The sequence below is a fragment of the Sphingopyxis sp. H050 genome (assembly GCF_001468265.1).
Classification (GTDB): domain Bacteria; phylum Pseudomonadota; class Alphaproteobacteria; order Sphingomonadales; family Sphingomonadaceae; genus Sphingopyxis.
Genome location: NZ_LNRZ01000009.1, coordinates 1 through 196,898 on the forward strand (window position 1 = coordinate 1; position 196,898 = coordinate 196,898).

180 protein-coding genes, 2 tRNA genes and 1 pseudogene are annotated in these 196,898 nt (G+C 64.4%); 96 read left to right on the top strand and 87 right to left on the bottom strand.

Features of this window, described 5'->3' with window-relative positions; genetic code table 11:
- Positions 1 to 384 precede the first annotated feature (384 nt).
- Complete coding sequence (locus ATE67_RS22035; RefSeq protein ID WP_269433256.1) at positions 385 to 510, top strand: hypothetical protein; 126 nt, start codon at positions 385 to 387, stop codon at positions 508 to 510.
- Positions 511 to 718: 208 nt separating this feature from the next.
- Here ATE67_RS22035 and ATE67_RS21130 read toward each other — a convergent pair whose 3' ends face one another.
- From ATE67_RS21130 to ATE67_RS16685, 12 genes are all read right to left on the bottom strand, one after another.
- Positions 719 to 1,132, bottom strand: coding sequence for a helix-turn-helix domain-containing protein (locus ATE67_RS21130; protein WP_231728207.1), 414 nt, complete (start codon positions 1,130 to 1,132; stop codon positions 719 to 721).
- A gap of 144 nt (positions 1,133 to 1,276) precedes the next feature.
- A complete protein-coding gene (locus ATE67_RS16635) occupies positions 1,277 to 1,789 on the bottom strand; it encodes a hypothetical protein (protein WP_058807928.1) in 513 nt (170 codons plus the stop codon).
- Positions 1,790 to 1,822: 33 nt separating this feature from the next.
- Positions 1,823 to 2,212, bottom strand: coding sequence for a hypothetical protein (locus ATE67_RS16640; RefSeq protein WP_156417083.1), 390 nt, complete (start codon positions 2,210 to 2,212; stop codon positions 1,823 to 1,825).
- Between the two features lie 45 nt (positions 2,213 to 2,257).
- Positions 2,258 to 2,728 carry a helix-turn-helix domain-containing protein gene (locus tag ATE67_RS16645; protein WP_058807927.1) on the bottom strand — a complete coding sequence of 157 codons (471 nt, stop codon included), beginning with the start codon at positions 2,726 to 2,728 and terminating at the stop codon, positions 2,258 to 2,260.
- Between the two features lie 653 nt (positions 2,729 to 3,381).
- Positions 3,382 to 4,296 carry an NAD(P)-dependent oxidoreductase gene (locus ATE67_RS16650; protein ID WP_331458779.1) on the bottom strand — a complete coding sequence of 305 codons (915 nt, stop codon included), beginning with the start codon at positions 4,294 to 4,296 and terminating at the stop codon, positions 3,382 to 3,384.
- A gap of 33 nt (positions 4,297 to 4,329) precedes the next feature.
- On the bottom strand, positions 4,330 to 5,472 hold the full coding sequence (locus ATE67_RS16655; RefSeq protein WP_231728208.1) for an NADH:flavin oxidoreductase: 1,143 nt from the start codon (positions 5,470 to 5,472) through the stop codon (positions 4,330 to 4,332).
- 157 nt (positions 5,473 to 5,629) lie between these two features.
- A complete protein-coding gene (locus tag ATE67_RS16660; RefSeq protein ID WP_197411661.1) occupies positions 5,630 to 8,191 on the bottom strand; it encodes a TonB-dependent receptor in 2,562 nt (853 codons plus the stop codon).
- A gap of 324 nt (positions 8,192 to 8,515) precedes the next feature.
- Entirely contained in the window at positions 8,516 to 8,956 is a 441-nt protein-coding gene (locus ATE67_RS16665; RefSeq protein WP_058817807.1) for an acyl-CoA thioesterase, read from the bottom strand.
- Positions 8,957 to 9,016: 60 nt separating this feature from the next.
- Positions 9,017 to 10,252 (bottom strand): iron-containing alcohol dehydrogenase, encoded by a 1,236-nt coding sequence (locus ATE67_RS16670; RefSeq protein ID WP_082660452.1) that lies wholly within the window; start codon positions 10,250 to 10,252, stop codon positions 9,017 to 9,019.
- Complete coding sequence (locus tag ATE67_RS16675) at positions 10,249 to 11,886, bottom strand: flavin-containing monooxygenase (RefSeq protein ID WP_058807953.1); 1,638 nt, start codon at positions 11,884 to 11,886, stop codon at positions 10,249 to 10,251. Before ATE67_RS16675 ends, ATE67_RS16670 begins: the two co-directional genes overlap by 4 nt.
- Before the next feature lie 61 nt (positions 11,887 to 11,947).
- A complete protein-coding gene (locus ATE67_RS16680; protein WP_058807952.1) occupies positions 11,948 to 12,850 on the bottom strand; it encodes an alpha/beta hydrolase in 903 nt (300 codons plus the stop codon).
- 357 nt (positions 12,851 to 13,207) lie between these two features.
- Positions 13,208 to 14,662, bottom strand: a complete 1,455-nt coding sequence (locus ATE67_RS16685) for an NAD-dependent succinate-semialdehyde dehydrogenase (RefSeq protein WP_082660453.1) — start codon at positions 14,660 to 14,662, stop codon at positions 13,208 to 13,210.
- A gap of 162 nt (positions 14,663 to 14,824) precedes the next feature.
- Between ATE67_RS16685 and ATE67_RS16690 the strand changes: the two genes are divergently transcribed.
- The 10 genes from ATE67_RS16690 (at position 14,825) to ATE67_RS16735 (ending at position 24,356) form a co-directional block, all read left to right on the top strand.
- Positions 14,825 to 15,616: an IclR family transcriptional regulator gene (locus tag ATE67_RS16690; protein WP_058807950.1), complete on the top strand. Its 792-nt coding sequence runs from the start codon at positions 14,825 to 14,827 to the stop codon at positions 15,614 to 15,616.
- Positions 15,617 to 15,634: 18 nt separating this feature from the next.
- A complete protein-coding gene (locus tag ATE67_RS16695) occupies positions 15,635 to 16,792 on the top strand; it encodes an acyl-CoA dehydrogenase family protein (RefSeq protein WP_058807923.1) in 1,158 nt (385 codons plus the stop codon).
- Between the two features lie 13 nt (positions 16,793 to 16,805).
- Complete coding sequence (locus tag ATE67_RS16700; protein WP_058807922.1) at positions 16,806 to 17,960, top strand: iron-containing alcohol dehydrogenase; 1,155 nt, start codon at positions 16,806 to 16,808, stop codon at positions 17,958 to 17,960.
- On the top strand, positions 17,957 to 19,159 hold the full coding sequence (locus ATE67_RS16705) for a CaiB/BaiF CoA transferase family protein (RefSeq protein ID WP_197411658.1): 1,203 nt from the start codon (positions 17,957 to 17,959) through the stop codon (positions 19,157 to 19,159). Before ATE67_RS16700 ends, ATE67_RS16705 begins: the two co-directional genes overlap by 4 nt.
- A gap of 59 nt (positions 19,160 to 19,218) precedes the next feature.
- On the top strand, positions 19,219 to 20,097 hold the full coding sequence (locus tag ATE67_RS16710; protein WP_058817808.1) for a helix-turn-helix transcriptional regulator: 879 nt from the start codon (positions 19,219 to 19,221) through the stop codon (positions 20,095 to 20,097).
- Between the two features lie 431 nt (positions 20,098 to 20,528).
- Positions 20,529 to 21,200 carry a TetR/AcrR family transcriptional regulator gene (locus ATE67_RS16715; protein WP_058807920.1) on the top strand — a complete coding sequence of 224 codons (672 nt, stop codon included), beginning with the start codon at positions 20,529 to 20,531 and terminating at the stop codon, positions 21,198 to 21,200.
- A complete protein-coding gene (locus ATE67_RS16720) occupies positions 21,197 to 22,120 on the top strand; it encodes an alpha/beta hydrolase (protein WP_058807919.1) in 924 nt (307 codons plus the stop codon). Before ATE67_RS16715 ends, ATE67_RS16720 begins: the two co-directional genes overlap by 4 nt.
- Positions 22,117 to 23,256 carry a saccharopine dehydrogenase family protein gene (locus tag ATE67_RS16725; protein WP_058817809.1) on the top strand — a complete coding sequence of 380 codons (1,140 nt, stop codon included), beginning with the start codon at positions 22,117 to 22,119 and terminating at the stop codon, positions 23,254 to 23,256. Before ATE67_RS16720 ends, ATE67_RS16725 begins: the two co-directional genes overlap by 4 nt.
- A 54-nt stretch (positions 23,257 to 23,310) precedes the next feature.
- The gene (locus ATE67_RS16730; RefSeq protein WP_058807917.1) at positions 23,311 to 23,505 is read left to right on the top strand and encodes a hypothetical protein; all 195 of its coding nucleotides are present in this window, start codon (positions 23,311 to 23,313) and stop codon (positions 23,503 to 23,505) included.
- Positions 23,506 to 23,582: 77 nt separating this feature from the next.
- Positions 23,583 to 24,356: a fatty acid desaturase gene (locus ATE67_RS16735; protein ID WP_197411982.1), complete on the top strand. Its 774-nt coding sequence runs from the start codon at positions 23,583 to 23,585 to the stop codon at positions 24,354 to 24,356.
- A 99-nt stretch (positions 24,357 to 24,455) separates the two neighbouring features.
- Here the strand turns inward: ATE67_RS16735 and ATE67_RS16740 are convergent, their stop codons facing one another.
- Positions 24,456 to 25,025 carry a TetR/AcrR family transcriptional regulator gene (locus ATE67_RS16740; protein WP_058817810.1) on the bottom strand — a complete coding sequence of 190 codons (570 nt, stop codon included), beginning with the start codon at positions 25,023 to 25,025 and terminating at the stop codon, positions 24,456 to 24,458.
- Between the two features lie 136 nt (positions 25,026 to 25,161).
- Here ATE67_RS16740 and ATE67_RS16745 point away from each other — a divergent pair, with 136 nt between their 5' ends.
- Positions 25,162 to 25,890, top strand: coding sequence for a hypothetical protein (locus ATE67_RS16745; protein WP_058807914.1), 729 nt, complete (start codon positions 25,162 to 25,164; stop codon positions 25,888 to 25,890).
- Between the two features lie 204 nt (positions 25,891 to 26,094).
- On the opposite strand, the gene ATE67_RS16750 is transcribed toward ATE67_RS16745, so the two are convergent.
- Together ATE67_RS16750 and ATE67_RS16755 are read right to left on the bottom strand one after the other, a co-directional pair.
- Positions 26,095 to 29,280, bottom strand: coding sequence for a bifunctional cytochrome P450/NADPH--P450 reductase (locus ATE67_RS16750; protein ID WP_058817811.1), 3,186 nt, complete (start codon positions 29,278 to 29,280; stop codon positions 26,095 to 26,097).
- Positions 29,281 to 29,285: 5 nt separating this feature from the next.
- Positions 29,286 to 29,990 carry a TetR/AcrR family transcriptional regulator gene (locus ATE67_RS16755; protein ID WP_058807912.1) on the bottom strand — a complete coding sequence of 235 codons (705 nt, stop codon included), beginning with the start codon at positions 29,988 to 29,990 and terminating at the stop codon, positions 29,286 to 29,288.
- Positions 29,991 to 30,209: 219 nt separating this feature from the next.
- Between ATE67_RS16755 and ATE67_RS21740 the strand changes: the two genes are divergently transcribed.
- Positions 30,210 to 30,620 (top strand): acyl-CoA thioesterase, encoded by a 411-nt coding sequence (locus tag ATE67_RS21740; protein ID WP_082660456.1) that lies wholly within the window; start codon positions 30,210 to 30,212, stop codon positions 30,618 to 30,620.
- 262 nt (positions 30,621 to 30,882) lie between these two features.
- Here ATE67_RS21740 and ATE67_RS16765 read toward each other — a convergent pair whose 3' ends face one another.
- The gene (locus ATE67_RS16765; protein ID WP_058807911.1) at positions 30,883 to 31,845 is read right to left on the bottom strand and encodes a helix-turn-helix transcriptional regulator; all 963 of its coding nucleotides are present in this window, start codon (positions 31,843 to 31,845) and stop codon (positions 30,883 to 30,885) included.
- Between the two features lie 307 nt (positions 31,846 to 32,152).
- On the opposite strand from ATE67_RS16765, the gene ATE67_RS16770 reads away from it, so the two are divergent.
- The 4 genes from ATE67_RS16770 to ATE67_RS16785 are packed head-to-tail and all read left to right on the top strand — an operon-like array spanning position 32,153 to position 36,437.
- On the top strand, positions 32,153 to 34,186 hold the full coding sequence (locus ATE67_RS16770) for a TonB-dependent receptor (RefSeq protein WP_197411656.1): 2,034 nt from the start codon (positions 32,153 to 32,155) through the stop codon (positions 34,184 to 34,186).
- Positions 34,187 to 34,196: 10 nt separating this feature from the next.
- Positions 34,197 to 35,342, top strand: a complete 1,146-nt coding sequence (locus ATE67_RS16775; RefSeq protein WP_058807909.1) for a PepSY-associated TM helix domain-containing protein — start codon at positions 34,197 to 34,199, stop codon at positions 35,340 to 35,342.
- Positions 35,339 to 35,533, top strand: a complete 195-nt coding sequence (locus ATE67_RS16780) for a hypothetical protein (protein WP_058807908.1) — start codon at positions 35,339 to 35,341, stop codon at positions 35,531 to 35,533. The genes ATE67_RS16775 and ATE67_RS16780 overlap by 4 nt, the downstream gene beginning before the upstream one ends.
- 22 nt (positions 35,534 to 35,555) lie before the next feature.
- A complete protein-coding gene (locus ATE67_RS16785; protein ID WP_058807907.1) occupies positions 35,556 to 36,437 on the top strand; it encodes an alpha/beta fold hydrolase in 882 nt (293 codons plus the stop codon).
- A gap of 187 nt (positions 36,438 to 36,624) precedes the next feature.
- On the opposite strand, the gene ATE67_RS16790 is transcribed toward ATE67_RS16785, so the two are convergent.
- Positions 36,625 to 37,917, bottom strand: a complete 1,293-nt coding sequence (locus ATE67_RS16790) for a tyrosine-type recombinase/integrase (RefSeq protein ID WP_082660459.1) — start codon at positions 37,915 to 37,917, stop codon at positions 36,625 to 36,627.
- Between the two features lie 485 nt (positions 37,918 to 38,402).
- Here ATE67_RS16790 and ATE67_RS16795 point away from each other — a divergent pair, with 485 nt between their 5' ends.
- The 17 genes from ATE67_RS16795 (at position 38,403) to ATE67_RS16870 (ending at position 58,224) form a co-directional block, all read left to right on the top strand.
- Complete coding sequence (locus tag ATE67_RS16795) at positions 38,403 to 39,446, top strand: hypothetical protein (protein WP_058817813.1); 1,044 nt, start codon at positions 38,403 to 38,405, stop codon at positions 39,444 to 39,446.
- Positions 39,447 to 39,526: 80 nt separating this feature from the next.
- Positions 39,527 to 39,721, top strand: coding sequence for a helix-turn-helix transcriptional regulator (locus ATE67_RS16800; protein ID WP_058817814.1), 195 nt, complete (start codon positions 39,527 to 39,529; stop codon positions 39,719 to 39,721).
- An 88-nt stretch (positions 39,722 to 39,809) separates the two neighbouring features.
- Entirely contained in the window at positions 39,810 to 40,319 is a 510-nt protein-coding gene (locus ATE67_RS16805; RefSeq protein ID WP_156417085.1) for a hypothetical protein, read from the top strand.
- A complete protein-coding gene (locus tag ATE67_RS21480) occupies positions 40,312 to 40,530 on the top strand; it encodes a hypothetical protein (protein ID WP_156417086.1) in 219 nt (72 codons plus the stop codon). Before ATE67_RS16805 ends, ATE67_RS21480 begins: the two co-directional genes overlap by 8 nt.
- Complete coding sequence (locus tag ATE67_RS16810) at positions 40,527 to 40,898, top strand: hypothetical protein (RefSeq protein WP_058817816.1); 372 nt, start codon at positions 40,527 to 40,529, stop codon at positions 40,896 to 40,898. Before ATE67_RS21480 ends, ATE67_RS16810 begins: the two co-directional genes overlap by 4 nt.
- Positions 40,895 to 42,715: a type IV secretion system DNA-binding domain-containing protein gene (locus ATE67_RS16815; RefSeq protein ID WP_058817817.1), complete on the top strand. Its 1,821-nt coding sequence runs from the start codon at positions 40,895 to 40,897 to the stop codon at positions 42,713 to 42,715. Before ATE67_RS16810 ends, ATE67_RS16815 begins: the two co-directional genes overlap by 4 nt.
- Complete coding sequence (gene mobF / locus ATE67_RS16820; RefSeq protein ID WP_058817818.1) at positions 42,715 to 45,462, top strand: MobF family relaxase; 2,748 nt, start codon at positions 42,715 to 42,717, stop codon at positions 45,460 to 45,462. The genes ATE67_RS16815 and mobF overlap by 1 nt, the downstream gene beginning before the upstream one ends.
- 189 nt (positions 45,463 to 45,651) lie before the next feature.
- Positions 45,652 to 48,432 carry a class I SAM-dependent DNA methyltransferase gene (locus tag ATE67_RS16825; RefSeq protein ID WP_058817819.1) on the top strand — a complete coding sequence of 927 codons (2,781 nt, stop codon included), beginning with the start codon at positions 45,652 to 45,654 and terminating at the stop codon, positions 48,430 to 48,432.
- A complete protein-coding gene (locus tag ATE67_RS16830) occupies positions 48,429 to 50,507 on the top strand; it encodes a DEAD/DEAH box helicase (protein ID WP_058817820.1) in 2,079 nt (692 codons plus the stop codon). The genes ATE67_RS16825 and ATE67_RS16830 overlap by 4 nt, the downstream gene beginning before the upstream one ends.
- On the top strand, positions 50,497 to 51,720 hold the full coding sequence (locus ATE67_RS16835) for a GIY-YIG nuclease family protein (protein ID WP_058817821.1): 1,224 nt from the start codon (positions 50,497 to 50,499) through the stop codon (positions 51,718 to 51,720). Before ATE67_RS16830 ends, ATE67_RS16835 begins: the two co-directional genes overlap by 11 nt.
- A gap of 35 nt (positions 51,721 to 51,755) precedes the next feature.
- Complete coding sequence (drt3a, locus tag ATE67_RS16840) at positions 51,756 to 53,090, top strand: antiviral reverse transcriptase Drt3a (protein WP_156417087.1); 1,335 nt, start codon at positions 51,756 to 51,758, stop codon at positions 53,088 to 53,090.
- Positions 53,083 to 55,155, top strand: a complete 2,073-nt coding sequence (gene drt3b, locus ATE67_RS16845; protein ID WP_058817823.1) for an antiviral reverse transcriptase Drt3b — start codon at positions 53,083 to 53,085, stop codon at positions 55,153 to 55,155. Before drt3a ends, drt3b begins: the two co-directional genes overlap by 8 nt.
- A 407-nt stretch (positions 55,156 to 55,562) precedes the next feature.
- Positions 55,563 to 55,823, top strand: a complete 261-nt coding sequence (locus ATE67_RS16850; RefSeq protein ID WP_058817824.1) for a hypothetical protein — start codon at positions 55,563 to 55,565, stop codon at positions 55,821 to 55,823.
- Positions 55,824 to 56,008: 185 nt separating this feature from the next.
- Entirely contained in the window at positions 56,009 to 56,224 is a 216-nt protein-coding gene (locus ATE67_RS22110) for an ECs_2282 family putative zinc-binding protein (RefSeq protein WP_443028771.1), read from the top strand.
- Entirely contained in the window at positions 56,215 to 56,661 is a 447-nt protein-coding gene (locus ATE67_RS16860) for a hypothetical protein (RefSeq protein WP_058817826.1), read from the top strand. Before ATE67_RS22110 ends, ATE67_RS16860 begins: the two co-directional genes overlap by 10 nt.
- A gap of 17 nt (positions 56,662 to 56,678) precedes the next feature.
- Positions 56,679 to 56,927 (top strand): hypothetical protein, encoded by a 249-nt coding sequence (locus ATE67_RS16865; protein ID WP_058817827.1) that lies wholly within the window; start codon positions 56,679 to 56,681, stop codon positions 56,925 to 56,927.
- Positions 56,928 to 57,324: 397 nt separating this feature from the next.
- Complete coding sequence (locus ATE67_RS16870) at positions 57,325 to 58,224, top strand: ArdC family protein (protein ID WP_058817828.1); 900 nt, start codon at positions 57,325 to 57,327, stop codon at positions 58,222 to 58,224.
- A gap of 116 nt (positions 58,225 to 58,340) precedes the next feature.
- Here ATE67_RS16870 and ATE67_RS16875 read toward each other — a convergent pair whose 3' ends face one another.
- Positions 58,341 to 58,691 (bottom strand): hypothetical protein, encoded by a 351-nt coding sequence (locus ATE67_RS16875; RefSeq protein WP_058817829.1) that lies wholly within the window; start codon positions 58,689 to 58,691, stop codon positions 58,341 to 58,343.
- 75 nt (positions 58,692 to 58,766) lie between these two features.
- On the opposite strand from ATE67_RS16875, the gene ATE67_RS16880 reads away from it, so the two are divergent.
- The 3 genes from ATE67_RS16880 to ATE67_RS16890 are packed head-to-tail and all read left to right on the top strand — an operon-like array spanning position 58,767 to position 62,122.
- Positions 58,767 to 60,338, top strand: coding sequence for a recombinase family protein (locus ATE67_RS16880; protein ID WP_058817830.1), 1,572 nt, complete (start codon positions 58,767 to 58,769; stop codon positions 60,336 to 60,338).
- A gap of 3 nt (positions 60,339 to 60,341) precedes the next feature.
- Positions 60,342 to 61,235, top strand: a complete 894-nt coding sequence (locus tag ATE67_RS16885; protein WP_058817831.1) for a plasmid partitioning protein RepB C-terminal domain-containing protein — start codon at positions 60,342 to 60,344, stop codon at positions 61,233 to 61,235.
- On the top strand, positions 61,232 to 62,122 hold the full coding sequence (locus tag ATE67_RS16890) for a plasmid partitioning protein RepB C-terminal domain-containing protein (RefSeq protein ID WP_058817832.1): 891 nt from the start codon (positions 61,232 to 61,234) through the stop codon (positions 62,120 to 62,122). Before ATE67_RS16885 ends, ATE67_RS16890 begins: the two co-directional genes overlap by 4 nt.
- Before the next feature lie 10 nt (positions 62,123 to 62,132).
- Here ATE67_RS16890 and ATE67_RS16895 read toward each other — a convergent pair whose 3' ends face one another.
- The 14 genes from ATE67_RS16895 to ATE67_RS16960 all read right to left on the bottom strand — a co-directional run bounded on the left by ATE67_RS16895 (position 62,133) and on the right by ATE67_RS16960 (position 73,660).
- On the bottom strand, positions 62,133 to 62,474 hold the full coding sequence (locus ATE67_RS16895; RefSeq protein WP_058817833.1) for a helix-turn-helix domain-containing protein: 342 nt from the start codon (positions 62,472 to 62,474) through the stop codon (positions 62,133 to 62,135).
- A complete protein-coding gene (locus tag ATE67_RS16900; RefSeq protein ID WP_058817834.1) occupies positions 62,471 to 62,827 on the bottom strand; it encodes a type II toxin-antitoxin system RelE/ParE family toxin in 357 nt (118 codons plus the stop codon). The genes ATE67_RS16895 and ATE67_RS16900 overlap by 4 nt, the downstream gene beginning before the upstream one ends.
- Positions 62,828 to 62,890: 63 nt before the next feature.
- Positions 62,891 to 64,183: a tyrosine-type recombinase/integrase gene (locus ATE67_RS16905; RefSeq protein ID WP_082660462.1), complete on the bottom strand. Its 1,293-nt coding sequence runs from the start codon at positions 64,181 to 64,183 to the stop codon at positions 62,891 to 62,893.
- A 521-nt stretch (positions 64,184 to 64,704) separates the two neighbouring features.
- On the bottom strand, positions 64,705 to 67,182 hold the full coding sequence (locus tag ATE67_RS16915; protein WP_058817835.1) for a hypothetical protein: 2,478 nt from the start codon (positions 67,180 to 67,182) through the stop codon (positions 64,705 to 64,707).
- A 17-nt stretch (positions 67,183 to 67,199) separates the two neighbouring features.
- Positions 67,200 to 67,955, bottom strand: coding sequence for a fimbria/pilus periplasmic chaperone (locus ATE67_RS16920; protein ID WP_231728209.1), 756 nt, complete (start codon positions 67,953 to 67,955; stop codon positions 67,200 to 67,202).
- A 129-nt stretch (positions 67,956 to 68,084) separates the two neighbouring features.
- The gene (locus tag ATE67_RS21485) at positions 68,085 to 68,252 is read right to left on the bottom strand and encodes a hypothetical protein (protein WP_156377318.1); all 168 of its coding nucleotides are present in this window, start codon (positions 68,250 to 68,252) and stop codon (positions 68,085 to 68,087) included.
- Between the two features lie 70 nt (positions 68,253 to 68,322).
- Entirely contained in the window at positions 68,323 to 68,883 is a 561-nt protein-coding gene (locus ATE67_RS16925; protein WP_058817836.1) for a hypothetical protein, read from the bottom strand.
- A gap of 149 nt (positions 68,884 to 69,032) precedes the next feature.
- Positions 69,033 to 69,968, bottom strand: a complete 936-nt coding sequence (locus ATE67_RS16930) for a hypothetical protein (protein WP_058817837.1) — start codon at positions 69,966 to 69,968, stop codon at positions 69,033 to 69,035.
- A gap of 98 nt (positions 69,969 to 70,066) precedes the next feature.
- The gene (locus tag ATE67_RS16935) at positions 70,067 to 70,423 is read right to left on the bottom strand and encodes a hypothetical protein (protein ID WP_156417088.1); all 357 of its coding nucleotides are present in this window, start codon (positions 70,421 to 70,423) and stop codon (positions 70,067 to 70,069) included.
- A gap of 62 nt (positions 70,424 to 70,485) precedes the next feature.
- Positions 70,486 to 71,061, bottom strand: coding sequence for a hypothetical protein (locus ATE67_RS16940; RefSeq protein ID WP_156417089.1), 576 nt, complete (start codon positions 71,059 to 71,061; stop codon positions 70,486 to 70,488).
- Positions 71,062 to 71,233: 172 nt separating this feature from the next.
- Positions 71,234 to 71,860: a response regulator transcription factor gene (locus ATE67_RS16945; protein WP_058817840.1), complete on the bottom strand. Its 627-nt coding sequence runs from the start codon at positions 71,858 to 71,860 to the stop codon at positions 71,234 to 71,236.
- A gap of 27 nt (positions 71,861 to 71,887) precedes the next feature.
- A complete protein-coding gene (locus ATE67_RS16950; RefSeq protein WP_058817841.1) occupies positions 71,888 to 72,232 on the bottom strand; it encodes an Hpt domain-containing protein in 345 nt (114 codons plus the stop codon).
- Positions 72,225 to 72,596, bottom strand: coding sequence for a response regulator (locus tag ATE67_RS16955; RefSeq protein WP_058817842.1), 372 nt, complete (start codon positions 72,594 to 72,596; stop codon positions 72,225 to 72,227). Before ATE67_RS16955 ends, ATE67_RS16950 begins: the two co-directional genes overlap by 8 nt.
- Positions 72,593 to 73,660 carry a hybrid sensor histidine kinase/response regulator gene (locus ATE67_RS16960; RefSeq protein ID WP_058817843.1) on the bottom strand — a complete coding sequence of 356 codons (1,068 nt, stop codon included), beginning with the start codon at positions 73,658 to 73,660 and terminating at the stop codon, positions 72,593 to 72,595. Before ATE67_RS16960 ends, ATE67_RS16955 begins: the two co-directional genes overlap by 4 nt.
- Before the next feature lie 15 nt (positions 73,661 to 73,675).
- On the opposite strand from ATE67_RS16960, the gene ATE67_RS16965 reads away from it, so the two are divergent.
- Entirely contained in the window at positions 73,676 to 74,689 is a 1,014-nt protein-coding gene (locus ATE67_RS16965; protein WP_058817844.1) for a hypothetical protein, read from the top strand.
- A gap of 482 nt (positions 74,690 to 75,171) precedes the next feature.
- Here the strand turns inward: ATE67_RS16965 and ATE67_RS16970 are convergent, their stop codons facing one another.
- From ATE67_RS16970 to ATE67_RS16980, 3 genes are read right to left on the bottom strand one after another with little or no spacing between them, the layout of a single operon-like run.
- On the bottom strand, positions 75,172 to 76,530 hold the full coding sequence (locus ATE67_RS16970; protein WP_058817845.1) for an efflux transporter outer membrane subunit: 1,359 nt from the start codon (positions 76,528 to 76,530) through the stop codon (positions 75,172 to 75,174).
- The gene (locus tag ATE67_RS16975) at positions 76,530 to 77,678 is read right to left on the bottom strand and encodes an HlyD family secretion protein (RefSeq protein WP_058817846.1); all 1,149 of its coding nucleotides are present in this window, start codon (positions 77,676 to 77,678) and stop codon (positions 76,530 to 76,532) included. The genes ATE67_RS16970 and ATE67_RS16975 overlap by 1 nt, the downstream gene beginning before the upstream one ends.
- Positions 77,675 to 79,345: an MFS transporter gene (locus ATE67_RS16980; protein WP_058817847.1), complete on the bottom strand. Its 1,671-nt coding sequence runs from the start codon at positions 79,343 to 79,345 to the stop codon at positions 77,675 to 77,677. Before ATE67_RS16980 ends, ATE67_RS16975 begins: the two co-directional genes overlap by 4 nt.
- A gap of 581 nt (positions 79,346 to 79,926) precedes the next feature.
- Between ATE67_RS16980 and ATE67_RS21490 the strand changes: the two genes are divergently transcribed.
- From ATE67_RS21490 to ATE67_RS17005, 6 genes are all read left to right on the top strand, one after another.
- On the top strand, positions 79,927 to 80,100 hold the full coding sequence (locus ATE67_RS21490) for a hypothetical protein (protein ID WP_156417090.1): 174 nt from the start codon (positions 79,927 to 79,929) through the stop codon (positions 80,098 to 80,100).
- 189 nt (positions 80,101 to 80,289) lie between these two features.
- Positions 80,290 to 82,821, top strand: coding sequence for a hypothetical protein (locus ATE67_RS16985; protein WP_058817848.1), 2,532 nt, complete (start codon positions 80,290 to 80,292; stop codon positions 82,819 to 82,821).
- Between the two features lie 7 nt (positions 82,822 to 82,828).
- Positions 82,829 to 86,239: a DUF6603 domain-containing protein gene (locus ATE67_RS16990; protein ID WP_058817849.1), complete on the top strand. Its 3,411-nt coding sequence runs from the start codon at positions 82,829 to 82,831 to the stop codon at positions 86,237 to 86,239.
- 13 nt (positions 86,240 to 86,252) lie between these two features.
- Complete coding sequence (locus ATE67_RS16995) at positions 86,253 to 89,531, top strand: hypothetical protein (RefSeq protein ID WP_058817850.1); 3,279 nt, start codon at positions 86,253 to 86,255, stop codon at positions 89,529 to 89,531.
- A gap of 12 nt (positions 89,532 to 89,543) precedes the next feature.
- The gene (locus tag ATE67_RS17000) at positions 89,544 to 94,229 is read left to right on the top strand and encodes a hypothetical protein (protein ID WP_058817851.1); all 4,686 of its coding nucleotides are present in this window, start codon (positions 89,544 to 89,546) and stop codon (positions 94,227 to 94,229) included.
- Positions 94,230 to 94,233: 4 nt separating this feature from the next.
- A complete protein-coding gene (locus ATE67_RS17005; protein ID WP_058817852.1) occupies positions 94,234 to 96,009 on the top strand; it encodes a hypothetical protein in 1,776 nt (591 codons plus the stop codon).
- Positions 96,010 to 96,026: 17 nt separating this feature from the next.
- On the opposite strand, the gene ATE67_RS17010 is transcribed toward ATE67_RS17005, so the two are convergent.
- The 11 genes and pseudogenes from ATE67_RS17010 to ATE67_RS17060 form a co-directional block, all read right to left on the bottom strand.
- Entirely contained in the window at positions 96,027 to 96,449 is a 423-nt protein-coding gene (locus ATE67_RS17010; RefSeq protein WP_058817853.1) for a hypothetical protein, read from the bottom strand.
- Positions 96,450 to 96,650: 201 nt separating this feature from the next.
- A pseudogene (locus ATE67_RS17015) lies at positions 96,651 to 97,153 on the bottom strand (substrate-binding domain-containing protein).
- A gap of 171 nt (positions 97,154 to 97,324) precedes the next feature.
- Positions 97,325 to 98,188, bottom strand: a complete 864-nt coding sequence (locus ATE67_RS17020; RefSeq protein ID WP_058817855.1) for an ROK family protein — start codon at positions 98,186 to 98,188, stop codon at positions 97,325 to 97,327.
- Between the two features lie 21 nt (positions 98,189 to 98,209).
- Complete coding sequence (gene galK, locus ATE67_RS17025) at positions 98,210 to 99,361, bottom strand: galactokinase (protein ID WP_058817856.1); 1,152 nt, start codon at positions 99,359 to 99,361, stop codon at positions 98,210 to 98,212.
- Entirely contained in the window at positions 99,358 to 100,368 is a 1,011-nt protein-coding gene (locus ATE67_RS17030; protein ID WP_058817857.1) for a UDP-glucose--hexose-1-phosphate uridylyltransferase, read from the bottom strand. The genes galK and ATE67_RS17030 overlap by 4 nt, the downstream gene beginning before the upstream one ends.
- Positions 100,365 to 102,080, bottom strand: coding sequence for a glycoside hydrolase family 36 protein (locus ATE67_RS17035; protein WP_058817858.1), 1,716 nt, complete (start codon positions 102,078 to 102,080; stop codon positions 100,365 to 100,367). Before ATE67_RS17035 ends, ATE67_RS17030 begins: the two co-directional genes overlap by 4 nt.
- Positions 102,077 to 103,057 (bottom strand): Gfo/Idh/MocA family protein, encoded by a 981-nt coding sequence (locus tag ATE67_RS17040; protein ID WP_058817859.1) that lies wholly within the window; start codon positions 103,055 to 103,057, stop codon positions 102,077 to 102,079. The genes ATE67_RS17035 and ATE67_RS17040 overlap by 4 nt, the downstream gene beginning before the upstream one ends.
- Positions 103,054 to 104,097: a zinc-binding dehydrogenase gene (locus ATE67_RS17045; protein ID WP_058817860.1), complete on the bottom strand. Its 1,044-nt coding sequence runs from the start codon at positions 104,095 to 104,097 to the stop codon at positions 103,054 to 103,056. The genes ATE67_RS17040 and ATE67_RS17045 overlap by 4 nt, the downstream gene beginning before the upstream one ends.
- Positions 104,084 to 105,343: an MFS transporter gene (locus tag ATE67_RS17050; protein WP_058817861.1), complete on the bottom strand. Its 1,260-nt coding sequence runs from the start codon at positions 105,341 to 105,343 to the stop codon at positions 104,084 to 104,086. Before ATE67_RS17050 ends, ATE67_RS17045 begins: the two co-directional genes overlap by 14 nt.
- An 11-nt stretch (positions 105,344 to 105,354) precedes the next feature.
- Entirely contained in the window at positions 105,355 to 106,665 is a 1,311-nt protein-coding gene (locus tag ATE67_RS17055) for a glycerate kinase type-2 family protein (RefSeq protein WP_197411983.1), read from the bottom strand.
- Between the two features lie 88 nt (positions 106,666 to 106,753).
- The gene (locus tag ATE67_RS17060; protein WP_058817862.1) at positions 106,754 to 107,656 is read right to left on the bottom strand and encodes a LysR family transcriptional regulator; all 903 of its coding nucleotides are present in this window, start codon (positions 107,654 to 107,656) and stop codon (positions 106,754 to 106,756) included.
- 148 nt (positions 107,657 to 107,804) lie between these two features.
- Between ATE67_RS17060 and ATE67_RS17065 the strand changes: the two genes are divergently transcribed.
- The 4 genes from ATE67_RS17065 to ATE67_RS17080 all read left to right on the top strand — a co-directional run bounded on the left by ATE67_RS17065 (position 107,805) and on the right by ATE67_RS17080 (position 113,930).
- Positions 107,805 to 110,372: a TonB-dependent receptor gene (locus tag ATE67_RS17065; RefSeq protein ID WP_058817863.1), complete on the top strand. Its 2,568-nt coding sequence runs from the start codon at positions 107,805 to 107,807 to the stop codon at positions 110,370 to 110,372.
- Between the two features lie 23 nt (positions 110,373 to 110,395).
- The gene (locus tag ATE67_RS17070; protein ID WP_058817864.1) at positions 110,396 to 111,667 is read left to right on the top strand and encodes an MGH1-like glycoside hydrolase domain-containing protein; all 1,272 of its coding nucleotides are present in this window, start codon (positions 110,396 to 110,398) and stop codon (positions 111,665 to 111,667) included.
- A gap of 5 nt (positions 111,668 to 111,672) precedes the next feature.
- Entirely contained in the window at positions 111,673 to 113,106 is a 1,434-nt protein-coding gene (locus ATE67_RS17075; RefSeq protein WP_156417091.1) for a glycoside hydrolase family 28 protein, read from the top strand.
- A 65-nt stretch (positions 113,107 to 113,171) separates the two neighbouring features.
- Positions 113,172 to 113,930, top strand: coding sequence for a phytanoyl-CoA dioxygenase family protein (locus ATE67_RS17080; protein WP_058817866.1), 759 nt, complete (start codon positions 113,172 to 113,174; stop codon positions 113,928 to 113,930).
- On the opposite strand, the gene ATE67_RS21495 is transcribed toward ATE67_RS17080, so the two are convergent.
- Positions 113,896 to 114,189, bottom strand: a complete 294-nt coding sequence (locus ATE67_RS21495; RefSeq protein ID WP_156417092.1) for a hypothetical protein — start codon at positions 114,187 to 114,189, stop codon at positions 113,896 to 113,898. The two genes, ATE67_RS17080 and ATE67_RS21495, sit on opposite strands and share 35 nt — an antisense overlap.
- Here ATE67_RS21495 and ATE67_RS17085 point away from each other — a divergent pair.
- Both ATE67_RS17085 and ATE67_RS17090 read left to right on the top strand, forming a co-directional pair.
- Positions 114,118 to 115,149: a tannase/feruloyl esterase family alpha/beta hydrolase gene (locus tag ATE67_RS17085; RefSeq protein WP_231728214.1), complete on the top strand. Its 1,032-nt coding sequence runs from the start codon at positions 114,118 to 114,120 to the stop codon at positions 115,147 to 115,149. The two genes, ATE67_RS21495 and ATE67_RS17085, sit on opposite strands and share 72 nt — an antisense overlap.
- A gap of 134 nt (positions 115,150 to 115,283) precedes the next feature.
- Positions 115,284 to 116,744, top strand: a complete 1,461-nt coding sequence (locus tag ATE67_RS17090) for an ATP-binding protein (RefSeq protein ID WP_058817868.1) — start codon at positions 115,284 to 115,286, stop codon at positions 116,742 to 116,744.
- Positions 116,745 to 116,788: 44 nt separating this feature from the next.
- Here ATE67_RS17090 and ATE67_RS17095 read toward each other — a convergent pair whose 3' ends face one another.
- Complete coding sequence (locus ATE67_RS17095) at positions 116,789 to 118,849, bottom strand: transglycosylase domain-containing protein (protein WP_058817869.1); 2,061 nt, start codon at positions 118,847 to 118,849, stop codon at positions 116,789 to 116,791.
- Between the two features lie 59 nt (positions 118,850 to 118,908).
- Positions 118,909 to 119,373: an Lrp/AsnC family transcriptional regulator gene (locus tag ATE67_RS17100; protein ID WP_058817870.1), complete on the bottom strand. Its 465-nt coding sequence runs from the start codon at positions 119,371 to 119,373 to the stop codon at positions 118,909 to 118,911.
- 125 nt (positions 119,374 to 119,498) lie between these two features.
- On the opposite strand from ATE67_RS17100, the gene ATE67_RS17105 reads away from it, so the two are divergent.
- Positions 119,499 to 120,551 carry a Leu/Phe/Val dehydrogenase gene (locus ATE67_RS17105; protein WP_058817871.1) on the top strand — a complete coding sequence of 351 codons (1,053 nt, stop codon included), beginning with the start codon at positions 119,499 to 119,501 and terminating at the stop codon, positions 120,549 to 120,551.
- A complete protein-coding gene (locus tag ATE67_RS17110; RefSeq protein ID WP_058817872.1) occupies positions 120,551 to 120,829 on the top strand; it encodes a hypothetical protein in 279 nt (92 codons plus the stop codon). The genes ATE67_RS17105 and ATE67_RS17110 overlap by 1 nt, the downstream gene beginning before the upstream one ends.
- Positions 120,830 to 120,876: 47 nt before the next feature.
- On the opposite strand, the gene ATE67_RS17115 is transcribed toward ATE67_RS17110, so the two are convergent.
- The 8 genes from ATE67_RS17115 to ATE67_RS17150 all read right to left on the bottom strand — a co-directional run bounded on the left by ATE67_RS17115 (position 120,877) and on the right by ATE67_RS17150 (position 131,378).
- Entirely contained in the window at positions 120,877 to 122,055 is a 1,179-nt protein-coding gene (locus ATE67_RS17115) for a dipeptidase (RefSeq protein WP_058817873.1), read from the bottom strand.
- The gene (locus ATE67_RS17120) at positions 122,052 to 123,632 is read right to left on the bottom strand and encodes a serine hydrolase (protein WP_058817874.1); all 1,581 of its coding nucleotides are present in this window, start codon (positions 123,630 to 123,632) and stop codon (positions 122,052 to 122,054) included. Before ATE67_RS17120 ends, ATE67_RS17115 begins: the two co-directional genes overlap by 4 nt.
- A complete protein-coding gene (locus ATE67_RS17125) occupies positions 123,629 to 124,768 on the bottom strand; it encodes a YkvI family membrane protein (RefSeq protein ID WP_058817875.1) in 1,140 nt (379 codons plus the stop codon). Before ATE67_RS17125 ends, ATE67_RS17120 begins: the two co-directional genes overlap by 4 nt.
- A complete protein-coding gene (locus ATE67_RS17130; protein WP_231728210.1) occupies positions 124,765 to 125,826 on the bottom strand; it encodes a DUF1611 domain-containing protein in 1,062 nt (353 codons plus the stop codon). Before ATE67_RS17130 ends, ATE67_RS17125 begins: the two co-directional genes overlap by 4 nt.
- 17 nt (positions 125,827 to 125,843) lie before the next feature.
- Positions 125,844 to 128,018 (bottom strand): TonB-dependent receptor, encoded by a 2,175-nt coding sequence (locus tag ATE67_RS17135; protein WP_231728211.1) that lies wholly within the window; start codon positions 128,016 to 128,018, stop codon positions 125,844 to 125,846.
- Positions 128,019 to 128,052: 34 nt separating this feature from the next.
- Positions 128,053 to 128,313 carry a hypothetical protein gene (locus ATE67_RS17140; RefSeq protein ID WP_156417093.1) on the bottom strand — a complete coding sequence of 87 codons (261 nt, stop codon included), beginning with the start codon at positions 128,311 to 128,313 and terminating at the stop codon, positions 128,053 to 128,055.
- Between the two features lie 81 nt (positions 128,314 to 128,394).
- Positions 128,395 to 129,402: a dipeptide epimerase gene (locus ATE67_RS17145; protein WP_082660465.1), complete on the bottom strand. Its 1,008-nt coding sequence runs from the start codon at positions 129,400 to 129,402 to the stop codon at positions 128,395 to 128,397.
- Positions 129,402 to 131,378 (bottom strand): serine hydrolase domain-containing protein, encoded by a 1,977-nt coding sequence (locus ATE67_RS17150; protein WP_058817878.1) that lies wholly within the window; start codon positions 131,376 to 131,378, stop codon positions 129,402 to 129,404. The genes ATE67_RS17145 and ATE67_RS17150 overlap by 1 nt, the downstream gene beginning before the upstream one ends.
- Positions 131,379 to 131,519: 141 nt before the next feature.
- Here ATE67_RS17150 and ATE67_RS17155 point away from each other — a divergent pair, with 141 nt between their 5' ends.
- The 3 genes from ATE67_RS17155 (at position 131,520) to ATE67_RS17165 (ending at position 134,850) form a co-directional block, all read left to right on the top strand.
- Positions 131,520 to 132,143, top strand: a complete 624-nt coding sequence (locus ATE67_RS17155; RefSeq protein ID WP_058817949.1) for a helix-turn-helix domain-containing protein — start codon at positions 131,520 to 131,522, stop codon at positions 132,141 to 132,143.
- A 198-nt stretch (positions 132,144 to 132,341) separates the two neighbouring features.
- Positions 132,342 to 134,030 (top strand): N-acyl-D-amino-acid deacylase family protein, encoded by a 1,689-nt coding sequence (locus ATE67_RS17160; protein WP_058817879.1) that lies wholly within the window; start codon positions 132,342 to 132,344, stop codon positions 134,028 to 134,030.
- Positions 134,031 to 134,166: 136 nt separating this feature from the next.
- Positions 134,167 to 134,850 carry an MgtC/SapB family protein gene (locus ATE67_RS17165; protein ID WP_058817880.1) on the top strand — a complete coding sequence of 228 codons (684 nt, stop codon included), beginning with the start codon at positions 134,167 to 134,169 and terminating at the stop codon, positions 134,848 to 134,850.
- Between the two features lie 16 nt (positions 134,851 to 134,866).
- On the opposite strand, the gene ATE67_RS17170 is transcribed toward ATE67_RS17165, so the two are convergent.
- From ATE67_RS17170 to phhA, 7 genes are read right to left on the bottom strand one after another with little or no spacing between them, the layout of a single operon-like run.
- Entirely contained in the window at positions 134,867 to 135,775 is a 909-nt protein-coding gene (locus ATE67_RS17170) for a fumarylacetoacetate hydrolase family protein (protein WP_058817881.1), read from the bottom strand.
- Entirely contained in the window at positions 135,763 to 136,899 is a 1,137-nt protein-coding gene (locus ATE67_RS17175) for a cupin domain-containing protein (protein ID WP_058817882.1), read from the bottom strand. The genes ATE67_RS17170 and ATE67_RS17175 overlap by 13 nt, the downstream gene beginning before the upstream one ends.
- Entirely contained in the window at positions 136,896 to 137,915 is a 1,020-nt protein-coding gene (locus tag ATE67_RS17180) for a carbon-nitrogen hydrolase family protein (RefSeq protein WP_156417094.1), read from the bottom strand. Before ATE67_RS17180 ends, ATE67_RS17175 begins: the two co-directional genes overlap by 4 nt.
- A complete protein-coding gene (gene kynU / locus ATE67_RS17185) occupies positions 137,912 to 139,153 on the bottom strand; it encodes a kynureninase (RefSeq protein ID WP_058817883.1) in 1,242 nt (413 codons plus the stop codon). The genes ATE67_RS17180 and kynU overlap by 4 nt, the downstream gene beginning before the upstream one ends.
- On the bottom strand, positions 139,150 to 139,779 hold the full coding sequence (gene kynB, locus ATE67_RS17190; protein ID WP_058817884.1) for an arylformamidase: 630 nt from the start codon (positions 139,777 to 139,779) through the stop codon (positions 139,150 to 139,152). The genes kynU and kynB overlap by 4 nt, the downstream gene beginning before the upstream one ends.
- Complete coding sequence (locus tag ATE67_RS17195; protein ID WP_058817885.1) at positions 139,776 to 140,681, bottom strand: tryptophan 2,3-dioxygenase; 906 nt, start codon at positions 140,679 to 140,681, stop codon at positions 139,776 to 139,778. Before ATE67_RS17195 ends, kynB begins: the two co-directional genes overlap by 4 nt.
- On the bottom strand, positions 140,678 to 141,568 hold the full coding sequence (gene phhA, locus ATE67_RS17200; protein WP_058817886.1) for a phenylalanine 4-monooxygenase: 891 nt from the start codon (positions 141,566 to 141,568) through the stop codon (positions 140,678 to 140,680). Before phhA ends, ATE67_RS17195 begins: the two co-directional genes overlap by 4 nt.
- Before the next feature lie 220 nt (positions 141,569 to 141,788).
- Between phhA and maiA the strand changes: the two genes are divergently transcribed.
- Together maiA and ATE67_RS17210 are read left to right on the top strand one after the other, a co-directional pair.
- Positions 141,789 to 142,430: a maleylacetoacetate isomerase gene (gene maiA / locus ATE67_RS17205; RefSeq protein WP_058817887.1), complete on the top strand. Its 642-nt coding sequence runs from the start codon at positions 141,789 to 141,791 to the stop codon at positions 142,428 to 142,430.
- Positions 142,431 to 142,461: 31 nt separating this feature from the next.
- Complete coding sequence (locus tag ATE67_RS17210) at positions 142,462 to 142,932, top strand: Lrp/AsnC family transcriptional regulator (RefSeq protein WP_058817888.1); 471 nt, start codon at positions 142,462 to 142,464, stop codon at positions 142,930 to 142,932.
- Between the two features lie 232 nt (positions 142,933 to 143,164).
- On the opposite strand, the gene ATE67_RS17215 is transcribed toward ATE67_RS17210, so the two are convergent.
- Positions 143,165 to 143,250 (bottom strand) — tRNA-Tyr (locus ATE67_RS17215).
- A 78-nt stretch (positions 143,251 to 143,328) separates the two neighbouring features.
- Between ATE67_RS17215 and rlmB the strand changes: the two genes are divergently transcribed.
- Complete coding sequence (gene rlmB, locus ATE67_RS17220; RefSeq protein WP_058817889.1) at positions 143,329 to 144,096, top strand: 23S rRNA (guanosine(2251)-2'-O)-methyltransferase RlmB; 768 nt, start codon at positions 143,329 to 143,331, stop codon at positions 144,094 to 144,096.
- A gap of 3 nt (positions 144,097 to 144,099) precedes the next feature.
- On the opposite strand, the gene ATE67_RS17225 is transcribed toward rlmB, so the two are convergent.
- Positions 144,100 to 144,417 carry a 2Fe-2S iron-sulfur cluster-binding protein gene (locus ATE67_RS17225; RefSeq protein WP_058817890.1) on the bottom strand — a complete coding sequence of 106 codons (318 nt, stop codon included), beginning with the start codon at positions 144,415 to 144,417 and terminating at the stop codon, positions 144,100 to 144,102.
- A gap of 103 nt (positions 144,418 to 144,520) precedes the next feature.
- On the opposite strand from ATE67_RS17225, the gene ATE67_RS17230 reads away from it, so the two are divergent.
- The 3 genes from ATE67_RS17230 to ATE67_RS17240 all read left to right on the top strand — a co-directional run bounded on the left by ATE67_RS17230 (position 144,521) and on the right by ATE67_RS17240 (position 146,209).
- A complete protein-coding gene (locus ATE67_RS17230) occupies positions 144,521 to 145,138 on the top strand; it encodes a DNA-3-methyladenine glycosylase family protein (RefSeq protein WP_058817951.1) in 618 nt (205 codons plus the stop codon).
- Between the two features lie 88 nt (positions 145,139 to 145,226).
- Positions 145,227 to 145,625 (top strand): ketosteroid isomerase-related protein, encoded by a 399-nt coding sequence (locus ATE67_RS17235; protein ID WP_058817891.1) that lies wholly within the window; start codon positions 145,227 to 145,229, stop codon positions 145,623 to 145,625.
- Positions 145,622 to 146,209 (top strand): GNAT family N-acetyltransferase, encoded by a 588-nt coding sequence (locus tag ATE67_RS17240; RefSeq protein ID WP_058817892.1) that lies wholly within the window; start codon positions 145,622 to 145,624, stop codon positions 146,207 to 146,209. Before ATE67_RS17235 ends, ATE67_RS17240 begins: the two co-directional genes overlap by 4 nt.
- Positions 146,210 to 146,441: 232 nt before the next feature.
- Here ATE67_RS17240 and tig read toward each other — a convergent pair whose 3' ends face one another.
- A complete protein-coding gene (tig, locus tag ATE67_RS17245) occupies positions 146,442 to 148,046 on the bottom strand; it encodes a trigger factor (RefSeq protein ID WP_058817893.1) in 1,605 nt (534 codons plus the stop codon).
- An 87-nt stretch (positions 148,047 to 148,133) separates the two neighbouring features.
- A tRNA-Leu gene (locus ATE67_RS17250) sits at positions 148,134 to 148,218 on the bottom strand.
- Between the two features lie 179 nt (positions 148,219 to 148,397).
- On the opposite strand from ATE67_RS17250, the gene ATE67_RS17255 reads away from it, so the two are divergent.
- The 4 genes from ATE67_RS17255 (at position 148,398) to ATE67_RS17270 (ending at position 151,166) form a co-directional block, all read left to right on the top strand.
- Positions 148,398 to 148,595, top strand: coding sequence for a hypothetical protein (locus ATE67_RS17255; RefSeq protein ID WP_058817894.1), 198 nt, complete (start codon positions 148,398 to 148,400; stop codon positions 148,593 to 148,595).
- A 159-nt stretch (positions 148,596 to 148,754) separates the two neighbouring features.
- Complete coding sequence (locus ATE67_RS17260) at positions 148,755 to 149,489, top strand: hypothetical protein (RefSeq protein ID WP_156417095.1); 735 nt, start codon at positions 148,755 to 148,757, stop codon at positions 149,487 to 149,489.
- Entirely contained in the window at positions 149,486 to 150,202 is a 717-nt protein-coding gene (locus ATE67_RS17265; RefSeq protein ID WP_058817896.1) for a hypothetical protein, read from the top strand. The genes ATE67_RS17260 and ATE67_RS17265 overlap by 4 nt, the downstream gene beginning before the upstream one ends.
- 58 nt (positions 150,203 to 150,260) lie before the next feature.
- Positions 150,261 to 151,166 (top strand): hypothetical protein, encoded by a 906-nt coding sequence (locus ATE67_RS17270; RefSeq protein ID WP_156417096.1) that lies wholly within the window; start codon positions 150,261 to 150,263, stop codon positions 151,164 to 151,166.
- Positions 151,167 to 151,202: 36 nt separating this feature from the next.
- Here the strand turns inward: ATE67_RS17270 and ATE67_RS17275 are convergent, their stop codons facing one another.
- From ATE67_RS17275 to gatC, 5 genes are all read right to left on the bottom strand, one after another.
- Positions 151,203 to 152,087: a hypothetical protein gene (locus ATE67_RS17275; protein ID WP_058817898.1), complete on the bottom strand. Its 885-nt coding sequence runs from the start codon at positions 152,085 to 152,087 to the stop codon at positions 151,203 to 151,205.
- Positions 152,088 to 152,089: 2 nt separating this feature from the next.
- Positions 152,090 to 152,701, bottom strand: coding sequence for a hypothetical protein (locus tag ATE67_RS17280; RefSeq protein ID WP_231728212.1), 612 nt, complete (start codon positions 152,699 to 152,701; stop codon positions 152,090 to 152,092).
- Positions 152,702 to 152,773: 72 nt separating this feature from the next.
- On the bottom strand, positions 152,774 to 154,240 hold the full coding sequence (gatB, locus tag ATE67_RS17285) for an Asp-tRNA(Asn)/Glu-tRNA(Gln) amidotransferase subunit GatB (protein ID WP_058817900.1): 1,467 nt from the start codon (positions 154,238 to 154,240) through the stop codon (positions 152,774 to 152,776).
- A 109-nt stretch (positions 154,241 to 154,349) separates the two neighbouring features.
- Positions 154,350 to 155,831 (bottom strand): Asp-tRNA(Asn)/Glu-tRNA(Gln) amidotransferase subunit GatA, encoded by a 1,482-nt coding sequence (gene gatA, locus ATE67_RS17290; RefSeq protein WP_058817901.1) that lies wholly within the window; start codon positions 155,829 to 155,831, stop codon positions 154,350 to 154,352.
- Positions 155,832 to 155,945: 114 nt separating this feature from the next.
- Entirely contained in the window at positions 155,946 to 156,248 is a 303-nt protein-coding gene (gene gatC, locus ATE67_RS17295; protein ID WP_058817902.1) for an Asp-tRNA(Asn)/Glu-tRNA(Gln) amidotransferase subunit GatC, read from the bottom strand.
- A gap of 210 nt (positions 156,249 to 156,458) precedes the next feature.
- Between gatC and ATE67_RS17300 the strand changes: the two genes are divergently transcribed.
- From ATE67_RS17300 to ATE67_RS17330, 7 genes are all read left to right on the top strand, one after another.
- Positions 156,459 to 157,736 carry a DUF3089 domain-containing protein gene (locus tag ATE67_RS17300; RefSeq protein ID WP_058817903.1) on the top strand — a complete coding sequence of 426 codons (1,278 nt, stop codon included), beginning with the start codon at positions 156,459 to 156,461 and terminating at the stop codon, positions 157,734 to 157,736.
- A 98-nt stretch (positions 157,737 to 157,834) separates the two neighbouring features.
- On the top strand, positions 157,835 to 158,293 hold the full coding sequence (gene ruvX, locus ATE67_RS17305) for a Holliday junction resolvase RuvX (protein WP_058817952.1): 459 nt from the start codon (positions 157,835 to 157,837) through the stop codon (positions 158,291 to 158,293).
- Positions 158,294 to 158,308: 15 nt separating this feature from the next.
- Positions 158,309 to 158,626 (top strand): DUF1294 domain-containing protein, encoded by a 318-nt coding sequence (locus tag ATE67_RS17310; RefSeq protein ID WP_058817904.1) that lies wholly within the window; start codon positions 158,309 to 158,311, stop codon positions 158,624 to 158,626.
- A 13-nt stretch (positions 158,627 to 158,639) separates the two neighbouring features.
- Positions 158,640 to 159,635 carry an aspartate carbamoyltransferase catalytic subunit gene (locus ATE67_RS17315; RefSeq protein ID WP_058817905.1) on the top strand — a complete coding sequence of 332 codons (996 nt, stop codon included), beginning with the start codon at positions 158,640 to 158,642 and terminating at the stop codon, positions 159,633 to 159,635.
- Positions 159,626 to 160,849 (top strand): dihydroorotase, encoded by a 1,224-nt coding sequence (locus ATE67_RS17320; RefSeq protein WP_058817906.1) that lies wholly within the window; start codon positions 159,626 to 159,628, stop codon positions 160,847 to 160,849. Before ATE67_RS17315 ends, ATE67_RS17320 begins: the two co-directional genes overlap by 10 nt.
- A gap of 600 nt (positions 160,850 to 161,449) precedes the next feature.
- A complete protein-coding gene (locus ATE67_RS17325) occupies positions 161,450 to 162,619 on the top strand; it encodes a helix-turn-helix transcriptional regulator (protein ID WP_058817907.1) in 1,170 nt (389 codons plus the stop codon).
- A gap of 58 nt (positions 162,620 to 162,677) precedes the next feature.
- A complete protein-coding gene (locus ATE67_RS17330) occupies positions 162,678 to 163,508 on the top strand; it encodes a hypothetical protein (protein ID WP_058817908.1) in 831 nt (276 codons plus the stop codon).
- A gap of 114 nt (positions 163,509 to 163,622) precedes the next feature.
- Here the strand turns inward: ATE67_RS17330 and ATE67_RS17335 are convergent, their stop codons facing one another.
- The 3 genes from ATE67_RS17335 to ATE67_RS17345 are packed head-to-tail and all read right to left on the bottom strand — an operon-like array spanning position 163,623 to position 166,506.
- The gene (locus tag ATE67_RS17335; RefSeq protein ID WP_058817909.1) at positions 163,623 to 165,062 is read right to left on the bottom strand and encodes an SPOR domain-containing protein; all 1,440 of its coding nucleotides are present in this window, start codon (positions 165,060 to 165,062) and stop codon (positions 163,623 to 163,625) included.
- 20 nt (positions 165,063 to 165,082) lie between these two features.
- The gene (locus ATE67_RS17340; RefSeq protein ID WP_058817910.1) at positions 165,083 to 165,766 is read right to left on the bottom strand and encodes a hypothetical protein; all 684 of its coding nucleotides are present in this window, start codon (positions 165,764 to 165,766) and stop codon (positions 165,083 to 165,085) included.
- Positions 165,767 to 165,783: 17 nt separating this feature from the next.
- Positions 165,784 to 166,506 (bottom strand): ParA family protein, encoded by a 723-nt coding sequence (locus ATE67_RS17345; protein WP_058817911.1) that lies wholly within the window; start codon positions 166,504 to 166,506, stop codon positions 165,784 to 165,786.
- A 270-nt stretch (positions 166,507 to 166,776) separates the two neighbouring features.
- On the opposite strand from ATE67_RS17345, the gene ATE67_RS22045 reads away from it, so the two are divergent.
- On the top strand, positions 166,777 to 167,985 hold the full coding sequence (locus ATE67_RS22045; protein ID WP_058817912.1) for an SPOR domain-containing protein: 1,209 nt from the start codon (positions 166,777 to 166,779) through the stop codon (positions 167,983 to 167,985).
- A 61-nt stretch (positions 167,986 to 168,046) separates the two neighbouring features.
- Here the strand turns inward: ATE67_RS22045 and ATE67_RS17355 are convergent, their stop codons facing one another.
- Both ATE67_RS17355 and bla read right to left on the bottom strand, forming a co-directional pair.
- Positions 168,047 to 169,156, bottom strand: coding sequence for an energy transducer TonB (locus ATE67_RS17355; protein WP_156417097.1), 1,110 nt, complete (start codon positions 169,154 to 169,156; stop codon positions 168,047 to 168,049).
- Between the two features lie 86 nt (positions 169,157 to 169,242).
- Positions 169,243 to 170,115, bottom strand: a complete 873-nt coding sequence (gene bla, locus ATE67_RS17360) for a subclass B3 metallo-beta-lactamase (protein ID WP_058817914.1) — start codon at positions 170,113 to 170,115, stop codon at positions 169,243 to 169,245.
- A 134-nt stretch (positions 170,116 to 170,249) separates the two neighbouring features.
- Between bla and ATE67_RS17365 the strand changes: the two genes are divergently transcribed.
- Positions 170,250 to 171,161: a LysR family transcriptional regulator gene (locus ATE67_RS17365; protein ID WP_058817915.1), complete on the top strand. Its 912-nt coding sequence runs from the start codon at positions 170,250 to 170,252 to the stop codon at positions 171,159 to 171,161.
- A gap of 65 nt (positions 171,162 to 171,226) precedes the next feature.
- Here the strand turns inward: ATE67_RS17365 and ATE67_RS17370 are convergent, their stop codons facing one another.
- Positions 171,227 to 171,838 (bottom strand): PEPxxWA-CTERM sorting domain-containing protein, encoded by a 612-nt coding sequence (locus ATE67_RS17370; RefSeq protein WP_058817916.1) that lies wholly within the window; start codon positions 171,836 to 171,838, stop codon positions 171,227 to 171,229.
- Between the two features lie 292 nt (positions 171,839 to 172,130).
- Positions 172,131 to 172,481, bottom strand: a complete 351-nt coding sequence (locus ATE67_RS17375; RefSeq protein WP_058817917.1) for a DUF2200 domain-containing protein — start codon at positions 172,479 to 172,481, stop codon at positions 172,131 to 172,133.
- 130 nt (positions 172,482 to 172,611) lie between these two features.
- Here ATE67_RS17375 and ATE67_RS17380 point away from each other — a divergent pair, with 130 nt between their 5' ends.
- Both ATE67_RS17380 and ATE67_RS17385 read left to right on the top strand, forming a co-directional pair.
- A complete protein-coding gene (locus tag ATE67_RS17380; RefSeq protein ID WP_058817918.1) occupies positions 172,612 to 172,848 on the top strand; it encodes a hypothetical protein in 237 nt (78 codons plus the stop codon).
- Entirely contained in the window at positions 172,838 to 173,128 is a 291-nt protein-coding gene (locus ATE67_RS17385; protein WP_058817919.1) for a DUF2384 domain-containing protein, read from the top strand. Before ATE67_RS17380 ends, ATE67_RS17385 begins: the two co-directional genes overlap by 11 nt.
- Positions 173,129 to 173,385: 257 nt before the next feature.
- Here the strand turns inward: ATE67_RS17385 and serB are convergent, their stop codons facing one another.
- Positions 173,386 to 174,270 (bottom strand): phosphoserine phosphatase SerB, encoded by an 885-nt coding sequence (serB, locus tag ATE67_RS17390; RefSeq protein ID WP_058817920.1) that lies wholly within the window; start codon positions 174,268 to 174,270, stop codon positions 173,386 to 173,388.
- Between serB and miaA the strand changes: the two genes are divergently transcribed.
- The 7 genes from miaA (at position 174,269) to ATE67_RS17425 (ending at position 182,399) form a co-directional block, all read left to right on the top strand.
- Complete coding sequence (gene miaA, locus ATE67_RS17395) at positions 174,269 to 175,231, top strand: tRNA (adenosine(37)-N6)-dimethylallyltransferase MiaA (RefSeq protein WP_058817921.1); 963 nt, start codon at positions 174,269 to 174,271, stop codon at positions 175,229 to 175,231. The genes serB and miaA overlap by 2 nt on opposite strands.
- 75 nt (positions 175,232 to 175,306) lie before the next feature.
- On the top strand, positions 175,307 to 177,061 hold the full coding sequence (locus ATE67_RS17400; RefSeq protein WP_058817922.1) for an acetolactate synthase 3 large subunit: 1,755 nt from the start codon (positions 175,307 to 175,309) through the stop codon (positions 177,059 to 177,061).
- A 163-nt stretch (positions 177,062 to 177,224) separates the two neighbouring features.
- Positions 177,225 to 177,740 (top strand): acetolactate synthase small subunit, encoded by a 516-nt coding sequence (gene ilvN / locus ATE67_RS17405; protein WP_058817923.1) that lies wholly within the window; start codon positions 177,225 to 177,227, stop codon positions 177,738 to 177,740.
- Between the two features lie 92 nt (positions 177,741 to 177,832).
- Positions 177,833 to 178,867, top strand: coding sequence for a ketol-acid reductoisomerase (ilvC, locus tag ATE67_RS17410; protein WP_058817924.1), 1,035 nt, complete (start codon positions 177,833 to 177,835; stop codon positions 178,865 to 178,867).
- 438 nt (positions 178,868 to 179,305) lie between these two features.
- Positions 179,306 to 180,442, top strand: a complete 1,137-nt coding sequence (locus ATE67_RS17415) for an 8-amino-7-oxononanoate synthase (RefSeq protein WP_058817925.1) — start codon at positions 179,306 to 179,308, stop codon at positions 180,440 to 180,442.
- Positions 180,439 to 181,047 (top strand): dethiobiotin synthase, encoded by a 609-nt coding sequence (gene bioD, locus ATE67_RS17420; protein ID WP_058817926.1) that lies wholly within the window; start codon positions 180,439 to 180,441, stop codon positions 181,045 to 181,047. The genes ATE67_RS17415 and bioD overlap by 4 nt, the downstream gene beginning before the upstream one ends.
- A gap of 98 nt (positions 181,048 to 181,145) precedes the next feature.
- Complete coding sequence (locus ATE67_RS17425) at positions 181,146 to 182,399, top strand: adenosylmethionine--8-amino-7-oxononanoate transaminase (RefSeq protein ID WP_058817927.1); 1,254 nt, start codon at positions 181,146 to 181,148, stop codon at positions 182,397 to 182,399.
- 19 nt (positions 182,400 to 182,418) lie between these two features.
- Here ATE67_RS17425 and ATE67_RS17430 read toward each other — a convergent pair whose 3' ends face one another.
- Positions 182,419 to 182,862: a hypothetical protein gene (locus ATE67_RS17430; protein WP_231728213.1), complete on the bottom strand. Its 444-nt coding sequence runs from the start codon at positions 182,860 to 182,862 to the stop codon at positions 182,419 to 182,421.
- Between the two features lie 113 nt (positions 182,863 to 182,975).
- On the opposite strand from ATE67_RS17430, the gene ATE67_RS17435 reads away from it, so the two are divergent.
- The 4 genes from ATE67_RS17435 (at position 182,976) to leuA (ending at position 186,655) form a co-directional block, all read left to right on the top strand.
- Positions 182,976 to 183,383, top strand: a complete 408-nt coding sequence (locus ATE67_RS17435; RefSeq protein ID WP_331458780.1) for a hypothetical protein — start codon at positions 182,976 to 182,978, stop codon at positions 183,381 to 183,383.
- 98 nt (positions 183,384 to 183,481) lie between these two features.
- Positions 183,482 to 184,123 (top strand): YceI family protein, encoded by a 642-nt coding sequence (locus ATE67_RS17440; protein ID WP_058817929.1) that lies wholly within the window; start codon positions 183,482 to 183,484, stop codon positions 184,121 to 184,123.
- A gap of 139 nt (positions 184,124 to 184,262) precedes the next feature.
- Complete coding sequence (locus ATE67_RS17445; RefSeq protein ID WP_058817930.1) at positions 184,263 to 184,751, top strand: rhodanese-like domain-containing protein; 489 nt, start codon at positions 184,263 to 184,265, stop codon at positions 184,749 to 184,751.
- Between the two features lie 194 nt (positions 184,752 to 184,945).
- A complete protein-coding gene (leuA, locus tag ATE67_RS17450; RefSeq protein ID WP_058817931.1) occupies positions 184,946 to 186,655 on the top strand; it encodes a 2-isopropylmalate synthase in 1,710 nt (569 codons plus the stop codon).
- A 20-nt stretch (positions 186,656 to 186,675) separates the two neighbouring features.
- Here leuA and ATE67_RS21135 read toward each other — a convergent pair whose 3' ends face one another.
- Positions 186,676 to 188,421, bottom strand: coding sequence for an ATP-dependent nuclease (locus ATE67_RS21135; protein ID WP_197411985.1), 1,746 nt, complete (start codon positions 188,419 to 188,421; stop codon positions 186,676 to 186,678).
- Positions 188,422 to 188,569: 148 nt separating this feature from the next.
- On the opposite strand from ATE67_RS21135, the gene ATE67_RS17460 reads away from it, so the two are divergent.
- The 5 genes from ATE67_RS17460 (at position 188,570) to ATE67_RS17475 (ending at position 190,144) form a co-directional block, all read left to right on the top strand.
- The gene (locus tag ATE67_RS17460) at positions 188,570 to 188,899 is read left to right on the top strand and encodes a hypothetical protein (protein WP_058817933.1); all 330 of its coding nucleotides are present in this window, start codon (positions 188,570 to 188,572) and stop codon (positions 188,897 to 188,899) included.
- A gap of 261 nt (positions 188,900 to 189,160) precedes the next feature.
- Positions 189,161 to 189,367 carry a cold-shock protein gene (locus ATE67_RS17465; RefSeq protein WP_058817934.1) on the top strand — a complete coding sequence of 69 codons (207 nt, stop codon included), beginning with the start codon at positions 189,161 to 189,163 and terminating at the stop codon, positions 189,365 to 189,367.
- A gap of 2 nt (positions 189,368 to 189,369) precedes the next feature.
- Positions 189,370 to 189,633, top strand: a complete 264-nt coding sequence (infA, locus tag ATE67_RS17470) for a translation initiation factor IF-1 (RefSeq protein WP_058457547.1) — start codon at positions 189,370 to 189,372, stop codon at positions 189,631 to 189,633.
- A 136-nt stretch (positions 189,634 to 189,769) separates the two neighbouring features.
- Positions 189,770 to 189,922 carry a hypothetical protein gene (locus ATE67_RS21500; RefSeq protein WP_156417099.1) on the top strand — a complete coding sequence of 51 codons (153 nt, stop codon included), beginning with the start codon at positions 189,770 to 189,772 and terminating at the stop codon, positions 189,920 to 189,922.
- Between the two features lie 27 nt (positions 189,923 to 189,949).
- A complete protein-coding gene (locus ATE67_RS17475) occupies positions 189,950 to 190,144 on the top strand; it encodes a hypothetical protein (RefSeq protein WP_058817935.1) in 195 nt (64 codons plus the stop codon).
- A gap of 9 nt (positions 190,145 to 190,153) precedes the next feature.
- On the opposite strand, the gene ATE67_RS17480 is transcribed toward ATE67_RS17475, so the two are convergent.
- The 4 genes from ATE67_RS17480 to ATE67_RS17495 all read right to left on the bottom strand — a co-directional run bounded on the left by ATE67_RS17480 (position 190,154) and on the right by ATE67_RS17495 (position 193,054).
- Positions 190,154 to 190,510 (bottom strand): hypothetical protein, encoded by a 357-nt coding sequence (locus ATE67_RS17480; protein ID WP_058817936.1) that lies wholly within the window; start codon positions 190,508 to 190,510, stop codon positions 190,154 to 190,156.
- A 254-nt stretch (positions 190,511 to 190,764) separates the two neighbouring features.
- Positions 190,765 to 191,433, bottom strand: coding sequence for a DUF6445 family protein (locus tag ATE67_RS17485; RefSeq protein WP_058817937.1), 669 nt, complete (start codon positions 191,431 to 191,433; stop codon positions 190,765 to 190,767).
- Positions 191,430 to 192,038 carry an SRPBCC family protein gene (locus ATE67_RS17490; protein ID WP_058817938.1) on the bottom strand — a complete coding sequence of 203 codons (609 nt, stop codon included), beginning with the start codon at positions 192,036 to 192,038 and terminating at the stop codon, positions 191,430 to 191,432. Before ATE67_RS17490 ends, ATE67_RS17485 begins: the two co-directional genes overlap by 4 nt.
- Positions 192,038 to 193,054, bottom strand: coding sequence for a GlxA family transcriptional regulator (locus ATE67_RS17495; protein ID WP_058817939.1), 1,017 nt, complete (start codon positions 193,052 to 193,054; stop codon positions 192,038 to 192,040). Before ATE67_RS17495 ends, ATE67_RS17490 begins: the two co-directional genes overlap by 1 nt.
- A gap of 138 nt (positions 193,055 to 193,192) precedes the next feature.
- On the opposite strand from ATE67_RS17495, the gene ATE67_RS17500 reads away from it, so the two are divergent.
- From ATE67_RS17500 to ATE67_RS17515, 4 genes are all read left to right on the top strand, one after another.
- Positions 193,193 to 194,020 carry an alpha/beta fold hydrolase gene (locus ATE67_RS17500; protein WP_058817940.1) on the top strand — a complete coding sequence of 276 codons (828 nt, stop codon included), beginning with the start codon at positions 193,193 to 193,195 and terminating at the stop codon, positions 194,018 to 194,020.
- A 70-nt stretch (positions 194,021 to 194,090) separates the two neighbouring features.
- The gene (locus tag ATE67_RS17505) at positions 194,091 to 194,585 is read left to right on the top strand and encodes a hypothetical protein (RefSeq protein ID WP_058817941.1); all 495 of its coding nucleotides are present in this window, start codon (positions 194,091 to 194,093) and stop codon (positions 194,583 to 194,585) included.
- A gap of 138 nt (positions 194,586 to 194,723) precedes the next feature.
- A complete protein-coding gene (locus ATE67_RS17510) occupies positions 194,724 to 195,617 on the top strand; it encodes a carbon-nitrogen hydrolase family protein (RefSeq protein ID WP_058817942.1) in 894 nt (297 codons plus the stop codon).
- Between the two features lie 70 nt (positions 195,618 to 195,687).
- Positions 195,688 to 196,659 (top strand): NAD(P)H-dependent flavin oxidoreductase, encoded by a 972-nt coding sequence (locus ATE67_RS17515; protein WP_058817943.1) that lies wholly within the window; start codon positions 195,688 to 195,690, stop codon positions 196,657 to 196,659.
- Positions 196,660 to 196,898 lie beyond the last annotated feature (239 nt).

Consider the following 196,898-nt stretch of genomic DNA (forward strand, 5'->3'; position numbering starts at 1 on the left):
TATCCCCGATCTCGTCCGACACCCGCCACCCCGCTCAAAGAGCGGCAATCATCCCGGCGAATGCCCGGCATGCAAGGCGGCCGTCAGACCCCGCTTACCATTTCACTGCCGGCAACGACCGGGCACGGCCGAATGTGGTCTGTCGTCTGTGGATGGCTCCCGCGTTGCAAGCATAAATTGATGTTCGGCGTTCTGGTCGGTTGCAGTCGTCTGTCCGACCTGTTGATGCAGTCGGTAGGGACTGCTGGCCCTGATGGAGTCCGCGAACCGGGTCCCGATCGGCTTATCAGGTTATGACGCCTTTGACAGTCCATGGGTTGTCCCGGCTCCCAGTCTGACCGGTATCCCTGGACCGTCATTCACGTCGAACGGCGCAAGGAATATATGGCGTCCCTCGAGGCGGCGAGCAGCAAGCAGATTATCGCACCCTTCGCCGAGTTTCTTGCTGGCCTTGTGGAACGCGGACTCAAGGGCGAAGCGACCGCGGAGCTTCCTGCAGCACGCGAATAGCCGGGCGCCATTCTGTCAGCATGCTCCGGGCTTGAATTATTGATTGCACTAAAGGCCTGATCGGTCCTTCGGCCTGCCCTGCATCAGGGCGATGGCATCGGCAAATACGAGCTACTCGATACATTACAGGATCAGCGAGTAAGAATTGACGTGGCTGTCCGGCCGGATCGGGATACTCGGCCAGCTCGTGCATATGGTTTGCACAGCCCTATATCGCCCGCCTCGCAATCCGTCGCCAACGACCCGGCGTTTCTCCCGTCCGGCGCGCGAACGTGCGGTTGAAATGGCTCTGGTCGCAAAAGCCGCAAGCAAGTGCAATCTCGGCGAGCGGAAGATCCGTCGACCCGAGCAGTTCTTGAGCGCGATGAAGGCGTGAGCGGATGAGCCATTGATGCGGTGTCAGTCCGGTGGATGCATTGAATGCGTCAATGAAATAGCCGCGAGAAACGCGGCAACTTCTTGCAACCTCGCCGAGATCGATCGGGTCAGCCATATGGTCCGCCATCAGCTTCATGGCTTTGCGCACTTGCCACACAGCAAGGCGCGCGGTCTTTGCGCCTTTAGACGGTCGCTGCCGAGCGCCGAAATGGGAAACTACAAACTCTTCGTGCGCGGCGTTCAACGACAACGGGCCGGTCGGTGACAATCGCAAAATGGGGGACCTGTCGAATGCTGACATTAGAGGGGCCTTAGCGCCGCCGATCCGGCAGGAGATTCCAGGCAACGGCGTTCGCGGCGAACGGTCGGTGGTCGCCGCGGCGTTTCTTCAGTTTGCGGCGCGGCCCAACGCGACCTCGACCGGCCCCTCATGCGGCGCACCGGACCGATAGGAAGCGGAAAGTTGCCAAACCCAGGCGGGGTCGGCGCCATAGCGGCGCAAGCGCTGCCGGTGGCGGCAGGTCGCAACCACAAGCATGATCAGCATGGCATAGGCCCAAACCGCGACGACGGTACCATAGGCCCAGGGAATGATCTCCAAGCGCAATCCCGCCAGGTGCGACAATGCCACGCAGGCCTGCGTTCCTGCCATCCACGCGGGCCAGTACCGGGTTGTTACCAGCGACAAGAGATAGAGCGCAACGAAGGCAGCGGAGTCGATGGCGAACATAGGCCATTCCACACCGGCGAAGCGGCTTTGCATCGGCTCCACGACCCAGGCACTGAGTTGAAAGTCGACGATCAGGATGACGGCCCCTATCCTCTCCGGCGCTCCTCCGCGGATTAGCGCGAAGAGGCTGGAGACAATGTAAAGGGCGTTGAAAATCAATATCCTGATCATCAGGGCGTACGGTCAGCATTACGGGGCTCCCGGTCAACCGGCAATCGCATCCGGCTCTTCAGGACTTGCTGCCGACTGCACGGCGCTCCACGACGGGAGCGGAATCTTGTCGCCGCCAAGCGTTTCAGGAATCCGCAGATCGCGGCGTATTTCGTCGAGGTTCAAGTGTCCGCTTGTTGCCTTGCCCATAGCCTGATTGACGAGCGAGATGGACGCGACAAAATCGCTGATCACCTCCACGCCAACGATATCGGAGACGTTGGCTCGCGACCGCGCCTCCGGCAGCAAGCCGACAAGCGCGGAACCGCTTGAAAGGGCGCGGCCAAGATCCATTTCGAAGGTCTTCAGTCGCGACACAATTTCTCCCGCGACTTCGTGGCGCTGCATTTGAACCTGACGTTTTTCCATAAATGACATCGACATATAACTCCTCGCGGCCCCAGGCCGTCGCCATGCGTGAATCCGATGTCAGCGTGTGAGGGCGATGGTCAGCTGCGAGAGTTCCGATGCCACGGCCATGATTGCTCCCGCTCCGATGGCGATAACGCCAAAAAGGAGAAGCGGCCATGCAAGACGCCATCCAAAACTCAGATCGTTCCATGGTCTTCCTTTCGTTGCGAAAGGAAACAGGCTCGATCGCTCCACCATCACCGGCTCAAACGCCGACGTGTCGGTGGCGCTGTTCTGGACAGGAACCGCCATGGGGGACGATCCCCATTCTTTGGTATCCGAATTAGTGATGGGGTCCTCGAGGGCGCGAAGCAACTGGGCTGCGCTCCAGCTGTCGGTCGTCCCCAGCTTGCGCCGCGCGGATTTCAGATGCTCGTTGACAGTGTTGACCGATAAGCCAGTAACCCGGGCCACTTCCTTGGCACGCATGGGTTTTAGAAGAAGCCTCAGGCATTCCTTCTCACGGGGCGTGAGTTGATCGATGGTCATGGAATGACTCCGGACGCACAAACGAATGACTCAATACAAGATCAAATCAATCCACTGGACTGTAAGCATTGTAGGTTTTCCTGCCGATTCCAACTAGCACTCTCTTTCCGATGTCAAAATTTCGGGGTGAACGGCTAGCCTCGGTGACGCCCTAGCCTAGCCATCCACGACGTCCGTCTCGCGGCGAGATGCAGGTCGTGCCATATTCAGCCGACGCCGACTGGAGTTTGGCCATCAATTGCCCGGCCTGGCTCCGCCCTACATCGGGGGAGCCGGCAAAAGTGCCAAGAAAAATAAGGAAGCTCGAGGCCACTGGCATTCCCCGTGCCTCAACCCAGACGATGCCATATTGACCACTTCCGGATCGGTAGGGTCGGCATGCAAGCGCAAGCATGTCATCGGGAGTCCCTAGCGTTCTAAGGCTCTGTTCCTCGCGCAAATCGCGCCGCAGCGCGGCGTGGCAGGAGGTCGCGTAAATGGGCCTCCGCCTCGCCGCTTTCCCGCATCCCCACGGCTCTGGCGAGCAACGATTTAACTTCGCCGGCATAGTCCCGAAAGCCAGCCATGAGATCGCCGGCCGGATGGCAGCAGGCGCGGCATCGGCGACCGAGTTTCGACGAGGAAGTCGATCAGACGGAGGAGTTCGTGGTCGTTTACATGGCGAAGCCAGCATCACGCTCGCATTGTTCGAGCAGCATGAAAAAGTCTCTCGCGCCATGCCCTTGTGCGCGGGCGGCTTCATATTGCTGACGGACGAGCGCGCTGAGCGCCATCGGGACGTGGTCGAACTTGGCCGAATCCAGCGCGAGATCAACGTCGTTGATCATCTGTGACACCGTAAACGCGGGAGTAAAATCGCGCCGAATAAGCATGGCGCGCTTGTAGTCCAGAACCGGCGATGCCACCACGCTTTCGCAGATGACATCGAGCATAGCCTCGACAGAGAGACCGCCCTTTTCGCCAAAAGTCAGCGCTTCGCCGACCAGTGCTGCGGTGCCTGCCAACATCAGGTTGAGGACAAGTTTCAGGTAGCGGGCTTCCTCCGCTGTTCCGACAAGAAACTGGCGCGCCGAAAGGCAAGACAGGAGCGGCAGCACGGCGGCGTAGTCGTCCCTATTGCCCGACGCGAGCACAGTGAGCTTCCCATCCTTTGCCATGACGGTGCTGCCGGAAACGGGCGCGCGCAGATAGCGCGCGCCAGCGGCGGCGAGCGCGGACGCCACCTTCGCTGACACGGCGGGCGACAATGTGCTCATTTCGATGAGCAGCTTCGATTCATCCAACGCGGGGAGAATCCCGTTTTCGCCGAAGATGATCTGCTCGAGCGCCTGGTCGTTGGGAATGGTGAGAAATATCAGGTCGCTCGCTTCAGCCAATTCCGCCAAGCTCGACGCCCTCCGCCCGCCTTCGGCGATCAGAGGCTCAATTTCGGCATGCGATGGGTCGAACACCGTTACCGCATAGCCTTGTCTCGCCAGGCGAAAGCTCATCGGTGAGCCCATCTTGCCAGCGCCGATCCACCCTATCCGCTCCAATTCTTGTCTCCATCCGGCTATCTGAACTGCCAATGGTGGCGGCGCCAGCGTTTATAACGCCGCCGATTAGCCGGCCGCGAGCTTGACGCTCCTTCCGGTCTTGAAGAATTCTTCGACGTCGAACCGCGGAATCTCGGGCGGCACAAAGTAGTTGATCACCATATCTGGCCAAGTTGCAAGATATGCGATGAAGCTTTCTCCAAGGCCTTGGGTGCGCAGATAGTCGGCAGTTACGGGGAACTTCTGGGGGATGAAGTGTGGATTCGCCCTGAACAGCTTGGGCAGGTTATGATGAGCGATCGCCGCGCGTCCAATGACGACGAAATCCGCCCCTTGCTCAAGGCAGCGTGTCGCGTCGGCATGCGAATTTATCTTACCCGCGAAACCAAGCCTGACCCCCTTCATATCCAGCTCCGTGAAATAGGACATCAATGAGCGTCCTTGATATTTGGGATCGACCGGATCTTTGAATACGTCCCAAAGCGATATATCAAGATAGTCGATTTTTCCTTCGTCGATCAACTGCTGGGCCAGTTCGGAGGTTTCACCGACATCCTGGCCGAAACGCTCCGGCGAAACTCGAACGCCGATCTGGAAATCCTCGCCGCAGCGCGCGCGAATTCCATCGACAATCTCAAGCAGGAACCGACGTCGTTTCTCAGGGCTGCCGCCGTAATGATCCTCACGCCTGTTATAGACGCTGCTCAGGAACGCACTGATCAGGTAACCATGGGCTCCGTGAAGTTCCACGCCATCGAAGCCGGCGCGTTTTGCGCGCTCGGCCGCGACTATGAAATCCTCAATTGTCGCGCGCACTTCTGCGACCGTCATCGCGCGTGCATGATCTTCCGGGGCGGCGGATGGTCCCGCGCGATCCGGAGTAATCGTGCGAATTCCGCCATGATAGAGCTGCATGCTTGATATGGCCCCCGCTCCGCGGAGGGCACCTGCGAGCCGCTCCAAGCCGGGAATCAAGGCATCAGAGTAGACGCCAAGTTCGCCGGGAAAGCCCTGGCCTTTCAGATGCACATGCGAGCAACAGGTCATGACCAGGCTGAAGTCACCCGTTGCGCGCATGAGCAACCAGTTCAACTCGTCGTCCGTCAGAGTGCCATCGTCACGTGCCTGCTGATTGGTCATCGGGGCGAGAAGAAAACGGTTTTTCATCGCGGGGCCACGCGGCAGCGTCAACGGTTCAAATAGCGACACGATCGATCCATTCCTTCAATGACATATTGTCTTGCCAATCGCGGTTGGTACCAGTGCAGGGTGGGCAAGACGCTGGCTGTCTGCAGGTCTTCCCGAGCATTTAGCGACCCGGGATCCTCAGCAATGATGCTTGGGAATCCCGGACCGGACCAACGAGCTAGAACTTATAGGAGACGTCGACGCCGAACCGGCGGAGCGCGCCACCTGCAATGAAGTCGCCTCCGAACTCCGGAGCGATCACCACGTCCTCGACATAGTGCTTGTTAAACAGGTTGGTAGCGAACGCAGAAATCGAGAAGTTGCCAACATCCACACCGAGTCTTGCATTCACGGTCGCAAATGTATCCCGCGTCGAGTTGTCATAGGTTGCCGGCAACCCGAAGATGGTCGGTGTCGTATTCCGTTGAACGGTATGGAACGGGGTTGGACCGACAACTCTGAAATCGATGCGGCTAACCAGATTGACCCGGTCGGAAACCGGGGCATTCATCTGCACGCCGCCGTTGATCGTGAAATCGGGCGTCGCAGGAGATTTGTTGCCGACGGTATAAGGACGGCCGCTATTGGCTTTGATTTCGCTCTCGGTGTAGTTTCCGTTCACGAAAACCTTGAAGACGGGCGATATCTTATAGTCGATTGAAGCGTCGATACCGTAGATCTGCACCTTGTCGATATTGGAGGTGCTCCGCAGCAAACCGAAGTCGCCGACGAAGAATTCAAAGAATTGCATGTTTTTCACGTTGGTGAGAAAACCGGCCACTTCGAAGTTCACCGCATCGAAAACACGCCCCTTAACGCCAAGTTCGAATGCGCTGTTGGTTTCCTTTTTGATGAGATCGGGAACCGAGATTCCGGCACTGATGCCTGTCGGCGGCGGCGGATTGAAGTAGCCATTGATGATTGCCTCGGTGCCGGCCGGATTGAAGCCACCGGCCTTGAATCCCATGCCCCAGTTTCCGAAAATCGTGAGGTCATTGTTGGGCTTGTAGGTGATCGTGATCTTCGGTTGAAGTTGCTTGAACGTTTCCGAAATCGGGGCAATCACGCCCGACGGGTTATAGGCCGGGTCGAGCCCTGGATTGAGGAAATAGTTCGACGGCGTGGTCGCCGTACCAATCGGATATCCCGTACGCGGATTGCCAACCCAGCGCGTGCGGGCATTTACCGGAACATTATTGATGCGGTCGCGCGCTTCGATATCGTAGCGCAGTGCGACGCCCAGCCGAAGTTTGTCAGTCGCGTCCCAGTCGGCTGCGGCAAACACGGCATAGACATTGGTCCGGTAATTGTCATCGGTGAGATTCTCCGTCGGGAATCGCGGGTCCGTCGTGAAGCACTGACGCGTCCCGCCCTGGCCCGTGTCGAGAGTAAGGTTTACGCAAACCCGTCGATCGATGTAGATGTAGCTACCTCCCAGTTGCCAGTTCAACGAGGTGCCTTCGCCGCCAGTGAGCCGGATTTCCGAAACCACATCTTTCTGCGTGCGACGATTGCCCTGGATACCGTCGCAGGTGGAAGGTGAGTAGGGCATGGCGAAACCGAACGCAGCATTATACTGTGTAAATGGCGCCTGGTTGACTACTCCTGCCGTGGCTGGCCTGGTGCGGATGCAGGTGGGCTCGTTGTTGAAAAAACCGAACGCCCCGCTCGTTCCTCCAGCAATATATTCATTCCTGTTGTTGTTGTAGGCCACGACTCCGATCAATGTGCCGAAATCCAGGTCCTGCCGAATTCTCATCGACGCCCCATATGTTTTTTGCCAGTGCTTAGCCTCGGTGTCGTCCGTGAATATGAACTTGTGCTTGCTCACCGGCGCGTTGAAAATCGGGTCATTGAACGCTTGCGCGAGTGTTGGGATCTGGAAGACTGCGTTGAAACTCAGTGCGCCGCCGTGGCTTCTTCCGTAATTGGCCTTGAGATCGATTTCGGTGTCATCCGAGGGCTCAATCAGGATGCGCCCAAAGATGTTCAATTTGTTATAGCTGTCCACTGAAGCCGGATTGCCGCGATAGCCGTACACACTCTGATGCAGATCCGACCCTACGAAGGTGTTGCGATAATATCCGTCCGACTTGGTCCATTCGCCGTTCAGCACGAATCCGACACCATCTGTGACAGGGCCACTTAGCAGCCCGGAGACGAGATATGTGTTGTCGTTGGCGACACGGCCCTTGATCTGACCAGACAGATCCGGCGTCGGCTTCTTTGTCGTAATGACGATAGCGCCGGCCGACGCGTTCCGACCGTAGATAGCGCCCTGTGGCCCCTTGAGAATTTCGACCTGTGCCAGCGCACCCTGAGGCTCATTAGTTGAAGCAATGCTCGTCTTGAGAACGCCATCGACCACCAGCGCAATGTTGTTTTCCGCGTCGCGCGGACTGTTCAGACCTCTGATGTTGATGGACACGTCCGATGGATCGGTTGTGGCGGTTTGAATGGTGACACCCGAAGTCAAGCTCACGAAATCGACTGCTACGCGAGCTTTGGTATTTTCGATTGTGTCGGTCGAGAGCACATAGACCGACGCAGGAACATCCTTCAGGGATTCGTTCTTCTGCCGTGCGGTAACGATGATCTCGTCGCCATGGCCTTCTTCTGAAGCTTGATCGATCACGTCGCCGGCGCTGCTCGCCATCGCCTGGGCGTTCACTTGCCCGGGCAACAGCGCAATGCCCCAAGCGCAACCACATAGAAGCTGCGAAATTGCCTTCAGGTTCATCATCTCTCTCCCTCGATTGCAAAGTTCGGCTCTTCACGCGTCTCCCGCTGCTTGCGGAAAGGCGAATGCCGACTTAGTTTGTCGTCAAGGCGTAGAGCCCATCGAGGGGCGGCAGTCTTGAAAATCCTTGCTCGCATGGGTTGAACAATCCTGCGAGGTGGCAACCGGGATTGCCTAAGATTTCGCGGCCATTCCGGCCGCAAGAGCAGCTATAAATTCCTGCCGGGCCGCACTGATGATTTTAGGAAAGCGTGGCGCTTTGCAGAGCCACGGCCGAGGCGCCCGGTCAGCTCACGATCAGCGACGATCGAGCATCATGCGATATCAAGTTTCGATCATCTGCGCCGCAAGGACTTTTCGCCATCGCGCGGGCAAGACGACTGGTCGGCGGCTCTTACGATCTACCATGACATGGGTGAAATGCCCTTCCGCGGCAGCAAGGACGCTCAGCTCGCGGAACATGCCAACGCGATACGTCACGCTTGTTCGCCCCAAATGGCTTACGCCAAACCCCACATCGACGGCTTCGGGATAGCAGACTGCTTCTGCATATCTACATCCCGTCTCGACCACCAGACCGATCAGCTTGCCCCCACTTAGACGAAGCAGGCCGCTGCCGATCAGCCAGCTGTTGATCGCAGTATCAAACCATCCATAGTGCACGGCGTTGTTGACATGACCATAGACGTCATTGTCCGCCCATTGCGTCTGAATCTTGGCCCATTGAGGGTAAGCACCGCGTGACAGGAGTTTCGCTTTTTCCAATCTGCCTCCTTGGGCAAGACGCTTCAACGGGAATACCATTCGGGAGAAAACTCGGTAGCCTCAGTAGGCTTCTCGATATAGCGACAGGGCGTCTTGTTCCGTCATGGCTCTCGGATTGTTGACGAGAAGCCGGGTCTGCAGCATCGCATCTCTCGCGAGCGAAGGCAGGCTCTTTTCAGGAACTTCCACGTCCCGAAGCCGCAATGGGCAACCGGAATCGACGAGCAGCTGGCCAATGAAGGACACAAACGCCTCAGCCCTCTCGACAGTCGGTGCTGCCGTAGGCCCCAAGACCGCGTCGCCAAGTTCGGCGTACAGCGCCGCCGCTGTTACCATATTGAATCGAAGTACCGGCATCAGCATGAGTGCGTTGGACAGCCCATGTGCGATGTGAAAAAGTCCTCCGAGCGGATAAGCAAGCGCGTGGACCGCCGCGACCGGCGCGTTCGCAAACGCCTGCCCCGCAAGATTTGCACCAAGCATCATGGCTTCTCGCGCGTCCCTGTCATGACCAACGCGACAAGCGGTGATCAAGTTGCCCGTCATGAGCCGGAGGGCTTCGCGAGCAAACATATCGGACATGGGGTTCTTGCGGTTCTGGCTCGTATATGCCTCGATGGCATGCACGATCGCGTCGATGCCTGTTGCCGCAGTGAGGAGCGGCGGCATACCGCAGGCAAGTTCCGCATCAAGGATGACCCGATCGGCGTATAGCTGCTGCGCTATAATTCCCGATTTCGAAGATTCCCCCGTGGTCAGGATCGATATGTTCGTTGCCTCGGACCCTGTGCCGGCGGTAGTTGGCATTTGTACCAGGGGCACTCTTTTGCCCCTTACGCGATCTATGCCGTAGAGTTCGGACAGATGTTGCTCTGAGACAGCAAGGACCGCAACCAGCTTGGCAATATCCATCGATGAACCGCCACCCAGGCCAAGAACGATATTCGTGCCCGCCTCACGCGCCAGCTGGACAGCGTTGGCGAGCACGGATTCGGGTGGGTCGGCAACAACGCCGTCAAAAACCGTTATTGCGAAGCCGGCTCCTTCGAGCGATTCCAAAGCAGGATCCAGGATACCAGCGGCGCGCAGATGATGGTCCGTAACGATCAGGATGCGGCGCTCTGCAAAACACTCAGCAAAGAATTGTCCCAAGCGGCGATGGACGCCCCATTCGACATGGAGGGTCGGCACTGAACGAAAAACAAGCGGCGTCTCGCGACTCCCAAATCTCGTTTCTGCCGCATTGCGAGTTGGCGCGGCGAGCGATCCATCGAGCGGTCGCGTCGCAGAACTCACGTCAAAATTGCTTCGCGATCGAAAATCATTGAGTCATATCCTGACTCGCGCACCGCCTGAAGCGCATCGCGGTAATTTCCAAGGCCGCCGAGATAGAACATCACGGCGTTTTTCTTTCCCGGAATATTAGCTCCGAAGATCCACGATTCAGCTTTCGGGAAGAGTGTCATATTTGCAATTGTCCGGCACGTCTCTACCCACTCGTCTTCGGCGGCCTGTGTCGGCTCGATCGTGGAGCGGCCGTCGGCTTCCATGGTGGCGATCGCGTCGGCAATCCAGTCAACCTGGCTTTCGAGACTCGGCGGAAGGTTTGTGAATGGGCCATTCGGGCCGAGGATCATGAACATGTTCGGGAAGTCGGCCTCCATCATTCCGAGATACCCCAAGGGACCATCGGCCCATTTTTCGCGAATGGTTACACCGCCGCGCCCGTGAATATCGATCTTCGTATAGTTCCCGTCGACCGCATCGAATCCCGTGGCGAAAATCACGACGTCAAGTTCGTGCTCGATACCACTGGCCAGGCTAACGCCATTTGCCGTGAACTCGGTGATCGGATCTTCCTTGACGTCTACCAGCGACACGTTCTTCCGATTATAGACTCCGTAGTAGTCCGTTGCGCACAGGGGGCGTTTGGCATAAAGATCGCTAGGCATCAGTTTCCGGGCAATGTCCGGATCCTTCACAATTCTGGCAATTTTCCGCTTGATGAAGTTGGCAGCGGACGTGTTTACGTCATGACTGGTTGCGACATCGGTGAATGTCTCGAACATGAAGCGGAAGCCGCCACCTCGCTGCCAGGCTTCTTCGAATACCCGGTCTCGTTCGGCTTCGGAGACATCTAGTCCTGACGTTGTGCTCTCGGCGAAGCCAAAGGCAACCTGTGAACGCTTAATCTGTTTCCAGATTTCGTCATAGTTGGCCTTATAATTGTCGATCGTCTCGGTGTCTTCGGGCCAGTTTCCAATAGGAACCACATATTGGGCCGATCGTTGAAACACGGCCAGATGCTGCACAATGGGCGCAAGCGCGATGATGACCTGAACGCCTGTAGAGCCGGTTCCTATAATGCCGACACGCTTTCCGCTCAGATCGGCGCCTTCTGGCCAAGCGCCAGTATGGTAAACTTCGCCGCGATATTCATCGATGCCGGCGAATCGTGGCTTGTTTATTGCCGAAAGCAGCCCCAGGCCGGTGATCAGATACTTCGCCGATGCCGACTCCCCCTTATCTGTCAAAACGTGCCACAAGCCGGTGGCCTCGTCGAAGCGGGTTGACACGATTTTCGTATTGAATTGATAGCTGCTGCGCAGATCAAAGCGGTCAGCGACGCCGTTCAGATATTCGAGAATCTCGGGCTGCGTAAGGTATCGAGACTGCCAGCTGCCTTGATCAAGAAGTTCCTTGTCAAACGAAAAGCGGTAACAAAAGCTCTCCGTATCGGAAAGGGCTCCGGGGTAACGATTCCAGTGCCAGGTTCCCCCGACGTCGCTCGCATTGTCATAGGCCTTCACGTGAAGACCCTGCTCATTGCGAAGCTTATGGACCGCATAGAGTCCTCCAAAGCCTCCGCCGATGACAATCGCGTCGAAATCGGCACCATGGGTTTTTGTCGCGGTTACATTGCTGATCATTATTTTCTCCAGAGCGGGGTTCCCGCACAAACCGTTGCTGCGAAATGGATTTTCGCGCGTGTCAAAGTGAGTGATACCAAGCGGCGATCTTGAGCAGTTCCTCGTCAGCTTCAGCGGCTCGACCGGCGAGAGCTGGAAAGACATGCTGCATGCCAGGGACGACCGAGAACGCGACTGAAACGCCTTCGCTCCGTGCCTTTTCGCACAAGGCTTCGGCGTCGCTTAGCAATGTCTCGGCGCCGCCCGCATTGACGTACAATGGAGGGAATCGCCGAAAGCTGTTCTCGAGCGGGTTCGCCAGCGGATTTAGCGGACTGGCCGCGTCGCCAAGAAACATGGCGATCATACCTTCCAGTATCGGCCTGCCAACGAGAGCATCCGTTGCGGCGTTTGTCTCCAGCGTGGCACCACGCAACGCCATGTCCAGCCAGGGCGAAAACGCGATGAGGCTTCCAGGAAGCTGCTCGCCAAGTTCTCGAAGTTGAAGAACCATGGCAATGGCAAGATTGCCGCCGGCGCTGTCACCCGCACTTGTTATGTGCCGGGGCTCTATGCCTCTTTCGATCAAGCCCAAATATGACGCAACCGCATCCTCGATCTGGGCCGGAAATGGAAATTCGGGCGATCGTCGATAGTCCAGGATGAAAGCTGATACGCCCAGAGCTTTCGCAAGATGCCCCACAAGCTTGCGATGGCTATCAGCTGAACCGACCGCGAAACCTCCGCCGTGGGTGTAGAGTATGACGCGAGAGAGATCTGCATCTCGCGGGAATGCCCATATGCCTGGAACACCGCCAATTTCATCTGACTTGTAGCTTACCCCTTCCGGCTCGCGTGCGGGCTTGCCCCACTCGTCGAACATACTGCGCAGCCCTGCGATGGACATTTCAGGATCAGCGACCATTCGGTCGCTCCAATCCTGGTACAGCTCGCGCAGGAAATCTGCTTCCCGATTTTCTGCCATTTTCCTCTCCATCCAAATTCTTGCGAACGCCGTACTCCACCGCTGCCCGTCGCATGAGGCAGACAGATGTGAGGCGTGATCAGGAGGAGACGCTAGGTTGCGCTGGTGAGGACGTCTTGAATTTCCCTGCGCGTTCCGTTGTCGTTTATTGCTGTCACATTAGGAGCAAACGCTCTGTCCGCCGACGCCAACACACGTCGCAACCAAGGCCATAGCGCACATCGGACCGGGCAAGTCCCTTTGCTGCATTGCCAACATTTCGTGTAGAGGACCCTCGCATGTCGAGGATTCCCAGGGATTGTCGATGATCGGGTGCAGTACGATCGCGGCGTTCGATCCGCACCATCATGACATCGCTCATGCGCAAACGCCTGCAAATCGCGAAACAAATTTCGTGTTGAGGTAGCCGTCAAAGGTTTCGCTACCGCCTTCCGTGCCGTAGCCGCTGTCACGGACTCCTCCGAACGGGGTTTCAGGTAATGCCAGTCCAAAGTGATTGATGCTGACCATGCCGGCCTGGAGGGCGGCGGCGGCACGATCGGCCCGCTCAAGCGAACTGGTAAAGACATAGGAAGCCAAGCCGAACGGCAATGTGTTTGCCCGATCGATAGCATCGCTCATATCACCAAAGCGCGAAACAACGGCAATTGGCCCGAATGGTTCATCCCGCATCAGTGCGATGCGATCACCCATGGTATCGACGATGGTCGGTGCGAAAAAATAGCCCGCATTTCCCTGTCGTGCGCCACCAGCCAGGACTGCGGCTCCGCCAGCGCGCGCGTCCTCAACAAGCCGCTCCATTTCCGTAATCCGCCTTGCGTGGCACAGCGGTCCCATTTGAACATCCGCCTCGAGCCCATCGCCTACCTTGACACTCGCGAAGACGTCAACCAACGCGTCGACAAAGCGTTGGTGGACGCCCGCTTGCACGAAGAACCTGGTCGGTGAAATACAGACTTGTCCGGCGTTTCGCAGCTTGTTGCTAGCCAATGCCAGGGCAGCGCCCTCTGCGTCGGCATCGTCGAAAACCAGGACCGGCGCATGACCGCCAAGTTCCATTGTGGTGCGCTTCATGTGGCGACCCGCGAGTTCAGCAAGATTCTTGCCGACTTCAACCGATCCGGTGAAAGTAATTTTGCGGACGTCAGGATGGGCCACCAACGTTTCTGAAATCATCGCCGCATTGCCCCACACAAGATTGAGGCACCCATCGGGCAGCCCAGCTTCTTGAAGGTAACGGGCGATGGCCAAACATGCGGACGGAGCTTCTGCAGGGCCTTTCAGGATCATCGTGCAACCGCAAGCTAACGCGGCCGCGACCTTACGTACCGCCTGACTCAGTGGAAAATTCCAGGGCGTAATCGCCAAGCATACCCCCACTGGTTCACGCAGGACCAGCTGTTGTACAGTGGGAGAGCGCGAAGGAATCACTCGGCCATAGATGCGGCGCCCTTCCTCGGCATGCCAATCGACATGATCGGCCGAGGCCCGTACTTCAACGCGCGCTTCAGCCAGCGGCTTCCCTTCATCCAAGGTAATGGCCGTAGCAATTGATTCTTCGTTCTCACGAAGCAGGTCCGCGAACCGCCGCAAGATGGCGCTCCGATCGAGCGGCGAACGTTGCTTCCAATCATCAAAAGCCGCCTGGGCGGATCGAACCGATGCCTCAAGATCTTCCAATGTTGCCATCGCCATCAGGCCAATCTGCTGTGCCGTGGCCGGATTGATGACTGGCTGTGCCTCACGTTCTCCTGGATCGATCCACGCGCCGGCAATGAACAATCCAATGTCTGTATAATCATGTTGCGTCATAACGACCCTCTCCGACCTTGAGTGCCAGCGTCCATGCCGCACTAGCATCTCAAATAAAATATTCCGCTGTGCGGAAATATATTCCGCAAACTTGACAGAAGCATTACTCCGTGCTTAGAAGCATTTCAAGCCGGCAACGACCGGAGCGAGAGGAGTATGGCGGTGCGACCGCGCAAGGAGCCTTCAAAAGTCGGTGATACAGATCGCGATTTCGTGGTCGCGTTGGGACGTGGACTCGAAGTTTTGCGCGCTTTCCGAAAGGAGGGTGAGGCCTTAGGCAACGGTGACTTTGCCGCCCGGACCGGCTTGAGCAAGTCGACCATCTCCAGGCTGACGTACACGCTCCATCGTCTTGGGTACCTGAGCTTCAATCCGGAAACAGCCCGATACCGCCTCGCTCCGCCCGTCCTTTCTCTAGGATATTCCTGCCTGGCTGGCATGCCGACCTTGCAGTTGGCCAAGCCATATATGCAGGAGCTGGCGAACTACTCGGGTATGCCCGTTGCGGTTGCGGGCAGAGATCGCCTGACCATGGTTTATCTGGAACGCTGCCGCGGTCCAAACCCGGTTACACTCGCGATCGAAGTGGGGGCTCATATCAAACTTGCGACCACGGCGATTGGTCGTGCGTACCTGGCGGGTATATCCGAAGATCTCAGATCTGAAATCCTTCAAGAAATTCAAGACCATGAAGGCCATGGCTGGCCCGCGATCGAGCGCGGGATATATGACGCTTTCGAATCCCACGCGAAACACGGATATTGCCTTTCGATTGGCGAATGGAAGACGGATGTTAACTCCGTAGCTGTGCCCTTCATCCCCTCAGACGGTTCGCCTGTTTTAGCCTTCAACTGCGGCGGGGCGGCGTCCCACCTATCACGCGATTGGATCGAAACCGACATTTCTGCTCGGCTGAAAGACCTTGTCCGCAACATCAGCGCGATTTCGCCCTGAGCTTTTGGAAACATTTTGATGCCCCTGGATGACGATACACTCTCACAGTTCCTCGACACGCTGGATCGCTTTGTCCGCGAGCGGCTCGTCCCGTGCGAAGCCGAGGTGGCCGAAAACGATGCAATTCCACCGGCTCTCACCGAGGAAATCAGGATCATGGGCCTATTCGGCATGTCGATACCTCAGGAATATGGTGGCCTCGGCTTGACCATGACCGAAGAGGTAAAAGCTGCATTTGTACTCGGTCAGGCCTCCCCGGCGTTCCGGTCACTGATCGGAACGAACAATGGCATCGGGTCGCAAGGGATTATCATCGACGGCACCGCCGAACAACGAGAGCGCTACTTGCCTCGACTGGCAACGGGAGAATTGATTTCTTCATTTGCCTTAACCGAACCCGATGCGGGCTCTGACGCCGGTTCGCTTTCCACATCTGCCAAGCGCGATGGCGATCATTACGTCATAAATGGGACCAAACGTTTCATAACAAACGCGCCGCACGCAGGACTGTTCACAGTTTTCGCACGCACCAAGCCGGGATCGACAAACTCTTCGGGAGTTACAGCCTTCCTCGTGGATGGCGATACAGCCGGCATCACATTCGGCGCTCGTGACCGCAAGATGGGCCAGAGAGGGACGCACACATGCGATGTGATTTTCCAGGATGTACGAGTGCACGAATCCGCGATCATCGGTGGTCCGGATCGCGAAAACCAGGGATTCAGGACGGCAATGAAAGTACTCGACCGCGGTCGTCTGCATATTTCTGCCGTATGCGTCGGTGCCGCCGAGCGGCTTATCCGGGACAGCCTGAGCTATGCCATGGAGCGAAGGCAGTTCGGTGAGGCGCTTGCGGAGAAGCAGCTTATTCAAGCGATGCTAGCCGACAGCAAGGCCGAGGCATTCGCCGCCCGTTGCATGATCGAGGAGACCGCACGTCGACGTGACTCCGGTCAAGACGTGTCGACGGAAGCGGCATGTTGCAAGATGTACGCCAGCGAGATGGTTGGCCGGGTCGCCGATCGCGCGGTCCAGATTCATGGTGGCGCAGGCTATATGTCCGAATATTCAGTGGAGCGGTTCTACCGGGATGTGCGCCTGTTTCGAATTTACGAAGGCACGACACAGATTCAGCAACTCATCATCGCACGGAACATGATCCGTGACGCAGCCTGATCGGAGACTTGAAATGAGCCTCGACTTCCGTTCCTGTCCGCGCGTTATCTGCGAAGCGGGATCGCTCTCTCAAATTGGAGCACTTATGCGCGGCCTTGGCGGAAGTCGCGTTTTGCTTGTCACCGACCCTGGAATTTTTGCTTGCGGATTTGCCGAACAAGCCGTTTCCGCCCTTGCCGACGTCGGAATCGCGACATCGACTTTTGATCGCGTGGCAGCGGATCCGCCGATAACTGTGGTCAACGATGCCGTGGAATGCGCCCGGTCCTTCCACGCAGATGCCATTGTAGGCTTGGGTGGCGGAAGCTCTCTCGATACTGCGAAAGTCGTTGCCCTGGCAGCGGCGACCGGCCAGTCGGTCGATGACATGATCGGTACCGATAGGGCAGTCGGCCAGCGGCTGCCATTGATTCAGGTCCCCACAACGGCGGGTACTGGCTCGGAAGTCACATGGGTTTCGGTCCTGACCAGCGAAAATCACGAGAAGATGGCGGTTTATGCACCGCAATTGCTCCCGGATGTTGCATTGCTTGATGCAGAGCTTACCATAGGGATGCCTCGCAAAATTACTGCAGCAACTGCCCTTGACGCGATGGTGCACGCTATCGAGGCTGCGACCAGTCGGACCCGCAAGAACCCGGTATCGGACGGGCTGGCGGACAAGGCGCTCGCGCTTCTCGGACAAAATCTGCCACGCGTACTTGACGCTCCTTCGGATTTGGCCGCGCGCGAAGCTGTGTTGCTGGGGGCTACCTTGGCGGGCATGGCGTTCATCAATGCCAGCGTTGGCTCAATCCACGCCCTTTCCTACCCGTTGAGCAGCCATTTCCAGGTACCGCACGGCCATGGCAACGCCTTGGTTGCAGCACCGGTATTGCGGTTCAACCTCCCCTCCGCCGAGGCTGAATACGCGCGACTTGCCCGTGTGCTTTTGCCCCGGAACACCTTCTCCGACGATTTTGAGGCGGCCAACGGTCTGATCTTGGCGATCGAGTCGATGTTTGTTTCAAGCGGCCTGGAAACGCGACTTTCGCAACTGGGCATTTCTGCCGAAGCCGTCCCGATGATGGCGAGCGAGGTGACGACCGGACTTACCCGCCTGCAAGCAAACAATCCGCGCGACATGTCGTTTGCCGATGTGGTCTCGCTATATGAGGAAGTCCTATGATTGGCGGTCCGCTTGCAGGCATTCGTGTCGTTGACCTCAGCCGCGTCCTTGGCGGGCCATACTGCACGCAGGTTCTCGCCGACTACGGCGCCGAAGTCATAAAGATCGAGCCGCCGCAAGGTGACGAAACACGAGCGTGGGGCCCGCCCTTCAAGAACGGCGTCAGCGCATATTTTTCTGGCGCCAATCGCAACAAGCGCTCGATCTCAATCGATGTGGGCAAACCGGAAGGACGGGACATCATATTGAAGCTGTTGGAAGAAGCAGACGTGCTAGTCCACAACTTCAAGAGTGGTGCGCTGGAGAAGTGGGGATTGGGCTACACCGAAGTGCTTGAAGGGCGCTTCCCGCGCCTTGTTATGTGCCATGTTACGGGCTTCGGTGCCGACGGCCCGTTAGGCGGATTCCCAGGATATGATGCAGTGGTTCAAGCAATGACTGGCTTGATGAGCATCAATGGCGACCCCCAACATGGACCAGTCCGGATGGGAACGCCTATCGTTGATATCGGAACAGGCCTCATCGCCTGCAACGCCATCCTTGCCGCCATAATCGAACGAGGCCGGTCAGGGCTTGGTCAACAGATCGAAGTTCCTCTATACGATTGTGCTATCAGCATGCTCCATCCGCAGGCGGCGAATAGCTTGATGTCGGGCAACACACCCGTCGCGACTGGCAACGGTCATCCGAACATCGTACCCTATGACATGTTCGAGACGAGAACCGGAAATATCTATCTCGCGGTTGGCAACAATAGTCAGTTCGCAAAACTTTGCGCAGTGCTCGAACGCCCTGACATTGCCCGGGACGAGCGCTTCGTCGACAATGCGGACAGGATTGCACATCGAGAACAGCTTGGCGAAATCCTGGCACATTGCCTAACTCAATTCGAGGCGGAAGACCTCGAACGAACTCTCCTGATCGCCGGCGTGCCGGCAGGCGTCGTGCGCAACGTCAGCGACGCACTGGCGCATCCCCATACCATCCACCGCAATATGGTGATCGATGCGGAAGGCTATCGGGGCACGGGAATAGCTGCAAAGTTCGGCAGGACGCCAGGATCGGTCCACTCTGCACCGCCCGGCTTCGGGCAGCACAGCCGGCACATATTGCTTGAATCGGGATACAGTGAGGCCCAGATTGCGGAACTGGAAAATCAGGCGATAGTGTTTTGTACCGAGGGAGCTGACGGCGACTAGAACAAAGGCCAGCTTGCGCGCCACAAATCAACGAGAGCGCCGAGTTGGGGGAGTGAGCGATGACTGACCTAATTCCACCAGAAAACATCAAGGAATGGATTCCTGGGCGCAAGACGGTCGACAGCTCCGCGATGGGCTGGCGCGGCATTACCTTGATGGGGTATCGATATAGCGGCCTTGAAGTCGAAATCCCGCCTATGCGGGACTACATGATCGTGGTCTATCAAGAGGCGGACACTTTCATGCGCCGACGTTGCAGCGGCCCTTGGCAAGCCGAGAGACTTGGCCCCGGGGCCGTCTCGCTCCTTACGCGAGGCGCGCAATCAACATGGCAGTGGGACGACGCTATCACCGTACAGCATATCTACCTTAGCCATGACGTCATCATCGATGCAGCAGCTCAAATCTTTGATCGGAATCTCGCGGCCATAGAGATTGATGACCGCATCCGCAGCAATGATACTGTGATACCTTCATGTCTCGCGATGCTCGAGCGGGAATATCGGGGTGCTGGAGTTGGAGAAACCCTGCTGATTGACGCGCTACGAACGCAGCTCGCCGTTCACATAATCAGAAACTACGCCGATATTGAGATCAAGGAGGCCCATGGGGGAGCCTTGGGGTCGGGCCTCAGAAAGGCAGTATCCGAATATATCGAGGAAACATTGGCGGATGGTATCCACCTTGAGGATCTGGCGTCTACCGCGGGATTGAGTCCGTTTCACTTTTCTCGCAAGTTCAAATTGGAGTTCGGCGTGACGCCGCATGCCTTTGTGGTTCAGCGTCGAATTGAACGAGCGAAGTCATTGCTACTCTTGAGAAACATCCCACTGAAAGTGGTGGCAGCCGATTGCGGCTTTTCCGACCAAAGCCATCTCAACAGAACGTTCCGCAAAGCGCTGGGTGTAACCCCGGCCGAATACCGCCGCTGCATTTAATGACTGCAACTTGATCGGCCGAGCGGAAGGAAGCTGTTCGCTAGGTTCGCCACAACGCTCTCGGTGAGCAGGCGATGCCGGCGACCCGCCTGTTCAACAACATGCTCTGAACGACCGGGATCGGCCTGCGTTCGACCGCGTACAAACGGAGCTGGGAGTTGCTCAAATTGAGGAACGTTGGCCGACGTTGGGCCGCCTGGTCGATCAGTCCCTGAACACCTTGAACGTTTGAAGCTCACCCCCGTACCGCGCCATCCGCAGCCTTTAACCTGCCGATCCGGCTTCGCACATGCACCGCTGCATTCAAGCGGAAATCTCTCCTGAAGGCGCATCGACGGCAGACCCCGTCATCCGTGCGCAATTTAATTGACATGCGTTGATTAATGATCAACACATGTCAATTATGAGATTGAGGAAAGCGATGGCACGATATGGTCAGTCATAGCGCAGCGGCGCCTTCCCGGCGCGCTCAACGGCGCGTAGAGCAGCCGCGCAGCGGGGATGAGCGGGAGCGCGCGATTCTGGCCGCAGCAAAGGTGGCGCTGAAAGCGCGGACTTTCGATACGATGTCCATCGCGGAGCTGGTAGCCAGCGCCCAGGTTTCCCGGCCGAGCTTCTATTTCTACTTTGCTTCCAAGGATGCGTTGCTGGCGACATTAATCGAAGAAGTACTGGAAGAAATCCGGTCGAACCTGGAACTGGCCAATGCCCGCGAGGGTGCCGATATGCGCGCACGGGTACAAGAGGGGGTCGGACATGTCGTCGTGGCTTGGTTGTCCCACCCCGAGATACTCTGTGCCGCGGTCGAACTCAGCTCTCGTCTGCCCGTTGTGGAGGACATGTGGCGTCGTGCCGTTATTGGTAGTGTGGAACTGTTCCTCCACCGCCTTGATCTGGAACAGATATCCCGGGACCCCGAGACGCTACGTCGGCAGGCCCATCTGCTCGCCTGGGGACAGGAACGCAATCTCTACAACTTGGCGAAATCCGGCGGTGACGCCGCAGCATTCGAGGCACTGGCGGTCGACCTGACCGAGATGTGGCATTCCGCATTGCTCGTCCCAGCCACTTTTTCGCTGCAAGCAGAAGGATCAAAACGATGACGGCAACTGCGCGCATCGACGTCGATTTTTACGTACGCGGCGTAAAATGCGCTGCCTGGCTCTACCTTCCCGACAATTTTGCCGGGGGGCCCGTTCCCGCGGTAGTCCTCGGGCATGGTCTCGGCGGTGTGCGCTCGTGGCGTCTCGACAATTTTGCCCGAGCCTTTTGTGCGGCCGGCTATGGTTGCCTCGTGTTCGACTACCGGGGTTTCGGCGACAGCGATGGCTCGCCGCGGCAGGTCGTTGATCCGGAACAATTGCTCGAGGACTGGCGCGCGGCTATCGTCTATGCCCGCTCCCGCCCCGAATTCGATCCGGACCGCATCGTCCTGTTCGGCACCTCTTTCGGCGGCGGCCACGTAACCCGCTTGGGCTCCGAAGATGCGAGAATTGCGGCCATCATCGCCCAATGCCCTTTTCTGGATGGGGTGGCCTCATCGCGTCTGACGGATCCGGTTCGCGGCCTCCGACTTCTCGGGCCGGCGATACGCGATGTGATCGCGCGCCGACGCGGCGCGGCGCCGGTTCTCGTCGACATCGGCGGGCCACGCGGCAGTAAGTCTCTGGTGCTGGCGGATCAGGCCGACTTCAACGCCATGATCCCCGAGGGTGTTCAGAGCGAGACCCAAGTTGCGGCGCGTATCCTGTTTTCCATCATCGGGTATCGGCCTGGATTGTCGACACCGGATATAAGCTGCCCGGCCCTGTTCATTCTGTGCGAGGGTGACCGGCTGATCCCCGTTAAGTCTTCACTGAGCCATGTACGGCGGGCGCCTCGCGGCGATATTCAGGTCGTGCCGTACGGGCACTTCGACATTTATGATGGAGCGCCGTTCCGCGACGTGCTCGCCAGAGAGCTGGATTTCCTGGCCCGGCATGTGCCCACGGCCTCATCTACGTCGACCGGGCAATCGCAATGAGCGGACCAGCGCGGATCGTCGTTTTCGGTGCAACCGGCTACACAGGAACATTGGTGGCGCGCGCGCTCGTCGAACGCGGCGCACGGCCGGTTCTGGCGGGACGGTCCCGCGACAAGCTGGCGCGGCTGGCCGATGCCCTGGGCGGGCTCGAAACGCACATCGCCGATGTCGCGCACCCCGCTTCAATCCGCGCCGCCATCGGGCATGGCGACGTCCTCATTTCGACGGTCGGCCCCTTTCTGCAATGGGGGAATGCGGCGGTGGAGGCAGCCATCGACGCCGGAGCAAACTACCTCGATTCCACCGGCGAGCCCGCCTTCATCCGCAAGGTGTTCGAGCATTATGGACCACAGGCGCGCCTGCGGTCATCAGCGCTGATGACCGCTTACGGTTTCGACTGGGTGCCGGGCAATCTCGCCGCCACCTTGGCCCTCACCCGTGCCGGCACTGCCGCAACCCGCGTTGAAATTGCCTATCTGCTCAACGGCACCAGCGCGGAGAGCGGCGGCGCGGAGGCGAGCGCGGCCGCCGCGATCATCGCGCCATCATTTGCCTTTCGCCAAGGTCGTCTGGTCACCGAGCGGACAGCTGCCCGCGCTCGGCGCGTCGCGGACGCCTCCGGTAAATCTCGTTGGATACTTAGCGCGGGCGGCACGGAACACCTCACATTGCCGGAGCAATTCCCCCATCTGCGCGATATCGAGGTTGGTCTGGGCCTCTATGGTGCTTCATCGGCAGTGGTTCCCTATGTCTCGGCAGTGCTCAACGCCGGCATGCGCATTCCCGCCGTGGCGGGTGGCATTCGCCGTGCAATGGCGCGCAAAGCGAACGGATCTTCGGGCGGGCCCAGCGACGAGGCGCGTGCCGCAGGATCAACCAGCGTGATTGCACGGGCATGGTCCGACAAGGATGAACTCTTACAAACAACCATCCTCACGGGAGTAGATGGTTTCAGCTTCACCGCGAACTTTCTAGCTTGGGCTTCGATCCAGGCCGCCGGGGGGATTATCGGAACGGGAGCCCTGGGACCGGTGCAAGCTTTCGGGGTCGACGCGCTGGAAGAAGGCGTGCGCCAGAGTGGCATCACTAGAGCGGATCGCCGATCGGATCAGTCGCTGATTGCGAGCGCGATATGATGAGTCCTGTTCTGACGCGCCGATCTGCTGTGGTACTCAGCTGAAGGATATCACATGCGTGTCGTCGGTTTCTTATTCGGCCTCGGACCGATCCTGTTCGGGGTCGGTTTTCTGGCGCCCGTCATCGCTGCTGCGATCACCGCGAGCGGTCTCGATGCACCGGCCGGCCTCAGCGCCGTCCAGTTCGGGCTTCTTACCGGCATCATATTGGGGGTGATCGCGCGTCAGCGGAGGACATGGCTATGGTGACGGAAACAAATACACCGGGCCTGAGGGCTCGCGAAAAGGCGATCGCCGAACAATTCATCGGCGGTTTTCCCTGGATCATGGTGATCTGGCCCCTAGTCAACACGAGCCTGTGGCTCGCGTTGTGGCCGCTGGTCATGACGGGCGCCCTGCCCCTATGGGCGGGATTTCTGATCGCAACGGTCAACATGACCGCCGCCTATCTGCCATCGCACGAAGCCCAGCATCACATCATCGTGCCGGAAGGATCGCGCTGGCACTGGTTCAACGAGTTTATCGGTTGGTACGCGCTGATTCCCATGTTCGCCCCCCTTACCGTCCTCCGGGTGACCCATTTCGAACATCATCGGCACACGAACGACCCGCTGCTCGATCCTGACATTCCGATGGCCGCAAACAGCGCCTGGGCCGCAATCGGCAGAGCGCTTGTAAAAGGGCAGCCACGCCACGATCGCTACGGCATGACATTGCAAAGGCTCGGGACATCTGGCGCCAAGACAGCCTCGCTTCACGCAATGCTTGCGAAGGCCGTGCAATATTCGATGCTCGCCGCGTTGGCATGGAGCGGACATGCGCTTGAGGCGCTGCTGCTTTGGTGGCTGCCGCTGAAAATCGGCTTGGTCTATATCAACTTCTACCTCAGCTGGGCGCCGCATCGGCCGATGACTGGTCGCGGCCGGTACAAGGACACGCGTGCCTTCAGCAGCTTCTTTGGCAATATCGGCTCATCGGGCATGCAATATCACATCATTCACCACCTCTATCCGACGATTCCGCTCAATCGGCATCCGGCCGCCTTTCGCGCGCTTCGCCCGATATTGGAGGAGCGCGGCTGCGATCTAGGCGGATTGTAACTTCCTTCGCTTGCGTGACCCGTCGCCTTGTCGCACTCGTCACCGACCGCACCTGCTCATCGGCATTGCGCACGTTCTTCGCACGACGCGGAGCGCAACCTAACCGCGAAGGTCGGCCGCTTGCAACGGGGGGAAGCCCTTCACATCCTGGCGTGCGACCCAAGCTGCCATTTGTCGGATGGTTCGATCGTCAACAGACGTCCCGAGAATGAGGATGCGGTAAAGAAGTGGCGCGGCTGCCAGCTCAAGAATCACGCGCGGCGAAACATCCTTGGGAAGTTCACCCCGCATAACTGCACGCGTGACGATTTCACCGCTGTCCGCAAAACGCTGCTCCCAGAATGCGGATTTGACGCGCGCGGCCTCTGGATCGACCCTTGAGGACAAAAAGAAGAAAATGCTGCGGATAGCGGGATCGGCCAATATGCTGGCGATACCCTTTAACATCTGTTCCAAGTCGGTTTGGAAACAACCTGTATTGGGCGTTGGCACCCTCACCCGCATCTCTTCGAGCATGAGCGCCAGGAGAAGCGCGGCCTTCGTAGGCCATCGGCGGTATATCGTCGTCCGGTTGACGCCCGCGCGCAACGCGATCTCCGGAATCTCGACGCCGTTCAGTCCACGCTCTGCCAGCAAATCGAACAAAGCCTGGCGGACCGCCGTTACCACTTTTGTCGAGCGGCCCCCCGGTCGTCTACGCGGCCCTCCTGTCTTTGCCTCACTCGACGCTCTCATATTGGTTGCCTCTCGGACCTAATGCAACTATAGTTGCTTTTATAACATTGACAGAGGGACTGGCAAGCCAATGACGATCGATCTTGAAGTCTTCATCAACGGCGAGGCCGTATCACAGGATGCAGTCTCGAGGTGGGAGCAAAATAGCGCTCGCAGGGCGCTCCGCAGACTGGGCCTCCGGGCCAATCATATGGATCTTGCAGAGCTTCGTGCAGAGCTGCGCGCCCGCAAGCTGAAGCTAGGGCATTCCGGCATCCGCAAGCTGCTTCGGCGCGAGCTTGCAGTCTCGGATAAATATGCACGGCTTGTCGCGTGGCTGTCGCGCGGCGGTCGCAGATATAGCGTGATTGAGATTGTGTCGCCTGAAGGGTCCGCGGCGGCGTTCGCTAATTGGTTTGAGGAACTCGCACATCGGAACCGTGAAGATGTCATGGTTGCGGCGGCACCCGAGCATTACCTCATTGCCACCGACGACGCGGGCCGGCAGGAAGTTATCGAGACGAACGGGGGATCGCCAATGGCTGCTCGTTTCTTGATCGATTACGCCGATCTTTCCACTCTGCGCTCGACACGCGACACCGATTACACAGCACAGGTCGCGGGTGTGGCGCGATCACCGAATGGCACGGCGATAGGGGGCGTTCGTCACCAGTTCCGCGACGAAGGAAGCGGCTTCCGCGCAAAGCTGACGGTTGAATTTCCTACCCTCATCCTGCCGTCGGTCGTGAGTGGACATAGATGGCATCTCGCGTGTGAATTCTCGAACTGGATCAGAACTGCTGTTGCCGAACTTCGCTAAGACCATGCGGGCGATTGCGTTCGCGGGTCGCGCGTGTTGACGTTGCAGACAGCGCACGCAGCGCGTTTCCTCAATGGCTTAGACCTGCATCGAGACGCCCGGCGCGCTGGCCTGCGGGCTTCGAAGACGGCCGGAGATCTGCTCAGATTTATAGTCGACCTCTAAAGGGCGCGGATGCGATTTCGGACCTGCCAGACTCCCACTCTATTTGCCAAAGCCGAAGACATCCTGCTGGAAACGCCCTTGTGCAATCAGGGTCTCAAGCCATGCCGAGCCTTGCGCATGCTCACCGCAGACCTGCTGCATCCAGATGCGGATCAGTGTATTGCGGACAGCGGGTGCCATGAACTGCCCGTCTCCACACAAATATATATACCCTCCAGCTTCGAGGGCCGCCCAGACGACCTCCTGCTTAGCCCAGAGGGCATCCTGAACAAAACGCCAGGGATGGCTTTCGACTGCGGAGAAAGCGAGATGCAGGAAGGCGAGTCCCGTCGTCTCCCAGCGCTCCATCTCGCCGCGGCAAAGCCAATCATGATCCGGGTGGCGGCAGCCGAAGAATAGATGAACTGATTCGATAGCCGCGCCCGCCATGCGCTGCGCCTCTCGCTCCTGCAGAAAGCCGCGCAAAGGCGCGAAGCCCGTTCCGGGCCCGATGAGGATCATGGGAACCGCAAGGTCACTCGGCGGCGCGAACGGCGGGTTCGGCTGACGGACGTAAGCAAACACCTCGGCCCCAGCTTCCGCGCTCGCCATATATGCGGACGCAAAGCCACGGTGCTCCCCCAGCCCCGACCAAGCAGGTGCCGCGGTGGTGCCGACGATCAGGTCCACAACATCAGGCGCAACCAGGGGGCTTGAAGCAATCGAATAGAAGCGGGGCGCAATCGCGGCCGACAACTCGATGAGGTGCGCCAGGTCGGCCTCGATTGCCGGATGGCTCTCGTAGAGATCAAGCAGGGTCAGCCGTTTTCCCGCCACCGAGGCATCATAGTCATTGGCGAGCACAGCAAGCTCGGCACGCGTTTTCGGGCAACGTGTCGCGCCTCCCAAAACATCGAGCGCGCGTTTTGGCGCCGGGTCTGACAGCTCGACGAAGTCGGTAAGCAGCTGCCTAACGGTCAGTGTGCGGCCGAGCGGCAAATGACGAAAGCGGCCACCCTGCCCGTCCACTGCTACCTGCAAGGCCGGGTCGAGTGCCATCCGGGCCAGGGCGCGTTCGACAAGATCCGGGCGGTTTCGGGCATAGACCGCGATATGGTCTCCTGCGCGATAAGTCTGCCCTTCGGGCAGGCGGAGCCGTATCAACCGTGTCGAGGGCCGTGGCGGTTCTTTCACGAAATCCCAAAGCCCGTCGGCGGACCGGACGAGTTCGGTGTTCGAGACCACGGCAAAGCGCTGCGCATGCTCGGGCAGCGCAGACGCTCGAAGGTCGCCGGGTTCAACCAGCCGAAGCGCCAGCTGCGCGTCAGATGCGGCGGGTACGCTCTTACCCCCGAGCGCTTGCCACAGGTCGCGAACGAAGCTTCCAACCGCGCCGTCGAAATCCGCCTGGCCGTCGGCTTCTGCACGGGGCACGAGTCTCGTCGCACCTGCGGCTTCAAGCGCCGCATCGACCCGCTTCGGAAAAGCCTGATAATTCGGCCACTGTGAATTGCCGATACCAAGCACCGCAAAACACGCACCCGCCCAGTCGTCCGCGACGAAAAGCTCCGCGTCCAGCGACTTCTCAACCTCTTTGGCTGAATCCGGAGCGCGCCCATTATAAGTGGCGGTGACGATCACGATCAGCTTGTCTTCGGGCAGGTCACCGCTTTGCAACGCGTCGTCCATTGGTCGAACGGCGACATCAAATCCATCTGCCTCGGCGCGCTCGGCGATTTCTTCAGCAACATCGCGTGCCGTCCCGAGTGACGAACCATAGAGGACGACGAAACGCTGGCCAGTGCCGGTGATGGAGGCGAGAGATTCCTCGGTCGCCGCCTGATTTAAGGGCGCGGGTGAATTTCGCTCGTGCGCTCCGCGAAGCCGGATACGCATGCGGAAATCATCGGGCTTGATCGACAATGTTTCCTTGATCCGGAGCTTGTAGGAGTGCGGATCGCTGATCGCGAACCGGCGCAGCAACATTGCAAGGGCGATCTTCGCCTCGACCATGGCAAATTGGCGTCCGATACAGGCCCGTTCACCATTGCCGAACGGCTTGAAGGCATGGGCATGGCGCGCAGCCTCGGCGTCCGGAAGCCATCGATCGATATCGAATTCTTCAGGCTCGGCCCAAGCGAGCGGATTGCGGTGCAAGCCGGGAGTAAAAATGTTGATTGGCCGGTCTTTGCGCAAGTGCCACCCATTGCCGATAATCTCGTCATCGAACGGCGCGACCTGAAATGCCGGGGCTGTGGGCCATAGCCGGAGTGCCTCCTTGAGAATTCGCTCGATCACCTTGAGCTGCGCGACCTGTGAATAATCGGCCCGTGCGTCGCCCGGCAACACACGGTCAACCTCGGCATAAGCCTGGGCTAGGACCGACGGATTTCGGAGCAGATAGCTGAAGGCGAAAGTCAACATACCGGACGTCGTTTCATGCCCCGCGATCAGGAACGTGAGGACCTGGTAGCGGATGTTGAGGTCATCGAGCGCCTCCCCCGTTTCCGGATCGACCGCATTGAGCATCAGGTTGAGCAGATCCTTGCCGTCGGACGGTTGCCGGCGTCGGTCGGCGATAATGCCGTCGACCAGTGAATTCATCTGGGCGATATCCGCTTCATACCGGGCCCTCGCACGCTGGGCAAAGCGCTGCTGGATAGGAAGCCGGGTAATCATGTTTAGCGCCTCTTCGAGCGCGCGGCCCAGCGCGACGAGAAAGTCGTCAAGCTCGTCGCGGCCAAAGCTGTCGAAGCGGTGGCCAAAACCCGCGATCGCGATGGAATCGATCGTCAATCGCGTCATGTCGTCGGCCACGAGTACATCGGTTCCGGCCAGCTTTTCCCATTTGGCGACCAGTTCGTCGCAGACATCGACGATCATGTCGAAATATCCACGCATCGCGCCTTGACTGAATGCGGGGAGGAGAATGCGGTGCGCCTTGCCCCAGTTCGGCTCGTCGCTGAATGCGGTGAAGAGTCCGTCGCCGGCAAATTTGCGGACCACCTGCAACGCCGGGCCCGGCATTTTGCGGAAACGCTTTTCGTCGGAGAGTTCGGCAACGAGGTCGGGGTCCGTAACAAATAGCGAGACGCGGTCGCCGAAGCGGATCTTGAAGATTCCCTCGGGCGTAGTGCGACTGACTTCTAGCAATCTGCCGATCAGTCCTCCGCGCGCGATCTGGTGCAGATGCCCCACCAGGGGAAGGCCAGGCGGCGACGGAATTGGCTTTCGCGCATTGGACATCGTGCCTATACCCTCCCTTCGCGTCTTTGACCTTGCAGTGTCGCCACCTCGGCGCTCGCAGTATCGGCGGAGGCGCCCTCTGCTTCGATGCATCCATCAGCCAAACCCATCAGGGCGCGCAGCGTCCGCACAAATGTGAGTTCGGGCGCCGCGGCCGTTTGGCGCCGGAGGGCAAGGCCACGCCAAAGGTCAAGGAGCGCCTCAGCTGCGCCTCTCGCAGCCACAGGCGGATCGATGGAAAATCGCTTCGCGAGATCGGCCAGCAGCGCTTCGAACAAGGCTACCATACGCTGCTCGGCCTCTTCGAACTTCTCCCCGAATAAAGCATCTCTGTTTGCATGAAGCCGCAATTCGGTTGCGAGCGCGGCCCATTCACGCTGCGCGGCGAGCGTCCGAAGCCATACGGTAAGTGCGTCAAGTGTGCCCTCGACACTGCTTCCGGCCACGGCCTCCGCTACCGACGCCAAGCTGGCATGTTGTTCACCCATGTGCCGCTCGAGAAGAACGAGGAGGAGAGCGTCTTTGCTCGCAAAGTTCGAGTAGAAAGCTCCTTGGGTATAGCCAGCGGCAACACAGAGAGAGCGAAGTGAAAGGCCGGGTATCGACTGGCTCACAACCATCTGTTCGGCGAGATCGAGTAAGCGGGCACGCGTTGCGGCCTGGCTGTCGACCCGGCGGACTCGCGGCGTTTTGGCGCGCGCCAATTGCATCTTGCCTCTCCCGACCTTTCAATTTCAGATTTCATATGATATCTGAGTTATCGCGAGTCAAGCTTGCACTGCCCGCCGCAGGGAAGCGGCGAAGGCAAGCCCGGCGCGCCGGACACCGCTGAGCGAGGAGAACATGATCATGGCGCACTTCAGCTTCAGGCATCATCGGATATTGGCATTATCAGCGCCCGCCAGAGCGGGCGGGCTCGCTCCAAACTGATGAGCCCTCAGCATCATGGTCGGGCATTACGCCACCGGCATGAGATCCTCGTAACGTCGGACATGATCGACGAGCTCGGTCACGTGAACAACGCTGTCTATCTGCGATGGGTACAGGAAGCGATTTCGCATTTCTGGCAGAAGACTGCACGACCGGAAGATCTGGCGAGGATTGTCTGGGTAGCGTTCCGGCACGAGATCACTTACCGACGCCCGACCTTCGAGGCCGAAAGGGTGGACATCGAGTTATGGGTCGCAGATTATGCGGGTCCCCGCGCCATCTTCGAACTCCGTATCGGGCAGCCAGGCGACGTGCGCGCGGAAGTTACGAGCACCTTATGCTGCCTCGACCGCTCAACCCGGAAATTGGTGCGCGTGACGGGTGATTTGGCAGGTCGCTTTTTCGCCTGATCTCGATTCCTAACTTTTCGTTGAGCAGTTTTCTCCGCGTTGACGACAAACGAGACGATCGATTCCCAAGCCAACCGGGTCAGCCGCACTACCGTTCGATGCGTCGGAATATCTGGAGCGCCCAGAAAACAGATAATCAGCGTTCCTCCCACGATCGTTTGCCAAACTCCTGGGGACCGTGCACAATTTCAGCAGGGTGGTCGGCCCTGGGAGATTTTGACACCAGACGCGGTCGTTGGCCTGAGAAGTGATGGTCGACGCCTCAATGAGGCAAGATATGAGCATCCTTCCGGTCCAGCGATGGCGGAAGGCCGAAGTGCCGACGATAGGCCGCAGTGAAGGCCGCGGGGTTGGTGAAGCCGACCCGATATCCTGCCTCGGCGACGCCCACGCGGTGCTCGACGATGAGGATACGCCCCATCTCCAGCCTCCGCGCCCGCAGATAACCGAAGACCGTGGTACCGAATGCGGCCTTGAAATTGGCCTGGAGCGTGGTGACGTTTATCCCCAATTCCCTTGCAAGTTCGAGAAGCTTTGGCGGATCGACGAGATTGTGATCGAGCATAGCGCGGGCATGGACCACGCGGTCATAATGGCGCCGCCCGATCCGTGCGACCAGTCGCTGTTCTTCCTGGAGCATCGACGCGGCTTCGAGAATGAACCCGAGCGCCTGTGCTTCACGGTGAATGGCCCCGAGCGCCCCGGAATAGGGTTGCCGGAGCGTGTTTTCCGCAAGATCAATCAGCTTGCGCGACGGAGGCAACAGCGAAGAATGCAGGCCCGGGTCGAGATAGGACCGCAGCACGTCAAGTCCGCCGTCGTCGACGAGATCGGCAAACCGGTCGAAAAAGCACGGGCGCAGGGTGACACCGAAAGCGCGATTATGCTGCATTGCTCGCCAGGGGCGACTGCATGACAGCCTATCGCCGTAACCGACAACGATGACCCGCCGCGGTGGCGAGACGACAGGAGGATAGCCCACCACCTCGAGCGCGGCGGCCTCCCCTGCAAGCATGATCGCACATGAGATCGAGCGGTCTACTTCGACCTCGATTTGGCTGTCTGCGGTGTAGACAAGGTCGTACGCCGTTAGAAGCAGCCCGGGCTGCAATTCCTCACCAAAAACGGTGCCGGACATGGCCGGCGTATCGATCCGGGAATCGGGTCGCGCGACATGGCTGATCGTGACGGCGCGCTCGGCGGCGGCCCGGACGAGGTCTGACACGGAAAAATCGCCCGAAATGGCAGGTATTAGGAAGCCCGCTTCCGATCTGCTTGTACTCTCATGACGCATCGACCTGCCTCGTTCCCGCGCGACTCATTTCTCGCAATGGAATTTCCGTTTTTCTGCATAGCGCGCGCGATGGCGCACAGCCAGATTAATCGATAATAGGAATTAGTCGCAAGTGGATCGAACTTTGCGACGGCCGGTGCACGGCCCGTGTGGGTTTATCAGGGAAATGACATAAGGTCGGCCTGCCCCATCGGCGCCAAGCGCCAAAAATGGGGCGATATTCTGTATGCGGAAAAATGTGTTGTTTGTGATCGGCGCGGCCTCCTGTGCGCTCGGCCAGGCTGGAGCAGTGCGAGCCGAGGATGCGCCGACGGCGCCGGATGACATCATCGTCACCGGCGAGCGCGCCAATCGGACCCTGCGCGAAACCGCAGCAAGTGTTTCGGTATCGACGCGGGAGGATATCGAACGAAAATCAGGGGTCTGGTCGGTCAACGAATTGCTCGACCGCATCCCCAACATCATCGCGACCGAGCCCGGCAACGACATGCCCGCCGTGCGCGGCGTCGACGGAACGGGTCCTGGCGGCGGACCGACCGCCTTCTTCGCCGGAGGCCGGCCACGCTTCAGCTATCTGGTCGACGGACGCACGCTGAGTTTCAACGAAGCAACTTTCGGCGATACGAGCCTCTGGGATATCGAGCAGGTCGAGGTCTATCGCGGGCCGCAGAACACTTTGCTCGGGCGCAACGCGATCGCCGGCGTCGTCGCGATCAAGACCGCCGATCCGACCTTCGACTGGCACGGCGCAGCGCGTGGGGTCATCGGCAACCGGGACGAGGTCCAGACTTCGGCCGCCATTGGCGGCCCGATCGTGTCCGACGTGCTCGCGTTCCGCGCCAGTGCCGACTGGCAGCGCAGCCAGAGCTTCGTCGATTTTCAAGGCTATCCGGGCACCGAAAACCCCGGCCGCTACGACACCAAGACGTTCCGCGGCAAGCTGCTGCTAACGCCGGCGGAGGGCATCCGCTCGCTTCTCACCCTTTCCTACCAGGACGGGAAGGAACCGCAGTCGAACTGGGTCAAGCTGCCGTTCGAGCGCGCGATCTCGATCGATGCGGGTTTGCAGCAGCCGGTGTTCCGTTCGCGCAACTCGACCGCGATCTCCGACACGACGTTCGACCTTACTGACGGGCTGAGCCTGCAATTGCTGCTTTCCGCCACTGATTTCCGGGTCAACCGCTATGCGCCCGCCGGGACCGGCAATGCGCAGATCGACGGCGAAGAGTATATGGCCCAGCCGCTGCTCCGCTACGGCACCCCGGACGGGCGCTTCTCGGGGTTCGTCGCCGCCTATATCTTCCGCGCGCGCCAGGACGAGACGAACGACCTGCTCGGCGGCGGGGCCTATCGCGACAAGACTGACACGACCGCGGTGTTCGGCGAAATAACGGTGAAGCCCGCCGACCGGCTCTCGATCATCCTCGGCGCCCGCTATGAAGAAGAAAAGCGCTATCGCGTCGGGGCGACGGGGTTCCTCGTCACGGACTTTCAGGAAACCTACAAGGAGTTCCTGCCCAAGGCGACGCTGTCACTCGACCTCGCACCCGAAGTGACGGTCGGCGTCACCGCGAGCCGAGGCTATAACGCCGGCGGCGCCAGCATCACCCTCTCGCCGCCCTTCCAGGGCTATACCTATCGGCCCGAGCATGTCTGGAATTTCGAAGGCTTCGGGCGCGCGGGATTGGGCAACGACCTGTCGCTCACCGGCAATATCTTCTACAGTCGTTACAAGGACATGCAGCTCCCCCTCTATCTGACCTCGCTGTCGATCGAGATCCGCAACGCCGAACGCGCAACCACGCAAGGCGCCGAGGTGGGCCTGAGCTGGCGACCGTCGGAGAAGAATGAAATTTTCGCGAACATCGGCCTGCTCGATACGAAGATCAATCGCTACAGCAGCGATCCGCGGGCAGTCGGGAAGGAATTGCCGCGGTCACCCGCGTTCAACTTTGCCGCTGGTTTCAGCTTTTCTCCCGACGACCGGTTCGAGCTCGGAGCCGACGTCCGTTACAGCGGATCCTATTTTTCCGAAGTGCTCAACGTCGAGCGCGCGAAGGTCGGCTCATGGGCGGTCGTCAATGCGCGCGCCGCCTACAGCATCGGGCCGGCGAAGCTGTTCCTGACTGCGCGCAACCTGCTCAACAGCAACAAGGTCGTCTCGAAGGGCCTTGGCGCGAACCCGTTCACGGGCATGGACGTGCCCGCGCTCGACAATGCGGTCCTCCTCGAACCGCGGAAGATCAGCGCGGGCATCGAACTCCGGTTCTGAAGGACGGGCGATGGCGCTTTCGCAAACGGGCATAAGGCGGTGGTATCTGGTCCATAAGTGGACCAGCCTCGTCTGCACGGCGTTCCTGCTGATGTTCTGCATCACCGGACTGCCGCTGATCTTTCACGAAGAGATCGACGAACTGACGCGCGCGCCGGTGATCGCGGCGAAAGCCGAAGGCAACGCCAGCCTCGACGCCGTCGCGGCCGATGCGCTGAAGGATCATCCCGGCTGGCATAATATCTTCGTCGCCTATGACGCAGACAAGCCGGTCATCTTCGCCGCAGTGGGCCCGACACCGCTCGCGGGCGAGGATGAGGGCAAACTTTATCTCTACGACGCGCGCAGCGGCAAGCGCGTCGACGCACCGCCGTTCAACGAAGGGGTGATGGCGTTCCTGCTCGATCTCCACGCCCATCTGCTGCTCGGCATTCCAGGGCAGCTTTTTCTCGGACTGATCGGCCTCGTCTTCCTCGTCGCCGTGGTGTCGGGGGTGATCGTCTACGCGCCCTTCATGCGCAAGCTCGCTTTCGGGACGGTGCGCAAGGACCGCAGTCGGCGGCTGCGATGGCTCGACACGCATAACATGGTCGGCATTGTGACGCTCGGCTGGGTCAGTGTCGTCGGTCTTACGGGCTTCATCATCACAATGACGCTTCCGATCACGATGATCTGGCAGATGGACGAGCTTGCCGAGATGGCGGCGCCGTACAAGGATGCGAAGCCGGCCGCCAAGCTGACGTCGGTAGACGCGGCGGTCGCGACGGTCCGTGCCGCGGTTCCAAACGCCAAGGTCAGCCTCGTCTCCTGGCCCGGAAGCCAGTTCAGCACCAAACATCATTATATGGTCGCGCTCGCCGGCAATACGCCGCTGACCGAGCGGCTGATCAACCCCGCGATGGTCGATGCCGAAACCGGCAAGCTCACCGATGTCCGCTCGATGCCTTGGTATGTAAAGACGCTGTTCGTGTCGGCGCCGCTGCATTTCGGCGACTATGGCGGCCTGCCGCTCAAGATCATCTGGGGGCTACTCGACATCGCGGCGATCGTTGTGCTGTGGACCGGACTTCGCCTCTGGCTCGGACGGCGGAAGGTGCCGATCGAGAAGCGCGTCGCGGAATTGCAGAGCGGCGGCGAGACGGAGCCCGCCGCATGACGGTGCGTGCGAAAGGCGGCCAGTCCGGCTGGCGCATCTTCCGCTGGCCGCTGCTGATGGCGCTCGCCAACGCGGTCGGGCTGGTCGCGGCGCTAATCGGCGACGGCTGGTACGACATCGTCTCTTGGGCAACGCTAGGGCTGACGCTCGTCGTGATCGCGGCGTGCTGGCGTGGATGGCGCGGGTCATGACGCACGGCACGACCTCCGCAGCATGAGCGATCACCCGCTCGGCACCAGCCGGGCCATCCAAACGCGCGACGGCCGCAGCCTCCACGCCATGGTCAGAGGCGAGAGCGCCCCCGGCGTTCCGACGATAGTGTTCGAAGCCGGTCTCGCAGCGCCGGGATCCTATTGGGGACTGGTCGCGCCCGAGGTGTCGCGGAGGGCGCGGACAGTGGTTTACGATCGCGCCGGTCTCGGCCGCAGCGAACCCGACAGCCAGCCGCGATCGGTGGCGCGCATGGCCGACGACCTGGAGGATTTGCTGGAAAGTCTTGATGCCGCGCCTCTCCTGCTGGTCGCGCACAGCGGCGGCGCGCTTTTAGTGCGCGAAGCAGCTGCGCGGTGGCCCGACCGTGTGGCCGGGATGGTCTTGGTCGATCCGTCCGACGAGGGATGCGGCCCCGTCTTTTTCCGCTCTTTCCGCTTCACGGAGAAGGTGGTCCATCATGCAAGCTGCATGCTCGCCCGGGTCGGCCTGCTCGAACGTCTCTTTCGAGATCAGCTCGCCCCGCTGCCTGCACGCCTGCAAAAAGAGTTCCGGGCCGAAGCCTTTACCAACGCCGCGATGCGCACGCGGGGCGCGGAATTGAAGGGCATGATCGCGGCGATGAACGGCTGGCGGGATGGTCGGGGACCGAACGCCGCCTTTCCAGTGACCGTGATCTCGGGAGCGAAGGCGGACCCCGGCATGTCGGCCAACTTGCGCGCGGCGTTCAACGCTTCCCATGCTCGGCGCGCGTCCCTGTCTCCCCGTGGCCGTCACGTCATCGCCGCGCGTTCGGGACATTTCATTCCCCTCACCGAACCCGATACGATCGTGGCCGAAATAGCGCGACAATTACAGGGGGCTACCACACGGACTTCGACCTAGGGGCACGTCTGCACACCAGACAATGGTGGCGGCTGCGCGCACCGTCTGCTGCATCGGCCACGATTGGGATCATTGCGCCGCGTCATCGCATAGGCTGGCAAAATCGGGCATATATGCCGAGCAATCGCCGGGCTACTGTGAGCTCGCAGCCCAAGCTGTACGGGCCGCCGCACCTGTCGGGTCGTGCTTAGACAGAGCGGTATCGATGAGGGATCACGCGCTGCTCCAGGAGCGACGCCCAAGCGCCAAGGGCCTCCTTTCGCGGCTCGAAGAGTTCTGACTTGTTGTAGACGCGCATGATCTTGGATCGCGTCGCGGTCGCGACGTGGTTGAGAATGCGGTCCGCGACGTGAGGCGGAACTCCCAAAATTTCACAGGCGTGAGTGTTGAAGGTGGTCCGGAGATCGTGGACCATCCAATGCGGCATCTCAGGCGCGTTTTCGTCCTTCATCCGATCTATGCGAGTATCTTGAATTGCCTTGTCCAATCTGCGCCGCCCCTTGGTGAAGCCGGACACAGGCGTGTCGCCCGTCGTGGTGAAAACGAACTTGGATTCCTTCGGTCGATCCGGATGTTTGATCGCTTCGATGATGATAGACCGCGCCAATGCGGATAGCGGTACGCGCAGTGCGTTGTTCATCTTGGTGCGAGCGCTAGGCAACAACCACACAGCTTCACCAGGTGCTTGGTCGGTGGCGAGATCGAGATGCTCAATAGGCATCGCCGTTACCTCTTCGCGCCGGTTAGGCAGCACGATCAGCAACCGAAAAAGCTGATCGAATGGATAGCCTAGCGTGCCCGCGGCGGCCCATATCTCCGCAAGTTCATCAATTGTGTGGAATCGCTCTCGTTCATTTTCCTTTGACGGCTTGCGCACCTTTGCAGCGGGATTCTCGCTCATCACTCCTTCGTCGACGCACCAGTTGAAGAAGGCGGAGGCATACGCCAGGTTCCTATTGGCGGCGATAGGAGCCGTCTTGGCATGCTTCTTCACGAGATCGGAAATCTCGGCTTGCATGATCGAACATGGTTCGCGGTTCAGCAACGTCCGCAGAAGCCCCCGCTTGCCATCGAGCGCGCGCTTGGTCTGTGCTCCACGGCGATGCTGCGAAAGCACCGCCGCGTGATAGTCCTCAATCACTTCGTGCAGCGTCTTGCGGTTGAGAGCAGCGATAGCGGCGGTTCTGCGCGCGACCCGCTTCCGTTCGTTGGGATTGCTGCCTTGGTCAATCTGCGTCCGCGCGACGCGGGCTGCAGCACGAGCTTCGGCGATACCCATTCCTGGCCAGGTTCCAAGCTTGATCCGGCTACGCTGGCCGTTCTGCAGACGAGCCACGAGTGACCAGGTCGAAGAGCGTTCGCCTGCGCGCAACAAAAGGCCCGCTTCCTTGTCGTCCCGAAGCTCGACCCGACGCTTGGGATTCGCACGTACTTTGCCGATTGCCGCCTCAATACCGTTCTTTGTCAGTGATGTAGCCATGGATCGAACTCGAAAGACGACAAAATGGATCTTCTATGGGTGCCGTATGGGTGTCAAAATGACCTTGACAGACGGTGCTCGAACGTACATCAGGACGGAAGAATATGGAAGAGGCCTTCTGATATTAATCATTAAGTTCAGTGATATAAATGAAAAAAGATGGACAGGGTCGGAAGACGACGGAAGCACACGGAATGTGCTGAAAACGACTCTTAATCAGCGGGTCCTAGGTTCGAGCCCTAGTGCGTCCACCAAAACTTCCAAAGAAATCAATGCCTTACTGAGAAGAAAACCTCGGGCGCAGCGCTCCGTGGAGCCTAATTTTCGCTATAGGCTCCGTATAGGCTCCACCCCCCGCGCGACGGGGCCGGAAGCAGCATTTTTACACAGGTTTGGACAACGACACCTAATCACGGTGCTCGCTCCCGAGGCTCGCATCGGAGTTTGCGTTGTCCGGCGGCAGACCCGTTTGCTAGCCTTCCGGCATGGCGAAACCGCGTCCCCCGCAGCATGTTGAAAAGGACTTCGAGGAATACCTCGGGCAGCGGATCGATCAGCTTGGCCTGCCTTGCACGATCGACGACCTTCGCACCTCGGCAATCGCGTTCGAAAATTCCATCGGACTGGTGAACATCCAGGCGAACGTGCTTCTCGTGCTTGGCGCTTCGGCTCTGTTCATCGCCGGCACCGCAATCGCCATCATCCCGGCACCCGGCATGGGCGAACTCGGCTTGATAGCCACTTTTGGCTTGGCGGCATTCCTCCTGCTAACCGCCGGCTTCCGTCGCGGGAAATGGACACGCTACCTGGATTGGGGAGGCCTTCGGCCACTCGCTTGCACCGAACAATCGCACATCGACGACTTGCTGCAGGAGGTCGATGCCGGAAACCATACGGTGATGCGGATCGCCAAGGGCGGTGCGGCAGCCGCCGCGACTCCGGTCTCCCACCGGCCGGCCGATATCGTCATCGGCAAGGATTGTCTGGCGGATCGGCGGCTCGCCGCCACGCTGTTCGGTAGTGCGAGCGTCGGACGGCAATTCGTCGCCATTGTCCCGGAGGCGACCGGCGAGTGGTTCAACTACTATTTCTGGCATCCACCCGTGGCCGACCACTTGCTCGACCTGTTCGACCGCACCAAGCAAATCTATGCGGGCGATACCGTAAAGCGGCTGAAAGTCCGGATCGCGCTGGGCACAATCAGCGAGAGCGCAGCAAAGCGGAGGCTGGACTACAAGGCCCCGCCCCCGAAGGACGTGGTTGTCACCGCCTTCGCCCAAGCGCTCAAGGCTGAAGCTGCCCGCCTGTTGGCCGAGGGTGCAATCACCCCGCTCGAGCAAGCCCAACTGTGCCGCCTCAACATTACTGGCGAGCCCGGATCGGACGATCCTGCCGTGACCGGCAACAGGGGCCGCAAGCCCGAGTCCTGGTTCGTTGAATTGATGGGCGGGCGCTATGCGCCCGTCACCCGCCCGCTGGCCGAAACCATTCAGGACGAACTGAACGTCGCGCCGCGTTTCACCGGCTGAGTTTCTCGCCAATTGGCGGCCAAGTCGTCGACTAGCCTGCCCGAAACGCCATCCTGAGGTCTCCCCGAAAGGAGACTCGCATGTCCGACGAATCGATCCGGCTGCTGTCGATGAGGCAGGTCCAGGCCGTGCTCAATATCCGCTCCCGCTCGACGATCTACCAGATGATCGAACGCAAGACCTTGCCGCCGCCCTGCATCGTCAACCGGCGCGGATTGCGCTGGCGCGAATCCGACATCCGCGACTGGATACGCAGCCTTAAGCCGCGCGATTGAGCCGCCCGGCCGCACCGCGCCCCAGCCAACTCGCCTCCCTTTTCCGCGATCACACGCCGGGCCCTGCCGGTCCGGCTGGAGAACAGCCATGTCGTTTTTCCACCGGCCCCGACCCTCTCATCGTTCGGTGCCCCATACCGTTCAGGTTCCCAAGTCTCTGGTGGTCAATCTCATCCCGCTGATCGAGCGGCTCCTTGCTGATGACGACGACAGTTCCGCGTTGCGAACGGCTGTGCGGCCGTTCTTCTTCGGCGAACGGCCCCGCATCGCCATCCTGAAAGGCGAGGAGGTCTGGTTCCACCTTGAAGGCCCGCAATACGAATGCGGCGGACAGGTGTTCCCGCTCGGCGCTCAGATCTTTGTCGCTGACCGCGGGTGGCTCAGCCTCGGCCCGGCCGATGCAGCCACGCTCCATGCAAAGCTTCGCGAAGCTATCGACGCCGCCGCCTACCGATGGATCATCGAGCGGGGCCTGCTCGATCAGGTGCGTCCCCTCCGCGCCGAGCGCAACCGGCGCGTCGATGACCGCCTCGCACTTCGCCAGATGGCCGCTGCCGCGGGCTCGATCCAGCAGGAAAGCGAGCCAGACGATGACTGACATTCTCTCCGACAACAGGTTTCAAGAAGGCCACGATGCTGCGCATCGGGCCAACGATAAGAATACACACCCCACGCACGCGTGCGGCGAGCATTTCTGCGGGTTTGCCGCGATGCTGATAGCATCTCGCTATCCGCGAAACCTCGGGACTGGCGCAATTGCGCCATTTCTCGCGATGGCGGATCGCATCTCGGTAGGAGCGACGTCGTGACCGCCCGCGCCCAGACCGTGCGGCTCAATCCGTCGCAGCACCGCGTCCTGGCAGGGTTCGCCGCCAAGCGCGGATTAAGCGAATATGCGATGCTCGCCCGCATCGTCGATGCGGGCTTTGCCGCCATCCTGCATGGAGCCGACAAAGAGGCCGACACGCGCGAAATCGCCGCCGAGGTCGGGGTGATTTCTGAGCGTCTGGCGGAGGTCGAACGCGTGCTCGACCGCACGCTGTTCACCGCCTGCGCAGCCTACGCCTACGCCCGCCATTCCGCGCTCGGCACCCGCAAACCCGACGAGGTGATCGCCGCCGAAGCGCGCGCCGCCTTCGAGCGCCAGCGCTCGCTTGCCCTGGAGGTCGAACCATGACCCAGCCCCACGATTTCGCATCCCGGTCGCATTCGCTGTGGCGCATGCGCATGGCGCATTTTCAGCAGCGGTTCGGCTTCTTCTCCAAGCTCATTCTGGCCTGCACCGGGGCAGGTTCGATCATCTGGGCGCAGTTCACTTTGCCGGCCTGTGCGTGGACCGCTGCGGCCCAATGTCTTGGCGCCAAGCTGCTCCAGGTCTTCGCCGACATGGCCGGACAGGACATCAAGATGAATGTCGCGGTGGACGGCGAGAGGCTGACCGTTCCGGCGCGTGTTGTCGCCAGCCATCCGCTGTTTGCCGGGCCTTTCGATGCCGCGACAACGGCGCTGCTGATCGGGGCCTTGATGGGCCTCGTTTTGGGGGTGCTGACCGTCTGGCTGATCCAGCGCACCATGAAGACACAGGGACAGGATACGCTCGCCGACCGGGTGCTCGGCGGCACCCGGCTTGTCGGCCAGGACGTGCTCGCCGTGCACATTACGGACCGCGCCGGAGCCCGCTCGCTGGCCATCGGCCCGGTGCCGATCCCGCGCGGAATCGAGACCCGGCATTTCGCCTTCCTCGGCACCACCGGCAGCGGCAAGACCACCGCCTTGCGGCAGATGCTCGACCGTATCGAAGCGCGCGGCGAAGCGGCGCTGGTCTATGACACCAGCGGCGAATTCATCGCCCATTATTACGACCCCGCGCGCGGCGACGTGATCCTCAATCCGTTCGACGCCCGCTGCGCATTCTGGTCGCCGTTCGACGAGATCGCCCACCCCGCCGATGCCGACCGCATCGCCCGGCAGCTCGTCTCCGAAACCGGCAGCCAGGACGACGATGTCTGGCTGGAGACGAGCCGCATCCTTGTCGCCAACATGCTCCGTTCGCTCTGGGCCGAGGGCAACTGCAATCTCGAAGCCCTGCTTGAAGCCTTGCAGGTCAAGAGCAAGGAGCAATTGAAGCACTGGCTCGGCCATACCTCGTCGGCGCGGACCTTCGCCGACGACGCCGACCGCGCCACCGGCAGCGTCCTGTTCATGCTCGCCAAGGCCGCCAACCTGATCCAGTTCCTGCGGGTCGAGGACGACGGCGCGGCGCGCTTCGCCTTCCGCGAGTTCATTGCCGGCCTGGACGCGCGGCCGGGCGCGAAACCGTGGATTTTCGTGCCGCGCAAGGAGGATTATTTCGAGGCCGCGAAGCCGCTTATGGCCTGCTGGCTCGAATGCGCGGCGAGCGCGGTGCTCGGCCTCTCGCCGTCGCCCGAGCGGCGCATCTGGTTCGTGCTCGACGAGCTGGCCGACCTGCCCCGCGTCGAGAACCTTGCCCGCCTGCTGCCCGAAGGCCGCAAGTTTGGCGCGGCCATCGTGCTGACCTTTCAGGCGCTGGGGCAGATGCGCAATCGCTACGGTGCGAACATCGCTGAGGCCATGCTCGCCTGCTGCAATACCAAGCTGTTCCTCCAGACCGTCGACCGCGAAACGCGCCAGTGGGCGAGCCAGACCATCGGCGATTGCGAGGTCGAGATGCGTGTCGCGACCGACACGCTCGCCATGGGCAAGGACGCGCCGCGCACGACCATCGCCACCCAGCGCGCCTTCCGAGCCGCCGTGCTCGAAAGCGAGCTGCGGCTTGTCCCGCACCAAGGCTTTCTGCTGCTGCCCGATGGCCTGCCCGTGGCGCGCATCGCGCTGACCGCCGATCACATTGCGGCGCGCGGCCCCGCCCGTCAGCCCGCCTTCGTCGCCGGCGATCCGGCGGGGACATTGTGGAGCCGGGTGAGCGAGATCGCCAGGAGCGCTGCGCCCGATGCCAAACCGGGACCGGTCTGATGGTCGCCTCGATTTCGGCACTGTCTAGCGCCGGCCAGGCGGCGAGCTACTACGAGGCCGACGACTATTATGCCGAAGGTGGCCTTGCCCCGTCCGAATGGTTCGGCGAGGCCGCGCAGGCGCTGGGCCTGTCGGGCGAGGTGGACCGCGAGCAGTTCGCCGCGCTGCTGGAGGGTCAAGTCGCCGGCCAGCAACTCGGCACTATCCGCGATGGCAAGATCGAGCACCGGCCCGGATGGGATATTACCCTGTCCGCGCCCAAGTCGGTTTCGATCATGGCCGAGGTCGCGGGCGACAAGCGGCTGATCGCCGCCCACGGCGCGGCGGTCAAAGTCGCGCTGGCCCATGTCGAGAAGCACATGGCCGCAACCCGCATCAGAGAAGGTGGCGAGGTCCGGCGCGAAACAACCGGCAATCTGGCCATCGCCACCTTCCGTCATGCGACGAGCCGCGCGCAGGACCCGCAGCTTCACACCCACGCCGTTGTCATCAACGCCACCCAGGACAAGGAGGGTGCTTGGCGCAGTCTGGAACCGCGCGCCTTCTACCAGCTCCAGAAGGAGATCGGCGCGATTTACCGGCAGGAGCTGGCGCACGGCGTTGCCAGGCTCGGTTACCGAATCGAGTCGGGCAAGGATGCGATGTTCGAGATTGCCGGCGTGCCCGACAAGGTCATCGACGCGCTGAGCCAGCGCACGGCGGCGATCGACGCCCGGCTTGCCGAGCGCGGCACAAACCGGGAGCAGGCGAGCGCCGCCGAAAAGCAGATCGCCGCGCTCGATACCCGCGCGGCCAAGACCCATGCCGATCATCGCGCGCTGCGCGCCGACTGGCGCGCGACTGCCGACGCGATGGGGTTCGACCAGGCGGGACGCGAAAGACTCGTCGCCGAGGCGCAGGCGCGCGCTCGGGACCTCGACACCGCCGCCAGCCCGGAATTGGTGGCGCGGCAGGCGGTGGCCTTTGCCGCCGCGAAGCTGGCCGAGCGCGAGGCGGTCTTTGCCGCGAGCACGCTTGCGCGCACGGCGGGCGACTTTGCCCTTGGCCGGATCGGGCATGACCACATCGGTGCGGCTATTGCGGAGGCCGAGACGCGCGGCGAGCTTGTGGTCCGCACGTTCCTTGACCGGCGCGGCGCGGAATTTTCCGGCTTCACTACCTCGCAGGCCATCGAGACCGAGCGCACGATGCTGCGGCTCGAGACTGCCGGGCGCGGCGTAGCCGAGCCGCTGGCCAGCCCCATCACGGCAGCCCGAACGGTCGAGCGCGCCGCACGGCAATCGGCGCGAACCGGCTATGCCTGGACCGGGGACCAGAAGCGAGCGACTGCCGAGCTGCTGACCTCGCGGGATCGCGTCGCCGCCGTCCAGGGTTATGCCGGGACCGCCAAGACGACCACTGTGCTTGTCACCTATGCGCGCGAGGCGCAGCGGCGCGGCCTTGCGGTCACCGCGCTTGCGCCGACCGCATCGGCGGCCACCGTGCTGGGCGAAGCCCTTGGCTTGCGCGGCGACACCGTTGCCCGGCATCTGCTGACGCCGGAGTCTCGCCGCTCCGGCATGGATGCCGTCTGGATCGTCGATGAGGCCTCGCTGCTCTCCGCCTACGACATGGCCAAATTGATGGCCAGCGCCGACACGGCCGGTGCGCGGCTCGTCCTGGTGGGCGATGTGAAGCAGTTGGGCTCGGTTGGCGCAGGCGCTGCCTTCGCGCAGTTGCAGGAAGCGGGCATGGCCACCGCCAAGCTGGCCGAGGTGGTCCGCCAGACCAACGCCGAGACCCGCGAAGCCGTCATGGCATCGATCGAAGGCCACGCGGGCAAGGCGCTTGCTGCGCTGGAGCGCGGCGGCGGCAAGGTGATCGAGGCCCCCACGCCGGAGGAACGGCTTGCGGCCATAGCACGGCGCTACATCGCCTTGTCACCCGCCCAGCGCGCCCACACACTGGTCATCGAGCCCTCGCGCGACGGACGCGACAAGCTGACCGGCCTGATCCGTGAGCAGCTCGCGGCACGCGGGGAGCTTTCGGCGGACGCGCTCCGGTTTGCGGCGCTGGAGGCCAAAGGTCTGACGGGCGCCGAGGCGCGCGAGGCGGCGAGCTATGCCATTGGCGATGTTGTGCGGTTCAACCGGGATTATACCGCGAAAGCCGTGCTCCGGGGCGAAACCTTCACCGTCAGCACCGTCGATCCCGAGCGGGGCCGCGTTGCGCTGCAAGATAGCAAGGGCCGCGCGATCGATTGGCATCCCCGGCAATGGGGTGCGGGTAAGGTGGAGGTGTTCGAGGTCAGGCCGATGGAACTCCGGACCGGCGACCGCGTGCAATTCACCCGCAACGACCGCGATGCGGACCGGATCAACGGCCTTGGCGCAACCGTCACCAGCATCGATACGGCCGCGAACCGGGCGACGGTGAAGCTGGCGAACGGGCGCGAGCAGCGGCTCGACCTCTCCGATCCTCGCGACGCACATCTTCGCCATGTCTATGTGCAGACCGCCCACGCCGCGCAGGGCCAGACCGCCGAGCGAGTGCTGATCCACGCCGACAGCCGCTCGACCAATCTGGTCGACCAGAAGATGCTGTATGTCGCGCTCTCGCGCGCCAGGGCCGAGGCGATTGTCGTGACCGACGACAAGGACCGGCTTGTCCGCGCGATTTACGAGCGTGCGGGCGAAAAGCAGACCGCCATGTCTGCGACTGTGCCGGAACCCGCCAAGTCGAAGGCGATGGATGCCGGGATCGGCTGACGGCATGACCGGCGGCCTGCTCCCCACCACATTAAGGAAAGTTATCTTCCGCTGTGGCATGATGACCGCGCGGCCATAATTCAGCTATGGCTATGTTCCTGTCTGCGGGGGGAATCGACCGCTGGACTTTCCCGAACCAGTGCGATGCCCCGCATCCATTGGGCGTATGAGATTTGGAAGCGCGATCGAATGAATGCTGTCGAGATTGAGGAAGCGGTTTCCGCACTGGCCGAGCAGCCATTCGACGCCGACGAGTTTCCGTTCCAGTTCCTGACTGCCTTCGGGAACAAGGACACCACGATCAAGCGCCTGCGCGCGGGCGCGTCAAACAAGTCCGATATCGGCGGCGTCCTGCAAACCAACAACATCCACCTTGCCACAGCCGCACCGGGCGCGGTCACCCAGACCCTCGCCGCCCTCAAAGCCAGCCCGGCGACCGCAAGGGCCAAGGCCAAGTTCGTGCTCGCCAGCGATGGCGACAGCTTCGAGGCCGAGGATCTTGAATCGGGCGAGACGCTCGCTTGCGACTACGCCGATTTCCCGAACCACTTCGGCTTCTTTCTCCCGCTGGCCGGGATCACCACCGTCAAGCAGGTCCGCGAGAGCAGCTTCGACATTCGGGCCACGAGCCGCCTCAACCGGCTCTATGTCGAGCTGCTGAAGGACAACCCCGATTGGGGCACCGCCGAGCGCCGCCCCGACATGAACCACTTCATGGCCCGGCTGATCTTCTGCTTCTTCGCCGAAGACACCGACATCTTCCATCGTAGCTACCGCTTCACCGACACGGTGGAGAAGATGAGCGAGCGGGACTCGTCGAACACCCATGAGGTGATCAGCGAGTTGTTCCGGGCGATGAACACCAAGATCGCCGACCGGAAGGAGGCCGGGATTGCCCGCTGGGCCGACCCGTTCCCCTATGTGAACGGAGAACTCTTCTCCGGCAGCATCGAGGTCCCACGCTTCAGCCGCATCGCCCGGTCCTATCTGCTCCACATCGGCAGCCTCGACTGGACCAGGATCAACCCGGACATTTTCGGGTCGATGATTCAGGCCGTCGCCGATGACGAGGAGCGCGGCGCGCTGGGGATGCACTACACCAGCGTTCCCAACATCCTGAAAGTGCTCAATCCGCTCTTTCTCGACGACCTGCGGGAAAAGCTGGCGGAAGCGGGCGACAATCCGCGCAAGCTGCTGAACCTGCGCAACCGCATGGCGAAAATTCGCGTGTTCGACCCGGCCTGCGGCAGCGGCAATTTCCTCGTCATCGCCTACAAGCAGATGCGGGAGATCGAAGCCGAGATTAACCGGCGGCGCGGCGAGGCAAGCCGCAAGTCCGATATTCCGCTCACCAATTTTCGCGGCATCGAGCTGCGGGACTTCCCCGCCGAGGTGGCGCGGCTCGCGCTTATCATCGCCGAGTTCCAGTGCGACGTTCTCTATCGCGGCCAACAGCTCGCCTTGAACGAGTTCCTGCCGCTCAACGCCGAAAACTGGATTACCTGCGGCAACGCGCTTCGGCTCGACTGGCTCAGCATTTGCCCGCCCACGGGGACCGGCGTGAAACTGGTCGGGGACGATCTGTTCGCCACGCCGCTCGATCAGGCGCAAATCGACTTCGAGAACGAAGGCGGCGAAACGTATATTTGCGGAAACCCGCCGTACCTGGGCGCTAAGTGGCAAAATAGTGAGCAAAAATCCGAGCTGCAGGGCATCTTCGAACACAGAACAAAAAGTTGGAAGTCGCTCGATTATGTGGCTGGATGGTTCATGAAAGCGGCAGACTATGGCACGCGGACCGACTCTGCGGCAGCCTTCGTGTCCACGAACTCTATCTGCCAAGGTCAGCAAGTGCCAATTCTATGGCCACTCATTTTCGAGACTGATCATGAAATTTTCTTTGCGCACACATCATTTCGATGGGCAAACCTGGCGAGTAACAACGCCGGCGTCACCGTTGCCATCGTGGGAATCTCAAGACGCCCCATTAACGTCCGACGTTTGTTTTCAATATCTGATGAGGGAGAGTTAATCGAGCGGGGAGTTGGCTTCATCAATGCCTACCTAATTGCTGGCCCCAACACGGTAGTCGAACAAGCGCGGAGTCCGATCGCGGGGACCTCACCGATGTTGTTCGGTAATATGCCGCGTGACGGCGGGAGCTTTATTCTGAGTGGCGACGAGCGGGTTAGGACGCTCAGCGATTTCCCCGACCTCGATCGGTTTATCCGACCATATTTTGGTTCTGAGGAGATGATCCAAGGGAAGCGCCGGTGGTGTTTCTGGATTGAGGATGCTGAGCTTGCCGCTGCAAGAGAACATCCGCATCTGAAAGCCGTCATGAGCAAAGTCGAACAGTTCAGGCTATCAAGCGGAGCTGGCTCTACGCGCGACTTTGCGGCTCACCCCCATCGATTCGTGCAGATCGCTGGAACCGCCGTCCAACACTCTCTTGTCGTAGCGAAGGTATCATCGGAGAAAAGACCATACATTCCTATTGATTTGCTCGGCGGTGACGCGATCGCTAGCGACCTACTATTTGCGCTTTATGATGCACCACTATTTAACCTCGCCCTAATTGCATCGCGTCTGCATCTTGTCTGGATCGCGACCGTCTGTGGCAAGCTGGAAACCCGATACCGCTATTCGAACACGCTGGGCTGGAACACCTTTCCGGTGCCCACGCTGACCGATAAGAACAGGGATGACCTGACCCGCTGCGCAGAGGACATTTTGCTCGCGCGCGAGGCGCATTTCCCCGCCACCATTGCCGACCTCTACGATCCCGAGGCGATGCCCGCCGATCTGCGCGAAGCCCATGAGCGCAACGACGAGGTGCTGGAGCGCATATATATCGGGCGGCGATTCAAGAACGACACCGAGCGGCTGGAAAAGCTGTTCGAACTATACACCAAGATGACCGCTGGATCGGGGACGACCAAGAAGCGGAAGGCGGGGGCGAGCGCGTGACCATCCACAAGAAGAATGTTCCATCCGTTTCGGTATCCTACGCCCGCAACGGCAATTCCGCGAAGTCCAATGCCCTCGGCATGCGGCCGATGCAGGAGCGCGCTTACGAGAAGCGCGGCGAGCAATATCTGCTTATCAAGTCGCCGCCAGCCTCGGGCAAGAGCCGCGCGCTCATGTTCATTGCGCTCGACAAGCTGGCCAACCAAGGCTTGAAGCAGGCCATCATCGTCGTGCCGGAAAAGAGCATCGGCTCCAGCTTCGCCGACGAGCCGCTGACCCGGTTCGGCTTTTGGGCCGACTGGACCGTGGCCCCGAAATGGAACCTCTGCAACGCGCCGGGCGAGGACGGGGGCAAGGTCAACAGCGTCGGCAGCTTCCTTGCCAGCGATGACAAGGTGCTGGTCTGCACCCACGCCACGTTCCGGTTCGCGGTGGAGCGGTTCGGCATCGAAGCCTTCGATGGCCGACTGATCGCGGTGGACGAGTTCCACCATGTTTCCGTAGGCGAGGACAACAAGTTGGGTCGGCAGTTGGGCGAGCTTATCGCCCGCGACAGGGTGCATATCGTCGCCATGACCGGCAGCTATTTCCGGGGCGACGCCGAAGCCGTGCTCGCCCCCGGCGACGAGGCGAAGTTCGATACCGTCACCTATACCTACTATGAGCAGCTCAACGGCTACGAGTATCTAAAGCAGCTCGACATCGGTTATTTCTTCTATTCCGGCTCCTACACCGACGATATTCTCGCGGTGCTAGACCCGGCCGAGAAGACCATCATCCACATTCCCAACGTCAATTCGCGCGAGAGCACAAAGGACAAAATCAGGGAGGTGGAGCACATCATCGAGGAGCTGGGTGATTGGCAGGGGGCCGACCCGGCTACCGGATTCCAGCTTGTGAAAACCGAAGATGGCCGGACGCTGCGCATTGCCGACCTGGTCGACGACGACCCAACCAAGCGCGACCGCGTTTCCGCCGCGCTCAAGGACCCGGCTCAGAAGAACAACCGTGATCATGTCGACATCATCATCGCCCTTGGCATGGCCAAGGAAGGCTTCGACTGGATTTGGTGCGAACACGCGCTGACCGTCGGCTATCGCGCCAGTCTGACCGAGATCGTGCAGATCATCGGCCGCGCGACCCGCGATGCACCGGGCAAGACTCGCGCGCGTTTCACCAACCTGATCGCCGAGCCCGATGCTTCCGAGTCCGCCGTAACCGAAGCGGTCAACGACACCCTCAAGGCTATCGCCGCGAGCCTGCTCATGGAGCAGGTGCTGGCGCCGCGCTTCAACTTCACGCCCAAGAATCCGCAGAGCGGCCCTGCGCCCGGCTTCGATTACGGCGACGAAGGATACCAGCCCGACAAATGCAATGTCGGCTTCAACGGGCAGACCGGCCAGTTCCAGATCGAGATCAGGGGCCTTGTCGAACCCAAGAGCGAGCAGGCCGCGCGCATCTGCAAGGAGGATTTGAACGAGGTGATTGCCACCTTCGTTCAGGACAAGGCTGCGATCGAGCGCGGGCTGTTCGACGAGGAGCTGGTGCCCGAGGAGCTGACCCAGCTTCGCCTGGGCAAGATCATCAAGGACAAATACCCCGAGCTGGACGAGGAGGATCAGGAGGCCGTGCGCCAGCACGCCATCGCCGCCCTCAATCTCACCCAGCAGGCCGCGCGCATCGCGCTTGGCGACGACAAGAAGGCGAACGGTGGCGATGATTCCGAACCGAGCGTCAACACCGCGCTGATCGACGGCGTGCGCAAGTTCGCGATGGACGTGCGCGAGCTGGACATCGACCTGATCGACCGCATCAATCCGTTCCAGGAAGCCTATGCGATCCTCGCCAAAACCATGAGCGAGGACAGCCTGAAACAGGTCGCCGCCGCAATTTCCGCCAAGCGCACCACAATGTCGCCCGAAGAGGCCAAAGACCTTGCGGTGCGCGCGGCGCGCTTCATCAAGGAACGGGAGCGGCCACCGTCCATCACGTCGTCCGACGCGTGGGAACGCCGGTTGGCCGAAGGCGCCGCCGCCTTCATGCGATACAAGAAAGAGGGCCGCTATGACGGATGACCTCGATCTCGATGCCCTCGCCCACGCCCTCGCCGACTTCGCTCCGCCCGAGACGAAGGTCGGGCGCGGCCCGCGCGAGGAGCGCATCATCGCCGGATTTGAAGAGATCCAGCGATTTGTCGAGCAGCATGGCCACGCGCCGCGTCATGGCGAAGGCCGCGACATCTTCGAGCGCCTCTATGCCACGCGCCTCGACCGACTGCGCGCGCTGGAGGATTGCCGCGCGCTGTTGGAGCCGCTGGACCATCAGAGCCTGCTCGCCGGTGGCGAAGCCGAGGCCGCTGCCCCGGTCGAGGACATAGACACCGACGCGCTGCTGGCCGAGCTGGAGGGCGCGCTTGGCCCGTCCGACATTTCCGACCTCCGCCATGTCCGCACGGCAGATGAAAAGCGCGCTGCCGAGGAAATCGCCAATCGCGAGAAATGCGAGGACTTCGAGAGGTTCAAGCCGCTGTTCGAGCAGGTGCAACACGATTTGGATTCCAGACTTCGCGAGACCCGTCCCATCGTGAAGGACGCGGGTTTCCTCAAAGCCGATATCACCCAGGGTCAGTTTTTCATCCTTGGCGGGCAGGTTGCCTATGTCGCCGAGGTTGGCGAGACAATTACCGCGCCCAACGGAGAAACAGACGCCCGACTGCGCGTCATCTATTCCAATGGCACCGAGAGCAACTTGCTTCGCCGCTCGCTCCAGAGGGCGCTATATAAAGACGACGCCGGGCGGCGGATAACCGAACCGGAGGCTGGGCCGCTGTTTGTCCGGGAAGAGCGTTCGCCCTTCTCTGGGCAATCCGGGGAAGATGACCTCGCCAGCGGCACGATCTACGTCCTGCGCAGCAAGTCCGACCACCCGCTGGTCGCGGCCAACCGGGACGTGTTGCACAAGATCGGCGTGACCGGCGGCGACGTGGCCAGACGCCTGGCCAACTGCAAGCTGGACCCGACCTTCCTGATGGCCGACGTGGAAATCGTCGCCACCTACACGCTCTACAACATCAACCGCGTGAAGCTCGAAAACCTGATCCACCGTATCTTCGATCCGGCGCGGCTCGACATCGAGATCAAGGACCGTTTCGGCCTCCCCGTCATCCCGCGCGAATGGTTTCTCGTGCCGCGCTTCGTGGTTGACGATGCTGTCGAGAAGATCAGGGACGGCACGATCACCGAGTTCTCCTACGATCCGAAACTGGCGCGTCTGGTTCGACGCGCATGATTGAGGTCGGGGGGTAAACTGTCGTGCTCGACCAAATGTTCACTGCGGAAAATTTCCGCCGCATCTATGACGCCGAGAACCGTAAGGGGCTCGACTTGGCGAGCCGCTATTTTCCGACGCTTGAACCGCTGACCCTCGCGGTTCGTGACAAGGTGCAGGACATTCGCGATCATCGCGCGCTCGAAGCAACGATGGCAGCCGATGTCTTCGAGGCGATGCTGGTCACACTGAAAACCGAACTCGCCGCCTTGAAGGCCGACAAGTCAGCGGCCGTCGATGTCCTCATGGATGACATCAGCCAGAAGGTCCTCATGCCGGGCTTCAAGATCGAGCTGTCACAGAAGACCGGGCCACAGGGAAAGCCGGTCTACTGCATCGACGCGGAGCCCGAGACCTTCTTCGTGATCAAGCAGCTCCAACGAAACATCCACCGCATTTACGGTGTGAAACAGGCAAACCGGCAGGACCTAGTATGCCAGCTTCGGGACATGCTTAACAGCAGCTTTCCTTTCGAGCTGGTCCGTACCGATATCTCGTCGTTCTATGAGAGCATTGACCGCAAGCGCCTGATCGAGAAGCTAGATCGCGATCAGCTGTTGAGCCCCGCATCGAAGAAATACATCAAGCAGGTGCTGGACTCCTACGGCGTGAAATCCGGCGCGGCGAAGGGTGTTCCGCGTGGTGTCGGAATCAGCGCTTATCTGGCCGAGCTGTATTTGCGACCGGTCGATAACGCGATCCGGACAATTCCCGGCATGGTTCTCTACTGCCGGTTTGTAGATGATATCGTCGCAGTTTTTGCCCGACCGCCAGCAGGCAATAGCCTCGGTTCGTTCAAGGACCGGATCATCGCCATATTTGGTGATAACGCCCTCACGCACAACCCGGCAAAAACGCATGAATTCGCGTTGGCCGATCCTGCTCCCAAGGCCTTTGAGTATCTGGGCTATCGTCTCAGCCTGACCGGCACGAAATTCGAGATTGGCCCGAGCGCGGCGAAGGTCGATAAATATCGCACACGAATGAATGCCGCGTTCGAGGCCTACTGGGAGCGGCGTCCGCTTGGTCCAAGGCGCGCGTACCGGGAGCTTGTTGCGCGCATCAAGTTCTTGACGGGCAACACGCGCCTTTCAAACAGCAAGTCGCGGGCCGCCACCGGCATCTATTACAACAATTCAATCGCAACCGACCTGTCGAGCTTCGATCAGCTCGACAAAGAGCTGAAGGTGCTTGTCGACGCGCTCAAGAGCAGCAGCCTACAAAAGCAATTGAAGAAGCTGAAGTTCTCGACCGGATTTGTGCAGCGCCGCTATCACAATTTCAGCACGAGAGAGTTGCAGATGATCGTGAAGGCCTGGAAACATGGCTAAGCGGCGCGTCTCTCTCACCCATCGAAAACAACGATCAGTTCTCACGGACATGTTGCCCTTTGAGGTGCCACCAACCTTTTCCAATCGGGGCTACTACCGTTTCCTGCGCGACAACAGCATCGAGATCGAAAACGGTCAGTTGCGCTGGATTTGCGAGACGGATGCCCTGGATCGGACGATGCGGCTTCTGTTCGGCATCGATCCCTCCGCCGATATCACCCCTGAGGTCGTGACCGAGTGGGGTAAGCAGAAAGCCCGCAGATCGGTCCCTCTCAAAAAATGCAAGATGGCGACCATGCCTTTCAATTTCCGTGTCGCCCACAATCTTGACGGCCGGACCTTGAGCGTCGTGCATCCGCGCAATCAGGTCGAGGTGGCAAGCTTTTATGCCACCCACAGCGCGCTGATCATCTATCACACTTCCGTAAGCGAGTTTTCAATCCGCCGCCCGGTTTCGGTGTCGCGCTATGCCTACTTCAAGGACAAGCTCCATGAAGAGCGGCTTGATTCCGTCGCCGGGCTGGAGGAAGAGGATCGCGAGTACGAGCAGCTCGGCTCCTATTTCGTGTATCGGAAATACCGGAACATCCACCGCTTCTTTGAATCGTACAAATACCACCGCAGCGAGAAAAAGTACGATGCGATGGTGCAGATCGACGTGAGCAAGTGCTTCGACAGCATCTATACCCACTCGCTTCCTTGGGCCGTGCTGGGCAAGGACCAGACGAAATTCAGCCTCGATGCCTCAAAGGGCACCTTCGGCGGACGTTTCGACGCCCTTATGCAGAACCTGAATCACAAAGAGACCAACGGCATCGTCATCGGCCCCGAGTTCTCGCGGATTTTTGCCGAGATCATTTTGCAATCGGTCGATTCAGAGCTGATTAGGCAGTTGGCAGAAGGGGCCAATCTGACCCACAAGGTCGATTACGAAATCTTCCGGTACGTCGATGACTTCTTCGTTTTCTACAACGAGGAGTCCACCCAGCTTAAGATTTTCGAGACGCTTCAGGACATCCTGAAGGGCAAAAAACTCAGCATCAACACGGCCAAGATCAAGCATTACCAGAAGCCGATCATCACCGAAATCACGATCGCCAAGGAACGCATCTCGGCCCTTCTGAATGCCGAGATCGATCCAGCTTGCGAGGAGGAGCCCCTGGCCGATCCGACCAAGCCTCCCAAGCAAAAGCTGGTCTGCTCAATCAACGCAAACCGCCTGATCATCCGGTACAAGGCCGCGATCAAGGAGGCAGGCGTCACCTATGGCGACCTGTTGAACTACACGTTCGCAATCACCGAGAACAAGATCGAGAAGCTCTTCAAGGCCTATGTCGCCAGCGACAAGTCAGACCGCGACCGCAAACGTCTCTCCAACGCATTGCTGGCCATCATGGAGTTTGCCTTTTTCGCGTACTCGGCCAGCCCAAAGGTCAATCACACCATCCGCCTATGCCGGATGATCGCGACTTCGGTGGATTTTCTGCACGCTCAGGGCCTGCCCTACGAGCAGAAACACCTGCTCTTTAAGTATGTCCACGACAATGTGATGCAGCAGCTCGAAAAGAACACGATGAGCGTTCATCGCGAGGTCGAGAGTCTCTATCTTCTCATCGCACTGCCGCAGATTGGCCGGGAATATTGGTTGCCAGTCTCCGTCCTTCTCCGGCATTTCCTGATTAAAGAGGAAGAGAACACGGGAAATTACATTCGCCCCACGGGGTTCATGAATCACTTCTCCGTCACGATCCTGCTTTCCTACATCAAAGACAAGGTCCGGTATGCGAAGCTGAAAATTTTCATCGAGGCGCATATCATCGCCAAGCTCGAATACATGAAGGCCCATTGCCCCGATGACGCCGAGACACTGATCATGCTTCTCGACCTCGTCGTCTGCCCTTATATCAGCGCTGCAACCAAGGATGCCATAGGGCTGATTTTCAAGCTGGATGCAGCAGGCCTGGCATCTGTTCAGGCCGCCAACGATCACTGGTTTACCGCTTGGGGCGATAAATTCGATCTCGGGAAGGAGCTGGACGCAAAGCGCAGCCGTGAGGTATACTGAGCTCGGCGCTCCGCTTTACCCGTAATGGCTGTTGGCAGCCCACACACAAGCGCCCTCTCTTCTCCTATATCAATTGGGGGTTGGGTAATCAGGCGGTAGGAGCGGGCCGTCTCACCCACAAGACTGACTCCCTCGCTGCTGTCCGTGTTTGCTCGGCTCTAGTCGGTACGCTGTCGATTCCGGTCGTCACGCTCATCTTGTCGAGCAGCCGCGAATGTGACGGGCCTCGTTCGTGGATTCACTGGCTTGGCTAGGTCGGGCGTCAATCGCGGGCGCTTCCGCACTTCGTTTGTGCAGCTTCCCCTTCGGGCGGCCTCCAGCCGGCATGACCCCGCGACCTCTTGGCCGCGCCCTGTTCTCCACATCGGCCGCAACAGTTGCGGCTCGGTTTGACAAGGAGAACTGACATGACCACCGAATCCCCCAACAGCCCCGCCTTCATGCTCTACCGCGTCGACGGCAACGGGCCCGAAGCCCGCTGGACCCGTATCGGCGCCGCCTGGGCGAACAAGGACCGCAAGGGCTTCAACCTCCTCTGCGACGCCGTTCCGCTACAAGGCCGCATCGTCATGCGGGCCTATACCCCGAAGCCGAAAGCCCAGGCCGAGGCCGACACTGACGCCGATTCCAAGGCTGCGGCGAGCGCTAGGAAGGCCGGTGGGCGCTAAGCGCCCCCCGACCACGGCCACACGCTCCCGGTTGCCTACCCTAACAGCCCGGCCTGATCATTCCGGCCGGGCTCTTTTGTTCCCCTCACGAGCCCCTCGGAAGGTCTATCCAGACAGGGTGCGTTCCGCTATTGTTCCGTTTTCGATTTGAGGATGGTCGGATGAAGGATAGCTATGATCGTTCGATGAGCCTCCAGTGTCCCACTTGTGGCGGTGAGAGCTTCGAACACGAAGACCTTAAGCCGGACGTACGATGCGTCAGGTGTGATCGCGTGATGACGAAGGACGAGTTGCGAGAAGCTAACGGCGCTCGCATCGAGGCAGAGGTGGATGCGTTGAAAGCCGAGGTGATGAAGGACGTTAAGGCCGACTTCGCGAAGATATTCAAGAAATGGAAGTGACCGTTAGCGATGTCATGGCGGTCGCGGCGTTCGGACTTTCAGCCTTCGCGCTCTGGCGCCAACGGAAGAGCGATGATCTTGCGCGCCATCTGAACCAACTACTCATCCAGAAAGAAACGGGCGAGACGGTCGCGGCGAAGAAAGGCGAACTGTCGGCCAATTTCGTTAATACTGGCAAGTCCTCTTACCAATTCCGGATATACAATCGAGGCAAGGGTAGCGCGCGAAATATCCGCTTCGAGATTCTGGACGGCGAGGACCTGTTCCGCGTCGCCGGGACCGCGGAAAAGTTCCCGTACCCATCCCTGGAACCCCATCAGGCTATCAACCTTCCGGTCCGCGTCCATATGCAGTCGCCTCGGCGAGCCACGGTGAAGCTCGCCTGGGATGATGATGCGGGTGGCGGCGAGAAGACCATCACTGACGACGTGTTTTGAAGCAATGGAGCAATAGGATGGAATTGCGTTTTGCGCTTAGTGGATCGGTTCTTTTTTCTACCGACGCCGATTGCGTTCCGCCCGTAGGATCGAAGGTCACGATCCGCACGGAAGGCTACAAGAAGGGATTGCACGGCGGCTCTCTCATCTCGTTCCCGGTCTCGGACGAATGGCCTCCCGAATACGATTTCAGCGAGGGCCGCGCGATCGTTTACATCGACGTGAACAACTATGAGGTGCTTGAGGAGGGGCCATCGCCCGACTGACTTGGCATCGGCTCGTCCAGCGTATCACAAGATCCGATTCCTTTGCTTTGATATATACTTGCCCGGCGTCCCCTTCGGGCCGGGCTGTATCGCTGGCGCGACGGAACCCGCGACGCGGTTTCCGCCCATGCGGGTTGCCATCCCTGACGCGGCATAGGGCGGCTTCGCGCGCCCTGCATTGAGCGCCGCCAGCAGCGTGGCCTTTTCCTGTTTCGAGGAAGAAAGAGGCTCTGCCTCTCTCTCCCTGCAAGGTGCCGCTTTGGGGCCGTGGCTCACTTTGTTGCGCCCGCACCACCCCCGGCACCGGACCTTGCTCCCTCTCTCTCCGCCCCTCGCCGGGTCGGCAGGGGTCATGCGCGGCACGACCCGCTGCGCGGATTGGAAGGGAGTAAGGACGATGACCAAGCAAGACCCCCAGACCCGCATCACCGACCGTATTCTGGCCGAGCTTGCGCAGGGCACCCGCCCTTGGGCGAAACCGTGGAGCGGCGGCGACATGGCAGCGGGGCAGACCCGTCCTTTGCGCGCCACCGGCCAGCCCTATCGCGGGATCAATGTCCTGCTCTTGTGGATCGAGGCCCAGGCGTCCGGCTTTGTCAGCCCGTCATGGATGACCTACCGCCAAGCGCAGGCCTTGGGCGCGCAGGTGCGCAAGGGCGAGCGCGGCGCAGCCGTGGTTTACTACGGCGACAGCAGCAAGACCGTGCGCGACGAGACCAGCGGCGAGGACCGGGAACAGGCGTTCCGGTTCCTGAAAACCTACACCGTGTTTAACGTCGCGCAGATCGACGGCTTGCCCGAGCGGTTCCATATCGTGCCCGAACCCGCGCCGGAGGTGGAACGCATCGCTGCCGCCGAGGCGTTCTTTGCCAGCATCCCCGCGACCGTGAACCACGGCGGCGACAAGGCCTATTACACGCCGTCGGCCGACCGCATCCAGCTTCCGCCCTTCGCGGCGTTCCACGACGCCCATGGATATTACACCACGAGGGGCCATGAGACCGTCCATTGGACTCGCCACGAGAGCCGATTGAACCGCAGCTTCGGCCGCGAGAAATGGGGCGACGAAGGCTATGCCCGCGAGGAACTGGTTGCCGAGCTGGGCGCGGCGTTCCTCGCCGCCGATCTTGGGCTTTGCATCGAGCCGCGCCCCGACCATGCCAGCTACATCGCCAGCTGGATCAAGGTGCTGCAGGACGACACCCGCGCCATCGTACAAGCCGCCGCTCACGCCGAGCGCGCGGTAGCCTACCTGCACCAACTGGCGAACGGCGAGGCGGTGAAGGAGGCGGCATGAGCCGCCGATGATCGAGGCCGCCCCGTCAGGGGCGGCCGCCTTCCTTGACCCGCCCTCCCTCCCCGGCGTCGGGCCGCTCCCTCCGGTCGCGGCCCGGGTTTCAGGAATTCATGCAATCAGATCATCTGGTCGAGCGCGGCCATGGTCTCGGCCAGCACGCGCCTTAGCGAGAGCAGGCTCGCGCCGAGCGACAGCTCCGGCCGCTCGGCCATCAGCATCATCGCCTTGAGCACCGCATTGGATTCCCGCGCCAGCAGGATCAGATGGACCCCGCTCGGCGCGTTGGTGCCGCTCAGCCAATTCTTCGCGGTGCGCGCGCTGACGCCCGTCCACTTCATGATCATCTTCGCGCCGTTGCGCGCCGATCCGAACTCGACCTTCAAGGCCGAGGCGATCACTTGCGCGAATTCCCGGTCGGTCAGCGCATCGCGCCCGACCGGAAATGAACTGCCCTTCTTTGGAAACATCCTGCCTCTCCTTTGCTGGTAGAGAGGCAAGAGCAGTCTGCGAGGTAGTATCCGGACTATACCAGGGCGCGAGCAATGGTCATTGAGTGGAACACAACCAATGACGATCAGCCGGAAGACCGGCCGCCCAAGCGCGCCGCCGAATATGTCCGCATGTCCACCGAGCATCAGAAATACTCGACCGACAATCAGGCCGCGGAAATCCGTGCCTATGCTGAGCGGCGCGGCTTCGAGATCGTGCGCACCTATGCCGACGAAGGCAAAAGCGGCCTCAGCATCGGCGGGCGCTCAGCCTTGCAGCGCCTGTTCGCCGACATCGATGGCGGCACCGCCGACTTCGAGGCGATTCTCGTCTATGATGTGAGCCGCTGGGGCCGGTTTCAGGACCCCGACGAAGCCGCGCACTACGAGCTGCGCTGCAAGCGCGCCGGCATCGCCGTCCACTATTGCGCCGAGCAGTTCGAGAACGACGGCACCATCGGCTCGTCGATCATCAAGACCGTCAAGCGCGCGATGGCCGGCGAATACAGCCGCGAGCTGTCGGTCAAGGTGTTCAAGGGCCAGTGCCGCCTTATCGGCCTCGGCTACCGCCAGGGCGGCGCGCCCGGCTTCGGCCTGCGCCGGATGCTCGCCGACGAGCACGGCCAGCACAAAGGCGTGCTGCGGCGCGGCGAGCACAAGAGCATCGCCACCGACCGCGTCGTGCTGGTGCAAGGGCCGGAGGAAGAAGTCGCCACCGTCCGCGAAATTTATCGCCGGTTCGTCGACGAACGGCATACCGAGCGGCAGATCGCCGACTGGCTCAACGCCCAGGGCATCGCCTCGGACCTTGGGCGGCCATGGACACGCGGCGCGGTCCACCAGATTCTGATCAACGACAAATATGCCGGCCACAACGTCTGGGGCCGCACCTCCTTCAAGCTCAAGACCCGCCACGTCCGCAACGACCCGTCGCAATGGATCAGGCACGACCAGGCCTTTCCCGCCATCGTCTCGCAGGCGCTGTTCGACCAGGCCCGGCAGATCATCGACGAGCGCTCCCGGCGCCTGACAGACGACGAGCTGCTCGCGCTATTGGCCGGTATCCTCAAACAGAACGGCTACCTGTCGGGCCTCATCATCGACGAGTTCGAGGATGGCCCGTCGAGCAGTACCTACCAATCCCGCTTCGGCAGCCTGCTGCGCGCCTATTCGCTGGTCGGCTTCGTCCCCGAACACGACTACCGCTACATCGAGATCAACCGCGCCTTGCGCCGGATGCACCCCGCCATCGTCAGCGACGTGATCGACGGCGTGCGTGCGGCGGGCGGCACCGCCATTCAGAATCTCCAAGACGACACGCTGCTCGTCAACGAGGAGATCACCGCCTCCATCGTCATCGCCCGGTGCAAGCTCACGCGCGGCGGCAGCCGGCGCTGGAAAGTGCGGCTCGACGAGAGCCTGCGGCCCGATCTCACCATCTGCGTTCGCATGGACGAGGACAACCGGGCCGCGCACGACTTCTATATCCTGCCGCGCATGACCCTGGCCGAAGGCGTGCGGCGGCTCGCCGACCACAATGGCCTCTCGCTCGATGCGTTCCGCTACGACACGCTCGCCGGCTTCTTCGCGCTCGCCGAGCGCGCGCCGTTCCGGCGGGCGGCCTGAGCCATGGCGCTCCCCGCCCAGCTCGTCGAGATGATCCCGATCGACCGGATCACCGTCGTCAATCCGCGCGTGCGCAACAAGAAGGTGTTCAAGGGAATCGTCGAGAACATCGCCGAAATCGGCCTCAAGCGCCCGATCACCGTGACGAGCCGCCAGGGCGAGGACGGGCCGCTCTACGATCTTGTCTGCGGTCAGGGCCGCCTCGAAGCCTTCCGCCAGCTCGGCCAGAGCGAGGTGCCCGCGCTCATCGTCACCGCCGATCAGGAAGACTGCTTCGTCGCCAGTCTCGTCGAGAATTGCGCCCGCCGCCAGCATCAGGCCGTGGACCTGCTGCAAGACATCCTCGGCATGCGCGAGCGCGGCCATTCCGACAGCGAGATCGCCGCGATGACCGGCCTTTCCGCCAACTATGTCTGGTCCGTCGGCCGCTTGCTTGAACGCGGCGAACGGCGGTTAGTGACCGCCGTCGAAGCCGGGTATCTGCCCATCTCCGTTGCCCTCGAAATCTGCGAGACCGACGACCAGGGCGTGCAGGCCGCGCTTCACAAAGCCTACGAGGACAATCTCTTGCGCGGCCGCGCGCTCATTGCCGCGCGCCGCCTCGTCGAGGTTCGCAAGCGCTCGGGCAAAGCCGCTAAGCTCAAACGGCTCATCGACAAGGACGCGGCCACGACGCCTGAAGGGCTGGTCAAGGCCTTTCAGGAGGACACCGAGCGCAAGCGGATGATGATCCGCAAGACCGAGGCGACCCGCAACCGGCTGATCTTCATCGTCGAGGCGCTGAGCCAGCTCTCCGCCGACGAAACCTTCGTCGCGCTGCTCGAAGACGAAGGTCTGGCGACCATTCCGACCCGGCTCGCCGAGCGGATTCAGAACGTCAGGATCGCCGCGCAATGACCCGCAAACGCCAACGCCCGATCAAGCTGGCCTTCGAGCGGACCAGCCTGCGCATTCCGCTCGGCGAGATCGAACCGCTCCGCGCCATCTCGGAGATGACGCGCAAGTCGGTCAAATACGGCCAGATCGCCGCCTCGATCCGCGAGGTCGGCATCATCGAGCCGCCCGTCGTCGTCCGCATTCCCGGCAAGGAGGAACGCTACCGGCTGCTCGACGGCCATATCCGCATCGATGTCATGAAAGAACGCGGCGACAAGGACGTTGTCTGCCTCGTCGCGACCGACGACGAGGCGATCACCTACAATAAGCGCATCAGCCGCATGGCCATCGTTCAGGAGCACAAGATGATCCTGAAGGCGCTCGAGAAGGGGGTTTCGGAAGAGCGCCTCGCACGGGCGCTCAACGTCAATATCGGCAGCATCCGCAACAGGCGCCGCCTGCTCGACGGCATCTGCGACGAGGTGGCCAAGCTGCTCCAGGACCGGATGGTGCCGCTCAATACCTTCCGCGAATTGAAGAAGCTGCGGCCGATGCGGCAGATCGAGGTCGCCGAGACCATGATCGCCATGAACAAATTCTCATGGTCCTACGCCAAATCGCTGGTCGCGGCCACGCCGCAGCACTTGCTGGTCCGCGACAAGCGCCGGATCGTGCGCGGCCTCAGCGACGAGCAGGTCGAGCACATGGAGCGCGAAGCGACCAACATCGACCGCGAGTTCCGCATGATCGAGCAGAGCTATGGCACCGATCACCTCGATCTGGTGCTGGCCACCGGCTATCTCGCCCGCCTGACCGAGAACGTGCGCGTCGTGCACCACCTCGCCCGCCATCATCCCGAGCTGCTCGCCGAGTTTCAGCGGATCGTGCAGCTCCGCGACGCGGCATAGCCGCCTCGCGTCAGGCGGCCAGCGACGAAGCCGTCCCTTTGTTGGTGCGCGCGCGCGGCGCGACCGAAATCTTTACCCGCACGTCCTGATTGAGCCGGTCGAGGATGCGCAGCAGCCGGTCGATGGTGAACCGGTCGAGCTTGACCTGGCGGATGCGCGAAAAATCCGCCGCCGCAATGCCGGTGCGCGCCTCGGCATCACGCACCGTCAGCCGCTCGGCATCAAGCGCCTTGATGATCTCGGCGGCGAGGATCGCGCGGAGCTGACGCAGGCTCGCGTCGGGCGCGCCGAAATCGGCAAAGAGATTGCCCGAGCCATGCACCAGCTCGAAATCGTCGTCCCGCTCGGTCATCCCAGCATCTCCTTCAACCGCTTGATCCGCTCGCGCACGAGGTCGATTTCGTGGCGCGGCGTCGCAATTCCCTTGGTCGACTTCTTCTGGAAGGCATGGACCACCCAGATATCGTCACCCAGTTGCAGAACATAAACGACGCGATAGGCATCGCCGCGCTCCTTGATCGCCAGTTCCCAGACACCCGCGCCCAATCCGGTGAGCGGCTTGGCGATATCCGGCGTCCCGCCATCGGCGACGATGGTCAGGGCATCGAGCCCCTTGTCCATCGCCCCTTGCGGGAACGCCTCGAAATCCTTCCGCGCCGCTTTGATCCACGAGACCGAACGCAATGTTGAACGTGGCTTAGCCATATGTAGTCAAATCTGCCAACAAGTCAATCCGGAGCCTCGCCACGCGGCCGTGCGCCTTCACCATCACCGTTCCTGCCGCTTCTTCGCTTCACGTTCCAGCAGGCTCGCCCAATCGCGCATCACCTGCCTGCGCTGCTCGAACAGCTCGGACTTGTTGTAGGTGCGCATGATCTTCGAGGTTGTCGCGGTCGCCACATGGTTGAGGATACGATCGACCACCGCGATATCGGCCCCGAGCTTCTCGCACGCGAGCGTGCTGAACGTCGTGCGCAAATCGTGGATGGTCCAGTGCTCCATCGACACGGCCTCGCCGCCCTCCGCTTGCGCTGCCTTTTCCCGCCTTTCCTGAATGATCCTGTCGAGCCGCCGTTTGGCCTTGGCATAGCCCGAAACAGACGTGTCGCCTGTCATGCTGAATACGAACGGGCTGTCCTTGGGGCGCTCGGGCGCGGCAATCGCTTCCTTGAGAAGCGCACAGGCGAGCGGCGCGAGCGGCACGCGCAGGGCATTGGCGCGCTTGGTCCGGCTCGCCGGCAGCGTCCAGACCGCCTCATCGGCGTTGCCGCCCGGCTCCAGTTCGAGTTCGGACAAGGGGATCGCCGCGACTTCTTCGCGGCGCATCGGCACGACGATTAGAAGGCGGAACAGCGGCCCGAACGGATAGCCCAGCTCGCCCATAGCCGACCAGATTTCCATCAGCTCGTCGAGCGTGTGGAAGCGGTCGCGCGTGCGCTCCTTGCTCGGCTTCTTGACCGTCGCCGCAGGATTGCTCTCGATGATTTCCTGATCGACGCACCAGTTCATGAAGGCTTTGACATAGGCGAGTGACCTGTTCGCCCCAATCGGCGCCCGCTCGGCATATTTGCGCACCGCGTCGACCACATCGCCGCGCGTGATCGTGGCGATATCCTTGTTCGCGAAAGCCTTGAGCAAGCCCCGCTTGCCATCGAGCGCGCGCCGGGCATCCGCCCCCGCCCGCAATTGCGACAGCTTGATCCGCTCGTAGTCGTCGAGAACGTCGCACAGCTTGCGTTGCGCCTTGGCAGCCCTCACCGCCGCACGGGCTTCTTCGCGCTTAAGTTCGTTGGGATCGACGCCCGCGATCACTTCGTTGCGCTTGAGCCTCGCCGCCTCGCGCGCATCGGAAAGCCCCATCGCGGGCCACGAGCCGAGCTTGATCCGGGTGCGCTTCCCGTTCCGCAGGCGCGCGCAGAGCAGCCAGGTCGCCGAGCGTTCTCCGGCCCGGATGCGCAAGCCCGCTTCGCGCTCATCGGCCAGTTCGAGCTGCTTGCCCTTGACGGTTCTCGCGCGCGCCACGAGACTCTCGATTGCCTGCCTGTTGAGCGAATATGCCATCGTCTGTCCGGAGCCAAATTTCCTATAGGCTCCGTATAGGCTCCACCTTGCGGGAGCACAACGGCAGACACGGGCGCTCTCGATCGCGCGATTTTGAGCAGGACGCTTTGATATTTATGCGAGATTTTGCAAGGCTATAGGTCACACACATGCAGACCCATGCGAACTGAAATGGACGCTCTTGGACAACCCCGAAATCGGCACCTGACCAAACTCTTAATCAGCGGGTCCTAGGTTCGAGCCCTAGTGCGTCCACCATTTTCTTTCAAAGACCTAATTGGCAGGCCTCCCGTTGCCTATGAGGCCATGCGTAAGTGAATTTGTGACATAAAAGTCAGCATCATCGGCAAGTGGATTGATCCGCTGATCAAATAATATCTTAAATCCAACGCTTTTTCATCGACGTTGCGCCGTTCGACCAGCTGATTGCTGCACGTCACACACTATGCAAATACAATGTCTCATTGTGGCCGATTGCGGTCAGGCCGCTTTCAGGAGCGGTCCCAAGAAAGCAGACACTGTTACGGCATAGTAGGAACAAGATCGCCCGCCGCTATCGTGCGATTGGCGCCGTCGGGGATGACGAGATCGAACCGGGTCCGATCGTCATCGCTCAAAGTGATACGCCAACGGCCAGGCGCCAACCCGGTCGCCCCGAACCGGCCCGCCGCATTGGTGAACAGCGGCACCGGCTCGCGCTCGGGATGCGCTTCTTCCACCGCGGTTCCAGCGACCAGCGTGATCGGCTCGCCATTGCTGCCGAGCAGGCGTCCGACGACACTCACCATATAATCCGATCCCATCGTTAGCTTATATCCGCTGCGATAGGCGGGGAGCAGCCGGAACGACCCTTCGCCGAGGTCGGTGCCGATCGGGGCATCGGGCGCCGTCACGAGCAGGTTGCGCTCGCTGTAGCTGCTGAGGCTCGGCTGCAGCGCGGTGCCCATCTTGCCGCTGTTCGCGGCCGAGAAGCGGCCGTTGGCGTCGATGAAGAGGTCGGTGCCCTTGAGCGAGGGGTGTGCGCCGACGATCGCGAAGCTGTCCTGGATGGGGCGGCCGATCGAGAAACTGCCGTCGGCGACCGCGAGTGAGGTGCCGAAGCGCAAGGAACTGCGCTGCCCCGTCGATCCGCCGAGGTCGCGGTCGAAGGTGCCGAAGTGACTGAAGCCGAGTTCGGCGCGGTTGCTGTAATAGATGCCGTTCGCGGTCGTCGCGACGCCGAGGTCGCTATGCTCGACATCGGCGCTGAAATTATACGCCCCCGTGCCCGAGCCATGATAGGTCTGATAGGTCAGGCGCTTGCGGTCGTTGCGGCTGTCATAGTCCGACCGCAGGCTCGACGCGCGATCGAGGCGGAAGACGAGCGAGAGGAAGACGCCGACGCGGTCCCGCCGGCCGGCGCGTTCGTAACTGACGTCGCCGGTCAGGTTCAGCCGCGGCGAGATGCGCCAGCCGCCCGTCGCGCGCAGGCTCGCGACATTGGGCTCGTCATCGCGCCCGCGCGAATAGCGCGCGTCGAGCCCGGCATAGAGCGCATCGTTGATCGCCCCATTGTAACTTGCTCCCGCGACATAATGGTACGGATTCGACGGCAGGCCAACGCCGATCGGCGCGAAGTTACGGCTGCGCGTCTCGAACGACAGCGACAGCGCGTCGGCGCCGCCGCTGCGGCGCGTGATGGTGCGCTGAAAGGTCAGGATCGACGCCCAACCCTTCCCCACTCCGTCGACATGCGAGGCTGAGGCGAAGCCTCCGAAAGAGCCGATCGGCGTTGCGATCACCGTCTCGACCCCGCCCATCCATCCATTGGGGTCGGCCTGCGCATTGGCGCCGACGGTCAGCTGGTCGCTGAGGCCGCGGCGATAAAAGCCGCTGAACGCCAGATTGTCGCTGTAAACGGGGCCGCGCCGCCCCAGCGGCGCGAGCACGCCCGCGTATAGGCCGAACTCGCTGAGCCCCTCTGCGAGCTGCGCCTGATCGAGGAAAATATCGAAATTGAACGATTCGGTGCGCCCCGCATCGTCGGTGATCGTCAATCGGACGTCGTTCGAACCCTGCGTGAAAGGAAAATCCTTGAGGTCGAAGGTGCCGGGATCGAGTTCGAGCCGCCGCACCAGCTGGCCGTTGACGCGCACCTCGACGACCGAACGCCGCTCGATCCGGAAGCTGCGGTTGCCGCGCGGGCGGATGATCCGCTGCGGGTCGAGCAAAGAATAGAAGCGCGAGATCGAGAGGCCGCTGATCTCGGGCGCCGCCTGAAAGCCGCGCGCGAGCGTCTGCAGATTGCCGCCTGCCCAGCGGACGAGATTATTCCGGTCGTCGTAGATGAAGCGCGTGCCGCGGCGCAGGAAATCGGCCCCGCGTGCCCCCGCTTGCCAATTCGCTTCGCTTTCGAGCACCACGCCGCCCACGCGCACCGCGCCGTCGAGAAAGGTGATCGGCGCCGCGAGCCCCTCGTCGCTGCCCTGCTGCACCCAGTCCGTCGATCCGCGGATGTTGAGATAGGCGCTGAAGTTGGCCGGGGCGATATAATTGACCACGCCGCGCGCCGCATCGTCGCCAAGCGTGACCGAACGGGTGGCGCGGCTCGCGGGGGCGATATCCATGACCAGTTGCAGTGTGAGCGGATCGTAGCGGATGCCGACCCCGACCCCCTCGAGATCGGCGCGCCCGATCGTACCGCGCTGGTCGAGGCGCGCACGCAAACGTTCGATCAGCGGCGGTGCCAGCCGCGGCGTAAGCAGCGCGAGCAGGCGCTCGGCCGAAAAACTTGCCTGCCCGCTCGGTTCGAGCGTCAGCGTCGTGTCGCCAAGATAGGCCTGCCCGTCTAGCAAAGGTGCGGTCAGCACCACCACACGTCCGGTCGGGTTGACCGCCGCGCCGTCGGCGCCGGGGTCGATCACGACGCGCGTACCGGCGTCCGCCGGGGCCTGCGCATGGCCGGCGGCCGGGATCGCCGAGGTGGCGAGCAAAAATCCTGCGATGAAAAGAGGGTTCATGCGAACCGACGGAGCCTTCAACTGTCGGGCGTGAACTGCGCCTCAATCCGCCCGCCGGGCTGCGGAAGGCGGATGGGCAAGATCATCCGGCGCGTCTGGCCGCCACCGATCAGGCCATAGCCGAGCGTCTGCTGCAGCTCGGGACCCGAAATTTCCTTGCGGAAGACTTCCTTGCCGTCGGGGGCGAACTGGACGACCCGAACGCGGCCGCGGGACAGATAGCCGTGTGCCGCCGAGGCGTTGGCGACCGATATCACTGGCGCCGGATTACCCTCGGCATCCTTGCCGATTTCGGCCGAGGCGATCGACAGCGTCGGCTTGGTGCCGTCGGGCGATACGCTGACGAGAACCTGGAAATTATAGAGCAGCTGGACGTTCGATTGCGTGTCGTTGGTCTGCACCGGCAGCTGCGCCGCGGTCACGAAATAATGCTTGCTGCGCGCGAGCGTGGGGTCGCCGACATATTGCACGCGAAAGCTCTGGCGCTGGCCGGGCTGGATGAGCGCCTGCGGGGGAAAGACCGACAGCTCGCCCGGGTCCTTGCCCGTCGCATTGACACCGTCGGGCGTCAGGTCGAGACCCTCGATACGCATTTCGACCGGCAGCGGCTTGTCGAACGTGTTTTCGACCGTGATCACCTGGCTCATTGCACGACCCGAGGTCGTAAGGTCGATCACCACCGGCTGGACGACCATCGCATAGGCGGCCACCGACACGGCGGCAGCGATCGTCACGGCGACGACCGCACCGCCAAAACTTCTGAGCAACTGCAATGAACTACTCCTCGCCCGTTGCCCCACCCGCGAACGCGACGATGGACCGAAGGCAGTGATCCGCCAAGAAAGAAATCTGGTAATCATGATGTTATCCATGAAGGCGACCGGCAATCTCGCCGGCCGCCTTCATTTGGGCAGGGGAACCCCCAGCCAGTCCGGCCGACCACCGAATGCGGGCATGTCGGCCATTCGTTCATATTCCGCCGCGAGAAACAGCAGGTCGGCCCGTTCCTGCGGCTCGGCGTCGAGCGCGCGAAGGCGAAGTTCGGCCGCGAGAGCTTTGGGATTGCACATGACCATATCCTTCAAAGGCTAACCCCGGCAGGCCTGTGGACTAGGCCTGCCGGGAACACCCCCCCAGGTGTCAGGCGGTCGGTGCGATTGTGATTTCGACCTTGCCGGCATAGGTGCCGGCGTCGAGGATCGCCGTCGAATCAGAGGTCAGGCCGCTGCCCACGGTCAGCGTGATGTTGTTCGCGGTTGCCGCGAGGCGGTCGCCGACCTGCGCGGTGGTCGCACCGGTGCTCAGCGACTGGTCGGCAACCGGCGTCGTGCCGCCCTTGGCGCCCGTCGCGACCAGCGTCGCAGTGTAGTGGACGGTGTTGGTGTAGCCGTTCGGCGAGTTGGTCGCAGCGGCGTTCACCAGCGGCTTGGCTTCGACCGAAATCTTGGGGTTCGAGCCATTGCACTTCACCGTGAAGTTGCGGCTGAGGCCGCCGGTGTTGCCGGCGAAGCTCGCGTCGACGGTGCCGTCGGCCTTGGCGAGTTCGCCGAGCGTGATGCTGCCGGCGATCGCGGTGACCGCCGAGCAGCGAGCGGCAACGGTGCCGGTCACGTCGACCGAACCGGCGGCGGACTGGGCGAAAGCGGGAGCAGCGGCGAAGGTCGAACCGATGATGAGGGCCGAGAGAACAAGCTTTTTCATTTCATATCTCCAATCGAAAATCCGGGAGGGCTCATCGCCCTGACGAGTTGGAGATAGGCCGGATCGACCGCCGGCAATATTTAGCGTCCGGCAAAAACGAAGCTAACTTCGGGAATCATTTCCTATACCTGACGATATAGAAGGGCGCGTCAGAGCCCCGCGCAGCTGGTCGCCGAACTCGCGGTGACGATCGGCGTAAAGGTGATGCTGATGATGTCGCTATAGTTGGTCGCCGGCGTCTTCGCCGAGCCACCTTCCTTCAGCGTCGCGCGCAGCGGCAGCACCCCGGCGCTGCCGTCCATGCCCGCGCGGGCGCAGGTTCGGGTGCCGAAACCGCTGTTCAAGCTGATCTCCTGCCCCAGGAAGCGCGCGCTGTACCGGATCGTCTGCGCCGCGTTGGACAGGCTGCCGCCCGGATAGGTCAGCTTGAAGTCGTTCTGCGAGCGCATCCTGACCTCGAACGGTCCCGAACTGCGCACGCGGAGCGAATTCGACGCCGGAGTTGTATAGCGATCAGGCGCCGCGAGCACCGCCGCGGTCGTCGCGTCGCCGATCTCGCCGAAATCAAGCGGCGAACCGGCATAATAGGCTTGCAGCGCGCTCACCGTATTGACGTTGATCCGAATCGCGCCGGTGTCGCGCGTCGGGACCGACACGCTCGCCATGCCATTCTCGCCCGAGCAGATATAGAGAAGGTCGAGGATGATCGGCTCGCCCGCCGACAGGTCGGTCCCTGGCGGAACGGTCACGCGGAGGTTGAGCGGCGTCGAGGTGTCCGCGGCAAGCAGGCTGCCGAAATCATAACGGATCTCGCCCGCTGCACCCGCGCCATTGTCTTTCGAATTGAGCGAGCGCGGGCGGCCTGCGGTCGAACCCTCGGGATAGATGACGCGATAGCCATTATAGGTGACGTCGAGCGCGGGCGACCCCGACGGCGTGACGAGCACGAGACTCACCTCGCGCGTGCGGCCGAGCAGCAGCCCCCGGTTGCGCCGCAGGATCAGCGGCACCGTCGCTTCGGACAGGCCGCCGGGCGAAAAGGGGTCATAGGTGATGCTGGCCGGTGCGGTTGCTGCGCCGGTCACTCCGCAAACCGAGGATATTTGGGATTGGGCGGCAGCGGGCTGCGCGAGTGCAAACGCGCACGCCCAGGCCAGCATTGATAAACCGGTCGTCCAAACCCTCATAGCTGAGGGGTTACGACGATCTCTAACGCGGTGCGAGTGGAGATTGAGGCCGGGCGTCCGGCGGCGGCGGGCACGCGTTTCATCAACAGGCCGTTCGAATCGATCATCCGCACTTCCGACGCCAGGACCGGGCGCGCCTGATTGCAGATCGCGCGCGCGGGCGCCAGCTTCGCCGCCGCGTTCGGCGCGACGATGTTCATCGGGTGGGCAACCCAGCAGCGCGACGCCACGTCGCCGTAAATGGCGACCGAATTCACCTCGTCCGCCATCGCCGGCGTCGTACAGCCGATCCCGGCGAGGACGATCGCCGCGCGGGCCATCCGGTTCGAAATCAATATCGTAGGTGCCATCATGTCGGACCCCGAAATAGGACCCGATAGTTAATAAGCGCGGATTTGATTTGTTCAACATGGAGTTAAGGACTGACACTGACGGTGATCGAGAGCGTATCGGTATAGCGGCCCGCGGCAAGCGTATCGGTTCCCGCATAAGCGGGCGCGCTGACGCGCAGATACGATCCGTTCGCCTTGGTCGACGCGCCGCCAAGGCGGAGCCCGGTCGCTGTCCCTGCCGTGCCGGCAAAGGTGCAGCTGCCCCCCGCGGCGAGCGTCGCAGCGGCGCAGGTGGCCGATGCATTGGTGCCATTGTCGGCAGCGACATAAAGCGCCACATTGTAAGGCGCCTTGATCTGATACCCCGTGCCGCCTGTTGCCGCATTCATCATCCCGCCATTCGCGGACGATACTGCGATCCGCGACGCACCAGTGCAATTGAGCTGGATCGCGAAATCCCTGGTAAAGCCGCTCTGGTCGAAATCGGGCTGGTCGATGGTGCCCGTGGGCGCGCCGCTGGTTGCAAAGCCACAGCGGCCGAGCACCGACGCGCGCACTTCGACCCCGACCTCGACGCTGTTCACGGCGCCCTGCCCAACGGCATAGGCTGTGACCTGCGCGTGGGCATGCTGGCTGGCGATCACACTGATCACCGCCAAGGCCAGCAAGAAGAGACCGCGAAGAAAGCCCATGTATCGCCTGTCGTCGGTGACGGCCCGATGCCGCCAACTTGATCGACAGATGCGCTAACTCTCGCGCGTCCGATATTCACCGGGAGGCGACAAAGGCGCTCTCTAACGGCGAAAAACCTCTATAACTTTCGGTATAAATTCAAAGTCCGCGGTCTTGCGCGAGCAGGATCAATTCGGTCCGGCCGCGGATGCTAAGCTTATCAAAAACCTTGTGAAGATGGACCTTTACGGTTCCCTCGGTCAGCCCCAGCTCGTCGGCGATTTCCTTGTTGCGCAGCCCGCGCTTCGCGAGCGAGGCGACCGCGCGCTCGCGCCCACTCAGCACCTCGAAAGGATCACGCGGCGCATCTGGCGACATCGCCTTTTCCATAACGCGCTGCATCACATCCTGGTCGAGCCAGCGCCGCCCCTGCACCACGCTTTCGAGGCAGGTGAGCAAATCGCGCGGCGCGGTCGCCTTGATGACGATGCCATTGACCGACAGCTGGATCGCCTCGCGCGCCAGTTCGTCGTTGAGGCCGCCGGTGAGCAGCACGACGGGCCGCGTATCGCCACGACTGCGCAGCGTGCGCAATACGTCGAGGCCGCTTCGTTCGGGCATGCCGTTGTCGAGGATCAAAAGGTCGGGGCGCGCGGTGGCGAGCGTATCGAGCACTGCCGCGCCCGTATTCACCGTCGCCACCACATTGAAATTCGACTTGTCGAGCAGCGCCGTGATTCCGGCCATGGTGAGCGGATCATCGTCCGCAACGAGCACTTTCGTCATTCCAAATCCGCCAAGATGCTGTTGAATTTATATATTATCATCTGCAGCAGGCCCTGGTCCACCCGCGCCGTTAATCATAAGGACCGATCCGGTGCGATCTAGTGCCGCCATTTGACCAAGCAAGTCCTGTGTTAAACTAGCAATCAGGTCACTCGAAAGCCCAGCGTCGACTGCTTCCTCGACCCGCCGCGCGGCATCGCCGATCGCGCTGTAGCCGAACATCCCGGCGCGGCCGGCCAAACTGTGACCCAGCCGCGCCAGTTCAGCCCAGTCGTCTCCGTCGAGCGCGGCCGCAATCTCCCCCGCTGTTTCACCCGCCTGCGCGGCAAAGCGTTCGGCGATTGCGGCGAAGCGGGCGTCGATTTCAGCCATCGAGAAAGCCCCGAACCTGCTGGGCGAGCGTCATCGCATCGAAGGGCTTGGCGAGCACGCCGCGTGCGCCAAGCTCGTGCAGCCGCGCGACCTCGTGCGCCTGGGTCCGCGCGGTAATGAACACCACCGGGATCGCCGCGGTTGCAGCGTCCTGCCGGAGCAGTTCGAGCACGCCCGGCCCGTCGAGTTCGGGCATCATCACGTCGAGCATGATAAGGTCGGGTTGCCATTCGCGCGCCGCCATCAGCCCTTCGCGACCCGACCCGCACGTCCGCACGACGAAGGACGGATCCAGTTCGAGCGCCATCTCGGCGACCTCGCGAATATCGTCCTCGTCGTCGATATAGAGGATCCTATTGCTCATTTGCCGCCTCCGCCATTCACCCGATCCGAGCCAATCCGGTCGGTCACTTCGCGCACCAGCGTGTCGAGGCTGGCGCGCGATTTGACGAGAACGAGGTCGATACCATCTTTCGGCGCGCCATCGACCTCCTGCGCGGTGAACAGGACGACCGGCAAGCTCGGCGCGCGTTTGCGCAGCGGCGCGACAAGGTCGGTTCCGCATCCATCGAGCATGCCCACGTCGAGGATCGCAGCATCATAACGCGTCCGCCGAATCGCCGCGCGCGCCTCGGCGACGCTGGGCGTGGAATGGATCGTCGCCTTGCCGTCGAATGCGCTCGAAACGACCGCGAGCATATCCGGATCATCATCGACATGGAGCACGATCGGCAACGTCGGATCCCGGGGCATTTGCGTCTCGACTTCGCTCGGCGTCGGACTAATGCCGGGCAATTCTGCGGCCGGCAAATCCACGTGAAAGATGCTGCCCGCGCCTTCGACGCTCTCGAAATCGACCGAGCCGCCCAGCCGGACGACGATTTCGCGAACGATGCTGAGCCCGAGCCCGGTGCCGCCCTTTTGCCGCGAATCCGATGCATCGGCCTGCGCGAATTTGCCGAAGATGCGGCTGCGGAACGCTTCGGGAATGCCCTCGCCGCGGTCGATGACGCTGATCCGGTAACGCCGATCGAGCGGCGTCACGCGGATAGTCACCACCTCTCCGCGTCGCGAAAATTTGATCGCGTTGGACAAGAGATTGGTGATGACCTGCATCAACCGATCCTCGTCGGCAAGCACGGCAAACCCCGCGCCAACCGGCTCGATATCGACCTTCACGCCATATTCGCCAGCGAACCCCGCGGTCTGATGCTGGGCCGCTTCCAGTAGTGGCGCCAATGCCAGCGGGCGGAGATCGAACTGCATCCGCCCGGCTTCGATCTTCTCGATATCGAGAATGTCGTTGATCAGCCGCACGAGGCGTGCGGCGTTGCTGTGTGCAATTTCGACCAGCCGCGCGGCCTTCGGCGGGATTTCGCCCGCCGCGCCGCCGCTGATCAGCCCGAGCGAGCCCGCGATCGAGGTCAAAGGCGTGCGCAGTTCGTGGCTGGCCGCCTCGGACGCCTACCGGTTCTGCTCGCTGCGACTGAACCCTTCGACCGGGACCGCTTTCGCGCCGCCTTGCGCGCCCTCGCCTGGGCCGGGCGAGAAATCCCAGCAAAGCCCCCGCAGCCCTATTTCGAACGGGCACTCGCGCTAGCACTGGAACGCTTCGAGGCATTCGACAATTATGAATTTCAGAGCGATTTGCTGACTTGGTCGGCGACCGTGCCCGAACTGCGGGACCAAGCATGGAAGCTGCTTGTGGCTCAGACCGAAAAAGGCGAAGCCGATAGTCACAATTTCCGGTATTTCCTACCATATAGACCTGACGAGGTGGTCGCCCTCGTGGCGCGTTGCAAGGACAAGATCCACCCGCGGAAGGGCTCACCAATACTAGACCTTGCAGAAAGTCCTCTTCGTTCGCGGGAGCCGGCCAGTGACGATCTCGTCGCGCTTCGAGTCCGACTGATCCGCGAGGAGATCGCGGAGCGTGGTTTCGATGCAGACATCTGCGACGTTATTGAGGGGCTCTTCTACGAACTCGCACCGCGCCAACTAGTCGAGTTTGGTATCGAACGGCTCGCGGTTGAGGCGATTGCTTCAGGCCCAGACGCACGTGTTCTCATCTATTTCGCCGGCGACCGAAACGCCCAGCATGAAGATGGTCTACTCGCCATCTCCGACAAACTTGCGGAGACTTTCGCCGCAAGGGGCCCCGTGCCTAACCTCGTCGGTGAGATGCTGGGTTTGCGCTTCAGCCGCTGTCTGAATTCCAAGCGTTTTGAGCGCGACCTTTCGATATTGCGCGACCTGCGCGACCGCGCGAGGGAGCGCTTTGGTACGGATCTGGTCGCCAGAGCTTTCCGGATCGCGCCAACATTTGCGCTGTTGGGCAGGGACAGTGCACGTATCGAGGCGCTGGCGGCGCTCGCCGAAGGCGATCGCGACGATCCGCGCCTGGCCGAAATCGGAGATCAGATCCGCGCCGAGGCCGGACGCGATTCTTCAAAATAGCGAGCGAGCGGCAACCTGTCGGCCTACTCGCCGATGCTGAGTCCCCCACTCAGGCGCGCCCAATCGATCAAGCGAATGACCGCTTTAGGGCGGCCTCAATCGCACCTTTAGCGGCCGACATCAGGCGCAAAGTAGCCAATTCTAGGTTCGAGCCCTAGTGCGTCCACCATTTTCATTCCGACAATCCCAAATCCCGTTCCGGCAAATCAACAGCGCATCGTCTGCGTCGATCGCTTCAAGGTCGGCCAAAAGGGCGATGCGACTTGGAAGCCCGTCGTCCCCATCCTTCGCGAGGTCGGAAGAAATGCGGTCGAACGCTCCTGGTCGACTCCAGCGGATGCACCGGTTGCAAATCGTCTGGTGCGGCCCATGGCCAGCGGGCCCATCTGCGCCCCGCTCAGCAACTACAAATCACTAGGGCAGCGTCCTCCTGCCCCTTTGAATCAACCAATCACCGCTCGCACAAGCAATTTTATACCTGGCTAGGTTGGCGCGCCGCCGCCTAGCGCCTGGTAAAGCGCGACATAGGCCGTGAGACGATCGGTGCGCAGCTGGATCAGCGCCAGATCGACCGCAAGCAGCGCGCGCTGCGCGTCGATCTGTTCGAGATAGGGCGAATAGCCGGCGCGGTAGCGGTTGGTCGCGTGGCGCAACGTCTCGGCAACCGCGGCGCGCTGGGCGAGTAGCGCGGCCTCCTGCACGCCGAGACGGTCGATCACCGCGAGTTGGTCCTCAACCTCGCGAAAGGCGGTGAGCACGGTGCGGCGGTAGGCGAAGGCAGCCTGGTCGCGCTGCGCGGTCGCGGCACCGAACTGGCCCTGCAGCCGCCCGCCCGAAAAGATCGGGGCGAGGATGCTGCCGCCGACCGACCAGATGGCGATCGGATCGCCCAGCAGGGACGAGATCGCGGCACCCGCCGACGCCGACAGCCGGACCTGCGGCAGAAATTGCGCGCGCGCACCGCGCAGGTTCGCGTCGGTCGCGGCGAGCGCATATTCGGCCTGCGCGATATCGGGGCGGCGGCGGACGAGGTCGGAGGGCAGCACGCCGGGCACGGCCGGGGTGGCAAGCGCGTCGAAGCCGGCGCCCCGCGCGATCGCCTGCGGCGTGTCGCCGACGAGCAGCGACAGCGCATGTTCCTGCCGCGCGATCGCCGCCTCGATCGCGGGGATCTGTTGCTCGGTCGCGCGATATTCGGCCTCGGCCTGGCTGAGTTCGAGCCGCGAGGTGTAGCCCGCCTCGGCCCGGTCGCGCGCGATGCGTAGCGCCTCGCCGCGCGTCGCGAGCGTCTGGCGCAGCAATTCGCGCCGCTCGTCGAGCGCGAGGAGGACGACGTAGCTGCTTGCGGTCGCCGAACTGACCGACAGCGTCGCCGCCTCGCGCGCCGCCGCGACCGCCGCGGCATTGGCGCGCGCGGCATCGACCTGCGCGGCGTTGCGGCCGAAGAGGTCGATCTCATAGGCGGCCTGGAAGCTCGGCTGCGCCGCCGTGCTTTCGCTCGGCTGGCCGAAGGCGTTGACGCTGCGCGATTCGGACGCGGGGATGTTCGCCGATAGCGTCGGGAGCAGCAAAGAGCGCGCGACGCGCTCCTGCGCGCGCGCTTCGGCGACGCGCGCGGCGGCGATGGCGAGGTCGACATTATGCGCCCGCGCGCGCCCGACCAGTGCCGAGAGCTGCGCATCGCCAAAGCGGCCCCACCACGCCGCCTCGATCGGACCACTCGCAGGCACCGCCGTGCGCCAGTCGGCGGGCGGCGTCACCAGGCTCGCCTCGGGGCGCGCGGTGATCGCCGGCGCGCAGCCCGCGAGCAGCAGCGGCAGCAGCAGGAGCGCGCGGCGCATCAATCGTCCCCGGTGTGCACGGTGGCGACCACCGACATGCCGGGGCCAAGGCGCTTGGCGAGGTCCTGCCCCGGTTCGATACGGATGCGCACCGCAATGCGCTGCGGCACCTTCACGAAATTGCCCGATCCGGTGTCGGGCTTGATCACGCTGAACTCGCTGCCGGCGGCGGGGGCGATATTCTCGACCACGCCCTTGATCTTCGCGCCGCCGAGCGCGTCGATCTTCAGCGTCGCGCGCTGGCCGGTGCGGATGTCGGCGGTCTGCGCTTCCTTGAAATTGGCGACGACCCAATGCTTCTCGGGCACCAGATACATGAGCTGGGTGCCCGGATTGACGAGCTGGCCGACGCGCACCGTCACCTCGCTGAGCTTGCCCGGGCGCGGCGCGCGGATAATCGTGCGGTCGAGGTCGATGTCGGCGAGCCCGCGCGTCGCCTTGGCATTTTCGACCCCCGCCTGCAGCCCGCCGCGCCCGACGGTCACCGAGCGGATTTGTTCGAGCGCGATCTGGCGCTGCGCCTCGGCCTGCCGGACCCCCGCCTCGGCCTGCCGGAGCGCGGCGAGCGTCTGGTCGCGCTCGCGCAGCGACACCGACCCCGCATCGACGAGCTCGCTCACGCGCCGCATGTCGGCTTGCGCGCGCTGGAGCTGCGCCCGCGCATTGCCGACCGCGGCGTCCTGCGCGCGCAATTGCGCCTCGGCCGAACGCTGGCTCTGCGCGCTGTTGTCGAGGCTGGCGGTCTGGGCGGCGATACTCGCTTCGCCCTGTGCGACGCGCTGGCGATAGACGCTGTCGTCGATCCGCACGAGCACTTGCCCGGCCTTCACCGTGTCGAAATCCTGCACCAGCACCTCGGTCACATAGCCGCCGACCTGCGGCGAGATGATCGTCGTCTGGCCGCGGACATAGGCATTTTCGGTGGTCTGGCTGCGCGGGCTGAACGGCGGCAGGCCCCAGGCATAGAGGATCGCGAGCGCGCCGATCAGGATGATCGCGGCGAAGAAGGCGATCTGCCGCCGCGAGCGGTCGGGGCGCCAGCCGCTTTCGGCGGCGGGCGGCGCGGGCGGCTCCGCCGGCGGCGGCGCGGGCTGGGGCGACGCGGGTTTCTTCGCGGGAGGGGATTGTTCGTTTTCGCTGTCGGTCATTGTCGCTCCGCCAACATTTTCTGGAGATTGCCGAGGTCCGCCGCGAGCGGGCTGTAGCCGCGGCGGCGATCGTTGAGCCAGCGCGCGAGGATGATCAGCAAACCGATCGTCGACAAGACACCGAGCACGAAGAATACGTCGTTATAGGCGAGCACCGCCGCCTCCCGCGCGGCCTCGCGCACCACGTCGCTGCCCGCCAGCGCGCCGCGCAGCGCGGGGTCGGTGACCGTGCTCGCGCGTCCGGCCGCGAGGCTGGCGAGCAATTGTCCGAAGGCCGGATCGTCGGTCGGCAGGCTGAGCCCCAGCGTCATCAGATGATCCTTGGTGCGGATCGTGAAAAAGGCCGACAGCGCCGCGGTGCCGGCGAGCCCGCCGATGGTCTGCGAAAGGTTGAACAGCGCGAGAAAGCTGACGACATAGGACGGGCCCCGGGTCAGCGCGCGCAGGAACCCCTCCATCAGCATCGGCCCGATGAAATAGACCGCAGCAAAGGCGATTGCCGCCTGACTGAGGTAAAGATTGGCCGGGCGCGTCATCAACCCGGAATGCGTGTCGGCAAAGGCCGCGACGGCGATGATGCCGAGCGCGATCATCGTCGGCATGCGCAGGTCCAGCGGGTTGAGCTTGACCAGCGGCAGCACGACGCCGAGGCACGCGGCGGCGGCGGTCACCGCGTAGAAAGTGACGAGCTGGTCGTTCACCAGCCCCAAGGTCGTCAGCAGCCCGGTCGCGCCGAAATTCTGTTCGGACAGCACGATGCGCACCAGCGCGCCGCTGAGCGCCAGCTTGAGGAGATCGCCGCTCGCCATCCATCGCGTCTCGAGCATCGGGTGCAGCCGGTTGTGCTCGATCAGGAAGGAGGCGCCGATCAGCACCACCGACAGCGCCAGCACACCGCCGAGCCACGGCGTCGGCCACCAGACGATGCGCCCTTGCACCAGGAATATGCAGAGCAGCCCGGCGCCCGCCGCGAGCAGCGGGAAGCTGACGAGATCGAAGCGATTGAAGGCGCGGACCTTAATCCCTTGCGGCAGCGGCAGCACATTGACCAGCCCGACCGCGACGAGCGACAGCCCGAACTGGAAGGCGAAGAGGCTTTCGATATTGCCGTCATAGACCAGTAAAGGCGAGATCGCGCGCGCCAGCGGCAGCCCGGTTTGCACCATGCCGATGCCGAGGAGCAGCGCGAGCATCCGCTTTGGGCCGGGCAGGCTCTGGAACATATAGAAGATCGCGAGCGTCACGAGGCCGCTGGCGGCGATCCCCGAGAGGCCTCGCGACACCAGCTCGACGCGATAGCTGACGTCGAACAATTGCACGAAATTGGCGAGCAGCAGCGCGATCATCGTCGCGCGCACGAAGCGCTGGATGCCGAAATGCTGGCGCGCCTTGAACAGCAAGATGCTCATGCAGACGTTGGTCACGCTGTAGGCGGCGGTGATCCAGCCCGATTCGACTGGAGTCAGGCCCATATGCCCCTGCAGCACGGTGAGGTTCGCAAGCAGCAGCCCGTTCTGGAACCCGCTGACGAGCCCGAGGAAGACCCCGATCGCAAAATAGGCCTGGCGGCGGCGGAGCGGATGGTCAGGCGTCGCGGGCGAGCCCGGGATGAGCGGCTGCTCGTGCGGCTTCAGCACATAGGGGGCGGGTTCTGCCGCATCAGCCATGGCGCACGCAGCGCCCTATGGGGCGAAGGGCGCGATCGGGTCGGATCATCGAAACGGCTCCCCCTGCACAAGCCGGCATCCGCTCCTTATGCGCCCGTTTGTGGCGGTTGGGCAATCATGCAGTTCGTGTGACATGGGCTGTATGTCGGGATCGGACCTTTGGTGGCGGCTTTGTCCTCCGCGGGGAGCCCCGGAAACTTCTCGCGAGACGAGGCCATCTTCGAGCTATGCCTCATAATCAGTCGTTGGCGACGCCGCCGACAGCGCTCCGGCGCTTTCATGTCCTAGCGGGATAGAAGCAACCCCTCCGAAGCACAGGCGGGTTAGCGGTGACGCGCGCAATCGCGATACCGCCGCAATTTTGGAGGGTGCGCTCGCCTCGTTTGGCAAACCTACTTTGCCAAAGTCTCGCTGCCTCAGCCAGCCGCCCAGTCTAATACCTACCAGCGTCGAAGCGGCAGCCTCACCCGCAACTGGGACGAGCCGAGATTGACTCGGGGGAAACCATGCGACACTGTACTTGCGTAAAAAATACGGTCGTATCCTGAACTTGTATCTCTATGAATTAGAGGGGCATATGGATGGACCGTCTTCCGACAGGTCAGCAATTGAACCGCGGCGACGAACTGGTTTCGGCGCGCGACTGGTGTCGCTTGGCCTTTGGCGCCGACGGCTCCATCGGCATTTACCGCACGATGACACGCGTTAGCGCCTTGCTTCGACGGATCCTGGCACAACTGATTGCCCGTCCGTAGCCAAAATGCTGGTTAAAATCCGGTTAGCGGGAAAAATGAACAACCCGAGAACCTAATCAGCAGAGATTGAGAGATTGAATGTAAAGGACTCGGAAACAGAGTCGCCAATGGGTCGTCATAGTTACCTGTCGTCTTCGCGAAAGGTTGAACCATGACGCGAGCTTTTGCTCAAATCCGTACCGGCGCATCATGTCGCTGCCGCTGATTCTCGCTGGCCCGATCCTGCGCCGGGTCGATGGCGAAGTCTGTTCGGCCTGGGTGGCGCTCAGCCGCCCGGCGACGGTCGAGATGAAATTATGGGCCGGCACGCAGATATCGACTGGGCCCGGCACGGTTGCTTCCGGCGACGCGGCGCTCGCCTCCGGGCAGGTTTCGACGCGCCGCTTCGGCGCAAATCTTCACATCGCCCTCGTCACGATCGACCTGAAAGGCCCGCCGGCGGTCGCCGTCACGCCTGGCTCGCTCCACAGCTATGATATCGTCATCGACGGCGCAGCAAGCCTTCGGACCGAGGGGCTGCTCAAGGACGAGACCGCGGCCGCGCGGCTCGCCAACGTCGATACCGGGACCGACGGCGGCGACGGCAGCGCCGGGTTCAACGCCCCGCTGCACCTCGCGCTCGGTTACGACACCGACCGCCTTCCTTCCTTCGTTGCCCCCGCGCCGACGATCGAGGGGCTGCGCATGGCGCACGCCAGTTGCCGGCGCAGCAATGCCGGTGGTTATGACGCGATGGCTTGGCTTGACGATTTCATCAAGGCAAACAAGCTCACCCCGGCCGAACGGCCGCAGCAGCTTTATCTGACCGGCGACCAGATTTATGCCGACGACCTCGGCACCGCGCTGCTGCCCATGCTCACCCGCCTCGGCGCCGAGCTGCTTGGCGGGGTCGAGAAATTCCCGGTTAGCGAGACGGTGGGCGAGGAATTCGAGCTCAACGTCGACAAATTCCCGCCGCAGCGACGCGGTTTGATCGTCCGCGAAAAGGCGCGTTTCTCGACAACCGACAGCCGCAACCACCTGCTCGGCTTCGGCGAGTTCGCCGCCATGTACTGCGCCGCATGGAGCAGCCGCGTCTGGCAGGCGCTGGGCAATGAATTTTCGACCTTCGTCGATTTCTCGCCCGACAACGCCGACACCGCGGCGTTCCTCAGCAAGCCCGAGGCCGAAGTCGGCGGCACGCTCGCCAAATGGAAGGCCGATCCCGATCACGGGCTGGCGTCGATAGAGCGCGAAACCAAGCAGGTCCGCATCTTTCGCGATGCGGTGCCCAAAGCGGCGCGTGCGCTCGCCAATTGCATCACCTATATGATCTGGGACGATCACGAGATCACCGACGACTGGAACCTCACCGGGCGCTGGCTGAGCCGCGTCTATTCGAAGCGCCCTGGACAGGCAATCATCCGCAACGGCATGGTCGCCTATGGTCTGTTCCAGGGCTGGGGCAACGACCCCAAAGCCTTCGCCGCCGATGGCAACAACAAGGATTTCCTGACCGAGGCCGAAAGCCTGTTCGCAGGCAGCGGCCCCTTCCCCGCCGCCGCAACCAATCGCCTCGACGAAACCCTCGGTTTCCCCAATGCCGCCGCAGACAAACGCGCCCGCTGGCACTATCGGGTCGACGGCCCGCGGCACCGCACGATCGTACTCGACACGCGCACCCGCCGCGATACGGGGGGCGCCGCCTCGACCAAGCCCCCCAAACTCCTCGGCGGCACGCTCGGCGATCAAGTCCCCGACGGGCCGCTCACCGATGGCCGCGAACTGCTCGTCGTCGTCTCAGCGGCGCCGGTACTCGGCCCGACCCTGTTCGACAAGGTGTTCCAGCCGCTGACCGCCGCGATCAAGGACACGTCGAACGCGATCGGCAAGATGCTCGAGGACCAACCGTATAATGCTGCCGAGGAACTGAAGCAGACAGTCAAATATACGGACGGCGACGAACATCGCGACGTTGAGGGTTGGGCTGCCGACGAGGGGCATCAGGAGGCGCTGCTCAAGAAGTTAGGCAGCTATCCGCGCGTCGTGATCCTGTCGGGCGATGTGCATTTTTCCTGCTCGATGACGCTGGATTACTGGAAGGGCGCCAATGCGACGCCCTCGCGCATCGTCCAGCTGACCTCCAGCGGCGCACGCAACGGCTGGCCGATCAAGATCGAAAGCCAGTTCCGCAAGAACACTGTTTTCCAGGACCTGCTCGGCGGCGTGCTCGTCGAGCGGCTGGCATGGACCGGGCCGGCAAAGGTCACCGTTCCCGCCGGATCGCACATCAGCCCCGGCCGCCGCGGGCGGATGAAGCGGTCGCCAGCGCTGCTGCCGGTCCTCGGCTGGCCCGCGGGGACGACGGTCGACACGCCGCCCGACTGGCGGTGGCGGCTGAAGCTCGTCCGCGATACGCGCACCGGTGGCCAGAACGGCGCGCCGCCCGACCCGCCGGCGCTCGCAACCGACATCAACCCGACGGCCAGCTTCGACGGCTATGTCGGACTGGCGAAACGACACGCGGTCGCGACGATGACGATGCCGCGGCTGCTACGCACGCTGATGTTCCTCAGCAACATCGGGCTTGTCAGTTTCCGCGACAATGCCGGCACGGTGACACTAACCCACCGTCTTCTGTCCGCGAGCGCGCCGAGTTCGCAGACCTTTGCCGTCAACACGCTCCACGAGGCGAGCCTCGCCCCTTCCACCGAAGCGCCCCCGACGCTGCTGACGAATTGAGGCGATCATGGCCGGCGAACCCAATGTTTTCGAAAAGATCGTCAAATGGTTCAAGGAGGCATCCGATTGGGTGCAGCAGAATCTTGGCGACCCCGAAATCGCGACCGCGCTCCGCGAAGACCTTGGGCTGAAGCCCGGCGCCGATCTCAGCCCCGCCGACAAAGCGAAGTTCGTTGCGTTCAAGGACGGCCTCGATCCCGACAAGGTCGCGTTCGACGCTACGGTGGCGGAGATTGCGCAGGCGGTCGAAGGCTTCATCCAGCTCGGTGAGACCCTGAAGGACCCCGCGTCGGGCGACGTCGCATGGGACGTTGCCTATCTGCTTAGCAATATCGCGCTTGCCGATACGCTGCGCGTGCGCTTCCCCGCCATTTATGCGCTCGGCAAGCTCGGTCTGCTCGTGTCCGACGATCCCGACGCGGTCGAACAGTTCGACCCCGCGATGCTGATGAAGATCCTGCGCGGCGAAACGCCACAGGACGCCAGCCAGATGCTGTTCGACCGCGTCTCGCACGGGCTGTCGCTTATCCCGACGATTGTCGACATCCTGCTCCAGCAATTCGACAAGACCGGATACGTCGATTATTTCTATGGCTGGGACCCCATCCCCGCATCGCCGACGCCGCTTGCCGATCTCGCCTCCGCGCGCACACTTACCATGCTGCTGGGTCCCCAGGATGTGGCCCGCGCCGCGGTAACCATGGCGGGCGTGCCCGATGGCGACGGCGGTCCGGGCATGATTGTGTCGCTCGGCGGCGACTTCAAGGAGAAGTTCAACAACGCCGACGGTCTGGAGGCCGAATTCCATATCGGCGCCGCAGGCGCGCTCAGCCTCTATATTCCTTTTGGCTCGGGCGGCGGGGACTTGGAGGCCGACGGATCGCCCGACGTCTTTTTCAAGCTTGCGATGGCAAAGGTTGGCAAGGCGGGCAAACCTGCCTTCCTGATCGGCGAGGCGACGGAAAGCCGGCTCGAATTCGGCAAGATCGGCGCGGGGGTCGAAATTGCCAATGATCGTGCGGCGGTTCTGCTGAACATCACCAACAGCGCGCTGGTCATCACCCCCGGCAAAGCTGACAGCTTCCTGAAGAAGATATTGAGCGACGATATCCGCGTCGGCTTCAATCTGAAGATGAAGGTCGACAGCCAGAGCGGGCTAACCTTCGAGGGGGGAACCGGAATCGCGGTCACAATCCCCATTGAAAAGACGATCGCCGGCGCACTGACCGTCCACCACATCACCATGGCGCTCGGCCCCAGCAGCAAGCCGCAGCAGGACCTGTCGCTTGAGGCATCTGGCGCGTTCGGGGTCAAGCTGGGGCCATTCCAGGCCTCTATCGACCGCCTCGGCTTTACGCTCGACATGGCGTTCCGCGACGGCAACCTCGGATTCATGGACCTGTCGCTGGGTTTCAAACCGCCCAACGGCCTTGGCTTGCTGCTCGACGCCACTGTCGTCAAGGGCGGCGGCTATCTCTACATCGACCCGGTGAAAGGCGAATATGCCGGGGTGCTCGAACTCAAGATCGACCTGCCGTCGGTCAAGATCGGCATCAAGGCGATCGGCATCCTGACGACGAAGATGCCGGACGGCAGCGACGGCTGGGCGCTCTTGCTACTCATCTACGGGCAGTTTCCCCCGATTCAGCTCAGCTGGGGCTTCACCCTCACGGGGCTTGGCGGGATGATCGGCCTGCAGCACGGGGTCAGCATCGACGCGCTAATATCGGGCATGAGCAGCGGGGTGCTCGACGACATCCTGTTTCCGGCGAACCCCGTCGCCGACGCGCCGCGGATCATCAATCGGCTGCGCACGGTCTTTCCCGTCACCCCGCGCGCGCTGGTGCTGGGGCCGATGGTCGAGGTCGGCTGGGGCACGCCGAACATCGTCACGATCCGAATGGGCGTGCTGCTGCAACTCGACAATGCGCTGGGACAGGGCGACCAACCGATATCGTTCAGCCGCGTCGCGATCCTCGGGCAGGTGCTCGCGCAGCTCCCGCCCGGCGTGAAGGCCGACCTCACCGTCCTCAAGCTGCTTGTCGACTTTGTTGGCACGATCGAGATCAATCCATTCCGTATCGGTTTCGTCGCGCGGCTGCGCGACAGCTATGCCGGCAAGAAACCGCTGAAGATCGATTTCGGCGGCATGCTCGTCGTGCAGGCAGTGTTCGGCGACCGGCCGAGCTTCGTTATCGCCGCGGGCGGATTTCACCCCGATTTCCGCGATATCCCCCCGGGACTGCCCAGCCCGATCGACCGCCTGTTCGCCGCTTTCCCGATCAATATCCTGAAAATCCGCATCGAGGCCTATTTTGCCGTCACCCCGGCGAGCATTCAGGCGGGCGCGAACGCGTCGCTGAAGGCGGGCCTCGGCCCCGTAGATATCGAGGCGAAGCTGGGCTTTGACGCGATCTGCTACCTCGTCCCGAGCTTCCGTTTCGACGTCAAGATCTACGGCTCGGCTTCGCTGAAGTTCAAGGGCCACAACCTCGCTGGCATCGCCTTTGAGTTCCGGCTCGAAGGCCCCGGCCGCTGGCGTGCGCGCGGCTTCGGCAAATTCTCGATCCTGTTCTGGGATATCGAGGTGCCGTTCGACGAAAGCTGGGGCAACAATACGCAGGTCGAGCAGCAATCGACCAGCGCCCAGGCACTGATCGCGGGCGAGTTGCAGAGTCCGGGCAATTGGACCGCACAAATGCCGATCGGAATCGATCCGCTCGTCAACATTGCGCGGATCGACGGCGGCGAGAGGCTGCTTGCCCACCCGCTCGGCACGCTGACCTTCACCCAGAATGCCCTGCCCTTCGACCTCGACCTGCAACGCATCGGCGCCAACCGGATCGAAGGGCAGACGCGTTTCGGGATCACCGAGGGCTATATCGGCAGTCCGTCGGGCAGCCAGCCCGCAACGCCGTTGCAACAGCATTTCGCGCTTGGCGAATATCGCGACCTCAGCGACGCCGAAAAGCTAAGTAACCCAAGCTTCCAGTCCTTCACCGCGGGCGCGCGCTTTGGCAGCACCGCATACAGCGCTGGCGCCGCCGCGCCAGACCAGGATCTCGATTATGAGATCCTCTATCTTGAGCCCGAACCCGAACTGAAATTCCCTTTCCCGCGCATCCTCTTCCGCGACCGCGCGGTCATGAGGGTAGGGATGGACGCGATCCGCAAACAGGCAAGGCAGGGTGCCGCGGCTTTCTCGTCGCTCCGGACCGACGACCGGCTGAAGCCTGCAATCAGCCAGAAGGTCAGCGTCGGCGATGCCCGCCTGGCGGCCGCCAGCGTCGAAACGATGGCGGATGCAGGGATCGCCTTCGACCCAGTCGCGGCGCGTTCGCCTGCGCTCGCCGCCGACGCGCTGGGTCGGCTGGGCGCTGGGTCGATGCAAGTCGTCGAACAGTTCGAGCTCGCTTAAAGGAACAGGGAAAATGGCACAGGCTGCATATCGTTTCCTTCCCTGGGCCCGCCGCGGTCTCAGTACGATGGTGACCGCGCCCGACACCGGGCAAGACCTGCCGCAGCGCCCGTCGCTCGCGGCGGGGCTAACGGTCAGCGGCGCGGGCTCGCACGGCGTCGACCTGTCGCTCTATGGCCCCGCCGACGTCATCGGGATCGACCCAAGGCTGATCATCCGTACCGACCCCAAGCCGCATACCACCGATTGCGAACCCAATTATCTCGCCGCGATCGAATTCGACCTTCCCGAGCTTCCCTGGCTCTTCTCGCCCGCCTCAGCCGACGCGCAGGAGCATCTTCGTCCCTGGCTCGTGCTCGTCGCGCTAGAGACCAGCGGCGATGGCCGCGTCGCGCTTCCGCGTGTCGAGCCCGGCCGACCGCTCCCCTTCCTCGAACTGACGTCACAGCAGGTCGCCGAACAATTGCCCGATCTGTCGCAGAGCTGGGCGTGGGCACATGGCCAGCTGCTCGGCGAAAAGGGCGCGGGCGGCGACAATGCCGCGGCGCTGGCGGGTGATCCGAACCTCAACTTGTCCCGCATCCTCTGCCCGCGCCGGCTCGAGCCGATGACGAGCTATATCGCGTGCCTCGTTCCCGCCTTCGACCTCGGCGTGCTGCGCGGGATCGGCGGGACGCCGGCACCGACCGCGGCCCTAAAACCCGCCTGGCGGCCAGACCAGCCCGCCGACATGTTACTGCCCGTCTATTTCCACTGGAGCTTCGCTACCGGTCCGCAGGGCGATTTCGAATCGCTCGCGCGTGAGCTGAAGCCCTTCAAATGCCCGCCCACCGTCGGCACGACGTCGATGTTCATCTGGGACAGCCTGCCAAATCTGTTCGACAGCACGCCGGCGGCAACGCGGGACAAACCGGTGTGGATGGACGGCGCGCTGCGCGCGTCGGAAGGCGAGCCCGCGACCCTGTCCGACATCGATGCCGCATTCCAGCAGGCGATTACCGCCGAGGTCAACGCGCCCGCCGACATCGCCGACCGCAGCGTGCCCGATTCGACGCGCGCGATCGCCGCGCCCATCTATGGCGGCTTCCACGCCAAGGTTGTGCGCGTTCCCTCCGCCAGCCCGAAATGGCTGAAAGAGATCAACCTCGACCCACGCGCGCGCGCCGCTGCGGGTCTTGCAGCCGATGTCGTGCGCGCGAACCAGGAAATCTTCATGCAGAGCTGCTGGGAGCAGGTCGGGAAGGTGCTGGAGGCCAATGCCCTGCTGAACCAAAGCCGTCTCGCGACCGAGGCCCTTGCGAAACTTCATGGGCGTATCGCCGCGCTGCCCGCGGCCAGCCAGCTCGCGCTGATCGCACCGGCACGCAGCCGCGTGACCTTCGGCGCCTTCACCGTTGCCGCGGGCGTCGCGCGCTCCAGCCTGCCCGACGCCGCCCTGTCGCCGACCTTCCGCCGGATGCTCAGCCCGGGCCGCGCGGCGCTGCGTCAGGCGGCGCGCGTGATGACAACCTCGCCCGCGACCGGGCTGGTCGAGCGGATGGCACGCGGACAGGCCAGCGTCGATCCCAATCAATTTACCCCCGACGGGATCGACCGGGTTCGCGCGTTCGACAGCATCAATGTCGGACGCAATCCCGCTGCCGCGATCGACCTTTCGGTCATCGGCCTCGCTACTAGCGTTCGCGCCCAGGACGTGTCGCAGCTCAAACAGATGGCGGGGGCCATAGCCCCTGTTCAGCCGCCCATACAACTTCGCCCCGATCTCATCCGCACCGGCATCGTTACTGACTTGCACGTCATGACGCTTGCGGACAGCGCGGGCGCCGCGCCCGTCAGCGAAATGATCGACCTGATGGTCGCAACCGCGACCGGCTCGCCGCGCGCCGAAGCCTTCCTCCTCGACCGCGATGCCGAGGGAGCGGTCACTATGGCAGCGATTGATATCGGGAGCGACGGTCGGGCCATGGTTCGTACCCCGACGGGCACCGCCGACCGCCTGATCGCCAGTTTCGGCGACGGCTTCACAACGCGCGCGACCGCTGAATTTACCGCAGCGCTGACCGCGTTGCCCAAGGGTGTACTCGGAAGTGATGCGCCGCTGACGATCACCCGCGGCAACAGCGGCGAGGTGATGGCCGGCGATTTTACCGGCATCGGTCGACGCCGCCGTTTCAAGGTGCGCCGCCCCGCCGGCGAGGCACGGCCCGTTGCCGACCTGTTGAAGGATCGCATCGCCCTCGACAAATATTCGGAAGCTTTCACGAAAACCGTAGACTTGCTTTCCATCAATCAGGTCGACCGGGCATTGGAGATCGTGCCCTTTGACCTCGCCGGCGCGGCCAGCGCCACCGCAGTCAAGATAGACCCGCGTCGGACAATCCCTGGCCGGCTGGCCTCAATGATCCAGATTGGGGGCGTCGATCTTTTCGCAGGCGTGGGCGGCGCGATATCGATCCTGCCGACGATCGACCGCATCATGTGCGCGCCCGAGTTACCCGAGCCCGCCTATTCGCGGCTCGCGAAGTTCGACAGCCGCGCCTTCCTGCCTGGCATCGACGCAATCCCGCAGAACGCGCTGACCCTGCTCGAAACCAATCCGCGTTTCATCGAGGCCTATATGATCGGCCTCAATCACGAAATGAACCGCGAGCTGTTATGGCGCAGCTATCCGACCGATCAGCGCGGTACGCCCTTCCGCCATTTCTGGGACTGGGACGACGGCGATCCCGACATCGCACAGATCCACACCTTCGCCAACAAGCCCCTCGGTCACAACACCCGCGGTGGCGCGGTCGGCGGCAATCTGGTGCTGCTCGTCCGCGGCAACCTGCTGCGACGCTATCCCAACAGCACCATATCGGCGTGGCGCGCGGTGCCCGGCAACGGCCGGCCGATCCTGAAGCCGAACCCCACCGCTGCCGATTACCTGCCCGCCATGTTCTTCGGCGGGTTCGAGCCCGACGTCAGCTTCGCCGGCTTCTCGCTGACCCGGCCCGATATCCTCACCGGCGCGGGTTGGTTCTTCGTCATCGAACAGCAGGTGACCGAACCGCGTTTCGGCTTCGACCAGGAAAAGCCCGGCGCGACTGCCGCTAACCCGGGCGACTGGCGCGACGCGCGCTGGATCGACACTGGGGCGACGCCGGGCGGTCATCTGGCGGTCAACGGACGCCTCGCCGGGCATCAGGCGGGCGGCGTGACCTACGCCCTCAACGCCGCCCACCTCGCGGCTGCCGCGATGCAGCGGCCGTTCCGCCTGGCCGTCCACGCCAGCCACCTGACGCAGATTTAGGGAGACGTCGAGATGCCGCCCCCATCCTTCACCTCCCGCGACCTCCGCTCGCTCGACAAGCTGCGCGCGCAGGAGACCAAGATTCAGGACAAGGTCGTGGCGGCCGAGGTCAAATTATCCGAACAGAAGGACAAGCTCGATACCTTGGTCCGCGCAGGCGCCAGCGACGCGAAGATTGAAGCCCTGAAGGACAAGATCGACAAGATCGTTACCGGCCGCGAGACGCTGCGCGACCAGCTCGTCGATATTCGCGACCGTGCGAACGAATTTCACGAACGCATCCCTGATCCGCAAATCGAATCAATGATTCCCAATTTTCGCGCCGACACCCCTGTCCTCATGCTGCCGGTGCGCCTCGAGACCCGTTATTTCGACGGTAACAGGGAATTACGCATCCGCATTTTTCCCGATCAGGTGCATATCGACAACCATGAAACCGAATTGACCGACGACGAGGTCGCAGCGGGGCAATTTTACTGGCAGACGCGCTGGAACGCCGCCAATGCCGAGGCAGAGGCCGAAGCCGGGAAGAGTGCCTTCGCCGAACTGGCGCGTCGCTTTCGCCCCCGGCGCGCCGCGTGGATCGCCTACGCGATGACCCCCACCAATATCGCGCCGCCGCCGCGTCAGGCCGCTCCCGCCTTTCCGGATCCGGTGCGCCGCGCGAGCGCATGGAGCCGCGCCGCCTTTGCCACGCTGCTGCCGACACGATGGGTCGCGGTCGGTTATCTCGGCGACGGCAAGGGCAATCTGACGCAGGCATTCCGGAAATCGGGGGGGATCGTCGCCGACCGGATCAACACCGGCATCGATCCTCGCGCGCAGGCGGCCCCGGCGGTCGACGCCGACGGCGTCGCAACCGAAGTGCCGCTCGACGAGGGTCTCAAATGGATCGCCGATTTCGGCGCCGCCGAGGCAGCCGGCATGGCGATGCGCGTCGTCACCGGCGATCTCGATGCGCCGCTGCGCAACGCCGGGCGCACGCTCGCCGGCATGACGCTGGCTCGCCTTGTCGTCTATGGCACCAACGCCACGATGACCGGCGAAGCGGCGGCGAAGCGGCTCGAGGCACTGCTGGCCGCGCACGTCTATGCCGACGGGCTCGCGCTGCTGACCCCCGGCACTCCGACGAACAACAGCGAGGCCGACGCGTCGGGTTTCGATTCCTCTGATCCCGTCGCCATTGCGGCGATGGACCCGATGCGCGCCGCGCCGGCCTTGACGCCGGGCCTCGACGCCCTGTCGCACGCCTTGGGCGTCAACGCTGCTGCCGCGCATCTCGACCGCATCCGGGGAACCGACGGGGCCGAACAGGTCACAGCGGGCCATATGATCAACGCGCTGTGGAGCGCGACATTGGGCCAGACGCTCGACCAGATGTTTGATCCGGCGATGACCGACGCCGACATTGGCCGGCTTCGCGACCATGCGGTCGCCAACCTGCGTCCTGGCGGCGCGCTACCGACGTTGCGCGTTGGCAGCCAGCCTTATGGCATCCTGCCGGTTACCCCGCTCGCGCTCTTCAAATCGCAGGACAAGGTCGAGGAGAAGCTGGCACAGGTCATCGGCGCAGTGCGCGGCATCTGGACCCGCGCCGCGGACAATGCGCCCTATATTCAGCGTGCCGGCAAAACACTGGCGGAGAACATGGAATCGCTTCTCCAGCACGGTCCGATGGCGGCGTCTAACAGTTTTAGACGCGTCTATGGCCCGATCATGACCAAGAACGCCAATATCGACCCCGCGCTCAGCGCGACGCAGGAACGCACGCGCAGAATGATCCTCGGCGCGCTCGGCGTGTCGGCAAAGGTCAGGATATCGGGGATGACTGCCGAGGCTCGCCAGCACCGGCTCGGCGCGCCTTTCGTACAGGTTAGCTTCGGCGAGGCAGGCGCGCTGCTGCAGCCCAATTATCTGGGCGAGATGGCAATCGAGGCAGGCAAAACGGACGGGCGCGCCGCGCTCGCCGCGCGCGGCAACGCCGGCACCCTGCTCGAAACGCTCGTCTCGCACGCGGCGCTTTACGAACTTGATCGCGCCGCCGCGGGGGTCGTGCACAAGGAGCGCGCCGAGCGCGAGGGCGTCGCCGTCCCTCCTCGCCTCGCGCTTCGCATCGAGGAAATGGTTGCGGTCGACCCACCGAAATTCGAGGAGGTGCGCGGCCGGCCCGCGCGGCAGGTGGTGCTTCAGTCGCCCGCAGACATGGAACGCATGGTCCTGTCCGAACGGACCGGAACCAAGACGGTTGTCAATTATGTCATCGGCCAGCTGTTCGATTTCCAAGGCCGCGACCGCGACGATGTGGCGCGGTACAAATCGATGATCGACAGCCTGAATTATCTTGCGGCCCGTCCAGCGACCGAACTCGACCGCGCGACGCGCGGCACGCTCGACGCCTATAGCTACCGACTCGACGCATGGATTTCGTCGCTCGCAAACCGGCGGCTCGCCTCGTGGCGGTCGAACCCCGCCAGCAAAGGGCTGCACATCGGCGGCTATGGGTGGGTCGAAAATCTGAAACCCGACCGGCGCCCCGACAGCGAGGGCTATATTCACGCCCCGTCGCTGCAACAGGCGCAAGCGGCGGCGGTGCTACGCGCCGGACATCTTGCGCACCGTGACGCCGCAGGCGCGGCGCTCGCCATCGACCTGTCATCGCGTCGCGTGCGCATGGCGCTCATCCTGCTGCGCGGCGTCGCGCAGGGCCAGTCGCTGACCGCGCTACTTGGCTACCGGCTTGAGCGCCGGCTGCGCCAGGCAAATATCCAGTTTGCCAAGTTCATCCTGCCGCTGCGCCGCCTGTTTCCGCTCAATCCGCCCACCGACGACACAGTGCTGGGGTCGCAGGAGGCGATCGCGGCACGCGATGTCGTCGATGCGGTCAAGCTGCTCGACCGGCGGCGCGTCGGCGGCAACTGGTTGCAGGGGTTGACGCTTACGCCGTCGGCGGCCGAAAAGGCGGGCATCGACGCAGTTGTCGCCGAAATCGAAGATATGTTCGATGCGGTCGCCGACCTGCTCGTCGCTGAAGGCGTTTACCAGCTCGTCGGCGGCAACCTCGAACGCGCATCGGCCGCCCTCGGCGGGATGGACCGGCAGAACCGCCCCGTGGAGCCCGAAGTCGTGCGCACCCCGCGCTCGGGCCACGCTTTTGCGCAGCGGGCCGGCACTCTCCTGTCGTCGCAGGAACCTGGCGCAGATTGGGCGGGCTTCCCTGCCGACAGCCGCGCCGTCGCCGAACCCTTCCTAAACGCGTGGGTCGCGCACCTGCTCGGCCAGCCGAAGCAATGGAGCTTCGCCGCGAACCTTGTCATTCCCGGCGGCGGCACGCGCCCGCTTGACCCGGTTGGCCTAGCGGCGTTCGACTGGTCGCCGATCTCGCTTGCCATCCTGTCCGAACCCGGCAGCAACGAGCGGCCAAGCGGGCTCCAGCAGAAACTCGCATCGCTGTTTGCCAGCCAAGTCAGCGCAGCCGAACGCGATGCCGACGCGGAACTCCACCTGATGCCGGCCCCCGCTGCGGGCGCGCGGAACGGCCTCGGCGCGCTCGAAGCCTTGCTGACGCGCATCCGCACCGTCATCAACCGCCACCGCCCGGCGAACGCGCTCGACATCGCCCCACCCGGAACCGAGGCGCCGTCGGGCGTCGACCCCGCGATCCTCGAGAAACGCGCCGACAAGGTCGCGGCGGCGCAGGCCGCGGCGCGCGTCGCCATCGACGATGCGCTGGCGGCCGCCAACCCGTCCGCTTCCACGCTCGCCAAGGCGCTCGACCGCGCCAACGCCGCGGGCGCACGCGACGCGGTGGTGGCCACCGACAGTGTCGAGGCGCTCATCGACCAAGCGGTACAGGTCAGTGGACTGATCGCGCAGGCCGAGGCGCGGCACACCGCGCTCGTCGGTGGTTTCAACGCGACGCTGGCAACCGACGACGATAAGGTTGAGCATCATGTCCGCCGACTGAAAGCGATGCTGGGCGAGGGCTTCCCGATCCTTCCCCCCTTTACCCTGCCCGCCGCGCTGCACAGCGAATGCATGGCCAGCCTGGGCGCCATCGAAAGCCTGCTCGGCAAGGGCGGCGCGCCGCTGCACGGCTGGATGTCGCGTATGGCCGAAGTCCGGCCGCGGCTCGGGGAACTTGCGAGCTGCCTGATCGCCAGCGAGATGGCGGGCGCCGGACTACCCGACCTCAAAATCGCGCAATTCCCGCACGCGCCCGATACGCGTTGGATCGGGCTGCCCCTCGACAAAACCAGCCCTGCGCACGTCGATCTCAGCCTCGTTGTCCACGCGCCCGGGCTCGATCCCGCCGATCCGCCGATGCTGCTCGCGGGGTTGATGAGCGACGACTGGACCGAGACGATCCCTGCCGCGAAGGAAACCACAGCGACCAGCTTTCACTATGACGCCCCCGGCGCGCGGCCGCCGCAGGCGCTGCTCCTCGCCGTCCATCCCGATCCCGCAGCGGGTGGCTGGTTGCCGTCGCAGCTCCTCGCCACGATCAATGAGGCGATGGACCTCGCGCGGATCCGCTGCGTGCGTCCGCAGGATCTCGACATGATGGGGGCGCTGCTGCCGCTCGTCTATCTGCCGAACAGCTATACGCGCGACGTCCCGAGCGTCGATTTCGGCAAGCTTCGGCTGATGGTGGAGGCGATGATCCCCGCCCACCTCGCCACCGTCATGGGAAAGGCCTGACACCATGCCGCTGATCGTCAAAAACGCCGCCTTTGCGACGGCCGCGGTCATCAAGCCCAGCCTGACAGTCTGGTCACGGCTCGAGGTCCAGCCGACGACATCCGACTATGCGCCTGCACTCGCCGCGGGGGTGGCCGATCCGCTGTGGATGCTGGGCCGCCAATGGCAGTTCGGCGAATATGGTGGTGAGGATGCGGGCTCGCCTATCGCGGTAAAGGTCGAGGCCGACGAGGCGGTGCTCGCGCGCTATCTTGCCGGCCCGCTCGGCAACGATCCCGCCGCCGACGCCACGGACTTTGACCCGCTGGCCCAGCCGCTTGAAACATTGGTTGAGTCCGAGGACCCTGAGCTTGCCGGGCCGCTTACGGGTGTGTGGGCGGGCCAGCATTTCCTGCGGATGCTCGCGGCCGCGGGCCTCTCCGACGGGATCAGCGGCGTCGCCGACTATGCGTTCGAAGAGCCCGATGCGGTCGACCGCGATATCGATCCGCAGGGCGCCGGCTGGGTCGAACTCGCCGCGCTCGGCGCCATCGACGGCCACAAGCTCGCCGCCGCGATCACCAAGGCCGACGGCGTCCCCCCGGGAATCGGCAACGAGGCGGGACTGAAGGCGCTGTGCCTCGAATGGCTCGGCTGGTATCGCGGCGGGCTTCCCGCCGAGCGTGCGTCAGCGTGGCTCCCGAACCGGCTCGAATATGGCTTCGCGGCCTCCACCGGTAAAGGCGGCGGCAAGGACGATTTGCTGGTTGCCGAGGAATATGCCGACGGAAGGCTCGATTGGTACAGCTTCGACCTCGCCGATGCGCCGCCGCTGGGGGGCATCCGCACGGTGCGCGACGTTAGGCTGAACCCGATGCTGCCGACCGCAGCGCGCTTCGGGGGCATGCCATCGGACCGGTTTTGGGCTTTCGAGGACGGCAAGGTCAATCTGGCGCAGGTTACCGCAGGGCCGACCGACATCGGGCGCCTGTTGATGCTGGAATTCGCGCTGGCTTTCAGCAACGACTGGTTCGTCATCCCGGTCGAATTGCCGGTCGGTTCGTTGTTCCGCATCCGCCAATTCACCGTGACCGACACCTTCGGGGTGACCAGTCCGGTGGAGCGCGCCGGTGATGCCGCGGGCACCCCCTGGCGGATGTTCGAACTCGACCGCGCCGATGGCGCACGCAGCGACGCTTTTCTCCTCGCCCCCGCGATCGACGCCCGGCTGGAGGGCGACCCGATCGAGGAGGTCACGCTGTTCCGTGACGAGATGGCGAACATGGCATGGGCGGTCGAGCGCAAGGTTCCCGGCGTAATGGGACTGCCGGTCGATCGCTATCAGGAGGCCACCAAACGCAGCGCCTCGCAGCGCTTTGCCGTTCTCAGCAATGTGACTGCCGAACTCGTCTATCGCGTATCGACCAGCGTGCCCGAGCATTGGCTGCCGCTCGTCCCCGTGCCGAAGGACGACCGCCCGCTCGCCGAATTCGGTATCGAGCTAGAACGGCGCGCGATGCTGCGCCATCTCGACGACGGGACACTCGAACCGATCTTCCCGCACGGCATCCTGCTCCGCACCGACCTGTCGAAAGCACCGGCCGACGAACCGGCGCAGCGGCTAGAGGACGAAGAAGTGCCGCGCGACGGCGTCGCAGTAACGCGCAAGGCGCAATTCGCGCGCTGGATCGGCGGCGAGCGACTGCACTGGATCGGCCGCGGAAAAACGCCGGGCAAGGGCGAAGGCGCCAGCGGACTGCGTCATGACATCCGGGTGCGAAAAGACCAATTGTCCTCTTGAGCCGCCGCATATCGAGTTCAGGCCACGGCGGACACCAGCAGGAAGAAGCCGCAGATAACGAGATGGATCGCGTGTTGGAGGACCGTGGGGCGCCCGGTTCCGAGCGTCAGCGCGCCGATCACGAGGGTAAGCCTCAGCAACGCGAGGTGCCCCGGCGGCAGTCCAAGTTCTAGCGGCTGGGCAACGAGCAGCGAGACGATCGCCACGGCGGAGATCGTCAGACAGATGCTCGCGATTGCCGATCCGAGCGCGAGGTTCAGGCTGACCTGCAACTTGTTGTGCACCGCCGACTTGATCGCAGCAATGCTTTCGGGAAGCAGCACAATCGTGGCAACGATAACCCCGACGCACGCCTGCGGAAGTCCGGCACGCTCGATCGCATAGTCGAGCGGATAGGAGAACTGCTTCGCGAGGAGGACTACGGCAACCAGGCAAAGCACGCTTCGCCTTCGACTGAAGCGAACGGGGCTAGTTAGAACCGGTACCGACCGCTTTCAGCCCCGCGGTCCCGCCGTCGAGCCGCGCACGATCAGTTCGTGCGGAAGTTGCCGTCGCACGATCATTTCGCCAAATGCGAGCAGAAGGTTGGCGGCTGCGTAGCCGAAGTCGCGGATCGGTTGGCGGATCGTCGTCAGCGACGGTCAGACCTCCTGTGCAAGGTCTGTGTCGTCGAAGCCCGCGACCGACAGCTGGTCGGGAACCGACACGCCAAGGCGGTGCGCCTCGGCGAGGACGTCGGCGGCTTGGGAAGCGCAAGCAGCGCCGCTGCGGCTGCGGCTGCGGCCCCCGACTGGAAATCGAACTGGCCGGGCCGAACCAGCGCCGCATCGGAGCCGATCCCCGCGCGCTGGAGCGCCTGCCTGTAGCCGGTGAGGCGCTGGCCGCTGGCGAAATAATTGGCATGGCCGGCGACGAGCCCGATGCGGCGATGCCCGAGCGAGATCAGATAGGCGGTCATGTCGTCGGCGGCCTGGACATTGTCGATGTAAACCGCCGACGTCGCGGTCAGATCGGTACCGTCGAGTTGCGCCTGATCGATCAGCGCGCCGATGCCGTCGATAAGACCGGGCGAGTTTACATCGCACGGCTGGACGATCATGCGGAAGTTCGCCTCGCGGCACCGCTGTCCGACCCCGGCCTGCATGTTGAAAATATAATAGGGACTGGGGTTGTCGTGGATCAGCCCGATCTGGAACGAGCGCCAACCCCCGAGCGTGCGCGCCGCGAGGCTGGGGTGATAGTTGAGGCGCGCGGCAATGCTGGCAGACTCCTGTTGCTTTGGCCCGTCACCGGCCTTGCGCCTGTGCTGGCCGGGTCAGGCCCCGGTCAGCGCCAGCGCGCCGAGCAGGCCGGTGTCCTCGCCGAGCGCGGGGGCGACGATGTTATGTTGGGGCGATCCGGCGAAATAGCCCGCTGCCGACTTGGCGGCTTCGGCGCGGACGCGGTCCAGAAGTCCAGGCGTACCGAGCACCCCGCCGCCGAGAACGATGCGCGCGGGTTCGAGGATCGCCTGAAACGTCTGCGCCGCCTGCGCAAGATACCACGCAACGATCTCGTGCCCGATATGATCGGCGGGCAGGTCAGACAGCGACGCGCCCCAGCGCGCGATGATCGCGGGGCCGGCGGCCAGGCCTTCGAGGCAATCGCCGTGGAACGGACAATGACCCGCAAAATCCATGTCGGCGGGATGGCGCGGCATCCGGATATGGCCCATCTCGGGGTGGCTGAGGCCGTGGACCAGCCGCCCGCCGACGACCGCGCCGCCCCCAACCCCGGTGCCGACGGTCAGGTATAGGGTCGAATTCGTCCCCTGCCCCGCGCCCCATTTCCATTCGGCGAGCGCGGCGCCGTTGACGTCGGTGTCGATTGCGACCGGACAGCCGAAGGCGCGCGTGAAGGGCCCGGCGATGTCGGCGTCGCTCCAGTGCGGCTTGGTCGTGCGGGTGATGTGACCCCATTGGGGCGAGGCGCGGTCGAGATCGAGCGGGCCGAAGCTGGCGATGCCGACCGCGGCATAATCGGCGCCCCGCGCGCGCAGCCAGTCGACCGCGGCGGAGAGCGTTTCCTCGGGGCGCGTCGTGTCGATGCGGGTGCGCGCGTAAATCTTACGGGACGCATCGCCGACGCCGACGATGAATTTGGTGCCGCCCGCTTCGATCAGCGCGATTTTGTCGGTCATATGCTGTCCCTCGCGCCGGCTTCAGAGGAAGGACGCGCCATCGTGGGCGCGTTCGACCATGACCAGCGGCTTCGTGCCTTTGGGGGTTCGATAGCGCGCTTCGATGTGGGCGACCACCGCTTCGACTGCGTCGGCCTCGACCAGCGCGACGACCGCGCCGCCAAAGCCGCCGCCGGTCATGCGCGCGCCGCCGCTCTGGCCAATTGCGGTTTGCAGTTCGGCGACCAGCGCGTCGATCGCGGGCAGCGTAATCTCGAAATCGTCGCGCATCGAGGCATGCGAGGCCGCCATCAGCTCGCCGAGTGCGACGAGATCCCCCGACGTCATTGCATCGGCGGCGGCAAGCGTGCGGGCGTTTTCGGTGACGACGTGGCGCGCGCGGCGGTATGCGACCAGGTCGAGATCGGGCTGCGCGGTTTCCAGCTGTTCGCCCGTCACATCGCGCAGTGCCGGCGCGCCGAGCTGGCGCGCGACGGCCTCGCACTGCGCGCGGCGTTCATTGTAGTGGCCGTCGACAAGGCCGCGGCTGATGCCCGAGTGGACGATCAGGATCGCCGTTTCCGCAGGAAGAGCGACCGGACGCACGTCGAGATTCCGGCAATCGATCAGCAACGCATGGCCGTCCGCGCCGTGTGCCGAGGCCAGCTGATCCATGTTGCCGCAGCGCATCCCGACGAAATCGCACTCGGCGCGCTGCGCGATCAGCGCGATCTGCGTGGCGTCGAAGCGACCCGGCGCGAACAGGCCGCCGAGCGCCATGCCGCTCGCCACCGACAGCGACGCGGACGAGGACAGGCCCGACCCCTGGGGGATATCACCCGCAACGAGCATGTCGAGGCCGCCGAGGTCGACGCCCTCGGCTTGCAGGACGCTGGCGACGCCGCGGATATAATTGCACCAGGGTTGATCCGCGTCGCGCGCGATCGGCTTCGCCAGGTCGAATTCGCTGACCGCATCACCAAAATCGGCGGCGATCACGCGAACGATGCTGTCAGGACGGCGGCGCACCGCGACGATGCTCTGCAGGCCGATGGCGGCGGGGAGCACGAAGCCGTCGTTATAGTCGGTATGTTCGCCGATCAGGTTGACGCGGCCCGGCGCGCGAACCGCAAGATCGGGCGCGGCGCCGACGATGGCGGCAAAGCGTGCCAGGGTACGGTCGGCGAGCGTCATGGCTTCACCCCGCGCAGCCGTTCGGCCGCCTGTTCGGGGGTCAGGTCGCGCTGCACCTCGGCGAGCATTTCATAGCCGACCATGAATTTGCGCACCGTCGCCGAGCGGAGGAGCGGCGGATAGAAATGCGCGTGGAGTTGCCAGTGGCCGGCATCACCTTCGCCGAAAGGCGCGCCATGCCAGCCCATCGAATAGGGGAAGGCGCAGTCGAAGAGCGCATCGTAGCGGCGGGTGATCTCGCCGAGGATCGCGGCGAGGTTCTGGCGCTGCCCGGCTGCCAAATCGGGCAGGCGCTGCACCGCGAAGCGCGGCAGCAACAGCGTCTCGAACGGCCAGCTCGCCCAATAGGGCACGATCGCGAGCCAGTCGTCATGCTCGACGACGACACGCGGGCCGCCAGCTTCGCGTTCGGCGAGTTCGAGGAGCATCGGCTTCGCCCCCGTCCAGCCGCGCTGGTTGGCGTCCTCGCGCTCGATCTCGGCAGGAACATGCTTGGTGGCCCAGACCTGCCCGTGCGGATGCGGGTTCGAGCAGCCCATCATCTCGCCGCGATTTTCGAAGACCTGCACATGGGCGTGGGTGCGGCCGAGGTCGGCGCATTGGTCGCACCAGCAGTCGACGACCGCCGCAATCTCGGCGTCCGACAGCAACGGCATCCCTCGCGCATGATCGGCCGAGAAGCAGATCACGCGGCTCGTTCCCGACGCGGCTTCGGCGCCGAACAGTGGGTCGTCCGAAGTCTCTGGCGCCGGCGTGTCGGGGAGCAGCGCCGCGAAATCATTGTCGAACACGAACGGCCCCGAATAGGCGGGGTTCGTCACGCCATTGGCGCGCGTGTTGCCGGGGCAGAGGTAGCAGGTCGGATCGTAGCTCGGCGGTGCCTCGGTCGCCGCCCTGCCCTGCTCGCCCTGCCACGGCCGCTTCGCGCGGTGCGGCGACACCAAAATCCATTCGCCGCGCAGCGGGTTGTAGCGGCGATGCGGATGCTCGGCCGGGTCGAAGGTCATGGCCAGATCGCTCCGGCGCCGTCGGTGCAGCGGCTCTCGCCGGTCTCGGGATCGAGCCGCAGTTCGAGCGTCCGCCCATCGGCGAGCGTCGCGCGCTGGACGATCAGCGCCTCGCCGTTACCGAGCGAGGGATAGCGGCATTCGGCGACGTCGAGACCCGCGAGCGCGTCGAACAGCTTTGTGCGTTCGGATGTCAGCTCGCCGAGATGGTCGCTCGTCATCAGCACGCCGCCCGACAGACCCGCAAGCAGCGCGAGGCTTTCCACCTGCGCGTCGGTCAGGTCATGGAAGCGGTCGCGGAGCAGGATGCAGTCGGGATCGGCCTGCCACAGCCGGCCCGCCGCATGGTTGCGCGTCGCCTGATCGCGGAGCAGACTTTCGGCCGACTGGTCGCCCGACCATTTGACCCCGACGTCGCGCCCGATGCGGATCGCATCAACGAGGCCGACCGAAGCCCAGAGCGGACAGCCGCAGCCGAGCCACAAGGCGTCGCCTATCTCTTCGCGGATGATTGCCCCCATCCTGCGCCAGATTTCGATGCGCGAAAGGCCCGATTGATGCCAGAGTGCGCGGTCGGGGCCATATTCGGCGCCAAAAAACATGAAGTCGGTCTTGAAATAGGCGGCGCTCCATTCCTGCGCCCAGGTGCGAAACACGCGCCGGATCCAGGCCTCGGCATCGGGATGCGTGATGTCGAGGACATAATATTCCTCGCTGCGCTTGTGCCAGCGAAACTCGCCGTAAAAGGCCATCTGAATCAGCGGCTTGCCGGTCGCCTTCTCGCGCACCACCCAGTCGGGATGCTCGACATAGAGCCGGCTGCGGTTGCCGACCATGAAGGGTGCGATCCACAGGCCGGGCGTGAAGCCGGCGTCGGCAATCTCGGCAAGCAAGGGCTGCATCCCGCGCGGAAATTGCGGTTTGACGTCGAGCCAGTCGCCCATTTCGGAGGTGAAGCCGTCATCGATCAGGAAGATGTCGAGATCGGAGCCGTGGGTGTCGCGATAATGCGCGGCCGCGGTCAGATGTTCGCGGATATTTTCTTCGTTGATCGCGGCGTAGAGATTGTACCACGAGCACCAGCCCTTGATCCGCTTGTCGGGGATGCGCGGCGGCGTCGGAGAGGCGGCGGCGACCCGATCGGACCAGCGGATCAGCGCGATCTCGGCGTCGGGGTCGGCGTAGACGAACAGGCTTTCGGCCGCGACCCGGCCGGTGCGGTCGAGCAAGGTCTCGACGTCGATCGTCATCGCCGCGCTATCGCCGCCAAAGCGGAAGCGGTTCTGGAAACGGTCGTGGCGGTCGAAGCCGACAACCAGCGCACCCTGCCCATCGGTCGGCACCAGTGCGGTCATCGCGAAGCCGAGCGTGGGTTCCTTGCCCGGCGGCGCATCGCCCGCGGGGGTGCCGGGATCGGCGAAGAAGCTGCCGTCCCAGCTGTGATAGCCGTTGCGCAGGTAGCGCCGGACGCCGCGCACCGCGCCGAAGCGCAGCCCGAGCGACAGCGGCGCTGCGTCGAGGCCGCTCGCCGAGACGTCGAGGCGGACCATATCGCCGTCCGCGAGGACCGCGAGGCGGATCGCACCGCCTGCTTCCAGCGCCCATTCGACGCCCCCCGGAACCTCGCTCGCGGGCCGGCAGGCAGGGACGGCGCCATCCAGCAACGGCTGCACCTCGTCCAGACGAACGCCGCTCTTTTCGAGTGCGATCATGCGGTCAGCCGGATTTCGCGGCGCTCGTCGGCCGATTGGCGCGCCGCCAGCGCGAGCTTCAGCGAAGCCGCGCCTTCGGCGAGCGCGATATAGGGCGCCGAGCCGGTCGTGATCGCGCGGTGCACGTCGGCTAGTTGCGCGACGAAGGGATCGGTCGACCCGGCGATTTCCTCGGCCGCGACCTCGCCGGCCGTGCGGGTCAGCACCGCGTCGTTCCAGCTGGTGAAGCGACCGGTCATGCGCTCGGCATAGACCGCCCATTCCTTGTGCCATACGCCCGGCACGGCGATGTTCGAAGCGTTGAGCGTCGCGATGCGGCCGTCGTCCCAGCCGAAGACGATCGCGCTGATATCCTCGACGTCATAGCCGGGCGTGCCGTGATGCGCGAAGTTGGTCCGGCGGGCATAGACGGTGTCAGGTTCGCCCATCAAATGACGGATCAGGTCGACCTGATGGATCACCTGCTCGAGGATCTGGCCGCCCGATTTCGCTTCCTCGCGCCACCAGTCGGCGTGGAGCGCGTTGCAATGATAGGCCCCGGCGTAGAGACCGACCCGCCCGGTATCGGCGGCCTTCCAGCGTCGCACCGCGTCGCCGAAGCGATACATGAAGCCGATCGCCGCAACGACGCCGGTGGCCGAGACGTCGGCGACCATCGTATCCGCCGCCGCTTGGGTCAGCGCGATCGGCTTTTCGACGAGCAGATGGACGCCCGCCTGCGCAATGCGCTCAACCTCCCCACTGCGATTATAGGGGGGCAAGGTGGCAATGACGAGATCGAGATGCTCGTCCCGCAGCATCGCGTCGAGATCGGTATAGGCGGCGGCGTGGCGCTCCGCGGCAAACACGCGTGTCCGCTCAGCATCGCGGCCGCAACACGCGACCAGTTCCATGGCGTCCGGCAATTGGGCTACGGCACCCGCATGGCGCGCGCCGATGCCGCCGCAGCCGAGCAGGCCGACGCGCAGGCCGCTCATGCGCCGAACTCCAGCATTGCCTGCAGCATGCCCGGCGCGCCGGCGTCGAGCTGCTCAAAGAGCGTCGGCGCATCTTCGAACGGCGCGCGGTGCGTGATCAGCGGTATGAGGTCGAGCGTGCCGTCGTGCTGCAACTCGATCGCGGCGCGCCAGAGCCGCGGTTTCGACCAGCGATAGCTCGCGTCGGGCGACACGCCCGAGATTTGCGAGCAGATGAGCTGGATGCGGTTGTGGTGAAATTCCTCGCCGAGCTTCAGCCCCGGAATTGCGCCTTGAAAAAACCCCATCGCGACGACGCGCGCGTTGTATGCGGCGGCGCGGATCGCCTCGCCGAGCGCGGGCGGCGCGCCCGACACCTCGATGCAAGCATCGGCGCCGCGGCCGCCGGTCAGGCGCTTGATTTCTTCCGCCGCACCCGCGGGCTCAATCGCGAGATGCGCGCCCTGACGCAGCGCGATCTCTCGGCGCCCGGCGTCGGGGTCGATCGCGATCACGCGCGCGCCCGATGCCCGTGCCGCCTGCGCGACGATCTGGCCCGGCACACCCAAGCCGAAAACCGCGATCGTGTCGCCGATGCGGATCTGCGCGTCGTGGACGCCGTTCAGCGCCACCGCGCCGATGTGCGAGAAGATGCCGATGCGTGGGTCGGCGCCCTCGGGCAGCAGCCGCTCGCGCGCATAGTCGGCACTCGCGACATGGTGCGTCTTGTGGTTCCAGGTGCCGAAGAGGCGCTGGCCAACCTTCAGATCGGTGACACCGCTGCCGACCTCTATAATCTCGCCCGATTCCTCGTAGCCGAGGTTGCGGACGGGCCAGTCCCAGCTCGGCACCTCGGCATCGACGAACAGCCGCTGCGCCTCGTCGAAGCGGCGGTGCATGAAGGGGTTTGTGCCGCGATACTGGGTGAGCTCGGTGCCCGCGCTGATCCCCGAGAAGAGCGTGCGGATGCGCACCTCATCGGGAGCGAGCGGAGCGAATGCGCCTTCCTCGAACACCAGCGTGCGCGGCGCAGTGAGGACGAGCGCCTTAGGCGGCGACATGGACGATCTCCTGATTGGCCGCGACGCCGCGGCGAGCCTGCAAGCGCGTCGCGAGCAGGAGGATGACGGCGAGCGCATAGAGCCCCGCCATCGCGACGATGCCCGACCCCATACCGAAACTCTCGCCGATCCGCGCGACGAGGATCGGGGTGATGCCCGCGCCGATGAAGCCGATCATCGTCATCATGCCGACCGCGGTCGCGCGCGCGTGCGGCGGCACGACGTCCTGCATCGCGGCATAGATGCAGCCGTCGAACAGCCCCTTCGCGATGCTGGTCGCGACCAAAACCATGCCGATCTGCGTCGCGGTCTTTGCCCCGAGCAACGGCAGCAACAGCAGCGCGGCGAGCCCGAGTCCGATCGCCAGCGTCGTAAAGCGCCCGATCGGCGATTTCTTCGCCAGCGTGTCGGCGAGCAGGCCGCCGAGCGGCACCGCGCAGAAGCCCGCGATATTGATCGTCGCCGCCCCGACCCACGCCGATTCCGCCAGATTGAGACCGAGCAGATTCTTGACGAAATAGGGCGCCCAGAAGGTCACGCCGGTCGACGCCCCGGTGGCGAGCGCGAATACGAGGCACAGGATCAGCGCGGCGGGAATGCGCAGCACGATGCCGATCGGCTCGGCGGGCTTGCCCTGTTCGGCGGCGGTGTGGACGATCGGCGCGTCGTGGAGGAAGAACCACAGCACGCCGACGTAAACAAGGCCGATGCCGCCGAAGATCAGGAAGGGCGCGTGCCAGCTGAAGGCGTCGGCGATATAGCCTGCCGCGACCGCGCCCAGCCCCGAGCCCGCGAACACCGCCGTTTGGTGGAGGGACAGCGCGCGGCTGCGCATCGACGGCTTGTGCCAGTCGCCGATCAGCGCGGTTGCGGTAGGGTAATAGGTCGATTCGCCGACCGCGACCATCGCGCGCATCGCGAGCAGCAAGGCGAAGCCCGTCGCAAGGCTCGATGCCCCGGTCGCGACGCTCCAGAAGACAAGGCCGAAGATGATCAGGCGGCTGCGGCGCACGCTGTCGCCGATGCGCCCGGCGATGAAGGCGCCGACGGCATAGATCCAGAAAAAGACCGAGCCGAGCAGCGCGAGCTGCGTGTCGGTGAGGTCGAATTCGGCCTTGAGGTCGGGCAGCACGGCGAGCAGGATGTTGCGGTCGGCCGCGTTGAGGAAGGCGACCAGCCACAGCAGCCCGATCAATATCCAGGGGTAGTTGGCGCGCGACGCCAAACCTTGCTTGATCCCCGTCATGTCTCTCTCCCTTACGCCGCCGGGTCGATCAGGATCGCCCGGAAGTCGTTCACATTGGTCAGCGTCGGCCCGGTAATGACCAGATCGCCGAGCTTCTCGAAAAAGCTGTAAGCGTTGTTCGACGCCAGATATTCGCCGGGATCGATCCCGGCGGCGCGCGCCCGCGCCAGCGTGTCGGGGCCGATCGTCGCCCCCGCGGCATCGTCGGTGCCGTCGATGCCGTCGGTGTCGCACGAGATGGCGAAGATGCCGGGCTCGCCGTTCAGCGCAATCGCCAGGCCGAGCAGATATTCGAGATTGCGTCCCCCACGTCCGGCTTTGTTGGTAACGGTGACGGTGGTCTCTCCGCCCGAGATGATGACGCGCGCGGTGCCGTCCTTTGCCATGCGGCGTGCCAGCGCGGCATGGCTTGCCCCCAGGTGCCGCGCCTCGGCCTGCAACTGGTCGCCGAGGTTGGTGACCTGATAGCCCGCGGCGCCCGCCATCGCCTGCACGGCGCCGAGCGCATCGCGCGCCTTGGCGATGATCTGCGTCTCGCCCCCCGCGATGCCGAGCGCATCGGCGGTGGGGGTTTCGTTGGCGGGGTCATTCAGCGCGGCGGCGACCTGCGGCGAGGGGTCGATACCATATTTTGCGACGATGTCGCGCGCATCGGACAGGCTGGTCAAATCGGCGACGGTCGGCCCCGACGACACGAAGCTGGGATCGTCGCCCGGGATGTCGGAGATGATCCAGGTCGTCACATGCGCCGCGCCCGCAGCGACCGCGAGGCGGCCGCCCTTCACGCGCGAGAGATGCTTGCGAACGCAGTTGATTTCTTCGATCGTCGCGCCCGATTGCAGCAAGGCGCGCGTGATCTGCTGCTTGTCGGTCAGCGTCAGTCCCGCCGCGGGCGCCGCGAGCAGCGCCGAACCGCCGCCCGAGAGCAGCAACAGCAGATTGTCCCCCGCCTCGAGCCGGGTCGCGAGCGCGAGGGCGCGGTCGGCGGCGACCAGGCTGTTCTCGTCGGGATAGGGGTGCCCCGCCTCGATGATCTCGACATCGGGCCAGGACGGCGCGGGTTCGGGCAGATGACCATGGCGCGTGACGACGAGCCCGTTCAGCGGCTGCTCGGCGCGCAGCTGCGCGACGCGCATCATCTCGGCCGCCGCCTTGCCGACCGCGATCACCACCGTTCGGCCGTGCGGCGAGTGCGGGATCTTGCGCGGCATCGCGACCTCGGGACTCACCGCGCGAACCGACTCGCGAAACAGCGCGATCAGCTGCTCGCGCCGGCTCGTCCTGCTCACCTGATCGGCCTCGGTAGCGATGACACCCTCCACTTATGATTTGCCCTTTGGGGTGAAGCAGAGCGGCAAAAACGCCTAGCGCCAGATTGCGGAACACTTTGTTCCATATTTGGCAACGGACTCAAATTTCCCACGACAGCGTCGGTCTCAGCTTTTCGGTCAGATAGTCGATGAGCGATCGGACACGCACCGGCACCCCCTTGGGATCGGCGAACAGCGCATAGAAACTCATGTCGGGCGCCTGCCAGCCGGGGAGCACCTCGACGAGCATCCCCTCGGCGAGATCGGCCTTGCAAAGGAAGGCGGGCAGCGTGGCGATGCCGAGTTCGGAGCGCACCGCGTGGCGCAGCAGGTTGAGGTCGTTGCAGACGAGGCGCGGCGAGAATTCGACCGTCACCTGCTCGGTCGCAGTGTGGAGCGGCCAGCGTTGGCGGCGATCGACGGTGCCGGTCGCGAGCAGGTCGAAGCGCGGCAACTCGACATGGTTCTGCGGCATGCCCTTGCGCTCGAAATAGCCCGGCGCGCCGAACAGGCCGCATTCGGTGACGCCCAGTTTGACCGCGACCAGTTCGGAGTCGGCGAAGGGTCCGACCGCGAGCGCGACGTCGAACCCGGCGCGGAGCAGCCCGACGGCGTCGTCGGTCATCACGCTGACGAGTCGCACGTCGGGATAGAGATCGAGGAAGCTTGCGAGCAGCGGACCGATCAGGCTTTGCCCCAGCACATAGGGGATCGCGATCTTCACGACACCGCGCGGGACATTCTGGCGGTTCTGCAAAGCGCGCTCGCCGTCGCGCAGGACGCCGAGCGAGCGGAGGCAATATTCGAAGAACAACGCCCCGTCCTCGGTCACCGTCACCGAGCGCGTCGAGCGATGCAGCAGTTGCACGCCAAGATTCTCTTCCAGACGGGAAATTCGCCGGCTGACGGTCGATTTGGGTAGCCCCAGCGCCTGTCCCGCCTTGGTCAGGCTTTCGGTCTCGACGATCTTTGAAAAGACCTGCAGATCGCCCAGATCGAGCATCGGATTCTCCGTGAGGTTGCGGGTTATAATGCCATTGCCAGCAACACAGCGTTGCAACAATACGGGCTTTCGTCAACCGGCCTCGCCCTTCAGTTTTCAGGTCAAAGGCCTGTCAGAGGCCGGAACAGACCTATGGGAGGAGACCATCATGACCGTCCACCGCCGCTTTTCGCGCACGTTTCGCACCGCCCTGCTCTGCACCGCGCCGCTCGCCGCGACGCTGATTCCGCTGCAGTCGGCCTGGGCGCAGGACGCCGAGGTCGCCGCGGATGAAGCCGTCGCGGACGACGCAGACACGATCATCGTCACCGGCACCAGCCGCCCGCGCGTCGCGCTCGACACGCCGCTCGCGGTCACCTCGGTCGGCGAGGATTCGCTCGCGCGCCTCGGCGTCAGCAGCCAAGCCGACATTCTCGCCAGCATCCCGACGATCAAGGCCGACGCCGGCGGCGGCGAAGTCGCGTCGAACGTGTTCGTGCGCGGCCTGCCCTCGGGCGGGCAGTATCAGTTCACCCCGCTGATGTATGACGGCATCCCGGTGATGTCGACGTTCGGGCTCAACTCGTCGGCTTACGACGTCTATTACCGCAACGACCTGGGCATCTCGCGCCTCGAGTTCGTGCGCGGCGGCGTGTCGAACCTGTTCGGTCCCGGCTCGGTCGCCGGCCTGATCAACTATATCAGCAAGACCGGAAGCGACGAGCTGGAAGGCACGGCGCAGATCGAATGGGCTGAAAAGGGCCGCTATCGCGGCGACGCGGCGATCAGCGGGCCGCTCGGCGAAAATCTGTTTTTCGCGCTGTCGGGCTTTTATCGCAAGGACGACGGCCCGATCAAGACGGGCCTCGATACCGAGGGCTTTCAGCTTCGTGGCAACCTGAAATACGAATTCCCCGACGACAGCGGGTCGATCACGCTTTACGGCCAGTATATCGACGATCAGGTGCAATTCTACTTGCCCGTCCCGCTCGACGGCACGACGCGCAACCGCATCGCCGGCAACGACGGCAAGAAAGTGTATCAGCTGCTGACGCCCGACGTGGCGGGGCTCGGCTTCAACACCCCCGACGGCCCGTTTACGACGCAGATCACCGACGGCGTGACGTCCAAGGGCGGACAGGTCGCGGTCGCGTTCGACAAGAAGTTCGGCGACAGCGGCTGGGGCATCAACGGCCGCGTCAAATATTCGGATTATAAGCACAAATTCGGGCTTTGGTCGGACGGCGATGGCGTGGTCAACGTCCCCGAGACACTGAACGCCTTCGTCACCAACGCCGCACGCCGCGGCCAGATCCCCGAGCTCAACGGCATCACCGCAGCGAACGCCAGCTTCACCTATGTCGGTGGCGGCGCCGTTCCGGCCAATGCGATCCTGTTCGCCAACCGCATCACCGACCGCAACCGCCCGATGCACGATCTGTCGGCCGAGCTCAACCTGACGAAGGAAGCGACGACCGGCAGCATCGAGCACAGCTTCACCCTCGGCGGTTTCTATGCCGATACGGTCGCGCGCGACGTCAATGTGACGACAACTTTCCTCGGCGCGTTCAACAACCAGCCGCAACTCGTCAACCTGACCGTCACCAATCCGGTGAGCGGCGCGACGACGATCATCTCGCGAAACGGGGTGCTCAACGCCGGTGCCGGCTATGTCAACAACCGCCACCAGGCCGAGCGCTATGCAGTCTATTTCGCCGACCAGATGCAGATCGGCGACCGCTTCAACTTCGATATCGGCGGCCGCGTCGAACATTATAAGGGCGACATCAGCCGCGAGCGCACCTCGACGACCGTTACCGACGCGACGACGCCGAACCTGTCAGGCGCGCTGCGCGACGTGGTCTGGGGCAACGACGGCTATCTGACCGGCAAGGTCTCGACCACCGAATGGGCGATCGCGGCGGGCGGCCTCTACAAGCTCACCGACGACGTCAGCCTCTACCTCAACGCCAGCCGCGGCTATTTCTTCCCCGAAGTGCGCGCGGTCGGCTTCCTGCCCTTGCCCGCTGGCACGGCGGCGAACGCCAACGTGTCGCCGGGCACTGCCAGCTACGAGGGCGAAATCATCAAGCAGGTGCAGGGCGGCATCAAGGTCAGCCAGCCGGCCTTCAGCCTGGAGGCATCGGCCTTCTACACCAATCTCAAGAACCGCCGTCAGGTGCTGTTCGTTAATGCACCCGGCGGCGGCTTCCAGGAGCTCGTCAATCTGGTCGCGACCGAATCCTATGGCGTCGAGGCCGTGTTCGACCTGAAGCTCCTAACCAACCTGCACTTCAACGGCAATTTGACGCTGCAGAAGGCGAAATATACCGAGTTCCAGGCGAACGTCGGCGGCGTCCCGACGTCGAACCCGGCGATCATCGGCAACGACCTGGAGCGCCAGCCGCAGCTGCTCTACAACGCCGGCCTCTATTATGACGACGGCGCGCTCGACCTGTCCTTTTTCACCAACTACACCGGCGACAATTTCACCGCGTCGAACAATGCGATCAAGCTCGACGGCTGGAACATCGTCAACCTCGACGCCGGCTATACGGTGCCGATCGGCAAGAACAGCCTGCGTCTGGGGGTGAATGTGTTCAACCTGTTCGACACCGACGCCACGACCGAAGGGTCGCCGCGTCTCGACAACAACCAGACCGTGGGCGGCGCCTATTTCGTCGGCCGTCCGGTCCTGCCGCGCCGCATCACGGCGCGCGCCACCTTCAACTTCTGACAAGAAAACGGGCATCCGCGACAATGACTATCGAAACGCTTGACGCGGGTGCCCGCGCCATCCTGACTGCCAACGATCGGGGCGGCTACACCGTCCCCAACGGCCGGGTCTATCCCTTCCAGTGGAACTGGGACTCGGCCTTCGTCGCCCTCGGCTTCGACACCTATGATCGCGACCGCGCGTGGCAAGAGGTCGAAACCCTCTTCAGCGCGCAGTGGGACGACGGCTTCCTGCCGCACATCGTCTTCTGGCAGGACGACCCCGGCTATTTCCCCGGGCCGTCGGTCTGGGCGACGGGCAAGACCCCCGTCACTTCGGGCATCACCCAGCCGCCGGTCGCCGCGACGGTCGTGCGCAAGCTTTGGGACAGCGCGATCGCGGCAGACGCCGACGATGCGTACCGCCTCCGCCTCGAAAGCCTGTTCGACAAGCTGATCGCGTGGCACCGCTGGTTCCGCGACTATCGCGATCCCGACGGCCGCGGCGTCGTCGTCGCGATGCACCCGTGGGAAACGGGCCGCGACAATTCGCCCGAATGGGACATCCCCGGCGAGCCGATCGATATTTCGAACGTCGGCGAATATACGCGCCGCGACACCGGCCACCTCGACGCCAAGATGCGCCCGACCAAGCTCGAATATGACCGCTATCTCGCGCTCGTCCAGTACGGCGTCGCGCAGGGCTGGGACCATGCAAAGATCACCGCGGGCAACCCGTTCAAGGTCGCCGATATCGGCATGTCGATGATCCTGCTGCGCGCGAACCGCGACCTGCTGCACCTAGCCGACTATCTCGGCCGCGACGGGGAAGCCGCCGAAATCCGCGCGATGATCGCGACGGCCGAAGCCGGAATCGACTGGCTGTGGGACGAGGACAAGCACAGCTGGTGCTCGCGCGACCTGCTCACCGGCCGCTCGTCGGGCTTCATCACCAGCGCCTCGTTCCTGAGCTTCTACGCCGGGCTCGCCGATCCCGCGAAGGACGCGGCGATGCTCGCGCACCTGCACCGCATCGGCAGCAAGGTCACATATCTGATGCCCAGCCTCGATCCCGAGGATCCGGGTTTTCAGATGATCCGTTACTGGCGCGGCCCGGTGTGGGCGGTGGTCAATTACATGATCGGCACCGGCCTCGCCGAAGCGGGCTTCGATGCCGAGGCGGCGCGGGTGCGGCACGACACGCTCGCACTGATGGAACGCAACGGCTTTTACGAAGCGTACAGCCCGGTCGACGGCTCGGGCAGCGGCGGCGACGATTTCTCGTGGACCGCGGCGATCTGGCTCGCCTGGCGCTGACGGGCATGCGCAGTTGGTCCGTTCTTGTGCTGGGGCTGGCGTCGATGGCGCTGGCCCCTGCCGGAACGGCCGTCGCCCAGCCGCCGGTCGCGGGGACCTGCGACGTCGCCCGCTATGCCGCCCCCTCCGACGGCCGCAAGCTGGCGACCGCCGCGATCCAGAAGGCGATCGACAGCTGCGCCGCGCAGGGCGGCGGCGTCGTGCTGCTCGCGCGCGGCACCTTCCTCAGCGGCACGATCGTCCTGCGCGACAATATCACGCTCCGGATATTGCCCGGCGCAACGCTGCTTGCCTCGCCGCGGATCGAGGATTTCACGCCTTTCCCGGCGGAGGATGTGCCCGCAATCATGGTCGACGGATCGACGCAGAACAAGGGCAACGGCCCCTATCATCTGATCCATGCCGATGGCGCGCGCAACATCGCGATCGACGGCGGCGGAACGATCGACGGCAATGGCGAAGCCTATTGGGACAAGGACCCGGTGCGCTTTTTCGTGTCGCGCCGGCCGCGGCCGACGCCGCTGATCGAATTCGTCGCGAGCGAGCATATCCGCATCGAAAATATCACCATCCGCGATGCCGCCGGATGGACGATCCATCCGCTCGAATCGTCGGACATCCGCATCGCCGGCGTCACGATCCGCAACGAGGGCCGCGGCCCCAACACCGATGCGATCAACATCGATTCCAGCCACAATGTGCTGGTATCGGACGCCAACATCGTCGCGGGCGACGATTGCGTCGTCCTCAAGACCACGGGACGCCGCGGCCAGCGTCCGCCGCCGCCGACCTATAACGTCAAGGTGTCCGGCGTCGTCTGCTCGTCCGACGATCAGGGGATCAAGATCGGCACCGAAAGCCTCGGCGATTTTCGCGACATCATCTTCGACAATATCCTGATCTATCACAATCCGTCGCTCTATCGCGGACCGACCGCCGCGATCTCGCTGTCGATGGTCGACGGCGCGCGCTTCGAAAATGTCATCGTGAGCAATGTCGTCATCCGCGATGCCGCAACCCCCCTGTTCCTGCGCCTCGGCAATCGGGGCCGCGGCCAGGCAACGCCGGTGCCCGGCAGCCTGCGGGGCGTCATCTTTTCGAACATCATTGCGACGGGCGGCTCGCTCGCCTCGTCGATTACCGGTCTGCCGGGACATAAGCTGCGCGGCGTCACGCTGCGCGATATCGACTTTACGATGAAGGGCGGCGGCGAAGCGATGACGGCAGCGGTGCCGGAGGCCGAGGGCGATTATCCGCACGCGCCGATGTTCGGCCCCCTGCCCGCGTCGGGTCTCTATGTCCGGCACGTCGACGGGCTGATGATGCAAAATGTCCGCCTGCGCACCGAGGCGCGCGATGGACGCCCGGCGCTGGTGCTCGACGATGTGACGGGCGCCGATCTGGATGCAATCTCGGAGCGCAACCTGCCTCCCCGCTGATCAGCTATAGGCAGGCCGGAAACGGCACCACTCGTGTATGCTCAGACCATAAGGAGGCCGCTGCAATGCTGAGCGAAGAGCAGAAGACATTCTACGACGACCAAGGCTATGTCCTCGTCCCCGGCCTGTTCAGCGCGGAGGAGGCCGCGGCCTTGCGCGCCGAGATGCACCGCATCGCCGATAATGAAGGCAACAGCGACGCGACGTGGGACAGCGTGCGCGGCGGCGGCACCACGATCACGCACTGCCACGACGTCCATTTTCGCTCGGCGATGGTGACGCGGTTGCTCACGGATCCGCGCCTGACCGGCATCGCGCAGGACATCATCGGCCCGAACGTCCAGCTTCACCACAACAAGATGTTCATCAAGCCGCCCGAGAAGGGATCGCCCTTCCCGATGCATCAGGACTATCCCTATTTCCCGCACCGCGACCATTCGATGATCGCGGTGATCCTGCACTTCGACGATGCGCCCGAGGAGAAGGGATGCCTGCGCGTCTATCCCGGCACGCACAGGCTCGGCCCGCTCCCCGCCGAGGGTGAGGATCACCACGCCTCGACCGAGACCTATCCGATCGAAGGCGCGACGCCGATCCCGGCGAAGGCGGGCGATGCGCTGTTCTTTCATTATCTCACCGTCCACGGATCGGGCCTCAATACCTCGGACGAGCCGCGCACGACCTTGCTGATCCAGCTGCGCGATCCCGCCGACGTGCCGCTGAACGACCGGCACAGCTCGCGCGGTCAGGGGATGATGCTGGCGGGCATCGACCCGACCGCGGGCGCGTTCAAATTCGCGTGGGAAGACGATCGCGCTGCCTGACCTCCTCGCCTGGCTGCCGCTGCTTCTGTCGTTCGGCAACCCGGCGGCGAATGATCGCTGCGCCGCCCTCGCAAGGCTGAAACTCGACAAGGCGGTCATCGAAAGCGCCGCTGTCGCCACCGGCATCTGCCGGGTCAGCGGATCGGCCCATCCCGTTGCGGGATCGAATATCCGCTTCACCGTCTATCTGCCCGCCCCCGAGCGCTGGAGCGGGCGCTATTACCAAATCGGCAACGGCGGCTTTGCCGGCGCGATTCATTTGCCGACGCTGGGCGAAGGCGCACGGCGCGGCGATGCAATCGCGGCGACCGACACCGGACATCGGGGCAACGGTTTCGATGCCAGCTGGGCGCCGGGGAATCCTGTCGCCCTCGCCGATTATGGCTGGCGCTCGATCAAGGCCACGCGCGAAGCGGCAGACGCTCTGGTTCATGCCTATTACCGCCGCGATCCGCACCATCATTATTTCATGGGCTGTTCGAACGGCGGACGCATGGCGCTGATGGCGGCGGCGCGCTGGCCCCAGGATTGGGACGGCGTCATCGCCGGCGCGCCGGCCAATCCCTGGACGGTCCAGTTGCGAAATTTCGGCGCGGTGCAGGACGCAATGCGGGCGCCCGGTGGCTGGATCGGCACCGCAGAGCGGGCGCAGACCGACTTGTCCCCGCCGCAACGGGCGACGCTCAACGTCATCGTCGCGGCGGGATATGCGCCCGCTGCGATCACCGCCGACGATTGGACACGCTGGGTCGCCAATCCCGACCGGACCCCGCAGTCGCAGCTGACCTTTGCGGAGCAGTCGCGCACGTATCTGTTCAAGCATTTCAGCGACGAAGCGTTAGTGGCGGACCTCGACGTGCAGCCGGGCGATCTGCAAGCCTTTCGTGACCGCGGCGGCAAGATCCTGTCCTATTTCGGCTCGTCGGATCCGGTGATGGCGCCCGGGCTGGGGGTCGACTGGTACGACGCCGTGCAGGCCGCGACGCGCGGCAGGACCGCCGACTTTTATCGCCTCTTCCTGATCCCCGGCATGTCGCATTGCCAGGGCGGCGCGGCGGCGACGAGTTTCGGCCAGTCGCTCGACGCGCCCGCGGTGCGGCAGGACCGCGAGCATGACGTGCGGCTGGCGATGGAAGCATGGGCCGAGCGCGGCATCGCGCCGTCGGTGCTCAAGAGGGAGGCGGGGTCGAAGCGCACCGTCGTCCGCCGCCTGCGCTGAGCGCGCAGCGGCATAGGTGGATCGACAGCGATCAGCGCCGCCCTGAAGCAGGCGAGCCGACCGGTTCGCCAAATTTCTTTGCCGTCCGGCGCTGTCCGGTTGCCCCGAATCGAGCGCGCCGATAGGGCAGGCCGGTGAACAGCAGCATCGAAATCGGGACCGACGAGCGGGGGGCCGCCGTTCACGTCAATGTGCAGGAGCTGCTCGCGACCCGCCTGCTGGTGCAAGGCAATTCGGGGTCGGGCAAATCGCACCTGCTGCGCCGCCTGCTCGAGGAGAGCGCGGGGCTCGTCCAGCAGGTCGTGATCGATCCCGAAGGCGATTTCGTCACGCTGGCGGACCGCTATAGTCACGTCGTCGTCAACGCGGGCGACTATAGCGAACGCGAGATCGCCGCGATGGGCGCGCGCATCCGCGAGCATCGCGCGTCGGTGATCCTCGCGCTCGACACACTCGATATCGAAGCGCAGATGAGCTGCGCGGCGATATTCCTCAACGCGCTGTTCGATGCGCCGCGCGAACATTGGTTTCCCGCGCTGGTGGTCGTCGACGAGGCGCAGATGTTCGCGCCGAGCGCCTCGGGCGACGTGTCCGACACCGTCCGCCGCGCCAGCCTGTCGGCGATGACCAACCTGATGTGTCGCGGGCGCAAGCGCGGGCTCGCCGGCGCGATCGCGACGCAGCGGCTCGCCAAGCTCGCGAAGAATGTCGCCGCCGAGGCGAGCAATTTCCTGATGGGGCGCACCTTCCTCGACATCGACATGGCGCGCGCCGCCGACCTGCTGGGGATGGAGCGGCGGCAGGCCGAAGCGATCCGCGACCTCGAGCGCGGGCATTTCCTGGGGCTCGGCCCCGCCATTTCGCGCCGGCCCGTCGCCGTGAAGATCGGATCGACCGAGACCGCGACGCGCGCCGGCACCCACGGCCTGCTGCCGCTGCCGAGCGCCGAGCCGCAGGACATGCGCACAATGCTGTTCGCCGAGCTGGAGGCGCAGCCGCTGCCGACGTCCGCCCCTGCGCCTACACCCGTCGCGGCGCAGGAGCTCATTCGTCAGTTCGTCGAGCATGACGCCGACGAAGATACTTCGGTGACCGCGCCGACACTGTTTCCCGAGGTCGAGGCGCCCGACGCCGAGCCCGCGATCATCGCGGCGCTCGAAGAAATGCTCGCCGATCCCGACTGCGCCTTTCATCCCGAATCCTTCCTCTATCAGGATTTCTCGGTGCGCTGCCGGATGCAGCGGCTGGGGCGCGTGCCGCTCGACCTGCAGCAATTCCGCAAGCGTTTCGCGCTCGCAAAGGGCGGCGTGTTCGACCCGGCCGACGCGAAGTGGCGCGAGCTGCTCGACGCCGCGGCGCGGCTGCCCGACGACATGCTCGCGCCCTTCGTCCAGATCGCGCGCGCGGCGATGGAGGGCGGCCCCTGCCCCGACGACGACGCGCTCGGCCGCGCTTATGGCACGCGCTCGCCGGGGCGCATCCGGCGGCTGGTCGACTATATGGAAAAGCAGGGTGCGATCGTGGTGCGCTCGGACTTCGGCGGACGGCGGTCGATCGGGATTCCCGAGCTGGGGCTGAGCACCGAGGCGGAGTGAGAGCAAAATTCGTCGCCCCCCGCGACGGCGGCGGCGACAACTATTTACTGCGGTGGTGTTGTCGCAGGCGGCGGCGGCGTCGCGGGCGGCGGCGCGCGATCCGTGATCGGCAGGCGCAGGTCGATACGGTTGCCGCCGATCTCGGTCGAGATCACCGCCTCGCCATTCTGGATGCCGACGCTCGACTTGTCGCCCACCGGGATTTCGCCCACGTCGGGGATGTCGAGCTGTTGCACCGGACCCTCGGGGTCGGCGGGTTCGACCGGCGCCTTGCGCGGCGCCTTCTGGCCGGCGGCCTGCACCATGAAGTCGCGCCAGATGCGCGCCGGCATACCGCCGCCCGATATGCCCTGCAGCGGCGAATTGTCGTCGTTGCCGATCCACACCCCTACGACGAGGCCATTGGCATAGCCCACGAACAGCGCGTCGCGGCTGTCCTGGCTGGTCCCCGTCTTGCCGAAGTTCGCGACCGGCAGCCGCGCCGCGCGGCCGGTGCCGCGATTGACCGCGGCACGCAGCATCTGTTCGATCGCGTCATGGTCGCCGGCCGAAAAGCGGCTGGCGCCCCAGAAAAGATTTTCGAACCACCCGGCCTCCTCTTCCCTGAAGGCATGCGGGACAACCGGGTAGCTGTTCGCCGCGACCGCGGCATAGGCGGCCGTGAGCTCGAGCAAGGTCATGCTCGACGTGCCGAGCGCGAGGCTGGGATCGCCTTTCGCCAGCGGTGCGGTGACGCCAAGATCGCGTGCCATGCGGATCACCTTGTCGTCGCCGACCTCGCGGAGCAAGCGCACCGCGGCGACATTGCTCGACGTGGCGAAAGCGTCCTCCAGCGTGATCGTCTTGGAATAGGCGCCGCCCGAATTCTTCGGTTGATAGGCCCCTGTCGTGATCGCTTCGTTGCTGATCGTATCGTCGGGTTCCCATCCGTCCTTCAGCGCGGCGAGATAGACGAACAGCTTGAAGGTTGATCCCGGCTGGCGCCGCGCCTGCGTCACCCGGTTGAAGGGCGATGCCGCATAGTCACGCCCGCCGACCATGGCGACGACCTCGCCATTGGGGCGCATCGCGACGAGCGCGACCTGCGCCTTGCCAAGGCCCCGTTGGCTGGTCACGCGCCGCGCGATGCCCTGCAACCGCGCGTCGAGCGTCGTCGTGATCGTGCGCCGCGAATAGCCGACGTCGCTGAGCTTGCGCGCCTCGGGCAGCGCCCAGTCGGCGAAATAGGTGCCGGTCGGCAGCGTGTTTCGCGTGCGCACGTCGATGCGCGGGGTGCGCAGCGCCCTTGCTTCGCTCGCCGTCAGATAGCCGGTGTCGACCATCGCGTTCACGACCAGCTTCATGCGCTTTTCGGCAAGATCGGGATTCTTGGTCGGCGCCAGCCGCGAGGGGGCTTGCACCAGACCCGCGAGCATGGCCGCCTGCGCGGGGGTCAGCTTCTCGGGCTGGCGATAGAAATAGTGCATCGACGCCGCCCGCAGGCCATAGGTGTTGTCGCCGAAATAGGCGTTCGAGAGATAGCGTTCGAGGATTTCGTCCTTGGTCAGCCAGGCTTCGAGCCAGAAGGCGATCAGCGCCTCGCGCGCCTTGCGGCCCAGCGTGCGCTTGGGCGTCAGGAAGGTGAATTTGGCGAGCTGCTGGGTGATCGTGCTGCCGCCCTGCGGGCGCCCGCCCGACACATTCGCCCACACCGCACGTCCGATGCTGCGTGGGTCGACGCCCCAATGATTGTAAAAGCGCCGGTCCTCGATCGCGAGGAAGGCGCCGGTGACATGCTTCGGCAGGTCCTGCGCCTTGACCGGCGTATCCACGATCGCCCCCATGCGCGCGATCGGGGTGCCGTCGGAGGCCAGCAAGGTAATCTGCGGCGGCGCGATAGGTTCGAGCGATTTCGACAGCGGCGCGGTCAGCGCAAGCCAGCCGACGAGCAGGATGAACAGGATACAGAAAGCCGCGAAGCCGCGCGAAAGCCGGCGGAGCCATTTCCGCCGGCGGCTCTCGGGCGGCGCGACCGGCTCTTCACCCGGCAGAACGCCGACGGGAATCGGCGCGCCCGGGAGGTGCGGGGCGGGTTCGGGCTTTTTGGAACGCAGAAATGCAAACATGCTCAGCCCGTATTACAGTGGCAACACAGCTTTGGCAAATGCCGCCACCTTTGCTTCCCTTAGCCCAGAGGCAGCTCGCTGGTCGACTTGATTTCCGAAAGGGCGACGGTCGAGTTGATTTCCTGCACGCCGGGCAATTTGCTGAGCTGATCGAAGAAGAACCGCTCGTAAGCGTCGATATCCTTGGCAACGATGCGCAGCATGAAATCGGTCGTCCCCATCAGCACATAGGCGTCCAGCACTTCCGGAAAGCCGTGGATCGCGGCGCTGAACTCGTCGAGGTTGGCGCGGCCGTGTGCGTTCAGCTTCACCTGCGCAAAGATATGCGCGTTCAGCCCCACCTTGCGCCGGTCGATCAGCGCGACCCGCTTGCGAATGAAGCCCTCGCGCTCGAGCCGGTCGATGCGGCGCCAACAGGGCGACACCGACAAGCCGACACGCTCGGCGATTTCCGCCGTCGTCTGGCTGGCGTCACGCTGTAACTCGCGGAGGATTTTTATCTCGAAAGGATCAATATCGGTCATTTAATCCCCGTAACAATAATTATCCGGTCAATCCATCCGAAAACAGCGTTGCAACAGCCAAACGCGAGCAAGATCGTCCCGCGCATCCGTGCGAGAGGGAGATCATCGTGGAAGGAGAGATTTCGATGGTTGCCCGCCCTGCCCGCCTGACCCCGCCGGTCGAATGCATTCGTCTCTATGACGCAGATGCGGGACTCGACGGCGTCATTGCAATTCACTCGACTGCGCTGGGCCCCGGCGCGGGCGGCTGCCGCTTCTGGAGCTATCCGAGCAGGGATGAGGCGCTGGCCGATGCGCTGCGGCTCGCCGAGGGAATGAGCTATAAAAATGCGCTCGCGGCCCTGCCCTTTGGCGGCGCCAAGGCGGTGCTGCGGCGACCCGCGGGCGCGTTCGACCGCGCCAAGCTGTTCCGTGCCTTTGGCCGCGTCGTCGAGGGACTTGGCGGGCTTTACGTCACCGCCGAAGATGTCGGCACGTCGGTAGACGATATGCAGGAGGTGGCGGGGGCGACGCGGCATGTGGCGGGCCTGCCATCGGCCGAAGGCCGTGCAGGCGGCGACCCTTCGCCGTGGACTGCCAAGGGCGTGTTCGAATCGATGCGCGTCGCGGCGCGCACCGTCCTCGACAGCGACCTCGCCGGGCTGACCGTTGCGGTGCAAGGCACGGGCAATGTCGGCGCCGACCTTTGTCGCCGCCTCGCCGATGCCGGCGCGCGGCTGGTGATCGCCGATCCGAACCCATTGCGCCGGGACCGGCTCGCCGCGATCCTCGGCGCCCGGGTGGTCGGGGTCGACGAAATCGCGTCGGTGCAGGCCGAAATCTTCGCGCCGTGCGCGCTCGGCGGCGCCCTGACGCCCGAAGTCGTCCGCGGCCTGAAAGCCAAGCTCGTCTGCGGCGCGGCAAACAACCAGCTGGCCGCGCCGGCGGTCGCCGACCTGCTGATGAACCGCGGCATCGCCTATGCCCCCGACTATGTCGTCAACGCCGGCGGCATCATCAGCGTGTCGGCCGAATATCTGGGCGAGGATGAAAGCGACGTCGCATATCGCGTGGCGGAAATCGCGCCGCGCGTCGCCGCCCTGCTCGACCGCGCCACGCGCGAAGGACGTTCGCCCGCACTGGTCGCCGACGAAATGGCCGAGGAGGTCATCGTGGGCGCGCAGCGGGTCGCCGCCTGATGCACCGGTTCCGGATCGACGCGATTCCCGATCCGCAGTCGCTCCCCCGCATCGCCGGCTTCTTTGCGCAGCGCGCAATGATCCCGTCGGCGATGCGGATGCGGATGCTGCGCCGGCAGATGCGGGTCGAGGTGACGGTGGACGGGCTGGATGCCGTGCAGGCGGCGATCATCGCGGCCAAGCTGGGCGAGATGTTCGCGGTGATCGAGGTCGAGCTGGTGGCGCCAGAGAATATCCGTCATTCCGGCGATGGCCGGAATCTCTCGCTGGCAGCCTAACGCAACGGCGAAATCCTGGCCTTCGCCGGGATGACGATGCGACAGAATTACTTCCCCTGCGCCGCCAGCACACGCAGGATATTGCCGCTCCACATCTTCTCGATATCGGCGTCGGAATAACCTGCCGCCTTCAGCCGTTCGGTGACCTTGGGCAGCGCCGAAATATCCTCGATGCCCTTCAGCCCGCCGCCGCCGTCCCAGTCGGCGCCGAAGCAGATATGATCGACGCCGCCGACCTCGATCGCGCGGAGGACCATCTTCATATAGGCCTCGAAATCGGCCGCCCACAGCGGCTCGGTCTTGTCGAGTTCGCGCCAGCGCTTGTTGAGATCGGCCTGTTCGGCGGGCGTCATGCTGCCGATATGCTCATATTTGCCAAATAATTCAGCGCGTGCGGGCGTCATGTTCATCTGCGACATAAAGATGGTCGAGATGCACATCGCGCCGCCCTTCGCCGCCAGCGCCTTCAACCGCCCCTCGTCGAGATTGCGCGGATGGTCATAGGCCGAGCGCAGGCTCGAGTGCGACAGCAGGATCGGATATTTCGACAGCGCGAGAATCTGGTCGAACGCCGCATCGGACGAATGGCTCGCATCGATGACGATGCCGAGGCGGTTCATCTCGGCGACCCATTGTTTGCCAAGCGGGCTCAGCCCCTTCCAGCGCCCCTCGCCAGTCGCGCTGTCGGCGAACTGGTTGTCCTTCGAATGCACCGGCCCCGCGAGCCGCACGCCCTTGTTGTAGAACTCTTGGAGCAGCGACAGATCCTCGCCGAGCGGATAGCTGTTTTCCATCGACTTGAAGGCAATGAGCTTGCCTTCCTTGTTCAGCCGCAGCGCGTCGGCGGCGGTCAGCGCTGGCGCGATCGCGGCGGAATGCGCGGCGATCGTCCTGTCGATCAGCTCCGAGCGCCCCCGCGCAAAGGCGAGCGCATCGGCATAGCCCTTCGCCGTCAGCGGCCCCTGTTCGGTGTAGATCGCGAAGAAGCCGCCATCGAGATTGCCGTCCTTCATTCGCGGAATATCGAGCTGCGCCATATCGTCCGCCAGCGGATGGCGGTCGGCGAAATTCCAGCCCGCGCGCTCGAAATGGAGCGGCGTGTCGAGATGCGTGTCGAGAACCAGCATCCGGCTGTGGAGCGGCGCTTCTTGCGCTTTCGGCTTGTGGCCGCCGCTCGTGCACGCCGTCAACGCCGTCGCCGTCAGCAGGATCGCGATCCGCCTCACTTCTTGCCCTCCACGGGCTTGAGGTCGAGGTCGTGATAGTCCCAGCTGAAGTCGGCGATCTGGCTCACAGCCTTCAGCTTGGCCCCCGTCACCTTGCCGTCGGCGTCGAGCGTGAAGGTGACATAGGCGGGCTCGATCGCCGGGTCATCGAATTTGGTGACGAAGCTGTCATATTGCCAATGGTCCAGCCGCCCCGCCATGCGCGGCGTCGAGGTGAAATCGATCGTCAGGCCGCCACTCGCGCCCTGCCCGATCACGATGTCGCCGTACCAGGGATCGCGGTAACGGCCGGCATAGCCGGCGAGCGGCAGCGACGGTCCCGACTGGACCGGCGACGCCGCCTTCTGCTCGAGGAACGCCTTGCCGCCTTCGAGCCGCGCCGCGTACCAATCCTGCCATTTCGTCGTCCAGCCATAGTCGGGCTGATCGAGATAATGGTCGAGCAGCTCGTAAGTCAGGCCGAGCAGCATGCCGCTCTCCTCGCTGTTCATCATGATCGCGAAGGCGACATTCTTGTCGGGGATGATCACGACGCGCGTGATCGACCCGAAAACGCCGCCGCCGTGCTGGATGATGCGGTGGCCGCGATAATCCTGCACCTGCCAGCCCAGCGCATAGGCCTGTTGCGTCGGCTGCGCGGGCTTGAGCTGGTCGGGAAGCTGCGAAATCGGCATCGGGGTCACCGGCTTCCACATCTCGGTCGCCTGCGCCTCGCTGAACAGCCGCTTGCCGTTCGGCAGCGCGCCGTGCGCGAGCTGGATCTTGAGCCAGGCCGCCATGTCGTCGGCGCTGAGCGCGAGGCCGCCCGCGGGCGCGCCGTTGCGGCCGAGTTCGTCGCGTTCGTTGAGAGCCTGCTGGTCGCCGAGCCCGCGCAGCGGCCCCGACAGCCGCGCATGCGGCCAGCTGCGATTGGCGACGCGGAAGCGTTCCTCGCTGTCGCTGGTGGCATTCTTCATGCCGCCGGGGCGAAGCACCCGCGCGCGAATGAAATTCTCCCACGTCTGGCCGGTGACTTCCTCGATGAGCTGGCCGGCAACCGCGTAAAGGATATTGTCATAGGCATAAGCCGAGCGGAAACTGGTCTTGGGCTTGAGGTACGCGACGCGCTCGACCGTCTGCTTGCGCGTCAGGTTGGTGCGCGGCACGAACATCAGGTCGCCCTGCCCCAGCCCCAGCCCGCTCCTGTGGACGAGCAAGTCGCGGATCGTGATCTCGCGCGTGACCCACGGGTCGTACATGCGGAACCAGGGCATATGCTTGATGACCGGATCGTCCCACGCGATCTTGCCCTCGTCGACGAGCACAGCGAGCGCCGCGGCGGTCATCGCCTTGCCGGTCGATCCCGTCTGGAAAATCGTCTGCGCGTCGACCGGCGCCCGCTCGCCGAGCTTGCGCACGCCCCAGCCGCGCGACAGCGTCGTCTTGCCATCCTCGACGATCGCGATCGAAACCCCAGGCGCGCCGATCTTTTGCCGCAGCGCCTCGACGCTCTGGACGATGTCGGCCGGCGGATCGGCCCAGACCGGGGCCGCCGCCGAGAGCATCAGCGACAGGGCGAGCAGACGAATGGGTTTCATGACGAAGCCTCCATGGGGGAAACGGGATTGCCGCGCAGCAGCCGCCAAGTACCGATGGTGATGAGCGGCACGACGAAGACCGCGAGGAACAGCCAGGCGAGGAAGCGGTATCCGCTGGCGATCAGGTCGACGAGGCCGATTTCGCCCGCGACGAACATGCAGCCGGTCAGGATCACCGCGCCGACGATCGCACGCGCTTGCGGCGAAAGTGGTTCGCGGCCGCGGCTTTCGACCGCGCCAGAGATGCGCTCGTTGATCGCATGCACCGCGCCCGCGCCGCTTTCGAGCAGCGCGGCGAAGATCATCACCTGAAACAGGATATGAAACCATGGCATAGCCATCTGGCGCAGCAGAAAATCCGACGGCAGCGTCTCGGCGCCGATCGCCGGATAAAAGGCCATCATCGCGACGAAAAAGAGGATGGCGGGCAGCATCGACAGCGGCCCGGCGATCAACCCCGCAAGCACCGCATCGCGCTGGCTGGTCAGGTGCCGCAGCACCGGCAGGATCACCACCGCACCGACGATGTTATAGCTGGCATAGGTTATGCCGCCCGCGATCCAGTTGCCGGACGGCGGCGGGGCATTTGCGAAACCCTGCCCGATCAGCCCGCCGAAGCTCGCGAGCGCGAGGATCAGGAACAGGCCATAGACGGTGTAGAGCAGGATCGAGACATATTTGAACATCTGCTCGACCGCGCCGGTCCCCCAAGCGGTGACCGCAACGATCGATACGCCCAGCAGTACCGAACCCGCCACTTCGGGCCAGCCGAAGGTCGCCGCCCCGATCGCCCCCGCCGCGGCGCCGAACACCGCCAGGATCAGGATGACGAAAATGAGATACGCCGCCTCGAACGCGACCCAACCGGGGCCGAGCAGCCCTCGGAAAAAGGCGCGATAGTCATAGGCGCCGAATTTGCGCGCGAGCGCGAAAGTCAGCGCCGCAACCACGCTCCAGATGACGGTTGCGAGCAGCATCGCGGCCAGCCCACCCCACGGCCCCGCCGGGACGAAATATTCCGCGAGCTCGCGTCCCGTGGCATAGCCGCCGCCGATGATGACCGCCTTGAGCGCGAAACCGGGCAGCAGAAAGCGCTGGAACCAACTCGATCCGCTGCCCGCATCGCCCACCATCATGCGAGGATATTTTCGACAAGCGCGTCGAACGACGCCCCGCCGCGGATCGGGTCGGTCACCGGCAGCCCCAGCCGCTCGCGCTCGGCGGCCATCAACGCCTCGGCGCTGTCGGCGTCGAAGCTCGACGTGTTGAGGCTGATCCCGCCGCAGCGGATCGCCGGATTGGTGCGGCTGCCGAGGCGCATCGTCAGGTCGATCACCTCATCGACCGTCGGCAGCGCGAAGCTCTCCATGCCCAGAATGACCTTGCGCGTCGGATCGTGGCAGACGACGAAAACATCGGGCTGGCTGCCGTGCAGCAGGCCGAGCGAGACCGCGGCGTAGGCGGGGTTGAAGATCGACCCTTGGCCCTCGATCAGATCCCAGTGATCGGGCGCCGCGTCGGGGCTCAGCATTTCGGCCGCCCCTGCCTCGAAGTCCGAAACCACCGCGTCCATCGGCATGCCGCCGCCCGCGATCATGATGCCCGTCTGGCCCGTCGCGCGGAAGTCCGCGTCGATCCCGCGCGCCACGAACGCGCGATGCAGCGCCAGCGCGGTATATTTCTTGCCGAGCGCGCAGTCGGTGCCGACGGTCAGCAGCCGCTTGCCGCTGCGCTTGCGCCCGTTCGCGATCGGGATCGACGGCGGCGGGGTGCGGATGTCGATCAGCCGCTGCCCGGTACGCCGCGCCGCCTCGACCAGTTCGGGAACGCTCGTCAGCCGGGTGTGGAGCCCGCTGACGATATCGAGCCCCGCCTCCATCGCCTCGACGAGCACCGCAACCCACGCGTCGCCGATGATGCCGCCCTGATTGGCGACCCCGATCACCAGCGACTTCGCCCCCGCGGCTGCCGCTGCGGCGGGCGACATTGGCGGCAGGCCGGTGGTCACGGTGCAGCCCGCGATCGCCAGCTCGCCGACGCAGCGGTCGCCCGCCCAGTCGGCGAGGCCGAAGGCCGTCTTGGCATAGCCCGCCTCGACGGTATCGCCGAGGAAGAGCAGGTAAGGCTGCGGGAGCGTGGGTACACCCTCCCGTTCGGCGTCTGCACGCCGTTGCAGCACGGTCGCCATGGTCATTCCTCTCCTATAGGCCGTCAGAAGCCGGCCGTCAGCGTCACGCCGAAGGTACGCGGCCGGATGACCGCAGTGCCGGCGGCGCCGAGCGGGATATTCGCGGGCGCCTCCAGCGAGGTCTTGCCTTCGGCATCGGTCAGGTTCTTCGCATAAAGTTCAAGCGAATATTTGCCGAAATCGACCCCCGCCCGCAAATCGACCACCTCATAGGAGGGCAGATAACGCTGGCGGCCGTTGGCGCTGCGGAAAGCGAAGTCGAACCCGGCGGGCTGTTTCGACAGGCTGCGGATCGACGCGCCGACATAGGCCGTCGTCTCACCGCCCAGCTCCCACTCATAATCGGCATTGGCGCTGACGCTGTATTTGGGCGTGTAGGGCAGCGCGTCGCCCGAAAGGCCGCCGACCTGCGGCGGGGTATCATCCTTCAGCTTCGCGTCGGTGTAGGCGCCGTTGAGCGAGAAGGTCAGCCCCTGCGTCGGACGCAGCGACGTCGTGAATTCGAGGCCTTGGCTCTTCGCCTTGCCGCCGTTGAAGTTGATGCCGAAGTTGTTCACCTGACCGAACACCTGAATGTCCTTCCAGTCGATGTAGAAGGCGGCAATGTCGATCGAGAAGCTGCGGTCGACGGTCTCGGCCTTCACGCCCAGCTCGTAGCTGATGAGCGAGTCCGAGTCATAGGAACCGAGTTCGGGCGGCGCCCCCGGTGCCAGCACGTTCGGGCCGCCCGGACGGAAGCCCTTCGCGACCCGCGCATAGATTGTCGCCTGATCGCTCACCTCGAACTGCGGCGCGACCGAGAAGGTGAAGACATTTTCGGACGACCGCGCGATTGGCAGCGTATTCGGACCGCCTGCGAGAACGCCGTCGGACACCTGCAGCGCCGACTGCTTGTTGCCGCTGTAGCGGCCGCCGAAGGTCAGGTCGAAGCGCTGGCCGAAATGGATCGTCGCATTGGCGAAGCCCGCCAGTTCGCGATAGCGCGACTGGAGATTGGCGACGCCAAGCAGCGGCAGGCCGGTGATCGGGGTCAGCGTGCCCGGCTGGACGGCATTGAAGCTCTGATCGATAACCCCGCGCTCGCGGGTGTAATAGCCGCCGACCAGCCATTCGAAGCTGTCGTTCTCGGGCGACTGCAACCGGAATTCCTGCGTAAAGCGTCTCACGCGCGTCAACTGACCCTGGAAAAAGTCGTTGGGCGTGCCGAAGACGGCCTGGATCAGCCCGCCGAACTGCGTGGTCAGATCGCCGCGGAAATTCTGCGACAGCGTGCTGTAGCTCGTCGCCGATACGAGGCTGGCAAAGCCCAGATCGAGGTCGGCAATGCCGCTGTAGACACGGTAGCGAACGTCGGTTCCTTCGGGAACGAATTGCGATTGCGAGAGGCGGCCATAGAGGGTGCGGCCGGTCGCCGGGCTGCTGTCGACGCTGTTGGAGGCATCGGTCTTCAGATTCTGCAGATAGGCGCTGAGCTGGACCGAGAAGGTCTCGCTGGGCTTGAACAGCACCGACGCGCGACCGCCATAGCTTTTCGAGCTGTTGATGTCGTCCTCGACGTCCGAACCGGCGGTGCCGATCGAGTCGATAAAGCCACCGAAATCGCGATAGAAACCCGAGGCGCGGAACGCGAGCGTCTCGCCGAGCGGGACGTTGACGACCGCGCTGCCGAGATAGGACTCATCGCCCCCCTTGGTCGTCTCGAGGCTGGCGCGCGCGCGCGCCTCGAACCCGCCCGTATCGGGCTTGTTCATGACATATTTGAGCACGCCGCCCATCGAGCTCGCGCCATAGATTGTCCCCTGCGGGCCGCGGAGCACTTCGATCCGTTCGACGTCGAAAGTATCGAAGTCGCCCGCCAATATGGCGCCGTTGACGAGACCGCTGCTCGACCCGAAGGTGGTTTCGTCCTGATAGACCGCAACGGTCGATGCGACGCCACCGGTGTTGACGCCGCGGATCACGAGGCGGCCGAAACCGGCCGTGGTCTGGTTGAGCTGAAGCCCCGGAACCAGCTTCAGATAGTCGGAAAAGTTCGTCGCCTGGATATTCTCCAGCGCCTCGCCCGACACCACGCTCACCGACTGCGGAACGTCGATCAGCCGCTGCTCGCGCTTCTGCGCGGTCACGACGATGTCGTTCTGGTCCTCCGCCTCGCCTTCCGCCGCCCATGCCGGCATTGCGGTCACCAGCGCAGCCATGCTTCCTGCAAGAAAATATGCTTTTTTCATTGTCTTACCCCCACATTTGGCCGAGCAGGCGGCGGAAATTGCCCCCGCGCGCGGCCGTGATGTCACGATTGGAATGGTTGCGGCGGATCGGTTCCGCCGTCAGGTCAAAGACCCCAATGTCGATCCCCTCGCCGGCCGTCACAGCCGGTTCGCGAGCGCCGCCGGTCAAACGAAAGCGCCCCGATTGATCATCGGCGCGCGAGATACGGCGCCGGCCGCGCCCGCGAAGACCGCGCGGCGCGTCACTGGGGAACGACATGGCCATTCCGTCTCACCTCCCGAAATTACAATTCAGAGACTATTGTCCTAATCGGAAAATTGTCAACCGATTTAGGACATCAGTCGGCTATTCGCCCCAAATTTCCGCCGGGCAGTGCACCATGCCGCCGCGATAGGCGACGCCGGGCGTGCGGTCGCGCGCCAGGAAGGTCGGCCCGTCCAAGTCGACGATGTCGCAAAGCTGCCCGACAAGGTAGGATGGCGCCATCGACAGGCTGGTCCCCATCATGTTGCCGACCATCACGTCGAGCCCCAATTTTTTCGCCTGACGCGCGATCGCCAGCCCCTCGGTCAACCCGCCGCACTTGTCGAGCTTGATATTCACGACATCGAAGCGGCCGACGAGTGAGGCGGTGTCATCCAGCGACAACGCGCTCTCGTCGGCCACGAACGGCAGCGGCCGTTTCAGCCCGTCGAGATCGGCCTCACGCCCGCGCGGCAACGGCTGTTCGAGTTGGGCTACGCGAGTCTGGACGAGCACGGGCAGCAGCTCGACGAGCGTCTCGATGCGATAGCCCTGATTGGCATCGACCCCGATCCACGCATCGGGGCGCGCGGTGCGGATCGCCACGACCCGCGCGATGTCGTCGGACAGATCGCCGGTCAGCTTGACCTTGACGGGCGCCTCCGGGTCGATCGCGAGCGCGGCCTTCGCCATATTGCCGGCGCTGTCGGCTCCGAGCGTCAGCGTCGAGCGCAGCGCTTTCGGCGCCTCCAGCCCGGCAAGCTCCCAGACCGGCCGCCCTTTCTGCTTCGCTTCCAGATCCCAGAAAGCGCAGTCGAGCGCGTTGCGCGCCCCGCCCGGCGGCAACAGCCTCTGCAAATGCTCGCGCGTCGCGCCGCGCTCGATCGCGCCGCGCACCCGCGACGCCTCGGCGACCATATGGTCGATATCGTCGCCAAGATAATAGACCCCCGCCCCCTCGCCGCGCCCGACATGCTCGCCGTCGGATAGTTCGGCGACGAGGAGCGCCGTTTCGGTGAAGACATGGCCCGAAATGCGAAAGGGCTGGTGATAGGGGAAACGCTCGACCCGAAGGTCGAGCGTCAACTCGCGCATGCTCTGCGTCGCCATCAGTAAACCATTCCGAAGCCATAGAGGTGGAAGGCCAGCGTCACCCAGACGAGCACCAGTCCGGCGAGCACCAGCAGCACCGCGCCGAACTTCATCGTCCACTTCCGCTTGCCCTGGAAGCACAGCACCAGGTGCCAGCCCGCGGTGATCAGCAGGCCGAAGGCGGCAATCGGCGTCAGGATGCGCAGCAGGTGGATCAGCCAGTCGAGCGGGCCGCCGATGCTGCCGATATCGGCCGAGAAGGCCGCGATCAGCCCTATCCAGCCTGCGACCGCCGCCAGGACCAGCCAGGCAAAGATGCGCGACAGGCGATAGGCGCGTCGCGCCTTGCCCTCCAGCGCGAACTCCGCCTTGAAGCTGCGGCGCACGAGCGCGCGGGTCGGCCAGGCGAGCGCCGCGAGCGCCGCAATGGCGAGCGCGGCGATCAGCGCGGGGAGCAGCCAGGCGGCGTTGGTGCCGACCGGCGCGGGCTCGAACACCATGAAGGGCGAGCCGGCGTCGAGGCTCCAGCGCACGACCTTGCCGTCCTTGACTTCGGCAGCGAGACGTTCGCCGGTGCCGGTATCGCGCCATACGAAGGGCGCGACCTCGACCCAATCGCGAGCCCCCGCGCCCAGGCCGTCGAGGCCGGGAACGCTGATCTTGCCGTCCTCGGTCAGTCCGATCGTCGGCTGGCCGAGCAGGCCGAGCAGGCTCAGAAAATTGGTGAAGGAGCCGCGGCTGGTTACATAATTGCCGACCATCATCTGCGCGTGCTGCTTCGCGGTCTTGGCGTCGATCGGCGCGGGCGCCTCGCCGCCCGGCAGATAGCGGTCGGCGAATTTATGGAACAGCGCGCTGCGAATCGCGCCCGCCGCGCCTTCCTTGCCGGCGCTGTTCATCGAGATGAAGACGCCGACATCGGCATCGGGGAACAGCCACAGATAGGAGTGGAACCACACGGTGTCGCCGCCATGCGCGATCGCGCGGTGGCCGTTTACCTGCTGCTCATAGAAACCTAACGCCATGCTGTTGAGCGGGCCGACGCCGGGCGCCTTGAAATCGTGCATCTGTCTCGCCGTTTCGGGCTTCAACAGCCCCGCCCCGTCGTTGAGATGGGCGATCATGAACTTGCCCATGTCGTCGCCGCTCGCCGACAGACTGCCGGCGGGCGCGGGGATCACCATCTCGAACGGCCGCGCCTTTTGCGTGATGTCGGGATAGCCCCCCGACATATGCGGCACGAATTTCGCCGGCAGCGGCTGGCGAAAGGTCGAGTGCGTCATGCCGAGCGGTTTGAAGATGTGATTGTCGATATAGCTGTCGAAATCCTCGCCGCTCACGCGCTCGACAATGTAACCCGCCAGGGCGGTCGCATAATTGGAATAGGCCGGCGTGGTTCCCGGCGCAAACACCCGCTCGGGCAGCGCCAGCGGCATTTGCTTCTTCAGCGTCATCACCGCCTTCGGATCATTGCTGATCAGATAGCGCACCGATTCCTCGAAGCCCGCGGTGTGCGTCATGATGTTGCGCATCGTGATCGGCTTGCCCTGGTAAGGCGGAATCTTGAAATCCAGATAGGCGTTCACATCCTTGTCGAGGTCAATCTTGCCCGCCTCGACCTGCTGCATGACCGCGGTCCAGGTGAACAGCTTCGACACCGAACCGGGGCGGAACAGCGTCGTGCCGGGCAGAACCGGCTTGCGCTTGGCAACGTCGGAGAAGCCATAGCCCTTTTCGAGCAGCACACCGTCGCCGCGCACGACGACCACCACCGCGCCCGGAATGCGCGCGCGTTCGAGCGCATAGGGAAGGAAGCCGTCGAGGAACGCCTCGAGGTCGGTGGCGTTGAGGTTCGCCGCCTGCACCGGCTTCGCGGCCGGCAAAGGCGCGGCCTCGACCTTCTTCGCAGTCGGCGCAGCGACCGGCCCCTGCGCCGCGAGCGGCACCGCCGCCAGCGCAGCAAGCCCGATCATCGCCTTGCGGATGAAACGCATCGCTTTCCTCCCTTTTTTGCGGGCCCATCACCGCACTTGCGGCGACGGGCGCGACCCCTTACCAAGGGCTAATGTTTATTGGCCCGATGGGGACATAATGATCCTGATTAGAAAATTGTCAAATATGGAATGGAATTTTTGATGGCCGATCGCGCGAGCCCGCCGACGCTCGGTGCCGTCATGAAGGGCATTCGTGCCCGCAACGGCTGGACGCTCAAGGAAATGAGCGCAAAGTCGGGCATTCCCGTATCGACCCTGTCGAAGGTCGAGCATGACCGCCTCACGCTCAGCTACGACAAGCTCCAGCAATTGAGCCAGCGACTCAAGCTGCGCATGTCGGACCTGTTCGCCGAGGATGAGGAAGACACCACGCCCCGCGTCACCGGGCGCCGCAGCATCGGGACGATCGAGCGCGCCGCGCGCGTGACGACCGACAATTACGACTATCATTATCTCTGCACCGATCTTCGCCAGAAGCGGATGATCCCGATCCTGACCCGCATTCGAGCGCACAGCGCCAGCGAATTCGGCGAGCTCGTCCATCATCAGGGCGAAGAGTTCATCTACGTGCTGGAGGGCCGCATCGAAGTGCATAGCGAATTCTATGACCCGGTCACGCTCGACGTCGGCCAGGGCATCTATCTCGATTCGTCGATGGGCCATGCCTATGTCGTCGCCGCCGGTTATGAGGAGGCGCTGGTGCTCGGCGTCTGCTCCAGCGCCGACGACGGCCTGATGGACTCGCTGTTGAGCCTCCATGGATAAGGCTCGGCCGTTTGGAAAGGTGAGCTGCCATTCCACCAAACCGACGCCCCCCGCGAAGGCGGGGGCTGCTGGAGAAATAGCGTAAGGCCGATGGCGGCCGCGACGGGAGGCGCGTGACTCACGCCACCCTTCGCGGGAGCGACAGTCACAACCGGTCGCACACAACCGATCTCGAACGATTGCAAAAGGATATACGCCATGGCCAAGCAGTCTCTCCTTCGCCTCTCGCTCCTCGCGACAACGCTGCTTGTCGCAACGCCGGTGGCAGCGAAACCCGCCTACGACCTGATCATTCGCGGCGGCACGATCTACGACGGATCGGGCAAGGCGCCGGTGGTCGGCGACGTGGCGATCCGAGGCGATCGCATCGTCGCGGTAGGCAAAGTTAGCGGAACCGCCAAAAACGAGGTTTCCGCAAAAGGCATGGCGGTCGCGCCCGGCTTCATCAACATGCTGAGCTGGGCGACCGAATCGCTGATCGCCGACCCCAAAAGCCAGAGCGACATCCGGCAGGGTGTCACCCTGGAGGTGATGGGCGAAGGCTGGTCGATGGGTCCGCTCAACGCGACGATGAAGCGGCAGGAGACCGAGCGTCAGGGCGACATCAAATTCGACATTGGCTGGACCAGCCTCGGCGATTATCTGGACTGGCTCGAAAAGCGCGGCGTCTCGACCAATGTCGCAAGCTTCGTCGGCGCGGCGACGGTGCGCGTCCACGAGCTCGGCGAGGAGGATGTCGATCCGACCCCCGAACAGCTTGGCCGCATGAAAGCGCTCGTGCGGCAGGCGATGAACGAGGGCGCGCTCGGCGTCGGCAGCTCGCTGATCTATGCTCCCGGCTCCTATGCCGAAACCGATGAGCTCGTCGCCTTGATGAGCGAGGCCGGCAAGTGCGGCGGCATGTATATCAGCCATATGCGCTCCGAGGGCGACCGGCTCGAAGAGGCCGTCGACGAGCTTATCGACATCGCCCGCCGATCGAGGGCGCCGGCCGAAATCTATCACCTCAAAATGGCCGGCCGCGCGAACTGGGGCAAGCTGGATTCGGTGGTGAAGAAGATCGAGGCCGCGCGCGCCGAGGGACTGCGCATCACGACCGATATGTACACCTATCCTGCGGGGGCGACCGGACTCGACGCCGCGATGCCGACCTGGGTGCAATCGGGCGGGCTGGAGGCATGGATCGAGCGGCTGAAGGATCCTGCGACCCGCGCGCGCGTCGCCGCCGAGATGCAAAAGCCGGGCACCGACTGGGAAAATCTCTATCTGGGCGCGGGCGCCGACAAGATGATCCTGACCGGCTTCAAGAGCGAGGCGCTGAAGCCGCTGACCGGCAAGACGCTGGCCGAGGTCACGGCGATGCGCGGCAAATCGCCGGAGGAAACCGCGATGGACCTCGTCATCGAGGACGGATCGCGCGTCGGCACCGTCTATTTCCTGATGTCCGAGGACAATGTCCGGAAACAGGTCCAGCTGCCATGGATGAGTTTCGGGTCCGACGCCGCGTCGCAGGCGCCCGAGGGCGTGTTCCTGAAATCGAGCACGCACCCGCGCACCTATGGCAATTTCGCGCGTCTGCTCGGCCATTATGTACGCGACGAGAAGCTGATCACGCTCGAACAGGCGGTGTACCGCCTCACCACCCTCCCCGCGACCAACCTCGGCATCAAGGATCGCGGTGCGCTGAAGCCCGGCTATTTCGCCGACGTCGTCGTCTTCGACCCGGCGACGGTCGACGACCGCGCCACCTTCGAAAAGCCGCAGCAATATGCGGCCGGGATGCGCGACGTCTTCGTCAACGGCGTCGCGGTGCTGAAGGACGGCGAGCATAGCGGCGCAACCCCCGGCCGCGCGGTTCGCGGCGCCGGCTGGAACAACTGCCGGTGAAATAGGGCGTAGGCGGCGAGAGGGCGGGTTCCAGGGCCCGAACCCGTGGCCCTCTTCGCTTGCCCGGGCGGCCATCGCGCAACCGGGTGCGCCGCGCCGCGTTAGCAGGGCATGGCGAGATGGCAGGCACATCGGAATGATTGACGAAGCGCTGCTGTGGCCGATCGCGGGCGCCGTCCTGGCCGGCGCGATCATCGGCGCCGAACGCGAATATCGGGCAAGCCCGGCGGGCCTGCGCACCCATATCCTCGTCGCGCTCTCCTGCTGCCTGCTGATGCTGTCGGCGGTGCATCAGATGGCGTGGATCAGCGACGCGCCGATCGAGGTGATCCGCATCGATCCCGTCCGCATGGCGCATGGCATATTGACCGGCATCGGCTTTCTGTGCGGCGGCGTCATCTTTCGCGAGGGGTTGAGCGTCCGCGGCCTTACGACCGCGGCGTCGCTGTGGACGACCGCGACGCTCGGCATGCTGTTCGGCGTCGGCTTTTACGAGCTCGCGATCTTCGGCGGGCTGGCGACCCTGCTCGTCCTCGCGGCGATCGGCCTGACCGAGCGTTGGGCGCCGCAGCGCCGCATCGTCTATCTGAGCGTGCAATATCCGCGCGAGCGAGCGCCGACCGCGGCCGGGTTTGGAACGCTGATCGCCGACAACCATATGCGCTTCATCACCGTCGACCAGATGCTCGACAACAACGTCATGACGTTCAAGGCGGTCGCACACGGCTATACCGAAATCCGCGGCGACGCACTCGCCGCCGCGCTTCAGGAGGAAGGCCGCGCGGTGCTGGCCTTCGAGATCAGGCCGCAGCAAGCCTGACGAACTGTCGTTGGCGTCACACGGCGACGATCGGATTGCGTAGCGTGCCGATGCCCTCGACGGTGCATTCGACGACGTCGCCGGGCCACAGAAACTCGGGGGGCGTACGCCCCGCGCCGACGCCTGCGGGGGTGCCGGTTGCGATGATGTCGCCGGGCTCGAGCGTTATCACGCTGGAGATATCGGCGATCAGTTGCGGCACGTTGAACAACATGAAGCGCGTGTTGCTGTTCTGCTTCTCGACCCCGTTGACGTGGGTCAGGATATTGAGGTTGTGCGGATCGCCGATTTCGTCGGCGGTGACGATGCACGGTCCCATCGGGGCGAAGCTGTCCTGCCCCTTCGAGACGATCCATTGCCCGGCGCGGCGGCAATCGCGCGCCGAAACGTCGTTGATCACGGTATAGCCGAACACATGGTTCAGCGCGTCGCCCTCGGCGACGTGGCGCGCGGTGCTGCCGATGATCACCGCGAGCTCGGTTTCCCAGTCGAGCTGCTGCGTCACCTTGGCATTGTGGCGGATCGGGTCATTCCACGCGGCGACCGCGGTCGGCGGTTTCGAGAAGATCACCGGCTGCTGCGGCAGGTCGAGCGACGTGTCGAGCGCGCGCGCCGATTCAGCGACATGCTCGGTATAGTTGAGACCGATGCCGAAGATATTCTTGCGCGGTCGCGGGATCGGCGCGAGCAGCGCGACATTGCCCGCGGGCAGTGACGTGCCGACCAGGTCGGCGGTCGTCGCCGCGGCGACGGCGTCCTGCAGGAATCTCAGCGCGATCGGCCCGAGATCGATGAAGTCGAGCATCGTCGAGGGCAGGTCATTGCCGATCGCATCGCCGAAATATTCGACGTCGATGACGAGCCCGTCATGGAGCAGACCGAGCCGCGGTTCGGTCTCGACGGTGCGATAGGTCACAAAGCGCATGGTTGATGTCCGTCATTGTCGTGGAGTGCTTCCTCGATCCGGACGCCGAGCGCCTCCATCACGGGGAAATCGTTGAACGAGAAGAGGAAGGCTTCCTCGGATGCGTCGAGATTGACATGCTCGTGCCAGGTCCATGCGGGGACGCAGAAAATGTCATGCGTCTGCCAGTCGAAGCGCTCGCCGCCGATGATCGAATAGCCGCGCCCGCCCGCGACATTGTAGACGACGTTACCCGTGTGCCGGTGCGCCTTGCCGCGAAAGCCGGCTTCAAGCATCTGCATATGCGCGCCCATCGTCTGGAGCGCCCAGCCGCCGGTGAGCGGGTTCGAATAGCGCAGCATATGCCCGTCGAACGGCGAACCGTCGGACACCTTGGCGAGGTTCCACAGCGCATCGCGCGTCGCCTCCCAGCGATAGACCATCACCGGCGAATAGGGCTTTTCCCACGCGGGCACCCCCTCCGGCCGCAGGCCGCCGCCATAGCTCAGCGGCAAGTCATCGACCGGAAATGCAGCACTCTGTGCGGGCCGGTCATAGACCGCATAGAAATTGGTCTCGAGGCTATTCATCAGCGGAATGTCGAGCCCGTCCTGCCAGATCGACACCGCGCCGTCGGCGACAACGCCATGGTCGTGCCAGCAGCCCCCCGGCGTCAGCACATAATCATTGGCGCCCAGCGTGATGTGATGCCCGTCGACGACGGTATAGGCGCCCTGCCCCTCCATGATGAAGCGGTGCGCCGACGCGGTGTGCTTGTGCGCGGGGGTGATCTCGCCCGGCCGCATCGCCTGCATGCCGCTGAACAACCAGCCACACACCGCGACATTCTCGCGACCCGCATCGCTGTCGTTGAGCAGAGTCACGACACGCCGCCCCGCCTCTTCGGGCTTCACCAGATCGAGCGCGCGCAGGCACATTGCGCGCATGTCGGCATAGCGCCACAGCGTCGGACGATAGCGCGTCTCCGGCTCCCACGGCTCGATCGCATTGGCGCGTTTCCAGAAAGCGCCTGCATTGCGCGCCGCAAGCTCCTGATAAAAGGCCTCCAGTTCGGGCGTGTCGGTGACGCGCGCGCGCCCGAGCACATCGTCGCGCGGGTCGATGATCGTGCTGCGGCCTGTCATGACGGCTCCTCCTCCTCGTCGCGATCGACGGACGGCGGCGCGTCGATGAACTGCGCCGACGCGCGGGGGGTCCGGTCGACCGTCAGGTTGAAGATGTCGAAGCGGTTATAGCCGCCGATGATGTCGTGCATCAGCTTGGGGCGGATGCACTCGCCAAGGTCGATATCGGCATAGACGATGCCCTCGCTGTCGATCAGCGGCTCGCCGACCGGATTGCCGTGCGGGTCGATGACGCCCGACCAGGCGCTGTTCTGCCGCGACAGCAGATCGCGGTTCTGCGGGCGGCCCTCGGACATCGCGGCGACGATTTCCTCGCTCACTGCGGAGCAAGCGACAATCGTGAAGACCTTGCCTTCGAAACTATGCGCGGTCGCGCGGATCTTGATCGCCTCGGCCATATTGTACGACGCGGGCGCGACGGGCAGCGCGATATAGTTGGCGACATGAACCAGCTCGCCCTGCGACAGCAGCGCGAAGCGCGCGAGCGTGTTGGTGTTCTCGCCGCATGCCAGCGTGCCGAGCGGCCCGACCGGCGTGGCATAGACGCGGATCGAGCTGCCGTCCCCGCCTGCCCATGTCAGCTTCTCGGCCCAGGTCGGCACCAGCTTGCGGTGGCGCCCGAGCAGGCCGCCGTCGGCGCCGATGATCAGGTTGGTGTTGTAGAGCGTGCCGACGCTGACCGGATCGCGTTCGTTGATCCCGATGACGACGGTGCAGCCATGCTCGCGCGCCGCCTTGCCCAAGGCCGCAACCTCGGGCCCGTCGATCGACAGCGACGCACGATAGAGGCGCTCGTGCCACGCCGCGCCCTCGATCGGCGTCATCAGCCAGTTCCAATAGGGATAGGCCGACACGAACACCTCGGGAAAGGCGACAAGCGCAGCGCCATTGCCCGCCGCTTCGGCGATCAGCGCGCAGGCCTTGTCGACGGTCGCCGCGGTGTCGAGAAAGACCGGCGCGGCCTGCACCGCGGCGACGCGCGACTTGGGCAGAAAGGGGGCCGACGCCTCGCTCACGTCACCGCCGCCCGCTGATGATATTGCGGCTTGTCCCACGCGCGCGTTACGCAGACCTTCTCGAGCCGTTCTACGGTGTCGACGATGTCCTGATAGCGCAGGTAAAGCGGCGTCAGCCCGAAGCGCAAAATATCGGGCGTCCGAAAATCCGCGATGACGTCAAATTCCTTGAGCGCCTGGACGATCTGATATCCCTGGGGATGGGCATAGGCGACCTGGCTGCCGCGCTCCGCGTGGTTTTGCGGGCTCACCAGCTGGAAGCCATGAGCGTCGCACAAGGGCCGCATCCGCTCGATGAACAGGTCGCCGAGGGCGAGCGACTTGCGGCGGATTTCGGCCATGTCGGCCTCGAGCATCAGATCGACGCCGACCTCGAGCGCCGACAGGCCGAGCACCGGCGGCGTCCCGCACTGAAAGCGTTCGATCCCGGCGGCCGGATCATAATCCTCCTCGAAATCGAACGGCCGCGCGTGGCCGAACCAGCCCGACAGCACCGGGGTGGCGGCATGGTGCCGCGCCGCCGCGAAGAGATAGGCGGGCGCGCCGGGGCCGCCATTGAGGAATTTGTAGCCGCAGCCGATCGCGAAATCGGCGCCCGCGCCGTTGAGGTCGACGGGGATCGCGCCCGCGCTGTGACTGAGATCCCAGACGACGAGCGCGCCGACATCGTGCGCCGCTTTGCTAATCGCCGCCATGTCGCGCACCCGGCCCGACTTGTAATGAACCTGCGTCAGCAGCAGCACCGCGACATCGTCGGTCAGCGCATCGACGATATCGTCGGGGGCAACGGTCACCGCCTTCACCCGCCCGCCCGAAAAGGCCTCGATCCCCTGCATCATATAGACGTCGGTCGGAAAGTTGGTCGCTTCGGACAGGATCACCGTCCGTTCACGCCGCAATGAAAGGGCGGCAGTCAACGCCTTGAAAATATTGACCGAGGTCGAATCGGTCGCGACGATCTCGCCCGGCGCCGCGCCGATCAGCCGCCCGATCTTGTCGCCGATCCGCCGCGGCGCGGTCGACCATTCGGCCCCGAGCCACGAGGTGATCAGCCCCTCGCCCCATTCGCTGCCGACCACATCGGCGATCCGGTCGCCCGTCGCCTTGGGCAGCGCGCCGAGCGAATTGCCGTCGAGATAGATCAGCCCTTCGCGGAGGTGAAACCGATCACGGAAAGCTGCGAGCGGATCGGCGGCGTCGAGCGCCGCCACATCGGTAGCGAATATCGTGTCGGTCATGCGATCTCCCTCAGGATGGCGCGCACCGGGCTGGCGTCGGCGCCGACGATGCGCAGCGGCAGCGCGACAAGCTCGTAGCGGCCGGGCGGCACGTCATCGAGCACCAACCCTTCCAGGATCCGCATATCCGCCGCCTTCACCGCCTGATGCGCGTCGAGCGTCTTCGACTGTTCGGGATCGAGCGACGCGGCATCGGTGCCGATCAGGCGCACACCCATCGCCCCCATCCGCGCGATCACGTCGCTGGCGATTGCGGTAAAATCGCTGTCCCATTCGATGTGCGGAAACTGCTCATAGGTCCGCAGCAACACACGCTCCGCGCCCGCAATCGCATCCCAATCAAGGTCGGCAATCTCGACCCGCCCGCGCGCATGGCGCACATCAAGCAGCACGCACGGCCCGATATAGGCGTCGAGATCGCAATTGGCCGACGAAGCCCCGTCATTGGCATAGTGCAGCGGCGCATCGCCATGCGTCCCCGCGTGCAGCGGCGTGAACATGCCCCCGACATTGACCGGACAACCGTCGCCGATCACCGCATGGCTATGCAGCGCGAACGCCGGCTCGCCCGGCCACACCGGCACCGCGGCATGCAGCGGCTGCGAAATGTCCCAGATCCGGCTCATGCGCCCTTCCCTTCGGCATAGTCGCCGCCTTCGCGCGGCGCGGTCATCTCGGTGCGCATCGACCAGAGTTCGGGAAAGAAGCTCAGGCTCAGCGCCTTGACCAGATAATTGACCCCCGACGACCCGCCCGTCCCCGGCTTGTGGCCGATCACCCGCGCGACGGTCTTCATGTGCTTGAAGCGCCATTCCTGAAAATAATATTCGAGCGCGGTGATCTTTTCGGCGAGCATATAGAGGTCCCAGTGCCGATCGGGATCGCTGTAGATCGCAAGCCAAGCCTGTTCGACCGCCTCCGACGCTTCATAGGGCTTGGTCCAGTCGCGCTCCAGATGATCGGCGGGAATGGCGAAGCCGCGCCGCGCGAGCAGCCGCAGCAGCTCGTCGTAGAGCGACGGCGCTTCGAACGTCGCCCGAAGCCGTGCCGTCGCCGCCGGGTCGTCCTTGTGAACGATCATCATATCCGCGCGCTTGTTGCCGAGCAGATATTCAAGCTCGCGATATTGCTGCGACTGAAAGCCCGAGGCGCGGCGCAGGAAGCCGCGAAAGGTCAGGAAGTCGTGCGGAGTCAGCGTCGCGAGCACTTCCCAGCTGTGGATCATGTGGCGCTGGATCGTCGCGATCCGGTCGAGCCCCTTGCCCGCCACTTCCACCCGGTCGGTCTTGATCGCATCATACACCAGCCGCCCTTCGTGCAGCACCAGCTTCAGCCACAGCTCCATCGTCTGATGCATGATGATGAACAGCATCTCGTCGGGCTTGTCCGACACCGGCACCTGCGCCGACAGCAGTTGGGCAGTCTGCAGATGCCGCGCATAGGTCAGGCCATTGTCCCACTGGATCGTTTCGCCGTCGATCTCGGTCTCGAAGATGTCGGTCGCGCCGTCGCTGCTCTTCCGGATCATCGGCGCGCTGCCTCCTTCATGAAGGCCGGTCCCGCCCGGACCGGCTGCAAGGGCCCCTCATAAGCGCGATCGCCGGGAAAAGCATCTTCGGGCGCAATCGCCGCCTGATCGGCGATGCGCGCATAGATGCCCGCGAAGTCGGTTTCCTCGGTCGCGCGCAGCAGCGCCTCGAAACTCTCGACGACGAAATAGACGCGCTGGAATTCGTCGAAATGATATTGGGTCCGCATCACCCGCTCGATATCCAGCCAGATGCGGCGCGGCTCGGCCGAGGTGAGCGAGCGCAGCGCCTCGGCATAGCTCGACAACAGCCCGCCGCCGAACGCGCGCAATTCGCCCGCTTCGACGACGAGACCGAACTCGACCGTATAGAGCCAGAGCCGCCCCAGAAAATCGGCTGCGCCCATCGCCTCGGCGCGCAGCCCCGCCTGCCCATAAGCGACGAGAAATTCCGAAAAAGCGGGGTTGGTCAGCATCGGGACATGGCCGAAAATATCGTGGAACATGTCTGGCTCTTCGCTGTAACCGATCTGGTCGGGAGGCCGAACGAAATTGGCGGCCGGGAAGCGTTTGTTGGTCAGATGCTCGAAAAAGGGCCGGTTCGGAATCCAGCCGGGGACGGCGACGATTTCCCACCCCCCCGTCGCGGGCTTCAATATCCGGTTGAGCGCCGCAAAATCCGGAACGCCTGGCTCTACCGCGCGCAATATATCGAGCCCGCGCAGGAAATCGCGGCAGGCATAGCCGCCCAGCGCCGCCGACTGCTGGTCGAACAGCGTCCGCCAAGTCGCATGCTGCGCCGGGGTGAACGCGCGCCAATTCTGGTCCATCGTCCAGTCCGCGGCGACGCCCGCGGGCGGCGTATCGAAGATATGTTTGGCAGCCAATCCGGCCTCCCCAGGCTTTGGCCAAGCTTAGGACCGGTCGCGGCGAACATTGTTCGCAATATAACTCGAGCCACACCGACGACGAGGCATTCGTTCTGCGATACCGGCAGCATGCAATCGATCGTTCTTCGCTTGGCAAAATGATGTTCCAACAAGCCGATGTTGGCGAATCATGGCGGAACAGCCTAATGGTCTCGCCCAACGAGAGCGGAGAGAGTTTATGAGCGAGACGATCCTGCATGGCTATTGGCGGTCGAGCGCAGCCTACCGCGTGCGTATCGCGCTCAACATCAAGGGCGTGCCCTATCGCCAGATCGCCCATGACCTACGCGCCGGCGAACAGCGCGACCCCGCCTATCTCGCGATTGCGCCCCATGGTCTGGTGCCGGCGCTCGAACAGGATGGCCGGACGCTGATCGAAAGCCCGGCGATCCTCGAATGGATCGACGCCCGCTGGCCCGAGCCTTCCTTACTGCCGCAATCGCCTGAAGACGCCGCGCGCGTCCGCGCGCTCGCGGCGCTGATCGGATGCGACATCCATCCACTCAACAACCTGCGCGTCCTCAACCGGCTGCGCAGCCAGTTCGACGCCAGCAACGCGCAGGTGAAGGACTGGATCGCGCACTGGGTCGGCGAGGGCCTGGCGGCCGCCGAAACGCTGATCGGTGAAAGCGGCGGCGCCTTCGCGTTCGGCGACACCCCGACGCTCGCCGACTGCTATCTCGTGCCGCAGGTCTATAATGCCGAGCGCTACAACGTCGATCTCGCCGCCTTCCCGCGGGTGCTCGCCGCCGCCGCGGCCGCGCGCGCGCTGCCCGCCTTCGCCGCCGCGCATCCCGAGGTCCAGCCGGACTTCAAGTGACGCCGACCGCCGCATTCATCGGAGACAGGATATGGACCGTCTGGACTGGAAAATCGTCGACGCACTCGAACAGGACGGCCGCCAATCCTTCGCCGAACTCGGCGAGACCGTCGGGCTCTCCAAATCGCCCTGCTGGACGCGGGTGCGCAGCCTGGAGGAGAAGGGCGTCATCCGCGGCTATGCCGCGCAGCTCGACCCGGCGGCGCTGGGCCTCGCGGTGCAGAGCTTCGTCGAGGTACGCATCGGCCTCGACGCGCATACCGACTTCGAGGCGGCGGTGATGGCGCACCCCGCCGTCGTCGAATGCCACACCACCGCGGGCGACAGCGATTATATGCTCAAGATTTTCGCGCGGTCGGTCGACCATCTCGACGAGTTGCTGCGATACGACCTCTCGAAACTTCCAGGCGTCCACCGGCTGGCGACCGTGGTGTGCCTGAAAACCATCAAGCAACAGGGCCGCCTCGCCGAATGGGCACGGACGACCGAGCAGCGCCCCTGATCCGCTGCTCGACCGGCTCCTGCCGTTCCGCCGCATCGACCGGCGTTGCGGTTCCTTCCAGCCATGCCCGCTGCTGTTCGGGAGCGAGGAATTGGCGGAGTCCCTTGGGATTCGGGCTGGATCGACGGACCATGCGCCGACCTTGCGAAACCCGCGCCTGATCATCAAGAGCTTGTATACGGGACCGAAAACCGCGCCACAGCGCGCCCGGTCATCGATGCTGTCGGAAGGGTGGTGGACAGGGCTGGATTCGAACCAGCGTACGGAAAACCGGGCAGATTTACAGTCTGCTGCCTTTAACCACTCGGCCACCTGTCCATGGGGTCCGCGTCGGGAAGAGGCCCAATGGCGAAACGAGGCTTGCCTGTCAATGGCAGTCATGGGAAAGGCGCGGCCATGAGACAATTTTCCCGTCACCGCCGCCCACAGGGACCGGGCCCGCGCGGCCAGGCCGTCCGTTTCTGGGGCCGCCACGCCGTCCTCGCCGCGCTCGCCAACCCCGAGCGCACCGTCAAGCGCATCTGGGGCACCCGCGAAGCGCTCGGCCAGCTCGACCTGCCGCCGGTCATTCCGATCACCTATGCCGACGTCGCCGATCTTGCTCGGCTCGTGGCGCGCGACGCGCCGCATCAGGGGCTGGTGATCGAGGTCGACCCGCTCGAGGAAATCTATCTCGGCGACCTGCTGCAACAGGAAGTCGATGCCGACAGCCGGCGCCCCCTGCTGATCCTCGACCAGGTCACCGACCCGCACAATATCGGCGCGGTGCTGCGCTCGGCGGCGGCGTTCGACGCCGCGGCGATCGTCACGCAGGATCGCCACAGCCCGCCCGAAAGCGGCGTCATTGCCCGCTCGGCGTCGGGCGCGCTCGAAAGCGTGCCGTGGGTGCGCGTGGTCAACCTCTCGCGCGCGCTGGAGGAGATTGCCGAGGCGCAATATTGGCGCATCGGGCTGATGGGCGACACCGACACGACGCTCGGGCAAACGCTCGACGGCAGCAAGGTCGCGCTGGTGCTCGGCTCCGAGGGCGACGGCATGCGCCACAATGTCATGGAGCATTGCGACGTGCTCGCGAAACTCCCCATCTCGCCGCGCATGGAGAGCCTCAACATCTCGAACGCCGCGGCGATCGCGCTCTACGCGGTCGCGACGGCGGGCCGGTAAGGCTCAGTCCTCGGCGGCGATCCGCACGCGCAGGCCGTCGAGCGCGTCGCTGAACGGGATCTGGCACGACAGGCGCGACGTATCGTCGCGGTCGGTGGTCGAATCGAGCAGGTCGTTCTCGTCCTCGCTCATCGCGGGAAGCTGATCGGCCGCGCCCGCCTCGACATGGACGTGGCAGGTCGCGCAGGAACAGCAGCCGCCGCACAGCGCCAGCAGTTCGTCGAAGCCCGCGTCGCGGATATTTTCCATCACGGTCAGGCTGGTGTCGCCCTCGATCTCATGTTCGGTCCCGTCGCGCGTCACCACAATCAGCTTGGCCATGCTCGTCCCTCTTAGCGTCTTTGTTGCAGGCGCTATGTCGTGCGTTGCGCGGCAAATCAAGCATTGCTAGTGATAGCCGCCGGAACAAAAGGAGAATATGGCGATGGGTCTCAGCCAGCAGCAATTGAACGCGGGAATCGACGCGCTGGCGGAGCGCGACGCGAATTTCGCGCGCGCGCTCGGCAATGCGGGCTATCCCGAACCGCGCCTCCGCGAACCCGGCTATACCACGCTGCTCCGCACGATCGTCGGCCAGCAGGTCAGCGTCGCCGCGGCCACCTCGATCTGGAACAAGCTGGAGGCGGGATTCGGCGAGGGATGCCCCGCCGAAGTCATCGCGGCCGCCGAATTCGACGCCCTGCGCGCCTGCGGCCTGTCGGCGCAGAAACAGGGCTATGCGAAAAGCCTCGCACAGCTGGTGATCGACGGCGAACTCAAATTCGACGCCCTCCCCGCCGATGACGAAGAGGCGATCGCCCTGCTGACCAAGGTCAAGGGCATCGGCCGCTGGTCGGCCGAAATCTATCTGCTTTTCGCCGAGGGCCGCCCGGACATCTGGCCCGCGGGCGACCTCGCGGTGCAGGAAGCCGTCGGCCGCATCCTCCAGCTCGATGCGCGCCCCAGCGAAAAGGCCGTGCGCGAGCTTGCCGAACCCTGGCGCCCGCACCGCGGCGCGGCGGCGATCTTCAGCTGGCACTGCTACAATATGGCCGTGATCTGAGATTGGCCGCGCTGCCCGATCCCCTCTTCGCCATCCCGCGAAAGCGGGAAGGACGATATAGGAAAGCAACACAGGATTCGGAGCACCCATGACCACGCGCGACATCGTCACCGCCTATTACGCCGCTTTCAACGCGGGCGACACCGACGCGATGCTCGCGCTCGTCGCCGACGATGTGCGTCATGACGTCAACCAGGGCGAACCGCGGCACGGCAAGGCGCTGTTCGCCGACTTCAACGCGCATATGACGCGCTGCTACCGCGAGCAGCTGACCGACATGATGATCTTCGCCGAGGGCGACCGCGCCGCGGCCGAATTCGTCGTCAACGGCACCTATCTCGCCACCGACGAGGGTCTTCCGCCCGCGAACGGCCAGACCTATCGCCTCCCCGGCGGCGCCTTTCTGTCGGTCAATGCCGATGGCTTGATCGACCGCGTCACCACCTATTACAATCTGCAGGACTGGCTGAAGCAGGTCGGCGCATGACGGTCAGCGTCGTCCCGGTCACGGGCGCGGGGCTGGCCGAGATCATCCCTGCCCTCGCCCGGCTGCGCATCGCGGTGTTCCGCGACTTCCCCTATCTCTACGATGGCGACGCGGCCTATGAGGCCGGCTATCTCGCCGACTTTGCCGCCGCCGACGGCGCGGTGGTCGTCGTTGCCCGCGACGGCGCCGAAATCGTCGGCGCCGCCACCGCCGCGCCGCTGGCAACGCAGGACGCCGCATGGCAAGACCCGCTCGCCGCCGCCGGCTTCGACGCCGACGGCATCTTCTACTTCGGCGAGTCGGTCCTGCTCGGCCGCTATCGCGGCCAAGGCATCGGCCACGCCTTCTTCGATCATCGCGAGGCGCAGGCCCGCGCATGTGGTGCGGCGCACGCTGCCTTCTGCAGCGTGATCCGCGCCGCGGACCACCCCGCCCGCCCCGCCGACTATCGCCCGCTCGACGCCTTCTGGCGGGGCCGCGGCTATGCGCCGCTGGTCGGGGTCACGGCGTGGTTCGAGTGGAAGGCTGTGGGCGGCCGTGTGGAAGAGGCGCACGAGCTGCAATATTGGATGCGGGCGCTCTAAAGAGGCTCGCACAAAGTCACTAAGCCACAAAGTGGCTCTCTCCCGTTCGCCCTGAGCTTGTCGAAGGGCCGTCTTTCTTTCGACGTCGAAAACAAGAACAGTGCTTCGACGAGCTCAGCACAAACGGTTTGGCGAAAGCCCTTCTTTGTGGCTTCGTGGCTTTGTGCGAGCAAAAAAGGCCGGGCGGAGCATCCTCCACCCGGCCTTTTTGCCCATTCACTCGGCGCGAAGCTTATTTCTTCGCAGAGGCCTTCTTGGCCGGAGCCTTCTTCGCGGGCTCGGCCTTGTCCTTGGCTTCCGCCTTTGGAGCAGCAGCCTTCTTCGCCGCCGGCTTTTCCTCCGCCGCAGCGGCCTTCTTCGCCGGCGCCTTCTTGGCAGGCGCGTCCTCGGCCTTGGCCTCTTCCTTCACCGCCTCCTTGGCGGCCGGCTTTTTCGCGGCGGCCTTCTTGGCGGGCTTGTGGTCGTGGTCGTGATGGTCATGGCCACAGCCCGGGCCGTGGACATGATCGTCGTCGGCCTCGATCGCGGCTTCCAGCTCTTCGCGGGTGGTCTCGCGGTCGCTGATCTCGGCCTTTTCGAACAGGAAGTCGACGACCTTGTCCTCATACAGCGGGGCGCGGATCTGCGCCGCGGCGAGCGCGTCCTGCTGGACATATTCGACGAAGCGCTGGCGGTCTTCGGGGCGATACTGCTGCGCCGCCTGCTGGATCAGGCGCGACATTTCCTGGTTCGACACCTGGACGCCATGCGCCTGGCCGATTTCCGAGAGGAGCAGGCCCAGGCGGACGCGGCGCACCGCGATCGCGCGATATTCGTCGCGATCCTTTTCCAGCTCGGCCTTGGCGGCTTCCGGATCGGCTTCGTGGGTGGCCTCATGCTCGAGCTGCTGCCAGATCTGGTTGAATTCGGCCTCGACCATCGTCGGCGGCACGTCGAAATCATGCGCCGCGGCGAGCTGGTCGAGCAGCTTGCGCTTCATATAGGTGCGGGTCAGGCCGTTCAGCTCCTGCTCGACCTGGTCCTTCATCAGCTCTTTCAGCTTGTCGAGGCTTTCGAGGCCCAGCGACTTCGCGAAATCGTCGTCGATCTTCGACGCCGCCGGGACCTTCACTTCCTTCACCGTGACGGCGAATTCGGCGGGCTTGCCCTTCAAAGTCTCAACCGGATATTCGTCCGGGAACGTGACCTTCAGCACCTTCTCGTCGCCGACCTTGGTGCCGACCAGCTGGTCTTCGAAGCCCGGGATCAACTGGCCCGACCCGATTTCGACCGCCATGTCCTCGCCCGTGCCGCCGTCGAAGGCGACGCCGTCGACGCTGCCGGCGAAGTCGATGATCACCTGGTCGCCGGTCGCAGCCTTCTTGGTCTTGGGCGCTTCCTCGAAGCGCTTCATCTGCGCCGCAAATTCTTCGATCTTCGCCATCACCGCCTTGTCGTCGGCGGGAACGGTCAGCCGCTCGAGCTTCAGCCCGTCGATCGACGGGGCTTCGATTTCGGGCAGCACTTCCAGGCTGACGGTCAGCTCGGCGTCCTTGCCGCGCTCATAACCTTCGTCCAGCGCGACACCGGGCTGCAATGCGGGGCGCAGCTTTTCCTTCGCCATCAGGTCGCGGACGCCCTGATCGATCGCCTTGTTCAGCGCGTCGGCGTTCAGCGCGTCGCCATGCATCTTGCGGATCAGGTTCGGCGGCACCTTGCCGGGGCGGAAGCCGGGCATGCGCACGGTCGGCGCGATCGCCTTCACTTCGTCGTCGACGCGCGCGTCGATGTCTTTCGCGGTGATGGTGACGCGATATTCGCGCTTCAGGCCTTCGTTCAGCGTTTCGACGGTCTTCATTGCCTTGGTCTTATCCTTGCTCAAAATCTCGTATCGAACCCCGCCATGATGACGAAGTTCCCCATTCCCGGCATCTGCTCGCAAAGGTGGTGCGGGCGAAGGGACTCGAACCCCCACATCTTGCGATACTGGTACCTAAAACCAGCGCGTCTACCAATTCCGCCACGCCCGCTGAGAGCTTTCGGCCGGGATGCACGGCGCCGCGCGCTGCCGCGCACGCCCGTGCGGGCCGCGCGGGGCTATAGCAGACGCATCGCCGAGGGCAAGGGCGCAAAGCCCCCTTTGCCTAAGCCCTTTCCGCCACCGGAACATGCGTAGCGCCCGTTCGTTGATTCGGCGAGGAGAATGACCATGACGAACGGCCCGGACCCGCTTCCCAAGCCCAAGCCCGACACGATCGAACCACAATCGCCCCCCGAACATCCGGCCCGCCCCGCGCCGCTCGAAGACCCCGCGGGCCAGCCGCAGGAAATTCCAGGCGCCCCCGGCGGCGGCGACTTCGACGCCCCCGGCCGCGGCCCCGCCGAGGTTCCGCCGCAGGAGATTTGAGGGGCGGCCAGTTCTCCCGCGTCCTCCATCGAGAAACGCCAAATCGGACCTAGTTTTCGCTCGCTTTTCGGCGGCCGCGCAAAAAGCGCTTGCAAAGATATAAGCACGAATTAGCAACCGGGTATCCGGTCCTTCGGGCCGGCGACGGGGGTCGCATAAATGCGTTTGGGGGGAGTGGCTGCCGGCATTTCGGCGGCCGTTTGCTGGAGTTTTGCGGGCGCCGCGAGCGCAGCCGAGCCTGTCGTCGCTGACGCGCCCGCCGTTCCCGCTGTCGAAGCGGACTCCATTCCAGCTGCCGCGATCCGTCCTGACGTTCCGACCATCGTCGCAACGCTCCCCGCGGGCACCGTGCTCTTCGTCATGCTCGACGCCGATCTGTCGACGATGACCGCAAAGCTCGGCGACCGCTTCCCGGTGGTGGTGGTCCATGATGTCATCGATCGGGATACGGTCGTCATCCCGAAGGGCGCACCCGGCTATGGCGAGGTCACTTTCACCACCAACAAGGGCGCGTTCGGCAAACCCGGCATCATCGGCATCACGCTCCGCCAGATGCAGATCGGCGACCGTCAGGTCGCGCTGAGCGGTCGGTACCGCGAGGAAGGTGCGAACAAGGATGGTGCCACCGCCGCGACGATGTTCGCGGTTGGCGTCTTCTCTGCCCTCATCAAGGGCAAGCCCGGCGTCATCCCGCGCGGCCGCGAGCTGAAAGCGCGCACCGGCGAGCCGATCGCCTTTACCGTCGGCGTCTCCGCCACCCCGCCCGCGCCGATCGCCGACACCGCCCTGCTGGTCGAGCCAGCGCCCGCCGCCGCACAGGTCCCGCCCACGGCCGCACCCGAACCACCCGCAGACATACCGACAACCGAAGCACCAACAGGAGGACAGCAATGAAGTTCACACCCGCCAAGGCCGGCCTGGCAATTTTCGCCGCGTCGTGCATCGCCGCCGCACCGGCGATCGCACAGGACAGCAGCGCGCCCGCCGAAGCCGCGCCCGTCGCCGAGGCGGCGAGCGTTGCTCCCGAGGCCGCTGCGCCCGCCGCCCCGCCGCCTGCGTGCGAGCTGCACATCTTCCCGACGCTGGAGGGTCAGGCGATGACCACCGGCTGGCTATCGGGCTTCGGCATCGTCGGCGCGGTCGCCGACGCCGCGTCGAACAAGAACCGCAACATCAGCGACGCCGATTACCTCAAGGACGCGCTCGGCCCGCAGATGCAGATCGACGCGCTCAATTCGATCAACGTCGTCGAGGCGCTCAAGCTGCCGCCGTCGCAGGTCATCTTCGAAACGCCGATCGCCGACCGCAAGATCACGACCAAGGCCGCAACGCGCCTCAGCACGTCGAAGGCGCCCTGCTATGTCGAGCTGGTGATCACCCAGAATTTCTACACCAAGAAGGCGATCTACGGCCGTTCGCTCAACAACCGTTTCATCGTCAAGGACTTCCGCACCGGCAAGGACAAGGCGGCGCTGGTCAAGGGCCGCGGCGGCAACGGCCTGTCGCACTTCCCGCCGAAGACCACCGACGAGACCGAGGCGGCCGAGACCGAGCTGCGCGAAGTGTTCGTCAAGAACTTCATCGAATTCGCCAAGGGCGTGAAATAAGCCCCACGCCGCGGGGCGGCTCGCCCGCCCCGCCGCTGCCTCTTCGATGGAGTCCTTCGTGCGCGCCCTGACCACCTTTCTCCTCGCCGCATCGCTGATTCCGGCCGCGGCGCTCGCCAAGCCGAAGGAACCCGACGCCCCCGCCACCATCGCCGCGCGCGAGCGGCAGGCGCCCGGCGGACGCGAGGCGATGGTCGGCCTCGCCCAGACCGAGATCGAGGTCAGCATCGACGTCGGCCGCGTCGCGGCCTCGACCGGCGGCGACCTGATCGGCGCGCTGATCATCTCGGGCATGGACGACAAGCGCGCGCGGCTGCAGGATTCGGCGACCGGGCGCGCCGAGGCGGCGGTCGCGCCGCTGCGCGATGCGCTGCAGGGCTACAATGTCGACGCCCTCGCGCTTGCGGCGACCAAGGCCGCCCTCGAAAAGCCCGACTGGTTCGGCCTGCAGACGATCGCGCCGACCAAGGATGTGTCGCCCGGCGCGCGGCGCAGCTTCGCCGCCAATGCCGCGACGCCGCAGGCTGCGTTCGTCAGCTATCATTATGCGCTGTCGCCCGACTTCACCCAGATCCGCGTTACCGCCGACATCCGGATCGAGCACAAGGCCGCACCGAAGGGCGGCGTGTCGCCGCTCTTTTATCGCCAGACGGTGACCAGCGTCGTCCAACTGGCCAGGCGCAGCTACGATCACCGCGAGAATGTTGCGCTGTGGAGCGCCGACGGCGGCAAGCTCGCCAAGGCGGCACTGACCGCCGGCTTTGCCGAGATCGAACGGTTGATCCCTTACGCGCTCGACCTCGGCCCCGCCGACATCAAGGCCTTTACCGCCAAGGACCGCGAAAAGGGCTTCGGCGCCGGCCTCTATGGCCCGCTCGTCGCGCGCGACGCCGACAATCCGGAGAATCTGACGATCTGGACCAAGGACGGCCTCGTCCACATCCGCACGCTGCCGGTCGGCTAGGATCCAGCACCCGACGTCAGGCCCCGCTCTTGTCGTTCAATTTCCCGCAATGATCCGATCGCGCTGATAGCCGATCACGCCCGGGATCGCGGTGATCCGGTCGACGCCGACGCCGAAATAATTGGGAAACGGCCCTGCGGCGCGCATCTGCGCGGGCACGATCTTGTACGACGCCAGCCGCGGGTCGATACTCGCGCCGGCGCGCGGCAGCTCCCAACTGACCGCATTCATTTCGGGCGGCAGGTCGAGGTCGGTTTTGGGAACCGGCCGCCCCTCGGCCTTCGCCTTCGCGCGCTCGTCCATCCAGTTCAGCCGCATCATCCCGGCATGGACGATCGTCTTTTCGGGCACCTCGAACTCAATCGACCCCATGCACATGCAGGTGCCGCCCGCGCCGTTGGCGTTGAAGATGATCGGGCCATAAAAGACATATCGTCCAGGCTTCACCTTGTGGACAAAGGTCGAGCGGCCATCCTTCTTTGCAAAGCGCTCGAACGGACCGACCTGCACCATATTCTCGCGGTCGATCGGTGCGAAGGCCAGATTGGCGTCGGTCGGCTCGACGGGCTCGACCGGCCGCTTCTTGGGCCGCTGCCCATCCCTGGCCCTGTCCCAGGCCGCAACATTACCGGCCCAGTCCTTGTGCCGCCGCTCCCATTTCTCGCGCGCCTTGACCAGAGCCTCGCCGCGGCGGCGCACATAGTCGGCGCGGTCCGCGTCCGTCGGGCGCCGCAGCAAGGTCAGCCCAAAGGAAAACATCGAGCTATCGGAATTGGTCTGCAGGATGACATAGCTCGCGTTCGGATCGAGCGCGATCACCTGCTTGTCGCCGACGGGCGCATAGTCGTCGCCGTCGGCGCCGGCCGCCGCGGCGGGAAGCACAGCGGCGAACAGCGCGAGCGCAGACAGCCAGGGCCGCATGATCATCGCCCCAGCGCCGCGGTTGCCGGGCGCGGTCCCGATGCGACACGCGCCTGCTGTTTCAGAAACGCCTGCCGCGCCTCCTCGGGCAGGCCGCCGAAACCCTCTTCGAAATTGAACGTCTGCCACATATCCTTGGGCAGGCCGAAGCGGTCATAGCCCTTGTGGAACATACAGCGGCGCATGTTCACGCGGCGCATCGCGCGCAGCTGCGCCGAGCCGACGATCGCGGCGATCATCACGTTCGCAAGCGCGCCGCCGATCAGTCCGGGCGCCGTGCTGTTATAGGGATAGGGCACATCGCTGTTGCCGAAAGGGCTCGCCAGCCCGCGCGACAGGCCGTCGCACTCGCGAAGGTCAGCCAGCGCCTCTGCAAAACTCGTGTCGGCGCGGTTGAAATAATAATATTTGTCGAAGTCCTTCTCCCATTTGGGGTCGGGCGTGAAGGCCAGCACGGGCATCGGGATCGTGGCGGGGTCGATCGCCTCGTCGGTGGGGGGCAGCACCACCGTGGCGGTCACGTCTTCGCCATCGCTGACCGCATCGTTCGCCTCCTGCGCCGCGCTCGGCGCCGCTGCCAGCGCCAGCGCCCCGACCAGCGCCGCGCGCGTCAAGGCTCCCGCTCTCCGATGCCGCATCCCCGCTCTCCCCCGACTCATACGCAGGAGATTAAGCGGCGCAACGCGTTAGGCCAGCGCCTTTTTCAGCAGCTCGTTCACCACCTGCGGGTTCGCCTTGCCCTGCATCGCCTTCATCGTCTGGCCGACGAAGAAGCCGAACAGCGCTTCCTTGCCGCCCTTATACTGCTCGACCTTGTCGGCGTTGGCGGCCAGGATCTTGGCGATTTCGGCCTCGATCGCGCCGGTATCGCTGGTCTGCTTGAGGCCATCGCGCTCGACGATCACGCCCGCCGCGTCGCCGCTCTCCAGCATCTTCTCGAACACCTGCTTGGCGATCGTGCCGGAAATCGTGCCGTCGGCGACCAGCCCAAGCAATTCGGCCGCCTGCGCCGGACTGACCGGCGATTCGGTAATGTCCTTGCCGAGGCGGTTGAGCGCGCCGAACAGCTCGCTCGTCACCCAGTTCGCAGCCGCCACCGGCTTCGCGCCCGCTTCGAGCAACGCATCGAACCAGCGCGCCGCCTCGACCTCGGCGGTCAGCACATCGGCGTTATAGGCGCTGATGCCCGCCGCCAGATAGCGCGCACGCTTGGCGTCGGGCAGTTCGGGCAGGCTCGCGCGGCACTCGGCCAGAAACGCCTCGTCGAGTTCGAGCGGCAACAGGTCGGGATCGGGGAAGTAGCGATAATCATGCGCGTCTTCCTTCGAGCGCATCGAGCGCGTCTCGTTGCGGTCTGGATCGTAGAGCCGCGTTTCCTGCACCACCGTGCCGCCACTTTCGATCAGCGCAACCTGGCGCTTCGCCTCGCCCTCGATCACCGCCATCACGAAGCGCACCGAATTGACATTCTTCGTCTCGGTGCGCGTCCCGAATTCGTCGCCGGGTCGCCGCACGCTGACGTTGACGTCGGCGCGCATCGAGCCTTCTTCCATATTGCCATCGCACGATCCGACATAGCGCAGGATCGAGCGCAGCTTGCGGACATAGGCGCCGGCCTCGGCGGGCGAGCGCATGTCGGGGCGCGAGACGATCTCCATCAGCGCGACCCCCGAGCGGTTGAGGTCGACGTAGGACATCGTCGGATGCTGGTCGTGCATCAGCTTGCCAGCGTCCTGCTCGACATGGATGCGCTCGATCCCGATCACCTTGTCGGCCGGGATGCCGGCTTTCTCGTCAGCTGCGATCGTCAGCGAACCTTCGCCGACAAGCGGATGATAAAGCTGCGAAATCTGATAGCCCTGCGGCAGGTCGGCGTAGAAATAATTCTTGCGGTCGAACCGCGACCATGTGTTGATCTGCGCCTCGATCGCCATGCCGGTGCGCACCGCCTGGCGGATGCACTCGCGGTTCGGCACCGGCAGCATCCCCGGCATCGCGGCGTCGACAAGCGACACCTGCGTGTTCGGCTCGGCCCCGAACGCCGTCGCGGCGCCCGAGAACAGCTTGGCGTTGGAGGTGACCTGCGCATGGACCTCGAGGCCGATCACGACCTCCCACTCGCCGGTTTCGCCTTTGATGCGATAATCAGACATATCAAATCCTTAGTGTGTCCCCGCGAAGGCGGGGACCCATCTCTCACCGCCTCCAACCAGAACCATCCGGAGATGGACCCCAGCCTTCGCGGGGGAACACCTCATTAATTCACCACCACTTCTCCGCCCGCGCCGTAAACCCGGCGCGTTCCTCGATCGCCAGACCCGCGTTCAGCACACCCTGCTCGTCGAAGGCCTTGCCGATGATCTGCAACCCCAGCGGCAGCCCGTCGCGGTTCAGCGCCGCGGGAACCGACATCGCTGGCAGCCCCGCGAGGCTCGCGGGGACCGCGAACACGTCGTTGAGGTACATCGCCAGCGGATCGGCCATCTTCTCGCCGAGCCCAAACGCCGCCGACGGCGCGGTCGGCGCTAGGATTACGTCGCACGACGCAAAAGCCTGTTCGAAATCGCGCGCGATCAGCGTCCGCACCTTCTGCGCCTGCGTATAATAGGCGTCGTAGAAGCCCGCCGACAGCACATAGGTGCCGATCATGATGCGGCGCTTGACCTCCGCCCCGAAACCGTCGGCGCGCGTCGCGGCGTACATGTCCTGCAACCCCGCGCCCTGCGGCAGGTCGCGGAGGCCGTAACGCACCCCGTCATAGCGCGCGAGGTTCGACGACGCCTCGGCGGGCGCGATGATATAGTAGGTCGGCAGCGCATATTTGGTGTGCGGCAGGCTGATCTCGACGACCTCGGCCCCCGCATCCTTCAGCATCGCAATGCCGGCATCCCACATCGCGTCGATCTCGGGATCGATGCCCTCCAAGCGATATTCTTTGGGAATACCGACCGTCTTGCCCTTGAGATCGCTCGACAAAGCCGCTTCCCAATTCGGCACGGGCAGGTCGAGGCTGGTCGCGTCCTTCGGATCGAAACCCGCCATATTCTCGAGCATGATCGCGCAGTCCTTGACGTCGCGCGCCATCGGCCCCGCCTGGTCGAGCGAGCTCGCGAACGCCACGATGCCCCAGCGCGAGCAGCGGCCATAGGTCGGCTTGATCCCCGAAATGCCGGTGAAGGCCGCGGGCTGGCGGATCGAGCCGCCGGTGTCGGTCCCCGTCGCCGCGGGGCACAGCCGCGCCGCGATTGCGGTCGATGACCCGCCCGACGAACCGCCCGGCGCGAGCGCGGCATTGCCGCCATCCTTGCGCCGCCACGGGCTGATCACATTGCCGAAGTAGGAGGTCTCGTTCGACGAACCCATCGCGAACTGGTCGAGGTTCAGCTTGCCGAGCATCCCCGCGCCCGCGTCCCACAGCTTCTGCGAAACCGTGGACTCGTACCGCGGCACGAAACCCTCGAGCATATGGCTCGCCGCGGTCGTCTGGACGCCGTTCGTCGCGAACAGATCCTTCATCCCGATCGGCACGCCCGACAGCGGCTTCAGCGTTCCCGCCGCGCGGTCGGCATCGGCCTGTCTGGCCGCCGCCAGCGCATGCTCGGGCGTCTCGACGATGAACGCATTGAGCGCCTTCGCGCCCGCGACATTGGTATTGAACGCCTCCGCCACTTCGACAGCGGAAAAATCGCCCGCGCGGTGCCCGTCGCGGATCTGCGCTACCGTTAGATTCGTAAGATCAGTCATGTCCAAAATCCGTTCGCCCTGAGCTTGTCGAAGGGCTGTTCTTGTCTTTGAGCGTTGAAGAAGGACGGTCCTTCGACAAGCTCAGGACAAACGGGGAGAGTGTGGCGCGGGCCATCATTCGATCACCTTCGGCACCCCAAAGAAGCCGTGCATCGCCGCCGGCGCATTCGCCAGAATATCGTCGCGGCGGTTGCCGCCGGTCAGCGGGTCAGCGTCGACGACATCGTCGCGCAGCCGCAGCTTGTTCGGGATCACCGCGGTCATCGGCTCGACCCCGGTCACATCGACTTCGCCGAGTTGCTCGACCCAGCCCAAGATGCCGTTGAGTTCGCCTTCCATCGCGGCGGCTTCGGCATCGCTGATCGCGATACGCGCCAGCGACGCTATTTTCCTGACTGTTGCCTGATCGATTGCCATTGGTGTCGCCTTATCGGGAGAAGCTGGGCCGCTAGCATCACCGCCGGATCGCTTCAACCATCATCCTCCCAGTGGCTAAGCGCAGTGCCAATGTGACCGCGCCTGGACGACATGGTGGAAGAGAGGCGAGGATCCCATCACGCGCCATTTGAAGCGTCCGGCATGACCGGCTAGAGAGCCTGAAAATCCTCTCCCCCCACTGGAGCCCCAATGGCCCGCAAATTTCTTTACCTGATTGCCGCGATCATCATCCTCATCCTCGGCTTCGGCATCGCCTATCAGCTCAATCCCGGCTGGTTCGGCCGCGTCGCCTTCGTGCCGTCGAGCGAGTTCGTCGAGCAGAAGGCGGCCGCACCCAACGCCTATGACGATCCGAAAATGTGGTTCGCGCGGCCGGGCCTCGAAAACGACCCGTCCGCCTGGCGCCCGCCCGCGGATGGCGCGGAAGCGGCCAAGGCAAGCGACAAGCTGATCCCGCCCGCCAAAGCCGCAACCCCCGCCGAAGCCGCCGAAGAGGCTGCGCCCAGGGGCGACGCCGCGATCTTCTTCGTCCACCCGACCAGCTACTACAGCAAGGCGAGCTGGAACGCCCCGCTGGACGACGCCGACGCCAATTACCGCGCCACGCTGTTCATGCAGGGCATGGCGAGCGCGTTCGGCGACGCGGGCGAGGTCTGGGCGCCCCGCTATCGCCAGGCCACCTTGGGGGCCTTCCTCGCCACCGACCGCGTCACCGCGGGCAAGGCGATCGACGCCGCCTACCGCGACGTCGAGCAAGCCTTCGACGCTTTCCTCGCATCGATCCCGAAGAACCAGCCGATCATCCTCGCGGGCCACAGCCAGGGTGCGCTGCACCTCACCACCCTGCTCAAGAACCGCATCGCCGGCACGCCGCTCGCCAAGCGGATCGTCGCCGCTTACGTCATCGGCTGGCCGATCAGCGTCGACACCGACCTCGCCGGCCTTGGCCTCCCCGCGTGCGAAACGCCCGAGCAGAAAGGCTGCATCCTCAGCTGGGCGACCTTCGCCGAACCCGCCGATCCGGTCATGGTGCTCGACGCCTATGACGGCACGATCGGCTTCGACGGCCGCCCGCGCGCCGGCACGCGGATGCTCTGCACCAATCCGCTCACCGGCATTCCCGACACCGCCGCCGATGCGAAAGCGAATATCGGCACGCTGAAACCCAGCGAAGGCTTCAAGGCGGGCAATCTGGTCGCGGGCAGGATCGGCGCCAAATGCGACGACACGCGCGGCCTGCTGATGATCGGCGATGCCGAGATCGCGAAGGATTATGCGCCGAGCTACGTCCTGCCCGGCAATAATTATCATGTGTTCGACATCACCCTGTTCTGGGCGAATGTCCGCGCCGACGTGCTGCGCCGCCTCGCGACCTACGAAGGCAAGCCCTCGCCGGTCGCGCCCGCGGCGGCGCCGCTGCCGGCGCCAGCGACCGCGACGTCCGCATCGGAGAAAGCAAAATCCTAAGTCCGTTCGCGTCGAGCGAAGTCGAAACACCCCCAGGGCATGCAAATCCGATGGGCATCTCGACTTCGCTCGATGCGAACGGGTATGGCGGTCGCCATATGATCACCACCGCCGCCCCCGATTTCGCCGCCCAGGTCCCGAACGGCGGCCGCCTGATGGGGCTCGACGTCGGCACCAAGACCATCGGTGTCGCCTTCTGCGACGTAAACTGGTCCTTCGCGACCCCCGACAAGACGATCGTCCGCAAGAAATTCTCGGCCGACCTCGAGACGCTGAAAGCGCTGATCGCGCAGCACAACATCGTCGGCCTCGTCGTCGGCCTGCCGCTCAACATGGACGGCACCGACAGCCCGCGCACCCAGAGCACCCGCGCCTTTGCGCGCAACCTCGCGCCGCTCGCCCTCCCCCTCCTCCTCTGGGACGAACGCTGGTCGACCGCCGCGGTCGAACGCGCGATGATCGCCGCCGACGTCAGCCGGGCAAAAAGGGCGGAACGCGTCGACAGCGCGGCGGCGGCCTTTATCCTGCAGGGCGCGATCGACGCGCTGACGCGCTGAGGCGGGGGATTGCGCTTGGAAAGCCTCATCCTCTGCTGGCTCATCGCCGTGAATCTGCTCGCATTCGTCGAGATGGTGCAAGACAAGCGCCATGCTGAAGCGGGGATGCGCCGTACACCCGAGTCCCGGCTGCTTCTCCTGGCCTTTCTCGGCGGCGCGCTGGGGATCGTTACCGCCGCGCGGTTCGCGCGCCACAAGACCCGCAAGCAGCCCTTTATGACCTGGATGCTGATCTGGCTCTGGCTCGACATCCTATTGCTTGTGCTCTGGTGGCTCGGAATATTGGAGCCATGGCTCGCCTCGGCGCTTGCCTATTTGCGCGCCGCCACCTAAACGCTCGGCTTTAATGACAACCTCCACTACCCGACCCGCCAGCGACTATCCGCCCGGCGGCGATGCCTTTCGCCATCGCCACCTGATCGGCATCGCCCAGCTCACACCGTGGGAGATTTCCTACGTCCTCGACGCCGCCGAGGAATGGGTCGATATGAACCGCAGCGGCGCGGCAAAGCACGACGACCGGCTTGCGGGCCTCACCATCATCAACGCCTTTTTCGAGAATTCGACACGCACTTTGCTGTCGTTCGAAATCGCGGGCAAGCGGCTCGGCGCCGACGTCGTCAACATGCACGCCGCGCAATCGAGCGTGAAGAAGGGCGAGACGCTGATCGACACCGCGATGACGCTGAACGCGATGCGCGCCGACGCGATCGTCATCCGCCATGCGAGTTCGGGCGCGGTCCAGCTGATCGCCGACAAGGTCGACTGCCCCGTCCTCAACGCGGGCGACGGTCGCCACGAACATCCGACGCAGGCGCTGCTCGACGCGCTGACCATCCGCCGCCGCCTCGGCAAGGTCGAGGGGCTGACCATCGCGATCTGCGGCGACGTGCTGCACAGCCGCGTCGCCCGCTCGAACATCCTCGCGCTCACCCTGCTCGGCAACGAGGTGCGCGTCGTCGCGCCGCCGACGCTGACCCCGCCCGCGATCGACCGCATGCATGTGACGACCTTCACCGACATGGACGAGGGGCTGAAAGACGCCGACGTCGTGATGATGCTCCGCCTGCAGAACGAGCGCATGGACGGCGCCTATCTGCCCAGCGCGCGCGAATATCACGCGCTCTATGGCCTCACGCCAAAGCGCCTCGAAAAAGCGAAGCCCGATGCGATCGTCATGCACCCCGGTCCCATGAACCGCGGGGTCGAGATCGACAGCAGCATCGCCGACCACCCCACCCGCTCGACGATCACCGAACAGGTCGAAATGGGCGTCGCGGTGCGCATGGCCTGTCTCGACATATTGACCCGCCGCAAGCGGGGGGTCGTCGGATGGAACTGAAACCGCTCCACATCGTCGGCGCCCTGCTCATCGACGGCGACACCCCGCGACCCGGCAGCCTGCTGATCGTCGATGGCCGCATCGCCGCGATCGATCCGACCGAGCTTCCCGACGGCACCGAAACCGTCGACGCCAAGGGCCAGTGGCTCGCCCCCGGCATCATCGACCTCGGCGTCTTCGCAACCGACAAGCCCGCCTTTCACTTCGGCGGCATCACGCGCGCGGCTTTGATGCCCGACAACGGCCCGCTCGACGGCGCCGGGCTCGTCGAACGCGCCGCGAAAGCCGGCAAGCCCGATCTATGGGTCCACCCCCTCGCCGCCGCCACCAAAGGCCTCGCGGGCAAGGAACTCGCCGAAATCGGCCTGATGAAACAGGCGGGCGCGCGCGCCATCGCAACCGGCCGCGGCCGCATCGCCGACGCAGGCGTCATGCGCCGCGTGCTGAGCTACGCCGCCTCGCTCGGCCTCGTCACGATCATCCATGCCGAGGACGAGGGCCTCACCGCAGGCGCGGTCGCCACCGACGGCGAGATGGCGACGCGCCTCGGCCTCCCCTCCGCCCCGGCGATCGCCGAGGCGATGGCGATCGCGCGCGACCTCGCGCTCGTCGAGGAAACCGGCGCGCCCGTGCATTTCCGCCAGGTCACGACCGCGCGCGGGCTCGACCTGATCCGCGCCGCCAAGGCCAAGGGGCTGCCCGTCCTCTGCGGCATCACCCCCGCGCATCTCTTCCTGTCGGACACTGCGATCGGCGATTTCCGCACCTTCGCGCGCCTCTCACCGCCGCTGCGCAGCGAGGACGACCGCCACGCGTGCCTCGCCGCGATCGCCGACGGCACGATCGACATCCTGTCCTCGGGCCACGATCCACGCGGTCCCGAGGACAAGCGCCTGCCCTTTGCCGAGGCGCAGCCCGGCATGGCGGGCGCCGAAACCCTGCTCGCGATGGGTCTCCAGCTCGTCCGCGACGGCCATGTCACCCCCGCCCGCCTCTTCGACCTGCTCGCAGGCACGCCCGCCGCCCTGCTCGGCGTCGACGCCGGAAAGCTGGCGGTCGGCAAGGAAGCCGACCTGATCCTGGTCGATGCCGATGCCCCGTGGCAGGTCGACGCCAAGAAAATGGCCGCCTACGCGGGCAACACCCCCTTCGACGGCATGCCCGTCCAGGGCCGCGCGACGGCTGTGTGGAAGGGCGGCTCGCGGATTCGGTGACGAGGATGAGCGTCAGTTTTGGGGTGGGGAGCGGTCGTTAAATTCTCGTCATGCTGAACTTGTTTCAGCATCCATGGTCTGAGCTCGAATGAAATGCCGCGCCGAAGGAAACGGCAGACCATGGATCCTGAAACAAGTTCAGGATGACGAAGCTATAAATGTCGTGTTCCGGTCGATTCCGGTCACCTCTCTTTTCCGTTCGTGTCGAGCGAAGTCGAGACACCCATCGACCTTGCGCCACGCCGAGGGGCATCTCGACTTCCGGCGCAGCCGGAAGTTTATCCTGAGCGCCCACCAAGGCAGTCGAAGGGCTCGATGCGAACGGCGGTAGGTTAGGCAGCTTTCGGCCGTTTCCAGCCGAAACTCCGCCCCCGCCAAAAAAGAAGCCCGCCGGAGAACCGGCGGACTTCGAGAAACAGGGTGCTTATGGTGGACCACCCTGTGCTTGGGTCGCACGCGGGGAATGGCCGATTCGGCGCGGCATTGCGCTACCCGTTCGGGTAGCATAGGTGAATTTTTCGTCGCATCCGGCCTTGGCAGCACGGGTTTTGCTCCTCTAACAACAGGATAGCTGCCTTTCCTTTCGACCAGGGGATATGCGTGCCGACCGATCCCGTTCCTGCCCTGTCCCCTGCGCCCGACACGTCGGCCGAATGGGACGTGCTCAATGACCTGATTGGGCAAATCTACGAGACGGTGCTGCATCCCGAACGCTGGAACGAAACGCTCGGCAACATCACCGCCGCGCTGGGGCCGCTTCGCTGGGAATCCTCCTTCATCCTGTGGGAGGGCAACAGTCCGCCCCGCGCGCGCTTCGTAGCCGCCTCGGGCCTCGCGGCGGGGCTGCAGGAAATCTACACCGGCGTCTATGCGGGCAACCACCCCTGGTCGCGCAAGTTCATGCGCTATGCGAACGGCAGCGTCGTCGACAGCTACGACATCATGGCCCGCGACGAGTTCTGGGAAACCGAATTCTTCCGCAATTTCCTGAAACCCTATGGCATCGACCGGCTTGTCGGCGTGCTGCTCGACCGGCGCGGCGGCGAGCGGCTGGGGTTGATGATGCCCGGTCCCGGCGACCGCGACACCGAAGGCCTGAAGCGCGGGCTCCGCGTCCTCGCTCCGCATATCCAGCGCGCCCTCCGCCTCAGCGACCGCATCGCCGCGCTCGAGCTCGCCGCGGGCGCTGCCCGTAGCGCCGCCGACGCCGCGCCTTTCGCGATCTTCAGCCTCGACGACCAGTGCGGCATCCTCGCCGCGAACAACCGCGCCGCGCGGTACGAGGAGGCAGGCTTCGTCCGCTTCGCCGGCGATCGCCTGACCTTCACCCATGCCGCGAGCCAGAAGAAGCTGGTCGATCTGGCCCGCGGCATCGATGCCGCGGGCATCGCCTTTCAGGCGGTCAACGCCGCCGGCGTCGAATGCCCCGTCCTCGCCGCGCGCATCCCGCGCCAGACCGCGCCCCAGATCGGCGGCATCGCGCTCGGCGCATCGCTGATCGTGACGATGGGCAGCGCCGTCGGCGAGACCCCGGTGGTCGAGATCGACCGCGTCGCGCAATGGTACGGGCTGACCCCGACCGAGGCGCGCCTCGCGGTCTGGCTCGCAGGCGGCAAGTCGCTGCAGGACTATGCCGCGCTCCGCGCCGTCAGTCTCAACGCCGCGCGCTTCATCCTGAAAGGCATCTTCCGCAAGACCGGCGCAACCAGCCAGGCGCAGCTCGTCGCCATCCTCGCGCGGCTGCCGAGCCTCCACGATGGAGGCAAATGATCTTTCCGGGACGGATAGGAGTCGCTAAGCTCCGGTTTCCACAGAAGGAAACCGGCCGATGCTCTCCCCCCGCCTGTTGCTCGCCGCCGCCGCGCTGGTCGCCTCGACGCCGGCCGCAATGGCCCAGCCCGCGCCCGACCCCACGATTCATTCGCCCGATGACATCATCGTCGAGGGCGAGCGGCTGACGCGCGAGGAGGCGAAAAAGCGCGCCAGCGCCTTCGTCCGTACGCTCGGCGTCGCGCCGGGCATTTATGCCCAGGACAGCGTCGCGCGCTGGAAGATCAAGCTCTGCCCGCGCGCGCTCGGACTCTCGGACGAGCATGCCGCGCTCGTCGAAGGCTGGTTCCGCGATACCGCGCGCGGCGCCGGTGCGCCGGTCGCCAATGGCAAGTGCGACACCAACGTGCTCCTCCTCTTCGTCGACGACGGAGCGAATTTCATCAAATTGTTCAAGACGCGCTATCCCGGCCAGTTCGCCGACATGAGCGGGCCGGACATCCGCGACCTCGTCGAACTCGAAAAACCGGTGCGCTGGTGGTATTCGGTCCGCCGCACGGGCGGAGGGCTCAGCCTGATCGGGCCGCAGACCCTCCGCAGCATCGAGGGCGCGACGATCGTCATCGACGTCAACGATGCCGAGGGCGCGACCCTGCGCGCGGTGACCGACTATGCCGCCTTCGTCGCGCTGAGCGGCATCCGCATCCGCGCCGAAGCGCAGCCGCAGTCGATCCTCGGCCTGTTCGACGACCGCCAGGGCAGGCGCGAACTCACCCCATGGGACAAGCGCTTCCTGACCGAGCTTTACGCGATGCCGCACGAGCGCAAGGGGCGCTACCAGCGCGGCAGGCTCGTCGGCGCGCTGGTGAAGGCGGACGACGCGAAGTAGCGACGGAGTCGGCGCGGGGAGCGGACGCCGCGAGTCTGAAAAACGAGAAAGGGCGCGGCTCTGGTAGCCGCGCCCCTCCCCTATCCTCCCCTGCGGGAGGCCCCCAATCTTGTCTCAGCGCGACGCCAGGCGCACCGGCTTGCCCGGCTTCGACGCCGACGCCCACTGGATCGTCTCGCCGCCGCCCATCTGGCGGATGAAGCAGGTCTGGCCCTTGGCCTTCAGCTCGCCGCACAGTTTCGATGCGTCGGCGCGCGTCGCCAGGCCGTTGACGGTCAGGCGATAGAAGGTGCGACCGTTTACGACCGCCGAATGGCTCGACGCCGGGTAGCTGGCGAGCACGGCGCTCTTTTTCTTCAGCGTACCCCATTTTTCCTTGGCGATGCCCAGGCTGTCATAGGCGCCGAGCTGCACGGCCCAGCCGGTCGGCTTCTTGGCGTCGAACGCCATCGCCTTGGGCAGGATCTTCGTGGCCAGCTCCAGCGCCTGCTTCTGCGCCGGGCGGACGGTTTCGGCGCGCTCGCCCGACACGCGCGGCGCGGCGCGATAGGGTTTGGCGTCGGCCATGATGACGTCCGCCGGCTTCGACGCAGCCTTCGGCTGCGGCAGGTCGGTCACCGGCACGACACCATTCTCGTCGCGCTGCGGCATCGGCAGTTCGACGGTGCGGATCGGACTCGGCGTTGCCGAGGCGAGAACCGCGGCGGGCTTTTCTTCCGCGGGCGGCGGCGGGGCATAGGCCTCGACCGGCGCCGGATCGGCGCTGGCAAGCTGCATGGGCGCCTCGGCCGCGGCGAGCTGCGTGTCGCCGAAATTGCTGAGCGCCAGGCGCACCGGCATGCCCGCGTCCTCGCGCGCGGTCGTGCCGATCAGGCTTGCGACGCGCAGGCGCGAATCGGGCTGTTCGGCCAGCTTCGACCATTCGGCCATGCGCGATTCGATCTTCGCAGCCGACAAATCCTGCGATGCAAGCACGCGGGCCTGCGCCCAGCGGCCCGACAGCGCGAAGGCGAGCGCGAGATTCTGGCGCGTGCGCGCATCGGCGCCCGGCTGGCGCGCCGCCTCGGTCAGCACATAGATCGACGAATTGGTGTCGCCGGCCAGCGCCAGCGCCAGACCCAGGTCCGACGCCGGAATGACGTCGAAATTGCGCTTCAGCAGGTCGAGCGCTTCGGCGTTCTTGCCCTGGCCGATCTGCGCCAGCGTCAGCGCGATAATCGTGTTGCTGTCCTTTGCGCCGAGTTCGATCGCCTCGCCGAGCGCGCTCGATGCCGAGGCGAAGCGGCCGTCGTTCAGATAGGCCTGACCCAGCAGCGCGCGATAGCCGGCGTCGCGCGGCGAACCGGCAACCGCGGCTTCGGCCAGACCGACCGCCTTGCTGACCTTGCCTTCTTCCAGCGCGATGCGCGCCTTGTCGGCGGCCTTGGCGGCCGTTGCGGGGACGCCGGCGGCATCCGACGGCGCGTTCGCCATCTGGCCCATGCCGCTGCACCCGGTGGCCGCGGTCAGGACGAAGCCCGAAACGGCCAGTTTCATCAGCATCTTGCGGTTCATGTCAGGTCCCCCTTTTATCTTCAGCGTCGCGTCTGACGCGACGGACGGGCGGCCGGCAGGCGGCTCGCCATCGCGTCGATCTCGGGCAGCGACGACAGATATTCGTCGAGCAGGTCGGTCAGGATCACCTGCGAAGAGCGGTTGGTCACCGCGCTCGCAAGGCGCAGGCGCAGGTGGCGCTCCGCGTCGAGGCGCAGCGTGAAGGCCGCCTTTTCGCGGGCGCGCAGCGCACGCGGTTCGCGCTCCTTCTTCGGTGCCGGACGCGCTTCGACCTTACGGGCAACGGCGGCGACGCGATCGACCAGCGATTCCTGCTGGCGGACGATCTCGGGGATCGGCGCCTCGAAAGCCGGTGCGTCGAAATCTTGGGCGCCGTAATCGCCGCCGAGCAGATCGACCGGGGCATGGTTCGTTGCATCATAGCCGGCATCGAGGCCCGCTTCGTCGACCGCCTGCTCAGCCTGTTCGTTATGTGCCAGCACCGAACCGGCGAGGATCGGCTTCAGGTCGACGAGCGTCGCCGGTTCCGACTGGTCGGGATCGACGTCGTAGCCCATGTCGTTCCAGCCGAGGTCGTCATAGCCGCCGCTGTTGAGCGGCGCGGGGCCGCTGCCGAGCGGCGCGCGGCGCATCGCGGGACGCGCACCGCCCTTGCGGGCCAGAAGTCCTGCGCTCAGCGAAGCGAGGGGTTTGGGTTCGCCCATGGTGTCCGCTCCCCCGTTCACTGGCCAGCGATGCGGCGGCCGAAGCCACCACCCATCGGGCGAACGGTGCCGTAACCCGGCTGCGGCGGAACCGGCGAGCTGAACACGGTGCGGCGGAAATTCTTCTCGAGCCGGTCGTTCATATAGGTCCAGAGCTGGCGGATTTCTTCGGCCGATCGGCCGTTGGGATCGACTTCCATCACCGTGCGGCCGTCGATCATCGACGCGGCATAATCGGTGCGGTGGTGCAGCGTGACGGGGGCCACGGTGCCATGCTGCGACAGCGCGACCGCGGCCTCGCTGGTGATCTTGGCTTTGGGGGTCGCGGCGTTGACGACGAACACCAGCGGCTTGCCCGCGCGTTCGCACAGGTCGACGGTGGCGCCGACGGCGCGCAGGTCGTGCGGGCTCGGACGCGTCGGAACGACGATCAGCTCGGCGACCGAGATCACGCTCTGGATCGCCATGGTGATCGCCGGCGGCGTGTCGATGACGGCCAGCTTGAAGCCCTGCTGGCGCAGGATTTCCAGGTCGGAGGCCAGCCGCGCAACGGTCGTCTGCGCAAAGGCTGGAAGGTCCGTCTCGCGCTCGTTCCACCAGTCGGCGAGCGAGCCCTGCGGATCGATATCGATCAGGACGACGGGTCCTGCCCCGGCAAGCTGCGCCTGCACCGCAAGATGACCCGACAAGGTGGTTTTACCCGACCCGCCCTTTTGTGAAGCCAATGCCAAAACGCGCACTGCTATCCCCCTCGGAAGTCCAAAAATCGGGGAAGGGATGCCATGCGGGACGCTAAAATTGAGTTAACGATGATAAAAAGAAGGTGAACGACCTGCTCGCTCTTATGGTAAACACACCGTTAGCAATCTTCTGTACCAAGCCGGCACGGAATCGGTTTACCCGCAGAAGGTTGCTAACGCGCTGTTAGCCATTGCACACTACATCGCGTCCCGGGGACTGCGGCTGCACGGATTGGAACCGACGGGCAGCGTAAGTCATTGGAGAATCACATGCGCCCATTCCGCACCATCGCCGCTTTCGCGCTGCCGATCGCCGCCGCCCTGTCATTCGCGGCGCCCGCGCACGCCGACGTCAAGGACGGCGTCGATGCCTGGGAAGCCGGCGATTACCAGAAGGCGGTGGCCGAATGGCGCCCGCTCGCGGTCGCGGGCGATCCCGATGCGCAATTCAACCTGGGGCAGGCGTACAAGCTCGGCCGCGGCGTCCCGTCGGACCTGATGCAGGCCGAAAGCTGGTATCGCCGCGCCGCCAAACAGGGCCATCTCCAGGCCGAGGACAATCTCGGCCTGATCCTCTTCACCGCGAACAAGCGCGCCGAAGCCATGCCCTATATCCTCGCCTCGGCGGGCCGCGGCGAGCCGCGCGCCCAATATGTCCTCGGCACCGCGCACTTCAACGGCGACTTCGCCGACAAGGACTGGCCGCGCGCCTATGCGCTCACCAAGCGCGCCAGCGATGCCGGGCTCGAGATCGCCTCGGCGCGCCTCGCGCAGCTCGACCGGCTGATCCCGCTCGAACAGCGGCAAGCGGGGCTCGCCATGCTGCCCCAGATGGAAAGGGACGAGGGCCGTGCCCGTCTCGCCGCGGTCAACGCCGCCGCGCCCGAGCCCGCCAAGCCCGCGCCGTCGGCGATCAAGACCGCCAGCGTGCCGCCCTCGGCGCCCGGCGCCAGCTATACCCCGCCGCCGGTGATCAAGCCCGCGCCGGCCCCGGTCGCACCGAAACCGCAAAAGCCCGCCGCGATCGCCGCCGCCAGCGCCGCTGCCGAGGCGACCGCCGCCGCCGACGCCACCGTCGCCGCCGCTGCGGTCGGGAAGCCCGGCACCAGCTACGCCCCGCCGCCCGAAAGCAGCGCGCCGCCGGCGAAGAAGCCCGCGCCCGCACCGGTCAAGCCCAAGCCGCCCGTCGACGCCAGGCCCATCAAGGTCGCCGAAACGCCCGTGCCTGCGGACACGATAACCGGCACCAGCCCCTGGCGCGCCCAGTTCGGCGCCTTCGGCGTCGAGGCGAACGCCCGCGGCCTCTGGGCCTCGCTCGCCAAAAAATATCCCGCCGTCGCGGCGCGCCAGCCCGATTACGTCAAGGCGGGTACTGTCACGCGCCTTCAGACCGGCGGCTTTGCGAACAAGGGCCAGGCCGAAAACCTCTGCGCCACCGTCCGCAAGGGTGGTCAGGCGTGCATGGTGGTGGCGAAGTAGCGCGGCGCAGGGCTACGCAGGCCCCGACGGGCCCGGTCACCGCCACGCTATTCGGATCGGATCAGAAAATCCCCTGCCCGTCGGGCGTTTCGACCGAAGACGACGAATTTTTCCGCCCGATCGCGAAACGGATGGTCTCGACGCAGCCCGTCGATCCCTGCGCCGACGGCTCGGCGCTGGCATTTTGCAGGATCGCCAACGCCTGCTGGCCGAACTCGGCCGCCGGTTGCGCGGCGACGACCTTCGCATTGCCGACCGCGCCCCAGGGCGCGATGTCGTACGTCACGATCGCCCAGCCTTCGATCGAACGCCGCAACCAGGGATCGGGAAAGCGCAGGGCGAGCGGCTTCTGCCAGCGCGTCTGCTCGGCACAATTGCTTGCCGCCGGGCGGAAAGCCGTCTCCTGCGGCGTCGGCGGCGGCGCCAATGTTTCGGGCGCCTTCCAATAGGGATAGAGGCATCCCGTCCGCGCGCCCTGGGTAAATCGCGACTCGCCGACCGCCTTCCGGGCCGCCGAATCCAGCGCTGCGTTGCCCGTCCCCATCACGGTCCGCATCTTGACCGGCGTTCCATTTTCATCGGTGTCATACGTGACCAGCGACCAGTCCTTGACGCCCGGCGTGCCCTCGATGGTGCCGAAATCGGGAAAGGCGCGCAGCAGCGGCTGGGGAACGGGCGCGGTGGCGCAATCGCCCGTCCCTTTGATCCGGTCCCACCCGGCCTTGGGTAGCGGGCCCGATGTCGGCGTGATCGTATAGGACACAAGGTCTTCCACCGCCGCCGCGGTGAGCGATTTGACATCGGCCGTATAGGTGATGCGGCAATTCTTTCGCACGCCGGGCGCGAAGCGGCTCGCCGCAAGCGCCGGCGCCACATCGCCGCCAAAGCTCACGAAACCCTCACCTTCCCTCGTGATCGACAGCGGTCGGCCCGTCGCGTCGATTTCGAAAGCATAGGTCAGCGACGGCGGCGTTTTGGGCAAACCATAGCTGAGAGAGCCCCACGGCCGCCGCACCACGAGGTGGCCGACGGGCGTGCCGTCGCATTGCGCGGCGCCGGGCATCCAACCGAACAGCACGCGCTCCGCCCCCGCGCCCGGGGCCGCTGGCGGCGCCATGAAGACGGTGGTCGCCATTCCAAACAGGCTGGCGACGAAAGCGGATTTTAACATGGACAGACCCCGCGACGACGTTCGGACCGGGGAAGCCTAGCGCGTCGGTGGGGTCTTACAAGACTGAAAAGAAACGCGATTGGAACTTATTCGGCCTTGCTGTCACCTTCGCTCGCCAGCCGCTTGGCCAACAGGCCGCGCGACCGCTCGGCATAGGCGCGGCACGCCCCCGGCTTGTCGCCCACCCGCCCCGCGCCCGCATTGTCGGGATGCGCCGCGATCAGCACATCGCATGTCAGCGCCTCCATGACGCGATAGCTTGTCCCGAACCCCGCGACGAACGGCTTGCCCGCCGCGCTCGTATAGCGATAGCCGTCCGCCGACACGGGATTGAGGCTCGAGGCGAAGACGATCTGCTTGCAGATCTTGCCCTCGCACGCGTTCCAGCTCCAGCTCATGCTGCCCATCGTATGCCCCGGCGTCGCATGCGCGGTGATCGCCGCATCGCCCAGCCTCAGCACCTCGCCGTCCTTCATCACGCGCAGCCGCGTCACCTTGGGCCATGTGCCGCCATAGGCGAGCTGCGGGTCGTCCGCCGCCATCGCGCCCGCGCGCAGCCCCTCGGCGCCGCGCGCGCTCGCCACCACCGTGGCGCCGGTATCGCGCGCCAGCGCCGCGAACCCGCCCGCATGGTCGTAATGCGGTTCGGTGCTCAGAATAAATTTGATGTCTTTGGGGTTGAAGCCGAGCGCGCGGACATTGGCGAGGATCATCGGCGCCGCCTGCGGCAAGGCTCCGTCGATCAGCACCAGCCCCTTGCCCGTGTCGATCAGCGCGACGCTCAGCCCGCCGAAACCGACCAGATAGCTTTTGCCGAAGACCTTCTCGGGCGGCAGCGGCAACAGCCACTGCTTCGCGCGTTCGGCCGCCATCGGCCGCGTCAGCGGGTCGTCCGCCGGCGGCTGCGCCGCCCCCGCCGTGCTCATGATCCACACTGCCAATACCAAGGCTCGCATCATCGTCCGTCTCCCTTCGCGGACAGAAATGCCAAGCCGACCGCGCCCCGACAAAGCATCATTTCTCGACAAAGCCATGAGGATAATTGATGGATATTCTGCCTAACCGTCGTCTCGGCGAGCAAGGATCGACAGCCATGGACCGCGCCCAACTCCCCCTCAATGCTCTCCGCGCCTTCGAGGCCGCGGCGCGCCATCTCAATTTCACCCGTGCGGCGATCGAGCTTTGCGTCAGCCAGGGCGCGGTCAGCCATCAGGTCGCGCAGCTTGAGCGCCGCCTCGGCACGCGCCTCTTCCACCGCCTGCCGCGCGGCCTGGCGCTCACTGACGAGGGGCACGCGCTCGTCCCCGTCGTCGCCGACGCCTTCGACCGCGTCGCCGCGACGCTCGATCAGTATGCCGACGGCCGCTTCCGCGAAGCGCTCAAGGTCGGCGTCGTCGGCACCTTCGCGACCGGCTGGCTGCTGCCGCGCCTCGACGCCTTCGCCCGCGCGCACCCGTCGATCGACCTGCGCATCTCGACGAACAACAACCGCGTCGACCTGGCGGGCGAGGCGCTCGACTATGCGATCCGCTTCGGCGACGGCGCCTGGCACGGCACCCATGCCGAGCCCTTGCTCGCCGCGCCTCTGGCGCCGCTCTGCGCCCCCGCGACAGCGGCGCGGCTCGAAACCCCCGCCGACCTGATCCACGAGCCGTTGCTTCGCTCCTACCGCAGCGACGAATGGGCGCTCTGGTTCGCCGCCGCGGGCCTCCCCGCCCCGGTCCTGCGCGGCCCGGTCTTCGACAGCAGCGCGCTGATGGCGAGCGCCGCCGCCGCGGGCCACGGCATCGCGCTCGCCCCGCCCGCGATGTTCGCCCGCGAACTCGCCGCCGAACTCCTCGTCCAGCCCTTCGCCATCGCCATCGACGCCGGCCGCTATTGGCTCACCCGCCTGATGTCGCGCCCCGAAAGCGACGCGATGCTGCGCTTCAGGGCCTGGTTGAACGCCGAAATGGCAGCCGTGCCTGGCACGACATCGTCACATGAATCGGCGCGGCATACGTGATCGGAAAAACGAAAGGCCGGGTCGCGCGACCCGGCCTTTCATGACCTGGATGCTGCAGGTCGCACTCAAGCCAAGGCGAGCTTTTTCGAACGACGCCGGCGCGCCGCCGCCCCAATCGCCCCGAAACCGACGATCATCATCGCCCACGTGCCCGGTTCGGGCACCGCCCCTTCCGTGGAATAATTGATATTGTCGAACGCCAGATACTCCGAACTGCTCTGCAGTTGGCCGAAGCTGATCGAGGTCAGATTGCCCCAGTTCAAGGCATAGTTCTGGAAGCCACGGCCCACAGTCAGCGTGGTCGTCAGCGTCCCTCCGTCGGAAAGCGTACCGGTGACCAGCGTCGTATCGCTGGCCAAACCCGAATGATTAAACGGACCAAAGGCCAGATCAAGGGTCGACAGGCTGAAAATGCCGCCGCCCGTCAGAGCGAAACTGGTGGCGCCGTAGCCACTGGCCATCACCGTCGACGTAATCGGAGTCGGAAAATCGGCCGGGTTGGACGGGCTGTAATAGCAGGCCGCAAAACCATAGCTGTAGCTCATGCCCCCGCTGGCGCCGGAACCCGACAAATCGCACCGAAAGGCCGCTTGGTCTTCGAATGTGACGGTCGCCGCATTCGCGGTCGCGGGAATGGAGAGCGCGAGGGCGCCTAGGAATAAGCCAATTCGGCGCATAAATTTCCCCTGTTACGAAAACGCAATAATAACAACGATCGACCCGCGAATCTCTTAACCAAAAATTAACGAAACTTACAACTCGGCAGACGAGTTTAACACGCTGCCCGGATGGACATATGTCCCAATTCGGGACATTCGCGGCGATGGGGGGCCCTCTGCACCATCTCCTTGCCAGACGGGGTGGGACGGGTCGCCAATCCGCGGTTCGGCGCTCGCCATCTACGTCGCGCCCCGAAAGCGACGCGATGCTGCGCTTCAGGGCCTGGCTCGAAGCAGAATCAGCGAAGCCTTAGCCTCGCAAAATCTTCTCCATCGCCTTCCCTTTGGCGAGTTCGTCGATCAATTTGTCCAGATAGCGGATTTCGCGCATCAGCGGCTCTTCGATCGTCTCGACCCGAATGCCGCAGATCACCCCTGTGATCAGCCCGCGCGCCGGATTGAGCTTTGGCGCCTGCGCAAAGAAATCCTCGAAATTCGTCCCCTTGGCCAGCGCCTCCTCCAGCCCAGCCTGGTCATAGCCCGTCAGCCAACGGAAAATCTCGTCGACCTCGGCCTTGCTCCGCCCCTTCTTCGCCGCCTTGGCGATATAGTGCGGATAGACGCTCGCGACGCTCATCGTATAGATGCGGTGTTGGGCCATCGCGGCAAGATACTATCCCAACGCCCTTGAAATCCAGACATTTGCGCCCCATATCATCGTCATCGCCGGGCTTCGCTTTGCATGCCAGCGACTGAGAGACGATCGCGCTCCCGCAAAACGGGAGACGGACGTGGACATCAATCAACTTCTTTATCATCACCAGATGGCGCTGATGGCGGCCGGCCAGGCGCAGCGCGACGGCAACACGCTGCCCAATTTCGACCTTCCCCGCCACTATGCGAAGCGGATCGACGAATATCGCGAGGTCCGCGGCCTCAGCGGCGCGCTGGTCCTGCCCGCCGAGCCATTGCTGATGAACCTCGCCTTTGGTCCCGGACCGGCCGGAGGCGTCGCCCATGGCGCCTGACGGCCAACAGGCCGAGCCGTCGCTGGCCCGCCCGCGCTCCAACCTCTTTCGCCACAGGCGCAAAGGCCCGCCGCAGCCGCCGCAGGACGCGCGGCGACAGGGCGCGATCAGTACGCTCGCCTTTCAGCTGCTGGGCGGACGCGACCCCGCCTTGGACTTCCTCAACAGCGACAATGCCCTGCTCGGCGGCCGTCCCATCGCGATCGCGACGCAAAGCGAGTCGGGCTATGCCGCCGTCGAAAGGGAAATCCGGACACGCTCGGCCGCACAGGGCGCATGACGGGCCGTAGCGAGCAAAGCGGTCTTTCGCCAGTGACCGCAGCTCTGGGGTAGAAAGCGGGACCTTAGCTTGTCCGTCATCCCGGCGAAGGCCGGGATCTGGCCGGTGCGTAAATCCTCAAGGGTGAGATCCCGGCCTTCGCCGGGATGACGATGAAAGAAAAATCCTCCCTGTGCCGCAGGCATGGGGAGGTGGCAGCGCTGACGGAGGGGCCACGACGCTACGCCAACGCCCCTCCGTTAGCACTGCGCCCTGCCCTACCCCAGCACCCAGTTCCGCCGCGGATAGCCCTGCGCCCACAAGAGCGCGGTCAGGTCGTGGTGGCGGATCACTGCGTCGGCGGCTTCCGCCGCGGCGGCGTGCGGGTGATAGGCGATGCCAAGCCCCGCGCTCGTGATCATCGGAATGTCGTTCGCGCCGTCGCCGACCGCCAGCGTCTCGGCCAGCGGCAGCCCGTGCTTCGCGGCTTCGGCCTTCAGCGTCTCCAGCTTGGCGCCGGAATCGACGATCGGCTCGCCGACCTTGCCGGTCAGCTTGCCGTCCTCGATCAGCAGGCTGTTCGCGACGACCTTGTCGAAGCCGATCGCCTCGCCGACCGGCCCCGCGAAGGCGGTGAACCCGCCCGTCACCAGCACCGACCGGGCGCCATGCGCCTTCATCGTCTGCACCAGCGTGCGCGCGCCGCGGGTCAGCCTGACGCGCTCGTACCGGCATTCGGTCAGCACCCCCTCGGAAAGCCCGCTGAGCAGCGCGACGCGCTCGATCAGCGCGCCGCGGAAATCGATCTCGCCGCGCATCGCTTTCGCCGTGATCGCGGCCACCTCGTCCTTGATCCCGGCATAGTCGGCCAGCTCGTCGATGCATTCGACCGTGATCATCGTCGAATCCATGTCGGCGACGATCAGCTTCTTGGTGCGATCGCCCAGCGGCTGCACCACCACGTCGAGCGCGCCATGGTCCATCTGCGCCAGTTCCTTGCGCGCGCTGACCAGGCTGCCCTGAAAGACGATATCGGCCGCATCGCCGACGTCGAGCCAGTGCGGCGCACCGACATCATGCCCCGTCGCGGCCAGCCGGTCGATCCCCTCGCGAACCACCTCGTCGGTCAGCTTTCCGGCTGCTATCAGCGTCGCAACGAACATGGCGTCTCCTTCTGTCTCTTCTCGCGCAGGCCTGCCGCCTGTCGCGCTTATCGCCGGACCCACCGCCAGCGGCAAGAGCGCTTTGGCGGTCGCGCTCGCGCAATTGGCGGGCGATGCCGTCGTCGTCAACGCCGACGCGAGCCAGGTCTATGCCGACCTCGCCATCCTCTCGGCGCGCCCCTCGGCAGACGAGATGGCGGGCGTGCCCCACGCGCTTTTCGGCCACATCGACGGCGCGCAGGCGCATAACGCCGCGCGCTGGTCCGACGAGGCGCGCGGCGTCATCTCTCACGCGCACGCCGTGGGGAAGGTTCCGATCCTCGTCGGCGGCACCGGGCTGTACCTGCGCACCCTGCTTCATGGCATCGCCCCGGTGCCCGACATCGATCCGCAGGTTCGCGAGGCGGTGCGCGCGTTGCCCGTCGCGGACGCCCATGCCGCGCTCGCCAAAGCCGACCCCGCCGCCGCCGCGCGCCTGAGCCCCGCCGACACCACCCGCGTCGCCCGCGCGCTCGAGGTCGTCCGCTCGACCGGCCGGACCCTCGCCGAATGGCAGCAGGCGCGCGAGGGCGGCATCGCGGACGGCATCGCCCTCGCCCCGCTGATCCTGCTGCCGCCGCGCGACTGGCTGCGCGAGCGGTGCGACGCGCGGCTCGTCGGGATGTTCGACGGCGGCGCGGTCGAAGAGGTCGAGGCGCTGCTCGCCCGCCATCTCGACCCCGACCTTCCCGTCATGCGCGCGATCGGCGTGCCGCAGATCGCGGCCTGTCTGCGGGGCGAGCTCAGCCGCGCCGCAGCGCTCGACCAAGCGCAGGCCGCCACCCGCCAATATGCCAAGCGCCAATATACGTGGTTCCGCCACCAGCCGCCCGCCGACTGGCCGCGCCACGAAGAATCATTAAACAATGATTCTATAAAGGATTTTGCAATTAAATTACGTGATAAGCTGTTGACAGGATAGAATCATACACCTATTGCCCGCACCCTGTTGCAGCGCGCAAGCGCTGCCCTTTTTGTTTCTGGAAGGAGTTTCGTCGTGGCGGAAATGAGCGGTGCCGACATGGTGGTTCAGGCGCTGGTCGACCTCGGGGTCGATACGGTGTTCGGCTATCCGGGCGGCGCGGTGCTTCCGATCTATGACGCGCTCTACAAGCACCCGACGATCAAGCACATCCTCGTCCGCCACGAACAGGCGGCGACCCACGCGGCCGAAGGCTATGCGCGCTCGACCGGCAAGCCCGGCGTCGTGCTCGTCACCTCGGGCCCCGGCGCGACCAACGCCGTCACCGGCATCACCGACGCGCTGATGGACAGCATCCCGATGGTCGTGCTGACCGGGCAGGTCTCGACCGCGCTGATCGGGACCGACGCCTTTCAGGAATGCGACACCGTCGGCATCACCCGCCACTGCACCAAGCATAATTATCTGGTGATGGACCCCGAACGCTTGGGTCCGATCCTCCACGAGGCGTTCCACATCGCGACGCACGGCCGCCCCGGCCCGGTCGTCATCGACATCCCGAAGAATGTGCAGGTCGCGACGGGCGAATATATCGTCCCCGAAAAGATCCAGCACAAAAGCTATCGCCCGCAGGTCGAGCCCGACGCCGACGCGATCGCCGCGGCCATCGATCTGATCGCCGCGGCCGAGCGCCCGATCTTCTACACCGGCGGTGGCGTGATCAACGCCGGCCCCGACGCCAGCGCGGCCTTGCGCCAGCTCGTCTCGCTCACCGGCGCGCCCGTCACCTCGACGCTGATGGGCCTCGGCGCCTTTCCCGCCGACGATCCGAAATGGCTCGGCATGCTCGGCATGCACGGCACCTATGAAGCGAATATGGCGATGAACCGCGCCGACCTGATCATCGCGGTCGGCGCGCGCTTCGACGACCGCGTGACCGGCCGTCTCGACGCCTTCTCGCCCGATTCCAAGAAGATCCACATCGATATCGACCGCAGCTCGATCAACAAGATCGTCCCCGTCGACCTCGCGATCGTCGGCGACGCCGGCCGCGCGCTCGATGCGTTGATCGCGGCCTGGCAGGACAAGGGCCTCAAGGCGCGCGACTATGGCGAATGGTGGCGCCGCATCGACGGCTGGCGCGCGACGCGCTGCCTCGACTTCCCCGAAAAGAAGGACGCCGGCGCCGACATCATGCCGCAGCGCGCGGTGAAGGCGTTGTTCGACGCGACGCGCGGCCGCGACCCGATCATCACCACCGAGGTCGGCCAGCACCAGATGTGGGCCGCGCAGCATTTCGGCTTCTCGGCCCCCAACCGCTGGCTCACCTCAGGAGGCCTCGGCACTATGGGCTACGGCTTCCCCGCCGCCGTCGGCGCGCAGATCGCGCACCCGAACCGCCTCGTCATCTGCGTCGCCGGCGAGGCCAGCCTCCAGATGAACATTCAGGAGATGGGCACGGTCAGCCAGTACCGCCTGCCGGTGAAGATCTTCATCCTCAACAATGAATGGATGGGCATGGTCCGCCAGTGGCAGGAACTGACCTACGAGAGCCGCTATTCAAACAGCTATTCGGACAGCCTGCCCGATTTCGTGAAGCTCGCCGACGCCTATGGCTGGACGGGCCTCCGCATCGACAATCTGGGCCAGCTCGAGGACGGCATCCGGACGATGATCGAGACCCCGGGTCCGGTGATCGTCGACTGCCGCGTCGCCCAGCTCGCCAACTGCTTCCCGATGATCCCGAGCGGAGCCGCGCACACCGAAATGCTCCTCCAGCCGAGCGACGTCACCGGCACCATGGACGACGAAGCGAAAGCGCTGGTGTGATGATGGTAAGCACGAACAAAATCCTCCCCGCTCGCGGGGAGGTGGCAGCGCGAAGCGCTGACGGAGGGGGTGCGCGTCCTTACACGACGGCGGAGTGTAAGGCCGAGAGCCCCCTCCACCACCGCTTCGCGGCGGTCCCCCTCCCCACGAGCGGGGAGGAATTATGAAAATCAAAACCGAAGCGGGCGAGCGCCATGTGCTCGCCGTCACCGTCGACAACGAGGCGGGGATTCTCGCCAAGATCACCGGGCTGTTCTCGGCGCGCGGCTATAATATCGAAAGCCTGACCGTCGCCGACATCAGCGCCGACCATGCGCTCTCGCGCATCACCATCGTCACCAACGGCCCGCCGCCGGTGATCGACCAGATCATCGCGCAGCTCGACCGGCTCGTCCCCGTCCACTCGGTCACCGACCTTGCGGACGGCGGCGCGCATGTCGAGCGCGAGATCGCGCTCGTGAAAGTCGCGGGCACCGGCGACAAGCGCATCGAGGCGCTGCGCCTCGCCGACGTCTTCCGCGCCAAGGTCGTCGACACCACGCTGTCGAGCTTCATCTTCGAAATCACCGGAACGAGCGACAAGGTTGACCGCTTCATCGCGCTGATGCGCGAATGCGGGCTGGTCGAGGTCGGCCGCACCGGCGTCGTCGCCATCGGCCGCGGGTCGGAGGCGCTCTAGTTTCACTTTCGTGTTCCCCCGCGAAGGCGGGGGTCCAGTCAACGTCAAATGGGTCCCCGCCTTCGCGGGGACACACTATGGGGAAGAATGACATGCAGGTTTATTACGATCGCGACGCCGACCAGGATCTGATCAAGGGCAAGAAGGTCGCCGTCGTCGGCTACGGCAGCCAGGGCCACGCCCATGCGCAGAACATGCGCGACAGCGGCGTGCGCGAGGTCGCGATCGCGCTCCGCCCCGGCTCGGCGACCGCGAAAAAGGCCGAAGCCGCCGGCTTCAAGGTGCTCTCCAACAAGGAAGCCGCCGAATGGGCCGACGTCATCATGATCGCCGCCCCCGACGAGCATCAGGCGAAGATCTACGCCGACGACATCGGCCCGAACATGAAGCCCGGCGCCGCGCTCGCCTTCGCCCACGGCCTCAACATCCACTTCGGCCTCATCGAGGCGCGTGCAGACATCGACGTCTTCATGGTCGCGCCCAAGGGCCCCGGCCACACCGTGCGCAGCGAATATCAGAAGGGCGGCGGCGTCCCCTGCCTGATCGCGGTCGCACAGGAAGCCAATGGCAACAGCGGCAACGGCCACGCCAAGGCGCTCGCCCTTTCCTACGCCAGCGCCGTCGGCGGCGGCCGCAGCGGCATCATCGAGACGACCTTCAAGGAAGAGTGCGAAACCGACCTTTTCGGCGAACAGGCTGTGCTTTGCGGCGGCATCACCCACCTGATCCAGGCGGGCTTCGAAACGTTGGTCGAGGCGGGCTACGCCCCCGAGATGGCCTATTTCGAATGCCTCCACGAAACCAAGCTGATCGTCGATCTCCTCTATGAGGGCGGCATCGCCAACATGCGCTATTCGATCTCGAACACCGCCGAATATGGCGACATCAAGACCGGCCCGCGCATCATCACCGAAGAAACCAAGAAGGAAATGAAGCGCGTCCTCGCCGACATCCAGTCGGGCCGCTTCGTCAAGGACTTCGTCCTCGACAACCAGGCCGGCCAGCCCGAACTGAAAGCCAGCCGCAAGGCCGCCGCAGCGCACCCGATCGAACAGGTCGGCGGCGAACTGCGCGCGATGATGCCGTGGATCGCCAAGAACCAGCTGGTCGACAAGACCAAGAACTGACCCAACCCGATCCTCCCTGTGGCCGCAGGCCATGGGGAGGGGGACCGCGCCCGACGGGCGTGGTGGAGGGGCCGCGACGCCGGCACCAAAGCCCCTCCCTCAGCGCTGCGCCGGAGGCGCAGTTTACCCTGAGCGCCTGCCAGCCAGTCGAAGGGCGTGCCACCGCCCCATCGCTGCGCAACGGGGAGCGCACGGCCTTCCGCGTCGTTCCCTCCCGCCGGCCGACCGCCAAAGGGCGGCCGAACTTGCGAGGCGGCGACCGCGCAGGCTATGGAGCTTCGTCATTCCCGCCAAAGCGGAAAATCCGCTTCTCCTCTTTGCGCCTTTGCGCCTTTGCGTGAGATTGTTCTGGCCTCACGCAAAGGCGCAAAGGCGCGAAGATAAGGCACAATGGAGCGGCTTTCCGCTTGGCGCCGGAACGACGAGAGAAGGATAATGATGCCCCCCTCCCCCTTCGCCGCGCACCGTGCCGACCTCGCCGCTCTCGCCGCCGAAAACCGCCGCCGCACGCTCGCGCCGCGCACGGGCATCGACTTCGCCTCGAACGACTATCTCGCCCTCGCCGGATCCGATGCGCTGAGAGAGGCGCTCGCTGCCGGCATCGAGCAGGGCCTCCCCGCCGGCTCAGGCGGCTCGCGCCTGCTGCGCGGCAATCACGAGGAGCATGAAGCGCTCGAAGCCCACGCCGCGCGCCATTACGGCAGCGAGGCCGCGCTCTTCTTTCCCACCGGTTTCGCCGCCAACGCCGCGCTCTTCGCGACGCTGCCGCAGCGCGGCGACCTGATCGTCCACGACGCGCTGATCCACGCGAGCGCGCACGACGGCATGAAGCTCGGCCGCGCCGACCGCATGTCGGCGCCGCACAACGACGCGCAGGCCTTCGGCGACCGCATCGCCCAATGGCGCGCCGCCGGCGGCGCCGGCACGGCGTGGATCGCGGTCGAAAGCCTCTACTCCATGGACGGCGACCGCGCCCCGCTCGCCGACCTCGCCGCGGTCGCCGACCGCCACGACGCCGTGCTGATCGTCGACGAGGCGCACGCGACGGGCGTCTACGGCCCCGCCGGGCGGGGCCTCGCCCACGCGCTCGCGCCCCGCGACAATCTCATCACCCTCCACACCTGCGGCAAGGCCTTGGGCTGCGAAGGCGCCCTCCTCTGCGGTCCGCAAATCGTCCGCGACTTCCTGATCAACCGCGGCCGCCCCTTCATCTTCTCGACCGCGCCCTCGCCGCTGATGGCGTGGCTCGTGCATCAGGCGCTCGAAATCGTAGCCAACGAGCCCGAGCGCGCCGCGCGCCTCCACGGCCTCGTCCGCCATGCCGAAGACCGCCTCGCCAAACTCGGCCTTCCCGCCAGCGGCAGCCAGATCCTGCCAATCGTGATCGGCGACAATGCCCGCACGATGCGCATCGCCGCCGCGCTCCAGGCCGACGGTTTCGACATCCGCGGCATCCGCCCGCCGACCGTCGCGCCCGGCACCGCGCGGCTGCGCATCGCGATCACGCTCAATGTCGGGACAAGCGACATCGACGCGATGACGGAGAGCCTTGCCGCCGCTATGGCCACGGCATGACCCGCTTCGTCATCACCGGCACCGACACCGGCATCGGCAAGACCGTCTTCTCGGCCGCTCTCGCGGGCGCGCTCGGCCTCCCCTACTGGAAGCCGATCCAGTCGGGCCTCGAGGAAGAAACCGACAGCGAAGCCGTCGCGCGCCTCGCAGGCGTGCCCGTCCTGTCCGAGGCCTACCGCCTCGTCACCCCCGCCTCGCCCCACCTCGCCGCCGAAATCGACGGCATCGCCATCGATCCCGACAGCCTCACGCCCCCCGCGGGCCCGCTGATCGTCGAAGGCGCGGGCGGCGCGCTCGTCCCGGTCACGCGCACCCTGCTCTATGCCGACCTCTTCGCGCGCTGGCAGATCCCGGTCATCGTCTGCGCGCGCACCGCGCTCGGCACGATCAACCACAGCCTGCTGACGATCGAAGCGCTCAAAAGCCGCGACGTCCCGATCCACGGGATTGCGTTCCTCGGCGACGCGATGCCCGACAGCGAGGCGATCATCGCAGACATCTCGGGTATCCGCCGCCTCGGCCGCCTGCCGATCGTCGATCCGCTGACCCGGGAAAATCTGGCCGCGGCCTTCTCCGCCCATTTCGATCCGACAGACTTCGCCTAATCCAAAACCGTTCGCCCTGAGCTTGTCGAAGGGCCGTCCTTTTCTGAAAGGAAGAAAGAACGGTGCTTCGACAAGCTCAGCACGAACGGAAAATGAAGATGGCTGACCAATCCCCCATCTGGCACCCCTTTACCCAGCACGGCCTCGGCGATCCCATCCCCCTCGTCACCCACAGCGAAGGCGCGCGCCTCTACGATGCCGACGGCAAATACTGGATCGACGCCATTTCCAGCTGGTGGGTCACCACCCACGGCCACGCGCACCCGCGCATCATGGCGGCGATCCGCGCCCAGACCGAAAGGCTCGACCAGCTCATCTTCGCCGGCTGGACGCACGAGCCCGCCGAAACGCTCGCCGCCGAGCTGATGCGCATCACGCCCGACCCGCTCACCCGGGTCTTCTTCTCGGACTCGGGCTCGACCAGCGTCGAGGTCGCGCTCAAGATGGCGCTCGGCTACTGGTTCAACATCGGCGAGCCGCGCCACCGCATCCTCGTCCTCGAACACAGCTATCATGGCGACACGATCGGCACGATGTCGGTCGGCGAGCGCGGCGTCTACAACCGCGCGTGGCAGCCCCTGCTCTTCGACGTCGACACCATCCCCTTCCCGCACGAAGGGATGGAGCAGGCAACGCTCGACGCCCTCGAAGCCGCCTGTTCTCAAAATCCCGCCGCCTTCATCGTCGAACCCCTGATCCTCGGCGCGGGCGGGATGCTGATCTATCCCGCTTGGGTGCTTGCCGAAATGCGCAGCATTTGTGCGCGTTACGGCGTCCTCTTCATCGCCGACGAGGTGATGACCGGCTGGGGCCGCACCGGCACCCGCTTCGCCTGCGACCAGGCGGGCGTCATCCCCGACATCGTCTGCCTGTCGAAAGGCCTGACCGGCGGCAGCCTGCCGCTCGCGGTCACGCTCTGCATCGAGCCGATCTTTCAGGCGCACTGGTCGACCGACCGCGCGAAGACCTTCTACCATTCGAGCAGCTATACCGCGAACCCGATCGCCTGCGCCGCCGCCAACGCCAATCTCGCGATCTGGCGCGACGAGCCGGTGCAGCAGCGCATCGACAGCCTCGCGGACGCGCAGGCCGCGCACCTGTCGCTGCTCTCGCACGATCCCCGCGTCGCCAACCCCCGCCGCCTCGGCACGATCGCCGCGTTCGACATCGTCGCGCCGGACGCCGGCTATCTCTCCGACCTCGCCCCCCGACTGATCGCCTTCTACCGCGACCACGGCGTCCTCCTCCGCCCGCTCGGCAACACCGTCTATGTGATGCCCCCCTATTGCATCATGGAGGAAGAGCTGGCGCAGGTTTGGAGCGCAGTAAAGGCATCTCTCGATACCCTCTGACGCAAGACCGTGAGCCGCCTCAGCAGGATGTAAGCGGCGAACTGGCGCTGGCGGAGTCGCGCATGGGCGAACCGAAGGTGATAGCCAGAAATGCGCCCTCGCTATCCATAGCGCTGCCTTGCACCACGGTACGGATTTCCGTCGCTGGAATTTTCGCGGCAACAATGCGCATTTTAAGCTCTTCCGCCTGGCGCGCCGCGACCTTCTTGTTCTCCGCTTCGCTTGGCCCGCCGAGCCACCGGCTCCAGACAAGCACCGCACGATTGCCGCTCGCATTCCGCTGGCGAAGTGAAAGGAGCGTGCGTCCCCAGACATAGTCGTTGGGCGGCAATAGGCTGGTGTTCGTGCCAAACATCACAAGCCACGACTGATCAGCCGGCTCCGGAGCCGCTTCGGACCCGGCGATCATCAAGGCAAAGGCGATTGCAAGCACGGCGAGCGAATATCCCGGTTCTCCTGACAAAACCTTAATTCCCGTGGACCGGCGATCAGCCTACCGTGCCCGATGCCCCAGGTTCGGCTCCCGTTCATCTTCCCTGCCTCAATCTCGCCAAAGGAGATGCTTAGGGAATGCGCATGATGAAACGATCCGCCCCGCTTCTGCTTCTCCTTCTGGCGCTCGCCGCGCCGGCGCAGGCGCAGGACGAGGATCTCGGTATGACCTCGACCCCGCCCGAGCGGACCTCGATCCTCATCACCTACGGCGACGAACCCTGCCCCGAGGCCGAGGGCGACGAGATTGTCGTTTGTGCGCAGCAGCCCGAGGGTGATCGCTACCGCGTCCCCAAGGAGCTGCGCGAGGAGCTGAAGGAAGACGTTCCCGCGGGCGGCGGCAGCTGGGCTTCAGCGGTCGAGGGCTATGACAATATCGCCCGCGTCACCCGCCCCAACAGCTGCTCGCCGGTCGGCAGCTACGGCTTCACCGGCTGCACCGCCGCCGCGCTCCGCCAATGGTTCGAGGCGCGCCGCGCCGACGGGCGCTGACCGGTCGCGGGCGGAAACCCTGTGTTTTCATTGCGCTGATTGACGCGGCCCGCACCGCTGGCCTAGCCTCGTCGCTCCCGAAACAGGAGTCTCCCCCCATGCGCTTCATCGCCCCCCTCGCCGCCCTCGCTGTCGCCGCCGTCGCGGTTCCCGCCGTCATCGCCCAGTCGCCCGGCCTCCCCGGCGCGAAGGACAAGAGCCGCGTCGCCGCCGGCACCTATGCCGCCGACCCTGGCCACACACTCGTCGTCTGGGAAGTCGATCATTTCGGTTTCAGCCGGTATAGCGGCATCTTCGGCGACGTGACCGGAACGCTCGTCATCGATCCCGCCAACCCCGCTGCGTCGAAGGTCGAGGTGACGATCCCGGTGGCGAAGGTCACCACCGCCAGCAGCGGCCTCACCGGCCACCTGCTCCGCGCGGGCAAGGACGGCGGCAAGCCCGACTTCTTCGGCGCCGCCCCCGCCGACGCCAAATTCGTATCGACCCGCGTTGTCCTCGACGACGACGGCGACGAAGCGACGGTGACGGGCAATCTGACCCTCAACGGCGTCACCAGGCCCGTCACCCTCGACGTCGATTTCCACGGCGCGGGCACCAACCCCTATAACAAGAAGGCGACCGTCGGTTTCGAGGCCGAGGGCAAGATCCGCCGCAGCGACTTCGGAATCGCCTACGGCATCCCCGCGGTCAGCGACGAGGTCGAACTCGAAATCCACGCCGCCTTCGAAAGGCAGTAAGCCGTCTTCTCCACCCCTCCCGCTTGCGGGAGGGGCAGCGAGACTTGCGAGCTTGCTCGCTAGTCGCAGCGGGGAGGGCCGGTTCATCACCTGTCCAGCATCAACGCAATACCATCCCCCTCATCAAAGGGAGGATCCCATGCGCAAAGCCTTGCTGCTCGCCGCGGCGCTCACCGCCACCCCCGCCTTCGGGCAAGCCTACCCGCAGATCGACTATCCCGCCTTCCAGGCGCTCACCGCCAGCGTCGCGCCCGCCCGCGCCACGCGCCTGCTCGCCTTCGACGCCTTCAAGGCCGAGGCCGCGAAGCCCGAGACCCTCCTCCTCGACGCCCGCTCAAAGGACGCCTTCGCGCGCGGCCATATCAAGGGCGCGGTCAACCTGCCGCTCACCGACTTCACCGCAGACAGCCTCGCCGCGGTGATCGGCGCCAATCCCGACCGCCCTATCCTTATCTATTGCAATAATAATTTCTCGAACCACAAAAGCCCCGTGCCGCTCAAATCGGCGCCGCTCGCGCTCAATATCCAGACCTTCATCAACCTCGTCGGCTATGGCTATCCCAACGTCTATGAGCTTGCCGACGTCGTCGATTTCACCGACCCCAAGGTCGAGTGGGTGGCGGGCTGACCGCGCAATTTTCGCACAGCCCCCTTGCCAAGCGCGACATTTTGCATCATTGCGCTGGCCATGCGCGGCAACGCCCTTCTTCTTCTGCGACTTACACGCCCTTGGGCGTGACACTGGCTGCGCGCTAGTCGCGGCCACCCGCTCAAGGGTCCGATCGACACAGCACCGCAACCGACAGAAGAAGCCCGAACCCCATGACCATGCTCCGCGAACCCTCGGTCAAGTACAGCGCCTTCCCGCAGGTTCCGCTCGCGCACCGCGACTGGCCTTCGCGCGTCACCACCAAGGCCCCGATCTGGCTCTCGACCGATCTGCGCGACGGCAACCAGTCGCTGATCGACCCGATGGATGCCGAGAAAAAGACCCGCTTCTTCGACCTGTTGGTCAAGGCGGGCTTCAAGGAGATCGAGGTCGGCTTCCCGGCCAGCGGCGCGACCGACTTCGACTATATCCAGAACCTCGTGCGCAGCGGCCGCATCCCCGATGACGTCACTCCGCAGGTGCTCACGCAAAGCCGCGCCGACCTCATCCGCACCAGCTTCGACAGCCTCGCGGGCGCAAAGACCGCGATCGTCCACGTCTACAACGCGCTCGCCCCCGCCTGGCGCAAGATCGTCTTCGGCATGGACAAGGCCGACATCAAGGCGATCGCGATCGACGGCGCCAAGCGGCTGCGCGACAACGCCGCGCGCCTGCCCGACACCGACTGGCGTTTCCAGTACAGCCCCGAATGCTTCTCGACCACCGAACTCGATTTCAGCATCGAGGTGTGCGAGGCGGTGATGGAGATACTCGCCCCCACCCCCGACAACCCGATCATCCTCAACCTGCCTGCCACGGTCGAGGCGGCGACCCCGAACATCTACGCCGACCAGATCGAATATTTCGGCAAGAACCTGCCGAACCGCGACGCCGCGATCCTGTCCTTGCACACCCACAACGACCGCGGCACCGGCGTCGCGGCGGCCGAGCTCGGCCTGCTCGCGGGCGCCGACCGCGTCGAGGGCTGCCTGTTCGGCAATGGCGAGCGCACCGGCAACACCTGCCTCGTCACCATCGCGCTCAACATGTACACGCAGGGCGTCGACCCGGCGCTCGACTTCTCGAACATCGACGAGGTCATCCAGACGGTCGAATATTGCAACAACCTGCCCGTCCACCCACGCCACCCCTATGGCGGCGAGCTCGTCTACACCGCCTTCTCGGGCAGCCATCAGGACGCGATCAAGAAAGGCTTCGCCGCGCGCGAGCGCCAGAACGACGAGCGCTGGGAAGTCCCCTATCTCCCCATCGACCCCGCCGATTTGGGCCGCAGTTATGAAGCGGTGATCCGCGTCAACAGCCAGTCGGGGAAGGGCGGCGTCGCCTGGGTGCTCGAACAGGACAAGGGCCTGAAACTGCCCAAGAAGATGCAGGCAAGCTTCAGCCATGTCGTGCAGGCGCTCGCCGACGAGACGAGCCGCGAACTCGGCGCCGAGGATATCTGGCACGCGTTCGAGGGTCAGTATCTGGCCACCGACAACAAACGCTTCCAGCTCGTCGACTGGTCGGAACATCATTCCTCCCCGGAACGGGGAGGGGGACCACGAAGTGGTGGAGGGGCACCCACGGCGCATCGCATCTTCGCGGGAGTCCTCCGCATCGACGGCCAGGAACGCAGCGTCAGCGGCCGCGGCAACGGCCTGATGAGCAGCGTCATCGCCGCGCTGGCCGAGAGCGGCGGCCCGGTGATGGACATCGTCGACTATAGCGAGCACGCGATCGGCCAGGGCAGCAATGTGCAGGCCGCGGCCTACGTCGAATGCCGCACCGCGGACGGGAAAAGCCTGTTCGGCTGCGGGCTGGATACCGACGTTGCGACGGCGAGTGTGCGGGCGATTTTGTCGGCGGCGAATGGGGCTTAGAGATTGAATTCAATTACCTTTCAACACTCAATCCCGTTAGCCCGCCGAATAAATGAGACTAACGCCTCGATCTTTTGCCGCAAATCCAGCGGGGATAAGTCCGGCGCGTCTTCGCAAACCTTGCGAGCTACCCGGACTTTATCAATCTTATCGACAAGCTGAGCCGAAGCCCCGCGGTTCGATCCTGTGCGAAAATAATGAAGCGCATGGTCAAACTGACCGCTCCCGGCAGGTCGGAGATACTTCGGATGCAACGAGCGGATCGCGTCATGCAATCGATTGTGCGGAACGTAGTTTTCTATCTCTCGGCCCTTCGTCACCCATGCGAAGCCCGATTTCTCAAGCTCGCCAGCAACACGGCGCTTGGTATCGTTGACGTGAGAATGAGCTGATTTCTTATCGCTGTCGATCACAATCGCCAAGTTTCTATTCAACTCGCGTAACGAGATAAACTCCCGAATCTCACTATCGTCGGCTGAAAGATGACTTAGCAACCTGCCGCCGTAGAACATTATGGAATAATGGAGACCTTCTTCAAGATCAGGTGCGAGTCCGCTTATCCAATGTTGTAAATATATCCGATCCGAAGGTCCCTCCACCCATATTACAGCGTTAGATTGCAGAATGTCCGAAGCCCGGTGGCCGAGGTCAGAGCAAATTTGGAATTTTTGCTGTTTTGAAACAGCTCGACCGATTCGAGTGGCTCCCTCATCTTGCCAAACTCGGAAGATTGCTGCTCTTGGCATGTCAATGAACGCGGCAGAGTGAGTAGCAATAAAATATTGATTTTCAGTATTATCTTCCAAATATTCTATAAGTTTTCTCTGCAATATCGGATGCAGGTGCAGCTCAGGCTCCTCTAGACAGATTATTCTATTATCATAGACTGTGCAGAATGCCGCTAACATTATTACCTGTTGGATTCCTGTGCCTAAGCTATCAAGCGGCAATATTCTCCCGTCCATATGTACGAGCACATGCTCTCGGGAATGCGGAATCTCTATCCTAGCCTCGGGCCGCCCCGTTACCGCCCGAACAAATTCGTTAATTTTGTCGAATACCTCTGTATCTTCTCGTCTATCTACGTTCGGATTCTGAAGCTTTGCGAGACGCACGACAAGCCCGGCACCGCTAGTATCTGACAAACCCTCCCCATCGGGACCTATCCTTCTAAATGCTGGAATAAGGTGAACCTGAGGGATCGGAGGGCTAGCGAGAGCCCCGATCACTCCTATTGTTTCTGGAGCCCAGGTTCTCGCATCGGCCCCACGCATATGCGTCAACTGGCTCCAAAGTGTCGCCAGTTCACTATTGTGAATTACCGATATTAGGTTGGAAGCATCGCTTTCTGTAAGGCATACTGGCGCATTGTTAAAGGGCGGAGAGTTTTCCACCCAAATGTATCCGTCGCGCGCCATCCATTTGATGACCTTGTCTCCGTAGGGTACGATTGCTGCGTTCTGCTTCACCGCTGGAAGCTGCTTGAATCGTTCGAAAACGGTCCTTTCTGGCGCGCCCACGCGTATCCGAAAATCGCCGGCGTTCGCGGATCTGTTTGAATCCAAAGGGCTTCGATCAATAGATCTCCTACCACTCTGGTCGGCATTGATTGGGAAATAGCGGTGAATCAGATCGAGTATCGTGGATTTCCCTGCGTTGTTGGGACCAATAAAGAAATTGAACCTCCCAAAATCACGCGCTTCCTGTACTTCATTGTCGATACCTCGAAAGTTTTTTACCGCTAAGGCATCCAGATAGACTGACAACTGAGCGCTCCTGCTCCTTCGGCAAATGGCCGACATACGATAGTGAACACTCGGACGGCTAGCGACGTCAAGCTAACAAAAAAATCCCTCCTACACTTCCCCCATATGGTTCGCTCGTGCGGTTTCACCCAACCGAAAGGACGAATCGATGGACGACGCCCCGCATAATCCCGCGCATATCCCCGCCCCCGCCACCTATCACCGGACGCCGCGGCTCCAGCGCGACTTTCTGGAAGCCTTCGCCACCAACGGGTCGGTGAAGATTTCGGCGGCCAAGGTCTGCATGTCGCCTTCCGCCGTCTGTCAGCTCGAACAGCGGCCCGAGGGCGCGGCGTTCCGGCTCGGCTGCGCCGCGGCGCTGCCGATCGCGCGCGGGCGGCTCGTCGACGAGCTGCTCGACCGCGCGATCTGGGGGCTTGGCAGCGCCCGACGGCCTGGCACGCGCTCAGGATCAACTGCGCCTTTGGCGCCGCACTGACGGAGGGGCGATGACGCGGCCTGGCCGCCCCGCCGCAATCGCCTGTGGCGACGGTCCCCCGCCCCATGGCCCGCGGCCACAGGGAGGACGGAAAACCGCCAATCTTGACTTTTCAAGGCAATAGGCCTACATCGGACAGGCTAACGTCGCATGCGACGGAATTTGACGGCCCTTCTGGGGCAGACTCTTCCCTTCACACGCTACCAGCTCCGCCGGTGCTTTTGCCGGTGGATTCCCGTTTCTCGTGAAAGGAAACACTCTATGCCAGTCGGCACCGTAAAATTCTTCAGCCAGGACAAGGGCTATGGCTTCATCGAAAATGAAGACGGCTCGGGCGACGCGTTCGTCCACATCACTGCCGTCCAGAACGCCGGAATGACCACGCTGAACAAGGACCAGCGCGTCCAGTTCGAACTGGAAACCGGCCGCAATGGCAAGACCTCGGCAGTCAACCTCCAGTCGGCCTGATCTTGGCCAAAGAGGAACTGATGACCTTCGAGGGGCAGATCGACGAGATCCTGCCCGACGGACGCTTCGGCGTCGTGCTCGAAAACGGTCACCGGGTCATCGTCTATACGGCGGGCCGGATGCGGCGTTTCCGCATCCGGTCGGTCGTCGGCGACGCCGTGCGCGTCGAGATGACGCCCTATGACCTCAGCAAGGGCCGCCTCGTCTACCGCGAACGCGGGGGCGGGCCGGTTCCGCCCAGCCAGCGCAAACGGCGCGGGCTCTGAAGAGAGAAGCCAGCGCAAACGGCGCGGGCTCTGAAGAGAGAGTCCGGCGCCAGCGGCGCGGGCTTCCGAACGACGGGATCGGCGCAGGACGCGCCGGTCTCCAACAACCAGAACACGATAATCAAAGATAAAGATGATGACTATGTTTCATAATAACAGCTCTATTTTCCCCGCTCTGCCCGCGCTGTCGCTGGCCGGCAAGGCCCAGACGGCCACCCCGTCGCGCCGCCGCCGCCCGACGCTGTCGCGCCGCGAGCTCAGGCGTCTGATCGCCGATATGGTCGATTGATCGACCATAAACTTTAAGGAAGCAGCCATGTCGGCCACCATCGATTTCTATCGCACGCAGGCCGAAAAATGCACGGCAGAGGCCGGCGCCTCGCCGCTGGACCAGGTCCGCGACCGCAATTTGCGCGCCGCGGCCGCCTGGCAGGCGATGGCCGACAAGCTGCTCCACACCGAAAAACTGCGCGCCGAAAAGGAAGCCGCGGTCGCCGCCGCGAAGGCTTAGCGGCCGCCGTCAGTCGATCGCCCAGTAATCGGTCTCGCCGCTCGCGGCGCGGCCGCGGCGGCAGACGAGCTGCCCTTCGTGCCACAGCTCGGCCCAGCGGCCGATCGGTTCATGCTCCATCATCTCGATCGCCGCCGCGACATCGTCCGCCGAAAAGGCGACGCGCTTCTCGAACCCGAACCAGCGATCCTCATAGCGCAGGACATAGGCGGTGCCCGCCGCCGCCGGATCGACCGCAAAGGTCGGTTCGGCTCCAGGCGCGGGCTTCGCCAGCGCCTCGGGCTCGGCTTCGGTCTCGGCAGGATGCGGCAGGCAGTCGCAGCCGCCGCGCGACGGCTCATCTCGATGGGAACGGGGCGTCTTCACGTGGATCGGACCTTCGTTAGGGGGGTGCGAAGGGGCTGCGAACAAGGGCCACAGGGCCATGGCCGCCGCCGGGGCGAAGTGGATCTGGTCTGCTATGCATTTCCTCGCCGCGAGCGGCGTCGGCAGGCCGACGCTCCCACAGCGCCGATGGCCTTGCAAAAATCACAGGAATTTCATTCTCATAGCGCGGCCGGTTTTGCGCCGCCGCTTTCGACCGGCGGCCCCTGCCAATCGACAAACGGCGGGTGGCGGCGTCAGCCGATCGACAGGAACGCCGTCACCGTCAGCCGCCCGCGCCGTGGATCGGGCGACAAATCGGTCGCCGTGCCGATCGCCCCGCTATGCAGGCTCCAGCTGCGGTAAAGCAGCGCCCGGTTATACGCTGCCCCGGCGGTATGCACGCACTCGAACAGCGCGCTGTCGCCCGAAACATAGCCCGCGGGCGGCGGCCCGCCGTGGCGAAGCTCCGCGTCGAGGTGGCGGAAGAAGATATCGCGCCGTTCGTCGGTCACCGTCTCGAACCCCGTCGCCCGGTGCCGGAAAAAGGCCGTCCCGTCGCCATTGTCCGGCGCCAGATAATGGACGAGCGCAATGCGGTCGGCGCCGAACGCGTCGGCGTGCGGCAACCGCTGCGGCACCGTCAGCGCATGGGCGGGGGTGGAGACGATCGAGAAGCTGGCGTCGATCACCTGCACCGGCCCGCTGCGTCCAAAGGCGTCGGCCGCCACCGCCGCGATCGCGGGCAGCTGCGCCGCCAGATAGTCCGCGGGCAGCGCGGCGCGGACGCCGGGATAATGGTTGTGCGCCGACCCGAACGCCGCGACCGCGGCGAAGCGGCGCAGCGCATCGGGATCGGCGGCGAAATCATCGACGATCACCAGCGGCTGCGCCTCGGCGCCGACAGTTTCCCGGCGAACGGTCATTCGGCGGGCTGCACCGCCCAGACCTTCGGCCCCTCGACGAAACGCCGCTGCAGGCCTTCGAGCGTCGCCGCATTGCCGGTGGCGAAGAAGCCGGCGAGCGCCCGCCCTCCCTCGCTGTCGGGATATCCCGTCGACGTCAGCCGCACCCGCGTCCCCGCGCCCTCGCTCGCCAGCTCGAAAATGCCGGTCACCTTTTTATACGCGTCGCCATGCGGGAAATCGTCGGGCGTCTTGATCGTCCGAAAGACGAGCAATCGCCCGGGAATGCGCGCGACGAACTGCTGCCAGATCGCCCCCGGCCCCCCTGCGAGTTCGGCGGGATTGTAGCTCGTCTCGAGGATATCGCTCTCGCCCTCGGCCCAGCGCGCCAGCGGCACCGCCCAGGTGACCCAGCCTTCGGGCGTCGAAACCGCCGTCCACACCTCGGTGATCGGCGCCGCGACCAGCGCGCTGTGGGTCAGCGTTGTCGTGCCGTCGGCCTCGGTCCGCGTCGCGACCTCGACCGGCGGCGGAGCGACGACTTCGGTCGCCGGTGGCTCCTCTACCGCCTGCGCCACCACCGGCCCCGCCACGCACAGCGCCGCCAGCAGTGCGAGCGCCCGCATCACGCCGCCGCCGCCGCCGCCGCGACCTGCGGCACCTGAAAGCGCTGGCGATATTCGCCCGGCGACAGGCCGGTGATGCGGTGGAACAGCTTGCGGAACGCCGCGGCGTCCTCATACCCCACCGACCAGGCGATCTGGTCGACCGTCCGCTTGGTGAACTCCAGCAACTCGCGGGCCTTGCCGACCCGGATATGCTGGACATATTCGACCGGCGTCATGCCCGTCGCCGCCTTGAAGCGGCGCTGGAAGGTCCGTTCCTCCATCCCCGCCTCCGCCGCCATCTCGGCGACCGCGACCGGGCCGGCGCCCTTCGCCTGCAGCCAGTGCTGGACCTTCAGCACCGGCTCGTCGCCGTGGGTCAGTTTCGGCGCGAAGCTGGCGTAATGCTTCTGCTCGCGCCCCGACGGGTCGATCAGCAGGAAGCGGGCGGTCTCCATCATCACCGACGGGCCCAGCAGCCGCTCGACGATGCGCAGCCCCAGGTCGGTCCACGCCATCAGCCCGCCGGCGGTGATGATGTCGCCGTCGTCGATCACCATCCGGTCGGCCTCCATCCGCACGTCGGGGAAACGCGATCGGAACGCCTCGGCGAAATACCAGTGCGTCGTCGCCGGCCGCCCGCTCAGCAGACCCGTCGCGGCGAGCGCGAACGATCCGCCGCAATTCGACGCCAGCGTCGCGCCATGCGCATGCCGGTCGAGCATCCAGCGCGCATAGGGCGCGACCTCCTCGGCTTCGAGCAGCTTGTGCAGGCTGCCCGGCGCGATGATCACCCCGGGCGAATTGCCGCCGGGCTCGTCGGCATGGCTGTCGAAGCAGCGCGCGAAGCCCCCGTCCTCCTGCAGCCGCCAGTGGCTGACGCGGATCGGGTCGCGACCATGATCGACCGCAAAGCGTCCGGCGACGTGGAACAGGTCGGTGATCCCGTGCACCATGCCCATCTGGCAGTCGGGATAGAGCATCATTCCCACTTCGACCAACGCGGGCGGCGCGTCCGGCACCTTCAACTTGGGCATATTCGCTCCCCGATCGCTCACTTGTCGGAATCGGCCTGCATAATGTCGCGTCCGCCAATCCCGCACAACCCCCGGCCGGCCTATCTCTCCTTTCACCGGCGGACGCCCCGCCTCGCACGCAACGAAAGGAACCACGCCATGACCACGATCACCACCACCGACGGCACGCACATCTTCTACAAGGACTGGGGTCCGAAGGACGGACAGCCGATCGTCTTCTCGCACGGCTGGCCGCTCAGCGCCGACGCCTGGGACGCCCAGATGGTGTTCTTCGCCAATCAGGGCTTCCGCACCATTGCCCACGACCGCCGCAGCCATGGCCGCTCGGACCAGGTGTGGGACAACAACACCATGGACCAATATGCCGACGACCTCGCCGAACTGATCGAACAGCTGGACCTGAAAGACGTCATCCTCGTCGGCCACTCGACCGGCGGCGGCGAAGTCACCCGCTATATCGGCCGGCATGGCACCGACCGCGTCGCCAAGGTCGCGCTGATCGGCGCCGTCCCGCCGCTGATGCTCAAGACCGAAGCCAATCCGATCGGCCTGCCGCTCGACGTCTTCGACGGCATCCGCAAGGGCACCTTCGACAACCGGCCGCAGTTCTTCAAGGATCTGACGCTCCCCTTCTACGGCTATAACCGCGAAGGCGCCGTCGTCAGCGAAGCCGTTCGCGACGAATTCGTCCGGCAGGGCATGAACGGCGGCCTCAAGGGCCTGCTCGACAGCATCCGCGCCTTCTCGGAAAGCGACTTCAACGAGGACCTCAAGAAGTTCGACAAGCCGACCCTCGTCCTCCACGGCGACGACGACCAGATCGTCCCCGTCGACGCCTCGGCCCGCTCGACCGTCAAGATCGTCAAGCATGCGGTGCTGAAGATCTACGAAGGCGCCGACCATGGCCTGACCGTCACCCACCAGGACCGGTTCGACGCCGACCTTCTCGATTTCATCAACAGCTGATAAGGAAGAGGCGCGGGCCCCATGAACTATGGGCGGGCCGCGCCTCCTCTTGCCCGAAAGGAGACGTGCCATGATCCTCGGTCTGACCATCCCGCAGTTCACCGCGCTGCATGTCCTGATCAGCCTCGTCGGCATCCTCGCCGGCCTGATTGCCCTCCCCGCCTTCGCCTGGGGCCGCGTCCTGCCGCGCCCGAACGTCATCTTCCTCTGGTTCACCCTGCTCACCAGCCTGACCGGCTTCCTCTTCCCGATCGTCGCCTTCACCCCGGCGCTCGGGGTCGGGATCGTCTCGACGTTGATCCTGGCGGTCGCTCTCTGGGCCTGGTATGCCCGCAAGCTCGCCGGCCGCGCCGCGCCGGTCTATGCCGTCACCGCGACGGTCGGCCTGTGGCTCAACCTGTTCGTGCTGGTCGTCCAGTCCTTCCTGAAGGTTCCCGCCCTCAACGCGCTGGCCCCGACCGGAACCGAGCCGCCCTTCGCAGCGGCACAGGGCGCGCTGCTGATCCTGATGATCGGCCTCGGCTATTTCGCCTTCAGGGCGAGCCGCCGCGGCGCGGTCGCCTGATCAGAAGGCTGGGAGTCCCCGCGTCGGCGGGGACCCATCTCCCGCTGGTTCGAAATAGCGCCGACCGCTGATGGGCTCCGGCCTGCGCGGGAGCAGACAGTATTTTATCTGGCCGCGCACTTGCCCTAGAAGCCCCCTATGATCGCAACCACCCGCCCCGACAAGGTCCGCGTCGCCGCCGTCCAATATGGCCTCCGCGGCATTTCCGGTCCCGAAGATTTCGAGCGCCAGGTCGAATATTTCCTCATCTCCGCCGCCGATTACGGCTGCGACTTCATCACCTTCCCCGAACTTTTTCCGATGCAATTGCTTTCGTCTGGCGAGCGCCTTCCCGCCGCCGAAGCAATCGCCGCCATCGACGCGCTGACGCCGCGCTTCACCGCCTTCATGGCCGGACTCGCACAGCACTATCGCATCAACATCATCGGCGGTTCGCACCCCGTCCGCATCGAAACCGGCGCGATCCGCAACCGCTGCCATGTCTTCCTCCGCGACGGCAGCATCCACCACCGCGACAAGCTCCACCCTACCCCGTCCGAACGCGACGCCTGGGGTATCGAGGGCGGCACCGTCCGCGACGCCGACGTGATCGCAACCGACTGCGGCCCGATCGGCATCATGATCTGTTACGACAGCGAGTTTCCCGAACTGCCCCGCCGCCTTGTCGACCAGGGCGCCGAACTCCTCTTCGTCCCCTATTGCACCGACGACCGCCGCGGCCACCTCCGCGTCCGCTATTGCTGCGCCGCGCGCGCGGTCGAGAACCAATGCTATGTCGTCGCCGCAGGCGTGACCGGCAATCTGCCCAACGTTTACAACATGGACATCCACCACGCCGAAAGCGCGATCCTGACCCCGTCGGACATGCCCTTCGCCCGCGACGGCATCGCGGCGGAGGTCACGCCCAATAGCGAAGGCATGGCGATCGCCGACCTCTCGCTCGCCGACCTGCGCCACGCGCGTACCCATGGCGCCGTCCGCAACCTCGCCGACCGGCGCCACGATCTCTACCGCATCGATTGGTCGACCTGATGTCCCCCCTTGCGCGACCTTCCCTTTACGTTAAGGTAAGTTTCAAACCGCAACTGGAGAAAGTGATTCAATGGCCCTTCCCCCGATCTTCGACCGCCTGCGACTGCCCGTCATCGGCTCGCCGCTGTTCATCGTTTCGGGGCCGGAACTTGTCATCGCGCAGTGCAAGGCCGGCGTCGTCGGCAGCTTCCCGGCGCTCAACGCCCGCCCGCAAACGCTGCTCGACGAATGGCTCCACCAGATCACCGAAGAGCTCGCGGCATGGGACCGCGACAATCCCGATCGCCTCTCGGCGCCCTATGCGGTCAACCAGATCGTCCATAAATCGAACGACCGGCTGGAACAGGACATCGCGACCTGCGCCAAGTGGAAAGTGCCGATCACCATCACCTCGCTCGGCGCCCGCGAGGAGCTCAATCAGGCGGTGCACGGCTGGGGCGGTATCACGCTGCACGACGTCATCGACGACCGTTTCGCGCGCAAGGCGGTCGAAAAGGGCGCCGACGGCCTGATCCCCGTCGCCGCGGGCGCGGGCGGCCACGCCGGACGTCAGTCGCCTTTCGCGCTGGTGCAGGAAATCCGCGAATGGTTCGACGGCCCCGTCGCGCTGTCGGGCGCGATCGGCCACGGCCGCTCGATCCTCGCTGCGCAGGCGTGCGGCGCCGACCTCGCCTATATCGGCAGCGCCTTCATCGCCACCGCCGAAGCCAATGCAGAGGATGGTTACAAGAACGGCATCGTCGAGGGCCGCGCGGGCGACATCGTCTATTCGAACCTCTTCACCGGCGTGCACGGCAATTACCTCCGCCAGTCGATCGTCGCCGCGGGCATGGATCCCGACAATCTGCCCGAAGGCGACCTCAAGACGATGAACTTCGGTTCGGGCGGCAACACCAAGGCCAAGGCGTGGAAGGACATCTGGGGTTCGGGACAGGGTATCGGTTCGGTCTCCGCGGTGCGCCCGGTCGCCGAATTCGTCGCCGAGCTGGAGGCGCAATATCTCGAGGCACGCCGCGAGCTGGAAGCAAAAGTCCGGCTCTAAGCTTCGCGTCAAACCTTTCGGCAATGGCCGTTTTGGGGCGGGGAGCGGACGTTAAATTAGTCCGTCGCCCCCGCGCAGGCGGGGGCCGCTGGCGGCCCGTTCCTGCGCCGCCAGAGTTAGACCGACTGCGGCCCCCGCCTGGTAAGCGGGGTCTGACGGCCGCCTTGCATGCCGGGCATTCGCCGGGATGATTGCCGCTCTTTGAGCGGGGTGGCGGGTGTCGGACGAGATCGGGGATA

Excerpts from the sequence above, each read along its gene's own strand:
- ATE67_RS22035 (WP_269433256.1), top strand. The coding sequence starts at position 385 with ATGGCGTCCCTCGAGGCGGCGAGCAGCAAGCAGATTATCGCACCCTTC.
- ATE67_RS16635 (WP_058807928.1), bottom strand. The coding sequence starts at position 1,789 with ATGATCAGGATATTGATTTTCAACGCCCTTTACATTGTCTCCAGCCTC.
- ATE67_RS16640 (WP_156417083.1), bottom strand. The coding sequence starts at position 2,212 with ATGTCGATGTCATTTATGGAAAAACGTCAGGTTCAAATGCAGCGCCAC.
- ATE67_RS16645 (WP_058807927.1), bottom strand. The coding sequence starts at position 2,728 with ATGACCATCGATCAACTCACGCCCCGTGAGAAGGAATGCCTGAGGCTT.
- ATE67_RS16660 (WP_197411661.1), bottom strand. The coding sequence starts at position 8,191 with ATGAACCTGAAGGCAATTTCGCAGCTTCTATGTGGTTGCGCTTGGGGC.
- ATE67_RS16675 (WP_058807953.1), bottom strand. The coding sequence starts at position 11,886 with ATGATCAGCAATGTAACCGCGACAAAAACCCATGGTGCCGATTTCGAC.
- ATE67_RS16680 (WP_058807952.1), bottom strand. The coding sequence starts at position 12,850 with ATGGCAGAAAATCGGGAAGCAGATTTCCTGCGCGAGCTGTACCAGGAT.
- ATE67_RS16685 (WP_082660453.1), bottom strand. The coding sequence starts at position 14,662 with ATGACGCAACATGATTATACAGACATTGGATTGTTCATTGCCGGCGCG.
- ATE67_RS16695 (WP_058807923.1), top strand. The coding sequence starts at position 15,635 with ATGCCCCTGGATGACGATACACTCTCACAGTTCCTCGACACGCTGGAT.
- ATE67_RS16700 (WP_058807922.1), top strand. The coding sequence starts at position 16,806 with ATGAGCCTCGACTTCCGTTCCTGTCCGCGCGTTATCTGCGAAGCGGGA.
- ATE67_RS16705 (WP_197411658.1), top strand. The coding sequence starts at position 17,957 with ATGATTGGCGGTCCGCTTGCAGGCATTCGTGTCGTTGACCTCAGCCGC.
- ATE67_RS16710 (WP_058817808.1), top strand. The coding sequence starts at position 19,219 with ATGACTGACCTAATTCCACCAGAAAACATCAAGGAATGGATTCCTGGG.
- ATE67_RS16715 (WP_058807920.1), top strand. The coding sequence starts at position 20,529 with ATGGTCAGTCATAGCGCAGCGGCGCCTTCCCGGCGCGCTCAACGGCGC.
- ATE67_RS16720 (WP_058807919.1), top strand. The coding sequence starts at position 21,197 with ATGACGGCAACTGCGCGCATCGACGTCGATTTTTACGTACGCGGCGTA.
- ATE67_RS16725 (WP_058817809.1), top strand. The coding sequence starts at position 22,117 with ATGAGCGGACCAGCGCGGATCGTCGTTTTCGGTGCAACCGGCTACACA.
- ATE67_RS16730 (WP_058807917.1), top strand. The coding sequence starts at position 23,311 with ATGCGTGTCGTCGGTTTCTTATTCGGCCTCGGACCGATCCTGTTCGGG.
- ATE67_RS16735 (WP_197411982.1), top strand. The coding sequence starts at position 23,583 with ATGGTGATCTGGCCCCTAGTCAACACGAGCCTGTGGCTCGCGTTGTGG.
- ATE67_RS16745 (WP_058807914.1), top strand. The coding sequence starts at position 25,162 with ATGACGATCGATCTTGAAGTCTTCATCAACGGCGAGGCCGTATCACAG.
- ATE67_RS16750 (WP_058817811.1), bottom strand. The coding sequence starts at position 29,280 with ATGTCCAATGCGCGAAAGCCAATTCCGTCGCCGCCTGGCCTTCCCCTG.
- ATE67_RS16755 (WP_058807912.1), bottom strand. The coding sequence starts at position 29,990 with ATGCAATTGGCGCGCGCCAAAACGCCGCGAGTCCGCCGGGTCGACAGC.
- ATE67_RS21740 (WP_082660456.1), top strand. The coding sequence starts at position 30,210 with ATGAGCCCTCAGCATCATGGTCGGGCATTACGCCACCGGCATGAGATC.
- ATE67_RS16775 (WP_058807909.1), top strand. The coding sequence starts at position 34,197 with ATGGCGCTTTCGCAAACGGGCATAAGGCGGTGGTATCTGGTCCATAAG.
- ATE67_RS16780 (WP_058807908.1), top strand. The coding sequence starts at position 35,339 with ATGACGGTGCGTGCGAAAGGCGGCCAGTCCGGCTGGCGCATCTTCCGC.
- ATE67_RS16785 (WP_058807907.1), top strand. The coding sequence starts at position 35,556 with ATGAGCGATCACCCGCTCGGCACCAGCCGGGCCATCCAAACGCGCGAC.
- ATE67_RS16790 (WP_082660459.1), bottom strand. The coding sequence starts at position 37,917 with ATGGCTACATCACTGACAAAGAACGGTATTGAGGCGGCAATCGGCAAA.
- ATE67_RS16795 (WP_058817813.1), top strand. The coding sequence starts at position 38,403 with ATGGCGAAACCGCGTCCCCCGCAGCATGTTGAAAAGGACTTCGAGGAA.
- ATE67_RS16800 (WP_058817814.1), top strand. The coding sequence starts at position 39,527 with ATGTCCGACGAATCGATCCGGCTGCTGTCGATGAGGCAGGTCCAGGCC.
- ATE67_RS16805 (WP_156417085.1), top strand. The coding sequence starts at position 39,810 with ATGTCGTTTTTCCACCGGCCCCGACCCTCTCATCGTTCGGTGCCCCAT.
- ATE67_RS21480 (WP_156417086.1), top strand. The coding sequence starts at position 40,312 with ATGACTGACATTCTCTCCGACAACAGGTTTCAAGAAGGCCACGATGCT.
- ATE67_RS16815 (WP_058817817.1), top strand. The coding sequence starts at position 40,895 with ATGACCCAGCCCCACGATTTCGCATCCCGGTCGCATTCGCTGTGGCGC.
- mobF (WP_058817818.1), top strand. The coding sequence starts at position 42,715 with ATGGTCGCCTCGATTTCGGCACTGTCTAGCGCCGGCCAGGCGGCGAGC.
- ATE67_RS16825 (WP_058817819.1), top strand. The coding sequence starts at position 45,652 with ATGAATGCTGTCGAGATTGAGGAAGCGGTTTCCGCACTGGCCGAGCAG.
- ATE67_RS16835 (WP_058817821.1), top strand. The coding sequence starts at position 50,497 with ATGACGGATGACCTCGATCTCGATGCCCTCGCCCACGCCCTCGCCGAC.
- drt3a (WP_156417087.1), top strand. The coding sequence starts at position 51,756 with ATGTTCACTGCGGAAAATTTCCGCCGCATCTATGACGCCGAGAACCGT.
- drt3b (WP_058817823.1), top strand. The coding sequence starts at position 53,083 with ATGGCTAAGCGGCGCGTCTCTCTCACCCATCGAAAACAACGATCAGTT.
- ATE67_RS16850 (WP_058817824.1), top strand. The coding sequence starts at position 55,563 with ATGACCACCGAATCCCCCAACAGCCCCGCCTTCATGCTCTACCGCGTC.
- ATE67_RS22110 (WP_443028771.1), top strand. The coding sequence starts at position 56,009 with ATGAGCCTCCAGTGTCCCACTTGTGGCGGTGAGAGCTTCGAACACGAA.
- ATE67_RS16860 (WP_058817826.1), top strand. The coding sequence starts at position 56,215 with ATGGAAGTGACCGTTAGCGATGTCATGGCGGTCGCGGCGTTCGGACTT.
- ATE67_RS16865 (WP_058817827.1), top strand. The coding sequence starts at position 56,679 with ATGGAATTGCGTTTTGCGCTTAGTGGATCGGTTCTTTTTTCTACCGAC.
- ATE67_RS16870 (WP_058817828.1), top strand. The coding sequence starts at position 57,325 with ATGACCAAGCAAGACCCCCAGACCCGCATCACCGACCGTATTCTGGCC.
- ATE67_RS16875 (WP_058817829.1), bottom strand. The coding sequence starts at position 58,691 with ATGTTTCCAAAGAAGGGCAGTTCATTTCCGGTCGGGCGCGATGCGCTG.
- ATE67_RS16880 (WP_058817830.1), top strand. The coding sequence starts at position 58,767 with ATGGTCATTGAGTGGAACACAACCAATGACGATCAGCCGGAAGACCGG.
- ATE67_RS16885 (WP_058817831.1), top strand. The coding sequence starts at position 60,342 with ATGGCGCTCCCCGCCCAGCTCGTCGAGATGATCCCGATCGACCGGATC.
- ATE67_RS16890 (WP_058817832.1), top strand. The coding sequence starts at position 61,232 with ATGACCCGCAAACGCCAACGCCCGATCAAGCTGGCCTTCGAGCGGACC.
- ATE67_RS16895 (WP_058817833.1), bottom strand. The coding sequence starts at position 62,474 with ATGACCGAGCGGGACGACGATTTCGAGCTGGTGCATGGCTCGGGCAAT.
- ATE67_RS16900 (WP_058817834.1), bottom strand. The coding sequence starts at position 62,827 with ATGGCTAAGCCACGTTCAACATTGCGTTCGGTCTCGTGGATCAAAGCG.
- ATE67_RS16905 (WP_082660462.1), bottom strand. The coding sequence starts at position 64,183 with ATGGCATATTCGCTCAACAGGCAGGCAATCGAGAGTCTCGTGGCGCGC.
- ATE67_RS16915 (WP_058817835.1), bottom strand. The coding sequence starts at position 67,182 with ATGAACCCTCTTTTCATCGCAGGATTTTTGCTCGCCACCTCGGCGATC.
- ATE67_RS21485 (WP_156377318.1), bottom strand. The coding sequence starts at position 68,252 with ATGTGCAATCCCAAAGCTCTCGCGGCCGAACTTCGCCTTCGCGCGCTC.
- ATE67_RS16925 (WP_058817836.1), bottom strand. The coding sequence starts at position 68,883 with ATGAAAAAGCTTGTTCTCTCGGCCCTCATCATCGGTTCGACCTTCGCC.
- ATE67_RS16935 (WP_156417088.1), bottom strand. The coding sequence starts at position 70,423 with ATGATGGCACCTACGATATTGATTTCGAACCGGATGGCCCGCGCGGCG.
- ATE67_RS16945 (WP_058817840.1), bottom strand. The coding sequence starts at position 71,860 with ATGACGAAAGTGCTCGTTGCGGACGATGATCCGCTCACCATGGCCGGA.
- ATE67_RS16950 (WP_058817841.1), bottom strand. The coding sequence starts at position 72,232 with ATGGCTGAAATCGACGCCCGCTTCGCCGCAATCGCCGAACGCTTTGCC.
- ATE67_RS16955 (WP_058817842.1), bottom strand. The coding sequence starts at position 72,596 with ATGAGCAATAGGATCCTCTATATCGACGACGAGGACGATATTCGCGAG.
- ATE67_RS16970 (WP_058817845.1), bottom strand. The coding sequence starts at position 76,530 with ATGCGCCGCGCGCTCCTGCTGCTGCCGCTGCTGCTCGCGGGCTGCGCG.
- ATE67_RS16975 (WP_058817846.1), bottom strand. The coding sequence starts at position 77,678 with ATGACCGACAGCGAAAACGAACAATCCCCTCCCGCGAAGAAACCCGCG.
- ATE67_RS16980 (WP_058817847.1), bottom strand. The coding sequence starts at position 79,345 with ATGGCTGATGCGGCAGAACCCGCCCCCTATGTGCTGAAGCCGCACGAG.
- ATE67_RS21490 (WP_156417090.1), top strand. The coding sequence starts at position 79,927 with ATGGACCGTCTTCCGACAGGTCAGCAATTGAACCGCGGCGACGAACTG.
- ATE67_RS16985 (WP_058817848.1), top strand. The coding sequence starts at position 80,290 with ATGTCGCTGCCGCTGATTCTCGCTGGCCCGATCCTGCGCCGGGTCGAT.
- ATE67_RS16990 (WP_058817849.1), top strand. The coding sequence starts at position 82,829 with ATGGCCGGCGAACCCAATGTTTTCGAAAAGATCGTCAAATGGTTCAAG.
- ATE67_RS16995 (WP_058817850.1), top strand. The coding sequence starts at position 86,253 with ATGGCACAGGCTGCATATCGTTTCCTTCCCTGGGCCCGCCGCGGTCTC.
- ATE67_RS17000 (WP_058817851.1), top strand. The coding sequence starts at position 89,544 with ATGCCGCCCCCATCCTTCACCTCCCGCGACCTCCGCTCGCTCGACAAG.
- ATE67_RS17005 (WP_058817852.1), top strand. The coding sequence starts at position 94,234 with ATGCCGCTGATCGTCAAAAACGCCGCCTTTGCGACGGCCGCGGTCATC.
- ATE67_RS17020 (WP_058817855.1), bottom strand. The coding sequence starts at position 98,188 with ATGACCGACAAAATCGCGCTGATCGAAGCGGGCGGCACCAAATTCATC.
- galK (WP_058817856.1), bottom strand. The coding sequence starts at position 99,361 with ATGACGCTCGCCGACCGTACCCTGGCACGCTTTGCCGCCATCGTCGGC.
- ATE67_RS17030 (WP_058817857.1), bottom strand. The coding sequence starts at position 100,368 with ATGACCTTCGACCCGGCCGAGCATCCGCATCGCCGCTACAACCCGCTG.
- ATE67_RS17035 (WP_058817858.1), bottom strand. The coding sequence starts at position 102,080 with ATGATCGCACTCGAAAAGAGCGGCGTTCGTCTGGACGAGGTGCAGCCG.
- ATE67_RS17040 (WP_058817859.1), bottom strand. The coding sequence starts at position 103,057 with ATGAGCGGCCTGCGCGTCGGCCTGCTCGGCTGCGGCGGCATCGGCGCG.
- ATE67_RS17045 (WP_058817860.1), bottom strand. The coding sequence starts at position 104,097 with ATGTCGCCGCCTAAGGCGCTCGTCCTCACTGCGCCGCGCACGCTGGTG.
- ATE67_RS17050 (WP_058817861.1), bottom strand. The coding sequence starts at position 105,343 with ATGACGGGGATCAAGCAAGGTTTGGCGTCGCGCGCCAACTACCCCTGG.
- ATE67_RS17060 (WP_058817862.1), bottom strand. The coding sequence starts at position 107,656 with ATGCTCGATCTGGGCGATCTGCAGGTCTTTTCAAAGATCGTCGAGACC.
- ATE67_RS17065 (WP_058817863.1), top strand. The coding sequence starts at position 107,805 with ATGACCGTCCACCGCCGCTTTTCGCGCACGTTTCGCACCGCCCTGCTC.
- ATE67_RS17070 (WP_058817864.1), top strand. The coding sequence starts at position 110,396 with ATGACTATCGAAACGCTTGACGCGGGTGCCCGCGCCATCCTGACTGCC.
- ATE67_RS17075 (WP_156417091.1), top strand. The coding sequence starts at position 111,673 with ATGCGCAGTTGGTCCGTTCTTGTGCTGGGGCTGGCGTCGATGGCGCTG.
- ATE67_RS17080 (WP_058817866.1), top strand. The coding sequence starts at position 113,172 with ATGCTGAGCGAAGAGCAGAAGACATTCTACGACGACCAAGGCTATGTC.
- ATE67_RS21495 (WP_156417092.1), bottom strand. The coding sequence starts at position 114,189 with ATGAATCGCGCCGGCAAAGCCGCCGTTGCCGATTTGGTAATAGCGCCC.
- ATE67_RS17095 (WP_058817869.1), bottom strand. The coding sequence starts at position 118,849 with ATGTTTGCATTTCTGCGTTCCAAAAAGCCCGAACCCGCCCCGCACCTC.
- ATE67_RS17100 (WP_058817870.1), bottom strand. The coding sequence starts at position 119,373 with ATGACCGATATTGATCCTTTCGAGATAAAAATCCTCCGCGAGTTACAG.
- ATE67_RS17105 (WP_058817871.1), top strand. The coding sequence starts at position 119,499 with ATGGTTGCCCGCCCTGCCCGCCTGACCCCGCCGGTCGAATGCATTCGT.
- ATE67_RS17110 (WP_058817872.1), top strand. The coding sequence starts at position 120,551 with ATGCACCGGTTCCGGATCGACGCGATTCCCGATCCGCAGTCGCTCCCC.
- ATE67_RS17120 (WP_058817874.1), bottom strand. The coding sequence starts at position 123,632 with ATGAAACCCATTCGTCTGCTCGCCCTGTCGCTGATGCTCTCGGCGGCG.
- ATE67_RS17125 (WP_058817875.1), bottom strand. The coding sequence starts at position 124,768 with ATGATGGTGGGCGATGCGGGCAGCGGATCGAGTTGGTTCCAGCGCTTT.
- ATE67_RS17130 (WP_231728210.1), bottom strand. The coding sequence starts at position 125,826 with ATGACCATGGCGACCGTGCTGCAACGGCGTGCAGACGCCGAACGGGAG.
- ATE67_RS17135 (WP_231728211.1), bottom strand. The coding sequence starts at position 128,018 with ATGGCTGCGCTGGTGACCGCAATGCCGGCATGGGCGGCGGAAGGCGAG.
- ATE67_RS17140 (WP_156417093.1), bottom strand. The coding sequence starts at position 128,313 with ATGGCCATGTCGTTCCCCAGTGACGCGCCGCGCGGTCTTCGCGGGCGC.
- ATE67_RS17145 (WP_082660465.1), bottom strand. The coding sequence starts at position 129,402 with ATGGCGACGCAGAGCATGCGCGAGTTGACGCTCGACCTTCGGGTCGAG.
- ATE67_RS17150 (WP_058817878.1), bottom strand. The coding sequence starts at position 131,378 with ATGCGTTTCATCCGCAAGGCGATGATCGGGCTTGCTGCGCTGGCGGCG.
- ATE67_RS17155 (WP_058817949.1), top strand. The coding sequence starts at position 131,520 with ATGGCCGATCGCGCGAGCCCGCCGACGCTCGGTGCCGTCATGAAGGGC.
- ATE67_RS17160 (WP_058817879.1), top strand. The coding sequence starts at position 132,342 with ATGGCCAAGCAGTCTCTCCTTCGCCTCTCGCTCCTCGCGACAACGCTG.
- ATE67_RS17165 (WP_058817880.1), top strand. The coding sequence starts at position 134,167 with ATGATTGACGAAGCGCTGCTGTGGCCGATCGCGGGCGCCGTCCTGGCC.
- ATE67_RS17170 (WP_058817881.1), bottom strand. The coding sequence starts at position 135,775 with ATGCGCTTTGTGACCTATCGCACCGTCGAGACCGAACCGCGGCTCGGT.
- ATE67_RS17175 (WP_058817882.1), bottom strand. The coding sequence starts at position 136,899 with ATGACAGGCCGCAGCACGATCATCGACCCGCGCGACGATGTGCTCGGG.
- kynU (WP_058817883.1), bottom strand. The coding sequence starts at position 139,153 with ATGACCGACACGATATTCGCTACCGATGTGGCGGCGCTCGACGCCGCC.
- kynB (WP_058817884.1), bottom strand. The coding sequence starts at position 139,779 with ATGAGCCGGATCTGGGACATTTCGCAGCCGCTGCATGCCGCGGTGCCG.
- ATE67_RS17195 (WP_058817885.1), bottom strand. The coding sequence starts at position 140,681 with ATGATCCGGAAGAGCAGCGACGGCGCGACCGACATCTTCGAGACCGAG.
- maiA (WP_058817887.1), top strand. The coding sequence starts at position 141,789 with ATGAGCGAGACGATCCTGCATGGCTATTGGCGGTCGAGCGCAGCCTAC.
- ATE67_RS17210 (WP_058817888.1), top strand. The coding sequence starts at position 142,462 with ATGGACCGTCTGGACTGGAAAATCGTCGACGCACTCGAACAGGACGGC.
- rlmB (WP_058817889.1), top strand. The coding sequence starts at position 143,329 with ATGAGACAATTTTCCCGTCACCGCCGCCCACAGGGACCGGGCCCGCGC.
- ATE67_RS17225 (WP_058817890.1), bottom strand. The coding sequence starts at position 144,417 with ATGGCCAAGCTGATTGTGGTGACGCGCGACGGGACCGAACATGAGATC.
- ATE67_RS17230 (WP_058817951.1), top strand. The coding sequence starts at position 144,521 with ATGGGTCTCAGCCAGCAGCAATTGAACGCGGGAATCGACGCGCTGGCG.
- ATE67_RS17235 (WP_058817891.1), top strand. The coding sequence starts at position 145,227 with ATGACCACGCGCGACATCGTCACCGCCTATTACGCCGCTTTCAACGCG.
- ATE67_RS17240 (WP_058817892.1), top strand. The coding sequence starts at position 145,622 with ATGACGGTCAGCGTCGTCCCGGTCACGGGCGCGGGGCTGGCCGAGATC.
- tig (WP_058817893.1), bottom strand. The coding sequence starts at position 148,046 with ATGAAGACCGTCGAAACGCTGAACGAAGGCCTGAAGCGCGAATATCGC.
- ATE67_RS17255 (WP_058817894.1), top strand. The coding sequence starts at position 148,398 with ATGACGAACGGCCCGGACCCGCTTCCCAAGCCCAAGCCCGACACGATC.
- ATE67_RS17260 (WP_156417095.1), top strand. The coding sequence starts at position 148,755 with ATGCGTTTGGGGGGAGTGGCTGCCGGCATTTCGGCGGCCGTTTGCTGG.
- ATE67_RS17265 (WP_058817896.1), top strand. The coding sequence starts at position 149,486 with ATGAAGTTCACACCCGCCAAGGCCGGCCTGGCAATTTTCGCCGCGTCG.
- ATE67_RS17275 (WP_058817898.1), bottom strand. The coding sequence starts at position 152,087 with ATGCGGCCCTGGCTGTCTGCGCTCGCGCTGTTCGCCGCTGTGCTTCCC.
- gatB (WP_058817900.1), bottom strand. The coding sequence starts at position 154,240 with ATGTCTGATTATCGCATCAAAGGCGAAACCGGCGAGTGGGAGGTCGTG.
- gatA (WP_058817901.1), bottom strand. The coding sequence starts at position 155,831 with ATGACTGATCTTACGAATCTAACGGTAGCGCAGATCCGCGACGGGCAC.
- gatC (WP_058817902.1), bottom strand. The coding sequence starts at position 156,248 with ATGGCAATCGATCAGGCAACAGTCAGGAAAATAGCGTCGCTGGCGCGT.
- ATE67_RS17300 (WP_058817903.1), top strand. The coding sequence starts at position 156,459 with ATGGCCCGCAAATTTCTTTACCTGATTGCCGCGATCATCATCCTCATC.
- ruvX (WP_058817952.1), top strand. The coding sequence starts at position 157,835 with ATGATCACCACCGCCGCCCCCGATTTCGCCGCCCAGGTCCCGAACGGC.
- ATE67_RS17315 (WP_058817905.1), top strand. The coding sequence starts at position 158,640 with ATGACAACCTCCACTACCCGACCCGCCAGCGACTATCCGCCCGGCGGC.
- ATE67_RS17320 (WP_058817906.1), top strand. The coding sequence starts at position 159,626 with ATGGAACTGAAACCGCTCCACATCGTCGGCGCCCTGCTCATCGACGGC.
- ATE67_RS17330 (WP_058817908.1), top strand. The coding sequence starts at position 162,678 with ATGCTCTCCCCCCGCCTGTTGCTCGCCGCCGCCGCGCTGGTCGCCTCG.
- ATE67_RS17335 (WP_058817909.1), bottom strand. The coding sequence starts at position 165,062 with ATGAACCGCAAGATGCTGATGAAACTGGCCGTTTCGGGCTTCGTCCTG.
- ATE67_RS17340 (WP_058817910.1), bottom strand. The coding sequence starts at position 165,766 with ATGGGCGAACCCAAACCCCTCGCTTCGCTGAGCGCAGGACTTCTGGCC.
- ATE67_RS22045 (WP_058817912.1), top strand. The coding sequence starts at position 166,777 with ATGCGCCCATTCCGCACCATCGCCGCTTTCGCGCTGCCGATCGCCGCC.
- ATE67_RS17355 (WP_156417097.1), bottom strand. The coding sequence starts at position 169,156 with ATGTTAAAATCCGCTTTCGTCGCCAGCCTGTTTGGAATGGCGACCACC.
- bla (WP_058817914.1), bottom strand. The coding sequence starts at position 170,115 with ATGATGCGAGCCTTGGTATTGGCAGTGTGGATCATGAGCACGGCGGGG.
- ATE67_RS17365 (WP_058817915.1), top strand. The coding sequence starts at position 170,250 with ATGGACCGCGCCCAACTCCCCCTCAATGCTCTCCGCGCCTTCGAGGCC.
- ATE67_RS17370 (WP_058817916.1), bottom strand. The coding sequence starts at position 171,838 with ATGCGCCGAATTGGCTTATTCCTAGGCGCCCTCGCGCTCTCCATTCCC.
- ATE67_RS17375 (WP_058817917.1), bottom strand. The coding sequence starts at position 172,481 with ATGGCCCAACACCGCATCTATACGATGAGCGTCGCGAGCGTCTATCCG.
- ATE67_RS17385 (WP_058817919.1), top strand. The coding sequence starts at position 172,838 with ATGGCGCCTGACGGCCAACAGGCCGAGCCGTCGCTGGCCCGCCCGCGC.
- miaA (WP_058817921.1), top strand. The coding sequence starts at position 174,269 with ATGGCGTCTCCTTCTGTCTCTTCTCGCGCAGGCCTGCCGCCTGTCGCG.
- serB (WP_058817920.1), bottom strand. The coding sequence starts at position 174,270 with ATGTTCGTTGCGACGCTGATAGCAGCCGGAAAGCTGACCGACGAGGTG.
- ilvN (WP_058817923.1), top strand. The coding sequence starts at position 177,225 with ATGAAAATCAAAACCGAAGCGGGCGAGCGCCATGTGCTCGCCGTCACC.
- ilvC (WP_058817924.1), top strand. The coding sequence starts at position 177,833 with ATGCAGGTTTATTACGATCGCGACGCCGACCAGGATCTGATCAAGGGC.
- ATE67_RS17415 (WP_058817925.1), top strand. The coding sequence starts at position 179,306 with ATGCCCCCCTCCCCCTTCGCCGCGCACCGTGCCGACCTCGCCGCTCTC.
- bioD (WP_058817926.1), top strand. The coding sequence starts at position 180,439 with ATGACCCGCTTCGTCATCACCGGCACCGACACCGGCATCGGCAAGACC.
- ATE67_RS17425 (WP_058817927.1), top strand. The coding sequence starts at position 181,146 with ATGGCTGACCAATCCCCCATCTGGCACCCCTTTACCCAGCACGGCCTC.
- ATE67_RS17435 (WP_331458780.1), top strand. The coding sequence starts at position 182,976 with ATGATGAAACGATCCGCCCCGCTTCTGCTTCTCCTTCTGGCGCTCGCC.
- ATE67_RS17440 (WP_058817929.1), top strand. The coding sequence starts at position 183,482 with ATGCGCTTCATCGCCCCCCTCGCCGCCCTCGCTGTCGCCGCCGTCGCG.
- ATE67_RS17445 (WP_058817930.1), top strand. The coding sequence starts at position 184,263 with ATGCGCAAAGCCTTGCTGCTCGCCGCGGCGCTCACCGCCACCCCCGCC.
- leuA (WP_058817931.1), top strand. The coding sequence starts at position 184,946 with ATGACCATGCTCCGCGAACCCTCGGTCAAGTACAGCGCCTTCCCGCAG.
- ATE67_RS17460 (WP_058817933.1), top strand. The coding sequence starts at position 188,570 with ATGGACGACGCCCCGCATAATCCCGCGCATATCCCCGCCCCCGCCACC.
- ATE67_RS17465 (WP_058817934.1), top strand. The coding sequence starts at position 189,161 with ATGCCAGTCGGCACCGTAAAATTCTTCAGCCAGGACAAGGGCTATGGC.
- ATE67_RS21500 (WP_156417099.1), top strand. The coding sequence starts at position 189,770 with ATGACTATGTTTCATAATAACAGCTCTATTTTCCCCGCTCTGCCCGCG.
- ATE67_RS17475 (WP_058817935.1), top strand. The coding sequence starts at position 189,950 with ATGTCGGCCACCATCGATTTCTATCGCACGCAGGCCGAAAAATGCACG.
- ATE67_RS17485 (WP_058817937.1), bottom strand. The coding sequence starts at position 191,433 with ATGACCGTTCGCCGGGAAACTGTCGGCGCCGAGGCGCAGCCGCTGGTG.
- ATE67_RS17490 (WP_058817938.1), bottom strand. The coding sequence starts at position 192,038 with ATGCGGGCGCTCGCACTGCTGGCGGCGCTGTGCGTGGCGGGGCCGGTG.
- ATE67_RS17495 (WP_058817939.1), bottom strand. The coding sequence starts at position 193,054 with ATGCCCAAGTTGAAGGTGCCGGACGCGCCGCCCGCGTTGGTCGAAGTG.
- ATE67_RS17500 (WP_058817940.1), top strand. The coding sequence starts at position 193,193 with ATGACCACGATCACCACCACCGACGGCACGCACATCTTCTACAAGGAC.
- ATE67_RS17505 (WP_058817941.1), top strand. The coding sequence starts at position 194,091 with ATGATCCTCGGTCTGACCATCCCGCAGTTCACCGCGCTGCATGTCCTG.
- ATE67_RS17510 (WP_058817942.1), top strand. The coding sequence starts at position 194,724 with ATGATCGCAACCACCCGCCCCGACAAGGTCCGCGTCGCCGCCGTCCAA.
- ATE67_RS17515 (WP_058817943.1), top strand. The coding sequence starts at position 195,688 with ATGGCCCTTCCCCCGATCTTCGACCGCCTGCGACTGCCCGTCATCGGC.